Below are 230,686 nucleotides of genomic sequence, written 5' to 3' on the forward strand. Positions count from 1 at the left end.
GCGCAAAGTTGACCGCTTCGATTCGATGCATGTAGACATCGTCCTGGCCAATCGCGTGCGTGCGCCCCACGGTGTAGGTGGAGTCGGTCGCGAGCTCCTCTTCGAGGGGAGCGAGAAACGTCGAGAAGATATCGACCATGAACGCCGGTGCCTCGGCGACCACCCGCCGCACGGCCTGGTCGACGATGGTATCGATGACGATGGGGCGGACACCGTCTCGCGCCGCCGTGGTCTCTATCAGCGTGACCAGAGCATTCGCTTTCTCCAGGGTATCCACGTAGGGCTTGGTGACATGGGTGAACTCCATGTTCTCGAACTGCGACAGCAGGCTTCTGCCCAGGGTCTCGGCGGTAATGCCGGTGCCGTCGGAGATGAAAAAGGCGGTACGAGTCATCGGCTTGTGTCCAGTCGTGGGGGAGTCATTGTCGACCCGAGTTCGTCCCGCAATCAACTCATCGCCAGCCGACTACATAAAGCGGCGTAAAGCGGGATTTCTTGTAGAAATACTCCAAACCCTACGCCTTTAAAGCGCTAGCGGTCCCCGAGGGCGACTGATAGGTTCTGGCGTCATTGCGGTGCAGTGCCTGCGCCATCGTGTGTCGCGAGAATCGATCAGGAGAAAGCCTTGGACCCGTTCATCATCACTTTCGAAAAGCTGGGTATGGGGGACGTCGAGCACGTCGGCGGCAAGAATGCCTCGCTCGGCGAGATGATCTCCAACCTGGCGGACGCCGGGGTCACGGTGCCGGGGGGATTCGCCACCACGGCGCACGCCTATCGAGAGTTTCTCGCCTTTGAGGGCCTCAACGATCGTATCAATGCCGAGCTCGCCCGACTCGACGTGGACGACACCGAAGCGCTGGCGGAAGTCGGCGCCCGGATTCGTCAGTGGGTGATCGAGACACCGCTGCCGCCTGCTTTCGAGCAATCACTGGCGGACGCCTACCAGGCGCTGCAGGCCAAGCATCCCAACCTCAAGGTGGCGGTGCGCTCATCGGCGACGGCGGAAGATCTGCCGGACGCTTCCTTTGCCGGCCAGCAGGAGACCTTTCTCAATATCGACGGCTTCGACAACGTTAAACGTGCGGTACACGAAGTCTTTGCCTCGCTGTTCAACGATCGCGCCATCTCCTATCGCGTACACCGCGGCTACGCCCACGAGAACGTTGCGCTCTCCGCCGGGGTGCAGAAGATGGTGCGCTCGGAAACCGCTGCGAGCGGTGTCATGTTCACGCTGGACACCGAATCCGGCTACCGGGACGCCGTCTTCGTGACTGGCGCCTGGGGGCTGGGTGAAACCGTCGTGCAGGGCGCAGTCAATCCGGATGAGTTCTACGTGCACAAGCCGACGCTGGCAGCCGGCAAGCCTGCGGTACTGCGGCGGACGCTGGGCTCCAAGCGCATCAAGATGATTTATACCGGCGACGCGGCCGCCGGTCGCTCCGTGCAGACGGTGGACGTCGGAATCCAGGATCGCCAGCGCTTTTGCCTCAGCGACGAGGAGGTGATGGTGCTGGCGCGCCAGGCGGTCACCATCGAGCAGCATTACGGCCGACCGATGGACATCGAGTGGGCGCGTGACGGCGACGATGGCAAGCTCTACATCGTTCAGGCACGCCCCGAGACGGTGGTGTCGAACCAGGAGGCGGGCACGCTCGAGCGCTTCACGCTGAAAGAGAAGAGCCGGGTGCTGGTCGACGGTCGCGCCATCGGTCAGCGGATTGGCCAGGGGCGGGTGAAGCTGGTCGAGACGCCGGAGCAGATGCACAAGGTGCAGTCCGGTGATGTGCTGGTCACTGATATGACCGATCCCGACTGGGAGCCGATCATGAAGCGGGCCTCGGCGATCGTTACCAATCGCGGTGGACGGACCTGCCACGCGGCGATCATCGCCCGCGAACTGGGGATTCCTGCAGTCGTGGGCTGCGGCGACGCGACCGAGCGCCTCGCCGACGATCAGGAAGTGACGGTCTCCTGCGCCGAAGGGGATACCGGTCACGTCTACAGCGGCAAGCTCGACTTCGAGTGTCGCTCCACCAGCGTCGACGGCATGCCGGAAATTCCGTTCAAAATCATGCTCAACGTCGGCAATCCTGACCGCGCGTTCGCCTTCTCGGGATTGCCCAACGAGGGGGTCGGGCTCGCGCGACTGGAGTTCATCATCAATCGCATGATCGGCGTGCATCCTCGGGCGCTCATGGACTACGACAAACTGTCGCCCGATCTCCAGCAGACCATCGATCTACGCACCGCTGGCTACGCCGATCCTGTCAGTTTTTACGTCGATCGCCTGGTGGAGGGGATCTCGACGCTGGCGGCCGCGTTCTATCCTAAGCGGGTCATCGTTCGGCTCTCCGACTTCAAGTCCAACGAGTACGAAAACCTGATCGGCGGCAAGGCCTATGAGCCGGGCGAAGAGAACCCGATGCTCGGCTTTCGCGGGGCGTCACGCTATATCTCCGAAGATTTCCGCCCCTGTTTCGAGCTGGAATGCCGCGCGCTCAAGCGTGTGCGGGACGAGATGGGGCTGGATAATGTCGAGATCATGGTGCCGTTCGTGCGCACCCCGGCCGAGGGCAAGGCGGTGGTCGAGCTGCTAGCGGCCAACGGCCTCAAGCGGGGCGACCGGGGCCTCAAGGTCATCATGATGTGCGAGCTGCCGGCTAACGCGCTGCTCGCCGACGAATTTCTGGCGCATTTCGACGGCTTCTCCATCGGTTCCAACGACCTGACTCAGCTCACGCTGGGGCTCGATCGGGACTCCGGCATCATCGCCCATCTGTTCGACGAACGGGACCCGGCGGTGAAGAAGCTGCTCTCTATGGCGATTCAGGCCTGCAAGGCGCAGGGTAAGTACGTCGGTATCTGCGGACAGGGACCCTCGGATCATCCGGAGCTCGCCAAGTGGCTGATGGAGCAGGGCATCGACTCGGTCTCGCTCAACCCGGATGCGGTGCTCGAGACCTGGTTCATGCTGGCGGGTGAAACGCTCGCCTGATCCGGCCCACACCCCCTCGGGATCCATCAAACGGACGCCGGCGCGACACTTGTCGTGCCGGCGTCAGCGTCTCCAGCCGCGCTTCACCTTCGCCTGGCGGCACGAGGCGCGCCACGCCTGTCGAGTCGGCTAGGAGCGAAGCCAATTGCGTAGCTTGATCAGCAGGAGCTCACCGTCTGACATGGCGTGGCGTTCGGTGAGTATGGCCTGCAGGGCATCCGGGCGATCGGTAATGATGTTGTCGACGCCCATATCGATGTAGCGCGACATGTCGCGGGGCTGATTGACGGTCCATACCGCGACACCACGGCCGCCATCGTGAATCGTGCGGATGAGGCTCGGGTTTGCCTGATTGTGTCGCAGGCCGATGATGTCGGCGTCGGTGGTGCTGAGAGCCCCGGGCAGTATGAACTGAAGAAAGAGCGTGGTGCGCAAGGAGTCGTCGATCGATTTCACCACGCCGATGACCTCTGGCGAGAGCGACGCGATGACCGTCTGCTGGGTCATGTCCGCCGCCTCGAGCTCGGCGATGACCTGGCGCGCCAGGGCCTCGGTGTCACCCGGTTCCGGCTTGAGTTCGATGTAGAGGTCAATCCGGCCGGCCGCGCGATCGATCATCTGCTGCAGGGTCGGAATCCGCTCGCCGGCGAAGACGTCACCGAACCAGCTGCCGACATCGACCGTTGCGATCTCCGCGAGCGTCATCTCGCTGATCTTTCGATCGATACCCGTCACGCGACCCAGATTGTTGTCGTGGAAGACGACGACTTCACCATCCCCGCTCAGGCGAACATCGAGCTCCATCGCGTCAGCGCCATCCTCGATTGCCTGGTCCAGCGCTGCCAGCGTGTTCTCCGGCGCTTTGTAGGAGCTGCCGCGATGGGCGGTGATCCGAACGCTGTCATTGATCTCGAAGCCCTGGAGCACCCAGAACGCCTGTCCCACGGCGAAAACCAGCACGATTAGCTCCACACCCCAGACGATGAGTCCTGACCGCTGGGGCGCGGGCGGCGGAGTCACGATGGGGGCCTGACCGGTGGCGCGATGGTAGAGCGTCGTTACCATTAGGCTATTGGCCGAGATCCCGAGAAACGTCAGCGCGATGGTCGCGAGGATGTAGAGCGCAAGATAGGCGATCATCGCCGGGATCAGGATCTCGTTACGCTCTGGCATCGCCGCAAGCAGGGGGCCGCCGAGCGCATTGAAGATCAGCGTGAAGACGATCGGAATCGCGGTAATGATCAGCACGGTGGCGATGACCGTGAGTGCCATGCGCGTGCGCTGCCCGGCGGTGAGTAAGCGGCTACGCTGGAGCGCGGCGATCGGATTGAGGCCTTCGAGCATCATCGCCGGCAGAGCCAGAAACCAGCGAAAATAGAGGGCCGCGCTCGCTGTCGCCAGAATGGCTATCAGCGGAAGGGCGGCGGCCAGAAACTGCCACAGCGCTAGCGGTTTGACCCGCAGCAAGACGTAGGGCTCGATGCCGCCGATGATCCCTTGATAGAGATGCGCCAGACCAATCGCAAACGGCGTCGCGAGCAGCAAATGGCTGCCCACCTGAATGAAGGTCAGGATGGCGAGCGCGGGCAGCCGCTTTAGGACATGCCATAGCGCCCCCATCGCCACGCGGTAGCGCCCCCCCGCGCGACTCGAGACGACGAGCATCATTCCCGCTTGCTGCAGGAAGATCACCAGGAAACTCAGGCCAATCGCTGTTAGCAGCCACACTAGGCCCCAGGCCGACAAGGCGACATCGGCGATCTGGCCGTTGCTGAGAACGGGGCGCCCAATACGGTGTAGCAGCCCCGACAGAGTCCCCGCCGAAAGGGGCACCCAGAGGGCCGTGGCCAGCAGTGTAAAGAACAGATGAAAAGTGATCAGCGAGCGAAGATGGGCACGAATCTGACGCGCGATATCCTGCATCAGCGGTCTGGGGGCGAGCATGGAGTGTTGCCGATCTCCTTACGAGGCGTAAAGGTGACCGCTGGGCGGCACGAGGGGACAGGTTGTCTTCAAACCGTCATCTTCGCAAGGCGCCGCCGGCCGCCTAACGCGGGCCTCGATGGGAGATGAAGCCACGGGCCGCGCGCGGCGGCCCGAAAGCGGGTGATGGCAGCGCGCCGGCTGGGCGTCAGAACTGCCAGCCGACCGAGGCGGTGACCGCATCGACCTGATAGTCGCTATCGAAATCGTAGCGCTCGTACTCCGCGCGAACCAGAACGGGTGCGAGATCGAGCTGCGCGCCGAGTCCATAGACAGGATCGATGCCATGGTCGTCGTGGAGTGTACTGCCCTGCAGCTGGCCGCTGGCATCGGTGTCCCAGCGCGCCATGCCGGCCTTGGCGAACAGATCGAGCCACGGCATGACCGGCAGCTTGCCGACCAGACTAAGGCCGAAGGCACGGCTATCAATGTCACCGTTACCACTGTCGCTTTTCAGATCGACGCGACCGAGGTCGCTATAAAAAGCCTCTGTCGCGAAAAACCGGTTGTATTCGTAGCCGACGAACGCCTTGTAGACGTTGTCGTCATCATCGAGGTGGAAATCGTCCCCACTGGACTCGATGAAGTCGCCGACCTCGCCATCGCTGTTGCGCAGCGAACTGGCACCGGCGCCGACACCGACGTAGAGGCCGTCGGCGTTGGCGGCCTGTGCCGCCGGCACCGCGAGGACAGTGGAGGCGAAAGCGGCGGAGAGCAGGGAGGGCAGAAGCCAGCGCGTGGTGTTTTGCATGACGTTTTCCTGAAGTATCGTCGGCGCGACGCGAAAGGACCGTCGAGGTATCGCCGACCGATCGAGTGAACAGTGTTCGAAGACTTGCCGGACTGTAAAATTTGACGCGAGCGGGCGCAAGCCCGGTCCCCGTGATTGTCGTCGTCGAGAGAGTGTAGAGCGAGAGTCGATGATTCGCCGCTTCCACCATGCACGCATCAGCCTGTGGCAACCATGCCGGTGACGGTCGTGATCATGCCACGCCTCGCCAGGTGGGGGGCCGGTGTGGCTGCGGCGGCGAAAACCGCGTGCCACCATTACGCCACTGATAAGGCCGCCGCCATCACAGCCGGACATAAAAAAACGCCCCGCGATCNNTCGCGGGGCGTTTCGGTAGCCTCTTCGAGAAGCTGCGAGCATCGGAAGAGTCGTGTCAGGCTTCCTGGGCGACCGGGATGACGGTAGCAGCCGCTCTCTGGAAGTCTTCGATCTCATGGAAGTTCAGATAGCGGTAGATCTCACCCGCCATGGCATTGAACTCACCCATGGTCGCTTTGTACTCCTCGACCGTCGGCAGTCGGCCCTCGACGGCGGCAATCGCCGCGAGTTCTGCCGATGCCAGATAGACATCGGCGCCGTCGCCCAGACGGTTGGGAAAGTTGCGCGTGGAAGTGGAGACAACGGTGGACTTCGGTGCGACTCGTGCCTGGTTACCCATGCAGAGTGAGCAGCCCGGCATCTCCATACGCGCGCCGGCTCGCCCGTAAATCCCGTAGTAACCCTCTTCCGTGAGCTGATGTTGATCCATCTTGGTTGGCGGGGCAAGCCAAAGCCGCGTCTTCAGGCTGCCGGCAGGCTGCTTCTCGAGCAGTTTGCCGGCCGCGCGGAAGTGTCCGATGTTGGTCATGCACGAGCCGATGAAGACTTCATCGATTTTCTCGCCCGCGACGTCTGAGAGCAGACGGGCGTCATCGGGGTCGTTGGGCGCACAGAGCACCGGCTGGTCGATGGTGTTCAGGTCGATCTCGATGACCGCGGCATACTCGGCATCGCTGTCGGCACGCATCAGGCTCGGATCGTCGAGCCACGCCTGCATGGCTTCGATACGGCGCTCGAGCGTGCGCGCATCGCCGTAGCCGGCGCTGATCATCCACTTGAGCAGCGTGACGTTGGACTGCAGATACTCTTTGACGCGTTCGTCACCCAGGGTAATCGTACAGCCGGCAGCGCTGCGCTCGGCAGAGGCGTCCGAAAGCTCGAATGCTTGCTCGGCCGTCAGATCCTCGAGGCCTTCGATCTCCAGAATGCGACCGGAGAAAACGTTCTTCTTGCCGGACTTGGCGACCGTCAGATGGCCCTGCTGAATGGCCTGGTAGGGAATGGCGTGAACCAGATCGCGCAGCGTAATGCCCGGCTGCCGTTCACCCTTGAAGCGCACCAGCACCGATTCGGGCATGTCCAGCGGCATCACGCCGGTCGCCGCGGCGAACGCCACAAGACCCGAGCCTGCCGGGAACGAGATGCCCATCGGGAAGCGGGTGTGCGAGTCACCGCCGGTGCCGACCGTATCCGGCAGCAGCATGCGGTTGAGCCAGGAGTGGATGATGCCGTCACCCGGGCGCAACGAGACGCCGCCGCGGTTCTGAATGAAGTCCGGCAGCGTGTGGTGAGTCTCGACGTCAACCGGCTTCGGGTAGGCGGAGGTGTGGCAGAAGGACTGCATGACCAGATCGGCCTGGAAACCGAGGCAGGCAAGATCCTTCAGCTCGTCGCGAGTCATCGGTCCGGTGGTGTCCTGAGAACCGACGGTGGTCATGCGCGGCTCGCAGTACATGCCGGGGCGGACGCCCTCCAGGCCACAGGCCTTGCCGACCATCTTCTGCGCCAGCGTAAAGCCCTTGCCGGTGTCGACCGGTTGCTCCGGCTTGCGAAAGACGTCGGAGTCGGGCAGGCCGAGGGCTTCCCGCGCCTTCTCGGTCAGGCCGCGACCGATGATCAGCGGAATCCGGCCGCCGGCACGGACCTCATCCAGAATGACCTGAGTCTTCAGGGAGAAGGTCGAGATGACCTCGTCGCTATCGTGACGCGTGACTTTGCCTTCGTAGGGGAAGACGTCGATGACATCGCCCATTTCGAGCTGCTCGACGTCCATCTCGATCGGCAGGGCACCGGCGTCTTCCATGGTGTTGAAGAAGATGGGCGCGATCTTGCCGCCGAAACAGAAACCGCCGGCGCGCTTGTTGGGCACGTGCGGGATGTCATCGCCGAAGAACCAGAGCACAGAGTTGGTGGCGGACTTGCGCGACGAGCCGGTACCCACCACATCACCGACATAGGCGACAGGGAACCCTTTGGCCTTGACCGCGTCGATCTGCTCCAGAGGGCCTTTGCTGCCCGGCGCCTCGGGTTCGATGCCGTCCCGCGGGTTCTTGAGCATGGCGTTGGCGTGCAGCGGAATATCGGGGCGCGACCAGGCATCCGGTGCCGGCGAAAGGTCGTCGGTATTGGTCTCGCCCGGTACCTTGAAAACGGCAATGCTGATCTTGTCGGCCAGCGCCGGTTTGGCGAGGAACCACTCGGCCTCGGCCCAGGATTCGAGCACGCGCTGTGCGACGGCGTTGCCTTGCTTGGCGCGGTCGGCGACGTCGTGGAAGGCGTCGAACATCAGCAGGGTATGCTTGAGCTGCTCGCCAACTTCTTCGGCAAGCTCGGCGTCGTCGAGCAGTGCGACCAGCGACACGATGTTGTAACCGCCCTGCATGGTCCCCAGCAGCTTCACGGCGTGGATCTTGTCGATCAGCGGCGATGTGGTCTCGCCGTTGGCGATGGCGGTCAAAAAGCCTGCCTTGACGTAGGCGGCTTCGTCGACCCCGGGCGGGACGCGATCGGTGATCAGTTCGAGCAGAAACGCTTCTTCGCCGGCAGGCGGCTGCTTGAGCAGCTCGACCAGTTGCGCGGTCATGTCGGCGGTCAGCGGTTTCGGCGGCACGCCATCGGCGGCGCGCTCCTCGACGTGTTGGCGGTAGGCTTCAAGCACGGTGGGGAACCCTCATCTAGTGTCAGGGCCTCGTTGCGACGTGTTCAGCGCCCTGTGACAGGCGATCCGATGGGCGACGCCGAGGCGCGCAGAAGTCTACGGCAAACTGTCGACAATGTTAAGAATGGGTGTGCTGGCCGGCATCTGGCGTGAGTGCGCGGGGCATCAACGGCGCAGTGAAGCGAGTAAGCGACATCGCGATGCGCCGGCGAAAGCGCGGTAACGTCGCGACCCTGGCAGCCGTCAGCGGAGGGTGCCCCGGTGGAGGCTATCGCATAGCCAAGGCTCGAACTCGTGACACGCCGGCGCTACCATGCGCGCTGGAATGTTCGATTCGCTTTCATTATCACGCGGCGGCGCCCGCTGTGCCGGCGTCGCGGCCACCCAATCGGCGAGATGCATGACCGCTTATACCGATACTGCGACCGACGCGTCGCTGCCCTCCGAACTCCTCGATTTTCTGCCGTGCCCGACACCGACACGCTGGGTCGAGGCGGCGATCGAGAACCCGGCGCTGCTGATGATCGATCACGCACAGTGCGAGAAGAAGGCGGCCTCGACCGCCATGAGCCTGATGTTTCGCTACGTCGATCGCCCTGAGCTACTCAACAAGATGTCTCAGCTGGCTCGTGAGGAGCTTTTACACTTCGAGCAGGTGATCAATCTGATGGAGGAGCGGGGTATCGGCTACTCCCATCTGCAGGCATCACGCTACGCTGAAGGGCTGCGCCAGCACGTGTCCAAACAGGAGCCGCAGCGCCTGATCGACACCTTGATCGTGGGGGCCTTCATCGAGGCTCGCTCGTGTGAACGCTTCGCGCGCTTGATTCCGCACCTCGATGAGACGCTGGCCAAGTTCTATCGCTCGCTGGTGCGTTCAGAGGGTCGGCACTTCGAAGATTACCTGTCTCTCGCCGAAAGCTACGCCGACGCGGAGAGCGTCAAAACGCGGATCGCCGAATTCGGTGGCGTCGAGCGCGAGTTGATCGAGAGCGAGGACGCCATGTTCCGCTTTCATAGCGGCGTGCCGGCCGGCGCCTAGATCGACCGCCCGTAGGCAAGGCCGGAGTGACCGGGAAGGGCAGATCGAGGGATAGCAGACAAGAGGGGTGCAAGAGAAGGGCGCACCGCGTGCGCCCTTTAAGATCTCTTGTTCAGCCGAGGCGAAAGGATTCAAGTGTCAGCGAATCTGTCTCGACTCTCAGTTGCCAGCCCTGATCGGGGCGCCAGTCGCCGATCACGTAGCGCTTGGCCGATTCACCGTCGACGTCAACGTCGTGGACTGCCGGACGATGGGTATGGCCATGGATCAGCACGCGGGCGTCGTGATCGCGCAGCGTCTGTTCCACGGCGCTGGGAGTGACATCCATGATGTCCTCTGCCTTGTTGGTATTGGCCTCGCCAGACTGTTCGCGCAGCTGCTTGGCCAGCGCCAGACGCTCGGGAATCGGCATCGCAAGGATCTGGGCCTGCCATGCCGGGTCGCGAGCCTGTCGCCGGAACGCCATGTACGCTTCGTCTTCCGTGCAGAGGCTGTCGCCGTGCATCAGCACGACGCGCTGACCGGCGAGCTCGAGTGTCGTCGGATCGTTCAGCAGCGCACAGCCACTCGCAGCGGCGAAGTCCTCGCCGATCAGGAAATCGCGGTTGCCATGCATGAAAGCCAGCCGTGTGCCTGAGTCATTCAGTGCGCGCAGCTCGGCAATGATCTGCTGTTCGAAGTCGCCCCGATAGTCGTCTCCGATCCAGGCCTCGAACAGGTCGCCCAGAATCGTCAGCGACGAGGCCTCTCTTGCCGGGCCGCGCAGGTAGTCCACGAATCCCCGGGCAATGTCCGGCTGGCTGGGCTGCAGGTGAAGGTCCGCGATCAGCAGTTGCATGGCGTCACTCGATGGTTGGCTGAGAGAGAGAGCATCGGATCAGTCGATGACTTCGGCGCGCTCGAGGATCACGTCTTCGACGGGGACGTCGCTGTGCATGCCGCGACGGCCCGTGGGCTGTTGGCGAATCTTGTCGATGACATCCATGCCCTCGACGACACGGCCGAACACGCAGTAGCCCCAGCCCTGAAGGCTCTTGTCGCGATGATTAAGAAAGTCGTTGTCGGACACGTTGACGAAGAACTGGGCACTGGCTGAGTGCGGGTCCTGCGTGCGCGCCATGGCCAGCGTGCCTTTCTGGTTGGTAAGGCCGTTGTCCGCTTCGTTATCGATCGGTGCACGAGTCGATTTCTGCTCGAAGTCAGTATCGAAGCCGCCTCCCTGGACCATGAAACCGTCGATGACGCGGTGGAAGAGGGTGTTGTCGTAGTGGCCGTCGCGAACGTACTGCTCGAAATTGGCAGCCGTCTTGGGCGCCTTGTCGTAATCGAGTTCTAGCTTGAGCGTACCGTAGTTGGTCTGCAGAGCGATCATGGTCATTCCTGGTCCTGGGGTGAGGCGTGGCGTACTGGCATGGCCGAGTCTTTGCGTTGCACGCGTATGCATGGCGCTGTTCGCGCGCGACGCTATAATAACCCGCTTTGTTGGATGCGGAAAAACCGCCTGGAGAAACCGTTGCCGGTGCATGTTACTGTGCAAGGTATTCCCATTTGGCGCGTCGCGGCGATGTCGGCAAACGCCGGCCACTGCCTTTCGTCACGGCATTTTTCGCGTCGGCGCTGGAGACAGCGTGTTCACATTTTCGTTTTTTCCCACAGAGGTTGCCTGCATTCCATGAGCGTCGAAAGCCGCGTCGATAACGACGGTGAAACTCAAAACGCCGCCCCCAACTTCCTGCGCAATCAGATTCGCGACGAGATCGCATCGGGTCAGGCGTCGACGATCGTGACGCGTTTTCCGCCGGAGCCGAACGGATTCCTCCATATCGGCCACGCCAAATCGATCTGGGTCAACTTCGGTCTGGCCGAGCAGTTCGGCGGTCGCTGCCATCTGCGCTTTGACGATACCAATCCGGCGAAGGAAGAGCAGGCCTACATCGATTCGATCCGTGAGGACATCACCTGGCTGGGCTACGAGTGGAGCGGCGACATCCGTTACGCCTCGAGCTATTTCGATCAACTCTACGCCTGGGCGCAGCACCTGGTGCGTGAAGGGTTGGCCTATGTTGATGATCTCTCTCCCGACGAGATCCGCGAGTACCGCGGAACGTTGACGGAGGCGGGCAAGCCGAGCCCCTACCGCGAACGCAGCGTCGAGGAAAACCTGGATCTGCTCGAGCGCATGAGCCTGGGTGAGTTTGCCGAGGGTGCCAAGGTGTTACGGGCGAAGATCGACATGGCGGCGGGGAACATCAACCTTCGCGATCCCATCCTCTACCGCATTCGTCATGCGCATCATCACCAGACCGGCGACAAGTGGAAGATCTACCCCTCTTACGACTTCGCTCATGGTCAGTCGGACGCGATCGAGGGCGTGAGCCACTCGCTCTGTACGCTGGAGTTCGAAGACCACCGGCCGCTTTACGAATGGTTCCTGGCGAACCTGCCGGTGCCGGCGCAGCCGCGCCAGACCGAGTTCGCACGCATGAACGTCAATTACACTGTGACCTCCAAGCGCAAGCTCAAGCTGCTGGTGGATCAGGGCGTGGTCGACGGCTGGGACGATCCGCGGATGCCTACAATCGCCGGGCTGCGCCGGCGCGGCTATACGCCGACGGCGCTGCGCAAGTTCTGCGACATGACCGGCGTCAGCCGAGCGGCGAACGTTGTCGATATTGCCATGCTGCACTTCGCTATCCGCTCCGATCTCGAGGATAACGCGCCGCGTGCCATGTGCGTTCTCAAGCCGCTCAAGGTCGTGCTGACCAACGTTGCAGCGGATCATGCCGAGTCGTTCGAGGTGGCCGGCCACCCGGCGCGTGACGATATGGGTAGCCGTCAGCTGCCGCTGACGCGTGAGATCTGGATCGACCGTGATGACTTCATGGAGGAGCCGCCGAAGAAGTTCTTCCGTCTTGCGCCGGGCAAGGAAGTTCGGTTGCGGAACGGCTATGTCATCCGTTGCGATGAGGTCGTCAAAGATTCCGCCGGTGAGATCGAAGCGCTCCACTGCAGCGTGGATTTCGATACGCTCGGCAAGAACCCGGAAGGGCGCAAGGTCAAGGGGGTCATTCACTGGGTCAGCGCCGATCATGGTGTACCGGTGGAAGTGCGTCTTTACGACAATCTCTTCCTGGAAGAGGCGCCGGATCGGGACAAGGATGCCGACTTCCTCGATCATCTGAACCCGGAATCGCTAGTGACCGTCGAAGGCATCGCCGAGCCCGCGCTGGCGGATGCCACCCCGGAGTCGCGCTACCAGTTCGAGCGTGTGGGCTACTTCTGCGCCGATCGTCACGCCTGTCGCGATGGCAAGCTGGTGTTCAACCGGACGGTCGGGCTCAAGGACTCCTGGGCCAAGATTCAGCAGAAACAGGCCCAAGGGGCGAAGCCGTGAGTGGTGACAAGACAGGCGTTAGCCGGACGAGGACGGGCGTGAGCAGGGACGAGACATGAGCGTGGTGCAGATCTACAACACGATGACCCGGCACAAGAGTGAGCTGGTGCCGATCGAGCCCGGCAAGGTGCGGATGTATGTCTGCGGCATGACGGTCTACGACTACTGCCACCTGGGGCACGCTCGCGTGATGGTCGCTTTCGATGTCATCACGCGTTGGCTGCGCCAGACCGGTCTCGATGTCACCTACGTGCGCAACATTACCGACATCGATGACAAGATCCTCAAGCGGGCCGAAGAGAACGGTGAGTCGATCGCGACGCTGACCGGTCGCATGGTCGAGGCGATGCACGAGGACGAGGCGCGCCTGGGCGTGCTTCGCCCGGATCGCGAACCGCGGGCTACCGAGCACGTTGCCGATATTCTGGCGATGATCGAACGCTTGATCGATAACGGTTACGCCTACGCCGTCGACAACGGCGATGTCTACTATCGCGTCCGTCACTTTGCCGGCTACGGCAAGCTGAATAATCGCAATCTCGACGACATGCGCGCCGGCGCTCGAGTCGATGTGGACACCGATAAAGAGGATCCGCTCGATTTCGTGCTCTGGAAAGCCGCCAAGCCGGGCGAGGCGAGCTGGCCCTCTCCCTGGGGTGAGGGCCGTCCGGGTTGGCATATCGAGTGCTCGGCGATGTCGACCTGCTGCCTTGGCGATACCTTCGACATTCATGGTGGCGGCCCCGATCTCACGTTTCCGCATCATGAGAACGAGATCGCCCAGAGCGAGGCGGCTACCGGTGTGACCTACGTCAACACCTGGATGCACGCCGGCGCCGTGCGGGTGAATCACGAGAAGATGTCGAAGTCGCTGGGCAACTTTTTCACCATTCGTGACGTGCTCGAAGTGCATGACCCGGAAGTGGTGCGCTATCTGCTGGTCTCGAGCCACTACCGCAGTCCGATCAACTACGCGCCCGAGTCGCTCGACGAGGCGCGCAAGTCGCTGGAGCGCTTTTATCATGCGCTCGATGGTATTCCCGCGGTCGAGGGCGACGTGCAAGGCGTTTACGCCGAGCGCTTCTCGGCGGCGATGAACGATGACTTCAACACCCCCGAAGCGCTCGCGGTGCTGTTCGATCTCGTCCGCGAGATCAATCGACTGCGTGAAAACGAGCCGGCGCGGGCTGGGGCGCTGGGGCAGGAGTTGAAGCGGCTCGCGAGCGTGCTCGGTCTGCTCGAACGCACGCCCGACGCGTTTCTGAAGGCGGGCGCCTCGGCGTTGCCGCTGGATGAAGGCGAGATTCAGAGGCGGATCGAGGCGAGGGCGAAAGCGAAGCGCGAGCGTGATTTTGCCAAGGCCGATCGGATTCGCGACGAGCTGGCCGCGCTGGGTATCGTGCTGAAGGATTCACGTGAAGGGACACGCTGGAGCTTCGAAGCCACGAGCTCATAGGTCGCGTTGATCGATGCCATGAGTCTATGCGCGTCCGGCAAGGCCCTTTCCGCCTAAAGAAAAGCCCCGCTTCGGCGGGGCTTTTTGCATTCTCGACCTCAGTCGGTCCCTAAAGCGCGTGAGCGCGGGCGTTCGCATCACGCCTTGGCAAGGCGAGCGACGATGGCGTCGACCATTTCGGCGGAATGGGTCGCTGCGCGATCGAGAAAGGCTTCAAAAGAGAGATCGGACTCCTTGCCGGCGATATCCGACAGCGCGCGGATCACCACGAAGGGGCACTCGAAGCGGTGACACGTCTGGGCAATGGCGGCTGCCTCCATCTCCACGGCCTGCATCTCGGGGAAGTGCTCACGAGTTCGTTCGACGCGGACCGGGTCGGCCATGAAGCTGTCACCGGTGCAGATCAGCCCTTCGTGGACGCGAATCTCGCCGAGTGCCTGAGCGCAATCGCGGGCGACGTCGATGAGTAACGGGTCGGCGGTGAAGGCGGCGGGCAGGCCGGGCACCTGGCCCATCTCGTAGCCAAAGGCGGTGACATCGACGTCGTGGTGGCGTACCTCCCGGGAGATCACGACGTCGCCGACTTCCAGCGTCTCACCGAAGCCGCCGGCAGAGCCCGTGTTGATGATGGCATCCGGCGAGTAGTGGTTCAGAAGCTGAGTGGTACCGATGGTCGCGTTGACCTTGCCGATGCCCGACTGCAGCAGCACGATTTGCATGCCATGTAGGCGCCCGCAATGGAAGCTGGCCCCTGCATGATGCTCGATCGTGGCGTTTTCCAGGCGTGATGCCAGCAGGGTGATCTCCTGCTCCATGGCGCCGATAATGCCGAGTGTCTTCATCAGTGCTCCGTGCCTCCGGTTGAGTTGTCGTCGTGCAAAGCCGCCGCATGAAGCGTGTTCTGAAGCAGCGTGGCGACGGTCATCGGTCCCACGCCGCCGGGGACCGGGGTGATCCAGGCGGCCCGTTCAGCGGCCGATTCAAATTCGACATCGCCCGCGAGCGAGCCGTCCTCCAGCCGGTTCATGCCGACGTCGACGACGACGGCACCTCGCTTGATCCATTGGCCCTCGATGAGTCCGGGTTTGCCGGCGGCGACGATCACGAGGTCCGCTCGACGCACCTGCTCCTCGAGATCCCGGGTAAAACGATGGCAAGTCGTGGTGGTGGCGCCGGCCAGGAGGAGCTCCATCGACATTGGCCGACCCACGATATTGGACGCACCGACGATGGTGGCATCCATGCCGCGTGGGTCGATGCCGCTCTGCTCGAGTAGCGTCATGATGCCCTTCGGCGTGCAGGGGCGCAGAAGCGGGCGGCGCTGTGCCAGCCGGCCAAGGTTGTACGGATGGAAGCCGTCGACGTCCTTGTCCGGTTGGATTCGCTCGAGCAGCGGGTTGGCATCCAGATGCGCCGGCAGCGGCAATTGCAGCAGGATGCCGTCGACGCTCGAGTCGGCGTTGAGCTCATCGATGACGCTCTCCAGCGCCTGTTGGGTAATGTCGTTGTCGAGACGGTGACTGAAGGAGCGAATACCCGCGTTTTCGCAAGCGCGATGCTTGTGGCTGACGTAGATCTCGGAAGCCGGGTCGTGGCCGACGAGGATGACGGCGAGTCCCGGGCGGTGACGTCCGTCTTCGAGTCGGCGATCGACCTCGACCTTTACTTGCTGACGAATGGCACCGGCAATACGTTTGCCGTCGATCAACTGAGCGGTCATCGACTTTCCTTTCTGAGTAGCGAGAGTCGGGCAGGGCCCGGCAAAGGTGGCAATTTTCGCATGCTCCGCGTCGCAGTCAACGAAGCATCCGACTCAGCACTGCGATTCGGTGGCTTTGCGACGCGGAGGAGCCGGATTGGGCAAATTCACGTAAGGGCTTGACGTTGCTGAAAGGATCCGTAAAATACGCAGCGCATCGAGGGGCTCGTAGCATCGCCGGCTCGGTTTTGCAGATTTCGGGGTATAGCGCAGTCTGGTAGCGCGCCTGCTTTGGGAGCAGGATGTCGGGGGTTCAAATCCCTCTACCCCGACCACGCAAAAGCAAGTCGACGAGGATGCACCCGGTGATGGAATGCGCCTATAGCTCAATTGGATAGAGCAACGGCCTTCTAAGCCGTAGGTTGCAGGTTCGAGTCCTGCTGGGCGCACCACGGCAATCGTGGATAGCGCTTCGAGGCATCGTCACAGTGGTGGATGTAGCTCAGTGGTAGAGCCCTGGATTGTGGTTCCGGTGGTCGTGGGTTCGAACCCCATCATCCACCCCACGTGACGCATAGTTTGAGAAATGGTGGATGTAGCTCAGTGGTAGAGCCCCGGATTGTGATTCCGGTGGTCGTGGGTTCGAACCCCATCATCCACCCCATTTCTGCTTTCATACCCTTCCTTCTGGTCGCTTTTATCCCCTTTGACCTGTCGTCCGACGTTGGTCGCCGCTTGATCATCCGGTCTTTCTGCACGCTCGCTGTTAGCCCGCTGTCCTTGGTTTCTCTGGGTCTCCGTCACTCGAAAGCGATCGAAAGATACGATTTTGCCGCCTTTCCCTTGTTTTTCTCTGCACCAAGACCCATGTACGCGGCAGGCCCGCTTGCCAGTGGGCATCGGGATTCATAGAATCCCCCTTTTATTTTCAGTTGTAATCACAGAACGCCCCCGTCGGTAGAGGATCATCTATGCAAGTTTCCGTTGAGACGACTTCCCAGATCGAACGTCGCGTCACCGTGCAGGTTCCGGCAGCAGAGGTCGACCAGGCGGTCGCATCTCGCCTCCAGGACACCGCCAAGCGCGTTCGGCTCAATGGCTTTCGTCAGGGAAAGATTCCGATGTCCGTCGTGCGTCAGCGTTTCGGTGGTGACGTGCGGAATGAAGTCGTGGGCGAAATGATGCGTCAGCACTATGTGCGGGCCATTACCGAGCAAAGCTTGAACCCGGCTGGTGATCCGTCCATCGAGCCGACTGTCAACCAGGACGGCAAGGATCTCGAATTCGTGGCGACGCTCGAAGTCTATCCGGAAATCGAGCTGCAGAGCATCGAAGGTACCGAGATCGAGCGCCCGCATGCTGAGATCACCGAAGCTGACATCGATTCGATGATCGAAACGCTCCAGGGTCAGAAGGCGGCGTTCGAGCCGGTCGACCGCGCTGCGGAGATGGGTGATCAGGTCAAGATCGATTTCGAAGGCTTTCTCGGCGATGAGCCGTTCGAAGGGGGCGCTGCCGAAGGTCATGATCTGGAGCTCGGCTCCAATCGCTTGATCCCCGGCTTCGAAGAGCAGCTCGTGGGTGTCAAAGCGGGCGATGACACTGTGGTCAATGTGACCTTCCCTGAAGACTACCAGGCTGAGCAGCTTGCCGGTCAGGAAGCCTCCTTCAAGGTCAAGGTCCACCAGGTGTCGGCCAAGACCATGCCGGCAGTCGACGACGCGTTCATCAAGGAGTTCGGCGTTGAAGACGGCGATCCCGAGAAGTTTCGCGCCGAGGTCAAGGGCAACATGGAGCGTGAGGTCAAGCAGGCGACCCAGAATCGCGTCAAGCAGCAGGCACTCGACGCGCTCCAGAAAGTCAACGATGTCACGGTGCCGCAGTCGCTGATCACCCAGGAAACTCAGGGTCTCAAGCGTCAGGCTGCGCAGCAGTTCGGCTTGGGCGAGGATTTCGATGTCAGCCAGCTGCCCGACGAGCTCTTTGCCGAGCAGGCGCGGACACGCGTCAAGATTGGTCTGCTGCTTGCCGAGCTGATCAAGCAGAACGAAATGGATGCGACGGATGACGAGATCCGCGCTCGCGCCGAAGAGCTCGCGGGTCAGTACCAGCAGCCGGAGCAGGTCGTTGAGCAGTATATGCAAAACGATGAGCTCAAGAACCAGATCAAATCTGCCGTTCTAGAAGACAAGGCAGTCGACAAACTGCTCGAGCAGGCCGATGTCAAGGACGTTAGCATGAGCTATGGTGAAGCTCTTCAGGCGGCGCAGCAGTCCGAGGAAGAGGCTGACGAGGCGGAAGAAGAGAGCGATTCCAAAGCCTGAACGGCGCTTGGTAATCACGATGACCCGGCTGCGGCCGGGTCTCTAGTCGATGGGCCTGACAATTACCGGATGTAAGGAAGTCGCGATGCAAAACCAATTCGATATCAGCAACGCCGGCGGCTTGGTGCCGATGGTGGTGGAGCAGAGCGCTCGGGGTGAGCGGTCCTACGACATCTACTCCCGTCTGCTCAAAGAGCGCGTCATCTTTCTGGTCGGCCCCGTTGAGGACTACACGGCCAACCTGATCGTGGCGCAGCTGCTCTTCCTGGAGTCCGAAAACCCGGACAAGGATATCCATCTTTATATCAATTCACCGGGTGGCTCCGTCACGGCGGGGATGTCGATCTACGACACCATGCAGTTCATCAAGCCGGACGTCTCGACGGTCTGCATCGGGCAGGCGGCGAGCATGGGTGCGCTGCTGCTGGCCGGTGGTGCCGAGGGCAAGCGCTACTGTCTGCCGCACTCGCGCATGATGATTCATCAGCCGCTGGGTGGCTTTCAGGGGCAGGCATCGGACATCGAGATCCATACGAAAGAGATTCTGACCATTCGTCAGAAGCTCAATCGGATTCTGGCGCATCACACCGGGCAGGACATCGACAAGATCGCTCAGGACACCGATCGTGATAACTTCATGGACGGCGATCAGGCGGTCGAGTACGGCCTGATCGATGCCAAGCTGGATAAGCGTCCGGTATCCTGATAGCGTTTTGAGTCAAGGTTTCACACGGTGGCGCGCGACGCCACCGTCCTGACGAGGTACACGAATGGCCGACGGTAAAGGCAAAGACGATAGCGGCAAACTGCTGTACTGCTCGTTCTGCGGTAAAAACCAGAATGAAGTTCGTAAGCTGATTGCCGGTCCGTCTGTCTACATCTGCGACGAATGCGTCGATCTCTGCAACGACATCATCCGTGAAGAGGTGCTCGAGGCAGACTCCGAAGGCGATGAAGATCGGCTGCCTGCACCACGCGAGATCCGCAACACGCTCGACGACTACGTGATCGGTCAGGACCGCGCCAAGATGGTCCTTTCCGTCGCGGTCTACAACCACTACAAGCGCCTGCGGAGCAGTAGTGGCAAGAGTGATGATATCGAGCTGGGTAAATCCAACATCCTGCTGATCGGTCCGACCGGTAGCGGTAAGACGCTACTGGCCGAAACGCTGGCGCGATTGTTGAACGTGCCGTTCACCATCGCCGACGCGACGACGCTCACCGAAGCAGGCTACGTGGGTGAAGATGTCGAGAACATCATCCAGAAGCTGCTGCAGAAGTGTGATTACGACGTCGAGAAAGCGCAGCGCGGTATCGTCTACATCGACGAAATCGACAAGATTTCACGCAAGTCCGACAATCCGTCGATCACCCGTGACGTCTCGGGTGAGGGCGTACAGCAGGCCTTGTTGAAGTTGATCGAGGGGACAACCGCTTCGGTGCCGCCTCAGGGTGGCCGAAAGCATCCGCAGCAGGAGTTCCTGCAGGTAGATACGGGTGACATCCTGTTCATCGTCGGCGGTGCGTTCGCGGGCCTGGACAAGGTGATCCGGGATCGCGCCGAGAAGGGCGGTATCGGCTTCAATGCGAACGTCAAGAGCAAGGATACCGAGAAAGGCGTGGGCGACGTGCTTGCCAGCGTCGAGCCCGAAGACCTGGTCAAGTTCGGCCTCATCCCTGAGTTCGTCGGCCGGCTTCCGGTAATCGCCACCTTGACCGAGCTGACCGAAGAGGCGCTGATCGAGATTCTGGTCGAGCCCAAGAACTCGCTCGTCAAGCAGTACGCTCGTCTGTTCGAGATGGAAGGTGTCGAGCTCGACTTCCGCGAGGACGCGCTGCGTGCCGTGGCACACAAGGCGATGGCTCGCAAGACAGGCGCTCGCGGCCTCCGCTCGATTCTCGAGGCCGTTTTGCTCGAGACGATGTACGACGTGCCGTCCCTCGAGGGCGTCAGCAAGGTGGTAATCGATGGCACGGTCATCTCCGGTGACAGTGAGCCGCTGTTGATTTACTCCCAGAAAGAGGAAGGGCGGGTCGCAAACCAGGACGGCTGAACGAACGCAGTCAAGGTGCGAGTACTCACCGCCGATACGGAAGGGGGCTTATGGCCCCCTTCTTGCTATGGAGTCTTTCTACAGGCGTCCAGGCCAACTCGGATTTCGCTCGCGTAGCGACTTGCACCCGCTCGCCTTAGCCCCCATTTAGGCTCGATTACGCCGTATTGCCGCTCTGGTGGCTCACCCATCCTATTGTAAGCCGAGGAAATGCTGTAATGGCGCAGAGCTCAAACCAGACGATCACGCTTCCGCTGCTACCGCTTCGTGACGTAGTGGTATACCCGCAGATGGTGATCCCCCTCTTCGTTGGTCGTGAAAAGTCCATTCAGGCGCTGGAAACGGCGATGGAGAGTGACAAGCGAGTGCTCCTGGTCGCGCAGCGGGAAGCCGCGCATGACGACCCGGGCGCAGACGACCTGTTCACCGTGGGTACCGTTGCGGAGATCATGCAGCTGCTCAAACTGCCCGATGGCACTGTCAAAGTGCTCATTGAAGGCAGCTATCGAGCCGACATTGGTGAGATCCACGAAACCGATGGCTTCGTTACCGCCGACTTCGAGCAGCGTGACAGCGAGCCGCTCGGTGAGCGTGAACAGGAGTCTCTGGTGCGAGTACTGCTCAATCAGTTCGAGCAGTACGTCAAGCTGTCGAAGAAAGTGCCCAGCGAAGTGCTGTCGTCGCTTCAGGAGATCGAAGACCCCAGCCGGTTGGTCGATACGATCTGCGCACATCTGTCGCTGAAGATCGACGATAAGCAGGAGCTGCTCGAGATGGATCGCGTGCGCGATCGTATCGAGCACCTGATGGCGTTGATCGAGTCGGAAATCGATCTACTCCAGATCGAGAAGCGGATTCGGTCACGCGTCAAAGATCAGATGGAGAAGTCTCAGCGGGAGTACTATCTCAACGAGCAGATGAAGGCCATCCAGAAAGAGATGGGCGAGCTCGAGAATACCCCCAACGAGGCAGACAAGTACGAGCAACGCATCAACGATGCCGGTATGCCCCAGGAAGCGGTCGACAAGGCGACTCAGGAGCTCAACAAGCTCAAGATGATGTCGCCTACGTCGGCCGAGGCGACGGTCGTGCGCTCGTACCTTGATTGGGTGCTGTCCGTGCCCTGGAAGAAGCGCACCCGGGTCAAGCATGACCTGCCGCATGCGGCGAAAGTGCTGGACGAGGATCACCACGGGCTCGACGAGGTCAAAGAGCGAATCCTCGAATATCTCGCGGTCCAAAAACGGGTGAAGAAGCTCAAGGGGCCGGTCCTGTGTCTCGTTGGCCCGCCTGGTGTGGGTAAGACGTCGCTTGGGCAGTCGATTGCCCGCGCGACCAATCGCCGCTACGTGCGATTGGCCCTTGGCGGCGTGCGTGACGAGTCCGAGATTCGCGGTCACCGCCGCACCTACATTGGTTCGCTGCCGGGTAAGCTCATTCAGCGCATGAGCAAGGCGGGGGTTCGCAATCCGCTCTTTCTGCTGGATGAAGTCGACAAGATCGGGATGGACCATCGTGGCGATCCCTCCTCGGCGCTGCTGGAAGTGCTCGATCCCGAACAGAACGACAAGTTCAACGATCATTACCTCGAGCTGGATTACGATCTCTCGGACGTCATGTTCATCTGCACGGCGAACTCGATGAACATCCCCGGGCCCTTGCTGGACCGCATGGAGATCATTCGGCTGCCGGGCTATACCGAAGATGAGAAGCTGGCGATCGCCAAGCGCTATCTCATTCCGAAGCAGCTCAAGGCCAATGGGCTCAAAGAGGGCGAGCTGACCTTTGCAGATGAGTCAGTGCTGGAGCTTATCCGCTACTACACCCGTGAAGCCGGTGTTCGCGAGCTCGAGCGACAGGTCGCCAAGGTGTGCCGGAAGGTGCTGCGCGAGCGCATTGAAGCCGAGAAAGGTCAGGGGGCGCAGTCCGGGCAGACGCTGGCCTCAGAGGATGTCGAACAGTATGCCGGGGTTCGACGTCACAGCTACGGGCTTGCAGGGCAGGAAGATCAGGTCGGGCGTGTCACAGGTCTTGCCTGGACTTCGGTCGGCGGTGAACTGCTCTACATCGAGTCCGTCGTGACGCCGGGTAAGGGGCGGCTCAACAAGACAGGTTCGCTCGGCGATGTCATGAAAGAGTCCATCGGGGCCGCACAAACCGTTGTTCGCGCCAGGGCAGCTCAGTTTGGTATCGACTCGGAGCGATTCGAGAAAGAGGACCTGCACATCCACGTACCTGAGGGCGCGACGCCCAAGGATGGACCCAGCGCCGGCGTCGGAATGGTGACCGCCATGGTCTCGGCCTACAGTGGACGACCCGTGCGGTGCGACGTGGCGATGACGGGCGAGGTCAATCTTCGCGGCGAGGTCATGCCCATCGGTGGACTCAAGGAGAAATTGCTGGCCGCTAGGCGTGGTGGTATAAAGATCGTTCTTATTCCTGAAGAGAATCGGCGCGATCTCAAAGAGGTCCCCGATAATATCAAGAATGCGTTGGATATTCGGCCCGTCAAGTGGATCGACGATGTCCTGTCGGTAGCGTTGATATCCTGGGCCGAAGGCGAAGAGAAAAGTGTCGAAGAGGGCACGAATTCGCAGGCTAACGTCAGTACTCATTGACACGGCGATGATAACGCTTTTCCAGCGTGAAGCCTGATGTGGCGCGGTTTTTCTGGTGATCTCGATTGACAGCAGGATTGGCGCATTGCTATAAAATGCGCACTTGTTGTGGTCGAGATCGCATTCAATGACTGCGCATCGATTCCTGTCAATTTCGTATACAGTCAAGGGGTGAAGTGTGAATAAATCCGAGCTGATTGAAGCCATTGCCGCGTCCGCCGATATTCCGAAGGCTGCCGCGACTCGTGCGCTTGATGCGATGATCGAGTCGGTAGCGGATAGCCTGAAGAAAGGTGATTCCGTGGCACTGGTTGGGTTCGGGACTTTTTCGGTCAAGGAGCGCGCCGCGCGTACTGGCCGTAACCCGCAGACTGGTAAGGCGATTGAAATCAGCGCTGCGAAAGTACCCAGCTTCAAAGCCGGCAAGGCGCTGAAAGACGCCGTCAACTGAGGTTGATTGTGCCGACTGCCGGCCATCGCAAGCAGTATCGTTGTGTCTCCTGCTTGTGATCGAGTTCGGTCAAGATAAGCGCATCGCTAAGCGATGCGCTTTTTTTATGCGCCTGGGTCGCATTGCCGTCACTTGATCCTCGTGATCAAGCTGTCTGCAGCAACCGGGACGTTGTACGATGCGAGCGCAACAACGAGCAACCGACATGCGAGGACAGCATGCTGCAGAGAATTCGTGAAGGTTCCCAAGGGTGGGTGGCGAAGCTCATCGTGGGGGCCATTATCGTAACGTTCGCCCTTTTCGGGGCGGAATCGCTGGTGGGCTACTTCACTGCGGGTAGCGATGACGTCGCTACCGTGAACGGAGAAGGTATCAGCCCGCGGGCGGTCGAAACCCAGGTCCAGCGTGGCATTCGTTCGGGTCAGGTCCCGCCCGAGCAGGAGCGTCAGTACCGCGGGCAGGTCATCGATCAATTGATTCGACAGCGTGTGCTGGATCAGTATGCCGAGAATGGCGGGCTTCACCTGTCTGATGACCAGCTGGATCAGCTGATCGTCTCGATGCCTGAGTTTCAGGACCAGCAGGGTCGGTTCTCGAACGAGGTGTTCACTAACCGGCTGGCGCAGGCTGGCTATTCGCCATCCTCTTTCCGTCGAGAGCTGCGTGCCGACACCCTTCGTCGTCAACTACAGGCTGGCGTCGCCGGTGCCGCCTTTTCGCTTCCGAGTGAAAATCAGCGCCTGAAAGCGCTGCAGCAGCAGCAACGTACATTCCGCTTCGCGACCCTCACGGCCGCCGATCTGGAACAGCCGGTCGATCCGCAGCCTGCCGACCTCGAGCGTTACTACTCGTCGCATCAGGACGAATTCGTTAGGCCGGAAGAAGTGAAGGTCAACTATCTCGTACTGAATCAGCAGGATCTCACCGACGATATCGATATCGACGAGCAGATGCTGCGTGACGCCTATGACGCCGCACGTGAGCAGGCGCCGCGGGAGGTGTCTCAGATTCTGGTGACGTACGGCGATGAGCGGACGCAGGCTGAGGCGCGTGAAAGGCTCGAGCAGGCCCAGAGCAAGCTGCAGAGCGGAGTGGATTTTGCCGACGTCGCTCGGGAGTTTTCCGATGATACTGGCTCTGCAAAACAGGGCGGGGCCATGGGGTCGGTAACCAGCCAAGATGATTATGGCGGTGATTTCGTCGACACCGTGCTCGGGCTGGATGTGGGAGACGTCTCAGGCATCACGCAGTCCGACTACGGGTTGCATCTGCTGAAGGTGACCGGAATCGATATTCCCACCTTCGAAGAGGACCGTGACGCTCTGGCACGCCAGTTGCGGCAGAGTCAGGCGCGAGCTGCCTTCCAGCAGCGGGTGCAGCGATTGACCAACGATGTCTACGAGTCAGATGATCTGGCCAGTGTCGCGGATGAACTGGATCTGACGCTTGAGAGTAGCGACTGGCTATCGCGTGACGGCGGCGCTGATGGCGTCCTGTCCAATCCGGATGTCCTGGCGGCAGCGTTCTCACCCGACGTGTTGGAAGATGGCTACAACAGCGATGTCATCGAGACCGATACCCAACAGCGAGTCGTCGTGCGTGTCACGGATCATCGTGAGGCAAGTACGTTGGCGCTGGATGACGTGCGAGATCGTGTAAGCCGTGCCGTCGAACGACAGATGACGCAAACCCAGCTCGATGAACTCGCCGGTCGCTGGCTCGAACGACTTCGCAGCGGCGAGTCCGTGGACGCTGCCAGCTGGCAGCAGGTGGAAGCCAGCACGCGCGATGAGGCCTCCGCACCGGCTGCGGTAGTGAACGAAGCCTTCCGACTGCCACGGCCCGATGCTGATGTCCCTTCTTGGGGCCGTGTTGCCCTCGAGGGGCGTGTCGCCCTTGTGGGTCTCGAGTCGGTGTCGGCCGGAGACGCCGAAGACGACGGCGACTTCTCCGCCGAGCTTGCCACACGATTGCGCGCGCAGAGCGCCATTCAGGGCCTTGATGACACCCTGCAGGACGAGGCAGAAATCGACCGTCGATAACGGTGTGCAGCCAACCGTCTACCGCGTTGGCGAAACATGACTGACCCTCCTAGGCTGAACGTCTCAAATCGTTCAGCCAGGAGGGTTTTTTCATGGCGACCAGCCGATACTTCGCGCTCAATCAGTTTCCGCAAGGCATGCCGCGTAGAGAAGATTTCACGCTGCACGAGGTGACGCTACCGGCGCTGGATCACAACGAAGTGCGTATCCAGAACCGTTGGCTATCCGTCGATCCCTACATGCGCGGCCGCATGACCGGTGCCAAAACGTATATTGAACCCTATGAGCTGGGGCAGCCGATGGACGGCGCGGCCGTGGGCGAGGTCATCGAGTCGAATCACGCGCAATTCCAGCTTGGAGATACGGTGCGTCATATGGGCGGCTGGCGCGATGTTGCGCAGCTTCCCGGCAGCGATATAGAACGCTTGCCCGAGTATGAGGTTCCTCCTCAGGCCTTTCTTGGCGTACTCGGTATGCCGGGCATGACCGCCTGGACAGGGCTCAATCGTATCGCGCGCATGCAGGAAGGCGACCGCGTCCTGGTCAGTGCGGCTTCCGGCGCCGTGGGGTCGCTTGCCGTGCAGCTCGCCAAGGCTGCTGGCTGTCACGTCGTCGGTGTCGCGGGTAGTGACGACAAGTGTCAGTGGCTCGAGGAGCACGGGATACAGGCGGTCAATTATCGGGGCAAAGATGCCGCCGCACTAACCGACGCTCTTCGTGACGCGTCTTCCGAGGGCTTCGATGTCTATTACGAAAACGTCGGGGGCCCGCTCTTGGAAGCTGCACTTGCCAATCTGCGGGACCATGCACGTATTGCGATCTGTGGATTGATCGATCGTTACAATGACACTGAAGCCGGCGCGGGGCCCAGCAACATCAACCAGCTTCTCTTTCGCAAAGCGAAGATGGAAGGCTTCATCGTGATGGAGCACTGGGGTTACTACACTGAATTTCTGAGCCAAGTCGCGCCTTTCGTTGAAAAAGGTGCGATCGACTATCGCGAGACGGTCGAGGAGGGGCTTGAAAGTACGCCGGATGCGTTCATCAGACTTTTCCAAGGCAGTAACTTTGGCAAGATGCTCGTCAAATTGACTGGCTGATATTTTATACCGTTACCTTGAGTCAGCGAACACCGTTCATCCTGTCTCTTTTTCCCAGCGGGCGAGAATCGTCAGTGCCTCTTCTCGGCTATCGCCGCAAAGCTCGGGGTCGTGATCGAAGCGGAGACACACCGCCGGTCGCTTTGGGTCGCCAAACAGTCGGCAGAGGTTATCGTCGTCGAGATTGATGCAGCGAACGCCGGCGGGCTTACCCGCCGGCATGCCGGGAATGGAAGAGGTGATGGACGGTGCAATACAGCAGGCACCGCAGCCGACCCTACAGCTCATTGTGGAGCCCCTGACTTAACGTCATCGTCCCACGGCCTCGGCGAGAGCACCCTTGTCGATGCCTTCGAACGCCTGGACGCGAATGGAACCGGGGGTGGTTTTGGCGACGTTGCGTGCGATCCATGCGGCGATATGCTCGACGGTCGTTGGCGAGTCCAGCACATGGCATTGGGCCTCGGGCATCCGGAGTTGAAACTGCCCCTGGGCCGATCGGTAACGCACCGTGAGTCGCTCATCGGCGTCGCGGACATCGGCAATGTCGCTACTGTCGACCAGATAGCTGTTATTCAGTATCGTCGACCAGTGTTCCTCCAGATCGATATTACGCTCACCGTCCTGCCAGATCCGTAGATGCGATCGATGCCCGTGGGCGATTCGCTGGCAGTTGCCTGCGTGGTGCTTCAGTCCGTGGCTGTAACGATAGATAGCGCCGTCCGGCGTCTCTTCACGCAGCCGGATTCGAATGGCCTCGACTCGTGTAGGCAGTCGCTTGTTCAGCTCCTGACTAATATGCGTTTCGATGCGTTCGGCCGTGACCTGTGCCCAAGGAAGGAGAGTGAAGGCTTGGCGCGGGGCGCGGATGTCGATCGAGTAAGGCAGTTCCGCCGTGAGGTGCAGTCCCTCGAGGCACTCCTCGACCTTGACCCCGCCGCCATGACTCGGCACCAATAGCGTGTGATCGACACCTGCGTCGATGCGAGACTTGATCCAGGGTTTGACCTCGCCGAAATCGAAGAGCATGCCGTCTTCACCGAGCTCGCCGTCAAGTTCGACATCAACGTGCCAGCTGGCGCCCATCAGGCCGTGCTGTGGAGACCAGATCGACACATCGAGGTTGGTCAGGTTGTTAACAAATAAGGTCATCAGTCGATTCCCGCAATTTTGTGAGTCTGCAGCGAGAGTCGCCATTCGGGGTGCGTCATGCAGTACTCGACGGCTTCTTGCATGGGCCGACGATCCGATGCAATCGTGGTATGTGAGAGATCCATCGGCTGCAGATAGAAGTGTTCGAACGCCATCGTTACGAAGTCCGCCGGGTCGACGCCCACCTGAGGATAAACCAGTTTGAGTTCATGGCCGTGCGTTTGAACGAGGGCGTTGGTGCCTTTAGGGCTGACGCAGATCCAGTCGATGCCGAGCGGTGCCTCGAGCGTGCCATTGGTCTCTACGGCGATCTCGAAGCCACGCGCGTGCATGGCATCGATCAGTGCCGAATCCAACTGAAGTAGGGGTTCACCACCGGTGAAGACGACGTAGCGCTTGGCGAGATCCCCAGCCGCTTCTGGCCAGAGCGCCGCCAGGTAGTCGGCCAGTGCGTTGGCGTCAGTGAAGCGACCGCCGTTCTGGCCGTCAACGCCGAGGAAGTCGGTGTCGCAAAAGGTGCAGCGAGCCGTTTGACGATCCTGCTCTCGACCGGACCATAGGTTACACCCGGTGAAACGACAGAAAACGCTGGCGCGTCCCGCCTGGCCGCCTTCGCCTTGCAGAGTGTAGAAAGCTTCTTTGACGCTATACATGTCGAGCTCGTTGCAGACCTAGAGTGGATGCAGTGCAGGCGTTAACGTTCGACGTCGACTGCCTCGACGTTCGAGACCCAAGTGAGGCCGGTCGATCACGCGTAGGGAAGGGGGTCCGTTTCACCCCAATGGGCGAAGGCGGCGAGCCGTTCTCGGCAACTGCCGCACTCGCCGCAGGCCTTCGCTTCACCGAGATAACAGGTCCAAGTCTTGGCATAGTCCAGACGCATCTGGATTCCCTCTTCGAGAATCTCTGCCTTGGTGCGCTCGAGGTAGGGCGCGCGAATCTCGACCGCCTCGAAATTGGCGATGGCGGCCACATCGTTCATGCGTTGCACGAACTCCGGCCGGCAATCCGGGTAGAGAACGTGGTCACCGCCATGGGCGCCGTAAAAGCAGATCGAGGCACCGATGTTCACGGCATAGCCTACCGCCAGCGACAGCAGGATCATGTTCCGGTTGGGGACGACCGTATCCGTAAGATTGTCACCGTCGTACTCACCTTTTGGAATCTCTCGATCCGGATCGGTCAGCGCGGAATTACCGACTAGCTGATGAATCGCGCGGATATCGACGACTCGGTGGGAAATATCGTTCTCACGACAGACCGAAGCTGCGACTTCAAGCTCCTTGGCATGGCGCTGTCCATAATTGAACGAGAGCGCGTGAACGCGATACCCCTCTCGAATGGCGCGATGCAGCACGGTATATGAATCCATCCCGCCGGAGTAGATCACGACGGCGGCAGGGCTATGGGAATCCTTGGCGGAAGGCATACGGTCAACCTATGAGAGATCTTCTGCCCGCCGGGCCGCATGGGACGCCGGCGACGCGCTGCGCTCGCCACTGAGCGGAGTCAGAAAGCGCCGTCTAAGCTCGGGCAGGGGCAGTTGCTGAGAAATGAGGTGCAAGAGCTTACAGAAGGCGGCTTCGGTCGTCATGTCGTCGGCGGAAAGAACGCCTATCTCGTTGAGTATCTCGCCGTTGGCATAAGCGCCGATGGTCACACCGCCGACTGGACACTGGCTAACCGCCACTAATGTCTTGCCGGCCCCCACGGCGTGAGCGAGGGCCGCTATCAGCGCAGGGTCCTCGGGGATATTACCGCTGCCCCAGCACTCGAGTACGGCACCACGGACCGAATCGATGCTCAGCCACTGAGTCATGAGCGCGGCGTCGATGCCCGGCCAGAGCGGTAGTCGAACCACGCTCGCCGTGGCAGGTAGTGGGAGCAGTTCAAACCGCGGGGCGCCCTGCGCGGGGAGGCACCGCTCGGTGTAAAGTCGCGGCTGTCCTTCGACAATCTCCCCGAGCACGGGATAGTTGGGTGTCTCGAAGCCACGGGTATCGTGCGTATAGGTCTTGCGGGCCCGGCTACCGCGAAGCAGACGCCCATCGAAGACGATTCCGACTTCGCGAAGCGTGTCGGAGGCGGCAAACGCCAACGATGCCTCAAGGTTCGCCAGCGCATCGCTTGAGGCCGCACCGAGCGGCTGTTGTGATCCGGTGATGATGACTGGCTTGGTCAGGCCCTGGAGCTGGAAGGCCAGCGTCGAGGCAAGCCAGGCCAGCGTGTCCGTCCCGTGAAGAATCACGAACCCGCTGTATTCCTGATAGCACCCCGCGATCTGCTCGGCGATGCCAGACCAGTCCGACGGCTTGGCACTGCTCGAATCGATGGGCGCGGCGCTCTCCTGAAGCTCGTACAACGGTAGTGCCGCACGCCGCTGCATCGGTAGTGTGGCAAGTTCCGACTCCATGAGGTTGGCGAAGTCGACGCCCGGTTCTAATCCCCGCGGACCGGGTCGCATGCCGATCGTGCCGCCGGCGTAAATGACCAGTATGCGGCTAGTGACCTCCACCGTATTCTGCACGGAACTCTTCTCCCCGGCGCTAGAGTTCGTGACCACGAACGACCTGGCAGATCGAAGCGAACGTTCTGGCTTCCGGGGGATGATCGAGGTCGACGCCGAGCGAGCGGCTGATGTCGGACGCCGAGATCAATCCGCGCAGGCGAGCGCCGCCCTCGTCATCGGGTTCGGTGATCAGCAGGTGTTGATCACCCGAAGATTTCAACGTCTCGACCAGATCTCCGACGCTTGCGTGGGAGATGCGGGTGTAGGCGAGAGAGTGGAGTTCGCTTCGCGGTGTCTGGATCATCTCGATCGTCACCTCGTCACGATCAATCCGATGCTTTTGCATGGCCAGCGTGACACGTCGACCGCCAATCAGCTCCTGAGCGTTGATGACACCCGTGAAATCGCCGTGGGCATTGATCGCCATTAGAAGCCGAACGCCTGCCTGCTTCATCGTGTCGAGTGCTTGGGCAACCGAACTTGAGGTGGACACCGTGTGGGGCTGGCTGACGCTGAAATCGGTCAGGAGTAGAACAGCAGCGCTGTCCAGCGTGACGGTCTGGGTGACGTCGGCCTTTGGATGAACGATACCGTTGACGCCGTCAAGACTATCCAGCGTCAGCGTCGTGAAATGAATTTTGGAAGGATGTGGTGTATTGGCCATCGCTAAATCTCCCTGGTAAATGATGCGACCGGCGGAGTCGATCCGGTGAAGTGGTCTAAGCCGGCATGACAGGTGACGTCGGCGCTCCGCGAACACGCCAAACGTAGAGGGTGTCCCTGTCAGGCGCGATTACCGCTCAAAGATATTGATGCAGGTCACCTCGAACGCTATCGAGGAAAGTGATGAAGCGCGTGTCGCGAGCGTCGTCCTGGCGATCGGCTCGGCAGCCGAGTTTCATCGACTTGCTGACCAGCAGCTCGTCGTAGATATCTAGCGTCACCTTCTTTGGACTGTCCGCGGAAGGTTGGATGTCGCCCTCCTCGAGAGTGAAGGTCTCGAACAGTGTGGCGCGGATGCGGGTGGTCCCGCCTTCCGCCAGGACTCGGCGCACGAAAAGCCAGCCTTCACAGGCCAGGTTGTCGCCGTCGTCGCGTTGGCGCTGGAAAAGCGTGCGGTAGCTTGCGCCTTCCTTGGCGGCGCGATCCGCCATGCTGCGGTAAGCCTCGGTGACACGCGAGGCCATGGCACCCGTCTCCGCCAGTTTCTGCACCGCTGCCCGATGTTCGCGTACCAGCTGTTCCTGTCGCTGAAAGCGCAGCCACATGCGATAGTCGGCCTGCAGGGAGTTCGCGTCCATGTGTGCTCCTGGTAGTCACGGATTGTCAGCCGCCTATGATCGCTCATCCGGTCTCTCTATGACCACCCAAAGGGTGAATTGCTCCTTGCGCACCGATCGAAGAGCAGCATCACTCAATTTCTGCTGTCGGCGGACCTCTCCGGATCTAAAGTTTTGCTCTCTATCAGCCGATGAGGCGATTAGACCGCGGAAAGCCTACCTTCTCCGCGATTACGGTTATCCGTGGCGTGTTACAAAAGGCGCCAGTCATTGGGAGAGACATCATGGCGAGCATATCGTCCCTCGGTGTAGGGTCAGGGCTTGACCTCAACGGCCTGCTCGATCAGTTGCGGAGCGCTGAGAATCAAAAACTCACGCCGATCGTCGACCAGCAGAAGAGCTACAACACGAAGCTGTCCGCATTCGGGAAGCTCGAGAACTCTCTCGAGTCACTCCGCGATTCGCTCGATAAGCTGAACGATGCCGAGACGTTCTCTGCCGTGAAAAGCTCCATTTCCGGGGACGCGGTATCCGTTACCACCACCAGCGATGCGGTGGCCGGTCGATACGACATCGAGGTTTCTCAGCTTGCCAAGGCACACTCCATGGCGTCAGCCCCCGGCCAGTTCGAAGGGCCTGAATCAGCGTTTGGCTCTGCGGGACAGCTGACGCTGGGTGACGGCGATACGGCAGTCACGCTGGATTACAGCACTGACGACACGCTTGCCAGCTTCACCAAGAAAATCAACGATGCTGACACCGGTGTCTCCGCCTCGATGGTCAACGACGGCAGCGGCTACCGATTGGTGCTGACAGCCAAGGAAACGGGCACTGAATCGGCGATCAATGTCAGCGACACCGGTAGCGCCTTCGGATTCGCGACCACCGTAGAAGCCCAGGATGCCAAGCTCAACGTCAACGGTGTCGACATCGTGAGTCAGTCCAATACCGTCGAGGAGGCGTTGCAGGGGGCGACGCTGGAGCTGACCGGGACCACCGAGGCGGCGACGCTATCGGTCTCGAAGGATACAGAGTCGATGGAGGAGGCCGTTCAGTCCTTCGTCAAGGCGTATAACTCCTTCCAGACTACCGCCGACAGCCTGACGTCCTACAACACTGAAACCGATGCGGCAGGCGCACTGCTGGGTAACTCGACGATGCGCAGCGTTGAGTCCCGGCTTCGTGAAGCCTTGAGTTTCGGCGCTGGCGGCGACGCGATTTCCCGGCTCTCCGACCTCGGGATCGAGAGAGAGCGCAACGGCCAGCTCAAGGTCGACGATGACAAGCTCAGCGCGGCGATTACGTCCGATAGTGCCGCCGTCAGCCGGTTCTTTGGTGGCGAAGACGAGGACGGCGGCTTTGCCGGTAGCTTCAATGGCAAGCTGGACTCGATTCTCGACGAAGGCGGCCTTCTTGAATCGGCCACCAACGGGATCGACAGCTCGTTGGAGCGAGTGAAGGACCGCTACTCGCGCACCCAGGACACCATCAACTCGACGATCGATCGTTACCGTAAGCAGTTTTCCCAGTTGGACAGCATGGTCGCGCAGATGAACTCGACCAGTAGCTATCTCACACAGCAGTTCAACTCTCTCAACGCCCAGCTCAACCAGTAATAGCGAGATGACAATGATCAATAGACGTGGCGCGGGCGCCTATGCCCGAGTAGGCGTCGAGTCGTCGGTGATGTCTGCCGATCCTCATCAGCTCATCGTCATGCTGTTCGACGGTGCGCAGGCTGCCATCAGTAGTGCCAAACTACATATGGAAGATGGCAATCGTGCGGCGAAAGGCGCGGCGATCTCCAAAGCGATCGATATCGTCAATAATGGACTGGCGGCTGCACTCGATCATGAGAAAGGCGGCGAGATATCTGGCAATTTGGGTCGTCTTTACGATTTCGTCGGGCGACTGCTGCTCCAGGCCAATCTCAAGGATGACCCCGAGGCGTTAGATCGGGCCGCGGCAATTCTCGACAACATTGGTGCCGGCTGGCGAGAGCTTCGTCAAAACTCGGCCCCGCTTGCCGAAGGAGCGTGACATCATGGCCCAGCAAACCTCATTAGCCGACCGCTACGCAGAGTTGCTGGAGGTTTCCACACGCATGCTCGGCTATGCCGAGCAGCAGGAGTGGGAGGCTCTGGTGCAGTGCGAGGCTCGCTATCTCGTCGAGCTCGATCAAGTTCGAGCGCTCGACGCCGTGACGCAGCCCTCGGACGCCGAGAAGCGTGAGAAGCTCGCGCTGCTCGAGCGCATTCTCGAGCAGGATGCCCGGACGCGTGAGCTGCTCGATGCGCGGCGGGAAGAGCTGAGCCAGTTGCTGGGAGACTCGAGACGCCAGCAGGCCGTCAGTCAGGCCTATCACGGCGGCGTGAGTCACATGGCCTCCAGGAATCGCACGGTTACTGCCGACGAGCGACCGTGAGCGGCATTACGCCGATTCTCGACACCTTGCTGCACCAGGTCCTAGGCAAGCGTGTCGACACGCCGGTTGCGAAGGATCTGCCGGAGCCGGTGTCTGCCAAGAGTTCATCGGATGCCATACAGGGATCGCGTAGTGATTCCCGGCTGCATCAGGAGGCTCAGAATCGGCTGGTAAATGTCGCGCCCACCAAGGGAGACGCTCCGCCTCTCGGCAACTCGGTGGCGCGCAGCGATCCGCCTCCCGCCTCCGCGCAGACGCATCTGAGTCGAACCGCCGTCGATATCGCGACGCTCCTGGCCAAGTTCCCCAGCCCGAGTGGCGCGATGCCCCCCGCGCGCGCCGCGCTGCTGAACCAGATGCCTACCCAAGCGACAACGCTGGCTGGCGCACTGAAAGATGGGATAGCGTCCAGCGGTGCTTTTTATGAGTCTCATCTGCTGCGCTGGTCTCAAGGGCGTCTTCCCGTTCAGGCGCTGTGGCGTGAACCCCAGGCATGGCTTTCGCTGACGTTTCGGCCGTTACCGAGCATGCCAGCGCCTCTCGCGCCGCACGCTAACGCCTGGCTTCAGAGCCGTCAGCAACCCGACGCGAGGGGAGAGTCTTCTCGGCTTGCGAATCCCTCGCCGGGTGGTCGCGCAATGTTACTTGACCTGCCGGTGAACCCGGTGAGTTCACGCCCCCAGGGTCGCGCCAGCGCCCCATTTCTTGCGCCTACCGATATGTCGATGCCTAAAGCGATTGAGACGGCAATGTCGACCCTGGAGAGGACGTCGACGGTTCGCGCGCATCAGCTCAGCACACAGTCCGCTCCTGAGTCGCTCCAGACGATTGTCAGGCACCAGTTGGAACTTCTGGTCTCGCCTCAGATCCAGTGGTCTGGCGAGCTTTGGCCAGGCGCTCCCGTCACCATCGAGCTGCTGCCGCTGGTCGAGTCGGATGAGGAGGAGGGGGCGCAGTTTGAGGATGACCAGGAGTCCGCTTCTCGTTGGCGGGCCCGAGTTCGCATGACATTGCCGGAGCTTGGTGACATCACGATCGTCTTGGAAAACGCTGGCCGCGATTGGCAGATCGATATACTGCCAAACTCGGTCGAGGCCGTCGCGCCGCTGCAGCGCAGCGTCGATGAGCTGTCGTCGCGTTTCCATCGTGCGGATATCGAGGCGAACATCCGCTTGCGAACCGATGAGGTGAGCAATGACTGACAGCCGTCACGATCGCAAGCGCGCTGTCGCGCTTGCGTATTCCGGCGAACGCCACGACGCGCCCCGCGTCGTGGCGAAGGGGCAGGGGGACGTCGCTGCACGCATCCTCGAGACCGCCGACCAGGCAGGGATTTACGTTCACGACTCTCCGGAACTCGTAGCGCTTCTGCTCCAGGTCGATATTGACGAAAGGATCCCGGAGACACTCTATCAAGTCGTCGCTGAGCTGCTGGTGTGGATCGGTGAGGTCGATCGGTTGGGGGTGGACGAGTGAGGTTTGCCTGCCTCGAATCGACCTGCGATACCGCAGGCGATCGGGTTTGGCAATCAAGGGTTACAGAAGCTGGGTTCGCAAATTTTTTGCGAGATGTTGACGGTCACAACATCTGGCGCCAAATCAGTAGTTTATAAAGAGATATACAGGGCTGTTTCGAGCGAGAGGTTTACCCAAAAATAATTTTGGTAACAAAACTTGCTTTTGTTCACGAAAAAGTAGCAAACTGCGTTCATCATAAAGAACTGATCTAAGCACGCTTACTATTTCAGTCGGCTGTAAGGACAGTGAAGAGTGCCCGCCATAAGGGCATCGATAAATACGCAGGGACTACCAAAATGACTTCGAATAGCCTGATCGACGATATTCAAGACCTCAACCTATCGTACTTGCTGCTCGTACAGCGCTTGCTGAACGACGACCGCGAGTCAGCGATGTTTCGGCTCAACCTGGATGCCGAATTAGCGGATACGATCGGTTCACTCTCCATCCGACAGTTGACCCAGTTGTCGCGCACCAACCAGCTGCTTTGCCACTTGCGGTTCACGAGCGCCGACCAGGTCAATCTGCTGCTCCACAATCCTCGCGCCCAAGGCCTGAGTCAGACCCATGCATCGCTACTGATGGCAGGCGCCGACCGCGCTGTCGTCTCTTCTTCGGAGGCCTGATCATGGCGGACAAAAGTCTTGTCGGTGAAATGCTCCAGGTGCAGCTGGCGATCGAGCTGATCGAGTTGGGCGCTCGGCTCCAGGTGCTGGAAACAGAGACCGAGCTGAGTCGAGGTCGCTTGATCAAGCTCTATAAGGAAGTCAAAGGCATGTCGCCGCCCAAAGGCATGCTTCCGTTTTCCGCTGACTGGTTCATCACCTGGCTGCCGAATGTTCATTCGTCGCTGTTCTACAACATCTATCAGCGACTGAACGAAGAGCTCGGCTGCGAGCGCATGTCGGCGTTCGTCAAGGCCTATCGACTCTACCTGGAGCAGGTCGAGCTTGATGGTGCGGAGCCGACGCTGGGGCTGACACGAGCTTGGACGCTGGTGCGCTTTTTCGAAAGCGACCTGCTGCAACTGACCCGTTGCAACAGCTGCAGGGGCGATTTCGTTGCACACGCTCACAGCCCGCGCCAGGGCTACGTTTGCGGCATTTGCCAGCCGCCTTCACGCGCCGGCAAGACGCGTCGTGCCAAAGCCGCCAATGCCGAGGCGCTAGACGCCGCAGGCGGTAGCAGCGAGTCGCAGGCACCGCAGCGTCGTGTCGCGAACTAGGGTCTTGCCAAACCCGCAGTATCTGTAGTGGTGATTTCAATGGACGGGCCCTGGGCTCGTCCATTGTCGTTTCTGTCTGTCTGATTTCCTTCCAGAAGCCTATTCCCATGGACGGCGCTCCTTTGCGCCCACGCGTGGGTTCGGGCGACCGTCGGGTTATCGGTGTCGTTTTGGCGTCATCGTGAAATGGACCTCAAGCCTGACACCGCGCTGCCGATAGAGAAAGCAAGTTCATTTGTCCCATTTCTGGAGCGCGCCCTGTGTTGATTCTGATTGGATACGCTGTCGTTCTGGCTAGTGTCTTCGGTGGCTACGTCTCCATCGGCGGCCATCTGGGGGCCCTGTTTCAACCGGCCGAGTTCGTCATGATCATCGGCGCCGCGATTGGGGCTTTTATCTGCGCCAACAACGGCAAAGCGATCAAGGCCACCTTGCGCTCGTTCTCCAAGCTCAAGCGAACCAAGCGCTACAACAAGTTGATGTACATGGAGCTGATGGCGCTCCAGTATCGCTTGCTGACCAAAGCACGTCGTGACGGCATGCTGGCGATCGAGCGAGACATTGATGCCCCTCAGGAGAGTGCCATCTTCGCGGATTACCCGAAGATACTCTCCGACCCCATGATCATGGCGTTTTTGACCGACTACCTGCGTCTGATGGTCAGCGGCAACATGGATCCGTTCGAGATCGATGCGCTCATGGAACACGAGATCGAAACCTTCCAGCACGAAGCTGAAATCCCTTCTCACTCCTTGACCGCCGTCGGCGATGGTCTGCCGGCCTTCGGTATCGTCGCTGCGGTCATGGGAGTGGTTCACGCACTGGGGGCTGCCGATCAAGGGGCCCAAGTGATGGGTCAGCTCATCGCTCAGGCGCTGGTTGGTACCTTCGTCGGCATCCTGCTGGCCTACGGCTTCGTCACCCCCGTGGCGCAGCATCTTTCACACCAGGTGAATGAAGCCACGAAGATGCTGCAGTGCATTCGCGTAACGCTGATGGCGAGCCTCAATGGGTTGGCGCCGCAGCTCTCCGTGGAGTTTGGCCGCAAGGCGCTGTTTACCGCGGTCAGACCGTCCTTCAGTGAGCTCGAAGAACACGTTCGCTCGAGTGGTCAGACGCTCAAGAGTACGGGGACGGACAACGCATGAGCGAAGGAGAGCGTCGACCCATAATCGTCAAACGACGTCGGGCCGGAAAAGCCGGCCACCACGGCGGGTCCTGGAAGATTGCCTACGCCGATTTCATGACCGCGTTGATGGCGCTTTTCCTGGTGCTCTGGATCCTGTCGACGGTCAGTGAAGACGAGCTCAAGGGGATCGCTGAGTATTTTCGAACTCCGCTCGCCGTGGCACTCACCAATGGTGACCGAAGTTCGGCGAGCACCAGCGCAATCCCTGGTGGAGGCGCCGATCCGACGGCTTCCGAGGGTGAAGTTCGCAAAAGCGATGACGGCCGCCAGCGCATTCGCCCGAGTGACGAGCAGCGGAGCCTGCGGGCCCTGAGGGATCGGTTGCAAAGCGTCATTCAGAGCGACGCGCAACTTCGCGAGCTCAGTTCGCAACTCCGTATGGACTTTTCGCCCGAGGGGCTGCGTGTGCAGATCGTCGATAGCGACCGACGGCCCATGTTCGAGATCGGTAGTGATCGCCTGGCTTCCCATATGCTGACGATCCTGCGGCGCATCGCGCCGGTTCTTAATGAGATGCCGAACTCGATCAGCATCAGCGGGCACACCGACGATCTTCCCTATGCCGGTGGTGAGAAGGGCTACAGCAACTGGGAGCTGTCGGCGGATCGTGCCAATGCCTCGCGACGTGCACTCATCGCCGCCGGGCTCGATTCGGAGAAGTTACTTCGCGTGGCCGGGATGGGATCGCGGATCCAGCTACCCGACACCCGTCCAAGCGATGCGGTGAACCGTCGTATCAGTATCGTTGTGCTCGACAAGCGGGCCAGTCGCGCCATCGAGGATCAGAACAACCTCTCTCTCCCAGACATGACGCCGCCGGACGCATTTACGGCAAGCGACAGCGAGCGAACGCAAGACGCCACGGGCTGACATTGGCGTCTCGTTCTACACAGGACTTTCCCACTGGTGGGTCTGTATGGATATTTCGGATTTCTACGACACATTTTTCGAAGAGGCGGACGAGCTTCTCGCCGACATGGAGCGTCTCCTGCTGGATCTCGACGTCGATGATCCGGATAGCGAAGAGCTTAACGCCATCTTTCGTGCTGCCCACTCGATCAAGGGTGGTGCCGGTACCTTCGGCTTCACGGTACTGCAGGAGACGACACATCGTCTCGAGAACCTGCTCGACCACACTCGCCGGGGTGAGCTCACGCTAAGGCGTGATATCGTCGACACCTTCTTGGAAACAAAAGACATGCTTCACGACCAGTTGGACGCTTATCGCAACGGTGATGAGCCGGATGCGGCAGCGTTCGAGCGTATCTGCCGAGTCCTTCAGCAGATGGCATTGGACGAACTTGGCCAACAGGAAGGTGCGGCAACGGCGCCCCCGCCTCAACCGGCAGCGCCTGCAGCCGAAGAGCCGGCAGTCGCGGCGAGCTCGCAGGAAGCGTCTAGTGAAGCGGGCGAGTCAGACAGTGCGGTGCGTCTAGTCATCACGCTTCTCGGCGTTGATGAGCAAGACCGTCATCTGCTGATTGAAGAGCTCGGTCATTTCGGTGAGATCGGCGAGCATGCCGGAGACACCGAACGTTATCGCATCGAGCTGAAAAGCGCTGAGTCGCAGACAGATATCGAAGCCGTGCTCTGCTTCATCATCGAGGCTGAGCAGCTCGTCATCGAGTCCGTAAACGACGCGCCCGCTGCGGCTGAGTCGACGCCGGCCGACTCGGCCCAGGCGGCGTCCAGCTCCGAGACGGCGAAGGCTTCCGCAGCAGGTAGCGAAGGCCAGGCTGAGAGCCAGACAGTGGCATCAGCGGCGGCGCCAGCCACTCAGGAAAAAGCGGCGGCACCGGCCAAAGAGGCAAAAGCCAAGCCGGCGAAGAACGCTAAAGGCAGTGAGTCCAGCACGATTCGCGTGCCGGTCGACAAGGTCGATCAGATCATCAATCTCGTGGGCGAGCTCATCATCACGCAATCGATGCTTGAGCAGACCGCCAACGACATGGATATCGTCTCCCACGGTCCTCTCGTCAACGGCATGAACCTGCTGCAGCGCAATGCGCGCGACCTGCAGGAGTCGGTGATGTCCATCCGCATGATGCCGATGGACTATGTGTTCAGTCGCTTTCCGCGCCTGGTGCGCGACCTTGCCGACAAGCTCGGAAAAGACGTCGAGCTGGTGACCGAGGGCAAGTCGACCGAACTCGACAAGAGTCTGATCGAACGCATCATGGATCCGCTGACGCATCTGGTGCGCAACAGCCTGGACCACGGCCTGGAATCTCCGGAGAAGCGTCAGGCTGCCGGAAAACCGACCACCGGCCGTCTGACCCTCTCGGCTCAGCATCAGGGTGGCAACATTCTGATCGAGGTGATCGACGATGGTGCCGGTCTGAATCGGGAGCGAATTCTCGCCAAGGCGCGCTCGAACGGTCTGACGGTCAGCGACAGCATGAGCGATGACGACGTCTGGCAGATGATCTTCGCCCCCGGGTTCTCGACGGCGGACCAGGTCAGCGATGTCTCCGGGCGTGGCGTCGGCATGGATGTGGTCAAGCGAAACATTCAGGAGATGGGCGGGCACGTCGAGATTCTCAGCCGCACCGGTCAGGGAACCACGACACGCATCGTACTGCCGTTGACGCTGGCCATACTCGACGGGATGTCGATCCGTTGCGGGAAAGAGACGTTCCTGCTGCCGCTCAACGCCGTGCTCGAATCGCTCCAGCCGGTGGCTGACGACATCTACTCCATGGCCGGCAACGATCAGCTGCTCAAGGTGCGTGATGAATATCTGCCCATCATCACGCTGCATCAGGCGCTCGACGTGCAGGGTGCCAAGACACAGGTCACTGAAGCGATCGCAGTGATCGTGCAAGGAGAGGGGCGCCGATACGCGCTAATGGTCGATGATCTCGTCGGGCAACAGCAGGTCGTCGTCAAGAACCTCGAAACCAACTACCGCAAGGTGCCGGGGATTTCCGCCGCCACCATTCTTGGCGACGGTAGCGTCGCGCTGATTCTCGATATCGCTGACTTGCATCGGCTCGACCGCCGCAAGGCCCAGCAGCGCCAGGAAAACCAACGCCAACTTTCACCGGAGGTATCGCCAGCATGACAACCCAAGCCAGCGCAGCCGCCAGCGTCACTGATGCGGCCAGCAGCGAGTATCTGGTCTTTTCGCTAGGCGAAGAGGAGTACGCAGTCGACATTCTCAAGGTCCAGGAAATTCGGGGCTATGAAAATGTCACTCGCATTGCCAATGTTCCTGCGTTCATCAAGGGGGTCACCAACCTGCGTGGCGTGATCGTACCGATCATCGACCTGCGCCTGAAGTTCAACCTCGAGAACGTCGAGTACGGTGGTCAGACGGTGGTGATTGTCGTCAATGTCGCCGATCGTATCGTGGGCATTGTTGTCGACGGTGTCTCAGACGTCATGAGTCTGACGCAGGAGCAGATCAAACCGGCGCCTGAGTTCGGCGTTACTCTCTCCTCCGACTATCTCAACGGTATCGGTAGCCTCGATGATCGCATGCTGGTGCTGGTCGACATCGAAAAGCTGCTGACCCACGAAGAGATGCAGCTCGTCGAGCATACGGCCGCTTCGGCCTGACCTTGAGCGGCCGTTTCAACGCGGCCGCCTCAGCAAGTCGTTAGATGAAAACGCCGCGGCCTTTGCCGCGGCGTTTTTCTTTGTCGGGGGGCGACGACGGGGCGAGCTTGTCGCGCCAGCTAACCACGCTACGGGCGACTCCGTGGCGCACGCCGTGATCAGCCAGGCCAACGCCTGCCGCTCTCAGCCTTGGCTTCTCTAACTTTTCTTTAGCTATTTAGTCGTACGGCTCTCTTGTGTTTCCCCTTTCGGCCGATAGATCCATGGACAGGGAGTCAAGTTGAGTCCCTGGTATCGCGGTGCCGGCTGGCGACACCGCTCACTCGAGTCGGAATCTCTCACATGCTCTCATTTCGAAATTGGACCATGCGTCGCAAGCTCTGGACCACACTCGTTCTGATGTGGATTGGTCTCATTTTGGTCGCAAGTTGGTCTCTTTATTCAATGCGGGACAATCTGCTCGAGCAGAAGCGGCAGAGTCTCGAGTATTTCATCGGCAGCGCCAAGCAACTCGTCGAGAGCTATATCACGCGTGCAGAGTCCGGTGAGATGACTGTCGAGCAGGCCAAGGCGCAGGCGCTCACTGATATCACCAATCTGAATTTCGGCAGCGACGGTTACATCTTCGTCTTCGATTCGGCGCTGAACATCGTTGGGCATCCTCGGCGCGATGCCGGGACGTCGATGCGCGACTACCAGGACCCTGAGGGCACCTACCTTTATCGCGACATGTTGGCCGTCGCGAACGAGCGGGGTGAGGGCACGGTGCGCTACGTGTCGACGCGCAGTGAAGGCTCGGAAATGTTCGAGAAAATGAGCTATGTCACTCGTGTTCCGCAGTGGGACTGGCAGCTGGCGACTGGGGTCTACATCGATGACATCGATGCGATGCTGCTCAGTGGAATGCTGACCTATCTTGCCCTGATCGGTGTGATTGGCGGCGTGCTGTCGCTGGTCGTTGCCTTTGTGATTCGTGACGTTCTCAAGCGTGTCGGTGGCGATCCAGGTCAGGCACGAGTGGATGTCCAGCGCATTGCCGAGGGCGATTTCTCGAAGCCCCTGATACTTAACCATCGTGACGATGCCAGCCTGTTGTTTGCGATCGAGAGCATGCGAGGGCGTCTTGCCTCGACCCTGGCTGACGTTCGCGCAAGCGCGGAGTGGGTCAACGTCGGAGCCGACCAGATCTCCACCGGTAATCAGGACCTCGCGGTTCGCACCGACCAGCAGTCAGCGGCTATCGTCGAGACGGCCTCTAGCATGGAGCAGTTGACTCAGACGGTGCGTCACAATGCCGACAACGCTGAGGCTGCCACCCAAGCTGCTAATCAGACGCGTGACCGCGCTCACCACGGCGGCGAGATGATGCACGAAGTCGAGTCGACGATGACCCAGATCCAGCAGAGTTCGAGGGAGATGGGGGAGATCGTCGACATGATCGATAACATCGCCTTTCAGACCAATATTCTGGCGCTTAACGCGTCCGTCGAGGCCGCCCGAGCCGGGGCTGCCGGACGCGGCTTCGCGGTCGTCGCAGAAGAGGTCCGGCACCTCGCCAGCCGCAGCGCCGACGCCTCACGTGAGATTCGCACGCTCATCACCCGTTCGAGTGAGCAAGTGGAAGGCGGCGCGACACTGGTGGGGAGAGTGGGACGTGCGATGTCGGAAATCGTCGAATCTGTTGCCGGCGTCAGCTCCCTGATGGATGAGATCGCGAATGCGTCGCGCGAACAGCGCAGCGGTATTGAGCAGGTCAATCAGGCGATTGCGCAGTTGGATGAGGTCACCGGCCAAAACGCGGCATTGGTGCAGCAGACAGCCAATGCCTCGCAGTCTCTTGTCACTCAGTCGAAGCGGCTGGAACAGGCGCTGGATATCTATCGAATCGACAGTAATGAAGTGGTTAAGCGCGGTGGTTACCAGGCTTGGCAGCCGGAAGCCAAGCAGCGCCAGCTTCAGGAAAGCTGAAAGTCCTTGGGGGATGCCTGAAGGCGCATGGAGGAGTGGGCGAAGTGGCGTGGCGAGGGGCGGTGAACGGTGAAGCTACCGTCAGGCGCGTCCGCTACGGCTCAAGTCTAAAGCACCTTAGCCGATAATTTGTTGAGAAATGGCCTCGCCTGGCGAATGAAAAACGCCAGCAGGCCTGACAAGACTAGGGATACCACCACTAGGAACCGCCATGCGTAACAATCAGCCGGTGAACGACCAAGAGTACAGTCTGAAAGAGGATGACTATCTGATCTCTCGGACGGATCTCGAAGGCTATATCACCTATGCCAACCCCCAGTTCATCGAGACCAGTGGGTTCAGCCGTGAAGAGCTTATCGGTTCACCGCACAACCTGGTACGTCATCCGGATATGCCAAGGGCGGCGTTTCAGAACCTATGGTCGACGCTGAAGGCGGGAGATAGCTGGACCGGGATCATTAAGAACCGGCGCAAGGATGGCAGTTACTACTGGGTGCAATCGACCGTCACGCCGATCCTCGATAATGGCGAGATTGCTGGCTTCACCTCCGTCCGAGTCAAGCCATCGGTGGCGGAGAGAAAGCTCGCCGAAGCGTGGTACCCGAAGATGCAGGCCGGTCGTCGCGCAGGGGCGAGATTGGAGCGGGGTAGGCTCGTCCGTAGGGGGCCGCTCGCAGCGGCGAAGCGACTGAGCTTTCGTACGCTCAAAGGACGGCTCGTCAGCATGGTCGCATTGGCGCTGGTCATCCTGGCCGCCAGCGGCGCCGTGTCATTGCATATCCTGCACAAGGATGGGGAGTTGCTGGAACGCTTGACCGTCGGTGGCATCGAGGATATCGCGCGGTTGCAACAGATCGATCAGCTGACGTCTCGCGGGCGCTCGTTGCTCGAAAAGCCGGTGGGTAACCCGATGGCCGCGGATCTGGAACCTATCAACGCGGCGATCGATGAGCTTCTGGAGAAGCTACAGTCGACCTGGGCGGCGTACTACGACGGTCGGCCCGGTAACCAGCGTCCGGCCGCCAATACACTGGACGAAGAACTTGAGCGCTACCGCGTCGATGGTGTTGGCGCGGCGATGCAGGCCCTCAATGAGGGCGATTTCTACGCCTCGTACGTGGCCTACAACGAGGTGCTGCTGGCTGGCGCCGATGCACTCAGTGCCGCCCTCAACGAGGTCGTGAACCAAGAGCAAACGGCCAGTTTGGCGCTAACGGCCGAGGCCGAGCAGTCTCAGACCCATGCCACTTACATTCTGGCGGTGCTGCTTGGGGTGGGTGCGCTGGCGCTGCTGTTACTGGGGTGGGCGACGATTCGGGCAACGCTCAAACCGGTTCGTGAGGCGCTGGATTTCACGCAGCAGATTGCCTCCGGCAACTTGGGCGCGACGCTCAAGCAAGGGGGGAACGATGAAGTCGGGCGCCTGACCCAGGCCCTGAATCGCATGCGCCAGAGCCTCGGTAACATTGTTGGCGACGTGAATGCCAACGTGAACGTGGTCAAGCCCGCGACACGAGATATCGCCAGCGGTAACGAGGACCTCTCCTCGCGCACCGAGCAGCAGGCGGCATCGCTGGCCGAGACTGCCAGCAGCATGGAACAGATGACAGCGACGGTTAAGCAGAACGCCGACAATGCCCGTCAGGCAAGCCGGCTAGCTGACGGTGCCACGGAGACCGTTCGGCGTAGCGGCGATGCGATGGGGCAGGTTGTCGATACCATGACGCGAATTACGGATAGCTCGCGCAAGGTGGCTGACATCATCGGAGTCATCGATTCGATCGCTTTTCAAACCAATATTCTGGCGCTTAACGCCTCGGTCGAGGCAGCCCGCGCCGGGGAGCAGGGTCGAGGGTTCGCCGTCGTCGCTGGAGAGGTGCGCAATCTGGCCAGCCGAAGCTCCGACGCGGCCAAGGAAATTCGCGATCTGATCGATAGCTCGACGCAGGAAGTCGGCCACGGGGCCGATCTGGTACGTCATGCTGAGGGATCGATCGAAGAAGTGGTCAACGCAGTGACTCGCGTGAACGACATCATCAATGAGATATCCGCTGCCTCCGAGGAACAGACCAGTGGTATCGAGCAGATTGGTCAGGCGATCTCTCAGATGGACGAAGTGACACAGCAGAACGCCGAACGCGTCCAGACCACGGCATCGTCGGCAGCCGAACTTCGCGCGAGTGTTGATCACCTGTCGAGCTCTATTGCTGTCTTCCGCCTTCCCGGCGCAGGGCCCGAACGTATTACCCGTCAGACCAGTACGCCCAAACAATCCGCCTCGGATCAATCCGCGCCACCGCGCAGCCTCTCGCCAGCGGCGGCACCCGAAGCTATGCCAACCTCCCGCCGAGTCCTCAGCGGCGATAACCAAGAGTGGGAATCATTTTGAACGACACCGGCGTAGTGCCCGCGAACACTCATAGCGGTTTTAACCAGTCAGGTACCCCTTTCGCTCGGGATATCGAGTTCACCACGCAGGACTTCGAACGCATCCGGGAGCTGATCTATCGGCGCGCCGGGATCGTGATGGCCGATAACAAGCGCGAGATGGTCTACAGTCGGTTAGCGAAGCGGCTGCGCCTGTATGAGATGACGCGCTTCAGCGACTATCTCGCCAGCCTGAATGCCAATCCCAGCTCCGACGAGTGGGAAGCATTCACCAATGCGCTGACGACCAACCTCACGGCATTTTTCCGGGAAGCGCACCATTTTCCCATGCTGGCCGAGGAGATCCGTCGTCGAGGGACCAGTATCAAGATTTGGTGTGCCGGCGCGTCAACGGGTGAGGAGCCCTATTCGCTGGCGATGACCGTGCAGGAGACACTGGGTGCCGCCGCCGCCGCGTCGGTCAAAATCCTGGCAACGGATATCGATACCGAGGCGTTGGCGACGGCTCGCCAGGGTGTCTACTCACTCGAAAGTGTCGAGAAGCTCGATGAGGCTCGGTGTCGACGATTTTTCCAGCGGGGTAGCGGTTCGCGTCAGGGTAAGGCGCGGGTCCGCCCGGAGTTGGCGGCCATGATCGATTTTCGGAACCTCAATCTGGTAACGAATTCCTGGTCAATCAACGGCCCCTTCGATGTCATTTTCTGTCGCAACGTGATGATCTACTTCGACAAAACCACCCAAAGTGACATTCTTGGTCGTTTCGCCGGGCAACTCAAACCCGATGGCTTGCTGTTTGCCGGGCACTCGGAGAACTTCTCGTTTCTCAATCAGGTCTTTCGCTTGAAAGGCCAAACCGTTTACACGCTGGCGTCGTCGTCACCGACGGCTCGTGCTGTATCGGATTCCGCGCGTGGAGGCCCGACAAAGTGATCTCGACCTCAGCTGGTGCCACCCAGTCTTCCGGTAAGCCGAAGATCAAAGTGCTATGCGTCGACGACTCGGCCTTGATCCGCGATCTGATGACCAAGATCATTAACGCCCAGCCGGACCTCACCGTGGTGGCGACCGCGCCTGATCCTCTCGTGGCGCGGGATTTGATCAAGCAACATAATCCGGACGTGCTCACTCTCGATGTCGAGATGCCGCGGATGGATGGCCTCGACTTTCTCGAGCGCCTGATGCGACTTCGGCCGATGCCGGTGCTCATGGTATCTTCGCTGACACAGCGCGGCTCGGAAATTACGCTGCGGGCGCTTGAACTCGGCGCGGTCGATTTCGTTGCCAAACCCGAAGTCGGCATTCGCGACGGTATGTTGGAATACGCGAATACCATCGCCGACAAGATTCGCGCCGCCGCCCAGTCTCGGCCGAAGCGACAGGGGGGCGGAAGTCCCGAGAACCGCGTGCCGGAAGAGCGATTGAAAGCCCCGATCCTCTCGAGTGAGAAGATCATCATCATTGGGGCGTCGACCGGCGGCACGGAAGCGATTCGCCAGGTGCTGGAGCCGTTACCGTCCAACAGTCCGGCGATCCTGATCACCCAGCATATGCCAAGCGGCTTCACGCACTCCTTCGCGGAAAGGCTCGACCGTCTCTGCCGTATGCGCGTCAAGGAGGCCGAGCACAACGAGCGCGTGTTGCCGGGTCACGTCTACATTGCGCCCGGGGACTGGCACATGCGCTTGCAGCGCTCCGGCGCCAACTACGTTATTGCGCTCGATGCCAGCGCGCCGGTCAATCGCCATCGACCGTCGGTGGACGTGCTGTTCAGCTCCGCGGCGAGTTGCGCCGGGCGTAACGCACTGGGCGTGATTCTCACTGGTATGGGCAAGGACGGTGCCGCGGGGCTTGTGGAAATGCGCAAAGCCGGCGCCCATACGGTGGCCCAGGACGAAGCCACCTGTGTCGTTTTCGGCATGCCCAAGGAGGCGATTGCCCTCGGCGGCGCCGAGAGCGTCGTGCCGCTGACAGAGATCGCTGGTCACCTGGTCCAGCAAATGCATTCATCGGGTCGCGCCCAGCGTGTTTAAAGCTGCCCGTCGCGCTGCCGATAAACAGGGCAACGCCCAAATCTCGAAGGATGAAAGACCCCATGGCTGACAAGAACATGCGCATTCTGGTGGTAGACGACTTTCCGACGATGCGTCGGATCGTGCGAAGTCTGCTTAAGGAGCTTGGCTTCGAGAACGTCGAGGAAGCTGAGGACGGTCAGGAGGCACTGACCAAACTGCGCGCCGGTGGTTTCGAGTTCGTGGTATCTGACTGGAACATGCCCAACCTCGACGGGCTCGAGATGCTCAAGATCATTCGTCAGGAAGACGGACTCTCTTCTCTCCCGGTATTGATGGTCACGGCCGAGGCGAAAAAAGAGAACATCATCGCCGCCGCGCAAGCGGGTGCGAACGGCTACGTGGTCAAACCATTCACGGCCGCTACCCTCGAAGAGAAACTCAACAAGATTTTCGAGAAACTGGGTAAATAAAGCCTGCGGAGGCTAGATCATGAGCGTTGCCAACACTCAAGCCAGTGCCCCGGAGGCTCCAGCCTCCGACGATCTCATTCGTCGGATTGGCAACCTGACCCGGATGCTGCGAGAGAACATGCGCGAGCTCGGGCTCGACAAGGAAGTCGAGAAAGCCGCCCAGGCGATTCCCGATGCCCGTGATCGACTGAGTTACGTCGCCTCGATGACCGAGAAGGCCGCCGAGCGCTCGCTCAATGCCATCGATCGTGCACAGCCGATCCAGAATGCGCTCGAGAGCGAAGCCAAGGCACTCGATCAGCGTTGGGATGAGTGGTTTGCCGAGCCCAAGGCGCTCGACGAGGCCAAGGCACTTGTCAGCGATACCCGTCAGTACCTGCAGACAGTGCCCGAGCAGACGGGAGCCACCAGCACGCAGTTGCTGGAGATCATGATGGCTCAGGATTTCCAGGATCTGACGGGGCAGGTCATCAAGCGCATGATGGACGTGATCCGCGAGATCGAACAGCAGCTGCTGCAAGTGCTGATCGATAACGCGCCCGAGCCGAGCGAGCGGCGTGAGAGCCCCAAGGACGCCGATGGCAAGTCATCGCTACTCAATGGCCCCCAGATCAATCCTCAGGCCGCGGACGTCGTGAGCAACCAGGATCAGGTCGACGATCTGCTCGACAGTCTCGGGTTCTGAACCTGGCCTCCCCGCAGCGCCTCCTAGCCGCCGGCTAGACAATAGCGACACCGGCGGTCGTCCCTAGCGGCTGTCTCGTTCGAGACGGCCAAGATGGATTTATCCTCCCCCGCGAAGGGTTTCAACGCGTCCTTGAAAGGGCGCATTGCCGTCGCGCTTTGAATAACCCTCTCTAAATCCTGTTGTTCGTGCCTTTGACGTCGGTGACGTCTGCGCAGAATGTCGGCCAAGCGAGATGCCGCATTACGCGCCGGAGACGATGCTTGGCCGAGCAGAACGATAGCGATCAGGAAAAGACCGAACCCGCGACACCTCGGCGCCTGGAAAAGGCGCGTGAAGAGGGTCAGATCGCGCGCTCTCGCGAGCTTGCCACTTTTCTGCTGCTGGTCAGCGGTGTCTTTGGACTCTGGCTTACCGGCAGCACGCTCTACGGCGAGTTGGGTGGCGTGATGGAGCAGGCCTTTCTGTTCGATCGTAGTATGGCCTTCGATAGCTCGCGCATGCTCAGTCACGTCTGGACGCTTGGCGAAAAAGCGCTGTTTGCGCTGATCCCGCTATTCGCGTTGTTTGCCGTTGCCGCCATGCTCGGTCCGCTTTTGCTTGGCGGTTGGCTGATGTCAGCCAAGTCGATGAAGCCTCAGATTGGTAAGCTCAATCCCTTCAAGGGGCTCAAGCGAATGTTTTCGTCCCAGGCACTGGCGGAGCTGGGCAAGGCGATCGCGAAGTCGGTTCTCGTCGGGGGCGTCGGCGTCATTTATCTGATGTCCAAGCGCGACACGCTCATCAGCCTGATGGAGATGTCACTGTCTCAGGCGCTGGCGACAGCGATGCGTATCACAGCCATCGGCTGTGCGCTGATTGCGATGTCCATGATCTTCGTCGTGATGATCGATGTGCCTTATCAGCTCTGGAGCCATGCCAAGAAGTTGCGCATGAGCAAGGAAGATATCCGTCAGGAGCACAAGGAGAGCGAGGGCGACCCGCACGTCAAAGGGCGCATTCGCTCGCAGCAGCAGGCCATGGCACGTCGGCGCATGATGAGCAAAGTGCCTGAAGCGGACGTCATTGTGACCAACCCGACCCACTATGCCGTTGCGCTCTGCTACGACCAGACGTCCGTAGCGGCGCCCCGCGTGGTGGCAAAAGGCGCCGACGAAGTTGCCGCGCGTATTCGCGAAATCGGTGATGAAAACAATATTCCGCGGCTGGAAGCGCCGCCGCTGGCGCGAGCGCTTCACCGTCATGTCGACCTCGACCATGAAATCCCCGCGGCGCTCTATACGGCTGTCGCCGAAGTGCTGGCGTGGGCATTCCGTCTCAAAGAGGTCGAGAACGAAGGAGGCGACGTGCCGCCGACCCCGCAAGATCTCCCCGTGCCAACCGAGCTTGACGAAGCCGGTGGCGATATCGACTCCAAGGAAAGTGAATGAACGCACTCACTCAGTGGTTCGGGCGCCAGAGCTGGGCCAGTGACACGCAGATGAAGGTGCTGGCGGGACCGGTGCTGATCCTCATGATCCTCACCATGATGATCCTGCCGCTGCCGCCGTTTGCGCTGGACATGTTCTTCACCTTCAACATTGCCCTGTCGATCATGGTGCTGCTGGTGAGCATGTTCACCCAGAAACCGCTCGATTTTGCGGCTTTCCCCGCCGTGCTGCTGTTCTCGACCCTCCTACGCCTGTCGCTCAACGTCGCCTCTACCCGCGTCGTGCTGATGGAAGGGCACGAGGGGGGCGACGCGGCCGGTAAGGTGATCGAAGCGTTCGGGGCGTTTCTGATCGGCGGCAATTTTGCGGTAGGCCTGGTGGTCTTTTTGATCCTGGTCGTCATCAACTTCATGGTCATTACCAAGGGCGCCGGGCGTATCGCCGAAGTGGGCGCGCGATTCATGCTCGACTCGATGCCCGGCAAACAGATGGCGATCGACGCCGATCTCAACGCCGGCCTCATTGGTGAGGACCAGGCGCGCATTCGGCGTCTGGAGCTCAACCAGGAGTCCGAGTTCTACGGCTCCATGGACGGCGCGAGCAAGTTCGTCCGCGGCGACGCCATGGCGGGACTGTTGATCATGGTCATCAACCTGATCGGCGGCTTGATGATCGGGATCATTCAGCACGGTATGCCATTTGGTGACGCCGCGCGCACTTATACCTTGCTGACCATCGGCGACGGTCTGGTCGCGCAGATCCCGGGCCTGGTGATTTCAACGGCCGCCGGCGTCACCGTTTCACGCGTCAACACTGACCAGGACGTGGGCCAGCAGCTTCTCAGTCAGCTTTTCAACAATGCTCGTGTCATGTATCTCGCCGCAGGGGTCATGGCACTGCTCGGCATGATCCCCGGCATGCCCAACTTCGTCTTTCTGCTGTTTGCCTCCGCACTCGGCGGGCTCGGCTGGTGGCTGTCCAGGCGTCAGCAGGAACAGGCGGTTCAGAGCGTCGAGGAGCAAGCGCCCACGGCGGTTCAGGAGACCCCGGAGGCGAGTTGGGACGACGTTCAGCTCGTCGATACGCTCGGGCTCGAGGTCGGTCACCGGCTCATTCCGCTGGTGGATCAGCGTCAACAGGGAGAGCTTCTCGGGCGAATCAAGAGTGTGCGCAAGAAGTTTGCCCAGGACATTGGCTTCCTGCCGGCGGTGGTGCATATCCGCGACAACTTGGAGCTCAGCCCCAACGTTTACGTGATCACGCTCAAGGGCGTGGAGGTCGGGCGCGCCGAGGCCTATCCGGGCAAATGGCTGGCGATCGATCCTGGCCAGGTGTCGGGGGCGGTCGATGGCACACCGACACAGGATCCTGCATTCGGCCTGAATGCCTGGTGGATAGAGACGGCTCAGCGCGAACGCGCTCAGATCTATGGCTACACCGTAGTGGACGCGAGTACGGTGATCGCCACCCATCTCAACCATCTGCTGCATGAAAACGCCGGCGACATGCTGGGTCGGGCGGAAGTTCAGCAGCTGCTTGACAAGGTGAGTGAGAAGCAGAAATCCCTCGTCGAGGACGTCGTGCCCAAATTGCTCTCGCTGACCGCGCTTCAACGTATCCTGCAGAACCTGCTGGAAGAGGATGTGCCGATTCGCGATATGCAGACGGTGCTTGATGTGCTGGCGGAGTACGCGCCACAGCAGAATGACCCGAGCGAGTTGACCGCCATCGTGCGGGTGGCGCTGGGCAGGGCGATCACGCAGCAGTGGTTCCCGGGGCGTGAGCCGATGCATGTGATCGGGCTCGAACCCCGACTGGAGCAGGTGCTGAGCCAGGCGCTCAACAACGGCGGTGCGATGGAGCCGGGACTGGCCGAAACCCTGATGCAGCAGTCCGCCTCGGCGGTTGAGCGTCAGCAGAGTCGCGACGAGCCCACGGTACTCGTAGTGCAGCACGCGCTGCGTCCGCTGCTGGCACGCTTCCTTCGCCGCCAGCTCAAATCGCTCGTCGTGCTGTCGCAGGCCGAGATACCGGATGATCGGCAGTTGCGGGTAACGACCTCCATCGGCGGCCTCTCTTGAGGCAATCCGGCAGGAGAGTCTCCGCCTGGCTGTCGGGTGCCGTTGGCCTGACACTCGGCCTTTCGCTCCTTGCCGGTTTGCCCGCCTACGCCGCTGGCGGTAGTTGGGTCGCAACGCTGCCTCATCAGAGCGTCCCGGCGAGCGACGCGCCACTGCGTGACCGACCGCTCGAAAAGTCTGGTCAGATCGGCGATGGCAAGATCACGCGCGTGCACTGGTCATTTGCCGTCGAAGGCGCCGACGTGCCACTCAGAGCCTGGCTCTGCCAGGGAAGTCTTTGCGTGCCGCTACCGGCTAGCAGCGGATCGACGACACGCTTTCAAGGGCACTCGGTGGCTGACGAACTGCGGTTTCGATTCTGGTATCCGTCGACGCACGGGGCCACGGGACGTGTCAGCATCACCCGTGGGCAAGTGATCGTCGACTATGACGCCTGACACGTCGGCTCTGGCCGACAAAATGCCGAAATGCGGGTCTGCAGGGCGAGAGTTTGACCGCTTGCTACGACCGGAGCTGCGCATAATGGGTGACATGGCAGTGGTCCGCTAGGACCACTTCGACACGACATGAGGCGATTCGATGTATACGGCACAGGGCAAGGTCGATCAGCGTGCATTGATTGAGCAGTACATGCCGATGGTCAGGCGTCACGCGCTCTCCTTACAGGTTCGTTTACCTGCGAGCGTCGAACTCGACGATCTGATCCAAGCCGGCATGTTGGGGCTACTCGACGCTATGGGCCGTTACGACGACGCGCATGGCGCGATGTTCTCGACCTACGCGAATCAGCGTATTCGCGGCGCGATGATCGATGAGCTGAGAAGCCGTGATTGGATGCCGCGAAGTGTAAGGCGCAGCGCGAGATCGCTGGATCAGGCGGTACGTCGGCTGGAACAAGAGTATGGGCGAGCGCCGGACGAGCGCGAGATTGCATCGGAAATGGGCATATCGCAGGCCGAGTATCACAAGCTGCTGGCCGATGCGAACAACGGTTTTCTGCTCAACTACGATGAGAGCGACAGCGAAAACGGTGTTGGTGCCGTCAGCGAGGGCGGACCGCCGTCGCCGCTGGAAGCGTTGCTCGACGGCGACAATCGCGCACAGCTGATGACAGCGATCGACGCGCTACCCGAGCGAGAGAAATTACTTCTCGGCCTCTACTATCAGGAGGAGCTCAATCTCAAGGAGATCGGTGCGGTACTCGGTGTCAGCGAGTCTCGCGTCTGCCAGCTCCACAGTCAGGCCGTGACCCGACTTCGTGCCCGTTTGACTGCTTGATTGAATGCAAGGGGGCGCGCCGCGTCGTCCAGGCGCTGCGCTCTGCCTACCGATGAAATGGCCGCGANNGCGGCCATTTCATGTGTCTCCCGCGCCCCGCGAGTGGCGGGCTCCACCTTGGACGGCGCCAGCTCGTCCCACCCGACCTCGAGTTAGCGGCGCGACGCGCGGCATCGACAGCGCCCGCGCTCACAGTTTGACTAGCGCGCTTGCTCCACGCCCTGGGCGATCTCGTTGGCGACCTCACGCCAGGCATCGCCCAGGGTTCGCACCAGCGCCGGATAACCATCCGCGGTCAACGGCCGGGTGACGTTGAACTCACGCTGGGCGATCAGCCGACCCTCGTCAAATAGCTGCCATTCTCCTGCCGCGACGGCCTCGCCGTCGTAGCGTCCCTGAAAACGCTCGACGCTGACACTGAGCTCTACGGCACCGGGGACGGACTGGCCCGCTGCCACGACCGTGGTGCCCGCCAAACGGCTGGAGAGGGACTGTCCCAGTCGTCGAGTCAGTTGTTTTCCCAGTGGCTCAGCCCACAGGTTTTGATTGGCGGCGTTGAGCTCGATATCGCTCAACTGCATGACGATACCCTCCTGGTTCAGGTAGCTCGCTACCTGAACCGGGCGAATGACCAGTGCGGCGTCGGATGCATCGACCGCCCCGGCAGATGATCCCGGCGCTTCCGGCAACGTATAGCGGCTCGATGGCGTTGATTGGCTGGCGCAACCCGCCAGGGCCAGCGTACCCAGCGTGAATAATACGGCGGCGCCGGTTCGGCGCCAGACAGTCGATGTCATCATTGCGCGGCCCTCGGCATGGGATCGGTCTGCACTTCGCGGTTGAAAATCAGGGCGTTGGGTTTTTCGCTCAAGGTGCGTGCGACGGGTTGAAGATCGCGCATCAGTACCTCGAGTTGCTCGAGGGTGTCATTGAGCTGTCGGTAGCTGCTGGAGCCCGACGAGAAGCCGTTGAGCGTGCGCTGAAGCTCTTCCAGCGTATCGTTGACGCTGCTTGGCAGAGACTGTGTGGCAGGATCCGAAACCAGCGAGTTGATCGACTCGGCGATGTCGCGCACCTGATCCAGGGTCTGCTGCGACGTCTGCAGCGTCTCGTTAAGGCCGTTGAGAATCGGTTCCACCTCGAGGCCATTGAGCTTGTCGAGCAGGCTCGAGACCTTCTGCTCGATCTGCGCGAAGCCGCCCGAGATGGTGGGGAAAACATTTTTGCCGTCGAACTGCACGGGCTCGTAGGGTGCCACGTCGTCGTTGAAACTGAGATCGACGAAGAGGGCGCCCGTCAGCAGGTTGCCTGCCTTGAGCGTCGCGCGAAGACCGTACTCATCGAACATCTGCTCGAACCGTTCATGCACGTCATGGTCGTCGATCTCCTCGTTGACATCGGCATCGCTCTCGAGCCGTTGCGGCTCGATGCGAATCAACACGGGAATCGCGAACTCCGCCAGCGTGTCCGGTTGCGGTGCCGTGAAGTGCCACGGCACTGCCACGACCGTGCCGAGTCTCACGCCACGGTATTCGACCGGGGCACCTCGACTGAGACCACGAACGGTATCGTCGACCAGCAGCACGTACTCGATGTACTGATCATACGTGCCTTCACGGGCCGCCTCTTCATTGTTGTAGAGGGTATAGGTCGCATTCTGTCTGGCCGGATTGCCGGAGGAGATATCCTCGGGCACGCCAAACGTCACCCCGCCGCTGATCAGCGTTTCGAAGGAGTCGAGATTCACGTTGACCCCTTCGGAATTCAGTTGCAGATCGATACCTGACGAACTCCAGAACCGCGTGGTGTCCGAGACCAGCGTGTCATAGGGTGCCTGAATGAAGATGCGGTGACGCATCTCCTTGTCGTCGGGGTCGAATTCGGTGCTTTCGACGCGGCCGACGGTGTAGCCCTGATAGGTCACAGGGTCGCCGGCGCTGAGGGAGTTACCCACCTGGCTGACCAGATTGATGCGCAGACCCGGTGCGTCCGGCGGCGCGACCGGTGGCTGTTCGAGCACGTCGAAAGTATCCTGGAAGGACTCGGCGCTGCCGGGTGCCAGCTGGATGTAGGCACCGGACAGGACTGTGTTCAGCCCGCTGATGCCCTCACGGCCGATGCGCGGTTTGACCACCCAGAAACGCGTCTCCTCGTTGAGCATGCGTTCGGCGTCGCTGTCCATGCGCGCCGTGACCACGGTGTGAGAGAGATCGTCTGAAAGACGCACTGCCTCGACCCGACCGACATCGACATTGCGTGTCTTGATCTGTGTCTTGCCCGCTTCGATCCCCTCGGCGCTGTTCATGTTGAGGTGGATCAGTGGCCCACGGCTGGAGAAGTTGTCCCATACCATCCAGGCGCCGATCAGGGCGGCGAGCAGGGGCACGATCCAGATCGGCGACAGCCGGGATCGTGAGAGACGCTTGGCGCGCTGCATCGAGGTCGCAATTGGCGACTCCGGTGGGGCTTCATCCGGTGTCTTCGAGTCAGACATCCTCGGCTTCCTTGACGGGGGAGTAGGGCGAGTGGCGCTTGAGCGCTACGGGCATCTTTGGCTGCATGTCGCGGCTGTCCCAGATCAGTCTGGCATCGAAGGTGTTGGCTGCAAGCATGGTGATAACCACCACGGCGGCAAAGGCGAGCGCGCCGGGGCCGGGTGTGATCGACAGCAGCGATCCGGCGTGGACCAGCGCGACCAGAATCGCGACCACGAAGACATCGATCATCGACCAGCGGCCGATGAACTCGGTGATCCGATAGAGTTTCAATCGTTTGTGGCGCCGATCTGCGCCGTCGCGGCGCCTCACCGCGAAACAGAGCCAGGCCAGCGAGATCATCTTGCCGATGGGAACCACGACGCTGGCGATGAAGATGATCAAGGCGATCGGCCAGTCGCCGTGAGCGATGAAGATCATCACACCGCCGACGATGGTCGAGGCCGTCTCATTGCCTAGCGAGGCCGTATTCATGATGGGGTAGACGTTCGCCGGGATATAGAAGATGACCGCGGCCACCAGTAGCGCCCAGGTCTTCTGCACGCTATGCGGGCCGCGAAAGCGAAGGGCTTCTCGACAGCGTAGACAGCGGCCACGTCCAAAATGGCTGAGCCGATTGACCAGACCACAGGTGGGGCACCCCGTCACCCCCTGTTCCGCTGCCGGGCGGCCGGTTTCGCATCCCGCCGGCGCCAGAGGCTCGCTTTCGAGCGAGAACCACATCCAGTCCGTATCCAGCGAGCGCGTCGTCCACAGCAGCAGCAGGGCAAAGGTGCAGAACGACCAGAACGAGAGGCCGAGCTCTACCGACGCCATGCCGGTGATCTTGATCAGGCTGACCAGCGCGCCAATTACGAAGACGTCGGCCATCATCCATGGGGTCAGGTGAGCGAGTGCCCGCGCAATCTGACGGCTGCGGGGTAGCGGCGCGCGGCGTAGCAGGCCGATCTGTAGCCAGATAACGGCACTTAGGAAGAAGATCGGCAGCACCACGATGGTAAGCAGGACCAGAATGCCCACGAACGGCTCCCGGAAACCGATCAGGCTGCTGGCGGTATCGGTCAGCTGTATCGCGTTGCTGATCCCCCGAGCCTCGAAGCGTATGAACGGGAAGCTCACCGATGCCGCCAGGGCGATGAGAGCGGTGATCGCCAGGGCGAGACTGCGCTCCGCCGGCCGATAGTGTCGATGACTCAGGGTGTGATCGCAGCGGGGGCACTTCGCGCATTCGTGAGCACGCAGCGGTGGCAGCGCAACGAGCAGGTCACACTCCTGACAGGCACGTAGGCGTCGGCGGGTTCGACGGAATTGGGCGTCGGTTCGAGCGGGCGTGCTGGCATGAGTGCGGTCGTCAGATGGGGGCAAGCGGGCTTCCTTGAAAAAGCGGGACCTCCAAAGCGCCATGGTAGCTGAGCCCCTGAACTCTTGCATGTTTCCAAGAGACCGTGGTGTCGAGAGAGTCCACTGCATCGACCAGCGGGATACGCCGCCATCGCGTTGGTGGATGCAGGCGTGGCTACCACCATTGTCCAGCGTCGGCCGTCGGTCACCATGACGGCCGCAAGCGGGGTTGAAGCGGAAATTCCGCTACATTGGGGGCAACTCTGCGGTCGGTTCCCTCGACGAAGGCCCTCAAGGACCGTTTTTCGATTTCGGGCGCATCAGTCGCTCTTGGGAGAGCTCAGCTTGATCATGGCAATCGCGGCCATCGTGGTCGGACTTATCATTCTGGTATGGAGTGCGGATCGCTTCGTCGATGGGGCCACGGCCACCGCGAGTCGGCTCGGGCTCTCCCCGCTTCTTATCGGCATGCTGGTCATCGGCTTCGGAACCTCGGCGCCGGAGATGATGGTATCGGCGCTCGCGGCGAGCCAGGGTAATCCCGGCCTGGCCCTCGGCAATGCCTACGGTTCCAACATCATGAATATCGCGCTGATCGTGGGGCTCGTCGCACTCCTCAGTCCTCTTAGCGTGGACTCTCAGGTGGTCCGGCGCGAACTGCCGATACTGGCGGGGGTCACCCTGCTCTCGTTTTGGGTACTACAGGATGGCGAGGTATCGCGACTCGATGCCGGCGGACTGCTCCTGGCCCTCGCCATCGTGCTAGGGGTGAGTATCGTGTTGTCGCAGCGCCAGAGCCGTCATCAGAATGAGCCCCTCGTAACCGGGGTTGAGCAGCAGCCGGCAGCGCAGACGATGTCACTGAAACGAGGGATAGCCTGGACCCTGATCGGTCTGGTGATGCTGGTCGTCAGCTCCCGAGCGCTGGTCTGGGGCGCGGTCTGGATTGCGTCGTCGTTGGGGGTGAGCGATCTGGTGATCGGCCTGACCGTCGTTGCGATCGGCACCTCGCTGCCGGAGCTTGCCTCGTCGATCGCCGCCGTGCGCAAGCAGGAGCACGGACTCGTGCTCGGCAACGTGGTGGGTTCCAACCTATTCAACACGCTGGCGGTCGTGGGACTGGCGGGCGTCATTGACCCTATCGACGTCGACCCCGTGGTGCTGGTTCGCGACTGGCCGGTGATGGCGGCACTGTCGCTGGTGCTGCTGGTGTGCGGCATCGGCGTCAAGGGGGCGGGACGAATCAACCGAATCGAAGGTGCTGTGTTGCTATTGAGCTTTGTTGCCTACACCGCGTGGCTATTGATGACGATCGTCGATGCTTGACGAGCAGCGTTGTGGCCGCTCAGGCCGCTGACGTTCGCGTTTCACGCACGTTGGGGTCGCAGTGTAGCGCGGTGCGCAGCGCCAATTGGCCGACGACGGCAGCCACCAGCAGAACGCTCGCTGCCGCCATCGCGGGATCGCTGCCAATGCCGGCGACCGCGGTACAGAGTGCGCCGATGCCCATTTGCGAGAAGCCATAGAGGCCGGCGGCGGAACCGATAACGCGGGGATTGACACCCACCGCCAGCGTCAACGCAGTAGGGCCGGTCATCCCCACCCCAAAGGTGAACAGCAGCATTGCCGCCTCCAGCGTGATCGGCGTCGCGGCACCTGCCAGGACGATCACGACCATGGCACTGGACCCGATCAGGCTCAGCCAGCTCGCAGTCATCATCAGTCTCACCATGCCGAGGCGCTTGATGGTGCGATTGGTGATGAGATTGCCCAATGAAATGCTCAAGATCAGCAGCGATAGATAAAAGGCGACGTGGCTTGCGGGCTCGTCGAGCTGCTCGAAAATGAACGGCGCCGAGGCCACGAAAGCGAACATCGCCGTGGTGACACAGCCGCCGCCGATGGCGTAGCCGATAAACGCCGGCGATTTCAGCAGCGTGCGGTATTCGACGGCGAGCGCGCGCGTATCGACCGCGCCACTGGGCTGCGCGGTCTCCGGCATCCAGCGCCAGACGAAGAGTAGATTCCCCAACCCCATCAGGCAGAGCGCAAGCAGAATGGAACGCCAGCCCACCCAGTCTGCCAGCAGTGTTCCTGCCAGCGGTGCCAACGCCGGGCCGATTGCGACGACCAGGTTGAGTACGGCGAGTTTCTGCACGGCGCTGTCAGGCGGCGCGGTGTCGCGAATCATCGCCCGACCCAGGGCAAGGCCCGCACAGCCGCCAAAGGCCTGGAAGAATCTCGCCACGACCAGCGTCTCGATGCTCGCGGCTTGCCACGCCACCAGGCCCGCTCCGCTATAGAGCGCCATACCCAACATTAGCGCGGGCCGACGCCCCAGCGCATCGGACAGTGGGCCATAGAACAGCTGCCCGACAGCCAGCCCCAGAATGTAGAGACTGATCGTCAGCTGCATCAGGCCGCTATCGGCGCTTAGCGCCTCACTAGCGATCGGGAGCGCTGGAACGAAGATGTGCATCGCCAGGGTCCCGGCCAGGGTGATCAGTACCAGCATCCATAGCGGCGGGGTGAGCGATTCGCCAGTAGCGCGATTCGCGTCGAGCGGTTGGGCAGGGTAGCGACGAGCGATCCTGATCTCCTTCAATCGATGGGCACTCAGACGGATGGACAAGGGAGTCCAGCCCTCAAACTCACAATCGCAAGATAGGAGCGGTAAACGATAGCGGGCTAGTCATTGCTACCTTACCCGTCTGACCCGCGAGAAGACAGCTGATCAAAGCGACTTTATCAGGTGCGCGCTCGAGTCAATCGCTCGATCGTGGTGTGAAAAGAAACAAAAGCTTCGGAGGCCACCGGCGTTTTGTCGCAGGCATTGTTAGCAACAATCTTCACTCTTCTTAAGTTTAATGATGGATAGCGCTGAAACGCCTGATTTAATTGGCGGAAAAATGGCTCATTATTCTTCGCGTCGATTAACCATTGCACTTTTTGTGGTGTCTATCGAGCCCTGCGACATTTGGACACTAGAGTGCGCGACAGCGGCCTGCTTATGATGATTACCGTGAAGTGATTGCAACGATCGCTTCATGATACTAGCCAAAAATAGAGGGTCTTCGTGTCGTCGTGGCGTGAGCCTGTCGATACGAGATTTCATTGAGGCGCCGTCGAGCGGACGCAGGAGAGCCGGGGCGGCAAGTCGCATTCGAGGAGCCAGCCATGGCGTTAGATCCGATCCTTCTTTCACGATTGCAGTTCGCTTTCGTGGTTACTTTTCACGCGATATTCCCGGTGTTCACGATAGGACTTGCCTCCTATATCGCGTTGCTCCAGGGGCTCTTTGTTGCGACCGGCAATGATGTCTGGGATCGTCTGGGATATTTCTGGACCAAGATCTTCGCCGTGGTATTCGGCATGGGGGTCGTCACGGGCATCGTCATGGCGTTCCAGTTCGGCACTAACTGGAGCAACTTCTCTCAGTTTGCCTCGAATTTCATTGGCCCGATGCTCAGTTATGAAGTCGTCACGGCTTTCTTCCTTGAGGCGGGTTTTCTCGGCGTACTGCTCTTTGGTCGCCACCGGGTTTCGCCTTCAGTGCACTTCTTCGCCGCTCTCATGGTAGCAGTGGGGACGTTCGTGTCCGCGTTCTGGATTCTGGTCACCAACAGCTGGATGCAGACACCGGCGGGTGTCGAGATCCGAGAAGGCGCGGTTCACGTCGTTTCCTGGATTGATGCCATGTTCACGGCTTCGTTCCCGTATCGCTTCATGCACATGGCGATGGCAGCATTCCTCACTGGTGGCTTCGTAGTTTGTGGTGTCAGTGCCTGGTTTCTGCTGCGTGGCCGGGATGTCGAGGTTCACAAACGGGCGCTGTCGATGACCCTGTGGCTGCTGCTGATCCTGACGCCGCTACAGGCCTGGATCGGGGACGAACACGGGCTCAATACACTCGAGCATCAACCAGCGAAACTTGCCGCGATGGAGGGCAACTGGGAAACCGGTTCCCATGTGCCGCTGCTGCTGTTCGCGTTGCCGGATCGTGATCTGCAGGCCAATCGGATGGAGATCGGTATCCCCAACGGTGCCAGTCTAGTGTTGCGTCACGATGCCGAGGGTGTCGTACCGGGGCTCGATCACGTGCCCGAAAATGAGCAGCCCCCGGTATGGATGGTGTTCTATAGCTTCCGTGTGATGGTCGCCCTCGGTGTTCTGATGATCGCGTTTTCCGTGATCGGGCTCTTTCTGCGCCGGGGGGGAAAGCTCTACACCTCGCGCTGGTTCCTGCATGGTCTTCAGGCGATGAGCCTGTCGCCCTTCCTCGCAGTCACGGCAGGCTGGTTCGTCACCGAAATTGGACGTTCACCCTGGCTCGTCTTTGGCATTCTGCGCTACAGCGACGCCGTCACACCGTCACTGACCGGCGGCATGGTGCTGGCGACGTTGATCGGCTACGTCACGGTCTACGCGGTGATCTTCTACGCCGGGGTCTACTACCTGTTCAAGGTGATCCGTCAGGGGCTCGATCCGCTCGACGCTGACGAAGAGATGACCGACGTCGATCGCCCGGCTCGCCCGTTCTCCGCCACCCACGTGCCGTTCGACGGCAACTTCTCGTCTTCGTCCAGGAGCTGAGTCATGGAAATGTTCGATCTTTCACTCATATGGGCCGTCATCATCGCCGTGGGGGTGATCATGTACGTGCTCATGGACGGGTTCGACCTGGGGCTCGGCATTCTCTTTCCGTTTGCGCCGGACGAGGATGCTCGCGATGTGATGATGAATTCGATCGCCCCGGTCTGGGATGGCAATGAAACCTGGCTCGTGCTGGGTGGCGCGGGTTTGATCGCGGCCTTCCCGCTGGTCTACACCATCCTGCTACCGGCACTCTACCTCGGCGTCTTCCTCATGCTGGCGGGGCTGATCTTTCGCGGTGTGGCGTTCGAATTCCGCTTCAAGTCCCGGCTCACGCGGCGCTGGTGGAATCGGGCATTCGCCGGCGGATCCTTCGTCGCGGCGTTCGCGCAGGGCTGTGTGGTCGGTGCCTACATTCAGGGTTTCGAAACCGCGGACGGTGTCTACACCGGTGGGGCTTTCGACTGGCTGACACCGTTCTCCATTCTGACCGGTATCGGGCTCGTCGTGGGTTACATGCTGCTCGGCGCCACCTGGCTGGTACTCAAATCGGATGGTCACGTACGTGACTGGGCGCGGCGGCTGGTTCCGAAGTTGCTGGTGGCGGTGCTGGCGGTGTTCGTGATCGTGAGCCTCTGGACGCCCTGGATTGATGCCGGTGTCTCGGCCCGCTGGTTCGACCACCTCAATGTCATCTGGCTGCTGCCGTTCGCCACGCTGCTCTGCGCGTTAGGCATCTTCCTGGCCAACCGCCACAAGCGAGAAGGGTCCGCCTTTCTGCTCACACTGGGTCTGTTCATCTTCACCTACCTTGGGCTTATCGTGAGCCGCTGGCCCTACGTGGTGCCGCCGGATTACACCCTGTGGGACGCCGCCTCGGCACCGGAGTCGCAGCTCTTCCTGCTGATCGGAGTGCTCTTCGTACTGCCCATCGTGCTGGCCTACACCGCCTGGTCCTACTGGGTGTTCCGCGGCAAGGTGCGCGTCGGTGAGGGCTATCATTGAGCGCCGATAGCCAGAATCGCCGGTCCGCGAATCCCCCGCGAGCGTGGCTGAAGCAGCAGACCCATGGCGTCGAGCGCTGGTACCGCGGCGCTGTGGGCTGCGGCTTGATCGCCGGGGCGGCGACGCTCGCTCAGATGGGGGGGCTGGCCTGGACGGTGGATCGTTTAGTGACTTACCACGCGTCGCTCGAGCAGACGTTCGGCGGGGTGGCGGTCATTGTGATCGCTGTCATGGTGAGAGCGATCGCGCAGGCGGGGCAGGAGCGGTGTGGGCTCGAGTGCGGCCTACGGGTCAAACAGCGTGTGCGCCGTCGTGTGCTTGAGACGCTGGCCGCGCTGGGGCCGGTTCGACTGGCATCGAGGCATAGTGCCGGGCTCGCGAGCCAGGTCGTGGATCAGGTGGAGGCGCTGGAGGGCTATTACGCGCGCTTTCTGCCGCAGATGGTCGTGGCCGCGCTGGTCCCGCTGATCTATCTCGTCGCCGTACTGTGGCTCGACTGGCTGGCGGGCATCTGGCTGCTTATCGCTGCGCCGGTGATTCCGCTGTTCATGGCGCTGATCGGGATGGGCGCGCAGCGGCTGAATGAAGCTCAGTTCCAGGCGGTGACGCGGCTCTCCGGACACTTTCTCGACCGCGTTCGCGGCATTACCACGCTCAAACTGTTCGGACTCGGCGAACGGAGTGTGACAGAGGTCGAGGCGGTCGCCCATGATTACCGACGGCGCAGCCTCAAGACGCTGAGAGTGGCGTTTCTCTCTTCGGCGGTGCTGGAGTTCTTTGCCGCTGTCTCGGTAGCGGTCGTCGCGATCTACATCGGTTTTGGGCTGCTCGGCTATATCAACTATGGGCCGGCCGGATCTTTGAATCTCTTCAGCGGGCTCTTCATTCTGCTGCTGGCACCGGAGTTCTTCCAGCCATTGCGTACCTTGTCCCAGCACTATCATGACCGGGCGTCGGCGCTGGGTGCCGCGGAGGGTCTGCAGACACTGCTCGCTGAAGGGGAATCTCTGACCCCGCAAGAAGAGGCTGGTCTGACCTTGGCGGGCGATGAAGCGGTCCGGCTTGAACGCGTTGAGCTGCGTCACGCCGGTCGAGATCGTCTGCTGGGACCGGTGACGCTCAGCGTGAAGCGTGGTGAGGTGATCGCCCTCGTTGGTCCTTCGGGCAGCGGCAAGTCCAGCCTGTTGCAGCTGATGGCCGGGTTCGTCGCGCCGGATGGCGGCAAGCTGGCGGTGCAACGCACACCCGGCGTGGGCTGGATGGATCAGCGTGCGCTGATCGTTCAGGGCACGCTGGCAGAGAACTTGCGTCTGGTAGCACCCGAGGCCAGTGATACCCAACTGCAGGAAGCACTGACGCAAGCGGGACTGGCTCGCTGGCTCGCGGCATCGGACCGGGGGTTGGAGACGCCACTGGGGGAGCGGGGCGTTGGGCTCTCCGGCGGCGAAGGGCAGCGGCTGGCGCTCGCCCGACTCTTCCTGTCGTCGGCGCCACTGCTGCTGCTGGATGAGCCGACCGCGGCTCTCGATGCGGTCACCGAGCGGGAAGTGATCGCTGGGCTTCAGCGGCTGGTCGCCCACGGTCGTACCCTAATCGTCGCAACGCACCACAGCGAGATCATGGCGATGGCCGATCGGGTTTATGCCATTGAAGGCGGGACGCTGCATCGCGTCGCGTCGCAGGATCTGCGCGATCGGGTATCACACCACGACGAGGAGGTCTGCTAATGCCTGCCAAACCCCAGACGTCGCCATCGCCGGCGGACAGGCTTGCCGCGCTCCGGCCGTGGATCGGTGTCATCGGCGAACGGCGGAAGCGGCTTGTGCTTGGCGGTGTGCTGATGCTTGCCACCCTTGTCAGCGCGCTCGGGCTGCTGTCGCTTTCGGGATGGTTCATCACGGCAACGGCGGTTACCGCTGCCGTGGCGGGGTATATCGATGTGTTTACGCCGGGGAGTGGCATTCGCTTCTTTGCCGTTTCGCGGACGGTGACGCGATATCTCGAACGTCTCTACAACCACGACACGGTGCTCCGATTGCTGGCGGATCTGCGAGCGCGGGTCTTCGGTAACCTGCTTCGGCTGGACGCCACGACGCTGTCACAGAGTCGGGCCTCTCAGTGGCTCAACCGGCTGACCGCAGATATTGATACGCTCGATTCGCTCTACCTGCGCCTGCTCGCGCCGCCGATTATCGCCTTGCTCGGAATTCTGGGGTTCGGGATTTTTGCCGGGTTCTTTCTACCCATGGTGGGCTGGACGCTGGGACTGATTCTGCTACCGCTCTGGTGTCTCGCAACGCTGGGCTGCGCGCGCTGGGGGTGGCACGCCAGCTATCGCCGGGTCGATCGCCAGGAGCGACTTCGAGTGCGAGCGATCGAACAGGTCGAGGGATTGCCGGAACTGCTTGCCTATCAAGCCGTTGATCGTCATCGCCGCCTGTGGCGGGACGAAGAGGCAGCACTGACCCAAGACCAACGTACCCTGGGGTGCCGTCTGGCGGTGAGCAACGCCGTCGTCACGCTGGCGGTTCAGATCACGACGCTGGCGGTGCTGTTACTGGGCGCCGTTGCGCTTCGCGATGGGGCTATATCCGGGCCGGTGATGGTGATGCTCGCGCTCGGCACGCTGGCAATCGGGGAGGGACTAGGCGGACTGCCGATGGCCTTTGGCCAGCTCGGGGCGACGGTGCGTGCCGCCGAACGCCTCAATCAGCAAACGCCGCAAACGGCAGAAGTCGAGTCTGATGATAGGCGCATGCCGAGCGGCGCCGCCCCGTCACTCGGCTACCACTCGGTGACCGTCATTCGCGGTACCCGCGTTACGCTCTCCGAGTTGTCACTTGCGGTTGCACCGGGTGAGCGGGTTGGCATCATCGGGCCGTCAGGCATTGGCAAGTCGACGCTCGCCCAGCTCGCCGTGGGCCTGGTGACGCCGTCGGCGGGGCGAGTCGCCTTGAACGGCGACGACCTCGCCGGTCTTGCCCCGGAGTCGCTGCGTGCGCGCATCGGCTATCTCACGCAGCGCAGCGAGCTCTTCCACGACACGCTGGCGGCCAATCTACGGTTGGGAGACCCGGAGGCGAGCGACGAGGCCCTGGCCTCCGCGCTGGAGCGCGTCGCCCTGAAGACGTGGGCAAGCTCGCTCCCGGAGGGTATGAACACCTGGGTGGGTGAACAGGGTCGCCAGCTCTCCGGCGGACAGGCTCGGCGCGTCGCGCTGGCTCGAGTGATACTTCGCAACTCCCCCCTGGTGATTCTCGATGAACCGCTTTCAGGGCTAGACACGGCAACCTCAGACGCTGTCAAAAGCGCCCTCGATGAGTGGCTGGGGGAGCGCACCGTCCTGGCGCTCGGCCATGCCAGAGAGGCATTGCCCCCTTGCGATCGCTACCTGCGGTTGACCACGAGAGCTGACGGTTGCATCACCTTGGAAGCCTTCGACTAAGCTGGCGGCAAATAAGCGATAGCCGTTCCCGCGTCGGCGGCACGCTATCTGTTGCCGGTCGGGCCGTCCTCGCAACGCGCATGGCCCCGGCATGCCTTGATGCGTCTAGCAGAGCCCTCGCGTTTGATCCGAACCCAGTGCCGACTGCTCAATTCGACCAGTGACGAATGGTGTTTTTGTTCTAAAAAGCGCTACATCGGGTGTGGCTCGTCCTTTACGGAGACTGCCATGCCGATGACCAGCTCTCGCGAGATCGCGCACCAAATCGACCGAATCGTGCAGTTCTATCATCCCCGCTGCATCGATACCCACTCGGGCTTCTATCACTACTTCACCGATGACGGGCAGACCTACAATCCATTGAGGCGCCACCTGCTCTCGAGTGCAGGCTTCGTCTCTCTTTACGCTGATGAAGCTCGACGCAGCGGTAGCGGTGAGGCGTTGGGCTGGACACGTCATGGACTTCGTTATCTGGCGTCTGCGCATTTCGAGACTCGCACTCGGGACTACGCCTGGATGTTGGATCACGGCGAGCCCGTCTCGAAGACGCATCGGGCCACTGGCCTGGCAGCCGTGCTGGGCGCCTACGCGGCGGCTGCGAAGGCAGGCATCGAGGAGGCCGTCGCGATGCTCAAGCTCGAGCTGAGTCGTCTGCAGACTCGCTACTTCGACGGCTCTCAATGCCTTTACGTCGACGAGACCGATGGCCTCGGGCAGTGGACGCTGCGACGCAGCGCGCGCACTCAGCACGACGTGCTCAAAGCGCTGATGGCTGCCTTCGAGGTGACGCGAGACCCGGCGTTGCTCGAACGGGCCTTGGCCGTGACGACGGTTGTCTGGCAGCGACTCGCGCCGGCCGGCGACGGTTGGTTATGGCCGCATTACGATGCCGAGTGGCATCCGGACTTCGAGTTTCATCGCGACGAGATCGATGACCGACTGCAGCCGTGGGGTTTTCAGATCGGCGAGCAGATGGCCTGGGCGCGTCTGCTCGCGACGCTGTTCTCGCATTTCCCTGGGAAAGGCTGGCTGCTGGAGTGCTCACAGCGGCTGTTCACCGAGTCGATGGCTGCAGGCTGGGACGCGCGAAACGGCGGCCTCATCCAGAGTGTCAATTTCGATCGTACGCCGCTCGTGCGTGACAAGCTCTCTTGGGTCCAGGCGGAGGGCCTGGCGGCGGCCGCGGAATTACAGGCATTGACGAATGAAGCCCGTTTCGGTCGCGCCCTCGATCGCTTGATGAGCACGGTCTGGCAACACTTCATCGATCATACGCACGGGGGGTGGTACGACCGCCTGACGCCAGACAATCGGCGCTACTCTCGCGAGAAGAGTCGGCCACCCAAGGTGGACCAGGCACCGCTGGAGGCGCTCTTCGCGCTCTCAGTACTGGCAGAGCGGCGGGAGTCAGGCGATACGCGAATCGCGCGTGTCTGAAGATCGATGATGAAAATACGTTAGCTTTCGCTGGTCATGTCGCCGTCCCTTGCATCATTTTCGAGCCGATGACGAAGATCAGTCCAGGCGGTGTAGGTGCTCAGGTAAACCTCGCCGGTAAGCTCGTCGAGCAGGTCGCTCTTTTTCAGGCGGTCCATGACCGGCCCCTTGATTTCGGCCAGGTGGAGTGTGACCTGGGAATCCTTGAGGCGTGCATTGATCGACTCCAGCGTCTCGACCGCCGAAGCATCGATCAGATTGATCGCTGACCCGATCAGGACCATGTGCTTCATCGACGGGCGGTCCGCGAGCAGCGCGTACACCGTGTCCTCGAGATAGCGCGCATTGGCAAAATAGAGACTCTCGTCGATACGCAGCAGCGCGATCTCCTTGTCGATCTCCGTTTCATGGCGACGCACGTTGCGGAAATGCTCGGTGCCCGGCAGCTTGCCGACCACGGCGGTATGCGGTCGACTGGTGCGATAGAGATAAAGCGCCAGAGAGACCGCGACACCGGCCATGACCCCCGCTTCGACCCCTTCGATGAACGTCAGCAGAATCGTGATCAACATCGCGGTGAAGTCGCTGCGCGAGTATTGCCAAGTCCGCCGCAGCGCGCTGATATCCACGAGTTTCATGGCGGAAACGATAATGGTGGCGGCGAGGGTGGCCAGGGGCAGGTAGGCGATCAACGACGTGAGAAACAGGATCACCAGCGCAACGCCGAGCGCCGCGAAAGCGCCAGCCGCCGGTGTGCGCGCGCCAGCATCGAAGTTGATGACCGTGCGGGAGAGACTACCGGATACGGGCATGCCCGAGGTCATGGCGGCGGCAATATTGGCGGCGCCTTGGCCGACGAGCTCCTGGTCCGGCGAAATGCGTTCGCGCCGCCGTGCGGCCAACATCTGCGCCAGCGATACCGACTCAATGAAACCCACGACGCTGATCAGGAACGCTGGTAGCAGTAGCTCTCGAAGTAGACCGGGATCGAACGAGGGAAGAGTGAGCGGAGGCAACTGCGCGGGAATGTCGCCGACTACGCTGACACCGCGTGCCGGTAGATTCAGCCACCAGGAGATGACGGTCGTGATGGCAACGGCCATTACGGGCCCCAGCCGGACGATGAAAGTGGCGGCGCCTGCAGGGCAGCCAAACCGTCGTAACGTGGGCGCGACACGCCGCATCAGCACGAGGAAGACAAGAGAGGCGATGCCAAGAATCAGCGTGGGCGGGTGAAGGGTATCCAGGCGGCCAACGAGCTGGGTCAACTGATCGATCAGGGTGAAGCCGGATCCGCCGATGCCCATCAATCCTGCGACCTGGCTCGCGGCGATCAGCACGCCAGAGGCGGTCAGCAGTCCCGAGATGACCGGGTGGCTGAGGAAGTTGGCGAAAAATCCCAGGCGTAGCAAGCCCATGACGGCGAGCATCAGCCCTGAAAGCATCGCCAATGTCACTGCGCCTTGGCTATAGGCGGGAGAGCCGGGTGCAAACAAAGGAGAAAGCGCCGCTGCTGTCATTAGCGCCACGATCGCCATCGGTCCGACGGAGAGGGTCCGACTGGTGCCGAAGATCGAATACGCGATTAGCGGCAGCATGCTGGCGTAGAGGCCCGCCGCCGCCGGTAACCCTGCCAGGATTGAATAGGCGAGTGCCTGGGGGATGATCATGAGCGTGACGATGATCGACGCCACAAGGTCTTCGCTCAGCAGGTGCCGATTGTAGTAGGGCAGCCAGGTCGCTATTGGGAAATAGCGCGCGAGTCGCGCGCGAAGATGAATCCGCTCACGCAACGCATCCTCGGATTCGCGCAGCTCTTCGCTCGGTTCTCCACTCATCGCCGGCTGATGCTCCCCAATTATTCATAAGCTTATCGTTTGCAGCCATAAATGTTGCGCGGGATTGGGGTAGGGTGCAAGCCGGTGTCAGCGCAGACGGAAGGATGGACCGTTCACGACAGGTCATCGCTACCGGGTGGTAACGGTCTCAGTGTGTAAAAACGGAAGAGAGCCAGAGGCTTCGTCGCCACTCTACTGATTAGCAGGTGCCGATCCTTAGATCGCCTCTGAGCGCGGCACCGGGCTCACAGCGTGCGGTGCTTGCTTGCAATGTGCCGGTGAACCTGGCGGTTGACGCAATATGAACCCGCTTTTCTACCACGATGTCGCCCGTTGCTTCCCCATGAAGCTCGAGATACGCGGCAGTGACCTGCGGGCCGGCGACGCCACTGTTTAAAAGCGTCAGTGGCTGGCCATCAACGACGACTCTGCCGTTGATACGCCCCGCGATATGTATCGCATCGCCGGTGGTGATATCACCCTGGATGCGCAAGCGCGGGCCCAGGTAAGTCGGAGACATGTCAGTCTGAGCGGGTTTCGAGTCCAGCGCCGCGGTGACAGGCGTTGGTACCACCGCGGTGCCTCCGGCTTCGCGCGGGCTCGAGAGGCGCTGAACGACGGCTCTTTGATCCTTGGGCGGATTGGTCGAATCGACTTGAGTGGGAGAAGGGTTATCCCGGATCTCCTTTTTCGGTAACGATCGGCGGTAGCCATCGATCAGCAGTATGCCGATCGCGACCAAACCGGCGAGAAGCCCCCAACTTGCGAGTCCCATTGCATCTCCTGCGAAGTGCAGTGACATTACACGTTCGGCTAAGTCGCGCCGCATGATGTTGCTATCGACTCTGTCTCGCTAATCTTGAGATCAGCGATGAGAGGACCGAACAGCGCATCAGCCCGGCCTGGTATCAAGATGCCCTAATAGCCGCCGATCAACAAAGGATAGTACCGCCCGAGGTAAGGGCGGGCTCGACACCTGCGAAAGCGAGAAGACATCATGTTCCAGAAAGCCCGAGGCGACGTTGCCACCGCGCCGGATGCCAGCGAGAGCCCAACCTCCAAGGGTAGCCATCCGAGCACGAAAGAGCGACTCACGGGGCCTTCGCGCATCGGTGCCGCGACCCTCGTCCGAGGTGAAGTGTCAGGCGAAGAAGATCTGTTTATCGAAGGGCAGGTGATCGGTGACATCACTATCCCCACGCATCTCATTAAGGTCGGCGCCGGCGGCAGCGTCGAAGGACAGGTAATCGGCGCGGAAATTACGATCGAAGGACGCATTGAAGGCAAGCTGATTGCGTCGCAGCGGATCACCTTGAAAGCCGGCGCGGTCGTGTACGGCGATTTACATTCGCCTAACTTGATGCTGGAGGAGGGTGCGATATTTCATGGAACCATCGATATGGATCCGGACCAGAAGACATTAAGTGATAGTTTTGCTAGTGACGTGCCTGAAAACATACCGTTCAATGTCGATAAATCTTCTCTCCCCACGTCTCGCGAGGGAGACTCTGAAGACAGCGCTTAGCGCATGTAGGCGGGTTAGCGGCGACGTGTTGTGGCTAAGTAACGGTGACGCCTAAAAAAATAGGTATTGCTTCGCGACGATGATCTTCTTTGTGCGGTTCGTTAATCGCAGTGTCGTTAATTTTCCCGAATCGCCGGTGCCTGTTCGAAACGACCCTCAAACCTAGCGCTTTCAGCCATAAACGGGTCGCAGGACCGGGGAAGTACGCAAGACGCAGGCGATCTCTACTTAGCGACGGCTACAATGAACCTGACTACCGTTTGACTCGGTTGCTTTGAATGCAATCATTCCTCTCGTTTCGTTGGTAGGGGCCATCGGTGCGGAAGCGGAGATTCATCCCGTTTTCGCCATGGCCCCGGCGTTCTGCAAGACAGCCATGTCTCGGTCGTCTATCAGGCCGTGTGATTCTGAAGTCGTGTCTGGAGCATCGATCGTGGTAGAGGCCGCCGACTCGCTATCGCGTTTCCTTCTACTCTTCTACTCTCGCGCATGACGATGCTGCCCGACGTTTCTTTTAAGATCGACTATCACGCATTCGTTGGCGTCAACGAGCGACTTGATCTTGCGGTGGGAGAAGGGGCGAGGTCTGCGGATGATGACGATTAGCGATTAATCATACCATTGAAAAACGGACTAGAAAGCGAGCATTGACTCATGAAAAGCCGCTATTGGTGTCTGTTCCCCCTCTGCAAATTCCGATGATCGCAAGCACTCCGCCGCTGCTGTCGAGAGCATGCGGCGGAGTGCTTGCAATCCGTTGGAATCAGGTTGAAAGCGGTACTACCTTTTTTTAAAGATATAGAAGTCCGCAAACGACGTGTTGTTGGGATCACTTGTCGCTGTCATGGGGTAGCGATTGGGAATAAATTTAAAAAGTGTCCAATCAGGGGCATGTTTTTCAATCCAGTCGGTAAACCTGCGTTTTTTTACATGCGCGTCTAATGTGTTTTTGTTCTCGTTGGCGGAGTATATGATGCAAAACCTTTCCGATGATGAAAGCAATCTCTCCATGTATTCATGGTAAATTTTTTCATCGATCAAGTGGTATATGACATCCAGTGACAAAGTGAGGTCAGCGGATAGAGGGTGTTGATCAAAATGGTCTAACGTCATGAAGCTCTTTGAGCTGTCAAGCTCAAATTTTTGCCTGCACTTTTCAACGGCTTTTGATGAAATGTCTACCCCGGTATAAGAGTCGTAACTAATGAGCGAAAGCTGGTTCCCGTCGCCACAGCCAAACTCGATGACATTGCCAACCTGGTTCTCTTTAACGAAGCCGTTGATGATCTCCGCCTTGAACATTGCTAAGCGCCCGTAGGAGCCTGCGCCAGAGTTTCCGCCACGCTGATAACGTTGTTCCCAATATTTTCCTACTGAAAAAGAGGGCGCATTGCCACCCTGTTTTTGGTGGAGCCATGGCATCCCGTAGAAGCCTATTAGCCGGCTAATATTTTTGTCATTTCTACCATTCGTAATATTTTCGACCCACAAGCTTGAGGCGTTGAGATTGGGCCATTCTATGATGTCGAATCCTTTTCCCGAACTCCTGACTTTACTGCTGTTGAGAGATGCCATCCAGTATAGCCATACATCATCGGTGCCCGGCGATAGCTCCATGAATTTGTCAATGTCAGTAACGTCAGGATGAAACACGCCCGGTGGGTATAAAACACCGCCACAGCCGGTCGGGAAAGTCAAACCATCGACTTCCTCGTCTTTACTGACTTCCCATTGCCACTGGCGGTAAGGTGAGGGTTTGCCGCGCTTATCAAGAATAATTTTGTGCGCCCGATGCGCGATAATTGACTTTCGGTCCCCATCCCAGGAGTCAAGGAGTGATTCAAGCCATTCGGGGGAGTAGTAAACGTCATCGTCAGCCGTCACGACAAAGCTGTCAGGTCGCTCTTTCAGCGTGGGGATGATTTTTTTATATGATCGAATATTCTCGCAAAAACGAATTTCTACCCCGTAATTTCTTAGCTCCCACACCCTTGTAGGGAGCTCTTCTTTCTCTTCTTCGGCTATCCAGAGAATCAAAGCGTCCGGCTTTACCTTCTGCAGCAATAGACTGCGTAAGGTCAGATGAAGATTTTCAAATCGCTTTGTGTACGACGTTAAGGACACCACCAGGTTGCCCGGCAGAGAATGACTGCTCTTGATTGCTGATAGCGGCGCTTTTTCTATTATATTCTTTAAATCATTGATGTCTTTAGCCGTGGTTTGGGAGCTTTTGTGGATCGACTTGGGCAAGTAGCTCTGGCCTTCGAGAAATGCTATTGCTTTCTCATGATTCACGTCGGCCAGCAGCTCGAATGCCATATCATGCGCGGCAAATACGGCGCTTAAAATGAAAGCTAGTTTTACCTTCTCTTTGTCTGCGAGTGTCGCCATACGTTCCTGGCTTGGCAAAAAGAGAATGTCGGCACTCTCTTGCTCGCTCGCACAGGGAGTGCGCTCGTTCAACTGATCGGGTAAATGGCTGTAATGTTTAATATTGTGAAAGCGATAAAACCGGAACCCGTTGCGGCTTGCCCAGTGCTGTAGTTCAGCCAGGCTGGGCTGCTTCTCGTGCGTTAATTGAAAGGGAATGCGGGCCTGAATTAGCAGGGTCTTTTCGAGGTACTTCTTGCCGTTTTCCAGAACGGCCATGGCATCGCTGAATTCGTCCAGAATCAACCAGTCGAGGCTTTCCAACCCCGTAATGCTATCCAGGGCGATCGAGTTGATCGGCAGCTCGGCGATTGCCTGGCTGCCAAGATGGTGGCGCTCAGGCAGCTTTTCCACCGGTAGCGGTTTGAGGGTACTGCTCATTTCTGGCGCAACGCAGGCGTGTAGCGTTGCCGGGCTTCCGTCGCCCAATAGGGCATGAGGAAAGACTTGAATAGTATCGCTGCCTTCGTACTGCTTGGGGTCCTTGACTTCGCTGGCCGGGTCAAAGGCGACGATACCGAACGCGCCTGTTTGGGCCATTTGCTCAGCCAGGCCAGTTTTGATCAGACTGGCTCGATTATCGAGGACGATGACTTTGCCCTTCAACTGCCATTTGAAGTCGTCGGTCAAGTGGAGGCGTGTGGCTGACGCTTCAGTTCGTGAGTCGTTACCCGCTTTGGATTGGATGAGGTGCTCCAGGGAGCGGTCAACTTTCAGCTCGGGTTTCATCGCACGGCTCGATAAGCGCTGTTGATGGCGCTTACGCTGCGATAGCGTGAAATCCTTATTGCCGGCTTTCCCACGAACGAGCGGGGTTAGGGCGTGCGTAAGACGCTCGGTGGCGCGGTCAATATGATGCTCCCGTTCCCCGATACTGAAAGCCTGGGCGACATACTTCTGATACAGCGTTGGGTCATCGAAGAAAGCCAGTACCGCGTCGAAAAGTGGCTGTAGCTCTTGCTCGCTAAGCAGGGGCTGGTAGGGCTCTTCGTAACATCTTTCAGGGAAATCAAAGGCGATACCTGCATCTCCGACCATCTCGGGCATGCCGCCGCGATTGGTGATGAGCGCCGGAATGCCGTTGAGCATGGCCTCTGCCAGTACTCGACCGGAGCTTTCCCACCACAGACTTGGCGCGATCAGCACACGGGCGCGGCTATAGGGCCCGCGCATGTCACTGGTATTGGCCGTGACAGTCACGTTACTTAGCGTACTCCGCTGTTTGCCCATTTTGTGCGTGGTTTCGCGAAGCACGGCAGCCCAGTCGGCGCGGGCTTCCACGACTTCCAGCTCGATCTCTGGTCGCTCGCACTCTAACCGCTCTGCAAGCTGGACAAAGATGCTGGCGCCTTTCTGCCAGCTGGGGTTAACGAAGAGCAGCCGTCGGCGCTCGTGGGTCTCAGCGACGAAGCTAGCAGGCGAAATGAATTTGCCTACGGGTTTGGAGGCAAACCCTACCTGTTTACGGTACATATCAGCGGTAGCCTGGCTGTCGCACAGGATCAAGTCCACGTCACGGCACCAGCGGGACGACTTGTAATTCCCATTCGCTAAATAGGCAACAGTGGCAATGCCTCGGTCTCGCGCTTCGTCGGCGATTAGCATATCCAGCGTCTGGCCGCCGTAAAACCAGATTACGTCCGGCTTGAAGGTATCTAACTCGTAGATGTACTGGCTATACCAGAGTCCCTCTTCATGGGTGGTGAAATGATTGCGGTTGTAGCTGTAGCTAACGACCAACTGATGGGTCAAGGGGCCATCTTCTGCTTCGATGAGCTGATGCTGATGACTGTCAAGATCCGGGAACAGTTCCTTAAGACGACCCGTGCCTTTCGGATTGTCGAAAACCGTCGCTCCTAGAATCCGAATTTCGTAACCGCTGGCCGCAAGCTGCATGAGCATTTGGCGCACACTCATGCTGGCGCCGCTGGATGTATCCATCAGGCAGAATGGGTTAGCCCATAGTAGCCGGGGCTTACGCTTATCAGTGGCAGAAACAGCATTCTTCTTGACCATGGGGCAACTCGCAGAAGGGTGGCAATGTGCCTAGTCTACTGCGGGCTTTTCTAATCCAAACTGGAGAATGCCCAGCGAATTCGCGAGGTATTCGCGGCATCGCATGTTGGAGGATGGTACTCGCGGTGGGGCAGAGGGGCGCAGGCCCGAGAGAAGTGGGCAGTAGGCGACTATCATAGGCCGCGTTGATGGCCTCAGTGTCCCGCCAAGGCAGGCCTTGCGAAACTAGCGTGCCATAATAGAAAACGGGGCCAATTGGCCCCGTAGGTCGTCTACGATGTTACTGGCTCTCTCACTATTAGCCCAGCAGCGAGAGTACCGACTGCGGCGTCTGGTTCGCCTGGGCCAGCATGGAGGTGCCTGCCTGCTGCAGAATGTTGGCGCGCGTCATATTCGACACTTCCTTCGCGTAGTCCGCATCCTCGATCCGTGAGCGGGCCTCGGAAAGGTTGGTCGAGGTAGTGGAGAGGTTGTCGATCACTGAATCGAAGCGATTCAACGTCGCACCCAACGTTGCCCGGCTGGTGTCCAGGGTCTTGACGGCGCTATCAACCGAGTCGATCAGGCTCTGGAAGTTAGAGTGGGCGCCGCTGCCGCCACTGGACGCGAACGTGGAACCCGACATGCCGCCGCCGGAAAGGCCGAGGCCACTGACGGTTGCGTCCAGCTTGGTGACTGCGATGACATCGTTATCGGTCGTGTTGGAGCCGATCTGGATGTTGAGTGTAGCGCCGCCACTATCGTTTAGCAGGTTAGTACCGTTGAAATTGTTGCTGCCGGCGACACGGTCGATTTCTGCGAGGCGCTCGTTGATCTCGGTCTCGATAGCCGCACGGTCTTCAGCGGTGTTGGTGTCGTTGGCGCCCTGAACGGCGAGCTCACGGATACGCTGCAGGTTGTCGTTGACCTGGTCCAAGCCACCTTCCATGGTCTGGACGAGCGAGATGCCGTCACTGGCATTACGGCTCGCCTGGTCCATCCCCTTGATCTGGGCCGACATCTTGTTGGCGATCGCCTGACCGGCTGCGTCGTCCTTGGCGCTGTTGATGCGCAACCCGGATGAGAGACGTTCCTGAGCCTGAGCCAGCATGCTCTGCGACTTGTTCAGGTTGTTCTGGCCGATCATGGAAGTGATGTTGGTGTTGATAACGGACATGAAAATGATCCTCGGTGTTTATTGGCCTGGGAAAAGGGGGCCGGGTCAGCGGCGCTCAGTCGCCGTTAGTATTATTAACGGCCGTCTTGGTCGATTCTGTAGCTGCCGGTCGCTCTATATTTGTGACACTTTGTGTTCGCCAGAACTGAGAACGGGGCCTGGTGGCCCCGTCTTTGACGTCACTGGCGGTAGCGCTAGTCGCGATTAGCCGAGCAGAGACAGGACAGACTGTGGCGTCTGGTTCGCCTGTGCCAGCATGGAGGTACCGGCCTGCTGCAGGATGTTGGCGCGCGTCATGTTAGAGACTTCCTTCGCGTAATCGGCGTCCTCGATGCGTGAGCGGGCCTCGGAGAGGTTAGTCGTCGTTGTTGCGAGGTTGTCGATCACTGAGTCGAAGCGGTTAAGCGTCGCGCCCAGCGTTGCGCGGTTGGTATCCAGTGTCTTGACAGAGCCGTCGACTGCGTCGATCAAATTCTGAAAATCGCCGTGTGTGAGGGCGCCGGAGGCACCGGTGCCTGTCAGCACGCTCGAACCAGAGACCACGGTCAGGGAGCCATTTGAACCGCTGACCAGGCCGAGGTCGCCGTTGGTTGTCGCATCAACGGTTTTGACGTCGATGACGTCTTCAGTTTCGGTGTTGGAGCCTATTTGAATGCTCAAACTGCCGCTGGAATTCAGTAGGTCAGTACCGTTGAAATTATTGCTACCTGCGACGCGGTCGATCTCGGCGAGGCGCTCATCGATCTCAGTTTTGATCGCTGCGCGATCTTCTGCCGTGTTGGTATCGTTAGCGCCCTGAACCGCCAGCTCCCGGATACGCTGCAGGTTGTCGTTGACCTGGTCCAGGCCACCTTCCATGGTCTGGACGAGCGAGATGCCGTCGCTGGCGTTACGGCTTGCCTGATCCATCCCCTTGATCTGGGCCGTCATCTTGTTGGCGATCGCCTGGCCTGCAGCGTCGTCCTTGGCACTGTTGATACGCAGGCCGGAAGAGAGACGTTCCTGAGCCTGAGCCAGCATGCTCTGCGACTTGTTCAGGTTGTTCTGGCCAATCATGGAGGTGATGTTGGTATTGATCACGGACATGGAAATGATCCTCAATATTTATTGGCCTGGAAAAGGGCCGGTTCAACGGCGTCAGTTGCCGGTATTTCAATTAACGGCCTGGCTTTTCGGTTCTTTAGCGTGATCTTGACGTTCTTGCGCCTACGCTCGGTCGCCAGAACGTAAAACGGGGCCCTTCGGCCCCGTTTTCGGTTTGATCTTTGCGGCTTCTGGCCTAGAGATTAGCCCAGCAGAGACAGAACGGACTGCGGCGTCTGGTTGGCCTGCGCCAGCATGGAGGTGCCGGCCTGCTGCAGAATATTGGCACGGGTCATGTTGGAGACCTCTTTGGCGTAGTCCGCATCTTCTATCCGCGAACGCGCTTCAGAGAGGTTGGTCGAGGTGGTGGACAGGTTATCGATTACCGAGTCAAAACGGTTGAGCGTGGCACCCAAGGTAGCGCGGTTGGTATCCAGCTTTTCCGTAGAGGCATCGATGCCATCGATGAGGTTCTGGAACTCGGTGTGAGTCGCGCCACCTGAAGCATCGGCGACAATGAACTCACCGCCCGCTACCGCTGCGGCAGTACCACCCGACGTTGCAGCTTCCAGGCCGAGGCCAGAAACCGTCGAGTCTACGGTATCGACGGTGATGACATCCTCGGACTCGGTGTTGGAGCCGATCTGGATGCTCAGGCTGCCGCTGGCGTTGAGTAGTTCGGTGCCGTTGAAGTTGTTGCTACCTGCCACTCGATCAATCTCTGCCAGGCGCTCATTGATCTCAGTCGTGATTGCTGCACGGTCTTCGGCGGTGTTGGTGTCGTTAGCGCCTTGAACTGCCAGCTCACGGATACGCTGGAGGTTATCGTTGACCTGGTCCAGACCACCTTCCATGGTCTGCACGAGCGAGATGCCGTCGCTGGCGTTACGGCTCGCCTGATCCATCCCCTTGATCTGGGCCGTCATTTTGTTGGCGATCGCCTGGCCGGCGGCGTCGTCTTTGGCGCTGTTGATGCGCAGCCCGGAAGACAGGCGCTCCTGAGCTTGAGCCAGCATGCTCTGCGACTTGTTCAGGTTGTTCTGGCCGATCATGGAGGTGATGTTGGTATTGATAACGGACATGGAACTGTTCCTCAGTAAGGATCTGGCCTAGATGGCCGGCTAGGCGGCGCTTTCATCGCCGGTACTATTATTAACGGCCTCGCGTTGCGATTCTGTAGTGTCGATCTCGACTGTTTGATGAAAATTAACGACTGATAGAACGTAAAATGGGGCCTTTCGGCCCCGTTTGTGATGCAGTCTGAATCGTTACCGAGCAAAAGCTTAGCCCAGGAGAGACAGAACGGACTGCGGCGTCTGGTTGGCCTGCGCCAGCATGGAGGTACCGGCCTGCTGCAGGATGTTGGCGCGGGTCATATTCGACACCTCCTTGGCGTAGTCCGCGTCTTCGATCCGCGAGCGGGCCTCGGAGAGGTTGGTAGTCGTCGTCCCCAAATTATCGATGACCGAGTCAAAACGGTTGAGCGTGGCACCCAGTGTTGCACGTTCGGTATCCAGCGTTTCGAGGGCGGTATCGACGTTATCGATCAGCGTCTGGAAGTTCGTGTGGGTCGCACCTGCGCCGGACAGAGCTGCTGCAGAACCGCTGACACCGAGGTTGCTGCTCGTGGCATCGACAGTGGTGACCGTGATGGTGTCGTTGTCGGTAGTGCCGGCGCCGATCTGAATGTTCAGGTTGGTGCCGCCGCCACTGGCTAGCAGGTTGGTACCGTTGAAGTTGTTGCTGCCGGCGACGCGGTCGATCTCGGCAATACGCTCATTGATCTCGGTGGTGATGGCCGCACGGTCTTCTGCGGTATTGGTGTCGTTGGCGCCCTGGACCGCCAGCTCGCGGATACGCTGGAGGTTATCGTTGACCTGGTCCAGACCACCTTCCATGGTCTGCACGAGAGAGATGCCGTCACTGGCGTTACGGCTGGCCTGGTCCATGCCCTTGATCTGGGCCGTCATTTTGTTGGCAATCGCCTGACCAGCCGCGTCGTCCTTGGCACTGTTGATACGCAGGCCGGAAGAGAGACGTTCCTGAGCCTGAGCCAGCATGCTCTGCGACTTGTTCAGGTTGTTCTGGCCAATCATGGAGGTGATGTTGGTATTGATCACGGACATGGAGCTATTCCTCAGTAAGGATCTGGCCTAGATGGCCGACTAGGCGGCGCTTTCATCGCCGGTATTATTATTAACGGCCTGGCGTTGCGATTCTGTAGTGTCGATCTCGACTGTTTGATGAAAATTAGCGACTGTTAGAACGCAAAACGGGGCCTTTCGGCCCCGTTCGTAACGCAGTCTGAATTGTTGCCGCGCAGAAAATTAGCCCAGCAGAGACAGGACGGACTGCGGCGTCTGGTTGGCCTGCGCCAGCATGGAGGTGCCGGCCTGCTGAAGGATGTTGGCACGGGTCATGTTGGAGACTTCCTCTGCGTAGTCGGCGTCTTCGATGCGCGAACGTGCTTCGGAAAGGTTGGTCGAGGTGGTCGACAGGTTATCGATGACCGAGTCGAAACGGTTGAGTGTCGCACCCAGGGTCGCACGGTTGGTATCGAGCGTCTTCGTCGCCTCATCAACGCCATCGATCAGGTGCTGGAAGCTATCGTGTGCTTCCGAACCACTCCCTGTGCCCACAGTGAAAGTAGTACCAGAGATTTCGCTACCGCTTGTGCTTTCTAAGCCAAGCCCCGATACCGTTGCATCGATGGTTTTGACGCTGATGACGTCTTCGTCTGCAGTGTTGGATCCGATCTGAATGCTCAAGCTACCACTGTTGTCGTTGAGTAGCTCCGTACCGTTGAAGTTGTTGCTCTCTGCAACGCGATCAATCTCTGCCAGCCGTTCGTTGATCTCGGTAGTGATGGCCTCACGGTCTTCCGCGGTATTGGTGTCGTTGGCGCCCTGAACTGCCAGCTCGCGGATACGCTGCAGGTTATCGTTCACCTGATCGAGACCACCTTCCATGGTCTGTACCAGCGAGATACCGTCGCTGGCATTACGACTGGCCTGGTTCATGCCAGTGATCTGAGCGGACATTTTGTTGGCAATGGCTTGACCGGCGGCGTCATCCTTGGCGCTGTTGATACGCAGACCGGAGGAGAGGCGCTCCTGGGCCTGGGCCAGCGAATCCTGAGACTTGTTCAGGTTGTTCTGGCCGATCATGGAGGTGATGTTGGTATTGATCACTGACATTGTCGCTTTCCTTTTACTTCAAGAGGGCTATCTGGGCGTAACGCAGCGAGAGTGACGATGAGCTCATTGCGCATTACTGAAACGACACGGTTGCCGTTAGCCCCTGTATCGGCGATCCCCTCGATCGCTTTAACCGAAAACGAAAAATTACCGTGATTTTTTCTAGGGTTATGAGGTGTTTAGACAAGCAAAACCCGCAGCGTGCTGCGGGTTTTGAGGGGGAGGGCACTGTTCTTGCCGTATGACGCGTGACGGCTCGTTGATTGCGACACAGTGTTTGATGGTATCGCTCCGCTATCAAGCTTGGTCAAGCGCTGGAGCTGATGCCGCCAAACCCTTTATGCAGAGACTTACCCTTGGGCCCGTAGGTGCTGCCGCCAACCGCACGCTGTAGAAAATCGATCGCCTGCTGATTCTGCTCGAGACGTTGAGAGATGATATGTCCGTTGAGGAGATTGGCCCGGCGGATACTTTCGGCCAGCTCTCGAATGCGCTGCCATTGGTCGACGGCATCAGCGGCGATGGCGAGCTCTTCGGCTCCCCGGCTATCTGTCCCCAGGCCCGCCTCGGCCTGGTGCGTCCGTCGCGATGCCTCGATAGCGTCCAGCGTGTTCAGCGCCATTTGCTTCTCTGAGGCTATCTGGCCCAGCCGCTCGCCATCGATCTCTCCCGCATTCAGATGTTCACGCTCATCTTCCAGAAGCTCATTCAGGGCCTCGAGATGGCGTTGCTGTTCAGCGAGAAGGGAGGTAAGCGACATGGGGTGTTCCTCGTTACGTGATAGACGTGCCCGGTTTTCGACTTACTCTTGGCCGAGCTGGGCCTTGACGTCCGCGATGAGACCGTCTGCGATCTTGCTCGTATCGAGTTCGAACTGACCGTCGGCAATCGCTTGACGAATTTCATTGACGCGGGCGGTATCGATGTCGCCCTTGTCGTTCAGTCGGTCGATCTGGCTCAGCGTCGTCGTTGAGCTGGGCTGTGGCTGAGAGCCAGCCGCCGTCGCCGGGCTTTTCTTGGCCTCGACGTTGTCCTGCTGTGTCGGGCGGGTAAGCGACTGCGTGTGATCGATTTTCATCTCGTTGGCCTCTGGGCTATCCGCGGCGTTTTAATGACTCTTGCTCGTGTCGCGGCGGTGTATCCGGGAAGCGCGGGGTGGGTGTGACAGCATCAACTCCCACTCCAGCGCTCCCATCGGGTGCTGTTGATCTGTACACCCTATCGGCATGGCCTACGAAAACTGAAAGCTCGCGGCAAAATCTTTTGTTAAGAAAGGTTTCCTCCGCTCACCTTCCTCATGAGTCTCTTCGACCCATTCTGACATCAAAATTCCACGGCCAATCTATCGGGACCGATGACCCGTCCCTGAAGGATCTGGTTGTTCTGCGTCTTCAGGCGGACGGAGCTACCCAGCCCACCATTGTCCAGTGCCTCGACACTTCGGCTAATGCTGAAGCCGTCACCGCGGGCAACGAGGACGACGCTGCTTCCCCGCTCGACCAACCATGGCGCGCGAACCATCGCGTCGGTAAGTGTCGCGCCGGAAGGGATGCGTCGCGTCGCGACCTTCCCGGTGACCCGCTCCATGGAATCCAGGTAACCCCGCTGCAGCCGAGTGATGTCGGTCGTCGCCCAGGTGAGCGCGGCGGCATCGACCGGGTCACCGGGATCAAGGGTCCGCGCGGCGACGAGATGTCGGATCGTCGCCGACACAGTGGCTTGTACGTAGCGAGTTCTCGCACTCTCGCCGGCGCAGTGCAGCCCGACCGTCACTCGCCCTTTGGGTATGCCGGGGCGAGGAAGGAAGGGGTCCGGTGCGACGCACTCTCCGAGAGCGGAATCGCCGTCTCGAACGGTGATTTCGACGCTGTCCCCGAGCGATGCCGTCTCAGCCATCAGAAACTCTCGCACGGTCTGCTCAATAGTCGTCTCGGGCGCCTTTGTCGGCTCAAGTTCCTTGGCCATGGCGGTGAGCGTGAAAAGCGCGAGTACCGACCCGATGACGGCACTTGCCGCATATCTCAGGGTGAGCAGAGCGAAGCGTACAGCCGGCATGGCCAGAATCAGAGGCCGTCGAGCACTCTGAGGTAACGGCTGGTGATCTCGTGGCATGGGCGGGCGTCTCGTGGCGCGTAGCGATGACTTTGTGGCGGTGAGGCCGCCAGTCCCTGTGATGGAAGACGATTGTAGGCAGAGGGGCTGACCGTCATCGACGAAAATGACACGCAATCGAACGTCTATTTACGCGATTGGGCGTTGACGCTCACCGTTATTCTCCTCCCTGTCCAAAAACCTCCCGCCTCGAGACGCTTTCCGAGGCAGTCGCAGGGTGGCTCAACATGTTCGATAAGTTGGAAAACGCGATTCGGTTTCAGCAGGAGGCGATCAATCTCCGAGCCGAACGACAGAAAGTGCTGGCGAACAACATCGCCAATGCCGACACCCCGAACTTCAAGGCGCGGGATTTTGATTTCGGTGCGGAGCTCGGGCGCGTGATGAATGAAGGTCGCGGGGATGGCGGTGGCATGTCCCTGGCACGAACGTCATCTCGACATCTCGCTGGGCAAGCGAGTGATTCGCTGGGGATTCGCGATTTGCGCTACCGCGTGCCGGAGCAGGCGAGCCTGGACGGCAACACCGTTGATATGGATCAGGAACGATCGGCCTTCGCCGACAACTCGCTGCGCTATCAGGCGGATACCACCTTTGTCAGTCGCCGTATTCAGGGGCTGAAGAAAGCGATGCAACCGGAGTAATCCCATGTCGATGTTCAGTGTTTTCGATATTTCCGGGTCGGCGATGACCGCCAACTCTCAGCGCATGAACGTGACGGCAAGCAACTTGGCCAACGCCGACAGCGTTGCCGGTCCGAATGGCGAGGCCTATCGCGCCAAGCACGTGATGTTTCAGGCGCTGAGCCAGAACGGTGCGGGGCCGGGCGGTGTGAGAGTGGATAGTGTGGTCGAAGACAACGAGACACCCATGCGCTCCGAGTACCGTCCCGGGCATCCGCTTGCAGACGATGAGGGTTATGTCCAGATGCCCAATGTCGACCCGGTCAACGAGATGGTCGACATGATCGCAGCGTCTCGCTCTTATCAAGCCAATGTCGAGGTAATGAATACCGCCAAGTCATTGATGATCAAGACGCTGACGATTGGTGAGGGCTAAGGTCCAGGCCATCAGGGCGGCTGCCCTGGAGAGATGCCGATTCGCGGAGAGTCGGTTGAGTGGTCCGGTTGAGAGGCCGGCGAAATCGACGAGTTCGACGCGAGTCGACAGAGGAGAGTAACGATGGCGAGTCCGGTGATAGGCAGCAGTACGCTTGCCAACATCAATGGATCGACGAAGGCGAGTGGTGCGTCCAACGCAACCGGGGCCGATACCGGTGCAGAGCTCAACGACCGCTTCATGACCCTGCTGGTCACTCAGTTGAAGAATCAGGATCCGACCAGTCCGATGGAAAACTCGGACATGACCGCGCAGCTGGCGCAGATCAACACGGTCAGCGGTATCGAGAAGCTCAACGACAGCCTTACCGCGATCACCGATCAGATCGACGCGGGACAGACACTGCAGGCCAGCGCGCTGATCGGTCAGGGCGTCATGGTCCCCGGTAACCAGATTCTCGTCGGCAAAACCGATGACGTGACCGGTAAGGTCGCGACCACGCCGATCGGCGTCGATCTCGACGAGAGTGTCCAGAACATGGAGATCGCGATCAAAGGGGCCAACGGTGAAGTCGTCAGTACCTTTGAGACCGGCCCGCTGGGACCGGGCGTTCACAGCTTCACCTGGGACGGGAAAGTCGCCGACGGCAGCTACGCCTCCCAGGACACGACTTACAGCGCCTCCATGACGGCGATCAGCGGTGACGAAAGGATACCCAAGGGTTCCCTGAACTACGCGCTGGTCAACGGCGTGATCGCGCAGGCGGAAGGTCCGCTACTCGACCTGGGATACGCACAGGATCCCGTTTCGCTTGAGGCAGTGCGGCAAATTCTCTGAATGAAGTCTCAATACCGGCAAACGAGCACTTTGCGCTCGAGTCATCAAAATCCTAGGGGGTAGTCATGGGCTTTTCACAAGCACTCAGTGGTGTCAACGCAGCAGCGCAGCAGCTGGACGTCATTGGCAACAACATTTCGAACTCGCAGACGAAAGGCTTCAAGAGCGGTTCGGTCCAGTTCTCCGACGTCTTCGCGAACAGCGCCGTTGGCCTGGGTACGCGCGTCAATGGCGTGCTTCAGGACTTCACCACCGGTAGCCTCGAGTCGACGGGGCGGAATCTGGATATCGCCATCAGCGGCGAAGGCTTCCTGCGCTTCAGCCAGGAAGGGGAAGTGGGTTACTCCCGCAACGGCCAGCTGACGATGACGTCGGATGGTTTCCTGGAAAATGCCCAGGGCGCCCGTCTGATGGGCTACGGCCTGGCTGACGCGACCGATGTCACCTCTGGCGTCGTGGTGGGCGGTCAGCCGCGCGTTCTGAACGTGCCGGCAGCCGATATGCCTGCGAGCGCGACCGGTGCCAGCGGCGTCGGCGTCAGCATGCAGCTGAACCTCAATGCGTCGGAAACCGTCGGGGAGACGACGAACGCCGTTCTGTACAACAACCTTGATGCCAAGCTTGCTGAAGACACCACGCAGCAGACGAGTGTTGCGTACAACTACTCCACCAGCTTCTCCGTCTACGACTCACAAGGTGGGCAACACAATGCCACTTTGTATTTCGAGAAAGTCGGCAGTAACGACTGGAGTGCGCGTACGGCACTGGATGGTGTATTGACCAATCAAGAACTCGACGTGACCTTTGATACCAACGGCAAGTTGGCCACGGTGGATGGTGAAGACGTCACCGCTAACCCGCCGACTTGGCCGACCCTGAGCTTTGGCGCTGATCAGCTCGGCGACGAAGTCAATCCGGTGAATGCCCAGTTCAGTCTGGCGGGCAGCACCCAGTTCGCCAACGATTCGACCGTGAAAAGTCTGGCGCAGGATGGCTATGCCTCGGGCGCACTGATCGGCATCAGCTTTGCTGACGATGGCTCGGTTGTCGGCAGCTACGCCAATGAGAAGACTGTGAACCTGGGCCAGGTGGCACTCGCGACATTCCGCAACCCTGAGGGGCTGTCGCCGTCGGGTGGCAACCTGTTCTCCGCCACGGCGACCTCCGGAAACGAGTTGCTGGGCACGGCGGGCACTGGTGTGCTGGGCGGCATCGAAGCCGAGACACTGGAGGCGTCGAACGTCGACCTGACGACAGAGCTGGTCAACCTGATCATTGCCCAGCGTAACTATCAGGCGAACACGAACTCCATCCGGACCCAGTCCGAGGTGATGGATCAGGTCGCGCAGCTGCGCTGATAGGGCAGGGTGCCGGTCGCGATGACCGGCACCGGTCTCGTCCTCTAGGGAGTAACCATGGATCGCATCTTCTATACCGCGGGTGGTGGCGCCAGCCAGACCCTGTCGCAGCAGGCGGTAGTCAACAACAACCTCGCGAATGTCTCCACGCCGGGTTTTCGCGGGGAACTCATGGCTGTCCGTGCCGTGCCCGTCGAGGGTGACGCACGCCTTGCGACGCGCACCTCGTCGATGATGACGACACCGGGGGCTGACTTTACCCCGGGGGATATCAGCACCACGGGTCGCACTCTTGATGTGGCGATGCAGGGTGATGCCTGGCTTGCAGTGCAGGCGCCTGAAGGTGGTGAAGGCTACACCCGCCGCGGGGACCTCAAGGTTGACGCGACAGGGCTTCTGACGTCACTGGGCAATCCCGTGCTGGGCGATAATGGTCAGGCCATCGTCATTCCGCCGGGTGGAGAAGTGAGCGTCGCCGGCGATGGGTCGATCAGTGTCATCGAGCCCGGCCAGAATCCTGATGCGATTGCGCCGCTGGCGCGACTCAAGCTGGTTTCGCCGGGTAATGAGAATCTGGTGCGAGGTGAGGACGGCCTGTTTCGTCTGACGCCGCCGGACGGTGAGGATTTCGCAGCGCCGGTGCCAGCAGACGATACCCTGCGTCTCGTCTCTGGTGCGCTTGAGGGCAGCAATGTCACTCCCACCGACGCGATGATCTCGATGATCGACGCCTCGAGGCGCTACGACATGAACATGAAGGTGATCGAAAGCGCTAACGAGAATGCGCAGCGCGCCAACAGCCTGCTGTCGATCAACGGTTAACGGGCCAATGCGGCCAATGAGGGTTTCATCATGATCAAATCACTCTGGACAGCCAAGACCGGCCTGGAGTCGCAGCAAACCAAGCTGGATGTGATCTCCAACAACCTGGCCAACGTCTCGACCAATGGCTTCAAGCGCTCGCGGGCGGTGTTCGAAGATCTGCTTTACCAGAACGTGCGCCAGCCGGGCGCGCAGTCGTCCGTTGTCAATACGTTGCCCTCCGGCATGCAGGTCGGTACCGGTGTGCGGCCAGTAGCCACCGAGCGCCTGCACACTCAGGGTGGGCTGCAGAACACCGAAAACTCGCGAGATCTGGCGATCAACGGCAAAGGCTTCTTTGCGGTGCAGATGCCGGATGGCACCAGCGCCTTCACGCGTGACGGTAGCTTTCAGGTCAACGAGAACGGTCAGATGGTGACCGCCAACGGCTATCCCGTTGACCCGCCGATCGTGATCCCGCAGAACGCGCTATCGATCAGTATTGGTCAGGACGGCACCGTTTCCGTGACGCAGCCGGGCACCACGCAGAGCAATGTGGTGGGGCAGATGATGGTGTCGACCTTCATCAATCCGACCGGGCTGCAGAGTATCGGCCAGAACCTCTATCTGGAAACTGACGCTTCCGGCCCGCGCGCGGATCTTAACCCGGGCCTGGACGGTGCCGGCTCGCTTTATCAGGGCTATGTCGAGACCTCCAATGTCAACGTGGTCGAGGAAATGGTCAGCATGATCGAGACTCAGCGGGCCTACGAGATCAACAGCAAGGCTGTCGAGAGCTCCGACGAAATGCTCGCGCGCATCTCTCAGCTCTAATCCCGACGCATTGGCTCAAACTCCAATGCCGACCGAAACTGCCAGGGAAACCGCGATGCCGTCCGTTTGCCATACCGCTCTTGCCCCCCGCACTCGTCTGCGTCACGGCTTCTCGAGAAGCCCGCTGCTGCTGGCGCTGGCAGCGTTACTGGTCCTCGGGGGGTGCGCACAGATTCCCAGGCACTCGGTGGTCGAGAACTCGGACCCGGTGTCCGTGCCTTCGACGCCGCCGATCCAGGCCAACGGTTCGATCTACCAGGCGCGGTTTGGTTACCAGCCGCTGTTCGAGGATCGACGTCCGCGCCAGATTGGCGACATCCTCACCATCGTGCTCGACGAGCAGGTCAGCGCCAGCAAGAGCTCGGCCGCCAATGCCTCGCGTAACGGGTCCGTTGGCCTCACGCTTAACCAGATTCCGGACGTGCTCGATTTTCTCGAGGATTACAACGCCGACGTCGAAGGTGAGAACATTTTCAGCGGCTCCGGCGGAGCCAATGCCAACAATACGTTCACCGGGACCATCACCGTCTCGGTCTTCGATCTGCAGGCCAATGGCAATTTGAAAGTGCGCGGCGAAAAGCAGATCGCCATTAATCAGGGAACCGAGTACATCCGCTTTTCCGGTGTGGTCAACCCAAGGGCGATTACCGGTAACAACACCGTGCAGTCGTCACAGGTGGCTGATGCCCGCATCGAATACATCGGTGATGGCTACATCAACGAAGCGCAGACGATGGGCTGGCTGCAGCGCTTTTTCCTCAACGTTTCGCCTTTCTGATGCCTATGACTTCCTTACATCAATTGCTCGCTGTCCGCTTCGCGCATGCATCTCGACTCGCACAGGCTCTGGCACTGCTACTGGCGCTTGCCATGAGCGCTGGCGCCCAGGCTCAGCGAATTCAGGATCTCGCCGAGTTCTCCGGCGTTCGTGACAACCCGCTGGTGGGTTACGGTCTCGTTGTCGGGCTCGATGGCACAGGCGATCAGACGACTCAAGCGCCGTTTACCGGGCAGAGCATCATCAACTTGCTCTCGCAGCTTGGCGTGACGATACCGCCCGGCACCAACATGCAGCTGCGTAACGTGGCGGCGGTCATGGTCACGGCGCAACTGCCCCCGTTCTCTCGGCAGGGTCAGGAGCTCGACGTCACCGTCTCGTCGGTGGGTAACGCCGATAGCCTGAGAGGCGGTACGTTGTTGATGTCGCCGCTCAAGGGCGCGGACGGGCGCGTGTACGCGCTGGCACAAGGTAATGTCTACGTCGGCGGGGTGGGTGCATCCGCGGCGGGAAGTAGCGTCGCGATCAATCATCAAGCGGCAGGGCGAATTCCGAATGGCGGTATCGTCGAGCAGGAGGTGCCCATGAAGCTGGGCGACGTCGATGGATCTCTCGACCTGTTCCTCAAGCGTTCCGATTTCGAGAATGCTCGCCGCGTCGTGACCGCGATCAATCAGGAGTTCGGTGCCCCGGTCGCCGCCGCCCTGGACGGCCGCACTGTGAGACTCCAGATGCCGGCTGATGACAACTCTCGGGTCACCTTTCTGGCGCGGGTTCAAGGTATCGATGTCAACGCGGACCGCGGGCCCTCGAAAGTGATCATCAATTCGCGCACTGGCTCCATCGTGCTGTCGGATACCGTGACGCTGACGCGAGCGGCGGTCGCCCATGGCAACCTCTCTATCGTGATCGACTCCAACCCGCAGGTCAGCCAGCCAGGCGCATTCTCCGGTGGGGATACGGCCGTGGTGCCCGACGCCGATATCACCGTGCAGCAGGAAGGTGGTGCGTTGCAGGTTCTGCAAACCAGCGCCGATCTCATGGACGTGGTCAATGCGTTGAACGCACTCGGTGCATCGCCTCAGGACATGATGTCCATCCTGCAGGCACTCAAGTCTTCCGGCTCTCTCAACGCTGAACTGGAGATTATCTGATGGCAATCGGTGGTGGCGCTTCGTCGATGGACCTGTCGTCGCAGTTCGCGTTCGACGTCAAGGGTATTCAGAAACTGAAAGCCGGTGCTTCGCGGTCCGCTGAGGGTAGCCTCGAGGAAGCGGCGCGACAGTTCGAGGCCATCTTTCTGCAGACGATGCTCAAGAGTATGCGTGATGCCTCGCCGCAGTCCGGGCTATTGCAGAGCCAGCAGCGCGACATGATGACGTCGATGCAGGATCAGCAGTGGGCCCAGCATCTTGCCGGCAAGGGCTTCGGCCTCGCCGAGCAGCTTGTCGCCCAGCTCGAAAGGAGCGGCCTGCCTGGCACGCAGCCATTGCCCAAGGCCAGTACCGGCGGAGACGATATTGCTGATCTCATCGCCGGTATTCCCCGCGGCGAGCCGAGACTGTTGCAGGACGGACTGCGCGTGCCCGGTAACGCCGCCGGCGAGTCACTGTTGAGCCGCCTTTCCACTCAGGCTGACGCGACGGCCAAGCCAGGCGATGTCGCCGACGATGCAGAAACCGGACGTTCCTCTTTGGGTACGACGCTTGCGTCTCTTGCCGGCGACGCCGCGAAGTTTGCCGGTCGCGCCGCTCATGTTGCCGATTTTCTGACACAGTTGTCGGGCCCGGCGAAGCAGGCAGAAGCCGCTTCCGGCGTTCCTGCCGAGCTCATCCTGGCGCAGGCCGCGCTGGAGACTGGCTGGGGTCAACGCGAAATTCCGACGGCGAAGGGGGGCAACAGCCACAACCTCTTCGGCATTAAGGCCGGAAGCCACTGGGACGGACCGACGACGGCGGTCAATACGACCGAATACGTGTCGGGACGGCCGGTCAAGATGGTGGATAGCTTCCGAGTCTATGACTCCTACGCCGATGCCTTCACCGATTACGCCAAGCTTATTGGTGACAATCCGCGTTACCGAGACGTCGTCGAGGCGAAGACGCCACAGGACGCCGCCGAAGCGATCCAGCGCGCGGGTTATGCGACCGACCCACGCTACGCCGAGAAGCTCGGCCAGATCATGCGGCAATTCGGCTCGTTGGACGGCGGGGGCGAGGATCTGGTCGTGGCTCAGAACGACCGGCCGGTCGATGCCTTTGCGCCGTCGCATTCCCCAACCACCATTTTTTAGCGGCGGGACGCGCAACGGGTTGGGTCCAGCGTCAGCGCCATGCGAGATCGGATGCATGATGCCGCTACTTAACAAAACGTTTCGAAATCGGTGGCGTCAGGCGTCAAGTGCCGACAACTGTGGCCGATATAAAGAATCAACTCCGTAATCACACCGCCAGGCAGACGATGGCGACAAATGGGAACTCGGTATGAGCCTGTATTCGATCGGTCTCAGTGGTCTAAACGCTGCCCAGTCGGCGCTATCCAACACCAGCAACAACATCAGCAATGTCTATACCGAAGGCTACAACCGCCAGCTGATTCAGCTTGGGGAAAGTAGTTCCGGCGGTTCGATGGGGTCTGGAGTCAGCGTCGACGGCATCCAGCGGCAGTACAATTCCTATATCGGCACGCAGCTCAATCAGGCCAACAGTCGGCAGTCTGCACTTGAGACCTACAGTCAGCAGATCAGTCAGATAGATGACTTGCTGGCTGACAGTGACTCGGGTCTCAACACGCTGATGCAGGATTTTTTCTCGAGCGTCGAAGATCTCACCGGCTCGCCGTCGGATCCCGCTGCGCGAGAGGGGATGCTGGGCACCTCGCAAAGCATGGTGGCACAGTTCCGTGCTTACGATACCTACATCAATGACATGCGTGACGGTTTGAATGGCCAAATCGATGGCGCCGTCTCCAGTCTCAATGATCTGAGCAGTCAAATCGCCGGCCTCAACAAAGAGATCGGCTTTGCGCGAGCCAAGACCGGTGAAGAGCCGAACGCGCTGCTGGATCAGCGCGATAAACTCGTTAGCCAGCTCAACGATATCGCCGACGTGAGAGTCACCGTGCAGGACGGCTCAAATTACCAGGTGTCTCTCAGCAACGGTCTGCCCCTTGTGGCGGGTAGCAAGTCCTTTGAACTCGCCGCCAGAGAGAATAGTGCGGATCCGGCCAATTTGACGATCTCCTATCGCGATGGCAGCGGTAATCTGACCCCAATCAACGATTCGGTCATCAAAGGGGGCGAGATCGGAGGCATGCTGAGCTTCCGCAATGAGACGCTGGATCGCGTCCAGAACCAGTTGGGTCAGCTTGCCGTGTCGCTGGCCGGTAGCTTCAACGAGCAGCATGAGCAGGGCGTCGATTTAGAAGGTCGCGAGGGAGAAGCCTACTTCGAGCTGGGAAACCCGACCGTCTTCACCAATCGTCAGAATGCGGGTGACGCGTCTTTCAGCGCGCGTTTCGATGATCCCAGTGCGGTGACCGCGGACGATTATCGTCTGACGTCCCAGGGCGGCGGCAGCTTCCAGCTTGAGAACTTGACGAGTGGTGAGAGCTCCACGATCACCGCGACTGACGGCAAGTTAACGTTCGGCGGCGTCGAGCTGACGTTGAACGGCACGCCCGCACAGAATGATACCTTCCTGGTACAGCCGACCCGCAACGCGGCCAAGGGCCTCGATGTCGCGCTGACAGACACCAGCAAGATTGCGGCGGCGGGGGGTGACAACGGCGGTGTCGGTGATAACCGTAACGCCCTGGCACTTCTTGACCTGCAGAACCAGAAGCTGGTGGGCGGTAAGGCATCGTTCAGCGGGGGCTTTGCTTCGATGGTGAGTGGCGTCGGTAATCGATCGTCGATTACCGATGCCAACCTTGCGACGCAGACGGGTCTCAGTGAGCAGCTTTATACTTATCAGCAGGCTGACTCGGGGGTTAACCTCGACGAAGAGTACGCGAACCTGATGCGTTATCAGCAGTATTTTACCGCCAATGCCAAGGTGATCGAGGCAGGTACCTCCGTTTTAGACACCATTCTCGGAATACGCTCGTAAGCGCTGTTCCCGTGTTTTGTGCTTGCAGTGGCCGTTGGCCACTGTGAACCCGTTTTTAGCGGCCATCGGCCAGCCAGGAGATCACCATGCGCGTTAGCACGGTCGTGATGTTCGAGCGAAGTGTCAGCTCGATGAACCGCCAGCAGGGCGAGTTCATGAAAGTCGGTGAGCAGCTCGCCGCGGGTAAGCGGGTCATTCGCCCCTCGGACGATCCACAGGCTGCCGCCCGTGCCGTGGGCGTGTCGCAGTCGATTGCCGCCAATTCGCAGCACTCGGATAGCCGTGTGACTGCGCGCAATGCCTTGAGCCAGGAGGAGAGCGTGCTCAACAGCACGACGGATTCGCTCTCCCGCGCCAAGGAGCTTCTGGTCCAGGCAGGTAACGGCACGCTGAATGATTCGGCGCGTCAATCGCTTGCCACCGAACTTCGCGGTGTTTACGAGTCGATGATCGGTCAGGCCAACTCCGCTGATGGCGCCGGCAACTACATCTTTGGTGGCTATCAGGATGGGGCGGCACCGTTCACCCGTAACGCAACAGGCAACGTCGAATACGCGGGCGGTGACCAAAGTCGCCAGCAGAAGGTCGACTCTTCACGCCTCATGGAAGTCGGCAATACGGGGCAGGATATTTTCCAGAGGGTGGCTCCCGGCGCGGGCTACGTCGCCTCCGCAGGCACTGGCAATGCCGGCACGACAACCTTCTCCGGACCCCAGATCGCTGACACCGCCGAAGACGGTTATGGTGACGCGTTCAGCGTCCAGTTCACGGCAGGCGATCCTCGTGGTTATACCGTTACCAACGAAACCACTGGGCAAGAAGTTGACGCCGGCGATTACGAAAGCGGTCAGACGCTTGAATTCGGCGGTCTCCGGCTAACGTTGAGAGGCGAGCCCGAGCCCGGCGATCGTTTCGATATGGCCAAGGCACAAGATCGTGACCCTGATATTTTCAAGTCCTTCGAGGATATGCTCGCGGTACTGGAGAAGCCGATCGAGTCTTCACAGGACCAGGCTGCTTACTCCAACCTGCTGTCGACGACCAGTCGCGAGATGGATAACGCCCTCGACAACGTGCTCACGGTGCGGGCTTCGGTCGGCGCGCGGCTCAACGAACTCGACACGCTCGACAGCGTTGGCAGTGATCGCGCCCTCAGCTATACCCAGACCAAGAGTAACCTTGTCGATCTGGACTACAACGCGGCCATTTCGGACTACGTACTGAGCCAGGTGGGTCTGCAAGCGGCACAGAAATCGTTCTCCAACCTGCAGGGCACATCGCTGTTCGACATGATCTGACTGTGTGGGAAGACAGGATTCTGTAACGCCAGCGCCCGAGTCAGCAATGACTCGGGCGCTTCACGTTGACGCCTAGCGATAGTCAGGTTAGTCGTCGGCACGATCGACCCAGGTGCCATATCGATACAAGAGCGTTGGCGTGGAAAATCGACCGATAGGGGCAGGTTCGGTTCTATCGAGGGTAGCCTCAGGCTACGTCTGAAGAGGCTAGCCGGCCGTGCTGGCCATCTGCTCGATCAGGCCCTGCATGAAACGAAGATTCTGATCGAAGAGGTCGCCGAGAAAGCTGCCCAGGCGCGGCATCATCACGGTCATCAGGACGAGTCCGGATGTCAGCGTGATGGGAAAGCCGACCGAGAAGATCGATAGCTGAGGAGAGGCGCGGTTGAGAATGCCCAGCGACAGGTTAATCATCAGAAGGGCGGTGATGACGGGTATCGCAAACAGCAGTCCGGCACTGAAGATCGTGCCGCCCCAGCGCACGAGCGTCTCGGCAAAGCTGGCATCAATCGACACCAGCCCCACGGGCAGGGCTTGGAACGTCCAGGCGAGAATCTCGATGGAAATCAGGTGCCCATTGAGTGCCAGGAACATCAACAGGGTGATCATTTCCAGGAATCGCGACAGCACCATGGTGTTGGCGCCCGAGTCGGGCGTGTAGAAGCTCGCGAATCCTAGCCCCATCTGCATGCTGATGAATTCGCCAGCGGTCTGGATCACGGCGATCATGATGCGCAGCACCAGTCCCATCGCGATGCCAATCAGTAGCTGCTGCAGCGTCAGGGCAACACTCTCCAGCGAGAACAGCGGAATATCGGGCATCGGGGGGAGCGTCGGGGCGATCGCGATCGTCATGGCGACGCCAAAGAGCAGCTTGAACTGGCGTGGCAGACTGGACCAACCCCACAGGGGAGAAGCCATCAGAAATGCCAGAATTCTCAGTAGGGGCCACCAAAGCAGTTGAATCCAGCTCTGCCACTGAGCGCTGGTGATGTCGATCATCGCAGAAAGGGCCTCGAAGCCGACGGTCTAGGGAGCGCCATCGCCTGTCTCACCAGCGTCATCAGCCGACGAACTGCGGAATGCTCGTCAACAGCTCGACGGTGAAATTGGTGATCAGCTGAATCAGCCAGGCACCGGACAGAATCAGCATGCCGAACACGCCCAGAATCTTGGGGATGAAAGACAGCGTCATCTCGTTGATCTGTGTGGCCGCCTGAAAAAGACTGACCAGAAGACCGATCAGAAGGGCGGTCAGCAGCAGAGGCGCGGCCATCAGCAGCACCAGCTTCATGCCTTGGTAGGCAAGACTCATCACTGTCTCGGGGGACATGGTTCACTCCCTGGGCCGCGGCGCGGCATCGACGAACCCGTGGCGGGTTCAGCCCATATAGAAACTCTGTGTCAGCGAGCCAATCAGCAACTGCCAACCGTCAACCAACACGAAGAGCATAAGCTTGAACGGCAGCGAGATCGTTGCCGGTGGGACCATCATCATCCCCAGTGCCATCAATGTGCTCGCGACCACCAAATCGATGATCAGGAACGGGACGAAAATGGAGAAGCCAATCTGAAAGGCCGTCTTCAGTTCGCTGGTGGCGTAGGCGGGGATCAGAATGCGCATCGGAATGTCTGCCGGGCCCTGCATCTCGCCAACCTCGGCAATCCGCGCGAACATCGCCAGATCCGCTTCTCGCGTCTGGGCGATCATAAATTCGCGCAGCGGCTGACTCCCTCGCTCGACCGCCACTTCCAGCGAGATCTCATCCGCCGAGAAGGGCTGCCAGGCTTCTTCGTAGATGCGATCGAGCACCGGCGACATGACGAAGAAAGTCAGAAATAGTGCCAGCCCGAGCAGGACCTGTGTGGGGGGAGCCGAGGGTGTGCTCATCGCGGTGCGCAGAAGGCCCAGAACGATGATGATGCGGGTGAAGCAGGTCATCATCAGCAGCATTGCCGGGAGAAAGGCCAGAGACGACAGGAAAAGCAGCGTCTGCAGGCTCAGCGACCACTGCTGGCCACCGTCAGCCGTCGGCTCGCTGACGATACCCGGTAGCGCCTGGGCGAGGGCGGGTTCGCTGATCGCTAAGCCACCGATGATGAGTGCAACAGCCCCCAACAGCATGCGGAAACCGAACTTCATGAAGACTTCTCATCTGGACGGGAAGTGGGCGTCGTAGGACGGCGTTCGGCGTCATCCACCGGAGAGCGTCGGGCAGCGGGCGTTAGATTATGCTTCATCGCCTGGCGTAGCCGCTGTGAAAAGCTGCCTGAAAGCGCGGGATCGTCGCTTGCGCCACCCGGTGGTATGGCAGGCGGGTCCATGCTGTCCAGTCTTGTGACCTGACCGCCGCCAACCCCCAGCACTAGCCAGCGGTCTTCGACCTCCACAATGACCACGCGTTCACGCTGGCCAACGGGGGTGCTGGCAACAACCCGTAAGTGTTGACTGCCGGCGCGACGGTTGGGGCCCACGCGCTTGAGGAGCCAAGCGCAGAGCAGGATGATGCCGACCACGACCGCCAGTGAGAGCGCGGTCTTGCCGAGAGCCATCAGACTCATGGCCTCACCGCCGCTGCCAATGCCGGTCGAAGGGATGTCGTCGTTCATCGATTGAGTTTCTGCACGCGTTCTGACGGGGTGATGATTTCCGTAACGCGGATACCGTATTTATCTTCCACCACGACCACTTCACCCTGGGCGATGAGATAACCGTTGATCAGGATATCCATTGGCTCACCTGCCAGCCCGTCGAGCTCGACCACGGAACCCTGAGCCAGCTCCAGGAGCTGTTTGATGGTGATTCTGGTACGCCCGAGTTCAACCGAGAGCTTTACCGGAATGTCCATGATCATGTTCAGGTCGCGGGTTTGACCCGAGTCGCTTCCCTCGTCAAACGAGGGGAAGACCCCAGCATCCGCGGCAGCCGGCGTCGCCTGCCGGGCCGGTGCTTCAGGCTTCGCGGCCGGGGCACGTGCCGGCTCCGGTGCTGGCGCTGGAGCTGGCGTCGGTTCGGGCTCGGGCTCCGGTTCGCTTGTCACGCCCTGCTCGGCCATCGCCGCGGCCCACAGATCGTCGGGATCCGGGTTGGCCGACTGCGCGGCATCGTCAGACTGAGAGGTGGGTTTGTTGTCGTCACTCATTATCGAAGTCCTTCATGGCGGAGTACGTACCATGGTCGATGAGATGCTTGACACGCAGTGCGCGGTGGCTCTGACGTGTGCCGTATTCGCAGGCCATGACAGGCACACCGTCGACGCGAACGTCGATGGTGCGCGGTAGCTCAATGGGGAGAATGTCACCGACGTTCAGCGACAGCACGTCACTGATACTCGACTTGATCTCGGCAAAATCGGCGATCAGCTCGACCTCTGTCTGCCGAATCTCGCCGGCCATGCGCGCCTCCCACTGAGTGTCTTCGCTGTCGTGCACGCCGATCGGGCTGGAGAGCACGTCGCGGATCGGCTCGATCATCGAAAACGGAATGCAGATGTTGAATTCGCTCGCCAGGTTGCCCACTTCCAGGTGGAAGGTGCTGTTCACCACGATCTCGTTGGGCGAGTTGGTGATGTTGGCGAAGCGCACTTGCATCTCAGAGCGCATGAAGTCGATTTCAACCGGATAAACCGACTTCCAGGCGTCGCTGTAACCCTCGAGCGCCAGCGACAGCAGCCGCTGGATGATTCGTTGCTCTGTCGCCGTGAACTCACGGCCGTCCGACTTGGTCAGAAATCGTCCGTCACCACCGAAGAGGTTGTCGACGACCATGAAGACCAGGCTCGGCGGGAATACCAGCAGCGCGGTGCCCTTCAACGGTTTCATGCTGATCAGGTTGAGGTTCGTCGGCACCGGAAGATTGCGCGCGAATTCGCTATAACTCTGATAGCGCACGCCGCCGACGGTGATGTCGGCGCTGCGGCGAATCAGGTTGAACAGGGCGACTCGGAAAAGCCTAGCGAAACGCTCGTTGATGATATCGAGCGTCTGCATCCGTTCCCGAATGACCCGGCGCTGATTGGCGGGGTCGAATGCGCGCGTCTTGCGTTCGTCGCCGGCCGGTCCGCCGGACTGGCCGCCGCTCGATGCCGCGTCCTCGTCGCCGCTGACGCCATTGAGCAGGGCGTCGATCTCTTCCTGCGACAGCAAATCGTCTTGAGACATGGTCGGTAGGGGCGCCAGTTACTGGACGATGAAATCGGAAAACAGCACGTCGTCGATGGACAACGTTGGCTGAGGCGTTGTGATCGGCTCGTCAAACAGTGCCAGTATTTCACGCTTGAGTTCGATCTTGCCTTCGGGACTGATCAGCTCCTCGGCGCTTTTGCCCGACATCAGCATCAGCAAGCGGCTGCGAACTTCGGGCATGTGCTGATTGAGGAAGTCGCCGGTCTGTTGATCGTTCACACGAAGCGAGAGACCAACGTACAGCAGGCGGTCGCTATAGTCGCTCTGAAGATTGACCGTAAACGGCGAGACCGTCACGAAGATCGGCACCGGCGGTTCGGCCGGCGGCTCTTCGGCCGCGATCTCCGCGTCCCCCGACTGACCGCTACTACGCGAGTCGAGATAGAAAAAGGCGGCTACCGAACAGGCGATCGAGAGCAGCACGATCAGCAGGCCGATTAGTATCATCGAACGTTTCTTACCGGAAGCGGCTTTAGGTGCGGCCGTTGCATCTGCCATAGCGAGGAGTCCCTGGAAATTGCAGAGGATTATGGGGGCGAGATCGCGATGACGATCGATGGAAAAGACCCTAAACGGTTGGTCAACTTCGCCTTTCGTTGGTCCTGCAGCGACGTCCACGCATCACCAACCCGGCAGTCGTCGCCTTTTGACAATTGACGCCAACGCGTCCGAATCGGTCATCGTGGCTACGCGGCGTGCGTGCCCGCGATGGCACGTCGAGCTAACGCCTCCGGGAAAGTGGCGCTGGCTCGACGCATCATTGGTCCCGCAGGTCAGGCATAGAGGCTGATATTGCCGTTATCGTTCAGCGTGACAGTTCGGGTCGGTGACTCGCCGAGCGGCTCTTCCCCACCAATGCCGACATTACCGCCGGCACCACCCGCGAACTTGGCACCGCCATCACGCTGCTCGGACTGCTCGCGAGGTTGCCCCTGATCGCCGACCGTGGCTTCGCCCAGGGCGATACCGCTCTGGGCGAGCGCTTCGCGAAGCTGAGGAATCGCGGCTTCTACCGCGGCACGGACGTGGGCGTGTGCGGAGACGGCTTGCATCTGCGCTTGCTGATCGTTGACGGTCAGCGTCACGCTCACGGGCCCTAGATCACGCGGGTTGAGGTGCAGCTCCATGCGGTTTTCGCCGCGCTGATGCAGTTGCAGGACCTGTTGACCGAAAGCGCCAGGCCACTGCGGCGAGTTCACCGCGACCGGTATGGTAGCACCCGCAGCGGCAGTCCCCGTTGGCGTTACGCCGGGCGCGCCAGTGCCGGTCGCCGAGGGATTGCCAGGAATAGTCATGCCATTGCCGTCCGGTGCATCCAGTGAGAAGGCCGTGCGGCCATCACCCTGGGGCTGTCGGTCGGTGGTGGACGCGGCATGAAGCGCTGCGAGCGCTGCATTCGAGGGTGTCGACGTTGCCGCGTTCCCCGAGCCATTCTGGCTGACGCCAGCGGCGAGTGGGTCAATCGCCGCTTTTGGGTCGTTCGCCGTCGCCCCAGCCAATGATAGCCCGGGGACACGGCTTTGCGTGTCGTCGCCGGCGTCAGTAAAAGGCTGACCGTCGGCCGGTAGTGATCGACCGGAGCCGTCAGCGACTGTCGCTCTGGGTGCGGCCTGCGCCTGCAGCAGCAGGTTGCCGGCGCCAGACCCGGTGATCGCTGCCGCTTGCCCCTGAGCCATGCCTGGCCCGGCACCCGTGTTGACGTTCGCTCCATCCTTCGAGAGTGGCTGAAAAGCCGGGAGCGCCGAGAGCAGGGCAAGCAGGGCGTCAGGACTGTCTTCGGCGCCGAATTCATCATCCTGGGTCAATGATGTCTTGCGGCTGTCGGTCAACGTGGAGGCTTTCGATAGCAGTGCCTCGATAGCCGTCTCCGGCGTTGTCTGCAACGTGTCCTTCACTGTCTGTGTTGCTGTCTGCAACGTGTCCAGTGTCGCCAGGGTGCTGGTCCTCGACTGGCCCGGCGCCGAGCGTAAATCGCCGGCGCCCTGGGTCCCGGGCAGCGTCTTTGTCTGCGAATCGGCAGTCGCGGGGCCGTTGGTCATCTGTGTGACGCCGGAGTCGCCGGATTTAACGGACGTCTGCTGCTGACCGCGGGCCGCCGGATCCTGAGAAATCGGTGATGTCGTCGGTTCCCCCGTCGACGACTGAGTCCCCTTGGCGCGAGACATGGCGTCGGCAAACGGGCTGGCGTCGACGGTGTTTCCCGAGCGGGTGGAGGCACCACTCGCGGGGCGATCACTCGCACTCGCCTTTAGCTGTGTAATCTGGGAAAACTCCATGATCCATCCCGTTGTAATCGGGCGCTTGGGCTTTTCTAGAACCCGCGACCGTTGTCCTGTTGGCGACGGCGCAGCTGCGCCGCCATCTCGTCGCTCTGACGCTGTTCGTCCTTCGCCTGTCGGTGGCTGCGTTCGTGCAGGCCGCGGGTGTGCAGCATGTCGTAGGCGTTGAACTTGCGCTGCTCGCCTTGCCAGCGATGCATGCCGCCCTCAACGCGGGCCTGCTGCTCGCCGAGCTGGCGCCGTTGCTGCTCGATGGCCCGATCGAGCGAGGCCAGGAACTGCTGATAGTCGCGCCACTGACTCGACGACACGCCAGCGGATAGCGCGTCATGGAGTTTCTGACGATACTCGTCCCGATACTGTTCGAGCTGGGTGAGACGCGCTTCGGCATCTTGATGCTGACGTCGCAGATGACCGAGATCCTCAACCGCCTTGTCGCTCTGGCGTTTGGCGAGATCCCGCAGCATTTCCATCGACTCAACGTTGGCCAAGACTACCTCCTTAGAAGACGGTCCTTATCATCGTCGCCAAACCGTCGCCGGCGACTTTTTCTGTTTCGCATTGTCACGCGTTGCACAGAAGACAAAGCCTCGAATAGGGCCTAAGCCGGCGAGCTATTTGTGGATTGTGATCCATCAGTCGCTCAATTGGCTTCCGGGACCAGCCGCTCAAGGTCACTGAGCGTGTGCGGCATGTCGGCGACATCGTCCATTCGCTGCTGAAGGAACGCCTCCAGTCTCGGATAGAGCAGCACTGCCTGGTCGAGCTGCGGATCCTGCCCTTTGACGTAGGCGCCGACGTTGATCAAATCCCGATTTCGCTGATAACGAGAGATCATCTGCTTGAACTGCTGGGCCTGGCGCAGGCGCTGGCCCGGTACCACCGCCGGCATGGCGCGACTGATCGACGCCTCGATGTCGATGGCGGGGTAATGGCCGCTCTCTGCGAGATGACGCGACAGTACGATGTGACCATCGAGAATTGCCCGCGCCGAGTCGGCGATCGGATCCTGCTGATCGTCACCCTCGGCAAGTACGGTGTAGAACGCGGTGATCGATCCGCCACCGCGCTTGCCGTTGCCGGCGCGTTCCACCAGCGCCGGAAGCTTGGCGAAAACCGAGGGGGGATAGCCCTTGGTTGCGGGGGGTTCCCCGATCGCCAGGGCGATCTCGCGAGCCGCCATCGCGTAACGCGTCAGAGAGTCCATGATCAGCAGCACGTTGCGGCCCTGGTCGCGAAAATCCTCGGCGAGGCGCGTTGCGTAGGCAGCGCCCTGCATGCGTTGCAGCGGCGAGACGTCAGCAGGGGCGGCGACCACCACGGCACGCTCGAGCCCTGCCTTGCCCAGTATGTTCTGAATGAAGTCCTGCACCTCGCGGCCACGCTCGCCAATCAGTCCAACGACGATAACGTCGGCATCGGTAAATCGAGCCATCATCCCGAGAAGTACACTCTTCCCGACGCCGGAGCCGGCGAAAAGCCCCATACGCTGGCCACGGCCTACGGTCAGCAGCGCGTTGATCGAGCGGATGCCGACATCGACGGCCGTATCGATCGGCGCCCGCGCCAGGGGGTTGATGGGCGGGGTATCCAGCGGCGCATGTCGGCTCTGCTCGAGCGGACCAAGATCGTCCAGAGGGCGGCCGTTGCCGTCGAGAACGCGGCCCAGCAGGGTGTCCCCCAGCGGGAAGCGCCGGGCGCTGGCGACATCCAGGCGGTTGCCACTGAGCGCAAGCACGCGAGCCCCCGGCAGCAGACCGCTGGTCGCGCCAAGCGGCATCAGAAAGAGCTTTTCCGCCGCAAAACCTACGACTTCGGCCTCGGCGTAGCGTTCTTCGCTCTGAGCGGAAAGTTCAATCAGGCAGGCACTGCCCAGCGGCAGTCGCAGCCCGACCGCCTCGAGCACCAGCCCTGTCGCCCTGACGACGCGCCCCTCATGGCGATAATGTGAGAGCGCTTCGACGCGGTGGGAAACCTTGTCCAACGTTTCTCGCCAGCGGCTGGCGTGCGAGTCCGGGGCGGGATCGCTATCGGCGGGTTGCCGTGCGTCTAGAGCGTCAGACGTCACCGTCACTCTCCGGCGGCGTCGCCTGCGACTTACGCCGTGCGCGGCGTTGATCCAGTATGGCTTGCCACTGCGTGGATAGGCTGGCATCGAGGCCGCCGGCCGCACTGGTCGCGCGGCAGCCGCCTCGCTCGAGCGAGGCGTCCTCCTGGCACTCCCAGCCCGCCTTGACCAGCGCATCCCCGAGCGTCGATTCGACCAACGCCAGATCTTCTGGGTGCAGCCAGAGGCGAGGACGTCCCGTCAGGCTGGTGTCAGCATCCAGCAGTTCACGGACGACGGAGAGTACATGATCCGGGTTGGCCATCAGCGACTCGCCCGCAAGCTTGCGGCCGGTGATCAGGGCCAGCTCGACGAGCTGGTTGCCAACCTGATCATCCAGCGCGGCGAGCGCCTGCTGGAAAGCCTCTGCCAGACCGGCTATCGGCGTGAGAGACAGGTCGAGGCGCTTTTGAAACTCGAGCTCGGCGACCGCGTTCGCCTCCTTGAGACCCGCCTCGTAACCTTCCTGCCGACCCGCTTCGTAACCTTCGGCACGACCCGCTTCGAAGCCTTCCTGCCGTGCCTGTTCGCGCGTGGCTTCGAGAGCTCCGCGCTCGCGCTCGACCTGTGCCTCCCGCGCCTGGTCTCGCTCGCGATCGTTGCGAGAACCGCGCGTCGCGCGGTGCTCGGCATCTTCGCGTTCCAGGTCGTTCATCTGCCAGCGGTGCCAAGTGTCGGCGGAGAGCAGGCGGCTGCTCGGCGAATTCGCCCCGTGCTCAGACATAGCCATCGTCCCCGCCGCTTAGTGCAATCTCGCCGGAGTCGGCCAGGCGACGCACGACCCCAAGAATCGCCTTCTGCTCGTTTTCGACCTGCGACAGCCGTACCGGACCGCGGTTCTCCATGTCCTCGCGCATGAGCTGAGCCGCACGCTGGGACATATTGCGCATGAACTTGTCGATGAGCGCCTCGTCGGAACCGCGCAGGGCGATGACCAGCGAGTTGGTCTCGACCTCCCGCAGGACGAGTTGGATACCCCGGTCGTCGATGTCGAGCAGGTTCTCGAAAAGGAACATCTCGTCGATGATGCGCTGCGCCAAGTCTTCGTTGTGGGCACGCACGACACCGATGACCTGCTCCTCCTGGGCGGAGTTCATCAGGTTGAGAATTTCGGCCGCGGTTCTCACGCCGCCCATCTTGCTGCGTTTGAGGTTGGTCCCATCGAGCATCGATGTGAGGACCTCTGTCAGCTCCTGAAGTGCGGCGGGCTGAACGCCGCTGAACGTCGCAATACGGAGCATGACGTCATCGCGGCGCTTTTCTTCAAACAGCTCAAGAATATTGGCCGCCTGGCCTCGCTCGAGATGGACCAGGATGGTCGCAATGATCTGCGGATGTTCGTCACGAATCAGCTCGGCGACCATGGACGCATCCATCAGGTTGAGCGAGTCGATGCCGTTCTCGGTGTTGTTGGACTCGAGGATGTCCTCGATCAGGCTGCTCGCGCGCTCACTTCCCAGTGCCTTGGTCAGAACGGTCCGTATGTGGTCGCTGGTATGGAGGTTGATCGCCGTGAACTGTTCGGTTTCGGCGTGGAATTCACGCAGCACGGCTGCCATCTCCTCGTGGGAGACCTGGCCGAGCTTGGCCATTTCCTGGCTGATCTCCTGAACCTCTTGAGTCGAGAGGTACTTGAAGATCTCGGCGGCGCTGTCCTCATCCAGCGAGAGCAGCAGGATCGCGCCGCGGCGGGCTCCACTCATTGGTACCGTCATGACTTTTCCATCCAGCTTCTGACTACCATGGCGACAAGGCGGGGATCTTCCTGAGCGATTTCACGCGCATCCTTGAGATCCTGTTCGTAGCCCGACGAGCGCCGCTTGCCGCGTTCGCGGGAGGAGAGTGCATTTTCCTCGCCACCCCCCGTGGTGTCGTTGATCTCCTGGTAGCTCGCAGCGCCGGCGGCGGCACTGGCGCCGGACTGAGGCGCGTTGGGAGCCATGGCGGGCTGCTGAGCAGGCTGCTCTGTCTGGCGACGCAGTAGCGGCTTGATCACCTTGAACCAGAGGAAAAGGCCGACCAGTGCGAGCACCAGGTACTTCAGCAGACCAGAGGCGAGGCGCCAGGCATCCGGCGTTTGCCACCAGGGTGTGGGTTCGAAATCGTTCTTTTCGATCTGAAACGGGGTGTTGACCACCTCGATATCGTCTCCCCGGGCCTGAGAGAAGCCCATGGCCTGACGAACCAGGTTACGGATCTGCGCCATCTCGGCGTCGTCGAGCGCAACCATTGTCGGATTACCCTCATCGTCGACGCCATTGCGATAGTTGACGACGACAGCGGCAGAAAGCCTTTCCAGACCGCCAACCTGTTGCTTGACATGCTCGACGGTGCGATCGACCTCGTAATTAACGGTGCTGTCGCGGCGTCCCTGGGCGTTACCACTCTCCGCGGTATCTCCGGCGTCCGCTTGGGCGTCGGCCTGGTCCTGCGCGCCTTGGTCACCGCCGTCATCCTGCGTATCGGCCTGGGTGCCTTCGGCATTGATTGGGGAGGGCGCGGTGCCCGGGGGCTGATTGCTGAGCGCGCCGGGGATGCCCATGGCAAGATCCGCGTCGCCCTGGTAGGACGCGCTCAGCTGCTCGCTGCGCACCGCGGCCTGGTTCGGCCCCTGATTGGGTCCGTAGCGCTCGTCGGTACGTTCCCGCTGAGCGAAATCGACCTGAGCGGTGACTTGGGCCTGAACGTTATTCGCGCCAACAATCGGTGCAAGGATCGACTCGATGCGATTGGCGTAGCTACTTTCGAGGGTGCGAACGTAATCGAGCTCGGTACCGTCGAGTCGGGAGTTGGCACCCTGTGACTGCGTCAGCAGCGTGCCGTTCTGGTCGATCACGGTCACGGCGTCGGCAGGCAACCGCGGGACGCCGCTGGAGACCATGTGAACAATCGCGCTCACCTGGCCGGCGCCGAGCACACGGCCGGGCTGCAGGTCCAGTACGACGGAAGCGCTGGCTGGCTGACTCTCGCGCACGAAGACCGAGTCTTTGGCCATGGCCAGGTGAACGCGCGCGTTCTGGACGCTACCAAGCGCAGCGATCGTTCTGCCGAGCTCGCCTTCGAGTGACCGTTGATAGTTGATCTGCTCGGCGAACTGACTGATGCCGAAGGCCTGGTCGTCCATCAGCTCGAAGCCGACGCCGCTGGCCTGGGGTAGGCCCTGTTCGGCGAGCTTGAGCCGCACGGGATGTACTTGCTCTGCCGGCACCAGGAGGGCACCGCCGCTATCGCTGAACTGGTAGGGCACGCCCATGGAGTCGAGTTGACTCATGATGCGGCCACCGTCGGCTTCCGTCAGCGTGGAATAGAGCACGCGATAATCGGGACTGCGCGCCCACAAGAATATCGCGACGAGGATCGCAAGGGCCGCAGAGCCGCCGATGATCAGCGGTATCAGCGGATTGCTTTTGAACTTGGCCATCCAGTCGCGCCCTGAGGACGCGGAGGCGCCCCGGGACGATCCGGTGTTGGCGGTGTCATTGGACGTGGTAGCCGAACTCATGGCTTACCTCGTCGGATGCACGGAGTGTGACTCGATGACATGGCGGTCTTCCGCTCCTGCGATGCAGCGACTCGTCCGCGGTATGTCCGAAAGGATTTCGGACCCAAGGCGGCATGAGATAAATGTGACGGCGGCTATTATCTGTCGGGCTTGCCAGCGTGAAGGTAGGAAAAGCCGCTGTTTTAACGCGCATTTGGACCAATGGCGTTGAGGGCGACCTTGATAGGCTGCGCTCGTCCAATGCCGTTTGGCATTTCACCGTTCTCCACAGGAACCGATATGAGTGCACCCGCCATTCAAGCCGCGCTTGCGCAAATGCAGGCACTTTCGACGCAGGCTGCAGGCCAGTCCGGAGCGGCTGCCGCGCCATCCGAGATGCAGGGCGAACAGGGCGGCGGCTTTGCCGGCGAGCTCAAGGCGTCTCTCGGAAAAATCAACGCGATGCAGCAATCGGCGAAACAGCAGGCGATGTCGTTCCAGGCGGGAGACGCCAATGTCGCGCTCAACGACGTCATGATCGACATGCAGAAGGCGAGCGTCGCCTTCGACATGGGGGTCCAGGTGCGCAACCGGATGGTGACCTCATACAAGGAGATCATGGGCATGCAGATCTGACCGCAAGCGATTGCGGGGCTGATCGGCTCGGGCACTGGATAGTGCTTCTTCAGGGCGCGCTATTGTTGCGTCGAGCGGCCGACATGCGTCGTGCGGTGATGCGTTTGCCAAGTCGACAGCGAGTAGATTACCAGCCCGATCCAGATCAGCAGGAAAGTCGCTAGCTGGGCGTGATTCAGCGGTTCGCCGAACACCACCAGCGCGATGAAGAGTTGAAGGCTCGGGTTGAGATACATCAGAAACCCCAGGGTTGCCAGACGTAGCCGCCGAGCGGCCCCCGCGAAGGCCAGTAGCGGGAGCGTGGTGATGATACCGCTCGCCATGAGCAGGGCCCCGGTGGAGAGGCTCTGCGTAAAGTGGGAAGTTCCCGTCGTCGTTAACCAAAGAAAGGCGCCCAGTGTCACGGGTGCCAGCAGTGCAGTCTCGACGAGTAGTCCCGAGAGCCCGTCCAGCACGACCTTCTTGCGTAACAGGCCATAGGTACCGAAGCTTGCGGCCAGACACAGGCTGATCCAGGGCAGTCGCCCCAGCCAGATCAGTTGCAGCACGATCCCCGCCACGGCGAACAGTATCGCCATCGCTTGCCACCGCCCCAAGCGCTCTTGAAAAGCCACCATTCCCAGCGCCACGTTCACAAGCGGCGTGATGAAGTAGCCCAGACTCGCCTGCAGGACCCTTGCCGTTTCCACCGCATAGATAAAAAGCCCCCAGTTCGCTGCGATCAGGACCGCGCAGCCCGCGACGGGCAGCAGCGCACCCGGGCGACGGATGCCCGCCAACACGGCCTGCCAGCGTCCGAGTAGTGTCACGATCATGATCAGGAAAACGCAGGACCATAGAATACGGTGAACCAGTACCTCCAGAGCCGGCACGCCATCGAAAAGGGCAAAGAACAGTGGGAAACAGCCCCACAGGCTGTAGGCGAGAATCCCCAGGCCGACGCCGTCGCGCGCTGATTTCGCCTCCGATTCAGACGGCTCCGGCGGGCGTGGTGGGTCGAGCGGGCGTGAGCGGACTGTCATTCTTGTAGCTACCGGCTTCGGGTTGGCGAGCTAATCTATCATGACCGATAGCGTGACTGGCCGTGCTTGCCAGGTCATATCGCAGCTGCCGCCGCGGAGACGTTTCATGAGTGATCTACGTATCAGCCTGGTTCAGACCGACCTTCACTGGGAGGACCCTGGTGCCAACCGAGAGAAGATGGAAGGGTGTCTTGGCGAACTCGGTGACGGCCAGACCGACTTGATCGTCCTGCCCGAGATGTTCGCCACAGGCTTTACCATGCGCCCGGAGCGTTTTGCCGAGCCGGCGGGTGATGGCCCGACCCTTGAGTGGATGAAGGCGCAGGCGGCGGCGCGTGGCTGCGTCATCACCGGCAGTCTGGCGGTCGATGACGGCAGACGCTGTTACAACAGGCTCTACTGGGTCACACCCGATAGGGCAGTGACGCACTACGATAAGCGACACCTTTTCCGCATGGGGGAAGAGCCGACGCATTACACGGCTGGCAGTGACCGTGTTGTGGTGACGCTCAACGGCTTTCGCATTTTGCTGAGCATCTGCTATGACCTGCGATTTCCGGTCTGGCTTCGTCAGCAGCCGATCTCTGGTGCACCTTTCGAATACGACGTTCTGCTGTGCGTCGCCAATTGGCCGGGGGCTCGCCGGCGGCCATGGCGCACGCTACTTCAAGCGCGGGCGGTCGAGAATCTGAGCTACGTCGTTGGCGTCAACCGTATCGGTGACGATGGCAATGGACTGCAATACACCGGCGATTCACTGCTTGTCGACTTCAAAGGCGAGCCGCTGATCGATGGCGAGGCGGGCGGGGCCTTCGTCGAGACTGCGACATTGTCGATAAACTGCCTGAATCGGTTTCGCGATAAGTTCCCCGCGTGGCAAGATGCCGACCGTTTTCAACTGGATAAATCATGATGCGTTTGGATCGATTTTTGAGCGAGTCCACGGAGCTGACACGCAGTCAGGCCAAGCAGGCGCTGAAACGCGGGGAGGTGAGTGTCGACGGCGAGCCTGTGCGCAGTGGGGCGCTGCATGTCGATGACGAGCAGAAGGTGCTGTGGCAGGGAAAGGCCATTGCCAGGGTGGGCTTTCGCTATCTGATGATGCACAAGCCCGAGGGGGTCGAGTGTTCGTTGAAGCCGACGCACTACCCGTCGGTTTTGAGCCTTATCGAGATCGAACAGCCGGAGCGGCTGCACCCGGTGGGGCGCCTGGATGTCGAAACATCGGGGCTGCTGCTGATCAGCGATGACGGCCAGTGGACCCATCGCGTGACCACCCCCAATCGTGACTGCCTGAAACGCTATCGCGCTACGCTCATTGAGCCGATGGATGAAGCGAGTGCTGAGCGCGTCGAACGCCGTTTTGGGCAGGGCATTGCCCTCGACGGTGAAGAGAAACCGACTAAGCCGGCCACGTTCCAGCGCCTCGACGACCATGACGTCGTGATCGGTGTCACCGAAGGCCGTTACCACCAGGTGAGGCGTATGATGACGGCGGTGGGCTATCCGCTCGCGTCACTGCATCGTGAAGCGATCGGTCCGCTCGAGCTCGATCCCGATCTCGAACCCGGGGAATGTCGCCATCTACGACCGGAAGAGATTGCGGCTTTCTAAAAAGCGTCGCTTTGTCGCCTTAATGTTTATACCGTTATCTTTTACCGGAAACTTAACAGCTCATATGCCCGCGGCTTCGATCAAACAACGTGTATAAGCCGAGCGAGGAGCATCGAAAACCGTCTCGCTCGTCCCGGTTTCGACCACGGCGCCATCCTTAAGCACGATCAAACGATGCGACATGGCCCTAACCACGGCAAGGTCATGACTGATAAAGAGATAGCTGATTCGGTGACGTGCTTGAAGCTCACGCAGTAGCTGCACTAGCTGTTTCTGCACGGTGCGATCCAGCGCCGACGTGGGTTCGTCGAGGACGAGTAGGCGGGGTTTGAGAATCACGGCCCGCGCAATGGCAATACGCTGTCGCTGGCCGCCGGAAAACTCATGCGGATAGCGATCGCCACAGTGAGCGGGCAGACCCACTTCGGCCAACGCTTCCCCGACATGCGCGTCGATCTGCGCGTTAGAGAGCCCCGGCTGGTGGAAGCGTAATCCCTCACTGACAATGTCAGCGACCGACATTCGTGGGGATAACGAACCGAAGGGGTCCTGAAAGACGATCTGAAACTGTCGCCGGCGCTGACGAAAAGCACGGCCGTTCAAGCGGTCCAGGCGCTCGCCGTCAAAGGTGATCCTGCCATGCGCCCTGACCAGCCGTAGGAGCGCGAAAGCAAGGGTGGATTTACCCGAGCCGGATTCCCCCACGACCCCCAGTGTTTCACCTTGTCGTAACGAGATCGACAGCGGCTCGAGCGCGACAAAGTCGAGCGGCCGACGCCGTAGCAGTGGCTTGGGCCGAGGAAACTGCACGCCGAGTCGATCAATTTCCAAGAGTATTGGGGCTTCATCGACTACCGGCGGCGGATGGCCGTCGGGGACCGCCGCAATCAGCTCTCGGCTATAGGCCGTTCGTGGCGCGGTGAACAGCGCCGATGTCCTCGCCGTTTCGATCACGCTTCCGGATTTCATTACCACGACTCGGTCGGCGTGGGACTTAACCAGATTCAAGTCGTGGCTGATAAGCAGTAGACCCATTCCCTCTTCTCGCCGCAACGTGTCGAGGAGCCCCAGAATTTCGCGCTGCACCGTGACATCGAGCGCAGTAGTTGGCTCGTCGGCGATCAGGAGCGCCGGCGCGTTGGCAATCGCGATGGCGATCATCACACGCTGTCGCTGCCCGCCTGAGAGCTGATCGGGTCTCGCCCCGAGCATGTCGTTGACGCGGGGCAGGCGGACCCGGTCGAGCAGTTCGCGGCTACGCCGCTTCGCTTCGCGACCGCGTAGCCCTTGATGCAGCCTTAATGTCTCTTGTAGCTGCCTGCCGACGGTATGAAGCGGGTTCAGCGAGGTCATCGGCTCCTGGAAAACGAAGCCGATTCTTCCGCCACGCAGCGCGTTCCAGGCGCGTTTCGACAGGCTGTTAAGATCACGCCCTTCGAAGCGCCTTTCGCCCCCGACTTCGGCGCCGGGCGGTAGCAGCCCCATTGCCCCTAGCACACTGACCGACTTACCCGAGCCGGACTCGCCGACGATCGCCACGGTTTCGCCGCGGTGGACTTTTAGATCCAGCGTCTCCACAGCCCGGTAGTCCGCAAAGCGAATCGAAAAGTCGTGCAGCTCAAAAACCGGTACATCGCTCATGGCGCATCCTTTTCCACGCGGACGGACGTCGATGCTGGAGCGTTGATTCGCGGGTCGAAGGCATCACGCAGCCCTTCACCGATGAAAACCAGCAGTGACAACATGACACTCAGTGTGACGAAAGCCGTAATGCCAAGCCATGGTGCCTGCAGGTTGTTTTTGCCCTGGGCAACAAGCTCGCCCAGGGAGGGGGAGCCTGGGGGTAGCCCGAAACCCAGAAAATCGAGCGCCGTGAGTGTCGTGATGGCCCCGGTAAAGAGAAACGGTATGAAGGTGAGCGTCGCGACCATGGCATTGGGCAGCACGTGGCGCCACATGATTAGCCGCGAAGGCAGACCCATGGCGCGAGCGGCACGGACATAGTCCAAATTGCGCGCCCGAAGGAATTCGGCGCGTACGATATCCACCAATCCCAGCCAGGTGAAAAGCAGCATGATCCCGAGTAGCCACCAGATATTCGGCTCGACCAGACTCGCGAGGATAATCAGTAGAAAAAGTACCGGGAGGCCGGACCAGATTTCGATGAAACGCTGGCCGATGAGATCGATCTTGCCGCCGTAGTAGCCCTGAAGTGCACCGACGCCAACGCCAATGACGAGCGAGCCCGTGGTCAGGGCGAGAGCGAAAGCCACCGAGAGGCGAAAACCGTAGACCACGCGAGCGAAGACGTCACGACCCTGATCGTCCGTTCCGAGCCAATGTCGGGCGCTGGGCGGCGAGGGCACGGGACCGCCAACATCTCGATCCAGCGTCTGATAATCAAAGGGAACCGGCGGCCAGATCGCCCAGCCGTGAGCGTCTATCTGCGATTTGACGAAGGGGTCATGGTAGTCGGTGGTGGTTGGCAGGAAACCGCCGAAAGTCGTTTCCGGATAGTCTATCGCCACCGGTATATACCAGTCTCCCTGATACTGCATGACCAGCGGCTTGTCGTTACTGATCAATTCTGCGGCGAGGCTCAGTGCAAAGAGCACGCCGAAGAGCCAGAGAGATACGACGGCACGCCGGTTATGGCCAAAGACGCGTAGCCGCCGACGGGTGATCGGTGACAGCTTGGATCTGACGGTGGCGGCCTGAAACAGCGACGAGACGCGCATCATGCCTCCCGACTCTCGAAGTCGATTCGGGGATCGACCCAGACATAAGTGAGGTCGGAAAGCAGTTTCAGCAACAGCCCCATCAGCGTGTAGAGATAGAGCGTGCCGAAGATCAACGGATAGTCTCTCTGCATTACCGCCTCGAAACCCAAAAGCCCCAGCCCATCGAGGGAGAAAATCACCTCGATCAGCAGTGAACCGGTGAAAAAGATCCCGATCAGCGCAGCCGGCATCCCCGCAATGATGATCAGCATCGCATTGCGAAACACATGACCATAAAGAACACGCTGTTCTGAGGCACCTTTCGATCGTGCCGTCATTGCGTACTGCTTGTGAATTTCATCGAGAAAGCTGTTCTTGGTCAGCATGGTCAACGTGGCAAAGCTGCCCACCGCCGATGCCACTACCGGCAGTGCGATGTGCCAAAAATAATCTTGAATCTTGTCCAGCAAGCTCAGCTGGTCGAAGTTCGTCGAGGTCAAACCCCGCAGCGGAAACCAGTTCAGATAGCTGCCGCCGGCAAACACGACGATCATCAGGATGGCGAAGAGGAAGCCGGGAATCGCGTAGCCCACGACGACGACCCCCGATGACCAGACGTCAAAAGCGCTGCCGTGACGCAGCGCCTTGCGAATGCCGAGCGGAATGGAGATCAGGTAAACCAGCAATGTGGTCCAGAGACCCAATGAGATCGAAACCGGCAGGCGATCGATGATGAGGTCGATGACCGGTCGTCCGCGGAAGAGGCTTTCGCCGAGATCGAAGCTCGCATAGTTTTTGAGCATCACCGCGAAGCGCTGCCACGCGGGTTGATCGAAGCCATATTCCTTGTTGAGCGCCTCGCGCAGCTCATCGTTGATGCCCTGCAGGCGCTGCGCGCCACTGCCGCCGACGCTATCACCGCCACCCCCCTCGAGACCGGTGCTCGCGCCACTGCTCAACCCCTCGAAACGGGCCATCATCTGATCGATGGGGCCGCCTGGCGCGGCCTGCACGATGACAAAATTGAGCAGCAGAATCCCGAACAGCGTCGGGATCATGAGCAGCAGACGTCGCACCAGATAGCTCGCCATGTTTGGCCCTCACTCCTCTCCGCGCTGACGGGAACGCACCTGGGCCGCTCGCTCCGGATCCACCCACCAGATGCTGAGGTCCCGCGTATAGCGAGGGAAGGGCTGCGGGTAGTCGAACTTGTCCCAGACAGCGATACGAGTGCCCTCGAAATTCCACTGCGGAACAACGTAGAAGCCCCAGCGCAAGACCCGATCGAGGGCGCGGGCAGCGGCATCCAGCGCATCGCGTGCGTCCGCGGCGATCAGATCGTCTACCAGCGCATCGACCACGGGGTCGCGTACTCCAGCCAGATTTCGGCTCTGCGGTGCATCGGCGTAGTCGCTTTGCCAAAAATCCCGCTGCTCGTTGCCCGGGTTGGCGGACTGAGGAAAACTGCCGACCACCATGTCAAACTGGAACCGCCGCAGTCGATCGAGATACTGATTGACGTCGACCAAGCGGATACGCGCGTGAATGCCCAGGCGCTCAAGATTCCGCACGTAGGGCTGCGTGATGCGTTCCCACTGGCTGTCGTACAGCAAAAATTCCAGCGTGAAAGGGCGCCCGGTATCGCGATCGACCAGAGCATCGTTGCGAACCTCGTAGCCTGCCTCACGCAGCAGCGTGAGTGCTTCCCGCAGGCGAGGGCGTAGGCCCTCCGGCTGCGGAATCGGCAGGGCCTGATCAAGGACACCCTCCGGGAGTTTGTCTGCAAAGGGCGCCAGCAGGGCGGCTTCCTCGCCCACGGCTAACCCCGTTGCTGCCATCTCCGAACTCTCGAAGTAGCTGTGCGTGCGTGTGTAAACACCGTAGAACAGGTGTTGATTGAGCCACTCGAAATCGAACGCGAGCGAGAGTGCCCGGCGCACGCGTGGATCCTGAAGCTGGGGTCTGCGCGTATTGATGACATACCCCTGCATGCCGGCAGGCTGGCCGTCGGGAATGACCAGTTGCTCGATGGCGCCGTCGTGTACCGCGGGCGTCTCGTAGGCCGTCGCCCAGTTCTTGGCGCTGCCCTCGAGCCGCAGGTCCAGCGCGCCGGCAAGAAACGCCTCCAGTGCCACCGACTGATCGCGAAAATAGTCATAGACCAGACGGTCGATATTGTAGCGCCCACGATTGATCGGCAGATCACGCCCCCAGTAATGCGTCACGCGCCGATAGACGATCTGCCGTCCGGGGTCGATGCTGGCGACTTCGTAGGGACCCGAGCCGAGCGGTGCTTCCAGCGTCGGCCGCGTGAAGTCTCGATTTGACCAGTAATGCTTGGGCAGGACCGGGAGTTGGCCAAGGATCAGTGGTAGCTCCCGCGACTGGTTATCGGGGAACGCGAAGCGCACTGTCCTCTCATCAACTGCCGTGACACTCTCGACGCCGGCGTAGTAGGCCCGGTAGAAAGGCTGCCCTTTCTCCCGCAGGAGCTGGAAGCTGAAGATGACGTCGTCCGCGGTCACCGGCGTGCCATCATGAAAGCGTGCCTCGGGGCGAAGATCGATCTCCATCCAGTGGCGTTGGGTGTCGAGACGAATCCCACCGGCCAGCAGGCCATACATGGTGAATGGCTCGTCAGCGCTCGACTCCATCAACGTGTCGTAGAGTTGGGCGAGTCCGTCGGCGGGCGACCCTTGGATGATGAAGGGATTGGTGGAGTCGAAGCTGCCGCTGGCGGCACGACGAAGTGTACCGCCTTTCGGCGCGCTGGGATTGACGTAAGGGAGCTGGTCAAAATCCTCGGGGAGGGCGGGATCGTCGTAGAGCGCCAGGGCATGAACGGTGGCCACCCGGGGCGGTGAAGAGTCGGTGCGAGCGGCTGCCTCGCTCTGGGACAGAGTATCGGCGAGACCGCGAGTCGGCGTTGCCATCGAGACGAGAAGGCCGCAAATTAGCGTGAGAAGCGCGGCATTCCAGGAACGATTCGTCATACCGCGTTTCTCCAACGGGCGTGGGCACCCCGTTCTGATTGTCGTCGGGCAAGCGAGAGATCAATGCCTGCTGGCTAGCGCTTGCGCGGGCACGACCAGAGTCTGACCGGGTCGGATAATGTTCCCCGAGATTCCGTTGCTCCGGCGAATTTCGGCGACGCTTGCACCAAAATGCGCAGCGATTGCCGAGAGCGTGTCCCCTCGCTTAACCACGTACCGATTCATAACGCTGCGCTCGGAATCGGGTACGGCATCGAGATTAGCCAGAAACCGTGATTTTGCCGAGATCGGCAGTACCAGGCTGGCGTCATCACGCGGTCGCGTGGCGCTGCGCTTGAATCCTGGATTGAGTGTTTTCAATTCCTCGGCGTCGATGCCCGAGAGTTCAGCCGCCATCGAGAGCGTCAGCGGGCCGGCGGTGTCGACTTTAACAAACTCGGTGCGGTCCGGAATCGACGGCAGAGCGACACCGTAACGCGCCGGGTGGGCGACCACTTCCGACAGCGCCAGCAGTCGCGGCACATAATCCATCGTCTCCGACGGCAAACGAAGGTGCCAGTAGTCGATCGGCTCTCCCCGGTTGGCGGCGGCACGGCGAGCGGCATTCACGGTGCCGGCGCCGGCGTTATAGCCGGCAAGACTCAACAGCATGTTGCCGTCGTACCAACGATCGGCGAGCTGTCGCAGATAGGAGAGCGCGGCATCCGTTGCCGCCAGCACGTCGCGGCGGCCGTCATACCAGTCGGTGCGTTCCAGCCCCATGGCATCGCCGGTACGCGGCATGAATTGCCAAAGCCCAGTGGCACCGCTGGGGTTGGCGGCCGTGGGATCGTAGCCGCTTTCGATGAACGGCAGCAGGGCGATCTCTCCCGGCATGTCTTTCGCCTCGAGTCGCTTGCTGATCCAGTGAAGCCAGGGACGTGCTTCGAGCGCAACGCGCTCGACGTGATGCGGATGCTCGCGGTACCACTCCAGCCACTCCGCGACGCGAGGGTTTTCGATCTCGTGAGACAGTGCAAAGTCGTCGCGAAGCCGGCTCCAGGCATCCGGAATGGGCTGCCTCTCCAGAACCAGTTGGGACCAGAAAGTGGCGCTTCGCGGCAGTGCCGACACCGGACCGCCGCTGGCGTCCGGCGAGGCGTGCGTGGCAGCGCCGTCAGTGTCGGCGGCGAGGGGGGCGGCGTGAGCCGCCGCGAAAGTCGGTGTGGCGAGCAAACAAATACCGCTCGCGAGACTCAGCAGGGCCCGATAGCGGCGCAAAGGGAACATCATGAACTCTCTATCTCTTCCGTACTCGGTTCTGTAGGTCAGTCGTCGGGACGAGCGCCCACGTTTCAGACATGGGTCGATGTAGCAGCTTGTCCTACAGAACGTCAGTCTTGATCCTACCGGTCCTCGATTCAGCGCTCCCTGCTGTATCGGCGGTCGTGAGGGGCTCGCCCTCTTTAAAAGCGGTCCTTCCAGGCCCGCAGCGTTGCGAACGCCGATGTCTCGTCGCCGCTTTCACCCTGTGACGCCAATGTCTGACGAAGCCCGGGCTGGTCGAGACGCAAGAACGGGTTGATCTGGCGTTCCCGGCCGAGCGTCGTGGGTAGCGTGGGTCTGCCTGCATCGCGCGCGGCTTCGCATTCGCGTCGATAGTCATCACGAACCGCATTGTCCGGCTCGGCGGCGGCGGCGAAAGCCAAATTGGACAGTGTGTATTCATGGGCGGCAAATACCTGCGTGTCGCCGTCCAGCGGCGCAAACTTGGCAAGCGATGCCTGCATCTGGGCTGGCGTGCCCTCGAAGAGCCGACCGCACCCGCCGGAGAACAGCGTATCGCCAGCAAACAGCAGCCCTGGCGTGCCGGCGGCGTGGAAGGCGATATGGTCCAGCGTGTGACCGGGGACGGTGTGGACCTCGAAACGCTGGCCCAGAACATGACACTCGTCGTCCTGCCGCATTACCTGCTGGACGCCTTCGATTGCCGGGTTGTCCGGGCCGTACACCACGGGCGCGTAGCGTTCGACGAGCTCGGCCAGGCCACCGGTATGATCCTGGTGATGATGCGTGATCAACACGGCTTCAAGCGTCGCGTTCTCCCGCTCGAGCCACTCGACCACCGGACGTGCGTCGCCGGGGTCGACCACCGCGACGTTGGGTGTGGCTTCCTGACGAAGCACCCAGATATAGTTGTCCTGAAGCGCGGGGATGGGTATGACGGTCAACATAGGATCATCCTCGTTGGGTGAGCGTTCGGCATCATCTCAAGAACATCGATAGCCTGGATGCTACTGGGGATGGCAAAGTTCGCAGCGATTTCTTGCGCCTTGGCCATCGGGGCCATGACAAGGGCCACGAAAAGCACGTTGCCCTATGAAAAGCCGACAACCTTGGGGAGTTGAACCGCCCGTGTCAAATACGCCAGTCGCGAGTCATCTCGTCAACGCGGTCCAACAGGGTCGCCGGTTCTGGGAAACGGAGCCCGGCCGTTCGCTATGGTCCTTGGAACGTGCCTGTCTTGGCCCCCATTGCGAGCAGCGCCGGGGGGCGGTGAGCCTGCAACTGGGTATGGCGGAGTGGATCAGTGACATGTGCCCGGTTCGCAAGGCGCTTCAATGGGCGCCGGCAGAGTCGCTCGTGCGCGCGCCACAAACGCTGGTTTGCCTGCCCGAGCGCCTGCCGCTCGCCGATGATGCGCTGGACCTGACCGTCATTCATCATCTACTCGAGGCAGTGGAGAGTCCCCACCGTCTACTGCAGGAAGCCGCCCGCGTGACACGTGCCGATGGCCGGCTGATCATCTTTGGCTGGCATCCCCTGGGCATGGCGAGCTTCCCGCCGAACCGGCGTCCCGAGCCCTGGCGGCAAACCTGGCGCACGCCCAGGCGTCTTGGTGACTGGCTCGCGTTTGTCGACTTCGAGATCGAGCGGGTAGACTACTGCGGCTTCGCTTGGCCGGGACGACGACGCGGCAGCCGGCGCCTGGAAACGCTCGGCAGACGCTACAATCTGCCAGTGGCTCAGGCCTACCTGCTGGTTGCCAAGCAGCGGTCTATACCCGTCCAGCCGCTGCGTTTACGCCAGTCAAAACTCGCCGAAGTCCGCAGCGGCGCCTGGAGTGGACTGGCGCCGCGAGAAGCGACGCGAGTCGCTTCACCGTCCAGCGGGCGTATCGAATCCCCGGGAACGAAACGTCTCGCGCCGCCGAGCATCGATGGCAACCGACGTGACGACGCCTCGCTCGGTCGGCTTGCCGCGAGATCCGAGCGAGATAGCCGAGGTGTTATCGAACGTGACGCGACCGAACGCTGACGCGATGCCCGTATGCCTCGTGGGTCGTCGAGTGTTGCGGTTACGTCATGGCTCACCGACTCGTCCGCCAGGCCTCAATGATCGATTCATCGATAGACCGTTCCATTGATAGACCCAGAGAGAGACGCCACTCTTGTCAGACCAGTCATTTGAAGACGCCCCCACGCCCAATGTGACCATCTACACCGACGGCGGCTGCCGGGGAAATCCAGGCCCGGGCGGCTGGGGCGCGCTGCTTGAAGCGGGCCGACATCGCAAGACCCTCAAGGGGGGCGAGCGTGATACCACGAATAACCGGATGGAGTTGACCGCGGCCATTGAAGCGCTTCGCACGCTGGACCGACCGTGCCGGGTCGCGCTATGGACCGATTCCCAATACGTGCGCAAGGGAATCACCGAGTGGATACATGGCTGGAAGAAGCGGGGCTGGCAGACTGCAGCCAAACAGCCGGTCAAGAACGCCGAGCTCTGGCGTGCGCTGTTGGCCGAGACCGAGCGGCATAGCGTCGAGTGGCACTGGGTGAAGGGGCATAGCGGCCACGAGGGTAACGAAGCTGCTGACCGCCTGGTGAATGAGGCGATCGATGAAGTGGTCGCAGCGTCGCGCTGACGCGTGTCGCCCCGTCGAGTCCAGCCGGATTCGGCGCTTAGAATGAAAGTCAGCGCCGGCGCCACCCGAAGCGTCGGCCGCCGAGGAGAGAGTCATGCGCCAGATCGTCATGGATACGGAAACCACGGGTATCGACCCACGCGAAGGCCACCGCATCATCGAGATCGGTGGTATCGAGCTGGTCAATCGCCGGTTTACCGGGCGAACCTATCATCAGTACGTGAACCCCGAGCGGGAGATCGAGGCCGAAGCCATCGGGATCCACGGCATCACCAACGAGCGCGTCGCTGACGAGCCCGTTTTTGCCAAGATTGCCGATGAGCTCTGGGAGTTCATGCGGGGTGCCCAGCTGGTCATCCATAATGCCCCATTCGACGTGGGGTTTTTCGATCACGAATTTCGATTACTGAATCGCGCACGCGGTGAACCGGTCATCGGCCCGGTTGCCGATCACTGTGACGTCCTCGACACGCTGACGATGGCGCGTCGAATGCACCCGGGCCAGCGCAATAGTCTGGATGCCCTCTGTAAGCGCTATGCCGTCGACAATGGTCAGCGCGTGCTACATGGGGCGCTGCTGGACTCCGAGATTCTCGCCGACGTGTATCTGGCGATGACCGGTGGGCAGACGGCGTTGTCGCTCGCCGGACAGGAGGATAACGGCGCCCAGCAGAGCGGTGACAAGCGGGGTGGCGTTCAGCGACTCGATCGTGCTGCGACGCCCCTGGTTGTCGCTCGCCCGAGCGAGGCTGAGTGGGAGGACCACCGCCGTCGTCTCGATCAGATCCGTGAGTCCGCGGGTCAGTGTCACTGGGATGCAATGTCGCAGAAGGACACGCTTTGATGTTTCGCCGTGACATGCCGCCGGAGGCGACCCCAGGGGGGTGGCTCATCCGCATGAACGATGAGGGCGTGGCGCCTGACGCTGCCGGGGACGGTTTTCTCGACTACGTCGATACCTGGCCCCATGGGGCACTGCGACTCGGCTACTGGCAAGACGAACCCGTGGCGGTGAGTCCGGAAACGGGCGGCGCCGAGGAGGGCATGGCCTCCTGGCCAGCAGCGAGAGAGTGGCTGGCGATGACCTCGGCAGGACACGGCGAGCTACTCGCCACCGCGCTTCAGGTCGTCCGCTGGGCCAGAGATCATCGCTTCTGCGGTCGCTGCGGTCATGAAACCCGCCGCCTGATGCACGAGTTCGCGATGCAGTGCGATCACTGCAGCCTGCGCGGCTATCCTCGGATCTCGCCGTGCATCATTACGCTGGTGACCTTCGGGCGAGAGATGCTGCTGGCGCGTAGCCCGCGCTTTCCGCCGCGACGTTACTCGACGCTGGCCGGATTCATTGAACCCGGCGAAGCCGTGGAAGCGGCAATCCGGCGAGAGGTCATGGAAGAGGTGGGGGTCGACGTTGGTCGGGTCAGCTTTTTCAAAAGCCAGTCCTGGCCATTCCCTCACTCGCTGATGATGGGTTTTTTCGCCGAAGCGACGAGCCGACGCATTCATATCGACGGGGTAGAGATTGCCGACGCCGCCTGGTTTACGCCGGAGCGGGTGCCGGAGCTGCCGCCGATCTACTCGATCTCGCGTCAGCTGATCGAGACGCACCGTAGCGCCGTCGCGACACGCTAGTCTTGCGCCCAGCCTCAGGCCGTGCGGGATTTGCCGAAAAGCTTGGGCAGGCGGCTGGCAAGGCCGATGTCACCCTTGACCTTGACGCGGCCGCTGAGCAGCGCCTGCATGGCGTTGAGCTCTTTCTTGACCAGTTTCATCAGCGAGGCGGTGTCGCTGGCAATGGTCACGCTGGGATCGGTGTGGGTGCCCGGGCAGATATCCAGCGAACCGTGGTCGATCGTCACGTAGTAATCCTCCACGTCGCTGAGCTCGAACTGATACACCGCGACGAGATCGCCCGCGGCGGCGGGGTCGAATCGGGCATGCAGTCTGTCGATAAGTTGTTCGTCGTCCATCGAGAGTCTCCGCGTTGAAGTTGAGCAAGCAAATCATTGCCTCGGACGGGATGCAACCGTCAGGGAATTGCCACTAGCGGAATGCACAAGGGAATCCGATGAGACCCGAAGGAGAAGCCTGTGAGTGAATGGCTGGCCGACTATGGCCTGTTTCTGGCAAAGACCGCGACGCTGGTGATTGCCCTGGGCGTCGTGCTCGGGCTGCTGGCCCTCGGGCGTCGAAAGCGCGAGTCCGGGAGCGACGCGACGCTCGAGATCAGTGAGCTCGATGAGCGGTTCGCCAAGCGGCGCCGTCAGCTAAGCCTGGCAGCCGAGCCCAGGCACCGGCGACGCGCCGTCGCCAAGGCGATGCGCCGGACGCTCAAGGCGGAGCGCAAGGCACCGAGGCAGCAAGATAGCGCGAGCGCGGCATCTCGAGTCTGGGTGCTCGACTTCGAGGGGGACCTCAAAGCCACCGGGACCTCGGCGCTTGCCGAGCTGGTGACGCTTCTGATCGGGGAAGCCCGCGAAGGCGACGAGGTGGTCATGCGCCTGCAGTCCGGTGGTGGGTTAGTGCATAGCTATGGACTCGCCGCCGCGCAACTGGATCGACTACGCGACGCAGGTCTCTCGCTGACCGTCTGCGTCGACAAGGTCGCCGCCAGCGGTGGCTACATGATGGCATGCTGCGCCAACCGCCTGATCGCGGCACCGTTTGCGGTGATCGGTTCGATCGGTGTGGTAGCGCAAATTCCCAACTTCCACCGTCTACTCAAGAAGAACGATGTCGACGTCGAACTGCTGACCGCCGGTCGCTACAAGCGCACTTTGACCGTGCTCGGCGAGAACGACGAAGCCGGTCGCGAGAAATTTCGCGAGGACCTCGAGTCGACCCACGAGCTCTTCAAGCACTACGTCCAGGCAAGACGTCCGACCCTCGACATCGAGCAAGTCGCGACCGGCGAAATCTGGTACGGCAGTGAGGCGCTCGGCGCCGGCCTGATCGACGCCATTGGCACGAGTGATGCCTACCTGGCAGACAAGTTGGACGCGCGCAGTCGAGTGTTAAAGGTATCGCTCAAGACCCGCCGCGGGATGCTGGGCCGATTCACCAAAAGCGCCGAGGGGAGCGTCGAACGGGGCCTCGACCGAATGATCGAACGGGTGGACGACCTGCGCTGGCAGCGGCGCTGAATTCCCTGTTAGACGCCGCCGCTAGTGATGGGCTTTCAATGCGGCAAGGTGGCAAGGGCGGCGATGACGTGCCAGGCCGCGTTGCCTTTTAACGAGTAGTAGATGGTCTGAGCACTTCGCCGTGTTTCGACCAGTGTTTCGTGTCGCAGTACGGCGAGATGCTGCGACAGGGCGGACTGACTCATTCCCAATCGCCGGTTGATCTGCGTGACGCACTGCTCGCCCTCGATCAGTAGGCAGAGAATCCGCAGCCGACTCTCGTTGGCCATCGCCTTAAGCAGCGCTGTGGTGGGTGCCATTTGGGCTTCGGTCAATAGGGTAGGGGAGTTGGAGCGCGTAGGGGCCATGATCTTCTACTGCATCCGCTGACGGCGGAGTTCCGGCGCTGAACGTTCTGTTGCAGGCCACGGCATCCTAGCTAATGTAACTTAGAGTTACAAACATTTTAGGCGTTTCTCGATGGAGAATTCGACCTCAACTCTTTATAATCCGCGCCCGCTTCAACCTCCGTCCTTCGAGGGTTCCCTTACCCCTCGGCCAGCCACGGCACACGAAAAAGGTTCGACATGCTCAAGCTCGATGATCGCCAAATCCGCCACGCCTTGTGGTGGTTGATCACTTTTCACGTCGTCATCATTACGGCGAGCAATTATCTGGTGCAGCTACCATTCACGCTCTGGGGGCTACATACCACCTGGGGCGCCTTCAGCTTTCCCTTCATCTTTCTGGCCACCGACCTGACAGTGCGCCTGTTCGGTAAATCGTCGGCACGGCGGCTGATTGCCGGCGTGATGTTGCCGGCACTGCTCGTCTCCTATGTCATTTCGGTGCTGTTCCAGCAGGGGCAGTTCCAGGGACTTGAGGCGCTGGGGAGCTGGAACCTGTTCGTCGGCCGAATAGCGCTGGCCAGCTTCATGGCCTATGTCCTCGGCCAGCTGCTCGACATTCATGTCTTCGACCGCCTGCGACGACTGCGGGCCTGGTGGGTGGCGCCGACGCTCTCGACGATCCTCGGCAATCTGGCGGATACCTTCGCCTTCTTCTCCATCGCCTTCTGGCAAGGGCCGGATGCCTTCATGCGAGAGCACTGGGTCGGCATCGCCTGGTTCGACTATGGCGTCAAGTTGGCGATCAGTCTGGCGTTCTTTCTGCCGCTTTACGGCGTGCTGCTGGCGTGGCTCAGTCGGCGACTGTTCACTGAGCGGATAGAGGGTTTGCCGGGGAGAGCCTCGCGTTCCTGACATCGCCCTGCGACGGGTCTGATATCCTTGCCGCCACGGACGTTAGAACGACGTTAGAACGACGAGGAGAACGGATTTGCGACTTCACGCCACCGACACTGCCGATTCCACCGAAATGCCCTCTGGCACGACGCCTCTGGTCATTCTTCACGGGCTCATGGGTAGCGCCGACAATTGGCGTTCTCACATCAAACAGTGGCAGGCCAGGCAGCGTGTGGTCGCCGTGGACCTGCGCAACCATGGCCGTTCCCCGCATGGCCGTGGCATGAGCTATGAGGCCATGGCCAATGATGTGCTCGAGCTACTGGCGTCGCTCGGTCTCGAGCGTGTGAATCTTTTAGGACATTCGATGGGCGGCAAGGTCGCGATGACGCTCGCGCGGCTGCAGCCGGGGCGGGTGGCGCATCTGGTCGTTGCGGACATCGCGCCGGTCGCCTACGAACATGGGCATGACGAGGTTTTCGAGGCGATGCGACGCGTCGAGGCCGGGTCGCCGACCTCTCGAAGCGAGGCAAATACGCTGATGTCGGAGGTGATCGAATCGACTCCGACGCGTCAGTTCCTCGCCACCAACCTGATTAAAGGTGACGACGGCATCATGACGTGGCGGGTCGGGCTTGACGAGATCGAGGCGGGCTATGCAGATATCATCGCGCCACCGGGCGGCAACGAGACGTTCGACGGGCCTTCACTAGTGATTCGCGGGGGCGCATCGTCCTACGTGCAAGACGCTCACCGCGAGGCCATCGAGGCGGTACTGACCGATGTCACCCTCGAGACGCTTGAAGGCGCTGGCCACTGGTTACACGCCGAGCAGCCCGAGGCATTTCGTGAACGCATCGACCACTTCCTCCAGTCTTCAGCCTGAAAAACCGCTAGGCGAGAGGCTCGGCGTCGCCATCCACGGGGATCACCTCGATACTGGCATCCCTACGCCCGAGAAACCGGTTGAGTATGCGGTAGGTATCGATGTCAAAGCCACGAGAGTCGGGCAGTGTCTCCAGCTGTTCCAGGCGCGAAACGCTGCCCTGATAGTGCCAGTGGTCCACGATATGGAAACTCGCTTCGTTCGCCGTGCCGTCTTCGCGAAAGGCGACCCGTCCCGGCCACGGCCAGTTTTCGATACGTAGTCGCTCCATCGCCGCCCTTGCCCGGGCGGTGTGGGCGGCCAGCGTTTCTTCACCGCAGCAAGCGCCCCGGCAGCGCCCGATCTGATAGCCGAAGCAGCGACCCTTGCCCGCTTCCAGCCCCAGTACGCGCAGACACAGCCCCTCCTGGTTGGCGATGTCGCGCAGTGTCATCTGGCCGTCACGGCGATTGCGAAAAAGACCGTAGAGGTGCGAACGCGCGGTAACGACCCACTGACCGTCGGTCAATTGAGGCTGCGTTTCACCATCGGGCCAGTTCCAGCTCACCAGCCGTATTCGCTTGCGTAGCTGCCGGTTATATAGCGGCACCCAGCGTTTGATCAGATCCGCCTCGAGCAACTGCGCGCCCAAATCGCCGCTGGTACGCATCCAGGCAATGCGCTCGGTCTGCGCCATCATCTGCCGATGACGATTGGCGGCCGGGTCGCGGACGTGGGTACGTACCCGCTGGCGAATATCGATGCTCTTCCCCACGTAGAGCGCCAGGTCGTTCAAACCGAAGAAAACATAGACGCCTGGCCGAGCCGGGAGCTCGGCCAGCGCATCAAAGCCGACGCTTGGCAGCGCGTGGGTCGGATCCTTGCGGGGATCGTACAGACTGAGTTTGGCGGTCATGCATTCAGGCTAGTCGATCCAGTCTCACTGCGCGTCGAGGTCTACGGCGAGTCGCGAGATGGGGCTTTGTGCCTTGATCTCGCCACGTTCGAGTAGAAAGGCCTCGAAATCACGATAGCGTTTGGTGTCCAGTGCCGCCGGTCGCAATGCGAAACGTGGCAGCGTTGCTTCCCATGCTTCCGCATTGAGCGGTGTATCGAGCGATTCGTCGTAGTCGATGAAGCGCTGCCAGGCGTCGTCGGGATGATTGATGATCCAGGCGGTCGCTTCACCAATCGCGGCCATGAAGCGACGATAGGCATCGCGATGGTCATCGAGCGTGTCGCGGTTGGCGACGAAAATCAGCTCGTCATAGGTCGGCACACCTTCCTCTTCGATGTAGAAGGCTTTGCCGGGGACGCCTTCGTGGCGCATCTGGGCGAGTTCGAAGTTGCGAAAAGCGCCGGTCACCGCATCGACGCGCTGGCTGATGAGTGCCGGGGTCAGCGAAAAGTTGACATTGACCAGCTCGACGTCATCCAGGCTCAGACCACTGTGTTCCAGAGTCGCCGCCAGCAGCACCTCTTCGACGCCGCCCACCGAGTAGCCGATCTTGTGTCCAGCGAGGTCGGCAACCGCTTCGATACCGCTGTCCGCGCGCACGACCAGTGCATTGAGAGGTGTCGCGACGAGCGTGCCGATACGGACCACCGGCAGGCCCTGGTCCACCTGCAGATGCAGCTGTGGCTGATAGCTTAGCGCCAGATCCACTCGGCCGGCAGCCACGAGCTTCGGCGGTACGCTCGGGTCGGCCGGAGATTGGATGTCGACGTCGAGGCCGCGCTTTTCGAACAGGCCGCGTTGCTTGGCGATAATCAACGGCGCATGCACAGGATTGGCATACCAGTCTAGCATGACGCTGAGATCGATCATTTCCGGCGCATCGATCTCGTTGTCCTGCGCCGAGGCCGTTCCCGTCATGCCGATCGTCAGCGAGGCGAGGGCGAGGGTGAGCCAGCGGCGAAGCGGGCGGGCCGGACGGTGCGAAGGGGGATGGCTTCGTGCGGTAGTGCGCATGGTCATTTTCCTTGTTGGCGAATTCACGCTGTTGAGGGAAGCAGTTGTCACCGGTACGCAGACAGAGTCAGCCAGCGGTGTCGATGCGGTCGCAATGCCATGGCATCGCGCGCCGTAACAACGCGTCGGTGCCGAAGTAGAGCATGAGCGCAAACGCCACGAGGACGAGTAGCGCAGCGAACATGATGTCCACCTGCAGGCGTGCGTTGGCGTTGAGCATGAGGAACCCTAGCCCGCGACTGGAGCCGACCCACTCGCCGATCACGGCGCCGATCGGTGCAGCGGTTGCCGCCATGCGTATGCCTGAGGCGAATGAAGGCATCGCGGCGGGCAACTGGACCTTGAGTAACCGACGACGGCGGCTGAGTCGAAAGGTATCGGCGAGATCGAGCCAGCCCTGCGGGGTCTGACGCAGACCGTCGTAGCCGGTGGAGGCGACCGGAAAGTAAATGATCAATATCGCCATCAGGATCTTCGGCAGCATGCCGTAGCCGAGCCAGAGCATGAGGATGGGAGCCAGCGCAAACAGAGGAATCGCCTGGCTCACCAGTAGCAGCGGCAGTAACGTGCGGCGCAACGGCCGAAACCGGGCCAGCGACAGCGCGGTGAGCCCGCCGAGAACAACGCCACCGATAAAACCGGCGACGATTTCGACGGCGGTGACCCAGGCATGGTTCGCCAGCAGCACGCGTTGCTCGACCAGTGCGCGACCAACCGCCAGCGGCGCGGGCAGGATGTAGCGAGGCACGCCGGTCACTGTCACGACGGCCTGCCATAGCAGCACTAGCGCGATCAGTGCGCCGATAAACCGCCAGGGTAGGCGCTGAATGTTGGTCGAACCCGGGATCGATGTCGGTGCCGAGCTTCGCGAATCATCGATCATCGGGACCTCCACCTTCAGCGGACGCCGTAGCGGGGTGGCCGGTCTGGAGGGCGCGTTGCCCGGGCGGCATGAGTTCGGCCACGAGTGCGGCCTGATGCCGGTGGAGATCGGCGCGGTCGAGTGGCCGAGGCCGCGTGCCGGTCGGTGGCGTCAATGATTGCAGTCGCGCCGGCTCCCCCTTGAGGATCAGCAGGTGATCGGCCAGCCGGAGGGCTTCCTGCGGGTCGTGAGTGACCATGATCACGGTGCGCTCGGCAAGGAGTTCACTCGCCAGCTCGTGAAGACCGAGTCGGGTGATCGCATCGACCGCCGAGAAGGGCTCATCCATCAGTACGACGCTGGCATCAAGAAAGAGCGTGCGAGCCAGCGCCACGCGCTGGCGCTGGCCGCCGGATAACGTTGCTGGCCAGGCGTCTGACTGCGGCGTGAGGCCGACACGCTCGAGCAGCGCCAACGCGCGCGCTCGATCCGCCGGTGTCACGCGTCGCTGCCAGTGTGCCGCGAGCATGACGTTGTCCACCACCCGACGCCACGGCACCAGCAGGTCCTGCTGGGCCATCCACGCCAGACGTGGTCCCAGGGGGAGCCCATCATCGGTGACGAGTTCGAGGCGATGGTTGTCGGGTAGCGAGAGCCCGGCGATCATCCGCAGCAGGGAGCTCTTGCCGCTGCCGCTGCGACCGAGCAGGCAGCTCCAGCTGGCCGCGGGAAACTGTGCGTCGAGATCGCAAAACAGCGCTTGCTCACCGAAGTGCAAGCTGGCGCGGCGGATCTCGATGGCGGGTGGGGGCATGACGACTCCCGACAGAGTGACGAACGGGCGGAGTCATGCGACGGTGACGCAGGCATTTCCTCCGCCGGTGCTAACCGGTTCAGGTTCAAGGGTTGTGCGTGGCACTCTCAGCCCGTTAGTCGCGGGCACCCCTATGCTGTGGTCAAGTGTACGCCCATCGATGCTGGCTTGCCCACCGGATCGCCATGGCTTTCGGCACGAGTCGATCTGCCAGAAAGCCCTTGTCAGGAGACGATAGTGACTTCAGCCGATTTCTCCCAGGCCGGGCCGGCGGCCGATACGCTGCCCGGGGAGGCGCTCACCGCAAGGATTGCGACGTTTATCGGTCGGCCGGTCGAGCCTCTCGCACTGCGCTGGCCGGATAGCGCCAATTGGCTATGGCGTGATGGCACGCTCTCGCCGCAGCTGCTCAAGCTGGCCCGTAACGATGCCACGCAGGACGCATTCTGGGCGGGGCTGGCCACGCTTTTTGGCCTCGACCGCTGGCGTACGCCGCATGCGCTCACCGACATCGCTGGCATGCTGCCACCGCAACTGCCGATGGCGCCGCTGCCAATGACCTATCTGGGGCACCTCGATGACGCGCCGCTCTGGAGTCAGCCGTGGCGGCGGGGCGAATCGGCCTTGATGGATAATGCCTTCGCTGGACGGCTCGGCACCCAGCTCAGGATGCTCCACCGCGAAGCCGTACCCGGTTGGGGGCACCCCTTGTCCGACGTCGCCGACCTAACGACGTGGCCGGCCAGCGCGAAGGCCTTCGCCGAGTCGAGAGGCGCGGGTGCCGAAGCGTCTCGGCTGCGCTGGCCGATACCGCAACGGGCGGTGTGGTCACTGCCGGATCAGCGACCCGATCAGTATCTCCGCACCGCGACCGATCATTTCTGGTGTGACTGGGAAGCGCTGGTCTGGGCGCCGCTGGAGTTCGATCTCTGCCTGGTCGAGCTGCTGATCGCCAGCCGTGCTCAGCGTGAAGCGTTCCTCAATACCTATGGGAGCGACACTCTCGTCGACCTCGAGCATCACCGGAGTGCAATGCGATTGCTGGCACGCCTGCTCGCCCTGCATGGCCCGCAAGGCGAGACCTGGATCGATAGCCATCCGGCGTGGCTAAGAATCTAGTTTTTCGGGAATTTTTCACCGCGCAAGATTTCGCGGGCGTGGCATACTGAGGTTTTCGAACCTGCAGCCGATGAGCGATTCGTGGATTCGATCAACAGTCTGTTTCTCGTGTGCGGGGCGCTCATCGCCCTGAGTATCCTGGCCAGTCGTGTCTCCTCGCGAATCGGCGTACCGCTGCTCGTGCTGTTTTTGGCGCTCGGCATGCTTGCCGGCGAAGAGGGGGTGCTAGGCCTCCAGTTCGACGATTACTCCCAGGCTTTTCTGATCGGCCACCTCGCGCTGGCGATGATTCTGCTCGACGGCGGGCTTCGAACCCGGTTCCAGACGTTTCGTGTGGGCCTCAAGCCGGCGCTGTCGCTGGCCACGTTGGGTGTCTTTATCACCAGTGGCATGGTCGGACTGCTGGCAATGTGGCTGCTGGATCTCAACTGGATCGAAGGGCTGCTGGTTGGTGCGATCGTCGGCTCGACCGATGCCGCCGCGGTCTTCTCGATGCTCAAGGGGCACGGCGTCAATCTCAACGAGCGCGTCGGTGCCACACTGGAAATCGAGTCGGGGACCAACGACCCGATGGCGATCTTTCTGACCATTACGCTCGCAGAGCTGTTGACGGGGGCGGTCGGGGGGCTCACCGAGACGCTGATGCGTTTCGTCCTGCAATTCGGCCTGGGCCTTTTCATCGGTCTCGGCGGCGGCTGGGTGTCGGCGAAAATGCTGCGCTGGCTCGACCTGGCTCCCGGGCTCTACTCGCTGCTGGCACTGGCCCTCGGCTTTTTCATTTTCGGCGCGACCAGTGCCGTCGGGGGCAGCGGTTTTCTGGCGATCTACCTGACCGGACTGATGATCGGTAACCAGCCCGGGCGCCATCTCACTCACATTCTCCCCGTTCACGACGGCCTGGCGTGGCTGAGTCAGATCGGGCTGTTCCTGGTGCTGGGCCTGCTTGTCACGCCATCGGAGATGATCGACTACGCGGTCCCCAGCGTCATTCTGGGGGTTGCGCTGATCGTGGTCGCCAGGCCAGTGGCCGTGATGGCATCGTTGCTGCCGTTTTTCAGCTTCCGCTGGCGGGAGCTATTCTTTCTTTCTTGGGTCGGGCTCCGGGGAGCTGTCCCTATCGTCCTGGCCATCTTTCCGGTCATTACCGGTGTCGAGAATGCGGCGCTCTACTTCAACGTCGCTTTCTTCGTGGTGCTGATCTCCCTTCTTCTGCAGGGCTCGACACTGGCCTACGTCGCTCGCTGGATGCGGGTGGTGTTACCGGAGACGACGACGCCGGACCGTCGCGGCCAGCTCGGCGTGCTGCCAGAAAACGACTATGAGATGTTCGTTTACAAGGTGGAAAACGAGTCTCTCGACGACGTGCCCATTCGTCTGCTCAGGCTGCCATCCGGCATACTGATATCGGCGATCTTTCGTCAGCACGCCATGCTGCATCCCAAGGGAAGCACTCGCCTTCGGCTACAGGACGTGGTCTGTCTTATCGGACGCACGGGAGACCTGCCTTCGCTCAACCGTCTGTTTAACGGCGAGTCCAAGCTGCGGCGTGAACGCGCGTTCTTCGGGACATTTACACTCGATGGCGAAGCATTGATGCAGGAAGTCGCCAACGCGTACGGCCTGACGCTAAGCCCGGGGGAGCAGCGGATGACACTCGGGGAGTTTGTGGCGCTTCGTGTCGGCGGGCATCCCGTGGTGGGCGACGACGTCGATTGGCACGGCTTTCACTGGGTGGTCAACGAGATGGAGGGCAATCGCGTGACTCGGGTCGGTTTACGTCTCTATCACTAATGCTCGCTCACAGCGTTCGATCGCTGGCGCGCAGCCCTAGCGTCACTGCGACGACCCCGCCTGGCGAGGTCGTAGTGCAATCGGCCTGGCGTCTACCGGCGCACTGTCACTCGACGTCATCGTTCTCCGTTGGGCGGTCAAGACGCTTGCCTGTCTCTTTCTCGATCATGCCATTCATGCTGTCCGCACGGCGCTGAGCGTCGCTCTCCTCATCGAAGTACCCCAGGCTGCCGCCGGTATCGCCATCAAACACTTCGAAGCAGGGCTCGGCATCGTTCCCAGGCTTTCGGGTCTTTCTCACTGCGATATAGGGTTCTGCCATCGTGGAATTCCTCGTGAAGAGTGGCCGGACACGCCTTGGCAAGGTTCGTGGAGCCGGCACTGAGGTACAGCATGGGACGAATTGAAGCGACGCTCAATGACACTGAGAGGGGCAGAGCCGAAAAAATGGGCTCACTGGGGGCTCAGCTGCCACTGTAGACCAAACTGTAGCCCGTTGAGAGCATCGTCGAAAAGATTCTCATCGGCATCCTGCTGGCGGTTTTCCAGCTCGATGCGCGCCGCCTGAGTCTGTGAGTCCGGCCACCCCATCCGGGACATGCAGAGCTGAAACTCCTCTTCGCCGGCAATCTGATGTGTCTGTCGCTCGCAAGCCCGGCTGTCTCGCAGATAGTTGGTGGCGGAAAAATGCGGCGTCACGGAAACGCAGCCACCCAGGGTGGTGGCGGCGAGCCAGAGAAGCGACAGTGAGCGATACTTGCGCGACATCATGAGGCGTTCATTCAAGTGGACGATGACAGTTAGATACCGGGAGTACCGATCGGGCCCGGGGCGTCGGGGATAGGGGAGCAGCCGCTATAGGCCAGGCTGGAAACCAGGAGCCCGGCGAGTATCAATAGTCGGTATACCAGGCGCATGGGGCGAACTCCAGATCATCAAGGGGTCGGAGTCTAGTCGACGCGAGCCGGGTTTCGAAACGCAAATTCGCCAAAGCGCCCCAGAGTCCCGAGGCGTCTGGAACACACCGCGGTGGCAGCGGCGTGATGCGCGACGGTTCGCCGTGAGTGCGGCACCCGTATACGCTCTTGAGGCCAATGGCCTTTCGACTGCGACAAGGACGAGCGACATGACATCGACTTATACCGGTATTTATGTATTGAAACGAGACCAGGCTGTCGTGGAAGTGCAGGTAGTGGATAGCGACGGGGAGGCATCATCGCTGACCGTTGAGTCCTATGATGCGCGCAGGATACAGCCGCCGAAAGATCAGTTACCGGAGAAAAGCGATTATTTTGACAAACTTGACATGGGAAAAGGGCAGGACGACTGATTTGTTTCTCCCAACCCCACGGGTCGTCGCATCGACCCCCATCCAACGAACGAGGTTCAGCGTGTCGTTATCACGATCGTTACTCTTGATGCTAACGCTGGCCGCATCGGCGCCGGCGCTCGCCAACGACTTCGAGTGTTCCGCCACGGGGATTACGCAGGCACTGAGGACGCAGTCGGCGGAGATCGACGCCTATCTGGCCGCACGCTCGGACTCACAGAGCGCGCAGGCGGAGCTACAGGGTGTCGCGCGTCAGCTTCAACAGACCGGGCAGGTCAGGCCCCACCAGGATGAGTTCGAAAAGCTGGCAAGCGGCGAGCCTTTCGAGCCGTCACGACCTTTCTGCGATGACACCCAGACGACCATTGATGCGCTGGCGGTCTACATGCAGCAGAACCCCGCGTGATCGAGAGGGTCTGACTCGCACCCGACAAGCCTGTCTCGGAAGCTTACGCCCCGGGGCAGGGCGGGACGATCAGCCCGGGTCAATGACCGGGCACAAAAAAGGCCAGCTATTTAGCTGGCCTTTTCGCAATAGTGGCGGAGAGACAGGGATTCGAACCCTGGAAGGGCTACAAACCCTTGGCGGTTTTCAAGACCGCTGCAATCGACCACTCTGCCATCTCTCCGACTTACGGCGGCACATATTACCAGCCATGAGATGTTCGTCAACTAGATCTTTAGCTTTCAACGAGTTATTTATAGCCCGCGCCGCTCATTACGCTTGTCAGGGGAACTTTGCAAGGGCACTCTGGTCTCTGGGGTAGATCAACATAACGAGGGGTACGCAATGGACTACCGGACTTCGCACGACGTCACTGATCGACGATCGAGTGCGGTCAGCACCAACAAGGTATTGCGCAATACCTATATGCTGCTGGCCATGACGCTTCTCTTCTCTGCCGTTACCGCGAGCGCCGCCATGGCGATGGGTGTAACGCAGATCAACATCTTCGTGTTCTTCATCGGCGCCTACGGCCTGATGTTTCTGGTGCACAAAACGGCTAACTCGGCGGCCGGGTTGCTGTCGACCTTCGCCTTTACGGGATTCATGGGTTTCACGCTGGGGCCGATCATCGACCTCTATCTGTCTATCCCCAATGGCGCACAGCTGGTGATGACGGCGCTGGGCATGACGGCAGCCGCCTTCCTGGGGCTTTCCGCCGTTGCGCTGATCACCCGCAAGGACTTCAGCTTCCTGGGTAACTTCATGGTGGCGGGCGCCATCGTGCTGGTGTTGGCGATGGTTGCCGCTCTGGTCTTCAATATCCCGGGGCTGTCGCTGGCGGTATCGGCCGGCTTCGTGCTGTTCTCCTCCGCCGCGATCCTGTTCCAGACGAGCGAGATCATCCACCGCGCCGGCGAGACCAACTACATCCTGGCGACGATCACGCTCTACGTATCGATCTACAATCTGTTCATCAGCCTGCTTTCGATTCTGGGCGTGATGTCCAACGACTGATCGGTTCACGGACAGCGAACTTCGGGCCCCACTTCGGTGGGGCCTTTTCGTTTGCTACTATCTGCTCCTGTTGCCAGCGTCGGCTGGATAACCAGCGCGCTTGCCTGCGTCGTTGGCCAAGCCCGCGCCAGGCGTCCCAATCATCCGGGTTCTGGATCGCATACGGTGCTTAGCTACGCCTTACTCGTCCACGCCGCCCCCTACAGCACGCAGGGGTCGCTCTCCGCGTTGCGCTTTGCCGAGGCGGTCGTGGCGCGAGGTCACGCGGTCAAAACGGTCTTCTTCTACCGTGATGGCGTGCATAACGCCTCCACGCTCATGGCGCCACCGCAGGATGAGGTGCACCTGGGTGAGCGTTGGAGGCGGCTTCATGCGACATCACAGACGGAGCTTCTGGTCTGCGTCGCCGCTGGTCTGCGCCGCGGCCTCGTGAATCAGGCGGAAGCCAAGCGCCACGACCTCGCCATGCATAGTGTCGAACCGCCTTTTGAACTGACGGGGCTCGGCCAATTGGTCGATGCGATGCTGACCCACGACCGACTGATCACCTTCGCGCCATGACGGACTCTCATCACCTTGCCACCTGCAACGACGCGCTACTCATCGTGCTGCGGCATCCGCCGCACGGCAGCAGTTGGCTACGAGAGGGAATCGATGTTGCCCTGGTGACGGCCGCTTTTGGCCGCGAGGTCGAGCTATTGTTTCAGGGCGATGGCGTCTTCGCGTTACTCGAGAACCAGACCACGGGGGCGCTGGGTCAGAAGGGGACTCACCCGCAGCTGATGATGCTCGAGATGTACGACATCGAGCGGCTGTGGGTTAGCCGGACCGCACTAACGGAACGCGGGCTGACCACTGACGATCTGATGCTGCCGGTTTCCGTGCTGGATAGCGACGAGATTGCTGCCCTGCATGCCGCGCACGCCTCGAGCCTGATCTTTTGAGGGATTCGCCATGACGCTGCACCTGATCAACCGGACTCCCGATAACCGTGGCCTGTTCGACGATGTGGTCGAAGCCATCTCTGAGGGCGACTATCTTCTGCTGATCGAGGATGGGTGTTACGCGGGGTTGGCCCAGACGAGAGCACCGTTGGGTAGCCTGCCGAGGGGGAGCGTCGGGGTGCTTAAAGAAGACGCCGAATCTCGCGGCCTTCTCGGGCGGCTGGATGAACGGCTGGAACTCGTCGATATGGACGGTTTCGTTACCCTGACCGAACGTTTTCCCAAATCCTTGAGCTGGTTCTGATGACGACACACGCGACTTCGACGCTTACCGTAAATGACCGCGCCGTGGCCTTGGACCCCGAGGGGTATCTCGTGTCGATGGATGACTGGTCGCCGGCGGTTGCCGTCGCCATGGCGACAGCGGAGGGTCGCGAACTGACCCCGGCACATTGGGAAATCCTCGACGTGCTGCGTGATTTCTACCAACGCTACGAATCGTCTCCGGCAATGCGCCCGCTGGTGAAGGCGGTGCGCCAGTCGCTGGGCGAAGAGAAAGGCCAGTCGATCTATCTGATGCGGCTTTTTCCGGAGAGTCCGGCCAAGGTCGGCGCGCGCCTGGCCGGGTTGCCCAAGCCCACCAATTGCCTCTGAGCCGGACGGCCACCGATCATGAATTTTCTCGCCCATGCGTGGCTCGCCCGGCAGGGTAGCGATGAGTTCCTTTATGGCAATCTAATCGCTGACGGCATCAAGGGAACCGCGCTGGGATCTCTGGAGGAGGAGGTGGCGGCGGGGGTACGCCACCACCGACAGGTGGATGCCGCTATCGATAGCCACTCAGAGGTCCGAGCGCGCCTGGCCGCGGCCCCCAAGGGGCAACGGCGCTACGCGGGAATCGCTCTGGATCTGGTCTGGGACCACTTTATTGCTCGCGAGACGCCGGACCCTGCGCTGGTGTCGCGCTGCTACGCAATACTTGCACAGCATCCGGCGCCGGACCGTCTGGCGGGTATGATCCCTGCTCTGATAGAAGGCGACTGGCTCTCTCGCTACGCAGACTTCGACTTCACCTGCCAAGCGATTGCCGGAATCGGCACGCGGCTTCGCGGGCCCAATCAGCTCGCCGCACTGACGCCGTGGCTCGAAGCCACCTATCCCGAACTCGAAGCCGCCTTCCATAGACTCTGGCCGCAAATGCGACATCGGTTCCAGGGTTGAATACCCCGGCCGTTGCCGCATCATCGGGCGTTTCTCGTTACGCCTCGAGCCAGAGGCACTCGACGATATCTCCCGGTTTTACCTCGCTGTCCGCAGGGATGACAGCAAACGCATTGGTCGCTGCACAGGAGGTGAGCACCGCCGAGCTCTGCTCGGGATGCGCGCGTGCGACGAGCCGGCCATCTTCCCGCGTGAGATTGGCACGCAGATAGTGACGCCGCCCCTGAGCGCGCGTTTCAAATTGCGCCTCGGCAGGAATACGCGGTAGCTCGCTCAGCGCGGGACAGCCCTGAAGCGCCCCCATCAGCGCGCGCAGGTAGAGCCAAGCCCCCACGTAACTCGACACCGGGTTGCCGGGCAGTCCCACGATCCGTGCCTCACCAATGGTTCCTAGCGCCAGCGGCTTGCCGGGGCGCATTGCCAGACGCCAGAGCGACAGCGTGCCAAGGCGCTCGATCGCCGGTTTGACATGGTCCTCCTCACCGACGCTCACCCCACCGGTGGTGACAATGACGTCAGCCGCCTCGGCCGCGTCTGCCAGACGCGAGAGTGTGGTTTCGAAATCATCGGCAACCCTGACTTCGCGTACCAGTTCACCGCCAAACCGCCGAATCAGCGTGGCGAGCATCGGACCATTGCTGTTGTAGATCTCACCGCGGGCGAGCGGGGCCCCCGGCTCGACGATCTCATCACCGGTCAGCAGCAGCGCGACGCGGGGGCGACGGACCACCTCGACGTGGGTCAGGCCCTGTCCCGCGAGCAGTCCGAGTGAAGCGGCCCCCAGCCGTGTCCCGGCGGCGAGCATCGCGTCACCCGAGGCGACGTCGAGCCCGCGACGGCGGACGTTCTGCCCGATGGCTGTCGCTGGAATGTGAACCACGTCGCCATCGACCTGAACGTTTTCCTGGATCGCCACGCAATCCGCGCCCTCGGGAATCTCGCTGCCGGTGAAGATTCTCGCGCAGGTGCCAGGGGCGAGCGGGGCGGGTGCGCGACCGGCAGGAATTCGCTGGGAGATGCTCAGGGGCGCCCCCGCATCCCGGCTCGCCAACGCGTAGCCATCCATGGCGCTGTTGTCGGCCGGAGGCACGTCGATCGAGGCGGAAACCTTTGAGGCCAGCACCCGGCCTTCGGCATCGCTGCAGGGGATCCACTCCGAAGCCAGTGTGGTGACCCCCTCCAGCAGCGCGGCGAGTGCCTGCTCGACGCTCTGCAGATTAGCTGTTGCCATGCTGACCTCGACCGGGAATCACCAGGTTGGCGAAATTGCATGGCTGATGCCGGCTATCGAGCTGCTCGCGCAGGATGCGCGTCCATCCTGTTCGACAGGCGCCGGTCGAACCCGGCAGGCAGAAAAGCACGGTTCCATTGGCCAGCCCTCCGAGGCAGCGGCTCTGGACGGTGGAGCTGCCAATCTCCTCGTAGGAGACCTGGCGGAATAACTCCCCGAACCCGTCGATCGTCTTGTCGAGCAGCGGCGTAATCGCTTCCGGCGTGGAGTCACGCCCGGTGAAACCGGTGCCGCCCGTGGTCAGTACGACCTGGATGCTGTCGTCGGCGATCCAGCCGGCGACAATGGCGCGTATTCGATAGACGTCATCCTCGACAATGCGCTTTTCGATGAAGTGGTGTCCGGCCTCTTGCAGGCCCGATACCAGTAGATCGCCGGAGCGGTCGGTCTCATCGGTGCGGGTGTCCGAGACGGTAAGGACCGCGACCGAAAGCGGAACCATCTCGCTCATGACTGGCCCCCCGCATCAGTTGCGGCCGGCTTTTTGTCGGTCTGGCGCGCCTCGAGGGCCGCGAGCTGCTCGTCGGTGGCCGGCTTCTGGTGCTCCGCCTTCCAGGTCGAATAGGGCATACCGTAGACATACTCTCGAGCCGTCTCGTACTCGAGCGACTCGCCGCGGGTCTCGGCAGCAGTCACCAGCCACTTGGAGAGACAGTTACGGCAGAAGTCCGCCAGAATCATGAGATCGATGTTCTGGACGTCTTTGTTGGCATCGAGGTGGCGCAGTAGCTGGCGAAAGGCCGCCGCCTCGATTTCGGTTCGGGTCGACTCGTCGAACTGGTGCATTAAACGCTCCTCGAATGGAAACGATGAGTGAACAGGATAGGTAACTATCAGGTAGGCGAGGCTCAGTAACCGTCGCCAGGGGTGCAGACCGAGAGCACAACAGCGTCGTTGTCACTGGTGGAGATCAAGGCGTGACCCATATCGCTGTCGAAGTAGAGCGAATCCCCGGCGCTCATGGCCAGCGGCTCGTAGAACTCGGAATACAGCAGAATATCCCCGTCGAGCACCATCAGGAACTCCTCGCCGTCATGACGGATCCACTCCTGAAACTCGCTGAAGTGGCGCGCCCGCACGATGGTCTTGAAGGGAATCATGCGCTTCTGTGCGAGCTCGCAGGAGAGCAGTTCGTGCTCGTAGGTCGGGGTGGGGTGAAGTTTGCCGCCCCCCAGTGCCGTGCGGTCTCGACGACCGCGCGAGTGAAGCTGTGGCTTGGTGGGCGTGAGCAGCTGAGGGAGGTCGATTCCGAGCCCGACGATGAGTTTCTGCACCGCCGCGAACGTCGGTGAGATCTGATCGTTCTCGATCTTGGATAGGGTTGAGCGAGCAAGGCCGGTGCGCGTGCTGACGTCGCCGAGCGTCCAGCGATTGGCGAGGCGGATCTCCTTGAGCCGCTCCCCCAGCCGCAGCGGCTCGACAAATGCCTTGCGACCGGAGGCGATACGCACGGCGGCTTCCTGATCGTTAGTGGCGGCCATGAGGGTCTCTAATTAAGGCATTGGTTGGTGCGATAGGGCACGTGGGTCGCAGAATATCACAGCGTCGCCGGCGCGCTCTCGGGTGACACGTCCTCGGCCGTTCGCGCGGCGACACGCGAGCCTCTGTGGCAGGTCGGCGACGCAGAATTCGCCGTGTGCAAGACCGTCAAGGGGACTCGCACCAGGGCTGTCCAAGCAGGGCATGCAGGTGCGCCTCGACGCCGACCGGCAAGCTCTTGAGGTGATAGCCCCCTTCGAGTATCGATACCAGTCGCCCGTCTGCGTGCCGCTTTGCGACATCTAGGGCGCGTGCAGTGATCCAGTAGAAGTCGTCGTGGCAGAGTTCGATTTCGGCCAGAGGGTCGTCGCGATGCGCATCAAACCCGCTGGAAAGCAGCAAGAGCTGCGGCCGGTGGCGTTCCAGCGCGGGTAGCCACTCCTGCTCGACGCGGCGCCGGAACACCGCGCTGTCATCGCCGGCCGCCAGCGGCGTGTTGACCACGTTGGGCCAGTCGCCATCGAGGTAACGCCAGGGATAGAACGCCTCCTGATAGCTTGAGCAGATCAGTACCCGCGGGTCGTCACGGAAGATATCCAGCGTACCGTTTCCCTGGTGCACGTCGAAATCGAGAATGGCGACCCGCTCGAGACCGTGCTGCTCGATCGCATGGGCGGCGGCAACAGCCACATTGTTATAGAAGCAGAAGCCCATGGCGCGGCCGCGCTCGGCATGGTGGCCGGGTGGCCGGGTGGCGCAGAAGACGTTGTCTGCTCGCGCCTTGCAGACCATGTCCACTCCCTTGAGGGCGGCGCCGGCGGCCAGACGGGCGGCACGAAGCGAATCGGGACACAGCCGTGTGTCGCCGTCGACGATGGCAATGCCTTGGCGTGGCAGGCGACGCTCCAGGTCGACGAGGTAGTCCCGATCATGGACGCGCTCCAGCGCTTCGTCCGACGCGGGTCCCGACTCGACCTGGACCGTCTGCAGGAGAGTCCCGCTTCGCATCAGACGGGCACGAATCGCTTCGAGCCGCATGGGGGCCTCGGGGTGGTGCTCCCCCATGTCGTGTCGGGCGAGGTCAGGGTGGGTGATGTAGGCGGTAATCATCGGCTCACCAGTGGTTGGCGTCGTAGAAGTCTGGGCGATGACGCCGGCTTCGCCCAGCGCCATGCCGCTAAGACTTTGGTCGTATCAGCGCTCGATCTGGCTGCCATGGCGCCGGTCGACGCCGGGGTCGCTTTGGCTGCCGGCGATTGACGCTGATAAATATTCCCGCGCCGCATGAACGGTGTAGGGTGACGGAGACTTCTTCCTTCGTCAGCGGACCTGTCATGGCCACTCAGTTTCTTCGACGCTTTTTCGCGCCGCGTTCCCTCGTCGTCATCGGTGCTTCGCCTCGCCCGGAGTCACAGGGCGCCATGGTGTTGAGCAACGTGCTGCGTGCCGGCTTCGAGGGATCGCTCTGGTGCGTCAATCCTAGAGGCTACGACGACGTGCATGGGGTGCCATGTCATCGCCGCCTCGAGCAGCTACCGGAAACCCCGGAACTGGCGGTCATCTGCACGCCGCTGAAACGTGTGGCCGAGGTCATCCGTCAGCTGGGCGAGCTGGAGGTCAAAGCCGCTCTGGTGCTGTCGGGGGGCGCCTCACTGGACGACGAGGGGGGCGCGAAGTCGCTCCGCGAATGCCTCCAGCGGGCGGCGCATGACGCGAATGTACGCGTTCTAGGTCCGGAGTGTCTCGGTGTGGCCGTACCCTCGTTTCACCTCAACGCGACCTACGCCAGCCAGCCCATCGCCGACGGCAGTGTGGCGTATCTCGGCCAGTCCGGGATGCTGGGTAACGCGATGATCGACTGGGCGGCGGGCAGAGCGGTGGGGTTTTCCCATCTGGTGACGCTAGGTGACAGCGTCGATGTCCGTTTGCCCGATGTGATCGATTATCTCAACACGACGGGGCGCTGCCGGTCGCTACTGCTGCACCTCGAGCGGATTCCCGACGCCCGCCATTTCATGACTGCGCTGCGCGAAGCGTCGCGTAACCGCTTGGTGGTGGCAATCAAGAGTGGTCGCAACCCGCAGGCCATTCTCGAGCGGCTCCCCGACACCCCGGGGGTGACGCATCGCGATGCCGTCGTGGAAGCGGCGCTGGCCCGGGCGGGGGTTGTGCGGGTCGAGGACTCCGACGAGCTATTCGATGCGCTGGAGACGCTGTCACGCCTCAAGCCGCCAAAAGGTGACCGGCTCGCGATCGTCTCCAATGGGGTCGGACCGGCGCTGCTGGCGATCGACAAGTTGATTGACGGAGGCGGACAGCTTGCCACCTTCGAGGCGTCGACAGCGGAGGCGCTGCGTACCGCAGCACTCGACGTCAGTCGCCCGGGCGCCAACCCGGTGGATCTGGGTGGCAGCGCGCGCCCGGCGCATTATCTCGAAGCGCTCGACATCTTGATGCAGGATCGTCAGGTCGATGCTGTCCTCGTGCTCCATGCGCCGACGCGTCTGGCGCCCTCGCTGGAAACGGCGCAGGCATTGATCGGCGCGAAGTCGCGCTTTCGTCAGCGGCTCCTGGTCAGCTGGATGGGGCTCAAGGAGGCCCTGGAGGCCCGAGGCGCCTGCAATCGCGCCGGCATTCCCACCTACATCTCACCCGAGAAGGCGGTCCGCGCCTTCCTGCATCTGGTTCGCTACCGGCGTGTCCAGAACCTGCTGCACCAGACGCCGCCCTCACTGGCACTCGAGACGTCCTCCGAAGTCCGCGCGCACTGCCATGCGTTGATCGAGTCTGCGCGGGCCCGTGACCGCGATCATCTCAGCCACGAGGAGACCGCGCAGGCGCTCAACGCCTATGGAATCCGCACGGCACCCAGCGTTTATGTCCGCGATTTCGAGCAGGCCGAGCGAGCGGCTTACGAGTTGCCGGGGCCGTGGGCGGTGAAAGCGGTTCATCGCGATAGCTGCCTTCCATTCCGTGATGCCAGAGAGTCCCAGAGGACGCTGTCCCTCATGCAGGATCTGGAGCAGCCCGGCAGCGTGGTGGATGCCGTCGTCCGGCTGGAGCAGCGCCTGATCGAGACCCGACCGGACAGCCCGATCTACAGCTACTGCCTGCAGACCATGCAGCGTGGCAAGGAGTCCTTGCAGCTCTGTGCCGGTATTACCCGCGATGCCGAGTTCGGTCCGGTCATCGTCTTCGGCATCGGCGGTTACAAGATCGATGTCCTGGGCGACCGCCAGATCGCGCTGCCTCCGCTGAACCAGCGCCTGGCGGAAGAGCTGATCGATCGCACCCGAGCCGGCCAAAGGATTCGCGACTACGCGTTGCGAGCCAGCGACGCTGACCCTGTGTCCGCGGTTGCGCGGTTGCTGGTGCAGCTTTCACAGCTGGCCAGCGACCTGCCTCATCTCAAGGGTTTGGAAATCAATCCGCTGCTGCTCAACCGGGAGGGGATAACCGCCGTCGATTTCGCCCTGGATCTCGATGAACCGTCGGTCCAGGCGATCATGCCCTACCCGGAACAGCTACGGGAGCGAGTCGAGCTTGGCAACCGGATCGTGGATATTCGTCCCATTCGGGGCGAGGATGCCCCCTTGATCACGTCCTTTCATGCACGACTGTCCGAGCAGAGCATTCGCTACCGCTATTTTCATCACAAGGCAGTGCTGTCTCCCCGTGAGCTCGCTCAACTGGCGCAGATTAACTATGACCGGCAAATGGCCTTCATCGCGGTAGCGCATGAGGAAACCGCCGCTGGCGGCCATGGCAACGAGGAGATGCTGGGCGTCGTCCGCGTCTGGAACGATGCGGACAACATCCGTACCGAGTTTTCGATCATCATCCGCGACGACTGCCAGGGTATCGGACTCGGCCGCGCCCTGATGGAGAAGATGATCCGCTACAGCCGCGACGTGGGCACCCTGTCGATGGTGGGAACGGTCATGATCGATAACCTGCCCATGCGGCGGCTGCTGAAGCGGCTCGGTTTCAGCCTCAGGATCGACGTCGAGGAGGGGATTGTCGAAGCCGTCTGTCCGCTAAACGAGCCCACCAGCGAATGGCAGCGCCACCGTCTTGCCAGTGCCGCGAGCGGTGCCTGAAAACACGATCGCGGGCATCGGTACTTGAACGGTTGTTCGATTATCCAGTATTGTCCTTTGCCCTGTTATCGATAAGATCTTATGATTTGAAACCAAAAAATACTAAGGGACACCGACCGTAACCTGTTCTTTTGAACAGGAGACGGCCACTTCCGCCCACCCAGGTCAGACCAACAATGCAAAACGATCCGCAGATCAAGATTCAGGTCCGTAACCTGAGCAAAGTGTTCGGGGATGACCCCAAGAAGGCGCTCAAGCTGCGCGACGAAGGGCTCAAGCGGCCTGAAATCCTCGAGAAAACAGGCCAGACCATCGGCCTTTCCAACATCGACTTCGATGTTCGCGATGGCGAACTTCTCGTCATCATGGGGCTCTCCGGCTCGGGCAAATCCACCCTGATTCGCTGTCTCAACCGGCTGATCGAGCCAACCGAGGGTCAGATCATCATCGGCGGCGAGGACATCCCGCGGCTTAGCGAGAAAGCCCTGCTCCAGTGCCGTCGGCGTCACTTCTCCATGGTGTTTCAGAATTTCGCGCTGTTCCCGCATCGCACCGTGCAGATGAATGCCGAGTACGGCCTCGAGATTCGTGGCATCCCCAAGGAGGAGCGTGAGGCAAAGGCGTCACACGCACTCAAGCAGGTCGGACTCGAAGGCTGGGAGCACGCCTACCCGACGCAGCTCTCCGGAGGCATGCAGCAGCGCGTGGGACTCGCTCGAGCGCTCGCTAACGACGCCAGCGTTCTGCTGATGGACGAGGCCTTCTCGGCGCTCGACCCGTTGATCCGTCGCGACATGCAGCAGGAGTTGATCGAACTCCAGCACCGCACCAAGAAGACGACCATCTTCATCACCCACGACCTGGACGAGGCGATCAACATCGGCGATCGCATCATCCTGCTGCGTGACGGCGAAATTGTTCAGATCGGCACGCCCGAGGAAATTCTGACGCACCCGGCGGACGACTACGTGGCGCGCTTCATTCAGGGTGTCGACAAGTCCCGCGTGGTCAGTGCCCAGCGCACGATGCGCCCCGTTCGCGCCACGGCTCGGGAAGACGACGGCCCGCGCACCGTTTTGCGCAAGATGGTCGAGAACGGCCTCGATTCGATCTATGTCGTCGACCGGGAGCGGCGCCTGCTGGGCATCGTTACGGTTGACGAGATCGATGCGGCGGCGAAGGCCGGCGACGAAAGAATCGACGCGCTGATCAGCAAGGATTTCCCGAGCGTCGTTCCTGACGAGCCACTGGCAAGCCTCTACAAGATGTTCACCGGCAGCAGCTATCCGATCGCCGTCGTGGACGAGGAGTCACGTCTGATGGGCGTCGTCGTCAAGGGTGCTGTACTGGAACAACTGGCCGAAGCGGAGGCTGAATAACATGGATTTCGACATTCCTAGAATACCGCTCGGTGACTGGATCGAGAGTGGACTCAACTTCCTGACGTCGGAATTTTCCGGTGTCACCCGGGCCATCTCGCGGACGACGCAGAGCGGCATTTCGCTACTCAATGACGGGCTGATGTGGATGCCCATCTGGGCCCTGATGGGATTGGTCATCCTGCTCTGCTGGCGGCTCAGTGGCCGGCGCCTGGCCGTCGGCGCGCTATTGGGTCTGGGGCTGATCTGGAACCTGGGGCTTTGGAACCCGATGATCCAGACGCTGACGCTGGTGGTAATCGCGACGCTGGTGGCTATCACCATTGCGCTACCGCTGGGTATTCTCGCGGCGGTGTCGGATCGCTTCTACCGCGTCATCATGCCGATCCTCGACTTCATGCAGACCATGCCGGCATTCGTCTATCTGATCCCGGCGATCCCGTTTTTCGGCATTGGCTCGGTCTCGGGTATTTTCGCGACCGTGATCTTCTCCATGCCACCCGCTATACGTTTCACGACGCTCGGTATCCGTCAGGTGCCCAAAGAGCTCGTCGAAGCGGCCGACGCTTTCGGCTCGACCCGTGGACAGAAGCTGGTCAAGGTACAGCTTCCGTTGTCACTGCCGACCGTGATGGGCGGCATCAACCAGACCATCATGCTGGCACTCTCGATGGTCGTGATCGCCGCGATGATCGGCGCCAACGGTCTGGGCAGTGAGGTCTGGCGCGCCATTCAGCGTCTCCGTCCCGGTGAAGGCTTCGAGGCGGGAATCGCGGTGGTGATCATGGCAATGCTGCTCGATCGACTGACCCAGACCCTGACCGGACGCAAGAAGAAATCCTGAATCGCTCCGGCGATGCGGCGGCGCAAGCCGCCTGACATGAAAACGCCCGGCCTAGGCCGGGCGTTTTCATGTGCGAAAGCCTCTTCCTGATCAGGCGAGAAGAGCGTTCTGACGCAGAGAGCCAGGCAGCCGCTCGATCAGCGCCTCATCAAGGGGCAAGCTGCACCCGGTACCATTCGTCTGCCGACGACTCTCGACGGGTGTAGCGTATGCGATCGTGTAGCCGGCTGCGCTGGCCCTGCCAGAACTCGACGGCATAGGGCATGACGCGGTAGCCCCCCCAGTGGGGCGGTCGCTCCACCGGCTGATCGACGTAAACCTGCTCGAAGCGCGATAGGCGCTCCTCGAGCCAATTCCGCCCCGGGATCTCGACGCTCTGCTGGGAGACCCAGGTCGCCAGTTGGCTCTTGCGGGGACGGCTGGCGAAGTAATCGTCGGACTGCTTTTCGGGCACGCGCTCGACGCGGCCTTCGACACGCACCTGGCGTTGCAGCCCCGGCCACCAGAACACCAGCGCCGCCTTTGGCACCTGAGCGAGCTCGTTGCCTTTGTGGCTCTGATAATTGGTGTAAAAGCGCATTCCTTCCGAATCCACACCTTTCAGCAGCACGATACGCGCGTGGGGATCACCCTCGCTATCCACGGTGGCTAGCGTCATGGCGTTGGCATCGAGACCTTCATGCTCGATAGCCCGTTCCAACCAGCTGTCGAACAGCGTGAAGGGATCGCTCGGCATCCGGTCGAGCGTGAGGGGCTCTCCCTCGTAGTCGCGGCGCATTCCTTCCAGCTCGCTCATGGTCCGTCTCCTGGATCGATATCGTTAGGGTTATCATTATAGCGCTGCCGAACGCGGCAAGCGTGCCGCGCTGGAACGCAAGGTCAGACGAGAACGCCGTGGAGCGCGATCACGCCGCCGCACAGCAGCCAGCCAATCACGGCGTAGGGCAGGTTCCAGCGCAGCATGTCTCGGGCGAGTACGCCGTATCGGGCGCAGATGGCGAGGTTACTGCCGGAGAGCGGGCTGCTACCGGTGCCCAGCGCCCAGCTCATCAGAAACAGCAGGCCAAGCAGCGTCGGGTCAGGATCGAGCGGGGCGACGACCGGGGCCAACGTGGCAATGCCGATCAGAGGATGAATGCCGGTGAACGACACCGCAACGATGGCTCCCAGCGCCAGCCACGCTTCGAAATGACCGAACTGGCGAATCGGCAGTTGGAGACCGTCCGGCAGGCTCGCCAGCAGCGCCGCCAGCCCGGTGGAGATGACGCCGGCGGACAGAAACAGCGCGAACTGCGGCGCCAGCCGCTGCAGCCCGTGAGTGAATTGATGGCGCAGTCGCGAACGGCGTCCATGGCGTGGCATCAGCAGCAGCGAGAAGGGCGGCGACACCATCGCTATGATCAGCGGAATCGACAGCGACGGCCAGGCGAGATGCAGCCCGATGACCGTGATTGCAAGCAGACAAGGGAGCAGCAGTGCACCGGGTTCGAGTGGGAAACCGGAGAACGGGGCTTTCAACCGGTAGACATCGACAAAGTTGAGGATCAACAGGGCCACCGCCGCGCTGAGTCCCCATGGCAGCAGGGTGAGGTAGTCGAGTCCCGGGGCGTAGGTAAGGGCGACGCCCATGGCGACGAAGAACGGCGACCAGGCCGCCGCTGCGGTGAATCCTCGGCCCACGATCAATGCCTGCGAACGGGTAAGGCGGCCGTCGCGCTGCATGCGTTCGCCGAACAGGAACACGACCGATAGATTGATTGCCGCGCCGAACAGGTGCGAGCCGAGCAAAGTCCCCAAAAGTCCAGAGCCTGCGCGATCGTCTTTGCTGACATCGGGGCTCGCCATGGCGAGAAAGCTGACGCCGGCGAACATCATCACCAGCGTTTGGTTGATGATGAAGGCTTGAAACAGCGGATACGAGGTGCCCCGAAAGAGCGCCACACCCCACAGCACGCTCCCGACTGCCAGCAACGCACCTGCCTGTTGGCGGGACGCTCGCGGCAGCTGTCGAAAGAGCCTGAGGGTTGCGATCCAGGCAAGCGCTGCTGCCGGCCAGAGCGGTAGCGATGTTAGACTGGCGATGATACTCAGAGCCAGCATCGCCAGTATCAGCGCGCCTGAAGGACTCATGCGTCGAATGCGCTCATGAGGCGCTGCGATCGAGCCGGCCTCGCCCGCGAACGTAGTAGAATGCGGCAGCACTGAGCGCCCCGGCTGCGGCAATCTCGGCAAATACCAGTACGGAGTATCCGCCTTTGCTGACGATCAGCATGCCCTGAACGACATACAGCACGCCAAGAGCCGTCAGCCAGATGTGACCGCGGCGCCGCTCCAGTAGCAGCGTGGGTAAAAACAGGATCAGCGGTAGTGCTCGCACCACCAGCGCAGCGGCGTCCGCGTGGCCCTCGACGTAGTGCCAGATTCCACTGACGACGAGTAACGCCAGCAGCGCTGCGTAGGCCAGGCGCACGTATCGTCGCGCCTTGCCTACCGCCGCCGCCGGGTCACGACTCATGCCGGGCTGCTCGGATGGATCTCGATCGCTCACATCCGGCCCTCCGTCATCGCCGACAGGGCCAGTGACAGCCGCGCGATACGCTGACCCTGCGCCTTCGCCAGCGTCCGCTCATCGTCATCCACGGGTCGGCTGCCATCGGCTCCCGCGACATGACTGGTGCCATAGGGGGTGCCGCCGCTGCGCGTATGGATGAGCGCGGGTTCGCTGTAAGGGACCCCAGCGTAGACCATGCCGTGATGCAGCAGAGGCACCAACATGGTCAACAGCGTGCTCTCCTGGCCGCCGTGAAGGCTCGAGGTCGACGTAAAGGCGGTAGCGGGACGATCCACCAGAACCCCGTTCATCCAGAGCCCGCTGGTGGTGTCCAGAAAGTGCTTGAGTGGCGCTGCCATATTGCCGAACCGCGTAGGGCTGCCCAGGGCCAGTCCGGCACAGTGGCGCAGATCGTCCTCGGTCACGTATACCGCGCCCTCAGCCGGAATCTCGGGCTCGGTTGCCTCGCATACGGGAGATACCGAGGGCACGGTGCGAATCCTCGCCTCGATGCCGGCGATCGTTTCCACGCCGGCGGCGAGCGTTTCGGCAAGCGCACGCGTGGCGCCTTGGCGAGAGTAATAGAGCACCAGTACGTAGGGGGTCGCCGCGCGGGGCGTTCGAGAATCACTCATCGACGTTCCTCGAATTGAATGAAGGAAGAAGAAACCGGTCGTCAGATTAGCTGGAGAATGGCCTGTGGCGGGCGCCCGATCACGGCGTACTCGCCATCGTCGGCAATCGGCCGCTGCAGCAGCTTCGGATCCGTGGCGAGCAGATCCACGAGTTCTTCACGGGTCGTGGGGGCTGGCTCGCGCGAGCGCAGGTCGCTGTGACGGAGCATCTGCTCATACGCATCGCCGAGTCGGACGGCGAGACCGGCAAGCTCATCGCGGGTTGGCGGTGTCTCGAGGTAGCGTCGAATCTTGACGGTGATGCCGCGAGATTCCAGCAGCGCCAGCGCCTCGCGCGACTTTGAACAGCGAGGGTTATGATAGAGCGTCAGCTCGGGCATCGGGTCGTCGCCGTCGTAGGAAGGGAGACTGATTGTAATCGGCGCAAGGCACTGGGCTCAAACCGGCCTCGGGCGCTTGCGACGTCGTCACATGACCGTTTGTGATACGAGATCCGGCAAAGTCGCGCAATGCTCATCAGGGAGCGTCTGTGACGTCCGCGGGCAAGCGCTTGTAGACCCAGACCGAATGGCCATCTTCGAGTTTGACCGTGTCTCGGGTATAGCGCACGCCGAGTCGCTCGTAGCGATCCAGAGCTTCCAGAGCCTCGGGGGAGACCGTCAGCACTTCGCCCTCGACCTTGGCACCACTTGCCGGTTGGATATCCAGTTCCTGACGACGATAACCCGACAATGTTGCTTCTCGGGTGTCTGCCGGCGTCCCCATGATCACCCAACGCAGCAGATCATTTCTCAGCGTGCCATAGACGAAGACCTCCTGCTGACTGACGCGTTCGTCGACGGCGACCCCCTCGGGTCGTTCGTAGCCGTAAGGCCCCATGAAGGTGTACCAGAAATACCCCGCGCCAATGCCCACTGCGAGCACGACTGCCGTCAGCGCCCATCGAAGAATCCGTCCCATGCGTCAGCGTCCTCGTTTGCCGCGTCAAAACGGCGAATGTACCGGAAAACAGTGGGTAAATCCGCTTGTCGGCAGGGGAGCGGCCGCTAGCCGCCGCTTCGTGGAGCCAAATTGGCTGGGCACGGCCTACCCCCTAGCGAGAACCGGTGAACGTCGTGCTAGCATCAGAGTCGCAACTTAACTTCGGATTGGGCTCGGCTGGCGAGAGCACCATCCAAGTCGAGCGCTGCCGCGAACGCCGCCCGACGCGCGCAGCGCCTCGAGTCCAATCGTTCTGCTCACGGAGGAACGCCATCATGAGTCAGGCCAGCAACGACTATCAGGCATTCCGCCAGGCGCTGGGTAGTGATGTACGTCCGCTGACCAAGGGGCGAGATCGGGCCGCGGTCGATGCCAGACCTCGTCGTCCCTCGGAAAGCCAGCTTGCCCGACAGGTCAGTGCCCAGCGGGAAGATGAGGATGTACGGGACTTTCTGTCCGATGAGTTCGTGGATCTTCTGGGCGCTCATGACCCCATGGAGTATCGCCATGACGGTATCCAGATCGGGGTTCTCGAACGGTTGCGAAACGGTGGCTACGATGCCGAAGCACGGCTGCACATCCTGCGTATGCCGGTGGAGGAATGTCGTCGCGCGGTCTTCGGATTTCTACGCGAGGCGTACGCTCATGATCTTCGCAGCGTATTGATCGTTCATGGCCGCTCCCGAGAGGACGCGGGCAAGGCCAATGTGGTGCGCTCCTATGTCTACAAATGGCTCCGTCAGATCGATGAGGTCCAGGCATTCTCTTCGGCGCCGCCTCAGCAGGGTGGGCTCGGCGCGACGCTGGTAATGCTGAGGAAATCCGAACGGGCAAGGGCGCGCAATCGTGAGCGACAGCAGAAACGGCGTGGCTGAGAGGGTAGGCAACTCTCGGTCTTGCGATGGCCGCCCACGACGACGAAACCCGGCATCATGCCGGGTTTCGTCGTGATTCGGGAGGCGAGTAACGGGAAGGACTTAGGCATCCACTCGTTCAAACACCCGCTCGTTCAGGCACCCGCTCGTTCGCGACGACGCTGGGCGAACAACGGCTCATCGAGGTCGATGGCTGGCTGATAGCGCACGCTGAAACTGGATAGGGCTCTGAAAGCCGCATCCAGATCCTGGTCGTCACGCAAGGCCAGGGTGTCGAATCCGCAACGGCGCAGATAGTAGAGCTGATCGATGAGCACATCGCCGATGGCACGAAGTTCACCGGCATAGCCGAAGCGCTCCCGGAGAAGCCGCGCCACGGTATAGCCCCGGCCATCGGTGAACGACGGAAAGTCGATCGCTACCAGCGGCGCAGCCGACAGCGTCTCGGCGAGCTCGGCCGTCGTCTCGCAGTCGCTTGCCAGCCAGGGCGCGAGGCGTTCTTGGTCGACGCTGGAATCGGCAAGACTCTCCTGCCACAGCGTGAAGGGCACGATGGCGGGACGCGCCTCGGGCAGCGTTTGCTCGTCTCGAGAGAGCACCCAGTCGTCAGCGACCTGGACGTTGCCCCGGATCAACTTGGCGCTCGGCGCCGGAGCCACTGTCTCGACCGCGTCGGTATCGTTGGCATCAGGCATAGACGCGCTCCTTGAACGGTTGATGGCCTACGCGACGGTAGGTGTCCAGGAAACGCTCGTCCTCGAGACGCTTCTCGACATAGACCTTGAGCACCTTGTCGATGACCGCCGGTACGTCCTCGCGATAGAACGAGGGTCCCAGAATCTTGCCCAGCGAGACATCGTCGTCGGCATTGCCGCCGAGGGATATCTGATAATACTCCTCGCCTTTTTTGTCGACGCCTAGGATGCCGATGTTGCCGACGTGATGGTGGCCGCAGGCATTCATGCAACCGGAGATGTTCAGGTCGATGGGCCCGAGATCGTAGAGATAGTCGAGGTCCTCGAAACGTTCCTGGATCGCTTGGGCGATCGGAATCGACACGGCATTGGCCAGCGAGCAGTAGTCACCACCGGGACAGCAGATAATGTCATTCAGCGTGCCCACGGTGGGATTGGCCATGCCGAGGGCGTCGAGCTGATGCCACAGCGTCTCGATCTCGTCGACCGGCACGTCCGAGAAGACCAGATTCTGTTCATGGGTGACACGCAGTTCGCCAAAACCGAAGGCGTCGGCGAGATCCGCCACGGCGTCCATCTGATCGGCCGTGACATCACCCGGCGCGTGCTCGCGACGTTTTAGCGACAGCGTCACTGCCTTGTAACCGGGCACTTTGTGATCGACCACGTTATTGGTCACGAAGCGGGCAAAGGCGCGATTCTCCTGACGCAGTTGCTCGTAGGCAGCGATCGCCGCGTCGGCAACAGGGCGCCGACCCGGTTCGGGGAAGTGTTCACGGGCCGCCTGGACAGTGGCCTCGTCGAGCGTCTGCGAGCCATCCTTGAGATGCGCCCACTCTGCCTCGACACGGCGTCGGAACTCCTCCACCCCCAGCGCCTTGACCAGAATCTTGATACGCGCCTTGAACTTGTTGTCGCGGCGCCCGAACTGGTTGTAGACCCGCACGATCGATTCGAGATAGGTCAGCAGATGTTGCCAAGGCAGATCGTCGCGAATCACCTCGCCGACCATCGGTGTACGCCCCATGCCGCCACCGGCGAGTACACGCACTCGGAGCTCGTCCTGTTCGTTGCGCCACAGGCGCAGGCCGATGTCGTGGACGTGGATCGCCGCCCGGTCATGGGTCGCCCCGGTCACCGCAATCTTGAACTTCCGCGGGAGGTAGGCGAACTCCGGATGCAGCGTCGACCACTGGCGAATGAGCTCGCACCAGGGGCGAGGGTCGACGACCTCGTCACGGGCGATGCCGGCGAACTGGTCGCTGGTGGTGTTGCGGATACAGTTGCCGCTGGTCTGGATGGCGTGCATTTCGACCTTGGCGAGATCCCCCAGGATGTCGGGCACGTCCTCGATCGCCGGCCAGTTGAGCTGCAGGTTCTGGCGAGTCGTGAAGTGGCCGTAGCCGCGGTCGTAGCGCCGAGTGATCTCGGCCAGCGCGCGTAACTGATGACCGCTCAGCATTCCGTAGGGAATGGCGATACGCAGCATGGGCGCGTGGCGCTGAATGTAGAGACCGTTCTGCAAACGCAGAGGGCGAAACTCCTCCTCGCCGAGCTGGCCCGCCAGGTAGCGGTCCATCTGATCGCGAAACTGCGCGACACGCTCGTCGACGAGTGTCTGGTCATAGTCGTCGTAGCGATACATCGGGCTTATCCTGCTAGTCATGGATGGCCAATGAGCGCACCTTACTGCCGGCGCGTTATTCTACAAAAGAATAAATGCTCATAGTTTATTGCTTAAACGTTATTAGAGACGATTGTCGCCCCGGAAGTCAGAGCTTCTGCCGTCTCGATCTGATCGCAGCAGGCCCGTCGGTCGGCAGGAGGGCGGAGACTCTCACACCTCTCGGCGCTCAGTGTCTCATCGCCGAGCGTCGCTTCCGACTCGAGCCTCCATCTGTCATGCCTAACCCGGCCCTGTAGCGGCTCGGGCAGCGCCTGTACCAGTATGGCAGGGTCCTCGTCGTCACCAGCCCACGATGCGATGAGTCTCTGGGTCAGGGGCTCGTGAACGGTGGGGTGCGGAACGGCCACGGGCGTCTCCGACAGCGCAGTCGATTTCGGCGGGTTCGACAGCGTAGCAGAAAGGCCTACGCCGGGTAGAGATGCGCGGAGCACTAGCGGCGAATCCCCGACCATTCCATTTCTTGACTAAAACACTCAGGATTGTCTTGTGCGCGGCTTTTTCCTACCATAGTGACCACATCTCTAGCAGAGTTAAGAGCGACTATGAGTCAACCCATTCAGATTACCGACAGCGGTCAGGAATACCTGGCCGATCTGCTCTCCAAGCAGGACGTCGACGATATCGCGGTGCGCGTCTTCATTACCCAGCCGGGTACGCCGTACGCGGAGACCTGCCTGGCCTATTGTCGGCCGGGGGAGGAGGAACCGAGTGACGAAAAAGTCGAACTCGAGCGATTCAATGTCTTTCTCGACAAGAATAGCGTGCCGTTTCTCGAAGAGGCTGTCGTCGATTTCAACGCGGACCGCATGGGCGGGCAACTGACCATCAAGGCACCTAACGCCAAGATGCCGAAAGTCAACGCCGACAGCCCCCTGGAAGACCGCATCAATTACATCCTCTACAGCGAGATCAACCCCGGGCTCGCCGCCCACGGTGGCGAGATTCGGCTTATCCAGCTGACCGAGGAACCGGTTGCGGTACTCCAGTTCGGTGGCGGCTGCCAGGGGTGTGCGGCGGTGGATCTGACCCTCAAGGAAGGGGTCGAACGGACGCTGATGGAACGCATTCCCGAGCTAACGGGTATTCGCGACGTCACCGATCACACCGACACCACCAACGCCTATTACTGACGCTGGCGGGCGGAATCGACAAGAGCACTCATCGAGTGCTCTTTTTTTTGTCCAGTGGGTTCGGTTCGCGCAGCGGCGTGATTGGCGCGGGCGTCAACGTTCGCAGGGACGGCGCGATCGCAATCGATTGCCCAATCTTCTCGCCCGCAAGGGTGTGGCGCGTGTTCAAGCGGCGGTCGGGACTACAGTCTCTGCCTGGCCTGCCGATAAGTCAGACAAACCCCACCTCTACCGGTGCGCTGCGCCAGGAGTCACGACGTTGCTTCGTTTCCTCGCTTCCACGCTTGTCGCAGCGCCGGTGCTCGGTCTGCTCGCGCCCTCATCGACCTTGGCGCTGACGCTGGGCACCGGCGATACCGCCGGTGTTTATTACCCCATCGGGCAGGAGGTCTGCGCGCTTTACACGCAATCGACAGGTGGCGCATGCGAGGCGCTGAGCACCGGAGGCTCTCTCTATAATATGGAAGCCGTGCGCACTGGAGATCTGACACTGGGCATCGTTCAGTCTGACGTGCAATACGCGGCGGCGAAGGGGCGACCACCCTTCGAGGATATCGGGCCTGACGCCTCGATACGGGCGGTTTTCTCCCTTCATGCAGAAGCCTTCACGGTGGTCGCGCAATCCGCGGAAATCGAGCATTTCTCTGACCTTCGCGGCCAGCGCGTCAACGTCGGGAACCCCGGCTCCGGACACCGGGCAACGCTCGACGCATTGCTCGAGGCGGGTGGCCAATCGGAGTCATTTTTCTCAATCGCCAGTGAGCTCAAGCCCGAGGCGATGTCTCGCCTGATGTGCGAAGGGCGGTTGGATGCTTTTGTCTATGTCGTGGGGCATCCCTCCAAGGCGATCGATCAAGCCACCAGACGCTGTGAGGCTCATCTGGTCGACGTCGACGGGGAGGCGGTCACTCAACTGCTGTCGAAAGCGCCTTATTACGATACGGCCGTCGTGCCGGGGGGGCTTTACGCTGGCAACCCAACTGACACCCAAACCTTTGGTGTCAGAGCGACGCTGGTAACACGTGCCGATGCCGACGAGAATCAGATTTACGATCTTGTATCGGCCGTATTCGATAACTGGGAGGTCTTTCGGGGGTCACACCCGGCACTACAGAATCTGACACCGGAGATCATGATCGATTCGGCGAGAACCGCGCCACTTCATGCAGGGGCGCGGCGTTACTACCAAAGCCTACAGTGAAGAAGCGTCGAAGCCGATTTTGGATCCGACTCGGCTGGCTTGATCCACGGTACCTGTCTCACACGGCCGTCGGGGGCAGGGCGGCCCGGGAAAGTCGCTCCTGCATTTCACGGTTGGCGGCCCGCAAGTTCTTGAGCTCTTTCTCAAGGCGCTGTTTCTCCTGCTGAACGTTACGCAAGCGGTCGTCGCTGACGCGTCGCTCACTCGCTACCTGCTCCGTGTGGGCTTTCTCGGTCCGCTGCGTCTCTTGCAACTGAGAGTACTGCCGACGATGTTCCGAGAGGTCTAACTGAAGGCGTTCGCAGCGTTGGTCAAGATTTGCCAAGCGCTGCTCATACTGTTTTTCCTGCTTGGCGCGCTCTTGTTTGGCATCGTCCAATAGCTCCATGAGTCGGGTCTCCGCCGACTCGTGACGCTTTTCTTCCTGTGCCAGCTTGTTCTGATGCGCCTGCTGCGCGCGCGCGGCTGCCTCGCGATGCTGCTTTTCGCTCTCCTCAAGGCTCTGTTCATGGCGATGACAGGCCTGCTCGAGCTGTGAAATGCGTTTTTGCTGCTGGGTCTGACTTGTCTTCAGCGTCTGCAGCTCCAACTGGAAGCGGGCCGCTTCGGCGGTCTTGGCTTCAAGACGCTCCTGAACGCGCAGCATATGCTCGTTCAGTGCTTCCAGGCGTTGTTCGGCATCTTCACGCTCCCGCTGTGCTTGAAGCGTGGCGTTGTCCGACTCCTTGATCTGTTCGTCGGCCTCCTGTCGGTAAGCGGCAAGCTTTTCGTAAGCCGCCTGCTGCGCCTTCTCCCAGATGTCGCCAACCCAGTGTTCTAGGTTCTCGGGGCGATCGATAGCAGGCCGTGTCTGGCCGGCGCCATGATCTCTCAGTCGCCACTCCCGAAGGTGATCGCTGATGGTCGTGTAACTGCCGGTGCCGAGAAACTCGCGCACTTTCTGTACGCTGATGGTTTCCCCGCGCTGCTGCAGCGTGTCGATCGCGCGGCGAACGTCTTCGTAACGAATTCCATTGCGAGCCATAGTGCGTTCCCTGTTTGGCGTCTGACTGTCCCTGGAGCTCTTTGACGGCTCCTGAGAATCAGCATAAGACATTTACGTAAATTCGATACGTAAAAAACGCGATCGACTCGCCACGGCTAGGGTCACCGGCACATAGCTCTTATAATAGCGCCATTCAAGTAGAGGAGTTTCCATGAGTATTGCCGAGACACAGGCCGAGCTGGTCGACGAATTTTCGATGTTCGACAACTGGATGGATCGCTATCAATACATCATCGATATGGGACGACAGCTGCCGCCGTATCCCGAGGAGGAGCGGATACCGGCCTTCAAGATCGAGGGATGCCAGTCCAGCGTCTGGCTGCGGTCGCACGAAGAGGGCGGTCACCTGCGCTTTCGCGCCATGTCGGACGCGGCGATTGTCTGCGGCTTGATCGCGATACTGCTGCGGGTCTACGACGATCGTGATGCGGCGGAGATCGTTGCGAACGAGCCTGCGTTCCTCACAGATCTCGGGTTGGATCAACACCTGTCACCCACGCGCAGTAACGGCTTGCACGCGATGCTCGAGCGGATTTATGCCATCGCGCGCGAGACGGCAGCGAGAGACGCCTGACATTCTGAAGCGTGAGTCTCGCGCGGGGTGACAAGTCGAAAGTCGGTGGCATTCGTGAAGAGAGTCGGTTGCATAAGTGAAAGGACTGCCGCCGATCAAGATGACGCGCTGCTAATCGCGATGATCGCAGCGGTCGTCATGGCAATGAGCATCGTGACCATCGCGCGAAGCTTCCGGTTCGGGCACGGGGTCGACACCGCCCGGATGAAGCGGATGGCACTTGAGCAGACGTCGCAGTGAGAGCCATCCGCCGCGCCACGGTCCGTGAAGCTTGACGGCCTCCAACGCATAGCTCGAGCAGGTCGGCCAGAATCGACAGCGCGGGCCGAGCAGGGGGCTGATGCCATAGCGGTAACACTGAATCAATCCCGTCAGAATCGCTGTCGCGATCTGGCTCAAGCGGTGTTTCACCCCTTGCTACCGTATAACGCCTCGGGCGAGATCAGCGGCGCGCTATCCACTTCGGCGTGTTCCGCCGTCAGCTTTACGTAGAAGCAGTTACGTCGACCGGTGTGGCAGGCAGGCCCTGATTGATCGACCTTGAGCAGCAGCGTGTCACCGTCGCAGTCGAACCGCGCTTCGACGAGACGCTGGTGCTGACCCGAGCTTTCGCCTTTGCGCCAGAACGCCTGACGAGATCGGGACCAGTAGCAGACTTGACCTGTCTCGAGGGTTTCGCGAAGCGCCGGACCGTTCATCCACGCCATCATCAACACTTCGCCGCTATCGTGCTGCTGGGCAATGGCGGGAACCAAACCCTCGGCGTTCCATTTGGCCTGGGCGATGACGTCGTCGAGTGCGACCTGAGTACCGATGTCGGCGCTTTCGAGCGCGTTAAAAAGTGACATGAGATTCTTTCATCCATTCGTGAAATCGATGCCTGTTCAGGCACCATCGCGGCAACTGTCACAAACGCCGAGCAGCTCGATCGTCTGACGCTGGATGGTGAAGCCACGCTGACGGGCCGTCGCGGTGAGCAGTTCGCCCACGGTTTCCTGGTGCAACTCTTCAACGCGGCCACACTCGCGACAGATGAGCAGCTGAAATCGATGCACGTGTTCTGGGCAGGGACAGGCAAGATAGGCGTTCAGCGACTCGATGCGATGGACCAGTCCCTGTTCGATCAGAAAATCCAGCGCCCGATAGACCGTTGGCGGCCTGGCAGCGGCATGTTCATCGGAAAGCTTGTCGAGCAGGTCATATGCCTTCAAGCCCCCAGGCGTGCTTGAGATCATTTCGAGCACGCGACGGCGTATCGGCGTAAACCGAACGCCACGTGCCTGACACTGAGTTTCGGCTTGTTGTAGCAGCGCCTGAGAATCGAGCATCGCCATTCCTGAAAAACCTGCGAAGAGAGAGGCTGCATTCTACGCACTCGGCAAGAGTGGGGCCAATGGAGCAGCGAAAGCCCGAGCTGGCTATAACCTTGAAGAGAGCAAGACGTCGCATGACGCGGGTGGGATAGCTGAATCTGAAAAGACGTCGATCCACACGATTTAACATGTATGCACACCAATTGATGTATATTTCTCTTTATAACAATCAGTTATGTGAGATTTCGTGTCAACTCAGTACCCGCGCTCCTTTCTATATAGGTAGGCTCCTACCCGGTAAGAGCGAGACTGCTACATCCTCGCGATACGGCCTCTCTCGATGACCACGTAGCTGACAGCGCTGCAACCGTTTCTAACCCCTCACTCTCACCAATGGCGAGAACCGTTCGCAGTGGCGGCCCTTGAGTGAACATGCTTGGGTGACAGACCTGCCTCGCAAGGGTTTGGTATCCTCCAGAAGGAAAGAGTGACACCAACCTAAGTGCTTAGTAGGCTTACAAAAGATAACGAACTATTGGCTTCCTAGGGAGCCCGCACTCAGGGAGCAACACCCCCATATGGCCTTCGACCAAACCTATTGCATGGATACTCTCGCCGCCGCCACTCGGCCTGAAGCGGACAGCAGTGAGTTCATCTATGCCTTCCTTGATGCCTACGGATTCCCCAAGGCGACTATCACCCAGGTCCGCAATGACGGACAGCGCAACGTGGCCAGCCGCAAGACGGAAGGACACGTTGCGCTGAAGAACTGGCTCTACTTCATGCCGGTGCGCCAGGGAGAGAGCATCCATGAGGCGTTGCAGGTGCTGGCCGACGAGGACGAGCCTGCCCGGCACAGGTGCCGCTTCCTGATGGTGACGGACTTCCGTGAGCTGACGGCGCTGGACACCAAGACCGATGAGCGCCTGGAGGTTGGGTTCAGTGAGCTGGCGACCCAATACCTGTTCTTTGCCCCTATGGCGGGTCTGGAGCGCACCAAGCACTTCGAGGAGGCGTCTGCCGACTTAAAGGCGGCGGCCAAGATGGGGCGGCTGTTTGACCGCCTGAAGGAGGTCAATGAGTTCAGCACCCCTGAGCAGCTGCACGCGCTCAACGTGTTCCTGACCCGCCTGCTGTTCTGCTACTTCGCCGAAGACACCGGCATCTTCCCCAAGAACGCCTTCACCAAGGTCATCACCGAGGCCACCGGTGAGAACGGGGAGGAGTTGCCTGACCTGCTTACCCAGCTATTCCGGGTGATGAACCAATCGGAGAATGAGCGCCCAGCTGACCTGGCCGTTCACGTTGCCCAGTTCCCCTACGTCAACGGTGGTCTGTTCCATGACGACCTCCCCGTGCCCGAGGTTCGTGGCAAGGGGCGGCGGATGATGATCGAGTGCGGCCAGCTCGCTTGGGAGGCGGTGAACCCCGATATCTTCGGCTCGATGTTCCAGGCGGTGGTGGACGAGGAGAGCCGCGATGCGCTGGGGCAGCACTACACCTCTGTGCCCAACATCATGAAGGTGATTCGCCCGTTGTTCCTCGACAAGCTCTACGCAGAGCTGCACAAGGCGAAGGGCAACCGGAAGAAGCTGGAAGCGCTGCTGGAGCGGCTGACACGGATTCGCGTATTCGACCCCGCGATGGGGTCCGGCAACTTTCTTATCATCTCGTACAAGGAACTACGCCGGCTGGAGATGGCGGTTTTCCGGGCTCTACAGGAGGTGTCGGGCCAGCAAGAGATGTTCATGAGCGGGATTCGTCTTGGCCAGTTCTATGGTATCGAGATTGCTGATTTCGCTCACGAAGTGGCGCAGTTATCGCTGTGGCTGGCTGAGCACCAGATGAACATACTGTTTACCAAAGAGTTTGGTCATGTTGAGCCGCTACTCCCTCTTAAGGACTCTGCCACTTTGATTTGTGGTAACAGCCTACGCTTAAACTGGGAGGAAGTCTGCCCAAATAATGATGATAGGCATGAAGTTTATGTGTGTGGGAATCCCCCTTTTTTGGGGTCAGGGCCCAATAGGAACGAAGAGCAAAATCAAGACATGAAGCTCGTTTTTTCCGAGTTTAAAAAATATAAGGATCTTGATTATGTAGCCTCTTTCTTCTGGAAGGGAGCTCAGTATGTTAGGAGCTCAGGAAGCATTGCGCTTGTTTCAACAAGTTCAATATGTCAAGGTGAGCAGGTTGCTATGCTCTGGCCCCGCATCTTAGATTTAGGAATAGAGATATTTTTCGCATACCAGTCTTTTGTCTGGAAGAATAGCGCTAAGGACAATGCATCAGTGCATGTGGTGGTGATAGGCCTAAGTAGCTCACCATCTGAAAAACATTTATATAGCAAGATTTCTTCAGACTGGAGAAGAAAAAAGGTTGATAATATTAGCCCTTATCTTTTAGAAGGTGGTGATGTTGTTGTAGAAGCGAGGAGGAAACCTATATGTAATGTGATGCCATACAGAAATGGAAGTGTGGCCGCGGATGGAGGAAATCTCATTCTTACCGAGGATGAGATGAAGAGACTTGTAGAAAGAGAGCCTGAGTCAAAAAGATTTATTAAGGAATATCTTGGTGCCAAAGGGCTTGTAAATGGGGTGAATAGGTATTGCGTTTGGCTGGCAGAAGAAGATGAGGATGATTTTCTATCTTTTTTGGAAATCTCAAGAAGGGTGGAAAAAGTTAGGGATTTTAGGCTAGAAAGCAAAAAAGAAGCCACTAAGCAGAAAGCCTCAACGCCTCATGTTTTTACAGAAAACAGGCAGCCTTTGGACGGAGAGTATTTAGCAATCCCTAGGTCGACGTCAGTAAGAAGAAAATACATACCAATTGGGTATTTCGACAGTGAGAAGGTGGTTGCAAACAACGACCTTCAGGTGGTTCCTGGCGCAGGCCTTTATGAATTCGCCATTCTAACATCCAGAATGCACAATGACTGGATGAGAGTAGTCGGAGGCCGCCTTAAAAGTGATTATCGCTACTCAGCTACACTAGTATACAATACCTTCCCTTGGCCAGAAGTATCTTCCCACCAGCGCAATGATATCGAGAAACTGGGCCGGGCGGTGATCTTGTCCCGTGCAGCTTACCCTGAAAAGACTCTGGATCAGCTCTACGCCCCAGACAAGATGCCCAACAATCTTCAGGAAGCCCACCATGAACTGGATCGGGCTGTTGAATATTTGTATCGAGACCGTCCTTTCCGTGATGCAGCTGAGCGCCTCGAGTATCTATTAGCTCGCTACGAGGCATTGATCGAAGCAGATAAGGCAACTGCAGTGGGTAGAAGCAAGCGGTCTGCAAAAGCCACAACCGAGAAGGGCTAAGGCATGGCGGAACTGATTAAGGTCGAATATGCTCGCACCGGCAGAAGCTCTAGTAGCGATCAGTTGGGGATGCGCGAAATGCAGGCGAGAGCCTACGAGAAGCGTGACAGCCAGTATCTGCTGCTGAAAGCGCCTCCGGCTTCTGGCAAGTCTCGGGCGTTGATGTTCTTGGCCCTCCACAAGCTTAGCCACACGGGTCTGCGCAAGGTCATCGTGGCGGTGCCGGAGATGTCCATTGGGGCATCGTTCAAGGACACTGACCTCACCTCCCACGGCTTCCACTGGGACTGGCACGTCGAGGATCGCAACGACCTGTGTCGGGCTGGCAACGATAGCGGCAAGGTGGATGCCTTCTGCCGCTTCATGGCCGATCGCAACGACCGAACCCTGGTCTGCACCCATGCTACGCTGCGCTATGCCTTTGCCAAGCTGAAGCCCTCTGACTTCAACGACTGCCTGGTGGCGATCGACGAGTTCCACCATGTCTCCGCCGATGAGGGCAACAGGCTAGGAGGGTTGATCGATGATTTGATGCATGGCTCCAATGCGCACATCGTCGCCATGACTGGCAGCTACTTCCGTGGTGACGCTGCCCCGATCCTGCTGCCCGACGATGAAGCCCATTTCGACAAAGTTACCTACACGTACTACGAGCAGCTCAACGGCTATAGCTATCTGAAGTCCCTGGGTATCGGTTATCACTTCTATCAAGGTCGCTACCTCGACGCGATCCGCGAGGTTCTGGACCCGGCTAAGAAGACCATCGTCCACATCCCCAACGTCAACAGCGGCGAGAGCACCAAGGACAAGTATGGCGAGGTCGATCATATTCTCGATGCGCTGGGTGATGTCGAGATGCAAGACAGCCGCACCGGCATCGTTACCGTGCGTCACCCGAGCGGCAAGCAGCTGAAGATCGCCGATCTCGTCACCGACACCCCTATACGCCGCGACGTGCAGGAATACCTACGCCAGGTCACCAAGCCTGAGGACGTCGATGTCATCATCGCCCTGGGCATGGCCAAGGAGGGCTTCGACTGGCCCTTCTGTGAGCATGTGCTGACTATCGGCTACCGCAACTCCATGACTGAGATCGTCCAGATCATTGGGCGTGCTACCCGAGACAGCGAGGGCAAGACCCACGCCCAGTTCACCAACCTGATAGCCCAGCCTGATGCCGATGATGAGGACGTGAAGGTTAGTGTTAACAACCTACTCAAGGCGATCACCGTCTCGCTGCTGATGGAGCAGGTGCTGGCACCTAGCGTATCGTTCAAACCGCGCTCACGCATGCGACCGGACGAAAAGCCCGAACCAGGCACCGTGATCATCGAGGACAGCCAAGCACCAGTATCTGACAAGGTGATGAGTATCCTGGACTCTGGTGGCCAGGAAGACATTATCTCGGTCCTGCTTCAAAAACCTGAAGTGGCCGCCGCTGCAGTGACTGACACCACTGAGCCTGAAGTTATCAATGAAGTGGAACTACCGAAGGTCATCGAGCGACTGCATCCAGATCTTGATGAGAGTGAGCGTGAGGTGCTGCGCGAGACCGTGCTGACCACCATGGGGGCTAGGGCTACAGGCGGGCTTTTCAACGAGGACGAGCTACCCAAGGGAGCCGAGATCCATGAGCCCGGCCAGAGTTATGAGACTGATGAGAATGGTGTGCCTGTCGATCCTGGTGCTGCCCCGGATGGACGCGATCTAGGTGGGGAAGCCGATGACGGTGAGCCGAAGGGCAACCGTCAGTTCATTAAGATAGGTGAGAAGTTCGTCAATATCGAGCACCTCAACATCGATCTCATCAACCAGATCAACCCCTTCCAGGGCGCCTATGAGATTCTGTCCAAGGCGCTGACCGCTCCTGTGCTGAAGACCATCCAGGACACCGTAGTTGGCAACCGCACGCAGATGACCGAGGAGGAAGCGGTGGTGCTGTGGCCCAAAATCGTCGCTTTCACCAAGGAGAAGGGGCATCCGCCTTCGGTGCACAGCGATGACCACATGGAGGTCCGCTATGCCGAGGCGCTGGCTTACATCCAGCAGAAGAAACGGGAGAAAATGAAGGGGGCGTCAACATGATTCGTACCCGTCGAGAAGCGCCAAAGCGGCGAACGCTGGACGACATTTTCGCCACACCCGATGAATTGGGGCTACTGAACGTGGCACCACCCAGATCGTCTGCACCGAGTGCCGATCAGCGACTAGTGGCGAGCCTACGGAGCATCGAAGCATTCGTGAGCCAGCATGAGCGCGAGCCAAAGCAGGATGCAGAAGACCTCAATGAAGCCACGTTAGCCGTCCAATTAGCCTCCCTCAGGAACGATCCTGCCAAGATAGAGGGGTTAGCCGCCTGGGACACCCTCAGCCTCCTGGGGAGCTCTGCGGGGGATTCTGAGGATACCAGTCAAGACCAGCCTGCTACGAGTTCAGGAGCGGGGCAGAAGGGCGGCAGTGGTGAAACGGAAGCCATTTCGCCCACGCCAGTACAAGCGTACGTATCGCCGGACAGCGTTACATCGCTGGATGATATCTGGGATAGCGACACCCTTGGGCTGTTGAGCGGCGGGGACGAGAGTGTCGAGTCGATTTTCGACCTGACCCACGTGCCCGAGAGCAGTGAACGGGACATGCCTGAGGAGATTGCCCAGCGGACCCACTGCGACGACTTCTACCGCTTTGAGGGCCTGTTTGATCAAGTCCGTGAAGAGCTGCGAGAGAGCGATGCCGAAGCGGTGCCCTTTCAAATGGAGTCCCAGATCGACGAGGGCGACATGTTCGTACTCAACGGTATGCTGTGTATCGCCGATCAGGTGGGGGAAGAGAGTGTCGGCGCTGGTCGAAAGTTCAACCCGCGTCTTCGGGTCGTCTTCGACAACGGCACTGAATCCAACCTACTTCTGCGTTCACTCGCCAGGGCGCTCTACAAGGATGAGACAGGCCGGCGAATTCTCCGGCGTGACAGCACCTTCGATGCCATGCAGGGCATCACTCATCATGACAAGCGCACCGGGCTCATCTACATCCTGCGCTCACTGAGCCAGGACCCGACATTGCGCGGCATTCGCAACCTCTACAAGATCGGCTACACCGAGAAAGAGCTGGACCAACGTATCGCCGGGGCTGAACGTCAACAGACCTACCTGGAAGCGCCTGTGCAGGTCGTTACGTCGTTTGAGTGCTACAACCTCGATCCGCGTCGCTTCGAGCGTCTGGTTCACGCCATGCTCCATCACCAGCGGGTCAACGTCCAACTGCACAGCCGGGATGGCAGCACCTACCGACCCCGAGAGTGGTTTGACGTCGAGCTGGTCACGGCTAGGGAGATCGTGAATCGGATCGTGGATGGTACAATTGCTCAGTATCGTATGGACAATACGGTAGGGCGGCTGGTGAAGAAGTAGCCTGATAAGCTTAAGAAGAGACGGGAAAAGATGATGAATAAAAAGAATTCACCACTAAATCGGCTGCGGGGAAGTGTGGTCGAACTCAAAGGGCCATTTGAGCCAATTGAAGAGGATTCTTGGGAAGCTTTGAAGCCGCCAAGCAGTAGCATCAAAGATTATTTAAACACCCCAAAGTGTAAGAAGCGCCCTCAAGGAGGGCGCGAAAATAAATAAGGCTCTATATGAATCGACGATTCGCCTGAAACAGCCTTGGTCGATCAAACTGGTCTTTTATCCTCTCTTTGAGAATTGGCTTTCCTCTGCGGTGACACCTCCATATCCCGGGACGAGCGACCAAATCCGGGTATCAATTCCATCATTCTGTAGCTTTCGCATAAAATAGCGAGCTTGAATAGCATCATGTGTCGCAATTACAACTTGAAAGTCATGCTCAACAATATAGTCTCGTAGAACATCAAATACAGAGGCCGCATGTACTAGATCATGGTGCTGTGTAGGATCATCTAGTAGCAAGGCTTTCCAAGGTGACCAATGATGGCTCACAGCCATCGAAAGAAGAAAGGTGAGCTGTAAGTCCGTTAGCTGTGCCTCACTCGCGATAGCAGGAACAGAGACTTTGCTATCATGTAAGGGCGCCGATATCTCTGCGCGATCTTTCTTGTAAGCGCTATAGAAATCCAAGCTTGTTCCTGAAAACCTTTGATCCCTAATAACCCGTTTAAGAAGCGCCTGCCAACGTGGCACTACAGAAACAACATGTTTCTGGATATTTGAGATCTCGGTAGATAAAAAACCGCTGAGTGATTCCATCGCATTCGAAAGCAATGTGAGGCGTTCTACAGCCGTTCTTTTATCTTCTGTGCGCTTTTTTAATTGGTGAGTAAATTCATCCTCTGATAAATCGCCACGTCGGCGATCCAGAAACTCCTGAGTTGTACGAGTTTTCTCAAAATTATTCCAGGCAATAACCTCGCTATTAATAGCTACTAAAGTGCTATAATGATGCTCCAATTGTGAGGTGGTCGCTTGAAGCTGCAGCTTGTGTCTTTGTGCCACCTCTGAAACAGGGTCCCCAGGCAGCTTTAATTTACTCCAGGATGCACGAATACTTGAAACTCTTGACTGCACTTCTCTCACTTGGTTCTCAAGCCCTGAAATTGTAGCGCTTATTTCAGAAATTTGAGACTTGCTTTTTTCTAGCAAAGAGTAATTTTCTCTTACTGTTGAATTCAGCTCGTAGAGCTGTCGGTCTTTCTGATTTCTGTCGGCTGATAGCTCTTCCAAAGATCTAGATGGAATGTCGCAAGATCTTATCGCTGCATAAGATGCTTTGGCTTGCTCAAGTCGTGCAATCGACTCAGAACGATTTTTCCTTTCAGTTTCTAGTGAACGACTTACTTCATCGTAGGCGGTTTTGACTTGATCGAAGGCATCCTTTGTCACAGGAGTTTTAAGATGTTTTTGTTTTTCTGCAAGCTGTCGCCTACCTTTATCATTCTCTTCTGCCCTAGTCTTAATAAATTCCTTGGCGAGAGATAGCGTGTCGCTTGCAACAAGAGGGTGAGATCGAAAGTGATCTATCCTTGAGACCAAATCGGCTTGCTGAGCTTCCAGTGAAGATAACCTATTCTGGCATTCCTGCAGTTCAGACAGTGCCACAGATACAGCTTCTTCACTGGCTCTTAGCTCATCAGACGCCACCTTGAGGCGACGCTCGGCTTGTACCAAGTGAGGGTCTATAGTCTCTAATGCTTCATTTACACGTTTCTGCAGTGTCTGTGGGCCATGTTCTTCCCCACATAATGGACAGTCACTACGATCCGCTGGCAAGTGAGATGCAATTAATGCAACAGCCTGACGCACAGCATCAGCCGAAGAGTCAATTGCTATATGATTATTCTTGGCTTGGGCTTCTTCGGTTTGGCGTTTTTCGCGTAAAGATTGTGCATCTTGGACTTTCACGCGAAGAGATTCTAGTTGCTCTCGTGTAGCATCAATAGCCACTGATAAATTATTTTTTCCCTGAGCAGCCTCAGACCACTGATCCACTAACTGCTGGGCTGATCTCAGATCAGAGTCTTTTTTATCTAATATCTTTAATTGCTCTCTTATTTGCTCATGCTGGGCACGCTCATGCTCGTTTTTTTCATGCTCTTCTTTTAGTTTGGCGTATTCTTTTTCAGCTTTAATTAGTGCATCGTTAGCTTCTTGAAACACAATGGTGCGCTGGTCAACTTCTTGCTTGGCATTGGCCTCATTTACGTACCATTCTAACTGCTGTGCAACCGATTTACGTAGCTGCTCAACACGCGAAATCTCGTTCTGAAGCTCCTCCTGGTCAGTTGCTAGTTTTGTGCGTTCATGTTTCTTCTGGTCAAGTGAAGAGTTTTCCTTAGACAGTTCTTGATGAAGATAGTCTAGCCTTGCTTGCTGAGAAGCAAATTGTTCTATCAGATCCTCGATACCAGTCAAGGCTGAAGCTTTATCGCGCAGGCTTTCTATCTTGGACTGGAGTATATCTTCCAGCGTTGAGTAAATGGTCTCCATCGCATCTTGCCTGACAGGTTCAGAAAGAAGCCCCATTGGCAATTGTTCAATGCATTGTGTCTGTTGAGCGATCTCAGTAATTGAACTAGCGATTTTCTCTCTACTACGGAGTGCTCCTTCGGATTGTGATGCCGAGTGATCACGATCATCTATCAAGCTTTGCCATTCGGCTAACTCTTCCTCAAAGGTGGCTAACGCCTGTTTGGCCTGCTTGGCTTGATCTGTAATGGAACGTCGAATGCTGCTTAGAGAAGAGCTTACTTGAGAGCCATCTCTGCTAATGGGAAGTCGAGATAGTTGAGAGCCGGCAGATTTTGAATCAGCTTGGACTAACCACTCTTTTTCTCGTTGATCAAGAAGATGAGTTAATCTTAGCAAAAAAGGAATGTCAGCAGGATCGGTGCCAGGGAAAATATTTTCCAGACTGCCCCTGCGAATTATTTTGCCTTGCGCATTAACTTCAGATGATACTTGTGTTTTCCCAAAGTTGAGGCGAACATTTGCCATGTCTTGAGAATCGCGAATTATAGGAGTTAAGTCTTCTCCTAAACGTGATATTTTTCCGGTAAGGCCAAGCTCAACAGCTTCAAAAAACGCTGTCTTACCAGTACCGTTTGGAGCAAGCAAAATAGTTGCACCGGGGCTGAGCTTGATATTTGTCTCTGGCCCAAACCGTCTGATATTGGAAAGAGTGATGGATTCAAGCTTTGTCATTGCTACGCCTCACTATCAAAAGCTTCTTTACTTAAATCATTGGCAATCTCGCTCCCGTTTTTTCCGGAAAGTAGTGAGTTTCGCCAAGAATCAAGATGGTTAACTGTCCAAGGATGAGCATCTCCGAGTGAAGCTAAAGCAGCGAGAAGTGGGTCATTGAGACTTTCTGAGCTTGCAGCTGATGAAGGTGCTGATAAAAAAGTGCGGTCTAAGAAATCATCCGCTTCCTCAAACTCTCTTGCAACCACTTTTCGGCAGAAACGATCGTCTGTTTCTATTCGTGCGGCATCTTCAAGAGGGATGTTTCTGATTAACATAAACATATATAAGTCCGCAGTTTGTGGTTCAGGTAAAATGTCACGGAAATCGGCTGCCAACCGAAAAGCAGCTTGAATCGACAAGCTGTTAAAGGGGAGGTCTACAATTAAGATTGTTCTAAAACCAGCGCTCGGACTATTTGAACGCTTGAGTCTGCAAATTTTAAAGTCAACCCCTGAGTCTGGGAAATCAAAGAGATCTTGATCTATGACAGGTGTTTCGTACCGACCTTCGGCACGTTTTATAATAGCCTCTATCACCCCTTGGATTGTCATCATTTTAGCCTCCTTTCCCATTACCTTCGATTGCATTTTGACGAGCATCATGTTGCTCTTTCAAATGCCTTCCAAAATAATCCTGCAGTTTATTTAATGATCCTTTTCTTAGCTGATTGAAGGATCTGGAACGCGTGACTAATAGATATGGCTGTCGTTCGGCTGCCATGCTTGTAGCTGCTTCAGCATCATCTGCCATGCCTTCGTTGAGCAACTCAGAGGGGGAGGCACTGACACCTGATAGTATAACGACAGCGGGTGGGTTGGGTCCGGTAATGGCAGTTAAACTGTCATCAGACAGTTCACGTACTTCTTGGCTATCACCTGAAGGGCCAGACCAGTTTTTAAGTGCAATGCTAAGCACCTTCCCACAACTGGGAAATGACTCCCAATCTGCCTCGCTGTCCCCAACCGCAACTGCTACCAATAGTAATGTTTCTATGGCGTTAACTAAAAGATTTGTATTTTTTGGTCCAATACGTAATGCGTGCTTCTCATTTGTACCCTCGGTTGGCGGGTAAAGCAATTTTGCTAATAATTGTCGCCGGCATCCTGAGTCATTTGTCAGCTTTTCTGACCAGACTTGCCAAGTCGCCTCCATAGCAGACATCAATGCTGTATCATTAATTCTTTCAAAACGCTCTGAGAGCTTATCACACAGCCGCTCCCAGACAATATAATCCATTGATTTGTCTAGGTCTTCAGCCTCTTTTCGTGTATCAATATGGGTTTTTAGCTCGCGCTGAAAGGCACAAGTCAGGGCTTCACTATTTTCAATCCATGCTAAATCTTCAAGATCGGCTTCACTATTGCCGAGGGTGTAACCAAGCTCGTTAAAGACGAAGCTACGCCACAAAGGCTCCTGGTAAATCAAACCTTGCTTACCGTTTTGCAGATGGAGCGCCAAACGAAGTACTGCAGAATGAAGAGTTAGGTTTGAATTAGGAGGAGTATAGTCTGCATAGACTCTTAAGCTACCATTTTTTGAACTCTGTCCCCATAATTTTTCGACCACAGTAACGGAGCTTTCTGAAGCTTCACCGTCTACGTCGTGAATCCCTGAGACAGACCAAAGGTAGCCAGAGCCCTGACTTTTTGGACTCATAAGATACTGAGTCCATGTCTCTATTTCTGGCCTAAGATAGTCGTTAAGATGGCGCAGTAAAGTGCGAGGTTTTATGCTGGCAACATCTGAAGTTTCACGGGTAATGTAGTCAAGAAGGAGAGCGAGCGTTGAGCTAGAATCTGTGAAATGCCGTCCCAGTAGGTTTATCACCTGCTGTTCTACATACTCATCGTTTCCTACACAGGTAACCTTACAACGGCTTAGAGCATTGATGATATGAGTCCAATCACTAAAGCCACACCAAGTGGTCAGCCAGTTATAGGCTCGAGTTGTAGGGCCATCATCCCTGTTTTCGAGAGCATTAGGTGCTATCCCATCCTGGCCGCATGCTTTGCAAAGTTCTTCCAGATGGCTGACTCTAAGTTCTTTTTTTATTTCAAGGTTGCCGCCCATCAAAATTAAGTTGAAAAATCTTTTGCTATTTGTGTTTTCTTTTGACCACTTGGCTAGGCTGAAAAAAGCCGAATCAAGAACTGAGCTAGCAGGCTCTTGCTCTTTTTCAGAGCCTTCTTTTTTTTCAGTCCCTTTCGGTTTTCGTAGCTTTGCAGACGCTTTTGTTTTATCGGAATGTTTGTTGCAAAAGCCTGTTGTTTGCCTCTTGATTTGAAGATGTTCATAGCTTCCATCATTATGATGGATTACGATGTCATCCCATTCAGGAATGCCGCCTTGTTCACTACCAATCTCAACTGGTGCAGGCTGTCCTGAAATGAATTTGTCTAGCATGTCCGACAAGAATTGAGCAATAATAATTCTCTCGAATTTTGATTTTTGCTCAAGCCGGAACCTTTTAATCATTTTGACATCCCTTCATTCCCGTTTTGTGGTGCTCAGCTATGCTGGCAGTCTTCCACCTTGCGTTGCATTTTACTATTTCAAGTTCATATTTTTATTGTTGTCTTGTGCTCGCATTTATCCAGTTTTTCCTGAAATGCTCCGAGCGTCCTCTCTCTTTCTCTAACTCCTGCTGGAGTCGCGTATTCTCCTTTCGAACAGAACTGAGCTCCTGCTTCAAACGATCCACCTTGTTGCGCAACACAGACTCTATATGACGGTATTCCTCAGAAGTGCGTGAAGGGACGGTCACACCATCTATCTCTGATGCAGATGAACGTGCATTATCACGCTCAGCTGATATGGATTCCTTGAAGTTATTATATAGGTACTGCCTGCTAACACCGGCGAGTGCAGCAATGTCTTTAAATGTTATGGCCTCATTACGCTCCTTCAAAGTCGCAATAGCTTCCTCTACAGCACGACGCTTCCGCAAACTTCGTTCTTCTCTGGCCTTAGCGAGGCCTTCAGTGGCTTTGTCGCTCATTCGACAAACTCCAGCTTTATCTGTTTGGCTTTCTGTTCAGCACCTTTGTAGATGCCGTCTTCTTCTATAGCTGAAACGATTTTGCCCAAAGAGTCGTAGACTTCTTTGTTCTTTCTGAGGCGTCGGCCTGTGATTTCTGACATTCTTGTTTTTCCTGACTCTGCAAGCTCTTGGGATTCTTCTTGCTGCTCTTGAATGAGAGCGTCAATGGCAAGTTTTTCAGACTTAAAAAATTCAACATCTTTTGCATCAGCCCTGAAATGTTTACATGTATAGCATGCGTTGGCGTGTTCACACCAATCTCCAATTTGAGCAGGCATTGAACAAGCTCCGCCACAGACACGAGTGGCTGCTAGTTGCTCCTTTCTGACAAGAAGCTCACCAATTTTATCATCGACACTGCCATGTATCGTAAAGAACCTTCCGCTACCTTTTTCCAGGAGAGCTTTTTTCTTCAATTCAAGTCTGTTGTTGACATAAACCGTCGCCATATCAGGACTGGTATGCCCAAGCTCCATCATGATATTGAGAATATCATGTCCGTTTTGAGCTAAAGATGTGCCCATCGTATGGCGGAGAGGGTGCCAAGAAAAGGCGAGGGCGTTACCTTCATCATCTCTCACCTGTTGGCTTACAACTTTTTTCTTTATCTCGCTCGCAGTCCATTGTTGAGACACAAAGCCTTCCCGAGTTCCCGTGAAGTAAGGGAAGAGGTACTTTGTTGGTCTGCCATGCTTTTGGACTATGCATTTTCTCTGGTCTTCAATAACTTTTATTAAAGCCGCGTGAGACTTGTCGCTTTTGGAAAGTGGCTTTCTGTTCCACTTCTTGACCTTATTCTGCCAGAAGTGGAGAATCATAAAGTTATCATCATCAGGATCATCCTTAAGACAATCATAGAGCACTGAATGGCCATCCTCAGCGCGCATGCCCGTAGCAAGGATTAGTATAAATATTTGAGGGGCAGGGGAGGGGGCATCCTTGACAGCCATCTGAAGCTCGTCAATGATGCGCTGTGAGTAGGAGCGTCCCACACCTTCGCTCGTATATCCTATTCGACCCAGTCCTTCTTTATAGTGGGTCTTCTTGATTTTCTTGACCGATCTTTTGGATACTGACAAAGAAGGCCATTTGTCAGAGAATTCCCTTGAGGCCGTTTTCAGCATCGCCACAGTGTCTGTAAACCAGTTTTTCCCAGATAAGCCTTTCCTATTGCCCCATGCTAAATACTCATCTTCAATCAACTCATCTGATATAAGAGCAGGAGAGGGTGTCTCAAATTTCTCGTGCATGAAGTCGCGGAAATTTATAAACCTTCCCATGTAACCAACAAGCGTGCTTGGGGCTAGCTCACCATGCTGAATCTTGTTTATGACATGAAAGCGTACAGCATCACGCAACCATTCAGGGTAACGGTAAAAATTAAGGTACTTGTCTGTGGTGCGCTGTGTGTCTTTGAATCTATAGTCATCTTCGCTATAAATGTCGTTGAGGTAGACAATCATCCGTCTATGAAGAGGTTTGAACTGTTCCCTCTGTATTATAATATTCTTGTGGATGTCGCCAGCAACTGTAATCCGCGCCGAGAGATACTCCTTTTCAATGATGCTGTTGTCATTAACATAGCTCTGCTTGCTTTTCTTTCTCTTAGAGTTATGAGAGTGCCTCGAAAAGATATCCAAAAACTCAGCATTATGTTTTCTAGAAATTTTTGCTTCGCTGCTCGAGGTATGACGAGTTGTAAACTCAGGGTGAGGTATATCTGCCAGGCAAGAAACTTCGAAGCGCTTGGATATTGCTTTCCAGTCGGTATTTAGCCATTTCATTGGCAAGCGTCTGCGCTCTACAGAAGAACGGGAGTTGTTGCGCTCATCTGAAAGAAATTTTGCCCAATAGCATTTCAGCTCAAGCTGTGGTGTCAGTGGTAGCCCGGTAAATTCAATAGGGCTGTTAATCCCAACATGCTCATTCGTAAAGCTCTTAATTGCTTTTACAAACGCTTCATCCCACACGTCACTAAAAAACAGCTTGCTGTCATAGGCTTCAATTTTTGCCGAGAGCTGCTCTCTATACAGGAGCTGGCTGTCGGCACTTCCCTGAATTACCTTTAGATCCATTTTACGCCTCTATCAGTGATATGCGGTAACTTCCTGAATTCTTCGAGGCGCTTTTCCAGTTTTTCTGGGCCCGTCAGATGAAGTTTTCGTATCTCATGGCTGAACAAATGTTTATAAAAATCCATGGTTGTCTGTGGGCTGGCGTGACCCAGGCGCTCCGCCACTTCGAGTAGTCCATAGCCGTCTACAATGGCTTCACTGGCATGCGTGTGCCTGAAATGATGCCAGGTGAAAGTCACAGCCGTTCGCTTCTTTAAGTAGTTCTTTAGATTCTCTGCATAACTTCGGGAAAGGGCTCGTCCAATGCTGCCTCGCTGAATATTACAAAATACATATTCGGTGCCCGCTTCAAAAGCGTCTTGATACTCATCGCTTGTGATGAAGTCTTCATACATATCGAGCAGGTAGTCCATAACCGGAATGGCACGAACACGTTGTCCTTTAGCCCTGGCACCATTCTCATTGTCGTCCCTAGGGATGATCCATATGATCTTATCTTCGAGGCCAATGTCTGTGTGACGGAGCCCCAGAGCCTCGCCAATGCGCATCCCTGTGTTGTAGAGCAATGTCACCAGAAAAGCATCTCTCAGCCTATGGCAAGCTTTGATGAGTAATAGGACGCTTTCTGGAGACAGGCGCTTTTCAGTGACCTGTTTCTGGATCTTCCCGATGTCACCGCGTAGGTAACGATCTTTCTGCTTGGTTGTGCGCCGGCTGTTGATGTGCTCGAGGAAGGGCTTATAGCTGTTGAGGCCCTGATGATGCTGTGATTGCGTTCCTCGGACGTGCTCGAATGGATCTCGGCCCTGGAGATAGCGATAGAAGGATTTGGTCGCCAAATGCAGCTGGTTTTTCAGCGATGCTGAAAGCTTCTGGAGAGAACGTGCATCAAAGGTTACGAGGTTTTCTGGCGGTGGCTCGTCTTTAGCGCTTAAAGCGTAGGGAAGCCACTGAAGGAAATGATCGTAATCGCTTACCGAAATGTCATAGATCGATTTGCCGATGGCGTTGAGGTAGCTACCTAGACGAGCCATGTGGCGTGCGTAGGCGACGATCGTGTTTGGTGAGAGGTTGGTTTCCTCAAGGTGGACGATCCAGTCACGCAGAGGGTCGACGGTGCCACCATCATGATCGAGCACGGTCCACGAGACCGCTGTGTCGCTGTAACGAATTTTGACGAGCCTCATGAGCATCACCATCCATGGAATGCTCCATATTTGACATGGTGAGCATATGAGTCAACCCGAAGGAGCTGATCTCAGCTCTGACACCTTAAGTGGACACAGTTGACATAGACACCCTTGGTGTCCGTATTAACATAATATATATTATGCGCAATCTATGAGGCGAAGGGTATTCGGGCCGACAATCACCAATAACGTGCATCTGCGCACCGGCGGTTTGCGTAGGTTTGTCCAAGGACGGCCGAATCCGACGAATTTTGTTAAAGCGTTATTTTTTCAGGCCGATTAGACAACGTCAGCATGAGAACCGGCAGGCTGAACACGCGATGCGACATATCGCCACAGGCGTTGCCACTTTGGCCCGGTTCACTGAACGAATTGACAATTTTGGGTACAATGACAGCCGCGAAATCCCTACTTCGTTGGCGACGTACGGTGCCGGATGATTCCATCGGGTGTCCTATTTCCAAGTTGTCAGCCCTGGCGAGCGGCGTATGATGCAGGCCGCTGGCCGATGTTGCAGGGCCGAAAAGCTTTCCTCCACTGGGGTCGTGAGATGAGAAAAAGGAACTCCCTCAAGTATTTGAGTGTGATGACGTGGCTAGGCGCGCCGCTGTTGTTGAGCGGTTGCGGATCGGCGTTGATGGATCCTTCGGGTGAAGTCGGCCAAGGTCTGAAGTCGCTGATCATTACGGCTTTCGGGCTGATGTTGATCGTCGTCATCCCGGTCATCGTGATGACCATTCTATTTGCGTGGAAATACCGCGGCACCAATCTGGCCGCCAAATACACGCCGAACTGGGAACATTCGAACGTCATCGAAGTGTTCGTGTGGGCCATCCCCTGCGTCATCATCCTATTCCTTGCCATCCTGACATGGCAGACGTCGCATGAGTACGACCCCCACAAGCCGATCGCCAGCGACGAGGAAACCATGACCATCGACGCTGTATCGCTCGATTGGAAGTGGCTGTTCATCTATCCCGAACAAGGCGTGGCCTCCGTCAATGAGTTGGCAATGCCGGTGGATCGTCCCGTGCACTTTCGTGTGACCTCGGCGACCGTCATGAATTCCTTCATGATTCCGAGCCTCGGCAGCCAGATCTATGCCATGGCGGGCATGGACAACGACGTTTACCTCGAAGGTAACGAAATCGGAACCTATCGTGGTCGTTCGACCAACTATAGCGGCGAAGGTTTCTCGGAAATGCTGTTCGATGCCCATGTCACGTCGGAAGAGAATTTCGATGCATGGATCGACGAAGTCCGTGGGTCCTCCGAGTCGCTCACGTTCGAGGGCAACTACCAGGATCTGGCGGAGCCGTCGATCGCGCATCCGATCGAGCATTTTTCCGAGGTCCCATCCGACCTCTACGAACAGATCGTGGGCAGTTTCCACACGGGTGGGGAGTCTTCTCACCACGCGGGATCGCACGCCGATCAAGAAGAGCAGTCCATGCCCATGAGTGCGCAGGCAGCGGAGTAACGAACCATGTTCGGAAAATTATCATTAGATTCAATACCTTTTCATGAGCCGATCATCATGGTCACGGTGGCCGCCATCGCGTTTGGCGCCGCCACGGTCGTGGGTCTGCTCACCTATTTTCGTAAGTGGGGCTATCTGTGGCGTGAATGGATAACCTCCATCGACCACAAGAAGCTGGGGATCATGTATTTCCTGGTCGCGCTGGTCATGCTCATCCGTGGTTTCGCGGATGCCATCATGATGAGAACGCAGCAGGCCATTGCCGCTGGTGGTGCTGAGGGCTACCTGCCCCCCCACCACTACGATCAGATCTTCACGGCCCATGGCGTGATCATGATCTTCTTCGTCGCGATGCCCATGGTCATCGGCTTGATGAACCTGGTCGTGCCGCTGCAGATCGGGGCACGTGACGTCGCCTTCCCGTTCATGAACAACCTGAGCTTCTGGCTCACGGCAGCGGGTGTGGTGCTGGTCAACCTCTCGCTGTTCGTCGGCGAGTTCGCCAAGACGGGCTGGCTGGCTTACGCCCCGCTATCGGGTATCAAATACAGTCCCGATGTCGGCGTGGATTACTGGATATGGGCATTACAGATATCCGGTATCGGTACGACACTGACCGGTATCAACTTCTTCGTGACCATCCTCAAGATGCGCACGAAAGGCATGACGATGTTCCGGATGCCGATTTTCACCTGGACGTCGCTCTGCGCTAACGTCCTGATCATCGCGTCGTTCCCGATTCTGACCGTCACCATCGCTCTGCTGACGCTGGACCGTTATCTCGGCTTCCACTTCTTCACGAACGATATGGGCGGCAACATGATGATGTACGTCAACCTTATCTGGGCGTGGGGACACCCCGAGGTGTACATCCTGATCCTGCCGGCATTCGGGGTCTTCTCGGAAGTCATCGCGACTTTCACGAAGAAGCGTCTGTTCGGTTACAAGACCATGGTATGGGCGACGGTTGCGATCACTATCCTGTCGTTCGTCGTCTGGCTGCACCACTTCTTCACCATGGGTGCCGGCGCCAACGTCAATGCCTTCTTCGGCATCACGACGATGATCATCGCCATCCCCACGGGTGTGAAGATCTTCAACTGGCTGTTCACGATGTATCGCGGCCGGATTCAGTTCACCTCTCCGGTGCTCTGGACCATTGGCTTCATCATCACCTTTACGCTGGGTGGCATGACCGGTGTCATGCTGGCCGTGCCGGGCGCGAACTTCGTGCTCCACAACAGCCTGTTCGTCATCGCGCACTTCCACAACGTCATCATCGGCGGCGTGGTGTTCGGCATGCTGGCCGGTCTGACCTTCTGGTTCCCGAAAGCGTTTGGCTTCACGCTGAACGAAAAATGGGGCAAGCGCTCGTTCTGGTGCTGGCTCGTCGGCTTCTACATGGCCTTCATGCCGCTCTACGCCCTGAGCTTCTTCGGTGCGATGCGTCGCATGCAGTCCTACGAGCCGACCGCCTGGCAGCCGCTGATGATCGTGGCGTGGGTCGGCGCCGTCATCATCGCGATGGGTATCGCCTGCCTGGTTATCCAGATCGTCGTCAGCGTGAAAGACCGCGAGCAGAATCGTGATCTGACCGGTGACCCGTGGGATGGCCGTACGCTCGAGTGGGCAGCCGCTTCTCCCCCCGCGCACTACAACTTTGCGCACCTGCCGACCGTCAGCTCCATCGACGCGTTCTGGGAGATGAAGCAGCAGCCGGGTGGCTTCAAGCGTGAACTGGCGAGCAAGTTCGAAGACATTCACATGCCCAAGAACACCACCGAGGGGCCGCTGATGGGGCTGTTCAGCATCATCTTCGGGTTCGCGCTCATCTGGCACATCTGGTGGCTGGCGATCGTTGGCGGTCTGGGCATCTTCATCACGTTCATGTTCCGTATCTTCAATAACGATACCGACTACTACGTGGATGCCGCAGAGGTCGAGAAGATCGAGCGCGCTTACTACAAACGGCTAGAGGTGCAGGTCTAATCATGGCAACCGATACGCTCAAGCAGCACGACGCTCATGCCCACGACGGGCATGAGCATCACGACACCGGTGCGATCAAGGTGTTCGGTTTCTGGGTCTATCTGATGAGCGACCTGGTGATCTTCGGCACGCTGTTCGCGACCTTCGCGGTATTGCTCTCCGGGACGGCAGGCGGTCCCGGTGCCAGCGACATCGTCGAACTGCCGCTGATCTTCATTTCGACGATCTTCCTGCTCGTCAGTAGCTTCACCTTCGGTCTGGCGATTCTCGCCCAGACCGCGGGCGACAAGGGCGCCGTGTTGAAATGGCTGGCAGTGACCTTCCTGCTCGGCCTGGGCTTCATCTGTCTCGAAGCCTACGAATTTCATCACCTCATTGCCGAGGGCTTCGGGCCTGACCGCAGTGCGTTCCTCTCGGGCTTCTTTACCCTGGTCGGTACGCATGGTCTGCACGTGAGCCTGGGCCTGGTCTGGATTGCGATCATGTTCTTCCAGATTTCCAAGCAAGGCCTGACCGACGTGACCAAACCGCGCATGCTCTGTCTGAGCCTGTTCTGGCACTTCCTGGATATCGTCTGGATCTGCGTCTTCTCCTTCGTCTATCTGTTTGGAGCCATGTCATGAGCGACGTACATAACTCAGTCGACACCGGCGCCAGCCATGGCAGCCTAAAGTCCTACGTTGTCGGTCTCGTCATTTCGATCGCCTTGACGCTGGTCGCATTCGGCGTGGTCATGATGGGAGATTTTTCCCATCTGCTCAGGGTCATCGTGGTGACGGTGACGGCCATCATTCAGGTACTGGTACAGCTGATTCTGTTCATGCACTTGAACACCAAGGATGAAGACGGCTGGAATTTCATGTCCTTCGTCTTCACCGTTGCCGTGCTCGTACTCCTCGTGGGTGGTTCCCTATGGATCATGCATCACCTTCACGCCAATATGATGATGGGCTAAGCCAGCGAATGGCGTTCAAGCCGTACCTGCTGCTTACCAAGCCCGGCATTATCTTCGGCAACCTCGTGACAGTCATCGGCGGCTATTTTTTAGCCGCCGGTGGTCATTTCGAGCCCCTGCTGTTTCTGGCGGCCGTCATAGGCACCTCGCTCGTCGTCGCATCCGGCTGCGTCTTCAACAACGTGATCGATCGCGATATCGATGGGCACATGGCACGGACCCAGTCTCGCGCCATGGTCACCGGTCGAATTTCGATTCCGATCGCCCTGCTGTTTGCCACCGTGCTGGGCCTGCTAGGCTTCTCACTGCTGACCTGGCTGACGACACCACTGGCGACCGGATTCGCGGCGTTTGGCTTCGCGATCTACGTGGGGGCTTATAGCCTTTATCTGAAAAGACACTCGGTTCACAGTACGCTGATCGGCAGCCTTTCCGGCGCTTCCCCGCCGGTCATCGGCTACTGTGCTGTCACCGGGGAATTCGATCTTGGCGCCCTGCTGCTGCTGATCATATTTGGTCTCTGGCAGATGCCCCACTCCTTTGCGATCGCGATCTTTCGCTACGATGACTACGCGTCGGCGTCGATTCCCGTCTTGCCTGTCAAGCGCGGGATTCCCAATGCGAAGCGGCAGATCGTGATTTACACCGTGCTCTTTGCCATCTCATCCGTCATGTTGACCGTGGCGGGTTATGCGGGCTGGCTTTACGGTGTCGTGGCGGCGGGTATGAGTGTTTATTGGCTGGCAATTACGCTCAAGGGATTCAAGGCCGACAATAGTGAAGCGTGGGCCAAGAAGGTATTCGGCGTATCGATCATGGTCGTCACCGCTCTGAGCGTGATGATGTCGATCAACAGCCGAATGCCAATTGCCGAGCCGCTCTTTTCGTTGGCGAGACTCTAACCTTACCGTGTCTTGATCCACGCACCCGGTGTACATCAGACACAAAAAAGACCGCTCTAGGGCGGTCTTTTTTTTGGCCATTCTGGCTGATTCAGCCACGCTCACCGGGAAGAGAGATCAATTCCACCGAGCGTGGATCTGGCATTGCCAAGGATCACGCTTCCGGGGCGGCGTAGGAGCCATCCTCACGATGAATCTCGCGACCGGTCAGTGCCGGGTTGAACACGCAGGCGACCGTCATGCCCTTTTCCTTGCCGCGTAGCCAGTGCTCGTCATGCTGATCCAGCAAGTACATGTCGCCCGCCTTGATGGTATGGACCTTGCCATCGGCTATTGTCTCTACCTCACCTTCACCTTCGTAGCAGAACACTGCTTCGATATGATTCTTGTAATGGATATGAGTTTCGGTACCCGGATAGATTCGGGTGATGTTGAACGAAAAGCCGCAGTTGTCGTCGGCTAGCATCAACCGGGTGCTGTCCCAGTTACCGTTTTTGGCTTCGACAAAGCGCTCGGTTTTCCGACATTCCTCGAGATTGCGTACGATCATTCGGTGATCTCCTCATGGGCGGAAATAAAAGCGTAGCACTAACCGCTGATTGATGGGTGGATCGAAATGCCACCCACCGTCAGCATCAAATGGCGATCAGCTCAACGCCTCGTGGGCGCTGCGCTCGAGAATGTCCAGGCCTTCCAGCAGGTCCTCATCGCTAATGACCAGCGGGCAAAGGCACTTGATGACCTGGCCACTCTGCCCCGCGGTTTCGATCACGAGACCGTTTTCAAATGCCTTGGCTGTTACCTTGTCGGCGATCTCGCCATCTCCCACGTCGATACCGCGCATCAGGCCGCGACCACGCTCCGAGGACGGATAGCCCTGCTCGGTCATCCAGGCGGCAATCTTGGCGAAGCGCTCTTCGACGATTCGCCCCTTGCGCTGAACGTCGCGCTCCAGCTTGTCATCCTGCCAGAAGTGCTTGAACGCTGCAGTCGCTGTGACGAAGGCCATGTTGAAGCCGCGGAAGGTCCCGTTGTACTGACCAGGCTTCCACTTATCCAGCTCCGGGCGCATCAGCACATGAGCGAACGGCATGCCGTAAGCCGAGAGCGACTTTGAATTGGTGACGATATCCGGAACGATCCCGGCATGTTCGAAGCTGAAGAACTTGCCGGTACGACCGCAACCCGCCTGGATGTCATCCACGATCAGCAGGATATCGTGAGCGCGGCAAATACCTTCGAGACGCTTGAGCCAGTCAAGTCCGGCCGGGTTGATGCCACCCTCGCCCTGCACGGTTTCAACAATGACGCCAGCCGGCGTATCCAGGCCGCCGGATTTATCACCCAGCAGCTTTTCAAAATAGTCCAGCGTGTCGACCCCATCGCCCATGTAGCCATCGAAGGGCATGAAGCTTGCGCCTTGGGTCGGGATCCCGCCGGTCGCTTCGCGGAACTTACGGTTACCCGTGGTCGCGAGGGCCCCCATGGTCACGCCGTGAAACCCGTTGGTGAAGGTCACAATGTTGGGACGGCCCTTGGCGACACGCGCCAGACGGATGGCGGCTTCGACGGCGTTGGTGCCGGTCGGTCCAGTGAGATGTACCTTATAGTCCAGCCCGCGCGGTTTGAGGATCACCTCCTCCAGCGTCTCCAGATAACTGCGACGCGCTTCGGACCACATGTCCAGACCGTGGACCAGGCCATCACTCGTGATGTAGTCGACTAGTGCCTGCTGCAACTTGGGGTGGTTGTGGCCATAGTTCAATGTGCCGGCGCCGGCCAGAAAGTCGATGTATTCGCGCCCTTCTTCGTCAGTCAGCCTCGCGCCCTTGGCATGCGTGAATACCGTCGGGAAAGAGCGAGAATAGGTCCTGACTTCGGATTCCATCCGTTCAAGAATTTGCGTCTGCATGCAACCTCCATGGTTGGCGGTGAACGTCGGCGACGGCAATTGCTCGAGGAGCAATCGCCTCAGAGAAGCATCGCCTTAGAAAAGTTGTTTGGGATCGAACGGCCCGATTCGCACCAGGTTCTCGGGGTCATGCTCGCCGCCCAACTGCTCTGTCGAGAAGTACTCACGACTGATAAGCGATGCCTGCCAGCGGACCGCGAGGCGTTTGAACAATCCCCATGACGCCATGTTGTCGGGCGTTATCGTGGTTTCCAGATGATTGACTGTGTCCAGCTCGGGGCGGCTGATGACCGCTTCGATGAGCCGCCGGGCCAGGCCCGTGCCCCTGGCTTTCTCTCCCACCGCCACTTGCCAGAGGAAATAGATGTCGGGGGCGTCAGCCTTGATGTAGCCAGACACGAATCCGACGATCTCACCATTCTCTGTCGTCGCGACTGCGCAACTGTCACGAAACTGGGTTGCCAGCAGCAGGTAGGCGTAGCCCGAATTGACGTCCAACGGGGGGCAAGCCTTGACCAACTCGTAGATTCCCCAGCCATCTTCTGTCGTGGGCTTCCGGATGTAGAGCGGCATGTCGGGCTTGCCGACCACTGCATCCGCAATGGTCGGTCTGGCGAGTTCGACCGAAGGGGTAAAAGCTGGATTGGGATGCGTCATCGTCTGGGTCGCCATGGCGAATTTACGTTTAGGATAACAAGGCTTTAACGGATCAACAAATTCTGGGTTATTGGGAAAACCTTTTCCCATAACAGATTTTTATGTTTTCCGCTGCCATCCTGCGTCGGTGTCTGCTCAGCCGGTTGGCGGCTGAGCATGACGCCATCTCGTGACAGTTTAGTTCACGGCTTTATCAGGTGGGTCGTTTTACGCTCGCTATCAACGCAAACGGCCGCCCCGAGGGGCGGCCGTCAAATCGCGCGATGCAAAGACAGGGTCAGTGGCGAGTGACACTGCGCATGGTGACGAACTCTTCTGCCGCGGTGGGGTGTATGCCGACGGTGGCATCGAAATCGGCCTTGGTGAGTCCCGCTTTCACAGCAATCGCCAGTCCCTGCACGATCTCCCCGGCTTCCTCTCCCACCATATGCACGCCGACCACCCGATCACTCGCGTCGTCGACGACAAGCTTCATCAGGCAACGCTCGTCGCTTCCGGACAACGTGTGCTTCATGGGACGGAAATCGGCGCTGTAGATTCTTACCGAGCTATAGCGCTCGCGCGCTTCCTCTTCTGAGAGCCCAACGGTACCGATGTTGGGATGACAGAAAACCGCGGTGGCGATGTTCTCGTACTCCATGGGTTTCGGTGCCTCGTCACCATAATGGTGTGCGACCAACTGCATGGCCTCGGCCAGTGCCACCGGCGTCAGCTCCGCACCACCGATGACGTCGCCCAGGGCGAGGATAGACGGGACGGAGGTCTCGAATCTCTCGTTGACCTTGAGCGCCCCACTGTCGAGCGTCTCGACTCCCAGCGCTTCGAGACCCAAGCCTTCGAGATGAGGACGTCGGCCGGTGGCCGCAAGTACGGCGTCGACTTCCAGCGTCTTTCCGTCGGTGAGCGTGACTTCGAGTCCCGTCTCGACTTGCCGAATCTTCTCGATGTTGACCTCGAAGTGGAGATTGACGCCCTTCTTCGCCATCTCGTCGCGAGTGAAGTTACGCACCTCTTCATCAAAGCCACGCAGGAACAACGGGCCACGGTAGACGAGGTGGGTATCCGCACCGAGGCCGTTGAGGATACTGGCGAACTCGACCGCTATATAACCGCCACCCAGTACCAGAAACCGCTGGGGGAAGGCGTCCAGATCGAAGACCTGGTTGGAGTTGACGGTGAGCTCGTTGCCCTCGAACTCGGGCACCCAGGGCCAGCCGCCGACAGCCACCAGGATCTTCTCGGCGGTGAGGCGCTTCCCGTTGACTTCGACCGCGTGAGCGTCGACCACCTTGGCGCGGCCGTTGATCAGGTCCACGCCCGCTCCGTCGAGAAGCCGGCCATAGATGCCGTTGAGTCGCTTGATCTCCTCGATCTTGTTGTCACGCAGGGTCGCCCAGTCAAATCGGGGTGGCTCGCTCAATGACCAACCAAAGCCTGCACTGTCTTCAAATGCTTCGTGGAAATGCGCCGCGTAGGAATAGAGCTTCTTGGGTACGCAGCCAACATTGACGCAGGTCCCCCCCAGGTAGCGATCTTCGGCAACCGCGACCTTGGCACCGGTGGCCGCTGCGGTGCGCGCCGCGCGAACGCCGCCGGACCCGGCGCCTATAACGAACAGATCGTAATCGTAACTCGTCACGCTGAAACTCCTTGAGACATGATCGCCCGATGATAGCAGTCCAAAGTTGCCCTAGGGAGAGCCTGTCCTGGCGGCATGACGTCTGTCGCTATCCAAAAAGCAGCGCCGAGGTTATGCTTTTCTGCTGTCATTCCGCCGAATCTGTTCGGTGGAACTGGCCTAACGTCACGCGCATTTCATCGCGCGACAGCACGACATCAGGTAACGATCGACATGACCGACATTCAGACACTTCTCGACCAAAACCGCGACTGGGCGGCGCGCGTGCAGGAACGCGACCCGGAATTCTTCTCTCGTTTGTCCCAGCAGCAGAATCCGGATTATCTCTGGATAGGCTGCTCGGATAGTCGAGTGCCGGCCAATCAGATCGTGGACCTCCCCCCCGGCGAAGTCTTCGTTCATCGCAACGTGGCAAATCTTATCTATCACAACGATATGAACGCCCTATCGGTGGTTCAATTCGCGGTGGACGTGCTCAAGGTGAAGCACATAATGATCGTTGGTCACTATGGCTGTGGCGGCGTTCAAGCGACGATCACCGGCGGTGAACACGGCATTGTCGACTACTGGCTTCATAGCGTCAGTGAGCTGTACCAGCTGCACCGTGAAGAGCTGAAGGACCTGCCACTCCAAGCGCAGGTCGATCGCATGTGCGAACACAACGTTCGACTCCAGGTCGCCAATCTTTGCCGGACCAAGATCATTCAACGGGCTTGGGAGCGCGGGCAACCGCTATCGGTTCATGGCTGGGTTTACGGACTGGACGACGGCCGCGTGAATGATCTGGAGTGTACGGTTTCCCAGCCTGACCAGACCGGTTCGATCCGCATCATGCCATCGCGCGCGCCATCCTAGACGTTGCCTCCCGCGCTGTCCGGATAGCAACGTCTCAGAGCCGGGACCTCAATGCACTATCGGGTCCGGTCTTGGCGGACGCCAAGGCCGGGCGTGATCGACGACAGAGAGCGACATGGAACTTCGCTGGCTAGAGGACTTCATCGTCCTTGCTGAAACACGTCACTTCTCGCGGGCTGCCAACCGACAGAACGTCACGCAGCCGACCTTCTCTCGGCGCATCAAGTTGCTCGAGGAGTCGATGGGCGCGGTACTCGTCGACCGCCGAGCCGCCCCCTTGACGCTGACGCCTGCCGGCGAGGAATTCCTGATCCTGTGTCAACAGATGACCGAGCGCGTGCAAGTGACCCGAGAGCGCCTGCAGACGCTGGCTCAGTCGCAAGCGGAAACCATCCGTCTCGCCGCCCCGCAGAGCCTGGTCACTCACTACGTGCCGGCATGGCTTGCCGACCAGGGCCTCAGCCTCCGGGTGGAACCCTACCTGCGAGCGACGAGCTGGTTGATCGAGGACTATTTCCAGGCACTCCGGCGCGGTGAGATCGAGCTGGCTCTCTGCTACTGGCCAAAGTGCTGGACGCCCCCCAAGCTGGACTTGGAACGGCTGGACTCGGTCTGCCTCGGCGAAGAACGTCTCGTGCCAGTCAGCGCCGTCGATAGTCACGGCAAGGCGAAGTTTGCCCTACCTGGCACTGAAGGACGGCCCCTGCCCTACATCGCCTACCACCCCAGTGGCCTCATCGCCGCGACGATTCGCGAGCACCTCGAACATATCCCTGAAAGAGTGCATCTGGCCGCCCTCAGCGAAAACGTCCAGACCTCGAACATTCGTGAACTCATCGTGCAGGGCTATGGACTGGGCTGGCTGCCTCAGCGCACGGTCGACCGCCTGCTCGAACGGGGAAAACTGACTCGCGCCGGGGGTAGCCGCTGGGACGTCGCGCTGACACTGCGACTTTATTTTCATCGCGACAATCACCATCCCGGCCTTGCCGCGGTTCTCGCCCATCTTCAAGAGCCTAGCCATGACACTATTTTCTGAGGCCTCCGCCTCACGCCAGCGCGCGCACCTGGCGCGACTGCAGGATGCCTATACCCACCTCCTGGATGAGCATGGCTTCGACGCGGTCGCCATCTACAGCGGCCACGCCCGGAACCAGTACGCGGATGATCAGCAAGCTTCCTTCGCCGGCTACGGTCATTTCATTCACTGGACCGGCACCGCCACGCACCAACACGACTGGCTGCTGATTCGCCCGGGTCATTCGCCACACTGGTGTTACTTCGCGCCTGCCGACTTCTGGCACCTGTCGACCCCAGCGCCGGTGGGTGTGTTCGCCGATTTCATGACGCTCACACCACATGAAACCACCGGCTCGCTGCCGGCGCCCGTCGCCAGCAATGGACGCCTGGCCGTCATCGGCGATGTGGCGTCGCTCGCGCTTCCGGAAGGTGCCACTGCCAACCCCGAGGCGCTGTGTCACGCGCTCGATGAACTGCGCCTTTTCAAGGACGCCCACGAACGCTACTGCCTCTTCGTGGCTAACCAGATCGCGCTCGAGGGGCACCGTGCCGCAAGAACCTCGTTCGCCGCCGGCGGCGCCGAACTGGATGCGCAGCTTGCCTATCTGGCCGCCACCCGACAGCGAGAGAGCGAACTGCCCTACCAGAACATCGTGGGTATCAACTCACACGCCGGGACGCTTCACTACCAGCACTACGACAAGTACGCCCCGGACAAGCCGCGCTCGCTGCTAGTCGATGCCGGCCACCGCTACCTCGGCTACTGTGCCGATATCACCCGTACTTGGTCGGCCAGCGAAACGGATCCCCTGTTCACTTATCTGACCGAGGGGGTCACCGATTTTCAACGGCGCCTGATCGCGCGCCTGGCGCCGGGGGTCGATTTCGTCACGCTCCACGACGAAATGCACCAGCATCTTGGCGAACTGCTGGTCGCCAGCGGCATCGTCAACACGAGCGTGGAGGCAGCCATCGAAAGCGGCTTGACCCGCGCCTTTTGTCCCCACGGACTGGGCCACAGCCTGGGCGTTCAAGTCCACGACGTGGCGGGCCGACAGCGCGACGCCAGTGGCGCGCCATTGCCACCGCCGGCCCGCGACCCGGCGCTGCGACTGACGCGCACGCTGGAAACCGATATGGTCGTCACCATCGAGCCCGGCCTCTACGTGATTCCAATGCTGCTCGAACCTTTCCGGCACGGTAGTCAATCCTCGACGGTCGACTGGACCGCGGTCGACCGACTGGCCGACCACGGCGGCATTCGTATCGAAGACAACGTGATGATCACTTACAACGGGCACGACAATCTGACGCAGGGAGAGGCGTAGCGGCGTGTCGAGTGCGAGCCCCTTCGGTGGCGGCACTTTTGCCGCCGATTTTCGCCCCCCGCCCGGGCTCGCGAATCGACACGTGCAGACTCTGCTACCTCGCCTGCTGCCGCTGCAGGCGCTGTCGCAGACTGCCGAGCAAGTCGAGCTCTCTGATGGTGATTTTCTGGAACTCGCCTGGGCGGTGCCCGCACCTCGTTCGTCGAGCGCCCCGATTTTCATTCTGTTCCACGGGTTGGAAGGTTCCTTCGATTCCCCCTATGCCCGTCAGTTACTTCACGCCGCCGCTGGGCGCGGGTGGCGAGCCGTACTGATGCATTTTCGTGGCTGTGGCAAGCGGGCAAACCGTCTACCGCGCGCCTATCACTCGGGTGAAACCGGTGACGCGCGGCAAGTTCTCACCCAGATACGTGAGCGTTACCCCGAGGCACCGATCGTGGCCGCGGGGGTGTCACTTGGCGGCAACATGCTGGTCAAGCTCGTCGCCGAGGCCCCCATGAGTCTCTCCGGCGCGATTGCGATCAACGCCCCGCTCGACCTGGCCGCAAGCGCCGACGCCCTGAATCGGGGAGGCGCCAGGCTTTATCAGCGTTATCTGCTCACGGAGTTACGACGTAAAGTGGCTGGACAACTGGCGCGGCAGGCGATGCCCCTCCGGCTCGACGTTGACGACCTGAACGCACTCGATACCTTCTGGGCCTACGATGATGCCGTGACCGCACCGCTTCATGGGTTTGCCTCAGCCAGCGACTACTATCAGCGTGCTTCGGCCGGCCCTCTGATCGATACCCTCACGACGCCAACGCTGATACTTCATGCGGCCGACGACCCCTTCATGCCCGCCGAACTGTTTCAGCGGCTGCCTTGCCCTGCCTCGGCAGTTCGCATTGAGATCGCCCGGCACGGCGGCCATGTCGGCTACATCGAAGCGCATCGGGGACGACTTCGCTCCTGGCTCGCCCGTCGCGTGCTCGCCCAGCTAGAGGACTGGGTGCCGATGGCGAATGGCTCAGCGATACCGACGGTGGCCGACGGTCAGACGGAAAAATAATCACCGAATGAAAAACGCCCGAACCACCTTGCGGTTCGGGCGCCCTACCCACAAATGGCGTTGTGTCAGGCGGGCAGCGGGCAGGTGACGCCGGTGCCCTTCAGGCCGCAATACCCGTTGGGATTCTTGGCCAGATACTGCTGATGATCTTCTTCGGCATAGTAGAAAGCGTCCAGCGGACGAATTTCCGTGGTGATCTCGCCCAGACCTCGCTCGGAGAGTGCCGCTGCGTATTCGTCGCGGCTACGTTCGGCGACTTCGCGCTGAGCTTCGTTACCGTAGTAGATCGCCGAACGATACTGCGTGCCCTGATCGTTGCCCTGTCGCATGCCCTGGGTCGGATCATGAGCCTCCCAGAACACGCCGAGCAGCTGCTCGAGAGAGACCTGCGCCGGATCAAACACCACCCGGACCACCTCGGCATGGCCGGTCTTGCCGCTGCAGGTTTCCTGATAGGTCGGGTTGGGCGTAAAGCCGCCGGCGTAGCCTACGGCTGTGACGATCACACCGTCCAACTCCCAGAACAGACGCTCAGCGCCCCAGAAACAGCCCAGTCCCAGCACTATCTCTTCACTGCCCTGCGGAAACGGGGGCGTCATGCTGGCGCCGGTGACGAGATGCTCGCCGCTGATCGCCAGCGGCTGGTCCCGGCCGGGCAAGGCACTGGCTCGATCGGGAAGGACGTCGGGTCGACGTTGAAACATGGGAACACCTCCTGGTGAACGAAATCGGTCGATGGCGGTAGCGGGCCTTTCTCACGGCCCGCCCGAACGACCCAGGCTGAAGGTATAGATCAGATCCACAGCCTGGGCCGTGCCTGAAACCGCCTGAAGATAGAGATTCTGGATCAGGCGATAGCGAAGAGTGAGCTCCGCGATGGGAGAGAATATGCCGACGCCATAGCTCACCTTCAAGTCGTCGAAGACATAGCCGCTGACCACGACCTGACTGTCGTCGCCGGACCCCGAGGCATCCAGGCTGAGATCCTCGACGCCGAAGGTTTCCCCGACGCGGCCCACGGCGCTGCCCGTCTGCGAGAGCGACAGTCCGATCAAGGCGGACGCCAGGGCGTCGTCGCCACCGCCGTCGTCATCTGGCGCGCGACCGCGAAGGATGTAAGAAAGCGCGCGACTTTCACTCATCGCCGGCTCGGAGAAGATGGTCAGACGGGGTGTGGATGCCTGCCCGGTCACCCGGAGACCGGCGATGACGTTGTCCTCGGTGGAATCCGGGTTGCGAATCGCCTCGAATCGCAGGCTCGGTTGCGACGCGGGGCCGCTGAATAGGACTTGCCCCTGGCGAATGATCAGATCCTGACCGAATGAGGTGTAGGTGCCGTCGATGAGATTGACGTCGCCGTAAAGCTGTACCGGCCCCGTTCCCTGGCGAATTTCGAGTTCACCCCGCAGCCCCGCTTCCAGACCGTAGGCCTGCAGCTGGACGTCAGGACCCAGATACAGATTGACGCGCACATCGAGCTGCATCCCGGCGTCGGCCAGCGCTTTGGCGGTATCGGCGCCCTCGGCATTGTTGGCGGCGGCCTGGGCGGCATCACGGGTTCGATCCTCCTCCTCGGTGATGATCACGGTGTCGCTGCTGGGCGCCTGAGCCGACGTCGGGAGCTGACCGACCTCGAGCCGGGCCCACGGCACCGTCACGTCGCCGCGCACCTGCAGCCGCTGCGGCATCGCTCGGACTTGAATGTCCGGCGCCACCCGGAGACGGCCAAAGGCCGGCATGGCGATCATCAGCGGCGCTTGCGTGCCATCGATATCGACATTGGCACGCCACTCCGCCGGGTCCTGCCAATCGGCCCCCCCTTCGAGGTCGAGCCGCCCCTCCTCGCTCTGAACGTAACCCTCGAGCGTCGAGGTCTGCCCATCCAGTGCCAGGTCGAGCTGCGCGTCAGTGATCGCAACCGGTGATACGCCGCCGCGCACGCTGACATCGGCGACCCGCACGTTGCCATTTAGAGCCGGCATCGCCAGTGTGCCACCCAGCGCGACATCGCCGTTGATGGCTCCGCTCAGCTCATCGATACCTGCGACCAGTGGCTGATAGGGGGAAAAGCGCAGGTCATCCAGCTGCAGTCGACCCCCGAGCGTACCGGCGCCAGCGGGATCGTCGACGCGCGCCTCCAGACTCAGGGTGCCGGCATCCTCGAGGTTGAGGTCGACCTGTGCATTCGCGCGCTGCTGGTTCGCCTCGAGGGACATCGACAGCGTTACCTGCGGCACCTGCCAGGGCGCACCGCGAGCGTCGACACCGGTGATCAGGGCACGGCTGTCGATATCGGCGTTGGCGCTCCAGGCACTGCCCCCATTCGACCAGCTGGCCACGACGTCGCCGGCGGTTTGTCCTTCGACTCGCCAGCCGTCGGGCATGACATCATCGAGCAGTGCCATCGGCACGTCCTCAAGGTTCAGCGCTGCGCGACCCTGTGCGGCCGAGGCATTCATGCGCTCGGTGAGGCAGAGCGCGCCGCCCTGACGCCGATCCAGGCAGAACGGCGATACCGTAGCACTCGCGCCAGCCAGGTCGGCGTCGACATCGAACGGCGCTCTCAGAGAGACATCGCCGTAGTTTGTCCCCACCTCGAGTGACGAGAGCGTACCGCGGTACCGCTGGTTGGCCTGATTGAGACCGCCGGCGAGCGCCAGCGAGGCCCGGGAGACCGGCAGCCCCTCTCCTCCCGCCACATCGAGGTTGAGACGGTGCTGAGAGAGTCGACCGGTAAGCCCCAACGCCACCCGTTCGATGCGTTGATTCGCGGCTGCGATGCCGCCGGCATCCAGATCGACGTCGAATTCCGGGTCCTCTGTCCCGGTGGACGTTGCCTGCAGCGAGAGCCTGGCGATCCGACTGTCCCCAAAGCCGACATTGCTGCCGTCGAGATCCAGTGCGATCTGCGGGCGCTCGAGTGTGCCACGCCCCTTGAACGTACCGCGTAGCGCGCCGGAAAGCGTCGGCAGGAGGGTCCCCAGCGACGGCGCATCGATACGGCCATCAAGGGTCAGCCGGTCGTCGACACGACCGCTGGCAGTGACCCGATTGCTGCCTTGATGCAGATCGAGCTCGCGAACGTTCCACTGCATGTCACTGTTGCCGTCGAGACGCGCGGCGAGCCGAAGGGGGCGATCCTGCAGCCGCCCGTCGATGGCGAGCTGCGGCAGCGCGAGCTCCCAGCCGCCGTCTTGGCGCATGGCGAATGCCGCGCGCGCCTGGCCGTCGAGGTTACCGGTCACGGCATCGGTGAACGCCTCCAGCGGTAAGTCATCGACGTCGAGATCGAGGCTGGCGGAGGGCGTCGGCGTCCAGCGCACGACACCCTGGCTCTGGAGTTCGCCCCCCTCGCTCGCCAACCGCAGCGGCTGCCATTGAAAATGCTGCAGATCGCCACGGCCCTCGACGCCCAGTCCGATCGGGGGGAGATCCGCGCCCTGCGCTGCGAGATCGACGCTCGCGCGGTAATCGTCGAGCGTGCCCTGGACATCGAGCTGAAGCCGATCCAGTCGATAAGCGGCCTTCGGTTCCATGCCGCTGACGGCTAGCGCGCCCTGAATGGAGGCCGGGTCCAGCTCGCCATCGCCGAAAGCGGCAAGGGTCTGTTGGGGCAGTGGCCAGCGCCACTCGCCCAGCGCTGCATGGATCACGAATGGTACACCCGGTTCAAAGGCCTGAACGCTGGCGTCAATGCTGGCCTCGCCAACCCCCTGGGTATCCAGCGCGATATCGAGATCAGCCAGGGAACCCTGCAGATCGAGGGCAATGCGCTGACCCGCGACGGGTGCTCGATCGATACTGCCCCGCAGCGACAGCGTCAGGGGTAAGTCACCGGTGAGCTCGGCCTTGCCCTCCACGGCAAGATGACCGTCGGGCGCCTCGAGCGTCAGCGATTGCAGCTCGATCTGGCGCTCGACGGCGGAGAGCGACAACGCCAGTCGATCGAGCCGCTGCGGCGTTGGCCCTTCCAGCTCGAGATCACTGATGACCAGGCTCGGCACCTCGAGCTGCAGCGGCAGTTCGAAATCCGGCAGCTCGCGTCGCAGCGTCTGCAGCTGATCCTCAATCGCAGCGACAAGCGGGTTTTCCGTTGCGCGATTCGCGGCACCGCTGACGTTGGCCGCCGCGGCCAGCGTCAGTGCACTCAGCGGGGCGCTGGGTGCACTCTCATCCAATCCCGACGGGAGAGTCGGTACGACATCGGAGAGTGTCGAACCCACATCGGGCGAACCGGCCAGGCGCACCGCCACATCGATCGCGGTGGGCGACACGACGCCATCCCCGAGTCCGGTGACAGCCATGTCGTCGGCGAGGACGTCGACGCTGGGAGAATCGTCAGAAACGTCGGCTGGCGCAGGCGCAGGCAGACGAATACGAGTGCCCTCGAGCGTCGTCGGCAACAGCGCCAGTTGGTTGCCATCCATCGTCGCGCCCGTCTGGAACCTGTCCCAGCCGATGTGCGTGTCGTTGGCGAGTGCGACCTCCACGTCGTCGAGGCTGACGTTACGGATCTCGATGGGAATCGGCGTCGAAATCGTCGGCAGACCGGCATCGCTTTCCGGTGGCGGCTCGGGAGATGTCGCTTCGCTCTGATCGATTCGAATTCTCGCCCCGCTCACGCTGAGATCGTCGAGGCACACTCGTCCCTTGAGCAGGCAGTCGTCAGCCCAGGCAAGATGCAACCGGTCGACGCTCACGTGCAGGGTGGCGACATCGAGCGTCAGCGCGTCGATGGTCAGTTCATCAAGCGGCGCGCCCTCGAAGCGCTCGGCCTGCACCAGCCCACGGGTCTGAGCCTGGTCGAAGAGCCAATGGGCACCCCAGGGCGACAACCCAGCGCCGAGCAGCAACAGCACCATGCCAATCAGACACAGGAGCAGCAGCAGTACCAGCCGAATCAGAACTCCGGCCCGATGGAGAAATGCAGACGCCAAGAGTCCTCCTCGTCATCGAAAGGATGGGCAATGTCGAAACGAATCGGGCCCACGGGAGAGATCCAGCGCACGCCGAGGCCTGCGCCGGTCTTGAGTTCTTCAGGCCACCACTCGTCGAAGGCGTCGCCGGAATCCACGAAGGTGGCACTCCAGAAGTTTCCGGTCAGATGGCGCTGATACTCGAGGCTGCCGGTCAGCATGTGCTGCCCGCCCAGAAGCTCACCGTCATCGTTTTCCGGCGACAGAGTCTCGTAGGAGTAGCCACGAATGCTCTGATCGCCACCGGCGAAAAAGCGCAGTGACGGCGGTATCTTGTCGAAGGTGTTGGTGGCCATGGCACCGCCCCCCAGCCGCCCTACGAAGCGGTTTTCCGTACCGAGTGTACGAATCCAGTGCGAGTTGAAGGTGGTACGAACGAAACGTGCGTCCGACCCCCAGGCGGGGTCGGACCACTCCAGAGTGAGCTGCTGCTTGTCGCCCCAGCTGGGGAATGTCGCGTTACGCTTGCGCGTCCGGGACCAGCTGATGCCCGGATAGAGCAGCAGCACGGCATCGTCCTGATCCGCCTGAGTGAAGTCCTCGTAGGTCGTCTGCCAATAGAGGTCCTGAATCCAGCCGTTGGCGAACTCCCAGTGCCGTGCCACCTGCACCGAGCTTTCAAAGCTCTCGGTGTCTTCGTTGTCGACGCTCTCGAGCCCGTAGCGGACGCGGTAGCTATCCCGCAGCGGGTTCTCGAGCGGGATGCTGTACTCTCCAGAAAAACGCTGCTCCGGCGCGGAGAGATAGAACGAGTTGGTCAGACTGTGACCGTAGCGGTTGAGCCACGGCATCGTCCAAGAGAATTGGGTCCGCGGCCCCACGTCGGTGGCAAAGCCAACCCCGACTTCAAACTGGTGACGATCCGCCGGCGTGAGTTCGACGTCCACCGGCACGATGGTGGGCCGACTATCGGTAATCTGGCGCGCGACCTGTAGGCCGGCACCGCCCAGCACCTGCCCCGGATCCAGCGTGGTATCGCGCCCGGTCGCCTCGCGCCACCAGACGCTGGGGGCCGGCGGCTGGGAGTCTTCATTGATCCGCGGGCGAACCGAGACGCCACGAAACCATTCCGTCTGCCCCAGATTCTGACTCAGCACGGCGAGATCCCCGGCCAGGTAAGGGTCGTTGGGCGCGAACGGGACCATGGTATGCAGGCGTTCTCGGTCGATCTGACTGCCGCGAAAATAGACGTGGCCGAAGCGGTAGCGGTCACCGCTGTCCATATCGAGAAAGATGCGGGCACTCTCTTCCCAGGGCCTGACCTCGATGCGCTGCTGGCGAAAACGGGAGTTGAAGTAGCCTCGCTCGAGCGCCAGTGTCGATAGCCGACTCTTGAAGCTGTCGTAGCTAGCGTGCACGAGCGGGTCGCCAACCTTCAGCGGATTGGCAGCGAGTGCCTCGTCGAAAGCCTCGTCCTGCTCGGCGTCACCGCGGACGCCGACATCGAGCTGCGTGATGTGGGTGCGCTCGCCCGGGTCGACATCGATGATCACGCTGACATCCGTCTCGCCGGCATAGGTCGTGGCGAGCGCTGCGCCGTAATAGCCGTAAGCCTGCAGCGCCTTTTGCGCACGTTCACGAACCACGCCATCCAGGCGTTCCCGTGTCGCCTGGCTCTCGGGCTCGAGGTCCGACAGAATGTCGACGATATTGTCGGCGGCCGCGCCGGAGAGGCCGCGGACTTCGGCCTCGAGCGCCAATGCCGGGGTCGCCATGGGCAGTGCGAGGACAACGAACACCGCCGCGACGAGCGACGAGCGTCGTCGTCGGGTTAGCACGACTGGCGCGAATGCGGACATGAGTTCAGCCTCCGCCGCGCTGAAGATTGGCCACGTCGGTCATCAGAGACGTCACCCGGCGTGTCAGCTGGGCGCGGCTGGCATCAAGGGATTCCAGGCGCTCCCGAATCTCGCGAATCTGATCACGGCTGACGCCGCTTGGCAGGTTGCTGACGCGAGTCTGTACGCCTTCGACGGCTGCACTCAGTGCGGTCTGCCCCTGGCGCAGTTCAATGAGCCCACCTTTTAGACTCGCAACGTCCGCCGCGGAGGGCGTCTCTCGGCTCGATAGCGAGTCGACTTGATCTTCCAGTCTCGTCATCGAGCCCTGCAGCGTCTGGACCGTCGCTGCCAGTCCCTCGATCGCGTCGTTGCCCGCGCCCGCTTCGCCCTGCTGATCTACCTGATCAGCCAGTGCCGCCTGACGCTGCGTCAGCGAGTCGACGCTTGAGGACACTGCCTGCTGACGGGACGCTAGCTGCTCGCTCCGCGAACGCGTGGCATCGAGCGTCTGGCTCAGCGCGTCGAGACGCTCGCCGACGCCCGTTTCGAAATCCTCAAGCGTGGCGATGCGTGCGCCGAGCGCGCCACGTTCGTCCTCGGCGGTATTCTCCAGAGCAGAAAAGGAATCCTGCAGCGCCGTGATCAGCGTCCGCTGATTGTCGACGATGGTGCGGAGGTCATCGACGCGCGCCTCCAGGTCGCTGCGGTCACTGGCGTCAGCGAGCCGGGTCTCGAGGCTGCCGGTGGCCGCACGCGTGGCTTCGAGGCGCTGTTCGAGATCGTCGACACTCGCCCGCAGGTCCTCGCCGGCGCTATCGATCGTCGATCCTGTCGCCGCGATGCGCTGATCCATTCGCTCGAACCTCGCGTTCCATGCCTGCCGGTCGTGCTGGTACTGCCAGATGACGGCACCGAGGGCGCCCACGAGAAGCAGAATCAGTAGCCAAAGTGGCCAGACCCGTGGCCCCCGCTGAGTCGCGCGGGTCGTGTGCGAGGACGACCGGCGAGGCGCCGTCGCGTCGCGCCGGTCTGGGACGATGTGGCCATCGGAAGCGTGGCGGTCACTGATCGAGGGCCTGGAAGCGCCCGAGCGGCGAGAATCGGATGAGTCGTCGGAGGGGGGCATTGCCGTGAATCACCTTACCGATGAGGAGCTGGACCAATGATGAAGGGTAACGTCGGCGAAAGCGACGACGCGCCGGCTGAGTGTCAGTCGATCACTGTCGGGGTCGTTCACTCCCTGACAGCGACAGTGCGGGAATCTACAGTCGAGTACCTCGGGTACCGGTGCCCCGCGCCGAGTACCCGATTCATCCGGGTTCGACGTCATAAAGGCACTGTAGCCCGTCAGAGACCGGCCGCGATAGCATACGCGCTCAATCGCCACCGTCCAGAGCTCTCATGACGCCTCTTTCGACCGATATCGATCGTCTTTCTGGCTTGCCCGAACACGGCGAACGCGCACCCTCGACGGCAGGCTTCGAGCTGCCGGCACTGCCGTTCGAACGGCACTCCCTCGAGCCGGCCATTTCTCGTGCCCAGATCGACCTGCTCTATAGCTATTATCACCGTTCACAGATCGACCAGGTCAACCGCGCGGCCACCTCTAACGCCGCCGGGCAATCGCTGGCGACGCTCGCCACCGGCACCGCTTTCAGCGCTGCCACTGCCGCCGGTGAGGCGTGGAATCTCACCGCTTTCTGGCACGGCCTGACGGCGCGTCCGGCGTCGGCACCGGCGTCGATGACGCGGGCGGTCAACCGGGACTTCGGGAGTTGGGGGGATCTCGCCTCGCGTTGGCGCCAAACCATCGCCTCGAGCGATGCGCCCTGGAGCTGGCTAGTGATGACGCCCAGGGGAGAATTGCAGACGCAGTCGACGCGACAGGGAGAGCGGCCGGCCGACGCCATTCCACTGCTGGCGATCGCGCTGATGCCGGATGCCTATCGTCTGGATTTCTCCAGCGACCGCTCGGCCTACTTCGATGCGCTCTGGCCACTGCTGAACTGGGAGTATGCCGCGCTCTGCCTGAATGTCTCGTCACCCGACGAGTCTGCCGTCGACTAAGGCCACCGGGGCCGCCGGACCGTCAAGCGACAGCGCCCGGCGGGAATACCGCCGGGCGCTGTCACCGGAGAGCCGCGGCGAGTCACTCGCCGCGGCGGCCGATCCCCCGGTAGGTCAACCCTCTCGATGCCACGTAGGACGGATCATAGATGTTGCGACCGTCGAGGATCAGTGGCGTTTTCATTGCCTGCAGCAATCGACGCCAATCCGGGTTCCAGTAGCATTTCCACTCGGTGACGAGCATGAGGGCATCGGCGCCTTCGCAGGCATCGTAGAAATCACCCTCACAGAGCGTGAGCAGCGGTTGGTCCGGGTACAGCTCGCCGAGCGCGTGAAGTGCCGCCGGGTCGTGTAGCCGCACCTTGACGCCCTGGGCCCACAGCGCTTCGAGCAGTGTCAGCACCGGCGCGTGATCGATGCGCGCCGTGCCGGGCTTGAACGCAGCCCCCCAGATCGCCACGGTCCGCCCTTCCAACTCCCCGTGGAAGTGATTCCACAGCTTGCGGAACAGTGTCTCCTTCTTGCTCTCGTTGATATCGAGCACGTGTTCGAGCAGGTGTGACTCCCGCCCCGTGGAGTGCTGGACATCGGCGAGACGCATCAGATCCCGCGAGAAACTCGGGCCACCAAAACCGCAGCCCGGGTAGAGGTACTCGAACCCGATTCGAGTATCGGCCCCCATGCCCTGACGAACGTACTCGACATCCACGCCGAGGGAGTCGGCCAGCCCGGCGAGTTCGTTCATGAAGCTGATACGTGTGGCCAGCATCCCGTTGATCGCGAGTTTGGTGAGCTCCGCGGCACGGCGAGGCATCAGCTGAAACACCTCGTGGCGCCGGTTGAACGCGCGCAGCAGTTCGCGTATCTGCTGCGTCGCCCACTCATCCTCGCTACCGAGGAGCCAGTGCGCCGGACGCGTAAAGGTCTCCCACGCCCTGCCCTCTTCCAGACGGTCTGGGAGTGCAACGGCTACCTGGCCGCTGTGGCCGAGAAGCGCTTCGAGCTTCTCGGTCTGGCCAACGGGAAATGTCGAGTTGTTGACGATGACCAGCGGCGTGGACTGCCGTCCAGGCACCTCTTCGACGAAGCGTTCAGCGGCATCACGCTGCTCGGGTGACAGCGCGAGCCAGTGAATGTCGGCCTCGAGCGCCTCGGGCACACTGTCGAGCACGGTGAGCTGCCCCGTCGCCTGACCGGCCTCGATCTGCGCCTTGAGGCCGGGTTCGCTGGTCAGCCAGTCACTGTTTTCCAGACTCGCCCAGGGGGAATCCGGATGCGCGAGCCAGGTAACCTGGTGCCCGACCCAGCAAAGTGCTGCGGCGGCGGTTGCCGCGGCCAGTTCGCTACCATGTACGACCACCCGCATGGGTTTACTCCTCAGTCGCGTATTGCTTGATCAACTGGCGAAAGCCTTCGCCGAGCTTGGCATGCTTACGCCCGAGCGCCAGCGTTGCCTCGAGATAGCCCAACTGGCTACCACAGTCATAGGTCTGGCCCTGCATGCGGTAAGCGGCGGCACCGCTCTTCTGGCGCAACGTTTCAATGGCATCCGTGAGCTGGATTTCGTTGCCGGCCCCGGGCCGGGTTTCGGCCAGGATCGGGAAGATGTCGCCAGGCAGCAGGTAACGTCCGATCACCGCGAGCGTCGACGGCGCCTCTTCCACCTTGGGCTTTTCGACCATGCCGGTCAGCGGCGCGCTTTCGCCGGCAGCGGGTTCGTTACCCTCGAGGGCCACGATGCCGTACTTGTGCGTCAGCTCGCGAGGGACGGTCTCGACCATGATCTGAGCATTGCCCGTACGGTCGTACGCGTCGATCATTCCGGCAAGATCGTTGTGGGCCAGGCCCTCGTCGTCGATCAGCACATCGGGGAGCAGCACGGCGAAAGGGTCGCTGCCGATCACCGGGCGAGCGCAGAGAATCGCATGACCCAGGCCCAGCGCTTCATGCTGGCGGACACTGATGACGTTGACGTCATCCGGGATGATGTTCCGCAGTTCCTCGAGCAGCTCGTCCTTACCCTTCGCTTCCAGCTGATGCTCGAGCTCGAAATGCTTGTCGAAGTGGTTCTCGATCGCGCTCTTGGAAGAGTGAGTGACCAGCACGATTTCCTTGATCCCAGCCTTTACCGCCTCGGTTACCACGTACTGGATCACCGGTTTGTCGACGATGGTGATCATTTCCTTGGGGATCGCCTTGGAGGCAGGCAGGCAGCGGGTGCCGAATCCGGCAACAGGTAGTACGGCCTTGCGGATCATATTAGGGTCCTTCCCTTCCTGAGTCTGAAGTAACGCGTGTCGGCATTACGGCGAACGCTCGGGGCATAGCTTAACGGGCGATTTGTCTGAATCACAATCGCGAGACACCCGGCCTCATCGAGGTTTTGCCAACGTGGCGCCCGAAGAAGCTACCGTCCATAGTAGACTACCGCAAAGCTCGCTGACGTGACGCGATGCCGGGGCTCGTTACCTCGCGTCGTTATCGTTACGAGCAGACGTCGAATCTTCCGGGAAGGAAACGCATCCATGACACAGACGCAGGAAACCGGGGCGACAAACGCCAACGTCGATCGTGCCGAGATCGCCAAATTCGATGCGCTAGCCGGACGCTGGTGGGACCGTGAAGGCGAGTTCAAACCGCTACACGAGATCAACCCCCTTCGGCTGGGATTCATCGATCAGCACGTTTCACTCGCTGGCAAGCAGGTGATCGACGTCGGCTGCGGCGGCGGCATCCTCAGCGAAGCGATGGCACAGCGTGGCGCCACCGTCACCGGTATCGATCTCGGTGAAGCCCCCCTGTCCGTGGCGCGGCTTCATCAGATGGAGAGCGGTGTCGAAGTCGACTATCGACACGCCAGCGTGGAAACGATGGCCGAAGAACGGCCAGGCGAGTTCGACGTGGTGACCTGCCTCGAAATGATCGAGCACGTGCCCGACCCGAGCTCCGTGATCCAGGCCTGCGCCAAGCTCGTCAAACCCGGTGGGCATCTTTTCTTTTCGACCATCAATCGCAACCCGAAGTCCTACGCGTTCGCCATCCTCGGGGCCGAGTATGTGCTTCGCCTCTTGCCCCGCGGGACGCATGAGTATCGCAAGTTCATCAAGCCGTCTGAGCTTTCAGCCTGGTGCCGTGAGTACGGCCTCGAGTTCCGAAACCAGACCGGGCTTACGTACAACCCGTTGACCCAGCGCTACCGATTGACCGCTCACGACGTGAGCGTCAACTACATGGTTCACGTGACGCCGACCTGGACCGGCGACGCGGATTCATGAGCCAGATCAGTCAGCCGCGCGGCCTGCTTTTCGATCTCGACGGGACCCTGGTCGACACGGCACCCGACCTGGCCGAAGCGACCAACCGGCTACGCGAATACCATGGCCTGGCGCGACTGCCTTACCCGACGCTGAGAGCCAAGGTGTCTCAAGGCGGCGCCGCGCTGGTCACATTGGCACTGGCGATCGACGCCGATCATCCCGAGCATGCCGCCGCGCGGGAGTACCTGTTATCGCGCTACGCCGAGATCGTCGCTGAAGAGAGTCGCGTCTTTCCGGGACTGGAGACATTGCTCGCGCGCTGGCAGGCCGCGGGCCTGCCATGGGGCATCGTGACCAATAAGCCAAGACGCTTCGCCGAACCGCTGATTGCCGCGCTCGGACTGGCGCCGGGGGGGATGATCTGCGCCGACGATCTCCCCGTGCGCAAACCGGACCCACGGCCGCTGCTCGAGGCGGCGAGCGCCATCGGCGTTGCGCCCGGCGAGTGCTGGTACCTGGGTGATCATTGTCGCGACATGGAAGCCGCGCGTGCCGCCGGTATGCCGGCGATAGCGGTCCGTTACGGCTATCTGGACGAGAACGACCAGCCGGAGAACTGGCCGGCGGACCGCTGGTTCGAGTCGCCGGCAGAGCTGGCCGCCGCGTTGACTCGTTTGATTCGATGAGGGGGAACTGAGAGGCGTGGCGCGGCGGCGGTAGACGCCGCGCGGTCTCGTCAGTGACGCGGCGGTTGAGCGTCGAATGCCTCGCCGGTCACGCCCAGGCTTTCTGGCCCCATGAGCCAGAGGTAGGTGGGCACGATCTCTGCCGGGGTGCGAAGCACTGCTGGGTCCTCATCGGGGTAGGCGGCACGGCGCATGTCGGTTCGCGTCGCCCCCGGGTTGAGGGAGTTGAAACGAAGCGTGGAATCGCGGTGCTCGTCGGCCAGAATCTGCATCACCCCTTCGGTCGCAAACTTTGACGTCGAGTACGCGCCCCACCCGGCCCGCCCCCGACGACCGACACTCGAGGAGGTGAATACCGTCGAGGCATTCGGCGCGGCCTGAAGCAACGGTAGCAGCGCCTGAGTCAGGCTCACGGCTGCCATCACGTTGACCTGCATCACGCTCGCCCAGGTTTCCAGGTCGTAATCGGCGACGTTGACTCTTTCACCGAGCTGGCTGGCGTTGTGAAGCAGGCCATCGAGCTTGCCAAACGCCTCGTCGATCGTGGCGGCGAGGCTTGCAAAGTCCTGGACGGTGGCGCTCTCGAGGTTGAGCGGGAAAATGGCCGGCTTCGGGGCACCCATCGCTTCGATCTCGTCATAGACGCTCTTGAGGCGATTGACGCTCCTGCCGACCAGCACCACGGTGGCGCCATGGCGCGCGTACTCGAGCGATACCGCACGGCCGATGCCGGCGCTGGCGCCGGTCACGAGTATCACCTTGCCGGCAAGCAGGTCCGAAGGCGCTCGATAGTCCATGTGGCAGTTCATGTCGTTGTCTCCCACCCCGGCCGCTTCTTCAAGCCCTGTCAGCCACCGAGCTGACTGAGGAAATCTTCCGCCATTTCAGCGGCATTGCTGCTGGCATAGTCGTCTCGTACCCGCTGGAGCAGTTCGCGGCTACCCTGCGTGTCGCCCTGGCGCGCCTTGAGCAAGCCAAGCTTATACAGCGCGTCCGGCACCTTGTTGCTCTGCGGATAGTCATCAATCACCGTCTGAAAGGCATCGACCGCTTCATCGGTATCGGACTGTGCTGAGTAAAGCTCGCCAAGCCAATAGTGCGCATTGGGCAAAAGGCTCGACTGCGGATAATTCGTGACGAAGTCATTGAACGAGGCAATAGCGGCCGAGAACTGTCGCGACTGGACCTGCTGAAAGGCTGCCTGGTAGGCGTCACGTCCATCGCCTGAATTCGCTGCCGGCTCCGGCGAGCTGGCGGGCGTCGGCGCAAGGGTGTCCGCTGCCTGATCCTCGGGGGTGTCCGCAGCGCCCTCGTCGCTCACGTCACTGCTCGGCTGATCGATGTCCGAGGCGGTGTCCGCGCCCGAAAGTCGGTCGTCGAGATCGAGATACTGCTGCTGCGTCTGCTGCTTGAGCTGCTCCAACTGATAGCGAAGCTCCTCGACCTGGCCACGCAACTGCTGAACCTGCTGGCGATTGTCCTGTAGCTGATTGAGAAGCGTCAGTGTTCCACCACCCTCCTGGCGGACCTGCGTCTCGTTATAGAAGCCGCCCGATTGCCCCGTAAGGTCATCGACGACCGGTTGTTGAGCCCATACGGACAGCGGGAGCACCAGGGCTCCCGCGCCGCACAGTCTTTTCAGACCGTGTTTCATGCTGATCTCCGTCGCCGTTTAGTACGAGAATACGACGCGACGGTTCTGGGCGTAAGCCTGTTCGGAGTGACCCTGTACCGCGGGACGCTCTTCACCATAGCTAACGATAGAGATCTGCGACGGAGACACACCCTGAACGGTGAGGTACTGCTCGACAGCCTGTGCACGGCGCTCGCCGAGACCCAGGTTGTATTCACGAGTACCGCGCTCGTCGGCATGGCCCTGCAGCGTCACGTTGGTGCCAGTGTTCGCCATCAGATACTGAGCGTGGCCGCGCAGCACGGACTCGAATTCCGGCCGGATCTCTTCGCTGTCGAACGCGAAGTAGATTGTGTTGACGGACGGACGCTGCTGGTCAGCGTTCATGCCGGAACCCGACGTGTTCTGGCCAGTGGTCATACCCTGACCGGAAGCGCCGCCGGCCGTGCCATCCATGTTCCCTTCCTGGGTGCCACCGCTGCTAGAACAGCCAGCTACGACTGCCAAAGACAGCGCGATTGCCAACGTCTTGGCGTGGGTCTTGAATTGCATTGTCATCTCCTTGCTCGGATATCGAATGACACTAATGATTTTAGTCATTTAGTTCAGAAACGGCGACCATGCAGGCTCTCGCACATCGCCTTGCGGTGAGGGCAGACGGAAGGACGCGCGTCCATCCGAAGATACTGCCCCCAACACCCCTTGCGACCCTTGTTGGGTAGCGAAGATTACCATGGTGCCATTGGGTGCGACACTGGGGGACTCATCCCAGCGCGAATCAGTCAAGACGGTAACTCGCCCCGTGTCCAGCTCCTGCTTCGCGATGTGATAGCCACTGTCATCACGTGTCACCATGTAAATTTGATTGCCGTCCGGCGAGAATCGGCCGTCCGAGTTGTAACTCCCCGTGAACGTGAGGCGTTCCGCGTTACCCCCGCCGGCACCCATGCGATAGAGCTGAGGCGCCCCACTTCGGTCCGAGGTGAACACGATCGAACTGCCGTCGGGTGACCAGTCGGGTTCGGTCTCGATGGCGCGACTGTTGGTCAGACGCGTCAACTGGCGCGAGCCGAGGTCCATCACATAGATCTCCGGCTGACCATCCTTGGAGAGCGACATGGCGAGCCGACGCCCGTCCGGCGACCAGGCTGGCGCCCCATTGATGCCGTTGAAGGAAGTCAGGCGGACTCGCTCTCCGGTTGAGGCGTTCTGGACATAAATGGCGGAGTTACCCGACTCGAAAGAGACGTAGGCGATCTTCTGACCGTCCGGGGACCACACCGGTGAGAGGATCGGGTCGTCGGAGGAGAGAACCTGCTGGCTATTATGGCCGTCGGCATCGGCGACGTAGAGGGCATAGCGAGCGCTGTCGCCGGCACCACTGGCCGAGACATAGGCAACGCGAGTCGAGAACGCACCGCGAATGCCGGTGATCGCCTCGAAGATCTGGTCGCTAATATAGTGAGCACTCGCGCGAAGATTCCCCGGCTGAGACGTCACCGTCTCGCCCAGCATGCGTTTGCCGCCGAAGACATCCATCAGCTCGTAGGCGATACGATAGCCGTCACCCTGTGGCTCGATGCGGCCGACGACAAGATATCGCGCGTTGACCCGTTTCCAGTCGTCGTAGAACACGTCCTCGCTGCTGCTGGGCAGGGAAATCAACGCATTGCGACCCAGTGGTGAGAATTGACCGCTGTGCTCGAGGTCATCGCTGACGATCTGCGCGACATCCTGCGGCAGTCCGCCCTGGCCCTCGAACTCGAAAGGCACGACCGCGATGGGCGTTGCCTGATCGCTGCCGCGGTTAATCTCGATCGTGAGGTTCTGAGCCTGTGCCGAGGTCGACAGGCAGAGCCAGATCACCATCGTCGTCAGCCAGGCGGTGGCGATCGCCTTCCATCCTCGTAACATCCGTTGTTTCATCACTGCACGTCTCCGGGTGTGAATTTGAGATTGAAATCGCGGAATTTTCGCTGCAGCCCCGGGTCCAGCTGCCTCAGCTCACGGAACGGCGATGCGGCTTCGACGGCCTGGGTCGCAGAGCGATCGAAAGCCGGATTGCCGCTGCTGCGTGTCACCGTCGCGGCGAGCAGCTCGCCCGATGGCCCCAGCCTGACCCGGACCTGCGTGACGAGGTCCCCGGCCGCATTGGCTGGGGGATGCCAGCGATCCTCGACCGCGCGCTTCACCAGATTAATGAAGTTGTTGGATGCCTGACTCGACTGTTGAGCATTGGCGATCCGCTCCTGCTCGTTGGCGATCGAATCGGCCAGCGCATCCTGACTCGCGGCCTCAGCTGCGGCGCGTGCGGCCTCTTCCTGCCGACGTTTCTCTGCCGCTTCCTCCTCACGACGTTTCTCGGCAGCCTCTTCCTGACGCTGCTGCTCGGCGGCTTCTTCCTGGCGTTGTTGCTCTGCCGCTTCTTCCTCTCGGCGCTTCTCAGCGGCCTCTTCCTGCCGCTGCTGCTCGGCGGCTTCTTCCTGGCGTTGCTGCTCGGCCGCTTCTTCCTCCTGGCGCTGCTGCTCGGCCGCTTCTTCTTCTCGGCGCTTTTCAGCGGCTTCTTCCTGGCGCTGCTTCTCGGCTTCGGCCTGCTCACGCGCCTGCACCTGCTGCTGGCGTTCCGCCTCGGCCTCCTGCCGCTGGGCTTCGGCCTGCTGTCGCTCAGCGGCGGCCTGCTCTGCGGCCTGCTGACGTCGCTCGGCCTCTGCCTGAGCCTGCTCGGCGGCAGCCTGTCGCTCGGCATCCGCCTGCGCCTGACGGTCGGCGGCCTGCTGTTCAGCTTGCGCCTCGTCCGCGGCGGCTTGCGCTGCCGCCGCATCGGCCTCGGCCTGACGCTGCGCCTCCTCCTCGGCCTGACGTTGGGCGTTCCTCGCCCGCGACTCCTGCGCATACTGAGCCTGGTCGGTCGCCGTGACGTCGCTGACCAGCGTCGCCTGAACCACAGAAGACGAACTCGGCTCCGGTTCGCTCTCCGGCAAGCGCAGGATCGTCAGCAATAACGCGATGACATGGATACCGATCGCCAGTATGACGGGTAGGCCGTAGCCGTTACGGCGCATTCGCTTCGCCATTCTGGTTCCTTACCCGTTGTCGCTCGAGGGCGGCTCGGAGATCAGCCCGACATTGGCGACGCCTGCCATCTGCAGCGTGCTCATCAGCGTTACGACCTGACCATAGGAGGCGTTGCGATCACCTCGTACCATGACCGGGGTATTCGGGTTGCTCTCCAGGATCGCGACCACCTGGTCGCCCACCGTCTGCAGTGTCACCGGACGGTCCTGGTCTCCCAGAGAAATGTAATACTCACCGTCGCTATCCACAGAAACGACAATCGGCTCCTGTTCGTCGGTATCGATCGGCTCCGACGTCACCTGTGGCAGGTCGACCTGAACGCCCTGCGTGAGCATCGGCGCGGTGATCATGAAGATCACCAGCAGTACGAGCATGACGTCGATGAACGGAACGACGTTGATCTCGCCCATCGGTTTACGCCGCTGATTGCGACTGTAGGGTCCAGCCATGGGAGATCTCCGACTCAGGCAGCCTGGTTACCACGGCCCTGCAGGTTGCGGTGCAGGATCGAGTGGAACTCTTCGGCGAAATCTTCGTAGTCACCGAGCAGGCGACTCGCGACCGCCGACAGCCGGTTGTAGAAAATGACCGCCGGGATCGCGGCAAAGAGGCCCATCGCCGTCGCGACCAGCGCCTCGGCAATCCACGGCGCCACCGTCGAGAGCGTGGCCTGCTGAGCCATCGATAGGCTCTGGAACGAGCCCATGATGCCCCAGACGGTACCGAACAGACCGATATAGGGACTGGCGGAAGCCACCGTCGCCAGCAAGGTCAGATGGACGTTGAGACGATCTTCCTCACGGGAGAGCGCTACGCGTTGCGCGCGCTGCACGCCATCGAGCACGGCCTCGCTGCTCCGCGTCTTCGGCATCAACCGATTGAATTCACGAAACCCCGAGCGGAATACGTGCTCGGCACCCTGCGCCTCGTGGTTCTCCGGAACATCCTTGTAGAGTTCGTTGAGGTCGATACCCGACCAGAACCGCTCGTCGAAAGCTTTCTGCTCCTTGCGCGCCTTGGACAGTGCAAAGCTGCGCTGGAAAATGACGACCCAGGAGGCGATCGAAGCGGCCAAGAGGAGGATCATGACCAGTTGAACCACCAGACTGGCGTTCATGATCAGATGGGGGATGGACATGGAGTCGTTCACGTAAATCCTCGAATCACTGGCTGTGAGTGTCTGGCATCAGCGCCGCGCGGAGCGCATCGGGCCAACGCATCGGTTTTAGACGCTGCGCATCGACGCAGGCAATATCGACAGTCGCTTCGCATAATGTATCCCCACCGTTGCGCACAGATTGCGTAAATTGCACGGAACAGGGTTTTATTTTCACGACCTCGGCGGTGGCGTCGAGTCGATCGTCCAACCGCGCAGGCCTGGCATACCGGCACTGCAGCGAGTGGACAACGAGCTGAACGCCAGATTCCAGCAGTTCACGCTGCCCGAAACCTTGCTCGCCCAGCCATTCGCTCCGCGCCCGCTCCATGAATTTCAGATAGTTGACGTAGTAGACGATGCCGCCGGCATCGGTGTCTTCAATGTAGACCTTGATCGGTAGACTGAATTCGCTCAAGTGGCGCCCCCCTCGAGACCGGGCGCGTTGTCATGCGGGACGATACCGAAATGCGCGTAGGCGGACTGCGTCACCACACGACCCCGTGCGGTGCGCATCATGAAGCCCTGCTGAATCAGGTAGGGCTCGATGACGTCCTCGATCGTGTCACGCTCTTCGCTGATCGCCGCCGCAAGGCTATCCACGCCGACCGGCCCGCCGTCGAACTTCTCGATCATCGCGAGCAGAAGACGGCGATCCATGTGATCGAGGCCGTGGCTGTCGACATTGAGCATATTCAGCGCTTGATCGGCGATCGCTGCGCTCAGCATGCCGTCGCCACGAACCTCAGCGAAATCCCGGACGCGCCGCAGCAGGCGATTGGCGATACGAGGCGTGCCGCGCGCTCGCCTGGCGATCTCGAGCGCGCCCTCGTGCTGCGACGGCACCCCGAGCAGGCGCGCGGAGCGCGTCACGATCTCGGTGAGCTCGTCGATGGCATAGAACTCAAGGCGCTGGACGATACCAAAACGGTCGCGCAGGGGCGACGTGAGCAGTCCGGCCCGGGTCGTAGCGCCGACCAGAGTGAATTGCGGCAAATCGAGTTTGATCGAGCGTGCTGCCGGGCCGTCACCGATCATGATGTCGAGCTGGAAGTCCTCCATCGCCGGATAGAGCACTTCCTCGACGGCGGACGGCAGTCGGTGGATCTCATCGATGAACAGCACGTCGCCGGGCTGCAGATTGGTCAGCATCGCTGCCAGATCGCCGGCACGCTCGAGCACGGGGCCGGAGGTCGACTTGATGTCGACGTCCATTTCGGCGGCGATGATGTTCGCAAGCGTTGTCTTACCCAGCCCCGGCGGGCCGAAGACCAGCGTGTGGTCGAGACTTTCGCCGCGATTGCGCGCCGCTCGAATAAAGATGTCGAGCTGCTCCCGGACCCGGGGCTGGCCGATGTAGTCTTCGAGTCGCCGCGGACGAATCGCATGGTCGACTTGCAGCTCGTCGGACTTGGGCTGCGCGGCAATGAGACGGTCAGGTTCGATCATGCGCGCTTATCCACCGGCCATCTGGCGGGCGAGCGCGGCCTTGATCAAGGCCTCGGTAGAGAGCGAATCGTCGAGCCCGGACAGCATTTTCGAGGCCTCCGTCGGCTTGTAACCCAGCGAGGTCAGCGCCGCTTCGGCGTCTGCCCGCGGATCGCTCGTTGTCGCAGCGGCCGCTTTGTTACCCTCAGCCGGCGGCTGCAGGAGATCATGGCGCTGTTGCCAATGCGGGAAGCGGTCCCGCATCTCGACGATCAGCCGCTCGGCGGTCTTTTTGCCGACACCTGGCAGCTTGGTCAGGGCCTGGCTATCCCCTTCCATGACACAGTTGACGAAGGCGTCACTGTCCATGCCGGAGAGTATCGCCAGCGCGAGCTTGGGGCCAACGCCGTTGACCTTGATCAGGGCGCGGAAGAGCTGGCGCTCCTCTTCATGACCAAAGCCATAGAGCAGGTGCGCATCCTCTCTCACACTCATGTGCGTATGCAGGCGCACCGTCCCACCCACTTCGGGCAGCGAGACGAGTGTGGTCATCGAGGTTTCGAGTTCATATCCGACGCCGTTGACGTCGATGACGATCCAGGGGGGATGTTTCTCGAGCAGGGTGCCGTACAGGCGTCCAATCATTCCATTTGTGCCCTTGCGTTGACGGCGTCCACTATACGCATCGCCCCATCGGCTGACTAGCGAGTCGACCAGGTGAGCGCAAACCCGCGCCACGTCGGCATTATGCGACTATTTTTTGCGACTACTCGGGGACGAAATCGCGCCACCGGTTGCCGGGCCCCGAACGCCGTCGAGACGATCGCGGCGCAGCGAGCTGTCCCTGGCGCGCGTAAGCATGTGTCAAGGCGATGGCCAGCGCGTCGGCGGCATCCTCAGGCGGCACCGCGTCCAACGACAGTAGCGCTGTCACCATGTGCTGAACCTGAGACTTCTCCGCTGCACCGCTGCCGGTGACCGCCTGCTTGATTTGACGTGCGGCATATTCGTGCACCGCGAGACCGTGATTGGCCGCACACACGATCGCCGTCCCGCGAGCCTGCCCCAGCTTGAGTGCCGAGTCCGGATTCTTGGCCATGAACACGCGCTCAATGGCGAATTCCGCCGGCCGGTAGCAACCGATCAGCTCGCTGACGCCGGCATAGACACGGGCGAGTTTTTGCGCCAGATCATCGCCGGCAATGCGAATACAGCCGCTGGCGATGTAACGCGGCTTGGCAGACACATCGATGACCCCGTAGCCGGTGACGCGGGAGCCGGGGTCAATACCCAGAAGAATCATCGCTAGCTCCTGAAATCACGCTGACCGACAAACGAAACCGGCGCCCTCGGGCGCCGGCATTCGAACGGTCTCGCGGGCGAGACAATCAGTCTATCAGGCCACGGCAACGGGTGACGCCAGCCATGCCCTGCGACGATCACTCGCCGCTGTCGGCGGGGGCTTCCGCCTTGGCTTTCTGACGCAGTCGAATATGCAGTTCGCGAAGCTGCTCGTTGCTTACCTCGCCCGGCGCATCGGTCATGGGATCGGCCGCGCTCTGAGTCTTGGGGAAGGCAATGACGTCGCGAATCGTGCGTGAGCCGGTCATCAGCATCACCAGACGGTCGAGACCGAACGCCAGGCCGCCGTGCGGCGGTGCGCCGTACTGCAGCGCATCGAGCAGGAAGCCGAACTTCTCTTCCGCTTCTGCCTTGCCGATCCCCAGGACTTCGAAGACCGCTCGCTGCATTGCCTGATCGTGGATACGGATCGAACCGCCGCCGAGTTCCGTCCCGTTGAGCACCATGTCGTACGCTCGGGAGAGCGCCGTCGCCGGCGAGTCGGCGAGCGCCTGCGGCGAGCACGAGGGGGCAGTGAACGGGTGGTGCAGCGCGTGCAACCGACCGTTGTCGTCCGCCTCGAACATCGGGAAGTCGACCACCCAAAGCGGCGCCCATTCGGCGGTGTAGAGATCGAGATCTTCACCGAGTTTCACACGCAGCGCGCCGATCGCTTCGTTCACGACCTGCGTCTTGTCGGCGCCGAAGAAGACGATGTCGCCGTCCTGGGCGCCCACACGATCGAGAAGCTCTTCGACGATGCCTTCCATGAATTTGACGATCGGCGACTGCAGCCCCTCGAGCCCTTTGGCCCGCTCGTTGACCTTGATCCAGGCCAGGCCCTTGGCACCGTAGATACCGACGAACTTGGTGTACGCGTCGATCTCCTTGCGCGAGAGCTTCGCCCCGCCACTGACCTTGAGCGCGGCGACACGGCCGTCGTCGGCGTTGGCCGGACCGGAGAAGACCTTGAAGTCCACCGACGACATCAGATCGTCGACGTCGACCAGCTCGAGCGGAATACGCAGATCCGGCTTGTCCGAGCCAAAGCGCTTCATCGCCTCGCTATAAGGCATGCGCGGAAACTCGGGCAGCGCAACATCGAGCACGTTGGCGAAGAGATCGCGCACCATGCGCTCGGTGATCTCCATGATGTCGCGCTCCTCGACGAACGAGGCCTCGATATCGATCTGGGTGAATTCCGGCTGACGGTCGGCGCGGAGGTCTTCATCGCGGAAGCACTTGGCGACCTGGTAGTAGCGGTCGAACCCGGACACCATCAACAGCTGCTTGAAAAGCTGCGGCGACTGCGGCAACGCGAAGAAATGGCCGCTGTGGGTGCGGCTCGGGACCAGATAGTCACGCGCCCCTTCCGGCGTCGCACGGGTCAGGATCGGTGTTTCGATATCCAGGAACCCTTCGCCCTCGAGATAAGCCCGCACGCTGTGCGTGATGCGCGAGCGCAGACGCAGCTTCTCGATCATCTCCGGGCGACGCAGGTCGACGTAGCGGTACTTGAGGCGAACCTCTTCCCCGACCTTGCCGTGCTCGTCGAGCTGGAACGGCGGCGTCGCCGCGGTGTTGAGAACCTCGACGTGCTTGGCCAGCACCTCGATCATGCCGGTGGGCATGTTGGGGTTCTGCGTCCCTTCGGGGCGAAGGCGAATACGCCCCTGGATGCGCAGCACGTACTCGCTGCGCGCGCGGTCCGCGTTGGCGAAGGCGTCTGCGGTATCGGGATCCACCACCACCTGAGCGATACCGTCACGATCACGCATGTCGAGGAAAATGACCCCACCGTGATCGCGGCGGCGATGCACCCACCCGCAAAGCGTGACTTCGTGATCGATCAATGACTCGTTCAACTGGCCGCAATAGTGACTGCGCATGCTGGATCCTGTTCTGTAAATGCTGTGTTAGGCCGAAGCCTTGCTCTCGCCGGATGCCGCCGGTGTCGATTTGGCGTCCGCCGGTTTGCTGTCCGTCTTGGCGGTGTCGCCGGAGGCGGACTTGCCCGCATCTCCGACCAGATTCTTCTTGCCGCCGGATTTGAAATCGGTCTCGTACCAGCCGCTGCCCGCAAGCCGGAATCCCGCCGCCGAGACGAGTCGCGTCAGCGACGCCTGCTCGCAGGAGGGACACTCGGTCAGCGGGGCGGCGCTGATCTTCTGCAGTTTCTCGAGTCGGTGACCGCAGGCTTTGCACTCGTATTCGTAAATGGGCATGGTTTCATCACTCAGTGGCAAAGAGAGATAGAGAGACACTCTGACCCCGTGCGGGAGCGCCCCGACGGTGCTCGCGTGATCGATGCCATCCCGACCACGCCATCTTCTCGACGCGCGGGAATTGTGACTCGCCGGGAACGACGCATTTTCCCACACGTTTGAAAGCCGCATAGTATAGCGTGCAGCGCCCGGTCACGGGCAATATTACCGGTCCACAAAACCGCTGTCGTCGATGGTGCCGATGCGGCGCGGTTCGAGACGACGAGACAGAGCCACAGGGATTAGGACAAATGCCATGAAAGCCGTTCTACTCGACGCCGCCACGCTGGGCGAAGGAATCGACCTCGAACCGATCCGCACGCTGGTCGACGAGCTCGACGTTCACGACCTGACATCACCCGAACAGTGCCGGGCTCGCCTGAAGGGCGCTCGCATCGCCCTCACCAACAAGGTGGTGATCGATGCCGAGCTGATCGACGATCTCCCTGACCTCGAGCTCATCTGCGTCATGGCGACCGGTACCAACAATATCGACACGCACGCCGCCGAAAGGCGCGGTATCGAAGTGCGCAATGTCACCGCCTACGGTACCGACAGCGTCGCTCAACACACCTTGATGCTGATGCTCGCTCTCGCCGCAAGGCTGCCGCGCTATCAGCAGGATCTTGCCAACGGCGCCTGGCAGCGCAGCGACATCTTCTGCCGCCTCGATCATCCCACGCTGCAGCTCGCCGGCAAGTCGCTCGTCATCGTGGGGAGCGGCGAGCTCGGCTCGGCGGTGGCGAAGCTCGCCGAGGCCTTCGGTATGCAAGTGACGTTCGCTGCCCGGCCGGGTAACGAGAAGGACGACTCGCGTCCGTCGCTGGCGTCGCTGCTCCCCACTCTCGACGTCTTGAGCCTGCACTGTCCGCTCACCGACGCAACACGCGGACTTATCGACGCCGACGCCTTTGGCGCCATGCGCCCCGAGGCGCTGCTGATCAACTGTGCCCGCGGCGGTATCATCGACGAACAGGCCGCCCTTGCGTCACTGCGTGCCGGTAAGCTCGGTGGTCTTGCCGTCGATAGTCTTCCCGTCGAGCCACCGCGCGAAGGGCACGCCCTGCTCGACGCGCTGGATCAGAATCTCAATCTCATCGTCACGCCGCATAACGCCTGGATCGCGCCAGAAGCCCGACAGTGCGTGGTGAGCCTGACCGCTGACAACCTCCGCGCCTGGAACGCTTGAGTATGACAGACATCGCCACCGCCACTGCGAGCGAAGCCAACGTCTCGGATTCATGGCCGAGGGTCTATAACTACGGCTCGATCAACATCGACTACGTCTACCGAGTGCCTCATCTGGTCCGGCCGGGTGAAACGCTCTCGAGCCGAAGCTTTCAGCGGGTGCTGGGCGGCAAAGGTGCCAACCAGTCACTGGCGCTCGCCCGTGCCGGCGGCGATGTTTCTCACTGGGGGCGGCTTGGCCAGAGCGATGAGTGGGCGCTTGAACCACTCGATCAGGCAGGGGTCGACACGACGCAGATCGAGCTCACGGCGGAGCCGAGCGGTCACGCGCTGATTCAGGTGGATGACGACGCGGAGAACGCGATCATTCTGTTCCCCGGCGCGAATCACGGGTTCAGTGAAGCGCACCACCACGCCCTGCTCGAGGCTACCCGCGTCGATAGCTGGCTGCTGATGCAGAACGAGTGCAACGATCCCGGCCGGATCATTCGTTTCGCCTCGGCAAAAGGGCTGTCGATCGCCTTCAACCCGGCGCCCCTCTCCGCCGAGGTTGCCTCGCTCCCCCTGGCGCTGTGTCGAATTCTCTTTTTGAACCGCGGGGAAGCCGCCGCACTGGTCGAGCGCGACGAGACAAGTGACGTCGACCAATTGCTCGGGACGCTGACCGAGCGCTTCCCGGACGTCGAGATCGTGCTGACACTGGGGCGCGACGGCGTCCGTTTCGCCCACGGCGAGACGCGACTTCGCGCCGGCGCGCACGAAGTCGACGCTTGCGACACCACGGCAGCCGGTGACACGTTCATCGGCTACTTCATGGCCGCGCGCCAGCGTGATGAAACCGTCGAGCAGGCCATTCGCCTGGCCAGTGCCGCGTCCGCCCTCTGCGTTCAGCAATCCGGTGCCGCGCCCAGCATTCCCGAGGCGGCCGACGTGGAGGCCGCGCTACGCGATCTACCGGCGCTCGCCGTCAGTGCCAACTGACGCGCCTCCGGCAATAGATCCAGGCACAACAGACTTCGCTGCAGCATTCTTTCTGCGTTATCGCCGCAGCGTCTACCGAGGTCGGCCACGATGCCCCCCGCCTCGACACTCGAAGACTCTTCAAAAGGACGTTTATGACTCACGCCATCATTTTCGACACCGATCCCGGCGTTGACGATGCACAGGCGATCGCTATCGCCTTGGCGCATCCCGACATCGAACTCCTCGGCATGACCACCACGTTTGGCAATGTCACCATCGATGTCGCGACCCACAATGCGCTGTTGCTCGCGGAGCTGGCGGAACAGCAGATCCCCGTGGCCCAGGGCGCTGCCGACCCGATGGTCAAGACGAAAAATCCGCCGCCGGGACACATTCACGGCGACAACGGTCTCGGTAACATTGCACTCCCGGAGACGACGACGCATGCCGTCTCGCAGAGCGCCCCGCAGTTCATCGTCGAGCAGGTCAATGCACGACCGGGCGAAGTGACGCTGGTCGCCGTGGGCCCATTGGGCAACCTGGCCGCCGCGCTTCAACTCGATCCGTCGCTACCCCGGAAGGTGAAGCAGGTCGTCGTCATGGGGGGCTCGATTCGCGAGGGGGGCAACGTGACCCCGGTCGCCGAAGCCAATATGTTCAACGACCCCCATGCTGCCGCCAGGGTGCTGCAGGCCGACTGGCCACTGGCGCTGGTCGGACTGGATGCCACGCATCGCTGCGTGCTCGACCCGGCCAGCATGGAAAAGATCGTCGCCGGACAGCCACGGCTCGGACGTATTCTTGGCGAGAGCTACGCATTCTATCGTCGGTTCTATCAGCAGGCACAGGGCATCGACGGCTGCTGCCCCCACGACAGCTGCGCGTTGGCCTGGCTGCTCCAGCCCGAGCTCTTCACCATCCAGGAAGGCTATCTGAGCGTGATCACCGACGGCCTCGCGGAGGGCCAGACCTTGCTGGCGCCGCTAAGCCGCGAGTTCGTCGATTCGCGCTGGTCGATCGGCGCGGCCAAGCAGGTGTGCATGGACGCGAACGGGCCGGCGGTCATCGAGTGGATCGTCGACACCCTCACCCGCAACGGTTAAACCTTAGAGATGCCAGCCAACGGTGCCTGATTCGCGGCACTACGCAAAAGCCGGCCTTCAGGGCCGGCTTCTTTGGGCTTGCTCGGCGTAGCGTCACGCCGTGGTGAAGCTCGAGGGGGCGGTAAATGTGGCGTCCTCGACGGTGACGTCCCACACGCTCGAGGCGGGCGACCCCTGCCAAAGCTGATCGATGAGTTCGGCGATCGCCGTCGCCTCGCCGCTGGCGATCACCTCGACGCAGCCGTCGTCGAGATTCAGCGCCTGGCCGGTGATCCCCCAGCGTTCGGCGTGACGACGGACGTGGTCACGATAGCTGACTCCCTGAACGCGGCCGCTCACCCGGGCCTTGATCCTTCGGTTGCTCATCGCTTGTCTCCTCTCTTCTAATCACTTCGTGCCGCACCCGCACCGCGGTATTACGCGTCAGGACCTCTCGCCCCTTCGATTCGACGTGACTGCGCGTGAATGCCGCGCCAAACAACAGGATCAGTGACGAGTAATAAACCCACAGCAGTACCAGCACCACCGACCCCGCCGCGCCGTAGGTCGAAGCCGTGGCAGTGTGTGCCAGGTAAGCCGCGATGGCGTTGCGTCCAATGATGAAGAGGATCGCGGTTACCACCGCGCCGAGTGCCACGTCACGGTAACTCAGCACGACATCCGGCAACACCTTGAAGATCGCCGCGAAGAACAGGGTGACCACGAGGATCGAGAGTATGAATTCGGCAAACGTCAGCAGCATCCCGCTACCAGGTATCCAGTCCACGGCATACTGAAACGTCGTGCGCAGAATGACGCCGAGGACCAGCGATACCAGCAGCACGAAACCGATTGCCAGCACAACGGTGAGCGAGAGCAATCGCTTCTTGGCGAAAAGAAAAATGCTATTGCGGTCGGGATTGGGTGCCACGTCCCAGATGGTATTGAGGGAAAACTGCATTTGACCGAATACTGTGGTCGCCCCGATCAACAGCGTCACGAAACCGGCAATGGTCGGAAAAAGCCCGGACGCCTGAATGCTCGATTGCGCGACAGCACTTTCGATGGCGCTGGCGGCGGACGCCCCCAGCGTGTCCTGAAGGCGCGTGACGATCTCACCGTGCGCGGCGTCCTCGCCGAGCCAAAATCCGACCACCGTCACGGCGATAATGACCGTGGGCGCCAGTGAAAACAGGGTATAGAACGCCAACGACCCGGCATAGCTGAACGCGTTGCGATCCAGCCATAGCTGGACGGCGTTCTTGATAACCTTGAACCAGTATTTAATGACGTTGGGCATCGATTCGGCATCCTTGGTGATATGGCGCCGCCATGCGAGGATGCCGGCAAATCGACGTCGGCCGCCACAATCGCTGCAGCGCCCCCTGAAGTCTAGCCGAAAACAGCGGGGCTCAAGATCTCATGTCCCGGGTGCACAGACCTGCGCGCCTGATCCCGCTGGCTGCCGATCAGGCACGCAGAAAATCGCTCGGCAGTTTCATCATTCGCCGCCAGAGTTTTTCCACCCCAGGCTTATGCACCAGCGAGCAGCGATAGAGCCGAATTTCCAGTGGGATATCCCAGCTCTCACCGGCCGCGCGCACCAGCTTACCGCTGACGAGCTCATCCCGGATGCAGAAGTCCGGAATCCAGGCGAGCCCCACTCCCTCGAGCGCCATCCCTTTGAGCCCCTCGGCCATCGCTGTCTCGTAGACAGTCTTCAGCCGCAGGCGGGCCGGCTCGTTTTTCAAAAGCATGCGGACGCTGCGGCCGAGAAAGGCGCCTTGGGTATACGCAAGGAAAGGAATCGAGCCGTCGCCGTCGAACGAAAACTTGGCCTCTCCGTTGGCGCGAGGCACGCTCACCGGGACCATCTTGACCTGACCAATGGAAAAGGAGGGGAAAATTTCCGCATCGAGCTGCATGGTAGCGTAGGGGTCATGGTAGGCGAGCATCAGATCGCACTTCCCCTCGCGCAGCACATGGATGGCATCCCCCACGTTCATTGCCACCAGCCGGGTCGGCAATTCGCCGACGCCCTTCTGCAGCCGCGAAATCCAACGCGGATAGAACGCCAACGCCAGCGAATGCGCAGCGACGATATCCAGCGCCTCGTCGTCCATCGCTAGGCCACGCAGGTGAGCCAGACTGTCGTTGAGCTGCTCGACCATCCCACGGGCCGTGACAAGAAACAGTTGCCCTTCCGGCGTCAGGCTGACCGGCGTCGTCGAACGGTCGACCAGCGTTGCTCCGACCGCTTGTTCCAGCGACCGAATGCGACGACTGAACGCCGGCTGTGTGACATGCCGCTGCCTCGCCGAGGCGGAAAAACTGCGCGAGTTGGCCAAGGCCACGAAATCCTCGAGCCACTTGGTTTCTAGATTCAAGACCGTCCCCAGTTCCGTACGCGGATTCTCGATGTTGTTAGCGGTCGCCAGCCGATCGCTACTGCACGGGCGACAGCAGATAGGTCGCCCGAGATACCACTTTGCGCCACAGTGGTCGTTCGGCGAGCTCGCGCTCGGTCACCTGGCGGCTTACCGAGAAGTCCTGTGCGAGCATGGCATGAACTTCAGCGGCAAACGTCTTGTCCGGCACGTAGGCGGTCACCTCGAAGTTAAGCCGGAAAGAGCGGTTGTCCAGATTGACCGTGCCCACCATGGCGGTGTGGTCGTCGACGAGCAACGTCTTCTGATGAAGGAAGCCCGGCTGATAGCGATAGATCTTGACGCCGTTGCGAATCATCTCCGGCAGAAACGCGAAAGCGGAGAGAAATACCAGCAGATGATCGGGCCGCTCCGGGATCAGCACACGCACGTCGACGCCGCGCAGTGCAGCCAGCGTCAATGCATCCTGAACGCCGTGGTCGGGAACGAAATAGGGGCTGGTCACCCAAAGGCGCTCCCGCGCCCCGTGAATGGCATGCTGGATCAACAGGCTGGCCGTTTCTCGCCCGTCAGCCGGGCCCGAGGGCACGATCGCCACGTGCTGGGAAGCATCGGGAATGTCATGGGTAATCCAGTGCAATGCGAGAATGTCGCCGGTGGCCCAGTACCAGTCTTCCCAGAACGCTTCCTGCAGTGCGAGTACGCTCGGCCCCTGTAGTCTGAGATGCGTGTCGCGCCAGGGGCCATAGCGTTCGACGCGCCCCAGATATTCGTCCGCCACATTGAGGCCACCGGTCCAGCCGACCCGGCCGTCGACCACCAGAATCTTGCGGTGATTGCGGAAATTGATCTGGAACCGATGACGCCACCAGCCGCGGGAAGAGTTGAACGCCGTGACGCGAACGCCGGCGTCTTCAAGGTCCCGAAGATAGCCACCCGGGAGCCCTCGGCTGCCGATCTCGTCGTAGAGAAAATAGACATTGATACCGTGTTCGGCCTGCCGGATAAGCCTTCGCTTGAAAGCCATACCGATCTCGTCGGCACGAACGATGAAGAACTGGACGAGGATGTAGTCCTCGGCCTGGTCGATGCCCTCGAAAAGGCTATCGAATGCGGCCTCGCCATCGATCAACAGGTCGACTCGATTGCCGCGCGTCATTGGCATCATTGCCAGTTGCTCGACGGCGCGGATGCGACCACTCACCGAGTCGGGACGCGAAACGTAGGTCTCCATGTGACCCCGATAGCGCTGAAGCACCTGGCGCAGAACGGTGTCACGCTCTCCCCTCGCCGAGACGTAGCCGTAGAACCTCGGGCGCCCGAAGGTCCAGAAGATTGGCACGCTGAAATAGGGGAAGGAGATCAAGGTGACGATCCAGGCAACCGCCCCCTGTGAGGTGCGACTCGACATGAGCGCGACGATGGCGGTAAGCACCCCGGCGATATGCGAGATCACCAGAAACGTGCCGATGAGCCAGCTCATGTCTGTCATTCCCTGTACGCTCGCGGCATGCCTGGCTCCTTGGCAATTTGCTGTGTCAAAGCAACATCATACCCAAAAAAACCAGGCGCCCCACAGGGCGCCTGGCGCATCACGCTTCGTCCTGGGTCAAGGGCCTGCCCACGCACCATGATTCACGGCGACGGCAGCTCGACCTCAGAGTCGCTCAGCGATGATCTCTTTCCACTTGGCCGGGCCGGTCTGATGGACCGAGTCACCCAGGTGGTCTACCGCCACGGTTACCGGCATGTCTTCCACCTCGAATTCGTAGATTGCCTCCATGCCAAGATCATCGAAGGCCACGACCTCGGCCTTTTTGATCGCCTGGGCTACCAGATAGGCCGCGCCACCCACGGCCATCAGGTAGACCGCCTGGTTGTCGCGAATGGCCTCAATGGCCAGCGGGCCGCGCTCTGCCTTGCCGACCATGCCGAGTAGACCGGTGCTTTCGAGCAGCGTTCGTGTGAACTTGTCCATTCGCGTTGCCGTGGTCGGACCGGCAGGACCCACGACTTCGTCACCAACAGGGTCGACCGGACCCACGTAGTAGATAAAGCGGTTCTTGAGATCCACCGGCAGCGGCTCGCCCTTTGCCAGCATATCGACCATCCGCTTGTGAGCCGCATCACGACCGGTCAGCAATTTGCCGGAGAGCAGGACGGTGTCGCCCGGTTGCCACTCGCGCACTGCTTCCGGCGTCAGGTTGTCGAGGTCGACCCGGCGAACGCCCTCGCCCACCTCCCAGGTGATCTCGGGCCAGTCGTCGAGTTTGGGCGCCGGCAGTTCGGCAGGCCCCGTGCCATCGAGCGTGAAGTGCACGTGACGCGTTGCCGCGCAGTTGGGGATGATCGCCACCGGCTTGTTGGCCGCATGGGTGGGATAATCCTTCACCTTGATATCCAGCACCGTGGTGAGTCCGCCGAGCCCCTGCGCCCCGATGCCGGTCTGGTTGACCTTGTCGAACAGTTCGAGCCTGAGCGTCTCGGCACGGTTGCTGGCGCCCCGATCCTTCAGAGCCTGAATGTCGATCGGGTCGAGCAGCGATTCCTTGGCCAGCTCCATCGCCTTCTCCGCGGTGCCGCCAATACCGATTCCCAGCATGCCCGGCGGGCACCAGCCCGCTCCCATCTTGGGCAGTTGCTCCAGCACCCAATCGACGACGTTGTCGGACGGGTTGAGCATCGCGAACTTGGATTTCGCTTCACTACCGCCACCCTTCGCGGCCACGTGGATCTCGACCGTATCCCCCGGCACCAACTTGTGATGAATGATCGCCGGCGTATTGTCCCCGGTGTTGCGTCGCGCGCCGTCCGGATCGGCAAGCACCGACGCGCGCAGCACGTTTTCCGGCAGCGTGTAGGCGCGTCGTACGCCCTCGTTGACCATATCGTCGAGACTGCTGTTGGTTTCCCAGCGCACATTCATGCCGACGTGAACGAAAACCGTAACGATGCCGGTGTCCTGACAGATCGGGCGGTGCCCGGTTGCACACATGCGTGAATTGATCAGGATCTGGGCAATGGCATCCCGCGCTGCCGGGTTTTCTTCCCGTTCGTAGGCGGCGTGCATGGCATCAATGAAGTCTTTGGGATGGTAGTACGAGATGTACTGCAGTGCGTCGGTCACGCTCTGGACAAGATCCTGCTCACGGATCACGGTCATGCTCGGGCTCTCCTTCAGGTCACGGACGGCTCATATTGTCACTTTCTGCGAGCCGGAAACGTCAGCGTTCATATTTTACGGCATTGAATACCGAGTTTCTTATTCGGATCAAATTCAGTGGAAAAAAGATAACGGTATAAAGTTTATCGATTAAATCACCCCGGAATCTGCTTAATCGGGTTGGCAGCGCGGACAGCGGTACAGTCGACGCGAGGCGATCGTTTCTTTGATGATCACGCTGCCACAGGCATGGCAGGCAAGCCCTGCTCGATTGAACACGGCATGTCGCCAACGCGCTCGCGGCGCACCGGCGCGTTGGAGGACTTCTCGCCAGACGGGCCGGTTGGTCACCCCCGCCTCGCGGTAGGCCTGGTGAGTGATGTCCAGTATCTCCTCCGCCAGCCGCCAGCGTTGAACCTGGCTGAGATCACTCGCCCGCTTTCTTGGCGCCACTCCCGCATAGAAAAGAATTTCCGAGCGCAGGTAGTTACCGATACCGGCGTAGAAATGCTGGTCGAGTAGCAGTCCACCCAGTCCCCGGCGGCGGAATGTCGACGTATCCAGGCGCTCGACAATCTGCGTGACTGTGACGTCATGGGTGAGAAGATCCGGCCCCAAGCGAGCAAGAAACGGCTGTTGAGGGAGCGTCTCGCGACGCCATAGCGAGATGTCCGATGCACTGTAGAGGCTCGCGACATGAGTACTGGTTTCGAGCTGTGCGCGCAGTACCCGACGCGTTCGGGGCGACTGCCCTGCCCGATGAATTCGCCACACGCCGTAGAGCTGATTGTGGGAGTACAGAACACGGCCGCAATCGAACGTGATCAGTAATGCCTTCCCCCAGCTGTCCACTGCGATCACCCGGCTCTCGGAAAGCGTCTTGGCGTAAGCTTCAAGTGCCGGGTAGGCAAACCAGACCTGCCTCAAGGGAGCATCGACCAGCACCTTACCGAGTCGATCGGCGACTCTACGTATTTCCGGACCTTCGGGCATTCCCTCTCCTTGAGTCAGCCAGCGGAAAGAACAACCGAATTCAGCCGAGTTCGAGCAGGCGCGCCTTGAGCGTTTGCGTCTGGTCACGCAGCTTGGCCGCGCGTTCGAACTCTAGGTTCTGTGCCGCCTCGTGCATCTTGTCCTCGAGCTTGCCGATCTCCTTGGAGAGTTGCGTGGTGTTCATCTCTCGCAGCGCCTCCGCGGTATATTCACCCGCGGCCTCGCCCACTAGCTGCTCGGTTCGCTTGCGACCGCCCTTGCGCCCCGGCGCCTGCGCCCCTTCCATGATGTCGGCCACCGACTTGGTCACCGTCTGAGGCGTGATTCCGTGCGCTTCGTTGTGGGCAATCTGCTTGGTGCGCCGTCTCTCGGTCTCGTCCATGGCGCGCCGCATCGAATCGGTGATCCGGTCGCCGTAGAGAATTGCCTTGCCGTGAGCGTTTCGCGCCGCTCGGCCGATGGTCTGGATCAGCGAGCGCTCGGCACGCAGGAACCCTTCCTTGTCGGCATCGAGAATTGCCACCAGCGATACCTCGGGAATATCCAGGCCCTCACGAAGCAGGTTGATGCCAACGAGCACGTCGAACTTGCCCAGACGCAGATCGCGAAGGATTTCGACGCGTTCGACGGTATCGATGTCCGAGTGCAGATAACGGACCCGTACGTCGTGCTCGTCGAGATATTCGGTCAGGTCTTCTGCCATCCGCTTGGTCAGGGTGGTGACCAGGACCCGCTCCCCAACCTCGACGCGAAGACGAATTTCCGAAAGGAGGTCGTCGACCTGCGTGGACGCGGGTCGCACCTCGATTTCCGGATCGACCAGCCCCGTCGGGCGGACCACCTGCTCGACCACCTGTCCGGCATGATCGGCCTCGTAGTTGCCCGGTGTCGCAGAAACGAACACCGTCTGGGGGATGATGCCTTCCCACTCCTCGAACTTCATCGGCCGGTTGTCCAGCGCCGAGGGCAACCGGAAACCGTATTCGACCAGCGTTTCCTTGCGTGAGCGATCGCCCTTGTACATGCCACCAACCTGAGAAACGCTGACGTGGGACTCGTCGATGAACAGCAGCGCGTCGTCCGGCAGATAGTCGAAGAAGGTCGGCGGCGCTTGCCCGGGATCGCGCCCGGAAAGGTAGCGTGAGTAGTTCTCGATCCCATTGCAGTAGCCGAGCTCCAGCATCATCTCGATGTCGTAAAGCGTGCGCTGCTCGAGCCGCTGTGCTTCCACCAGACGCTCATGGTTGCGCAGATACTCGAGGCGGTCCGCCAGCTCCTGCTTGATCGAATCGATGGCGCCGAGAATCGTATCGCGGGGCGTGACGTAGTGCGTCTTGGGGTAGATGGTCATGCGCGGTACCTTGCCACGCACCTCCCCGGTCAGCGGGTCGAAGAGACGAATCGAGTCGATTTCGTCGCCGAAGAGCTCGACGCGAACCCCCTCGTCTTCTGCATCCGCCGGAAAGATGTCGATGACATCGCCTCGCACACGATACGTACCGCGGCGGAAATCGGCGTCATTGCGCGTGTACTGGAGCTCCGCCAGGCGGCGAAGAAAGCTGCGCTGATCGATCTGCTCACCGCGATTGAAGTGCAGTCGCATCTTCATGTACTGCTGCGGATCGCCAAGACCGTAAATCGCCGACACGGACACCACGATCAGGGCATCGCGCCGCTCCAGCAGTGCCTTGGTCGCCGACAACCGCATCTGCTCGATGTGGTCGTTGATCGACGCATCCTTCTCGATGAAGGTATCCGAGGACGGCACATAGGCTTCGGGCTGGTAGTAGTCGTAGTAAGAGACGAAGTACTCGACGGCGTTATCAGGGAAGAAACTCTTGAATTCTCCGTAGAGCTGGGCCGCCAGTGTCTTGTTGGGCGCCAGCACGATGGTCGGACGCTGCAGCCGCTCAACCACGTTGGCCATGGTGAAGGTCTTGCCCGAGCCGGTGACGCCGAGCAACGTCTGGTGCGATAGGCCGGCACTCAGGCCTTTGATCAACCCCTCGATGGCGGCGGGCTGATCGCCGGCGGGCTGATAGTTCGACTGAATCTTGAAAGGTTTTTCCATGCTCATTAGTTAGGGTCCAAACCGTTGGTCTTCAAGAACGCCGAAAGAAAAAACCGAAGGATCGGAGGCCGTTGACCGCCTCCGACCGTCACCCTCATCAGCGTGCGGCGTAGCCGCCGTTGAGCGCAGCCACGGCTTCGATGAGCGCAGCACGACTCGCGTTGCCGTCCACTTCCGCCCAATCACGGCCGATATCGACGGTCTCAACGCCGTCAACCATCATCAACGCGGTGGTCACCCGGTTGAGATCCTCAGGTGTAGAGAGCCCCTCTAGGGCGAGATTGATCTGTGACATGCTGGTCTCACTTGAAATAGCGACGAGCGATGGGCTCGCCGGATTGAAAACGACTCACCAGAATAGCACGCCGGCTCTGGCCTGCCCGGAGAGACGCCGGCTGTTGCAATGCGCGGCTTTCGCCACCATCTGGTGGATCAACGAGCCGCAACGACTCAACACTTGACGGGAGACAGCCGAATGAACGACTGGATGGCGCATCTCAAGGCACAGCAGGGTGTCCTGGAAAATGGCCACGACTGGCGCTTCCCGACGGACGAGGATCTCGAGCCAGCGACGACTGCCTGGCTCTCTCCCCTTAGCCACCTCACAATCCTCGAGTGTGAAGGGGCAGATGCCGCCCGCTTTTTGCAGGGACAGATGAGTGCCAACGTCGAGCACGCTGATGGACGTTTCGCCCCCCTTACGGCATTCTCGACGCCGAAAGGGCGAATGCTGGCCAATGCCGAAGTGCTCAAGGTCGCCGAGAATCGCTACTGGCTACTACTGGCCACATCCCTGGCCGAACCGCTGTCACAACAGCTGAACAAGTTTGCCCCTTTCTACAAGACGACCCTCACGCGGCGCGATGACATCGTGCTTATCGGCCTGGTAGGCGAGCCGATGTCGATGTCCCAGACCGAGCTTCCCGACCTGCCGACAAACGCCTGGCAGATGAGCCAGAACAAGACGGCACTGGCGCTACGCCAGCCCGGGCCGCGCCCCCGATGGCTCCTTGCACTCGATGAAGCGAGTGCCATCGAGCAGTGGAACCGCCTGGCGGTCGACCTACCCGTGGCCGGCAACCGCCTCTGGAAGCGAGAAGATATCGACGCAGGTCTTGCCTGGCTGGACGCGGCGCGTCTCGATAGCTACCTGCCGCAAATGCTCAATTGGGAAGCGCTGGGCGGCGTCAGCTTTCGCAAGGGCTGCTACACCGGTCAGGAAATCGTGGCGCGGGCGCACTTTCGTGGCCAGGTGAAGCGCCGCCTGCAGATCGCCACGCTTTGCGAGGCGACGCCACCGTTGCCGGGTACCGAGATTCGAGACGCCGATGGCAAGCGCGTGGGCGAGCTGTTTCAAGCGATCGTGAAGACTACCGGCGACGCATGCCACGCTCTGGTGATTCTCAACACCGGCAAAGAGGCGGAGCCGCTCTCTCTCGAGGGGCGAGCGCTGACCATCGAGCCCCTGCCCTACCCGCTCGAGAGGCTTGACCCTGAGACCCTGGTCGACGCCTGAGCGGAGGCTCCCCTTTTGGCATCACCAAGGCCACTGACGCCTGGCCGGCTAGAGACCGAAGAGTCGACAGGCGTTCTGTGTCGTGGCCGCGGCCACCTCCTCGCGGCTCTGATCGCGTAGTAGAGCGATATGCTCACAAATAGTGCCGAGGTGATAGGGCTCGTTACGGCGTCCCTGATGGCCGCAGAGCGGCATGTCGGGACTGTCGGTTTCCAGTACGAAGGCATCATCGGGCAATGACGCCACGCTTCGATGAAGGCGTCGCGCCCGCGAGTAGGTGACACTGCCCCCGATCCCCAGGGTATAGCCCAGATCGACGAAACGCTGGGCCTGCTGCGGGCTGCCACCAAAGGCGTGAATCAAGCCGCCAGCCGGCAGCGCCAGCTGTCTCAATCGCTTGGCCACGGCATCCTCGGCGTGGACGCAGTGCACGACAACGGGTAGCCGAAAATGCTTGGCAAGCTGCAGTTGGGCCTCGAAGACCTCCCACTGCCGAGAGAGTGTGGCCTCAAAGCGGGCATCGATACCGCACTCCCCGATACCGACGACTCTCGCCCCCTGAGACAGGGCGCGCTCGAGCGCTTGTAGATCGTCGAGAGCGCTTTCATCGGCATCGCCGCACCCCGCCCCGCTCGCACCGGCTCGAGGTGCCTGCGTTCGATGTTCATAGATGAAGTAAGGGTGGAGCCCTAGCGAGACGACGATGTCTTCACGCTCGGCCAGCGACATGACCCCCGGCCAGCGGGCACGCGTGGTACCGGGCACCATGAAACGGCGCACGCCGGCCTCGAGCGCGCGCTGGAGCATCGCCCTGCGGTCGGCGTCAAAGTCGGGGAAGTCGAGGTGGCAGTGGGCGTCAAACATGGTGGTTATCGGATACGCAGTCCCTGGGCGAGACTATACGGCCTTGTCGGGCACCCGATCTGCGACGTCGAGATCAGCCGTGCAGTGACCGCACTTGCTGGCCTTGATGGGAATGGTCATGAAACAGTGCGGGCAGGCCTTGTCGGTCGCCGCCTTGGGAGCGACCGCTTCTTCACGCTTGAGTCGGTTGATGGTGCGCACAAGCAGGAAGACCGACAAGGCGACGATCACGAAACTGATGACCGCATTGAGAAAGAGACCGTAGTCGAGCGTCACTGCACCGGCCTGCTGAGCGGCCGCCAGCGACGCGTAAGGGCCGGGAGTAGCGCCCTCCTTGAGGATGAGGAAAAAGTCGGCGAAATCGACGCCGCCGATCAGTAGTCCCAACACCGGGTTCATCACGCTCTTGACCAGACTTTGCACGATCAAGGTGAATGCCCCGCCGATGATGATACCCACCGCCATGTCGACGACGTTGCCTTTGACCGCGAACTCGCGGAACTCTTTCAGGAATTTCGAAGCCATCAGCGACTCTCCTCATCGACGATACGCGGGCATGGGCCTTTCGCGACGGGCATGAGCACTCAAATCGCGGACGCCAGCGCCGACTCGACGCTGGCGTCCTGGAGCATGGGCCACTTTGTCGAATGCGACAAGGCAGCCCGGAGGGAAGGGCCTAGTCGTTCAGTGCTCGCGAGTCGCGCGGAAGACAACGTCTGGCCAGCGCTCCTGGGTCATCTGGAGATTAACCCGGGTCGGGGCCAGATACGTTAGGTAGTCGCCGCCGTCATAGGCCAGATTCTGGCTCGCCTTGCGCTTGAACTCGTCGAGTTTCTTGGCATCGTCACAGAATATCCATCGCGCGGTGTTCACGTTCACCGGCTCATAGATACAGTCGACCTTGTACTCTTCCTTCAGGCGGTGAGCGACGACGTCGAACTGCAGCGTTCCCACCGCCCCAACGATCAGGTCGTTGTTATCCAGCGGCATGAAGACTTGTGTCGCGCCCTCCTCGGAAAGCTGCTGAAGCCCCTTCTGCAGCGCTTTCATCTTCAGCGGATCGCGCAGGCGAACACGGCGGAACAGTTCCGGCGCGAAGTGCGGGATGCCCAGAAAGCGCATGTCCTCTCCCGCGGTGAAGCTGTCGCCGATCTGGATGGTGCCGTGGTTATGCAGGCCGATGATGTCGCCCGGCCAGGCCTCCTCGACATGGGCACGGTCGGATGCCATGAACGTGAGCGCGTCGGCGATCTTGACGTCCTTTCCGGTGCGTACGTGGCGCATTTTCATGTTGCGCTCGTACTTGCCGGAGCAGATACGCAGAAACGCCACGCGGTCACGGTGCTTGGGATCCATGTTGGCCTGAATTTTGAAGACGAAGCCGGAGAAGCGGCCGTCGTCGGAGACGACCTCTCGGCTGTCGGTCTCACGCGGCTGGGGCGCGGGCGCGCACTCGACGAAACCGTCAAGCATTTCGCGCACACCAAAATTGCCCATGGCCGTACCGAAGTAGACGGGGCTAAGCTCACCGCGGCGGTAAGCCTCGAGGTCGAATTCATGAGACGCGCCGCGAACGAGTTCCACCTCGGTTCTGAGCGCATCGGCCGCATAGTCACCGAGCATCCGGTCGACCTCCGGATTATCCAACCCATCGATGCGGTTGTCGTCCGGGACCCGGTTGCCCTGACCGTGGCTGTAGAGGTGCACCACGTCGTTGTAGAGGTGATAGACCCCCTTGAACTCCTTGCCCATCCCGATCGGCCACGTCATCGGCGCACACTGGATGTTGAGCACCGTTTCGATCTCGTCCATCACTTCGATCGGATCGCGCGTCTCACGATCCATCTTGTTGATGAAAGTGAGGATCGGCGTCGTGCGGAGCCGACACACTTCCATCAGCTTGATAGTTCGATCCTCGACGCCCTTGGCAGCGTCGATCACCATCAGCGCCGAGTCGACCGCGGTCAGAGTTCGGTAGGTATCCTCGGAGAAGTCTTCGTGGCCCGGCGTATCCAGCAGATTGACGATCCGATCCTTGTAGGGGAACTGCATCACCGAGGTCGTCACGGAGATGCCTCGCTCCTGCTCCATCTTCATCCAGTCCGAGGTCGTGTGGCGGTCATCCCGCTTACTCTTGACCGAACCGGCCAGCTGGATGGCATTGCCGAAGAGCAGCATCTTCTCGGTGATGGTGGTCTTACCGGCATCGGGGTGGCTGATAATGGCGAAGGTGCGCCGGATCGACGCGGCCTGGGCGATCTGAGTGTCTGACATGGATAGAGTTCACTGACCGAGGGGAGGCAGCGACAGTCACAAGGGACCCGGTTGCCTGAAGTGTCTGGGATGGCGGAATTGTACGCGCCATCCCCGAAGAGTTGTAGCGCTGCCCGCGCAGCTGGGTGACCGGTGCCTGGCCCGCGGGCATTCGGCTCACCGCCGCTCCCGTCTGCGACAATCGGGCACACCGCACGGCGCGAACGCGGGCCATCAGAGGCTCACGCCATACCGTCGGCTGCGTTACCATGAATCCAACTGACCGCTCCGGAGTGACCATGCTACAGCCGCTACCGCTCTCGACCCCGAATCGCAATCTGGTTCGGCTAACGATCGTTCGCGGCATTACCTGGACGGGATTCCTCGCCGCCATCATCTTCGGCATCGAGATTCTGGACTTCCAGCTTCATGTGCTGCCCATCATCAGCGTCATTATTGCCATGGGGCTTTTCAACGTGGCCACATGGTGGCGCCTGGGCCGTCCCCGAGCCGTCACTGATACCGAGTATCTACTGCACTGGCTTATCGATATCGCCGGACTCAGCCTGCTTTTCTATTACACGGGCGGCTCGACCAACCCTTTCATTACCTATCTGCTGGTGCCGCTCGCCATTGCGGCTTCAACGCTGCCCTGGTCCTACGCCTGGATCATCGCCTTCGCGGCGACGGCCAGCTATACCTTCATGATGCTTTTCTTCGAGCCGGTGCCGCAGCTGGTCAACCGGACGCTTTTTTCAGACATTCAGTTACACACCCTCGGCATGTGGCTCAATTTCATTCTGTCGGGCGGTCTGCTGACCTACTTCATCTTCAAGATGGCGCATACCCTGCGCCGGCGGGACATGACACTGTCGCGCACCCGTGAAGCGGCACTGCGCAACGAACAGATCCTCGCCGTGGCGACCCAGGCGGCAGGTACCGCTCACGAACTCGGCTCTCCGCTATCGACGATGGCGGTTCTGCTCAAGGAGATGCGTCACGAGGCCAAGGATCAGCCCGCGCTGCGAGAAGACATCGACCTGCTCCGCCAGCAGGTCGACACCTGCAAGCAGCGGCTGCAGGCCCTCGTTGCCAGCGCCGATCGGCGGCGTCTGGAAAAACCCGAGACACTACGCGCCGATGTCTGGCTCAAGGCCCTGATCCAGCGCTGGCTGGTGCTGCGCCCGGACGTCAATCATCAGCTGGAGGTGCGCGGGAAGCGCGGACAGCCCTTTCTCGCCATCGACGCGACGCTGGAGCAGGCGTTGATCAATCTGCTCAATAATGCCGCCGATGCCAGCCCCCATACCGTCGTCTCCAGCCTCGACTGGAACGCGGAGGAAGTGATCATCGACATTCGCGATCAGGGGCCGGGCGTCCCCATGTCGATCGCCGATCAACTCGGCGACACATTCATCTCGACCAAGAGTAAAGGCATGGGCATAGGACTGTTCCTGACCCACGCGACAATCAACCGCTTCGGTGGGGGTGTCAGTCTTTACAATCATGAGGAAGGCGGCACCCTTACCGAAGTCAAACTGCCGCGGGTGGCGTCGGGCGAGGCGCCCTAACGCGCTGTTCGACCGAGACCATGGCCCTGCGCCAGCTAGTCAGTGCACGACTTGAAGATTCGTAGATCCAGGAGACAGTGAAATGAGTGACGGCGAACGCCTGCTGATCGTCGATGACGACGAGCAACTCTGCTTCGTGATGGAGCGCGCGATGCGTCGCCGCGGGTATGACGTCGTGGTGGCGCATACTCAGGCGCAGGCACTCGCAGAAGCCAAGCGAATGCCGCCGAGCCTGGCAACGCTCGATCTAAAACTCGAGTCCGATTCCGGGCTCAAGCTGCTGCCTGATCTGCTCGAAATCGCACCGGATTGCCGAGTCGTGGTGTTGACCGGCTACTCGAGCATCGCCACGGCTGTCGAGGCGATCAAGCTCGGCGCCGTCAACTACCTCTGCAAGCCTGCGGATGCTGATGAAATCCTGCTTTCGCTGGAACGGGGAAGCGGCGACACGGAGGTCGAGATCTCCGACAATCCCCCGTCGGTCAATCGCGTGACCTGGGAGCATATCCAGAAGGTCCTG

The 230,686-nt window shown here is 60.4% G+C and carries 213 protein-coding genes, 5 tRNA genes and 1 riboswitch (2 of these 219 only partly in view); of the genes, 102 read left to right on the plus strand and 116 right to left on the minus strand.

The genetic code is table 11. The annotated features are described in order from the left end of the window. Window positions 1–394: the 5' portion of a posphoenolpyruvate synthetase regulatory kinase/phosphorylase PpsR gene (gene ppsR / locus DOM41_RS12475; RefSeq protein WP_110687195.1), read on the minus strand. The gene continues 440 nt to the left of window position 1, outside the view; 394 of the gene's 834 nt are visible here — the first part of the coding sequence; it begins with the start codon at window positions 392–394; its stop codon lies beyond the left edge, outside the window. Between the two features lie 231 nt (window positions 395–625). Between ppsR and ppsA the strand changes: the two genes are divergently transcribed. Beyond that, a complete protein-coding gene (ppsA, locus tag DOM41_RS12480; protein WP_110687196.1) occupies window positions 626–2,998 on the plus strand; it encodes a phosphoenolpyruvate synthase in 2,373 nt (790 codons plus the stop codon). A 129-nt stretch (window positions 2,999–3,127) separates the two neighbouring features. On the opposite strand, the gene DOM41_RS12485 is transcribed toward ppsA, so the two are convergent. From DOM41_RS12485 to acnB, 3 genes are all read right to left on the minus strand, one after another. Then, window positions 3,128–4,942 (minus strand): glycerophosphodiester phosphodiesterase, encoded by a 1,815-nt coding sequence (locus DOM41_RS12485; protein WP_245391833.1) that lies wholly within the window; start codon window positions 4,940–4,942, stop codon window positions 3,128–3,130. A gap of 187 nt (window positions 4,943–5,129) precedes the next feature. Next, complete coding sequence (locus DOM41_RS12490; protein WP_110687197.1) at window positions 5,130–5,732, minus strand: outer membrane beta-barrel protein; 603 nt, start codon at window positions 5,730–5,732, stop codon at window positions 5,130–5,132. 412 nt (window positions 5,733–6,144) lie between these two features. Further along, on the minus strand, window positions 6,145–8,748 hold the full coding sequence (gene acnB, locus DOM41_RS12495) for a bifunctional aconitate hydratase 2/2-methylisocitrate dehydratase (RefSeq protein ID WP_110687198.1): 2,604 nt from the start codon (window positions 8,746–8,748) through the stop codon (window positions 6,145–6,147). 400 nt (window positions 8,749–9,148) lie between these two features. Here acnB and DOM41_RS12500 point away from each other — a divergent pair, with 400 nt between their 5' ends. After that, a complete protein-coding gene (locus tag DOM41_RS12500; RefSeq protein ID WP_110687199.1) occupies window positions 9,149–9,790 on the plus strand; it encodes a MiaE family protein in 642 nt (213 codons plus the stop codon). A 112-nt stretch (window positions 9,791–9,902) separates the two neighbouring features. Here the strand turns inward: DOM41_RS12500 and DOM41_RS12505 are convergent, their stop codons facing one another. Then, window positions 9,903–10,628, minus strand: coding sequence for a UDP-2,3-diacylglucosamine diphosphatase (locus DOM41_RS12505; RefSeq protein ID WP_110687200.1), 726 nt, complete (start codon window positions 10,626–10,628; stop codon window positions 9,903–9,905). Window positions 10,629–10,667: 39 nt separating this feature from the next. Continuing rightward, window positions 10,668–11,162 (minus strand): peptidylprolyl isomerase, encoded by a 495-nt coding sequence (locus DOM41_RS12510; protein ID WP_110687201.1) that lies wholly within the window; start codon window positions 11,160–11,162, stop codon window positions 10,668–10,670. A gap of 300 nt (window positions 11,163–11,462) precedes the next feature. On the opposite strand from DOM41_RS12510, the gene DOM41_RS12515 reads away from it, so the two are divergent. Beyond that, entirely contained in the window at window positions 11,463–13,184 is a 1,722-nt protein-coding gene (locus DOM41_RS12515; protein ID WP_110687202.1) for a glutamine--tRNA ligase/YqeY domain fusion protein, read from the plus strand. Window positions 13,185–13,248: 64 nt separating this feature from the next. Then, window positions 13,249–14,640, plus strand: coding sequence for a cysteine--tRNA ligase (gene cysS, locus DOM41_RS12520; RefSeq protein WP_188112412.1), 1,392 nt, complete (start codon window positions 13,249–13,251; stop codon window positions 14,638–14,640). 137 nt (window positions 14,641–14,777) lie between these two features. Here cysS and mtnN read toward each other — a convergent pair whose 3' ends face one another. Together mtnN and folD are read right to left on the minus strand one after the other, a co-directional pair. Continuing rightward, window positions 14,778–15,482 carry a 5'-methylthioadenosine/S-adenosylhomocysteine nucleosidase gene (gene mtnN, locus DOM41_RS12525; protein WP_110687204.1) on the minus strand — a complete coding sequence of 235 codons (705 nt, stop codon included), beginning with the start codon at window positions 15,480–15,482 and terminating at the stop codon, window positions 14,778–14,780. Then, window positions 15,482–16,360, minus strand: coding sequence for a bifunctional methylenetetrahydrofolate dehydrogenase/methenyltetrahydrofolate cyclohydrolase FolD (gene folD, locus DOM41_RS12530; protein ID WP_110687205.1), 879 nt, complete (start codon window positions 16,358–16,360; stop codon window positions 15,482–15,484). Before folD ends, mtnN begins: the two co-directional genes overlap by 1 nt. Before the next feature lie 237 nt (window positions 16,361–16,597). Between folD and DOM41_RS12535 the strand changes: the two genes are divergently transcribed. The 11 genes from DOM41_RS12535 (at window position 16,598) to DOM41_RS12585 (ending at window position 26,928) form a co-directional block, all read left to right on the plus strand. Then, window positions 16,598–16,674, plus strand: a tRNA-Pro gene (locus tag DOM41_RS12535). A gap of 40 nt (window positions 16,675–16,714) precedes the next feature. Beyond that, a tRNA-Arg gene (locus DOM41_RS12540) sits at window positions 16,715–16,791 on the plus strand. 39 nt (window positions 16,792–16,830) lie between these two features. Beyond that, window positions 16,831–16,905, plus strand: a tRNA-His gene (locus DOM41_RS12545). A gap of 23 nt (window positions 16,906–16,928) precedes the next feature. Further along, window positions 16,929–17,003: transfer RNA gene (locus DOM41_RS12550), tRNA-His, on the plus strand. A gap of 307 nt (window positions 17,004–17,310) precedes the next feature. After that, window positions 17,311–18,663, plus strand: a complete 1,353-nt coding sequence (tig, locus tag DOM41_RS12555; RefSeq protein ID WP_110687206.1) for a trigger factor — start codon at window positions 17,311–17,313, stop codon at window positions 18,661–18,663. A gap of 85 nt (window positions 18,664–18,748) precedes the next feature. Next, window positions 18,749–19,369, plus strand: a complete 621-nt coding sequence (gene clpP, locus DOM41_RS12560) for an ATP-dependent Clp endopeptidase proteolytic subunit ClpP (protein WP_110687207.1) — start codon at window positions 18,749–18,751, stop codon at window positions 19,367–19,369. A 64-nt stretch (window positions 19,370–19,433) separates the two neighbouring features. Further along, the gene (gene clpX, locus DOM41_RS12565) at window positions 19,434–20,717 is read left to right on the plus strand and encodes an ATP-dependent Clp protease ATP-binding subunit ClpX (RefSeq protein WP_110687208.1); all 1,284 of its coding nucleotides are present in this window, start codon (window positions 19,434–19,436) and stop codon (window positions 20,715–20,717) included. 218 nt (window positions 20,718–20,935) lie between these two features. Further along, entirely contained in the window at window positions 20,936–23,335 is a 2,400-nt protein-coding gene (lon, locus tag DOM41_RS12570; protein WP_110687209.1) for an endopeptidase La, read from the plus strand. A 178-nt stretch (window positions 23,336–23,513) separates the two neighbouring features. Next, entirely contained in the window at window positions 23,514–23,786 is a 273-nt protein-coding gene (gene hupB / locus DOM41_RS12575) for a nucleoid-associated protein HU-beta (RefSeq protein WP_110665532.1), read from the plus strand. 218 nt (window positions 23,787–24,004) lie between these two features. Then, window positions 24,005–25,828 (plus strand): SurA N-terminal domain-containing protein, encoded by a 1,824-nt coding sequence (locus DOM41_RS12580; protein WP_110687210.1) that lies wholly within the window; start codon window positions 24,005–24,007, stop codon window positions 25,826–25,828. A 92-nt stretch (window positions 25,829–25,920) separates the two neighbouring features. Beyond that, window positions 25,921–26,928: an NADP-dependent oxidoreductase gene (locus DOM41_RS12585; protein WP_110687211.1), complete on the plus strand. Its 1,008-nt coding sequence runs from the start codon at window positions 25,921–25,923 to the stop codon at window positions 26,926–26,928. A 36-nt stretch (window positions 26,929–26,964) separates the two neighbouring features. Here the strand turns inward: DOM41_RS12585 and DOM41_RS12590 are convergent, their stop codons facing one another. The 7 genes from DOM41_RS12590 to DOM41_RS12620 form a co-directional block, all read right to left on the minus strand. Next, the gene (locus DOM41_RS12590; RefSeq protein WP_110687212.1) at window positions 26,965–27,216 is read right to left on the minus strand and encodes a YkgJ family cysteine cluster protein; all 252 of its coding nucleotides are present in this window, start codon (window positions 27,214–27,216) and stop codon (window positions 26,965–26,967) included. A 21-nt stretch (window positions 27,217–27,237) separates the two neighbouring features. Beyond that, window positions 27,238–28,080 carry a 6-pyruvoyl trahydropterin synthase family protein gene (locus tag DOM41_RS12595; protein ID WP_110687213.1) on the minus strand — a complete coding sequence of 281 codons (843 nt, stop codon included), beginning with the start codon at window positions 28,078–28,080 and terminating at the stop codon, window positions 27,238–27,240. After that, window positions 28,080–28,733, minus strand: coding sequence for a 7-carboxy-7-deazaguanine synthase (gene queE / locus DOM41_RS12600; RefSeq protein WP_110687214.1), 654 nt, complete (start codon window positions 28,731–28,733; stop codon window positions 28,080–28,082). Before queE ends, DOM41_RS12595 begins: the two co-directional genes overlap by 1 nt. A 95-nt stretch (window positions 28,734–28,828) precedes the next feature. Further along, on the minus strand, window positions 28,829–29,509 hold the full coding sequence (gene queC / locus DOM41_RS12605; protein ID WP_110687215.1) for a 7-cyano-7-deazaguanine synthase QueC: 681 nt from the start codon (window positions 29,507–29,509) through the stop codon (window positions 28,829–28,831). A gap of 9 nt (window positions 29,510–29,518) precedes the next feature. After that, complete coding sequence (locus tag DOM41_RS12610) at window positions 29,519–30,607, minus strand: asparaginase (RefSeq protein ID WP_245391834.1); 1,089 nt, start codon at window positions 30,605–30,607, stop codon at window positions 29,519–29,521. 19 nt (window positions 30,608–30,626) lie between these two features. After that, window positions 30,627–31,253 carry a CBS domain-containing protein gene (locus DOM41_RS12615; protein ID WP_110687216.1) on the minus strand — a complete coding sequence of 209 codons (627 nt, stop codon included), beginning with the start codon at window positions 31,251–31,253 and terminating at the stop codon, window positions 30,627–30,629. A 136-nt stretch (window positions 31,254–31,389) separates the two neighbouring features. Beyond that, window positions 31,390–31,890: a hypothetical protein gene (locus DOM41_RS12620; RefSeq protein WP_110687217.1), complete on the minus strand. Its 501-nt coding sequence runs from the start codon at window positions 31,888–31,890 to the stop codon at window positions 31,390–31,392. Between the two features lie 263 nt (window positions 31,891–32,153). On the opposite strand from DOM41_RS12620, the gene fliD reads away from it, so the two are divergent. From fliD to DOM41_RS12725, 21 genes are all read left to right on the plus strand, one after another. Continuing rightward, window positions 32,154–33,485, plus strand: coding sequence for a flagellar filament capping protein FliD (fliD, locus tag DOM41_RS12625; protein WP_110687218.1), 1,332 nt, complete (start codon window positions 32,154–32,156; stop codon window positions 33,483–33,485). Window positions 33,486–33,498: 13 nt separating this feature from the next. Continuing rightward, window positions 33,499–33,909 carry a flagellar export chaperone FliS gene (gene fliS / locus DOM41_RS12630; protein ID WP_110687219.1) on the plus strand — a complete coding sequence of 137 codons (411 nt, stop codon included), beginning with the start codon at window positions 33,499–33,501 and terminating at the stop codon, window positions 33,907–33,909. Window positions 33,910–33,913: 4 nt separating this feature from the next. Further along, window positions 33,914–34,294, plus strand: a complete 381-nt coding sequence (locus tag DOM41_RS12635; RefSeq protein ID WP_110687220.1) for a flagellar protein FliT — start codon at window positions 33,914–33,916, stop codon at window positions 34,292–34,294. Beyond that, window positions 34,291–35,496 (plus strand): flagellar hook-length control protein FliK, encoded by a 1,206-nt coding sequence (locus tag DOM41_RS12640; protein ID WP_110687221.1) that lies wholly within the window; start codon window positions 34,291–34,293, stop codon window positions 35,494–35,496. The genes DOM41_RS12635 and DOM41_RS12640 overlap by 4 nt, the downstream gene beginning before the upstream one ends. After that, a complete protein-coding gene (locus DOM41_RS12645) occupies window positions 35,489–35,770 on the plus strand; it encodes an EscU/YscU/HrcU family type III secretion system export apparatus switch protein (RefSeq protein WP_110687222.1) in 282 nt (93 codons plus the stop codon). Before DOM41_RS12640 ends, DOM41_RS12645 begins: the two co-directional genes overlap by 8 nt. A 338-nt stretch (window positions 35,771–36,108) precedes the next feature. Further along, the gene (gene flhD, locus DOM41_RS12650) at window positions 36,109–36,438 is read left to right on the plus strand and encodes a flagellar transcriptional regulator FlhD (RefSeq protein WP_110687223.1); all 330 of its coding nucleotides are present in this window, start codon (window positions 36,109–36,111) and stop codon (window positions 36,436–36,438) included. 2 nt (window positions 36,439–36,440) lie between these two features. Then, a complete protein-coding gene (gene flhC, locus DOM41_RS12655) occupies window positions 36,441–37,037 on the plus strand; it encodes a flagellar transcriptional regulator FlhC (protein ID WP_110687224.1) in 597 nt (198 codons plus the stop codon). Window positions 37,038–37,297: 260 nt separating this feature from the next. Continuing rightward, the gene (motA, locus tag DOM41_RS12660; RefSeq protein WP_110687225.1) at window positions 37,298–38,185 is read left to right on the plus strand and encodes a flagellar motor stator protein MotA; all 888 of its coding nucleotides are present in this window, start codon (window positions 37,298–37,300) and stop codon (window positions 38,183–38,185) included. After that, window positions 38,182–39,096 (plus strand): flagellar motor protein MotB, encoded by a 915-nt coding sequence (gene motB, locus DOM41_RS12665; protein ID WP_110687226.1) that lies wholly within the window; start codon window positions 38,182–38,184, stop codon window positions 39,094–39,096. The genes motA and motB overlap by 4 nt, the downstream gene beginning before the upstream one ends. 46 nt (window positions 39,097–39,142) lie before the next feature. Continuing rightward, entirely contained in the window at window positions 39,143–41,290 is a 2,148-nt protein-coding gene (gene cheA, locus DOM41_RS12670) for a chemotaxis protein CheA (protein ID WP_110687227.1), read from the plus strand. After that, the gene (locus DOM41_RS12675) at window positions 41,287–41,787 is read left to right on the plus strand and encodes a chemotaxis protein CheW (protein ID WP_110687228.1); all 501 of its coding nucleotides are present in this window, start codon (window positions 41,287–41,289) and stop codon (window positions 41,785–41,787) included. Before cheA ends, DOM41_RS12675 begins: the two co-directional genes overlap by 4 nt. Before the next feature lie 342 nt (window positions 41,788–42,129). After that, window positions 42,130–43,755, plus strand: a complete 1,626-nt coding sequence (locus DOM41_RS12680; protein WP_110687229.1) for a methyl-accepting chemotaxis protein — start codon at window positions 42,130–42,132, stop codon at window positions 43,753–43,755. Between the two features lie 211 nt (window positions 43,756–43,966). Next, complete coding sequence (locus tag DOM41_RS12685) at window positions 43,967–46,144, plus strand: methyl-accepting chemotaxis protein (protein ID WP_110687230.1); 2,178 nt, start codon at window positions 43,967–43,969, stop codon at window positions 46,142–46,144. A 14-nt stretch (window positions 46,145–46,158) separates the two neighbouring features. Next, a complete protein-coding gene (locus DOM41_RS12690; RefSeq protein WP_245391835.1) occupies window positions 46,159–47,073 on the plus strand; it encodes a CheR family methyltransferase in 915 nt (304 codons plus the stop codon). After that, window positions 47,073–48,173 (plus strand): protein-glutamate methylesterase/protein-glutamine glutaminase, encoded by a 1,101-nt coding sequence (locus DOM41_RS12695; protein ID WP_110687627.1) that lies wholly within the window; start codon window positions 47,073–47,075, stop codon window positions 48,171–48,173. The genes DOM41_RS12690 and DOM41_RS12695 overlap by 1 nt, the downstream gene beginning before the upstream one ends. A 62-nt stretch (window positions 48,174–48,235) precedes the next feature. Next, window positions 48,236–48,625 (plus strand): chemotaxis response regulator CheY, encoded by a 390-nt coding sequence (cheY, locus tag DOM41_RS12700; RefSeq protein WP_110687231.1) that lies wholly within the window; start codon window positions 48,236–48,238, stop codon window positions 48,623–48,625. A gap of 19 nt (window positions 48,626–48,644) precedes the next feature. Beyond that, window positions 48,645–49,310, plus strand: a complete 666-nt coding sequence (cheZ, locus tag DOM41_RS12705) for a protein phosphatase CheZ (RefSeq protein ID WP_110687232.1) — start codon at window positions 48,645–48,647, stop codon at window positions 49,308–49,310. A 263-nt stretch (window positions 49,311–49,573) separates the two neighbouring features. Continuing rightward, window positions 49,574–50,740: a flagellar biosynthesis protein FlhB gene (flhB, locus tag DOM41_RS12710; protein ID WP_110687233.1), complete on the plus strand. Its 1,167-nt coding sequence runs from the start codon at window positions 49,574–49,576 to the stop codon at window positions 50,738–50,740. Next, window positions 50,737–52,821, plus strand: a complete 2,085-nt coding sequence (gene flhA, locus DOM41_RS12715) for a flagellar biosynthesis protein FlhA (RefSeq protein ID WP_110687234.1) — start codon at window positions 50,737–50,739, stop codon at window positions 52,819–52,821. The genes flhB and flhA overlap by 4 nt, the downstream gene beginning before the upstream one ends. Further along, entirely contained in the window at window positions 52,818–53,258 is a 441-nt protein-coding gene (locus DOM41_RS12720) for a flagellar protein FlhE (RefSeq protein ID WP_110687235.1), read from the plus strand. Before flhA ends, DOM41_RS12720 begins: the two co-directional genes overlap by 4 nt. A gap of 142 nt (window positions 53,259–53,400) precedes the next feature. Beyond that, on the plus strand, window positions 53,401–54,099 hold the full coding sequence (locus tag DOM41_RS12725) for an RNA polymerase sigma factor FliA (RefSeq protein ID WP_110687236.1): 699 nt from the start codon (window positions 53,401–53,403) through the stop codon (window positions 54,097–54,099). Between the two features lie 200 nt (window positions 54,100–54,299). Here DOM41_RS12725 and DOM41_RS12730 read toward each other — a convergent pair whose 3' ends face one another. The 3 genes from DOM41_RS12730 to DOM41_RS12740 are packed head-to-tail and all read right to left on the minus strand — an operon-like array spanning window position 54,300 to window position 57,959. Then, complete coding sequence (locus tag DOM41_RS12730; RefSeq protein WP_223160991.1) at window positions 54,300–54,899, minus strand: PqiC family protein; 600 nt, start codon at window positions 54,897–54,899, stop codon at window positions 54,300–54,302. Beyond that, entirely contained in the window at window positions 54,896–56,593 is a 1,698-nt protein-coding gene (gene pqiB / locus DOM41_RS12735; RefSeq protein ID WP_110687237.1) for an intermembrane transport protein PqiB, read from the minus strand. Before pqiB ends, DOM41_RS12730 begins: the two co-directional genes overlap by 4 nt. Then, complete coding sequence (locus DOM41_RS12740; RefSeq protein WP_245391837.1) at window positions 56,586–57,959, minus strand: paraquat-inducible protein A; 1,374 nt, start codon at window positions 57,957–57,959, stop codon at window positions 56,586–56,588. Before DOM41_RS12740 ends, pqiB begins: the two co-directional genes overlap by 8 nt. 321 nt (window positions 57,960–58,280) lie before the next feature. Here DOM41_RS12740 and DOM41_RS12745 point away from each other — a divergent pair, with 321 nt between their 5' ends. After that, window positions 58,281–59,261, plus strand: coding sequence for a calcium/sodium antiporter (locus tag DOM41_RS12745; RefSeq protein WP_110687239.1), 981 nt, complete (start codon window positions 58,281–58,283; stop codon window positions 59,259–59,261). A gap of 19 nt (window positions 59,262–59,280) precedes the next feature. On the opposite strand, the gene DOM41_RS12750 is transcribed toward DOM41_RS12745, so the two are convergent. Continuing rightward, window positions 59,281–60,567, minus strand: coding sequence for a multidrug effflux MFS transporter (locus tag DOM41_RS12750; RefSeq protein WP_223160992.1), 1,287 nt, complete (start codon window positions 60,565–60,567; stop codon window positions 59,281–59,283). 545 nt (window positions 60,568–61,112) lie between these two features. Here DOM41_RS12750 and DOM41_RS12755 point away from each other — a divergent pair. From DOM41_RS12755 to DOM41_RS12775, 5 genes are all read left to right on the plus strand, one after another. Beyond that, window positions 61,113–62,528: a cytochrome ubiquinol oxidase subunit I gene (locus tag DOM41_RS12755; RefSeq protein ID WP_110687240.1), complete on the plus strand. Its 1,416-nt coding sequence runs from the start codon at window positions 61,113–61,115 to the stop codon at window positions 62,526–62,528. A gap of 3 nt (window positions 62,529–62,531) precedes the next feature. Further along, window positions 62,532–63,533, plus strand: coding sequence for a cytochrome d ubiquinol oxidase subunit II (cydB, locus tag DOM41_RS12760; RefSeq protein WP_110687241.1), 1,002 nt, complete (start codon window positions 62,532–62,534; stop codon window positions 63,531–63,533). Next, the gene (gene cydD / locus DOM41_RS12765; protein WP_110687242.1) at window positions 63,530–65,260 is read left to right on the plus strand and encodes a thiol reductant ABC exporter subunit CydD; all 1,731 of its coding nucleotides are present in this window, start codon (window positions 63,530–63,532) and stop codon (window positions 65,258–65,260) included. Before cydB ends, cydD begins: the two co-directional genes overlap by 4 nt. Further along, window positions 65,260–66,978, plus strand: coding sequence for a thiol reductant ABC exporter subunit CydC (cydC, locus tag DOM41_RS12770; RefSeq protein WP_110687243.1), 1,719 nt, complete (start codon window positions 65,260–65,262; stop codon window positions 66,976–66,978). The genes cydD and cydC overlap by 1 nt, the downstream gene beginning before the upstream one ends. 228 nt (window positions 66,979–67,206) lie before the next feature. Beyond that, entirely contained in the window at window positions 67,207–68,415 is a 1,209-nt protein-coding gene (locus tag DOM41_RS12775; protein ID WP_157956933.1) for an AGE family epimerase/isomerase, read from the plus strand. A 20-nt stretch (window positions 68,416–68,435) separates the two neighbouring features. Here the strand turns inward: DOM41_RS12775 and DOM41_RS12780 are convergent, their stop codons facing one another. Next, entirely contained in the window at window positions 68,436–70,253 is a 1,818-nt protein-coding gene (locus tag DOM41_RS12780) for a SulP family inorganic anion transporter (protein ID WP_110687245.1), read from the minus strand. Window positions 70,254–70,452: 199 nt separating this feature from the next. After that, entirely contained in the window at window positions 70,453–71,028 is a 576-nt protein-coding gene (locus DOM41_RS12785) for a bactofilin family protein (RefSeq protein WP_157956934.1), read from the minus strand. 222 nt (window positions 71,029–71,250) lie between these two features. On the opposite strand from DOM41_RS12785, the gene DOM41_RS12790 reads away from it, so the two are divergent. After that, the gene (locus DOM41_RS12790; RefSeq protein ID WP_110687247.1) at window positions 71,251–71,778 is read left to right on the plus strand and encodes a bactofilin family protein; all 528 of its coding nucleotides are present in this window, start codon (window positions 71,251–71,253) and stop codon (window positions 71,776–71,778) included. 780 nt (window positions 71,779–72,558) lie between these two features. On the opposite strand, the gene DOM41_RS12795 is transcribed toward DOM41_RS12790, so the two are convergent. The 9 genes from DOM41_RS12795 to flgA all read right to left on the minus strand — a co-directional run bounded on the left by DOM41_RS12795 (window position 72,559) and on the right by flgA (window position 83,715). Continuing rightward, entirely contained in the window at window positions 72,559–76,224 is a 3,666-nt protein-coding gene (locus DOM41_RS12795) for a glycosyltransferase (protein ID WP_110687248.1), read from the minus strand. 298 nt (window positions 76,225–76,522) lie between these two features. After that, the gene (locus tag DOM41_RS12800; protein ID WP_110687249.1) at window positions 76,523–77,380 is read right to left on the minus strand and encodes a flagellin N-terminal helical domain-containing protein; all 858 of its coding nucleotides are present in this window, start codon (window positions 77,378–77,380) and stop codon (window positions 76,523–76,525) included. Between the two features lie 204 nt (window positions 77,381–77,584). After that, a complete protein-coding gene (locus DOM41_RS12805; protein ID WP_110687250.1) occupies window positions 77,585–78,466 on the minus strand; it encodes a flagellin N-terminal helical domain-containing protein in 882 nt (293 codons plus the stop codon). A gap of 200 nt (window positions 78,467–78,666) precedes the next feature. Beyond that, window positions 78,667–79,545 (minus strand): flagellin N-terminal helical domain-containing protein, encoded by an 879-nt coding sequence (locus tag DOM41_RS12810; RefSeq protein ID WP_110687251.1) that lies wholly within the window; start codon window positions 79,543–79,545, stop codon window positions 78,667–78,669. 201 nt (window positions 79,546–79,746) lie between these two features. After that, entirely contained in the window at window positions 79,747–80,589 is an 843-nt protein-coding gene (locus DOM41_RS12815) for a flagellin N-terminal helical domain-containing protein (RefSeq protein WP_110687252.1), read from the minus strand. Window positions 80,590–80,790: 201 nt separating this feature from the next. Next, entirely contained in the window at window positions 80,791–81,660 is an 870-nt protein-coding gene (locus DOM41_RS12820; RefSeq protein ID WP_110687253.1) for a flagellin N-terminal helical domain-containing protein, read from the minus strand. A 307-nt stretch (window positions 81,661–81,967) separates the two neighbouring features. Then, the gene (locus DOM41_RS12825; protein ID WP_110687254.1) at window positions 81,968–82,420 is read right to left on the minus strand and encodes a flagella synthesis protein FlgN; all 453 of its coding nucleotides are present in this window, start codon (window positions 82,418–82,420) and stop codon (window positions 81,968–81,970) included. A 42-nt stretch (window positions 82,421–82,462) separates the two neighbouring features. Then, the gene (flgM, locus tag DOM41_RS12830) at window positions 82,463–82,738 is read right to left on the minus strand and encodes a flagellar biosynthesis anti-sigma factor FlgM (RefSeq protein WP_110687255.1); all 276 of its coding nucleotides are present in this window, start codon (window positions 82,736–82,738) and stop codon (window positions 82,463–82,465) included. Window positions 82,739–82,983: 245 nt separating this feature from the next. Continuing rightward, window positions 82,984–83,715: a flagellar basal body P-ring formation chaperone FlgA gene (flgA, locus tag DOM41_RS12835; protein WP_157956935.1), complete on the minus strand. Its 732-nt coding sequence runs from the start codon at window positions 83,713–83,715 to the stop codon at window positions 82,984–82,986. Window positions 83,716–83,999: 284 nt separating this feature from the next. Between flgA and flgB the strand changes: the two genes are divergently transcribed. The 11 genes from flgB to flgL all read left to right on the plus strand — a co-directional run bounded on the left by flgB (window position 84,000) and on the right by flgL (window position 94,846). After that, the gene (gene flgB / locus DOM41_RS12840) at window positions 84,000–84,416 is read left to right on the plus strand and encodes a flagellar basal body rod protein FlgB (RefSeq protein WP_110687257.1); all 417 of its coding nucleotides are present in this window, start codon (window positions 84,000–84,002) and stop codon (window positions 84,414–84,416) included. Window positions 84,417–84,420: 4 nt separating this feature from the next. After that, complete coding sequence (gene flgC / locus DOM41_RS12845; protein ID WP_110687258.1) at window positions 84,421–84,831, plus strand: flagellar basal body rod protein FlgC; 411 nt, start codon at window positions 84,421–84,423, stop codon at window positions 84,829–84,831. Between the two features lie 123 nt (window positions 84,832–84,954). After that, on the plus strand, window positions 84,955–85,668 hold the full coding sequence (locus tag DOM41_RS12850) for a flagellar hook assembly protein FlgD (RefSeq protein WP_110687259.1): 714 nt from the start codon (window positions 84,955–84,957) through the stop codon (window positions 85,666–85,668). A gap of 65 nt (window positions 85,669–85,733) precedes the next feature. Continuing rightward, window positions 85,734–87,026, plus strand: coding sequence for a flagellar hook protein FlgE (flgE, locus tag DOM41_RS12855; RefSeq protein ID WP_110687260.1), 1,293 nt, complete (start codon window positions 85,734–85,736; stop codon window positions 87,024–87,026). A 57-nt stretch (window positions 87,027–87,083) separates the two neighbouring features. Further along, complete coding sequence (locus tag DOM41_RS12860) at window positions 87,084–87,848, plus strand: flagellar basal body rod protein FlgF (protein WP_110687261.1); 765 nt, start codon at window positions 87,084–87,086, stop codon at window positions 87,846–87,848. Window positions 87,849–87,878: 30 nt separating this feature from the next. Then, the gene (flgG, locus tag DOM41_RS12865; protein ID WP_110687262.1) at window positions 87,879–88,661 is read left to right on the plus strand and encodes a flagellar basal-body rod protein FlgG; all 783 of its coding nucleotides are present in this window, start codon (window positions 87,879–87,881) and stop codon (window positions 88,659–88,661) included. A gap of 55 nt (window positions 88,662–88,716) precedes the next feature. Continuing rightward, entirely contained in the window at window positions 88,717–89,439 is a 723-nt protein-coding gene (locus DOM41_RS12870) for a flagellar basal body L-ring protein FlgH (protein ID WP_110687263.1), read from the plus strand. A gap of 92 nt (window positions 89,440–89,531) precedes the next feature. Continuing rightward, window positions 89,532–90,593, plus strand: coding sequence for a flagellar basal body P-ring protein FlgI (locus DOM41_RS12875; protein WP_245391838.1), 1,062 nt, complete (start codon window positions 89,532–89,534; stop codon window positions 90,591–90,593). Next, window positions 90,593–91,732, plus strand: coding sequence for a flagellar assembly peptidoglycan hydrolase FlgJ (gene flgJ / locus DOM41_RS12880; protein WP_110687265.1), 1,140 nt, complete (start codon window positions 90,593–90,595; stop codon window positions 91,730–91,732). The genes DOM41_RS12875 and flgJ overlap by 1 nt, the downstream gene beginning before the upstream one ends. A gap of 190 nt (window positions 91,733–91,922) precedes the next feature. After that, window positions 91,923–93,548: a flagellar hook-associated protein FlgK gene (gene flgK, locus DOM41_RS12885; RefSeq protein WP_110687266.1), complete on the plus strand. Its 1,626-nt coding sequence runs from the start codon at window positions 91,923–91,925 to the stop codon at window positions 93,546–93,548. A gap of 86 nt (window positions 93,549–93,634) precedes the next feature. Continuing rightward, the gene (flgL, locus tag DOM41_RS12890; RefSeq protein ID WP_110687267.1) at window positions 93,635–94,846 is read left to right on the plus strand and encodes a flagellar hook-associated protein FlgL; all 1,212 of its coding nucleotides are present in this window, start codon (window positions 93,635–93,637) and stop codon (window positions 94,844–94,846) included. 207 nt (window positions 94,847–95,053) lie between these two features. Here flgL and fliR read toward each other — a convergent pair whose 3' ends face one another. The 13 genes from fliR to fliF form a co-directional block, all read right to left on the minus strand. Then, the gene (gene fliR, locus DOM41_RS12895) at window positions 95,054–95,848 is read right to left on the minus strand and encodes a flagellar biosynthetic protein FliR (protein ID WP_110687268.1); all 795 of its coding nucleotides are present in this window, start codon (window positions 95,846–95,848) and stop codon (window positions 95,054–95,056) included. 61 nt (window positions 95,849–95,909) lie between these two features. After that, window positions 95,910–96,179 (minus strand): flagellar biosynthesis protein FliQ, encoded by a 270-nt coding sequence (gene fliQ, locus DOM41_RS12900; protein ID WP_110687269.1) that lies wholly within the window; start codon window positions 96,177–96,179, stop codon window positions 95,910–95,912. 48 nt (window positions 96,180–96,227) lie between these two features. Then, the gene (gene fliP, locus DOM41_RS12905) at window positions 96,228–96,971 is read right to left on the minus strand and encodes a flagellar type III secretion system pore protein FliP (RefSeq protein ID WP_110687630.1); all 744 of its coding nucleotides are present in this window, start codon (window positions 96,969–96,971) and stop codon (window positions 96,228–96,230) included. A 14-nt stretch (window positions 96,972–96,985) separates the two neighbouring features. Next, complete coding sequence (gene fliO / locus DOM41_RS12910) at window positions 96,986–97,456, minus strand: flagellar biosynthetic protein FliO (protein ID WP_223160995.1); 471 nt, start codon at window positions 97,454–97,456, stop codon at window positions 96,986–96,988. Then, window positions 97,453–97,989: a flagellar motor switch protein FliN gene (fliN, locus tag DOM41_RS12915; RefSeq protein ID WP_110687270.1), complete on the minus strand. Its 537-nt coding sequence runs from the start codon at window positions 97,987–97,989 to the stop codon at window positions 97,453–97,455. Before fliN ends, fliO begins: the two co-directional genes overlap by 4 nt. Next, complete coding sequence (fliM, locus tag DOM41_RS12920; RefSeq protein WP_110687271.1) at window positions 97,982–99,007, minus strand: flagellar motor switch protein FliM; 1,026 nt, start codon at window positions 99,005–99,007, stop codon at window positions 97,982–97,984. Before fliM ends, fliN begins: the two co-directional genes overlap by 8 nt. Window positions 99,008–99,025: 18 nt before the next feature. Beyond that, window positions 99,026–99,649: a flagellar basal body-associated protein FliL gene (fliL, locus tag DOM41_RS12925; RefSeq protein WP_245391839.1), complete on the minus strand. Its 624-nt coding sequence runs from the start codon at window positions 99,647–99,649 to the stop codon at window positions 99,026–99,028. A 155-nt stretch (window positions 99,650–99,804) separates the two neighbouring features. Further along, entirely contained in the window at window positions 99,805–101,307 is a 1,503-nt protein-coding gene (locus DOM41_RS12930) for a flagellar hook-length control protein FliK (RefSeq protein ID WP_110687273.1), read from the minus strand. A 35-nt stretch (window positions 101,308–101,342) separates the two neighbouring features. Then, a complete protein-coding gene (gene fliJ, locus DOM41_RS12935) occupies window positions 101,343–101,801 on the minus strand; it encodes a flagellar export protein FliJ (RefSeq protein ID WP_110687274.1) in 459 nt (152 codons plus the stop codon). Between the two features lie 152 nt (window positions 101,802–101,953). Next, on the minus strand, window positions 101,954–103,378 hold the full coding sequence (gene fliI, locus DOM41_RS12940) for a flagellar protein export ATPase FliI (protein ID WP_280951228.1): 1,425 nt from the start codon (window positions 103,376–103,378) through the stop codon (window positions 101,954–101,956). Further along, window positions 103,368–104,141, minus strand: coding sequence for a flagellar assembly protein FliH (locus DOM41_RS12945; protein ID WP_110687276.1), 774 nt, complete (start codon window positions 104,139–104,141; stop codon window positions 103,368–103,370). The genes fliI and DOM41_RS12945 overlap by 11 nt, the downstream gene beginning before the upstream one ends. Continuing rightward, window positions 104,134–105,120, minus strand: coding sequence for a flagellar motor switch protein FliG (gene fliG / locus DOM41_RS12950; RefSeq protein ID WP_110687632.1), 987 nt, complete (start codon window positions 105,118–105,120; stop codon window positions 104,134–104,136). The genes DOM41_RS12945 and fliG overlap by 8 nt, the downstream gene beginning before the upstream one ends. A gap of 8 nt (window positions 105,121–105,128) precedes the next feature. Then, window positions 105,129–106,838, minus strand: coding sequence for a flagellar basal-body MS-ring/collar protein FliF (gene fliF / locus DOM41_RS12955; RefSeq protein WP_245391840.1), 1,710 nt, complete (start codon window positions 106,836–106,838; stop codon window positions 105,129–105,131). 360 nt (window positions 106,839–107,198) lie between these two features. On the opposite strand from fliF, the gene fliE reads away from it, so the two are divergent. After that, the gene (fliE, locus tag DOM41_RS12960) at window positions 107,199–107,534 is read left to right on the plus strand and encodes a flagellar hook-basal body complex protein FliE (protein ID WP_110687278.1); all 336 of its coding nucleotides are present in this window, start codon (window positions 107,199–107,201) and stop codon (window positions 107,532–107,534) included. A gap of 59 nt (window positions 107,535–107,593) precedes the next feature. Here fliE and rarD read toward each other — a convergent pair whose 3' ends face one another. Beyond that, window positions 107,594–108,556: an EamA family transporter RarD gene (gene rarD / locus DOM41_RS12965; RefSeq protein WP_110687279.1), complete on the minus strand. Its 963-nt coding sequence runs from the start codon at window positions 108,554–108,556 to the stop codon at window positions 107,594–107,596. Window positions 108,557–108,662: 106 nt separating this feature from the next. On the opposite strand from rarD, the gene DOM41_RS12970 reads away from it, so the two are divergent. Together DOM41_RS12970 and DOM41_RS12975 are read left to right on the plus strand one after the other, a co-directional pair. Further along, complete coding sequence (locus tag DOM41_RS12970) at window positions 108,663–109,469, plus strand: amidohydrolase (RefSeq protein ID WP_110687280.1); 807 nt, start codon at window positions 108,663–108,665, stop codon at window positions 109,467–109,469. Next, a complete protein-coding gene (locus DOM41_RS12975) occupies window positions 109,466–110,170 on the plus strand; it encodes a pseudouridine synthase (RefSeq protein ID WP_342588153.1) in 705 nt (234 codons plus the stop codon). Before DOM41_RS12970 ends, DOM41_RS12975 begins: the two co-directional genes overlap by 4 nt. 60 nt (window positions 110,171–110,230) lie before the next feature. Here the strand turns inward: DOM41_RS12975 and DOM41_RS12980 are convergent, their stop codons facing one another. From DOM41_RS12980 to gloB, 6 genes are all read right to left on the minus strand, one after another. Continuing rightward, the gene (locus DOM41_RS12980; protein ID WP_110687281.1) at window positions 110,231–111,811 is read right to left on the minus strand and encodes an ABC transporter ATP-binding protein; all 1,581 of its coding nucleotides are present in this window, start codon (window positions 111,809–111,811) and stop codon (window positions 110,231–110,233) included. Next, window positions 111,808–112,911 carry an ABC transporter permease gene (locus DOM41_RS12985; protein ID WP_245391841.1) on the minus strand — a complete coding sequence of 368 codons (1,104 nt, stop codon included), beginning with the start codon at window positions 112,909–112,911 and terminating at the stop codon, window positions 111,808–111,810. The genes DOM41_RS12980 and DOM41_RS12985 overlap by 4 nt, the downstream gene beginning before the upstream one ends. Next, window positions 112,908–113,981, minus strand: coding sequence for a microcin C ABC transporter permease YejB (locus DOM41_RS12990; protein WP_110687282.1), 1,074 nt, complete (start codon window positions 113,979–113,981; stop codon window positions 112,908–112,910). The genes DOM41_RS12985 and DOM41_RS12990 overlap by 4 nt, the downstream gene beginning before the upstream one ends. Window positions 113,982–113,990: 9 nt before the next feature. Next, a complete protein-coding gene (locus tag DOM41_RS12995) occupies window positions 113,991–115,883 on the minus strand; it encodes an extracellular solute-binding protein (protein ID WP_245391842.1) in 1,893 nt (630 codons plus the stop codon). Window positions 115,884–115,943: 60 nt separating this feature from the next. Continuing rightward, window positions 115,944–117,155: a transglycosylase SLT domain-containing protein gene (locus tag DOM41_RS13000; protein WP_245391843.1), complete on the minus strand. Its 1,212-nt coding sequence runs from the start codon at window positions 117,153–117,155 to the stop codon at window positions 115,944–115,946. A 173-nt stretch (window positions 117,156–117,328) separates the two neighbouring features. After that, window positions 117,329–118,096, minus strand: coding sequence for a hydroxyacylglutathione hydrolase (gene gloB, locus DOM41_RS13005; protein ID WP_110687283.1), 768 nt, complete (start codon window positions 118,094–118,096; stop codon window positions 117,329–117,331). Window positions 118,097–118,277: 181 nt separating this feature from the next. Here gloB and DOM41_RS13010 point away from each other — a divergent pair, with 181 nt between their 5' ends. The 4 genes from DOM41_RS13010 (at window position 118,278) to nudC (ending at window position 121,422) form a co-directional block, all read left to right on the plus strand. Continuing rightward, on the plus strand, window positions 118,278–119,180 hold the full coding sequence (locus DOM41_RS13010) for a methyltransferase domain-containing protein (protein ID WP_157956936.1): 903 nt from the start codon (window positions 118,278–118,280) through the stop codon (window positions 119,178–119,180). Between the two features lie 133 nt (window positions 119,181–119,313). Beyond that, entirely contained in the window at window positions 119,314–119,790 is a 477-nt protein-coding gene (gene rnhA / locus DOM41_RS13015; protein ID WP_110687285.1) for a ribonuclease HI, read from the plus strand. Between the two features lie 94 nt (window positions 119,791–119,884). Further along, window positions 119,885–120,634, plus strand: a complete 750-nt coding sequence (dnaQ, locus tag DOM41_RS13020; RefSeq protein ID WP_110687286.1) for a DNA polymerase III subunit epsilon — start codon at window positions 119,885–119,887, stop codon at window positions 120,632–120,634. After that, window positions 120,634–121,422 (plus strand): NAD(+) diphosphatase, encoded by a 789-nt coding sequence (gene nudC, locus DOM41_RS13025; RefSeq protein WP_110687287.1) that lies wholly within the window; start codon window positions 120,634–120,636, stop codon window positions 121,420–121,422. Before dnaQ ends, nudC begins: the two co-directional genes overlap by 1 nt. A 14-nt stretch (window positions 121,423–121,436) precedes the next feature. On the opposite strand, the gene DOM41_RS13030 is transcribed toward nudC, so the two are convergent. Continuing rightward, window positions 121,437–121,760: an SCP2 sterol-binding domain-containing protein gene (locus tag DOM41_RS13030; protein WP_110687288.1), complete on the minus strand. Its 324-nt coding sequence runs from the start codon at window positions 121,758–121,760 to the stop codon at window positions 121,437–121,439. Window positions 121,761–121,880: 120 nt separating this feature from the next. Here DOM41_RS13030 and sohB point away from each other — a divergent pair, with 120 nt between their 5' ends. Further along, entirely contained in the window at window positions 121,881–122,933 is a 1,053-nt protein-coding gene (gene sohB, locus DOM41_RS13035) for a protease SohB (RefSeq protein ID WP_110687289.1), read from the plus strand. A 35-nt stretch (window positions 122,934–122,968) separates the two neighbouring features. Here sohB and DOM41_RS13040 read toward each other — a convergent pair whose 3' ends face one another. Beyond that, a complete protein-coding gene (locus DOM41_RS13040) occupies window positions 122,969–123,232 on the minus strand; it encodes an ArsR/SmtB family transcription factor (RefSeq protein ID WP_425353272.1) in 264 nt (87 codons plus the stop codon). Between the two features lie 267 nt (window positions 123,233–123,499). Between DOM41_RS13040 and DOM41_RS13045 the strand changes: the two genes are divergently transcribed. Together DOM41_RS13045 and DOM41_RS13050 are read left to right on the plus strand one after the other, a co-directional pair. Continuing rightward, window positions 123,500–124,174, plus strand: a complete 675-nt coding sequence (locus DOM41_RS13045) for a 7-cyano-7-deazaguanine/7-aminomethyl-7-deazaguanine transporter (protein WP_110687291.1) — start codon at window positions 123,500–123,502, stop codon at window positions 124,172–124,174. A gap of 76 nt (window positions 124,175–124,250) precedes the next feature. Further along, window positions 124,251–125,042: an alpha/beta fold hydrolase gene (locus DOM41_RS13050; RefSeq protein WP_245391844.1), complete on the plus strand. Its 792-nt coding sequence runs from the start codon at window positions 124,251–124,253 to the stop codon at window positions 125,040–125,042. A gap of 7 nt (window positions 125,043–125,049) precedes the next feature. Here the strand turns inward: DOM41_RS13050 and DOM41_RS13055 are convergent, their stop codons facing one another. From DOM41_RS13055 to DOM41_RS13070, 4 genes are all read right to left on the minus strand, one after another. Then, entirely contained in the window at window positions 125,050–125,937 is an 888-nt protein-coding gene (locus tag DOM41_RS13055; RefSeq protein WP_110687292.1) for a GIY-YIG nuclease family protein, read from the minus strand. A 24-nt stretch (window positions 125,938–125,961) separates the two neighbouring features. After that, entirely contained in the window at window positions 125,962–126,993 is a 1,032-nt protein-coding gene (locus DOM41_RS13060; RefSeq protein WP_110687293.1) for an ABC transporter substrate-binding protein, read from the minus strand. Window positions 126,994–127,060: 67 nt separating this feature from the next. Continuing rightward, on the minus strand, window positions 127,061–127,876 hold the full coding sequence (locus tag DOM41_RS13065; protein ID WP_188112403.1) for an ABC transporter permease: 816 nt from the start codon (window positions 127,874–127,876) through the stop codon (window positions 127,061–127,063). Next, complete coding sequence (locus DOM41_RS13070; protein WP_110687294.1) at window positions 127,866–128,669, minus strand: ABC transporter ATP-binding protein; 804 nt, start codon at window positions 128,667–128,669, stop codon at window positions 127,866–127,868. Before DOM41_RS13070 ends, DOM41_RS13065 begins: the two co-directional genes overlap by 11 nt. Window positions 128,670–128,708: 39 nt before the next feature. Further along, window positions 128,709–128,812, minus strand: a riboswitch (TPP riboswitch). Window positions 128,813–128,906: 94 nt separating this feature from the next. Here DOM41_RS13070 and DOM41_RS13075 point away from each other — a divergent pair. Together DOM41_RS13075 and DOM41_RS13080 are read left to right on the plus strand one after the other, a co-directional pair. Then, complete coding sequence (locus DOM41_RS13075; RefSeq protein WP_110687295.1) at window positions 128,907–129,788, plus strand: hypothetical protein; 882 nt, start codon at window positions 128,907–128,909, stop codon at window positions 129,786–129,788. Window positions 129,789–129,869: 81 nt separating this feature from the next. Next, entirely contained in the window at window positions 129,870–131,579 is a 1,710-nt protein-coding gene (locus tag DOM41_RS13080; protein WP_110687296.1) for a potassium/proton antiporter, read from the plus strand. 106 nt (window positions 131,580–131,685) lie between these two features. On the opposite strand, the gene DOM41_RS13085 is transcribed toward DOM41_RS13080, so the two are convergent. Both DOM41_RS13085 and DOM41_RS13090 read right to left on the minus strand, forming a co-directional pair. Beyond that, window positions 131,686–131,901: an RNA-binding protein gene (locus DOM41_RS13085; RefSeq protein ID WP_110687297.1), complete on the minus strand. Its 216-nt coding sequence runs from the start codon at window positions 131,899–131,901 to the stop codon at window positions 131,686–131,688. Window positions 131,902–132,032: 131 nt separating this feature from the next. Further along, entirely contained in the window at window positions 132,033–132,350 is a 318-nt protein-coding gene (locus DOM41_RS13090; protein ID WP_110687298.1) for a hypothetical protein, read from the minus strand. A 355-nt stretch (window positions 132,351–132,705) separates the two neighbouring features. Here DOM41_RS13090 and DOM41_RS13095 point away from each other — a divergent pair, with 355 nt between their 5' ends. Beyond that, window positions 132,706–132,909, plus strand: coding sequence for a hypothetical protein (locus DOM41_RS13095; RefSeq protein WP_110687299.1), 204 nt, complete (start codon window positions 132,706–132,708; stop codon window positions 132,907–132,909). Window positions 132,910–132,994: 85 nt separating this feature from the next. After that, window positions 132,995–133,315: a hypothetical protein gene (locus tag DOM41_RS13100; RefSeq protein WP_157956937.1), complete on the plus strand. Its 321-nt coding sequence runs from the start codon at window positions 132,995–132,997 to the stop codon at window positions 133,313–133,315. A 132-nt stretch (window positions 133,316–133,447) separates the two neighbouring features. On the opposite strand, the gene DOM41_RS13105 is transcribed toward DOM41_RS13100, so the two are convergent. Beyond that, window positions 133,448–133,538, minus strand: a tRNA-Ser gene (locus tag DOM41_RS13105). 161 nt (window positions 133,539–133,699) lie between these two features. Here DOM41_RS13105 and DOM41_RS13110 point away from each other — a divergent pair. The 6 genes from DOM41_RS13110 to DOM41_RS13135 all read left to right on the plus strand — a co-directional run bounded on the left by DOM41_RS13110 (window position 133,700) and on the right by DOM41_RS13135 (window position 136,536). Continuing rightward, a complete protein-coding gene (locus tag DOM41_RS13110) occupies window positions 133,700–134,371 on the plus strand; it encodes a Bax inhibitor-1/YccA family protein (RefSeq protein ID WP_110687301.1) in 672 nt (223 codons plus the stop codon). 165 nt (window positions 134,372–134,536) lie between these two features. Next, window positions 134,537–134,932, plus strand: coding sequence for a sulfurtransferase complex subunit TusD (gene tusD / locus DOM41_RS13115; protein WP_110687302.1), 396 nt, complete (start codon window positions 134,537–134,539; stop codon window positions 134,930–134,932). Further along, complete coding sequence (tusC, locus tag DOM41_RS13120) at window positions 134,929–135,315, plus strand: sulfurtransferase complex subunit TusC (RefSeq protein ID WP_110687303.1); 387 nt, start codon at window positions 134,929–134,931, stop codon at window positions 135,313–135,315. Before tusD ends, tusC begins: the two co-directional genes overlap by 4 nt. Before the next feature lie 10 nt (window positions 135,316–135,325). After that, the gene (tusB, locus tag DOM41_RS13125) at window positions 135,326–135,619 is read left to right on the plus strand and encodes a sulfurtransferase complex subunit TusB (protein ID WP_110687304.1); all 294 of its coding nucleotides are present in this window, start codon (window positions 135,326–135,328) and stop codon (window positions 135,617–135,619) included. Continuing rightward, complete coding sequence (locus tag DOM41_RS13130; protein ID WP_110687305.1) at window positions 135,619–135,969, plus strand: TusE/DsrC/DsvC family sulfur relay protein; 351 nt, start codon at window positions 135,619–135,621, stop codon at window positions 135,967–135,969. Before tusB ends, DOM41_RS13130 begins: the two co-directional genes overlap by 1 nt. Window positions 135,970–135,987: 18 nt before the next feature. Continuing rightward, on the plus strand, window positions 135,988–136,536 hold the full coding sequence (locus DOM41_RS13135; RefSeq protein ID WP_110687306.1) for an acyl carrier protein phosphodiesterase: 549 nt from the start codon (window positions 135,988–135,990) through the stop codon (window positions 136,534–136,536). Between the two features lie 37 nt (window positions 136,537–136,573). Here DOM41_RS13135 and DOM41_RS13140 read toward each other — a convergent pair whose 3' ends face one another. The 5 genes from DOM41_RS13140 to DOM41_RS13160 all read right to left on the minus strand — a co-directional run bounded on the left by DOM41_RS13140 (window position 136,574) and on the right by DOM41_RS13160 (window position 140,416). Next, complete coding sequence (locus DOM41_RS13140) at window positions 136,574–137,767, minus strand: molybdopterin molybdotransferase MoeA (protein ID WP_110687307.1); 1,194 nt, start codon at window positions 137,765–137,767, stop codon at window positions 136,574–136,576. Beyond that, window positions 137,754–138,278, minus strand: coding sequence for a molybdenum cofactor biosynthesis protein B (moaB, locus tag DOM41_RS13145; protein WP_110687308.1), 525 nt, complete (start codon window positions 138,276–138,278; stop codon window positions 137,754–137,756). The genes DOM41_RS13140 and moaB overlap by 14 nt, the downstream gene beginning before the upstream one ends. After that, complete coding sequence (locus DOM41_RS13150; protein WP_110687309.1) at window positions 138,275–138,613, minus strand: DUF1244 domain-containing protein; 339 nt, start codon at window positions 138,611–138,613, stop codon at window positions 138,275–138,277. Before DOM41_RS13150 ends, moaB begins: the two co-directional genes overlap by 4 nt. 62 nt (window positions 138,614–138,675) lie before the next feature. Next, window positions 138,676–139,308: a helix-turn-helix domain-containing protein gene (locus DOM41_RS13155; RefSeq protein ID WP_110687310.1), complete on the minus strand. Its 633-nt coding sequence runs from the start codon at window positions 139,306–139,308 to the stop codon at window positions 138,676–138,678. Between the two features lie 166 nt (window positions 139,309–139,474). Then, window positions 139,475–140,416 (minus strand): histone deacetylase family protein, encoded by a 942-nt coding sequence (locus tag DOM41_RS13160; protein WP_110687639.1) that lies wholly within the window; start codon window positions 140,414–140,416, stop codon window positions 139,475–139,477. 224 nt (window positions 140,417–140,640) lie between these two features. Between DOM41_RS13160 and DOM41_RS13165 the strand changes: the two genes are divergently transcribed. The 3 genes from DOM41_RS13165 to DOM41_RS13175 all read left to right on the plus strand — a co-directional run bounded on the left by DOM41_RS13165 (window position 140,641) and on the right by DOM41_RS13175 (window position 145,629). Continuing rightward, window positions 140,641–143,406 (plus strand): bifunctional acetate--CoA ligase family protein/GNAT family N-acetyltransferase, encoded by a 2,766-nt coding sequence (locus DOM41_RS13165; protein WP_110687311.1) that lies wholly within the window; start codon window positions 140,641–140,643, stop codon window positions 143,404–143,406. Window positions 143,407–143,582: 176 nt separating this feature from the next. After that, on the plus strand, window positions 143,583–144,785 hold the full coding sequence (locus DOM41_RS13170) for a quaternary amine ABC transporter ATP-binding protein (protein WP_110687312.1): 1,203 nt from the start codon (window positions 143,583–143,585) through the stop codon (window positions 144,783–144,785). A 1-nt stretch (window position 144,786) separates the two neighbouring features. After that, window positions 144,787–145,629 carry an ABC transporter permease gene (locus DOM41_RS13175; RefSeq protein ID WP_110687313.1) on the plus strand — a complete coding sequence of 281 codons (843 nt, stop codon included), beginning with the start codon at window positions 144,787–144,789 and terminating at the stop codon, window positions 145,627–145,629. A gap of 148 nt (window positions 145,630–145,777) precedes the next feature. Here DOM41_RS13175 and pdxH read toward each other — a convergent pair whose 3' ends face one another. The 6 genes from pdxH to DOM41_RS13205 all read right to left on the minus strand — a co-directional run bounded on the left by pdxH (window position 145,778) and on the right by DOM41_RS13205 (window position 149,775). After that, window positions 145,778–146,425: a pyridoxamine 5'-phosphate oxidase gene (gene pdxH, locus DOM41_RS13180; RefSeq protein WP_110687314.1), complete on the minus strand. Its 648-nt coding sequence runs from the start codon at window positions 146,423–146,425 to the stop codon at window positions 145,778–145,780. Between the two features lie 83 nt (window positions 146,426–146,508). Next, window positions 146,509–147,759: a hypothetical protein gene (locus DOM41_RS13185; RefSeq protein WP_245391845.1), complete on the minus strand. Its 1,251-nt coding sequence runs from the start codon at window positions 147,757–147,759 to the stop codon at window positions 146,509–146,511. A gap of 13 nt (window positions 147,760–147,772) precedes the next feature. Beyond that, window positions 147,773–148,177: a DUF2069 domain-containing protein gene (locus tag DOM41_RS13190; protein WP_110687315.1), complete on the minus strand. Its 405-nt coding sequence runs from the start codon at window positions 148,175–148,177 to the stop codon at window positions 147,773–147,775. Further along, window positions 148,174–148,815, minus strand: coding sequence for an NAD(P)H:quinone oxidoreductase (gene wrbA, locus DOM41_RS13195; RefSeq protein WP_110687316.1), 642 nt, complete (start codon window positions 148,813–148,815; stop codon window positions 148,174–148,176). The genes DOM41_RS13190 and wrbA overlap by 4 nt, the downstream gene beginning before the upstream one ends. Window positions 148,816–148,856: 41 nt before the next feature. Then, window positions 148,857–149,195 carry an ArsC/Spx/MgsR family protein gene (locus DOM41_RS13200; protein WP_110687317.1) on the minus strand — a complete coding sequence of 113 codons (339 nt, stop codon included), beginning with the start codon at window positions 149,193–149,195 and terminating at the stop codon, window positions 148,857–148,859. 136 nt (window positions 149,196–149,331) lie between these two features. Next, window positions 149,332–149,775 carry a gamma-glutamylcyclotransferase family protein gene (locus DOM41_RS13205; RefSeq protein WP_110687318.1) on the minus strand — a complete coding sequence of 148 codons (444 nt, stop codon included), beginning with the start codon at window positions 149,773–149,775 and terminating at the stop codon, window positions 149,332–149,334. Window positions 149,776–150,071: 296 nt separating this feature from the next. On the opposite strand from DOM41_RS13205, the gene smrA reads away from it, so the two are divergent. Beyond that, window positions 150,072–150,671: a DNA endonuclease SmrA gene (gene smrA / locus DOM41_RS13210; protein WP_110687319.1), complete on the plus strand. Its 600-nt coding sequence runs from the start codon at window positions 150,072–150,074 to the stop codon at window positions 150,669–150,671. A gap of 134 nt (window positions 150,672–150,805) precedes the next feature. Here the strand turns inward: smrA and DOM41_RS13215 are convergent, their stop codons facing one another. Both DOM41_RS13215 and DOM41_RS13220 read right to left on the minus strand, forming a co-directional pair. Next, the gene (locus DOM41_RS13215) at window positions 150,806–151,366 is read right to left on the minus strand and encodes a DUF934 domain-containing protein (protein ID WP_110687320.1); all 561 of its coding nucleotides are present in this window, start codon (window positions 151,364–151,366) and stop codon (window positions 150,806–150,808) included. Then, a complete protein-coding gene (locus tag DOM41_RS13220; RefSeq protein WP_110687321.1) occupies window positions 151,359–153,011 on the minus strand; it encodes a nitrite/sulfite reductase in 1,653 nt (550 codons plus the stop codon). Before DOM41_RS13220 ends, DOM41_RS13215 begins: the two co-directional genes overlap by 8 nt. 584 nt (window positions 153,012–153,595) lie before the next feature. Here DOM41_RS13220 and nfuA point away from each other — a divergent pair. Together nfuA and DOM41_RS13235 are read left to right on the plus strand one after the other, a co-directional pair. Further along, entirely contained in the window at window positions 153,596–154,183 is a 588-nt protein-coding gene (gene nfuA, locus DOM41_RS13230) for a Fe-S biogenesis protein NfuA (protein ID WP_110687323.1), read from the plus strand. 259 nt (window positions 154,184–154,442) lie between these two features. After that, window positions 154,443–155,384 (plus strand): TAXI family TRAP transporter solute-binding subunit, encoded by a 942-nt coding sequence (locus tag DOM41_RS13235; RefSeq protein WP_110687324.1) that lies wholly within the window; start codon window positions 154,443–154,445, stop codon window positions 155,382–155,384. Window positions 155,385–155,442: 58 nt separating this feature from the next. On the opposite strand, the gene DOM41_RS13240 is transcribed toward DOM41_RS13235, so the two are convergent. Further along, entirely contained in the window at window positions 155,443–156,480 is a 1,038-nt protein-coding gene (locus DOM41_RS13240; RefSeq protein WP_110687325.1) for a DNA-binding protein, read from the minus strand. A gap of 100 nt (window positions 156,481–156,580) precedes the next feature. On the opposite strand from DOM41_RS13240, the gene DOM41_RS13245 reads away from it, so the two are divergent. Further along, window positions 156,581–157,003 (plus strand): SufE family protein, encoded by a 423-nt coding sequence (locus DOM41_RS13245; protein WP_110687326.1) that lies wholly within the window; start codon window positions 156,581–156,583, stop codon window positions 157,001–157,003. Window positions 157,004–157,114: 111 nt separating this feature from the next. Here DOM41_RS13245 and yidD read toward each other — a convergent pair whose 3' ends face one another. Genes yidD through DOM41_RS13260 form a run of 3 tightly spaced genes read right to left on the minus strand, consistent with a single transcriptional unit; the run spans window position 157,115 to window position 158,331 of the window. Continuing rightward, on the minus strand, window positions 157,115–157,402 hold the full coding sequence (gene yidD, locus DOM41_RS13250) for a membrane protein insertion efficiency factor YidD (RefSeq protein ID WP_223160996.1): 288 nt from the start codon (window positions 157,400–157,402) through the stop codon (window positions 157,115–157,117). A gap of 8 nt (window positions 157,403–157,410) precedes the next feature. Beyond that, window positions 157,411–157,851 (minus strand): phosphoribosyl-AMP cyclohydrolase, encoded by a 441-nt coding sequence (gene hisI, locus DOM41_RS13255; protein WP_110687328.1) that lies wholly within the window; start codon window positions 157,849–157,851, stop codon window positions 157,411–157,413. A gap of 36 nt (window positions 157,852–157,887) precedes the next feature. Beyond that, window positions 157,888–158,331, minus strand: coding sequence for a transcriptional repressor (locus DOM41_RS13260; protein WP_110687329.1), 444 nt, complete (start codon window positions 158,329–158,331; stop codon window positions 157,888–157,890). A 563-nt stretch (window positions 158,332–158,894) separates the two neighbouring features. Here DOM41_RS13260 and DOM41_RS13265 point away from each other — a divergent pair. From DOM41_RS13265 to DOM41_RS13275, 3 genes are read left to right on the plus strand one after another with little or no spacing between them, the layout of a single operon-like run. Then, the gene (locus DOM41_RS13265; protein WP_110687330.1) at window positions 158,895–161,645 is read left to right on the plus strand and encodes a DNA methyltransferase; all 2,751 of its coding nucleotides are present in this window, start codon (window positions 158,895–158,897) and stop codon (window positions 161,643–161,645) included. A 3-nt stretch (window positions 161,646–161,648) separates the two neighbouring features. Continuing rightward, window positions 161,649–163,730 carry a DEAD/DEAH box helicase gene (locus tag DOM41_RS13270; RefSeq protein WP_110687331.1) on the plus strand — a complete coding sequence of 694 codons (2,082 nt, stop codon included), beginning with the start codon at window positions 161,649–161,651 and terminating at the stop codon, window positions 163,728–163,730. After that, window positions 163,727–165,052, plus strand: a complete 1,326-nt coding sequence (locus DOM41_RS13275) for a GIY-YIG nuclease family protein (protein WP_110687332.1) — start codon at window positions 163,727–163,729, stop codon at window positions 165,050–165,052. The genes DOM41_RS13270 and DOM41_RS13275 overlap by 4 nt, the downstream gene beginning before the upstream one ends. Window positions 165,053–165,325: 273 nt before the next feature. Here the strand turns inward: DOM41_RS13275 and DOM41_RS13280 are convergent, their stop codons facing one another. The 6 genes from DOM41_RS13280 to DOM41_RS13300 form a co-directional block, all read right to left on the minus strand. Next, entirely contained in the window at window positions 165,326–168,316 is a 2,991-nt protein-coding gene (locus DOM41_RS13280) for an AAA family ATPase (protein ID WP_110687333.1), read from the minus strand. 2 nt (window positions 168,317–168,318) lie between these two features. Next, the gene (locus DOM41_RS13285; protein WP_223160997.1) at window positions 168,319–168,960 is read right to left on the minus strand and encodes an ABC-three component system middle component 1; all 642 of its coding nucleotides are present in this window, start codon (window positions 168,958–168,960) and stop codon (window positions 168,319–168,321) included. Beyond that, window positions 168,914–170,833: an ABC-three component system protein gene (locus DOM41_RS13290; RefSeq protein WP_110687335.1), complete on the minus strand. Its 1,920-nt coding sequence runs from the start codon at window positions 170,831–170,833 to the stop codon at window positions 168,914–168,916. The genes DOM41_RS13285 and DOM41_RS13290 overlap by 47 nt, the downstream gene beginning before the upstream one ends. Window positions 170,834–170,924: 91 nt before the next feature. After that, complete coding sequence (locus DOM41_RS17530; RefSeq protein ID WP_157956938.1) at window positions 170,925–171,356, minus strand: DUF6262 family protein; 432 nt, start codon at window positions 171,354–171,356, stop codon at window positions 170,925–170,927. Then, entirely contained in the window at window positions 171,353–173,473 is a 2,121-nt protein-coding gene (locus DOM41_RS13295) for a tyrosine-type recombinase/integrase (RefSeq protein ID WP_110687336.1), read from the minus strand. The genes DOM41_RS17530 and DOM41_RS13295 overlap by 4 nt, the downstream gene beginning before the upstream one ends. Beyond that, window positions 173,464–174,660, minus strand: a complete 1,197-nt coding sequence (locus DOM41_RS13300) for a tyrosine-type recombinase/integrase (RefSeq protein WP_245391846.1) — start codon at window positions 174,658–174,660, stop codon at window positions 173,464–173,466. The genes DOM41_RS13295 and DOM41_RS13300 overlap by 10 nt, the downstream gene beginning before the upstream one ends. 589 nt (window positions 174,661–175,249) lie before the next feature. Here DOM41_RS13300 and cyoA point away from each other — a divergent pair. Genes cyoA through cyoE form a run of 5 tightly spaced genes read left to right on the plus strand, consistent with a single transcriptional unit; the run spans window position 175,250 to window position 179,989 of the window. Continuing rightward, window positions 175,250–176,143 carry a ubiquinol oxidase subunit II gene (cyoA, locus tag DOM41_RS13305; protein WP_245391865.1) on the plus strand — a complete coding sequence of 298 codons (894 nt, stop codon included), beginning with the start codon at window positions 175,250–175,252 and terminating at the stop codon, window positions 176,141–176,143. A gap of 6 nt (window positions 176,144–176,149) precedes the next feature. After that, window positions 176,150–178,132, plus strand: coding sequence for a cytochrome o ubiquinol oxidase subunit I (gene cyoB, locus DOM41_RS13310; protein ID WP_110687338.1), 1,983 nt, complete (start codon window positions 176,150–176,152; stop codon window positions 178,130–178,132). A 2-nt stretch (window positions 178,133–178,134) separates the two neighbouring features. Then, window positions 178,135–178,755, plus strand: a complete 621-nt coding sequence (gene cyoC, locus DOM41_RS13315; protein ID WP_110687339.1) for a cytochrome o ubiquinol oxidase subunit III — start codon at window positions 178,135–178,137, stop codon at window positions 178,753–178,755. After that, on the plus strand, window positions 178,752–179,087 hold the full coding sequence (cyoD, locus tag DOM41_RS13320; protein ID WP_110687642.1) for a cytochrome o ubiquinol oxidase subunit IV: 336 nt from the start codon (window positions 178,752–178,754) through the stop codon (window positions 179,085–179,087). Before cyoC ends, cyoD begins: the two co-directional genes overlap by 4 nt. Continuing rightward, window positions 179,045–179,989, plus strand: a complete 945-nt coding sequence (cyoE, locus tag DOM41_RS13325; protein ID WP_110687340.1) for a heme o synthase — start codon at window positions 179,045–179,047, stop codon at window positions 179,987–179,989. The genes cyoD and cyoE overlap by 43 nt, the downstream gene beginning before the upstream one ends. Before the next feature lie 154 nt (window positions 179,990–180,143). On the opposite strand, the gene DOM41_RS13330 is transcribed toward cyoE, so the two are convergent. The 4 genes from DOM41_RS13330 to gorA form a co-directional block, all read right to left on the minus strand. Next, a complete protein-coding gene (locus tag DOM41_RS13330; protein WP_110687341.1) occupies window positions 180,144–180,539 on the minus strand; it encodes an ectoine synthase in 396 nt (131 codons plus the stop codon). A gap of 96 nt (window positions 180,540–180,635) precedes the next feature. Continuing rightward, complete coding sequence (ectB, locus tag DOM41_RS13335; protein WP_110687342.1) at window positions 180,636–181,901, minus strand: diaminobutyrate--2-oxoglutarate transaminase; 1,266 nt, start codon at window positions 181,899–181,901, stop codon at window positions 180,636–180,638. Window positions 181,902–181,976: 75 nt separating this feature from the next. Further along, window positions 181,977–182,558 (minus strand): diaminobutyrate acetyltransferase, encoded by a 582-nt coding sequence (ectA, locus tag DOM41_RS13340; protein WP_110687643.1) that lies wholly within the window; start codon window positions 182,556–182,558, stop codon window positions 181,977–181,979. A 277-nt stretch (window positions 182,559–182,835) separates the two neighbouring features. Next, window positions 182,836–184,197: a glutathione-disulfide reductase gene (gorA, locus tag DOM41_RS13345; protein WP_110687343.1), complete on the minus strand. Its 1,362-nt coding sequence runs from the start codon at window positions 184,195–184,197 to the stop codon at window positions 182,836–182,838. 213 nt (window positions 184,198–184,410) lie between these two features. Here gorA and can point away from each other — a divergent pair, with 213 nt between their 5' ends. The 4 genes from can (at window position 184,411) to DOM41_RS13365 (ending at window position 188,451) form a co-directional block, all read left to right on the plus strand. Next, window positions 184,411–185,052, plus strand: coding sequence for a carbonate dehydratase (can, locus tag DOM41_RS13350; RefSeq protein ID WP_110687344.1), 642 nt, complete (start codon window positions 184,411–184,413; stop codon window positions 185,050–185,052). Window positions 185,053–185,167: 115 nt separating this feature from the next. After that, window positions 185,168–186,091 (plus strand): LysR family transcriptional regulator, encoded by a 924-nt coding sequence (locus DOM41_RS13355; RefSeq protein WP_110687345.1) that lies wholly within the window; start codon window positions 185,168–185,170, stop codon window positions 186,089–186,091. After that, window positions 186,075–187,400, plus strand: a complete 1,326-nt coding sequence (gene pepQ / locus DOM41_RS13360; protein WP_110687346.1) for a Xaa-Pro dipeptidase — start codon at window positions 186,075–186,077, stop codon at window positions 187,398–187,400. Before DOM41_RS13355 ends, pepQ begins: the two co-directional genes overlap by 17 nt. Window positions 187,401–187,404: 4 nt before the next feature. Further along, window positions 187,405–188,451 carry a hydrolase gene (locus DOM41_RS13365; protein WP_110687347.1) on the plus strand — a complete coding sequence of 349 codons (1,047 nt, stop codon included), beginning with the start codon at window positions 187,405–187,407 and terminating at the stop codon, window positions 188,449–188,451. Between the two features lie 65 nt (window positions 188,452–188,516). Here DOM41_RS13365 and msrA read toward each other — a convergent pair whose 3' ends face one another. From msrA to DOM41_RS13385, 4 genes are read right to left on the minus strand one after another with little or no spacing between them, the layout of a single operon-like run. Then, a complete protein-coding gene (gene msrA / locus DOM41_RS13370; protein ID WP_110687348.1) occupies window positions 188,517–189,155 on the minus strand; it encodes a peptide-methionine (S)-S-oxide reductase MsrA in 639 nt (212 codons plus the stop codon). Window positions 189,156–189,206: 51 nt separating this feature from the next. Next, on the minus strand, window positions 189,207–193,388 hold the full coding sequence (gene tamB / locus DOM41_RS13375) for an autotransporter assembly complex protein TamB (protein ID WP_110687349.1): 4,182 nt from the start codon (window positions 193,386–193,388) through the stop codon (window positions 189,207–189,209). Further along, the gene (gene tamA / locus DOM41_RS13380) at window positions 193,352–195,226 is read right to left on the minus strand and encodes an autotransporter assembly complex protein TamA (RefSeq protein WP_110687350.1); all 1,875 of its coding nucleotides are present in this window, start codon (window positions 195,224–195,226) and stop codon (window positions 193,352–193,354) included. Before tamA ends, tamB begins: the two co-directional genes overlap by 37 nt. Before the next feature lie 4 nt (window positions 195,227–195,230). Then, a complete protein-coding gene (locus DOM41_RS13385) occupies window positions 195,231–196,061 on the minus strand; it encodes a coiled-coil domain-containing protein (protein ID WP_110687351.1) in 831 nt (276 codons plus the stop codon). Between the two features lie 548 nt (window positions 196,062–196,609). Between DOM41_RS13385 and DOM41_RS13390 the strand changes: the two genes are divergently transcribed. Next, window positions 196,610–197,275, plus strand: coding sequence for a superoxide dismutase (locus DOM41_RS13390; RefSeq protein ID WP_110687352.1), 666 nt, complete (start codon window positions 196,610–196,612; stop codon window positions 197,273–197,275). Between the two features lie 82 nt (window positions 197,276–197,357). Here the strand turns inward: DOM41_RS13390 and DOM41_RS13395 are convergent, their stop codons facing one another. Then, complete coding sequence (locus DOM41_RS13395) at window positions 197,358–198,641, minus strand: nucleotide sugar dehydrogenase (RefSeq protein WP_110687353.1); 1,284 nt, start codon at window positions 198,639–198,641, stop codon at window positions 197,358–197,360. Between the two features lie 4 nt (window positions 198,642–198,645). Then, entirely contained in the window at window positions 198,646–199,533 is an 888-nt protein-coding gene (gene galU / locus DOM41_RS13400; RefSeq protein ID WP_110687354.1) for a UTP--glucose-1-phosphate uridylyltransferase GalU, read from the minus strand. Window positions 199,534–199,800: 267 nt separating this feature from the next. Between galU and ubiG the strand changes: the two genes are divergently transcribed. Together ubiG and DOM41_RS13410 are read left to right on the plus strand one after the other, a co-directional pair. Beyond that, window positions 199,801–200,550: a bifunctional 2-polyprenyl-6-hydroxyphenol methylase/3-demethylubiquinol 3-O-methyltransferase UbiG gene (ubiG, locus tag DOM41_RS13405; RefSeq protein WP_110687355.1), complete on the plus strand. Its 750-nt coding sequence runs from the start codon at window positions 199,801–199,803 to the stop codon at window positions 200,548–200,550. Then, entirely contained in the window at window positions 200,547–201,218 is a 672-nt protein-coding gene (locus DOM41_RS13410) for an HAD-IA family hydrolase (RefSeq protein WP_110687356.1), read from the plus strand. Before ubiG ends, DOM41_RS13410 begins: the two co-directional genes overlap by 4 nt. 50 nt (window positions 201,219–201,268) lie before the next feature. On the opposite strand, the gene DOM41_RS13415 is transcribed toward DOM41_RS13410, so the two are convergent. The 13 genes from DOM41_RS13415 to DOM41_RS13475 all read right to left on the minus strand — a co-directional run bounded on the left by DOM41_RS13415 (window position 201,269) and on the right by DOM41_RS13475 (window position 212,076). Continuing rightward, a complete protein-coding gene (locus DOM41_RS13415) occupies window positions 201,269–202,027 on the minus strand; it encodes a YciK family oxidoreductase (protein ID WP_110687357.1) in 759 nt (252 codons plus the stop codon). A gap of 38 nt (window positions 202,028–202,065) precedes the next feature. Next, the gene (gene ybgF, locus DOM41_RS13420) at window positions 202,066–202,872 is read right to left on the minus strand and encodes a tol-pal system protein YbgF (protein WP_110687358.1); all 807 of its coding nucleotides are present in this window, start codon (window positions 202,870–202,872) and stop codon (window positions 202,066–202,068) included. Window positions 202,873–202,890: 18 nt separating this feature from the next. Beyond that, the gene (pal, locus tag DOM41_RS13425; protein ID WP_110687359.1) at window positions 202,891–203,403 is read right to left on the minus strand and encodes a peptidoglycan-associated lipoprotein Pal; all 513 of its coding nucleotides are present in this window, start codon (window positions 203,401–203,403) and stop codon (window positions 202,891–202,893) included. Window positions 203,404–203,451: 48 nt separating this feature from the next. Continuing rightward, on the minus strand, window positions 203,452–204,765 hold the full coding sequence (gene tolB, locus DOM41_RS13430) for a Tol-Pal system beta propeller repeat protein TolB (protein ID WP_110687360.1): 1,314 nt from the start codon (window positions 204,763–204,765) through the stop codon (window positions 203,452–203,454). Between the two features lie 11 nt (window positions 204,766–204,776). Further along, window positions 204,777–205,925 (minus strand): cell envelope integrity protein TolA, encoded by a 1,149-nt coding sequence (tolA, locus tag DOM41_RS13435; protein WP_110687361.1) that lies wholly within the window; start codon window positions 205,923–205,925, stop codon window positions 204,777–204,779. Window positions 205,926–205,934: 9 nt separating this feature from the next. Next, window positions 205,935–206,375 carry a protein TolR gene (gene tolR / locus DOM41_RS13440; protein ID WP_110687362.1) on the minus strand — a complete coding sequence of 147 codons (441 nt, stop codon included), beginning with the start codon at window positions 206,373–206,375 and terminating at the stop codon, window positions 205,935–205,937. Between the two features lie 14 nt (window positions 206,376–206,389). Further along, entirely contained in the window at window positions 206,390–207,064 is a 675-nt protein-coding gene (gene tolQ, locus DOM41_RS13445; protein ID WP_188112404.1) for a protein TolQ, read from the minus strand. 25 nt (window positions 207,065–207,089) lie between these two features. Beyond that, a complete protein-coding gene (gene ybgC / locus DOM41_RS13450) occupies window positions 207,090–207,500 on the minus strand; it encodes a tol-pal system-associated acyl-CoA thioesterase (RefSeq protein WP_110687364.1) in 411 nt (136 codons plus the stop codon). Further along, window positions 207,497–208,531, minus strand: coding sequence for a Holliday junction branch migration DNA helicase RuvB (gene ruvB, locus DOM41_RS13455; protein ID WP_110687365.1), 1,035 nt, complete (start codon window positions 208,529–208,531; stop codon window positions 207,497–207,499). The genes ybgC and ruvB overlap by 4 nt, the downstream gene beginning before the upstream one ends. Before the next feature lie 6 nt (window positions 208,532–208,537). Further along, window positions 208,538–209,155, minus strand: coding sequence for a Holliday junction branch migration protein RuvA (gene ruvA / locus DOM41_RS13460; protein WP_110687366.1), 618 nt, complete (start codon window positions 209,153–209,155; stop codon window positions 208,538–208,540). A gap of 121 nt (window positions 209,156–209,276) precedes the next feature. Next, on the minus strand, window positions 209,277–209,813 hold the full coding sequence (ruvC, locus tag DOM41_RS13465) for a crossover junction endodeoxyribonuclease RuvC (protein ID WP_110687367.1): 537 nt from the start codon (window positions 209,811–209,813) through the stop codon (window positions 209,277–209,279). Window positions 209,814–209,949: 136 nt separating this feature from the next. After that, the gene (gene aspS, locus DOM41_RS13470; protein WP_110687368.1) at window positions 209,950–211,740 is read right to left on the minus strand and encodes an aspartate--tRNA ligase; all 1,791 of its coding nucleotides are present in this window, start codon (window positions 211,738–211,740) and stop codon (window positions 209,950–209,952) included. A 27-nt stretch (window positions 211,741–211,767) separates the two neighbouring features. Further along, window positions 211,768–212,076, minus strand: coding sequence for an FmdB family zinc ribbon protein (locus DOM41_RS13475; RefSeq protein ID WP_110687369.1), 309 nt, complete (start codon window positions 212,074–212,076; stop codon window positions 211,768–211,770). 295 nt (window positions 212,077–212,371) lie between these two features. Here DOM41_RS13475 and DOM41_RS13480 point away from each other — a divergent pair, with 295 nt between their 5' ends. The 3 genes from DOM41_RS13480 (at window position 212,372) to DOM41_RS13490 (ending at window position 215,369) form a co-directional block, all read left to right on the plus strand. Then, window positions 212,372–213,304, plus strand: coding sequence for a D-2-hydroxyacid dehydrogenase (locus DOM41_RS13480; RefSeq protein WP_110687370.1), 933 nt, complete (start codon window positions 212,372–212,374; stop codon window positions 213,302–213,304). A 2-nt stretch (window positions 213,305–213,306) separates the two neighbouring features. Continuing rightward, on the plus strand, window positions 213,307–214,284 hold the full coding sequence (locus tag DOM41_RS13485; protein ID WP_110687371.1) for a ribokinase: 978 nt from the start codon (window positions 213,307–213,309) through the stop codon (window positions 214,282–214,284). Window positions 214,285–214,418: 134 nt separating this feature from the next. Continuing rightward, complete coding sequence (locus DOM41_RS13490) at window positions 214,419–215,369, plus strand: nucleoside hydrolase (RefSeq protein WP_110687372.1); 951 nt, start codon at window positions 214,419–214,421, stop codon at window positions 215,367–215,369. 93 nt (window positions 215,370–215,462) lie between these two features. Here DOM41_RS13490 and DOM41_RS13495 read toward each other — a convergent pair whose 3' ends face one another. The 8 genes from DOM41_RS13495 to DOM41_RS13530 all read right to left on the minus strand — a co-directional run bounded on the left by DOM41_RS13495 (window position 215,463) and on the right by DOM41_RS13530 (window position 224,257). Then, the gene (locus DOM41_RS13495; RefSeq protein WP_110687373.1) at window positions 215,463–215,735 is read right to left on the minus strand and encodes an acylphosphatase; all 273 of its coding nucleotides are present in this window, start codon (window positions 215,733–215,735) and stop codon (window positions 215,463–215,465) included. Then, window positions 215,674–216,648: a YihY/virulence factor BrkB family protein gene (locus tag DOM41_RS13500; RefSeq protein ID WP_110687374.1), complete on the minus strand. Its 975-nt coding sequence runs from the start codon at window positions 216,646–216,648 to the stop codon at window positions 215,674–215,676. The genes DOM41_RS13495 and DOM41_RS13500 overlap by 62 nt, the downstream gene beginning before the upstream one ends. A gap of 169 nt (window positions 216,649–216,817) precedes the next feature. Next, entirely contained in the window at window positions 216,818–217,735 is a 918-nt protein-coding gene (locus DOM41_RS13505) for a LysR family transcriptional regulator (RefSeq protein ID WP_110687375.1), read from the minus strand. A gap of 58 nt (window positions 217,736–217,793) precedes the next feature. Then, window positions 217,794–219,227, minus strand: a complete 1,434-nt coding sequence (cls, locus tag DOM41_RS13510; RefSeq protein WP_110687376.1) for a cardiolipin synthase — start codon at window positions 219,225–219,227, stop codon at window positions 217,794–217,796. Window positions 219,228–219,392: 165 nt separating this feature from the next. Beyond that, entirely contained in the window at window positions 219,393–220,898 is a 1,506-nt protein-coding gene (locus DOM41_RS13515) for a fumarate hydratase (protein ID WP_110687377.1), read from the minus strand. A gap of 171 nt (window positions 220,899–221,069) precedes the next feature. Further along, on the minus strand, window positions 221,070–221,891 hold the full coding sequence (gene nei, locus DOM41_RS13520) for an endonuclease VIII (RefSeq protein WP_110687378.1): 822 nt from the start codon (window positions 221,889–221,891) through the stop codon (window positions 221,070–221,072). Between the two features lie 40 nt (window positions 221,892–221,931). After that, window positions 221,932–223,962, minus strand: a complete 2,031-nt coding sequence (gene uvrB, locus DOM41_RS13525) for an excinuclease ABC subunit UvrB (protein ID WP_110687644.1) — start codon at window positions 223,960–223,962, stop codon at window positions 221,932–221,934. A 97-nt stretch (window positions 223,963–224,059) separates the two neighbouring features. Further along, window positions 224,060–224,257, minus strand: coding sequence for a hypothetical protein (locus DOM41_RS13530; protein WP_110687379.1), 198 nt, complete (start codon window positions 224,255–224,257; stop codon window positions 224,060–224,062). A gap of 180 nt (window positions 224,258–224,437) precedes the next feature. Here DOM41_RS13530 and ygfZ point away from each other — a divergent pair, with 180 nt between their 5' ends. Beyond that, window positions 224,438–225,478: a CAF17-like 4Fe-4S cluster assembly/insertion protein YgfZ gene (ygfZ, locus tag DOM41_RS13535; protein WP_110687380.1), complete on the plus strand. Its 1,041-nt coding sequence runs from the start codon at window positions 224,438–224,440 to the stop codon at window positions 225,476–225,478. 48 nt (window positions 225,479–225,526) lie between these two features. Here the strand turns inward: ygfZ and DOM41_RS13540 are convergent, their stop codons facing one another. From DOM41_RS13540 to DOM41_RS13550, 3 genes are all read right to left on the minus strand, one after another. Further along, on the minus strand, window positions 225,527–226,342 hold the full coding sequence (locus DOM41_RS13540) for a TatD family hydrolase (RefSeq protein ID WP_110687381.1): 816 nt from the start codon (window positions 226,340–226,342) through the stop codon (window positions 225,527–225,529). A gap of 33 nt (window positions 226,343–226,375) precedes the next feature. Then, window positions 226,376–226,867: a large-conductance mechanosensitive channel protein MscL gene (gene mscL / locus DOM41_RS13545; protein WP_110687382.1), complete on the minus strand. Its 492-nt coding sequence runs from the start codon at window positions 226,865–226,867 to the stop codon at window positions 226,376–226,378. Between the two features lie 159 nt (window positions 226,868–227,026). Continuing rightward, on the minus strand, window positions 227,027–228,616 hold the full coding sequence (locus DOM41_RS13550; RefSeq protein ID WP_110687383.1) for a peptide chain release factor 3: 1,590 nt from the start codon (window positions 228,614–228,616) through the stop codon (window positions 227,027–227,029). Window positions 228,617–228,894: 278 nt separating this feature from the next. Here DOM41_RS13550 and DOM41_RS13555 point away from each other — a divergent pair, with 278 nt between their 5' ends. Then, entirely contained in the window at window positions 228,895–230,166 is a 1,272-nt protein-coding gene (locus tag DOM41_RS13555; RefSeq protein WP_110687384.1) for an ATP-binding protein, read from the plus strand. An 82-nt stretch (window positions 230,167–230,248) separates the two neighbouring features. After that, window positions 230,249–230,686, plus strand: partial view of a response regulator transcription factor gene (locus DOM41_RS13560; RefSeq protein WP_110687385.1) — the 5' portion only. The gene runs 99 nt beyond the window's last position; 438 of the gene's 537 nt are visible here — the first part of the coding sequence; the start codon lies at window positions 230,249–230,251; the stop codon falls past the right edge of the window.

It is taken from the genome of Salinicola aestuarinus (assembly GCF_003206645.1).
GTDB classification, from domain to species: domain Bacteria; phylum Pseudomonadota; class Gammaproteobacteria; order Pseudomonadales; family Halomonadaceae; genus Salinicola; species Salinicola aestuarinus.

Coding starts and splice junctions, on each gene's coding strand:
- cyoE (WP_110687340.1), top strand. CDS start 179,045: ATGGATCATGCATCACCTTCACGCCAATATGATGATGGGCTAAGCCAG.
- flgL (WP_110687267.1), top strand. CDS start 93,635: ATGCGCGTTAGCACGGTCGTGATGTTCGAGCGAAGTGTCAGCTCGATG.
- cyoC (WP_110687339.1), top strand. CDS start 178,135: ATGGCAACCGATACGCTCAAGCAGCACGACGCTCATGCCCACGACGGG.
- cyoD (WP_110687642.1), top strand. CDS start 178,752: ATGAGCGACGTACATAACTCAGTCGACACCGGCGCCAGCCATGGCAGC.
- can (WP_110687344.1), top strand. CDS start 184,411: ATGACCGACATTCAGACACTTCTCGACCAAAACCGCGACTGGGCGGCG.
- DOM41_RS12795 (WP_110687248.1), bottom strand. CDS start 76,224: ATGGTCAAGAAGAATGCTGTTTCTGCCACTGATAAGCGTAAGCCCCGG.
- cls (WP_110687376.1), bottom strand. CDS start 219,227: ATGACAGACATGAGCTGGCTCATCGGCACGTTTCTGGTGATCTCGCAT.
- gloB (WP_110687283.1), bottom strand. CDS start 118,096: ATGTTGACCGTCATACCCATCCCCGCGCTTCAGGACAACTATATCTGG.
- DOM41_RS13475 (WP_110687369.1), bottom strand. CDS start 212,076: ATGCCCATTTACGAATACGAGTGCAAAGCCTGCGGTCACCGACTCGAG.
- cyoA (WP_245391865.1), top strand. CDS start 175,250: ATGACGTGGCTAGGCGCGCCGCTGTTGTTGAGCGGTTGCGGATCGGCG.
- DOM41_RS12595 (WP_110687213.1), bottom strand. CDS start 28,080: ATGACCTTATTTGTTAACAACCTGACCAACCTCGATGTGTCGATCTGG.
- DOM41_RS12930 (WP_110687273.1), bottom strand. CDS start 101,307: ATGGAGTTTTCCCAGATTACACAGCTAAAGGCGAGTGCGAGTGATCGC.
- fliP (WP_110687630.1), bottom strand. CDS start 96,971: ATGCTGTTGGGGGCTGTTGCACTCATCATCGGTGGCTTAGCGATCAGC.
- fliQ (WP_110687269.1), bottom strand. CDS start 96,179: ATGTCCCCCGAGACAGTGATGAGTCTTGCCTACCAAGGCATGAAGCTG.
- DOM41_RS13390 (WP_110687352.1), top strand. CDS start 196,610: ATGACGCCTCTTTCGACCGATATCGATCGTCTTTCTGGCTTGCCCGAA.
- ruvB (WP_110687365.1), bottom strand. CDS start 208,531: ATGATCGAACCTGACCGTCTCATTGCCGCGCAGCCCAAGTCCGACGAG.
- DOM41_RS13060 (WP_110687293.1), bottom strand. CDS start 126,993: ATGCGCACTACCGCACGAAGCCATCCCCCTTCGCACCGTCCGGCCCGC.
- DOM41_RS12870 (WP_110687263.1), top strand. CDS start 88,717: ATGCCGTCCGTTTGCCATACCGCTCTTGCCCCCCGCACTCGTCTGCGT.
- DOM41_RS13155 (WP_110687310.1), bottom strand. CDS start 139,308: ATGGCCGCCACTAACGATCAGGAAGCCGCCGTGCGTATCGCCTCCGGT.
- fliG (WP_110687632.1), bottom strand. CDS start 105,120: ATGAGTGGAGCCCGCCGCGGCGCGATCCTGCTGCTCTCGCTGGATGAG.
- DOM41_RS13000 (WP_245391843.1), bottom strand. CDS start 117,155: ATGATGTTCCCTTTGCGCCGCTATCGGGCCCTGCTGAGTCTCGCGAGC.
- clpP (WP_110687207.1), top strand. CDS start 18,749: ATGCAAAACCAATTCGATATCAGCAACGCCGGCGGCTTGGTGCCGATG.
- DOM41_RS12730 (WP_223160991.1), bottom strand. CDS start 54,899: ATGATGACATCGACTGTCTGGCGCCGAACCGGCGCCGCCGTATTATTC.
- DOM41_RS12875 (WP_245391838.1), top strand. CDS start 89,532: ATGAGCGCTGGCGCCCAGGCTCAGCGAATTCAGGATCTCGCCGAGTTC.
- DOM41_RS13030 (WP_110687288.1), bottom strand. CDS start 121,760: ATGGACGACGAACAACTTATCGACAGACTGCATGCCCGATTCGACCCC.
- DOM41_RS12505 (WP_110687200.1), bottom strand. CDS start 10,628: ATGCAACTGCTGATCGCGGACCTTCACCTGCAGCCCAGCCAGCCGGAC.
- DOM41_RS12945 (WP_110687276.1), bottom strand. CDS start 104,141: ATGTCTGAGCACGGGGCGAATTCGCCGAGCAGCCGCCTGCTCTCCGCC.
- cheA (WP_110687227.1), top strand. CDS start 39,143: ATGGATATTTCGGATTTCTACGACACATTTTTCGAAGAGGCGGACGAG.
- DOM41_RS12675 (WP_110687228.1), top strand. CDS start 41,287: ATGACAACCCAAGCCAGCGCAGCCGCCAGCGTCACTGATGCGGCCAGC.
- DOM41_RS13275 (WP_110687332.1), top strand. CDS start 163,727: ATGATTCGTACCCGTCGAGAAGCGCCAAAGCGGCGAACGCTGGACGAC.
- DOM41_RS12785 (WP_157956934.1), bottom strand. CDS start 71,028: ATGGGACTCGCAAGTTGGGGGCTTCTCGCCGGTTTGGTCGCGATCGGC.
- msrA (WP_110687348.1), bottom strand. CDS start 189,155: ATGTTTCAACGTCGACCCGACGTCCTTCCCGATCGAGCCAGTGCCTTG.
- hisI (WP_110687328.1), bottom strand. CDS start 157,851: ATGTCACTTTTTAACGCGCTCGAAAGCGCCGACATCGGTACTCAGGTC.
- DOM41_RS12590 (WP_110687212.1), bottom strand. CDS start 27,216: ATGAGCTGTAGGGTCGGCTGCGGTGCCTGCTGTATTGCACCGTCCATC.
- tig (WP_110687206.1), top strand. CDS start 17,311: ATGCAAGTTTCCGTTGAGACGACTTCCCAGATCGAACGTCGCGTCACC.
- DOM41_RS12810 (WP_110687251.1), bottom strand. CDS start 79,545: ATGTCCGTTATCAATACCAACATCACCTCCATGATCGGCCAGAACAAC.
- DOM41_RS13550 (WP_110687383.1), bottom strand. CDS start 228,616: ATGTCAGACACTCAGATCGCCCAGGCCGCGTCGATCCGGCGCACCTTC.
- ectA (WP_110687643.1), bottom strand. CDS start 182,558: ATGACGCATCCCAATCCAGCTTTTACCCCTTCGGTCGAACTCGCCAGA.
- DOM41_RS12995 (WP_245391842.1), bottom strand. CDS start 115,883: ATGACGAATCGTTCCTGGAATGCCGCGCTTCTCACGCTAATTTGCGGC.
- DOM41_RS12775 (WP_157956933.1), top strand. CDS start 67,207: ATGCCGATGACCAGCTCTCGCGAGATCGCGCACCAAATCGACCGAATC.
- cydC (WP_110687243.1), top strand. CDS start 65,260: ATGCCTGCCAAACCCCAGACGTCGCCATCGCCGGCGGACAGGCTTGCC.
- DOM41_RS13160 (WP_110687639.1), bottom strand. CDS start 140,416: ATGATTACCGCCTACATCACCCACCCTGACCTCGCCCGACACGACATG.
- DOM41_RS13245 (WP_110687326.1), top strand. CDS start 156,581: ATGAGTATTGCCGAGACACAGGCCGAGCTGGTCGACGAATTTTCGATG.
- DOM41_RS13055 (WP_110687292.1), bottom strand. CDS start 125,937: ATGACCGCCAAACTCAGTCTGTACGATCCCCGCAAGGATCCGACCCAC.
- DOM41_RS13215 (WP_110687320.1), bottom strand. CDS start 151,366: ATGCCTGATGCCAACGATACCGACGCGGTCGAGACAGTGGCTCCGGCG.
- tamA (WP_110687350.1), bottom strand. CDS start 195,226: ATGTCCGCATTCGCGCCAGTCGTGCTAACCCGACGACGACGCTCGTCG.
- nei (WP_110687378.1), bottom strand. CDS start 221,891: ATGCCCGAAGGTCCGGAAATACGTAGAGTCGCCGATCGACTCGGTAAG.
- DOM41_RS13285 (WP_223160997.1), bottom strand. CDS start 168,960: ATGATGCTCGTCAAAATGCAATCGAAGGTAATGGGAAAGGAGGCTAAA.
- DOM41_RS12680 (WP_110687229.1), top strand. CDS start 42,130: ATGCTCTCATTTCGAAATTGGACCATGCGTCGCAAGCTCTGGACCACA.
- fliE (WP_110687278.1), top strand. CDS start 107,199: ATGAGTGCACCCGCCATTCAAGCCGCGCTTGCGCAAATGCAGGCACTT.
- folD (WP_110687205.1), bottom strand. CDS start 16,360: ATGACCGCTCAGTTGATCGACGGCAAACGTATTGCCGGTGCCATTCGT.
- DOM41_RS12975 (WP_342588153.1), top strand. CDS start 109,466: ATGATGCGTTTGGATCGATTTTTGAGCGAGTCCACGGAGCTGACACGC.
- DOM41_RS13070 (WP_110687294.1), bottom strand. CDS start 128,669: ATGCCCCCACCCGCCATCGAGATCCGCCGCGCCAGCTTGCACTTCGGT.
- DOM41_RS13265 (WP_110687330.1), top strand. CDS start 158,895: ATGGCCTTCGACCAAACCTATTGCATGGATACTCTCGCCGCCGCCACT.
- DOM41_RS13170 (WP_110687312.1), top strand. CDS start 143,583: ATGCAAAACGATCCGCAGATCAAGATTCAGGTCCGTAACCTGAGCAAA.
- flgM (WP_110687255.1), bottom strand. CDS start 82,738: ATGAAAATCGATCACACGCAGTCGCTTACCCGCCCGACACAGCAGGAC.
- DOM41_RS12980 (WP_110687281.1), bottom strand. CDS start 111,811: ATGAGCGATGTACCGGTTTTTGAGCTGCACGACTTTTCGATTCGCTTT.
- DOM41_RS13300 (WP_245391846.1), bottom strand. CDS start 174,660: ATGAGGCTCGTCAAAATTCGTTACAGCGACACAGCGGTCTCGTGGACC.
- DOM41_RS12800 (WP_110687249.1), bottom strand. CDS start 77,380: ATGTCCGTTATCAACACCAACATCACTTCCATGATCGGCCAGAACAAC.
- moaB (WP_110687308.1), bottom strand. CDS start 138,278: ATGAGCGAGATGGTTCCGCTTTCGGTCGCGGTCCTTACCGTCTCGGAC.
- DOM41_RS12515 (WP_110687202.1), top strand. CDS start 11,463: ATGAGCGTCGAAAGCCGCGTCGATAACGACGGTGAAACTCAAAACGCC.
- DOM41_RS13485 (WP_110687371.1), top strand. CDS start 213,307: ATGACAGACATCGCCACCGCCACTGCGAGCGAAGCCAACGTCTCGGAT.
- flgG (WP_110687262.1), top strand. CDS start 87,879: ATGATCAAATCACTCTGGACAGCCAAGACCGGCCTGGAGTCGCAGCAA.
- DOM41_RS13165 (WP_110687311.1), top strand. CDS start 140,641: ATGGCCACTCAGTTTCTTCGACGCTTTTTCGCGCCGCGTTCCCTCGTC.
- DOM41_RS13295 (WP_110687336.1), bottom strand. CDS start 173,473: ATGGATCTAAAGGTAATTCAGGGAAGTGCCGACAGCCAGCTCCTGTAT.
- tolR (WP_110687362.1), bottom strand. CDS start 206,375: ATGGCTGGACCCTACAGTCGCAATCAGCGGCGTAAACCGATGGGCGAG.
- DOM41_RS12635 (WP_110687220.1), top strand. CDS start 33,914: ATGGCCCAGCAAACCTCATTAGCCGACCGCTACGCAGAGTTGCTGGAG.
- nfuA (WP_110687323.1), top strand. CDS start 153,596: ATGAGTCAACCCATTCAGATTACCGACAGCGGTCAGGAATACCTGGCC.
- ectB (WP_110687342.1), bottom strand. CDS start 181,901: ATGCAGACGCAAATTCTTGAACGGATGGAATCCGAAGTCAGGACCTAT.
- ruvC (WP_110687367.1), bottom strand. CDS start 209,813: ATGATTCTTCTGGGTATTGACCCCGGCTCCCGCGTCACCGGCTACGGG.
- rarD (WP_110687279.1), bottom strand. CDS start 108,556: ATGACAGTCCGCTCACGCCCGCTCGACCCACCACGCCCGCCGGAGCCG.
- uvrB (WP_110687644.1), bottom strand. CDS start 223,962: ATGGAAAAACCTTTCAAGATTCAGTCGAACTATCAGCCCGCCGGCGAT.
- dnaQ (WP_110687286.1), top strand. CDS start 119,885: ATGCGCCAGATCGTCATGGATACGGAAACCACGGGTATCGACCCACGC.
- flhA (WP_110687234.1), top strand. CDS start 50,737: ATGAACGCACTCACTCAGTGGTTCGGGCGCCAGAGCTGGGCCAGTGAC.
- DOM41_RS13220 (WP_110687321.1), bottom strand. CDS start 153,011: ATGTATCGCTACGACGACTATGACCAGACACTCGTCGACGAGCGTGTC.
- DOM41_RS13540 (WP_110687381.1), bottom strand. CDS start 226,342: ATGTTTGACGCCCACTGCCACCTCGACTTCCCCGACTTTGACGCCGAC.
- pal (WP_110687359.1), bottom strand. CDS start 203,403: ATGCAATTCAAGACCCACGCCAAGACGTTGGCAATCGCGCTGTCTTTG.
- DOM41_RS13530 (WP_110687379.1), bottom strand. CDS start 224,257: ATGTCACAGATCAATCTCGCCCTAGAGGGGCTCTCTACACCTGAGGAT.
- DOM41_RS13130 (WP_110687305.1), top strand. CDS start 135,619: ATGACGACACACGCGACTTCGACGCTTACCGTAAATGACCGCGCCGTG.
- flgE (WP_110687260.1), top strand. CDS start 85,734: ATGGGCTTTTCACAAGCACTCAGTGGTGTCAACGCAGCAGCGCAGCAG.
- flhC (WP_110687224.1), top strand. CDS start 36,441: ATGGCGGACAAAAGTCTTGTCGGTGAAATGCTCCAGGTGCAGCTGGCG.
- DOM41_RS12755 (WP_110687240.1), top strand. CDS start 61,113: ATGGCGTTAGATCCGATCCTTCTTTCACGATTGCAGTTCGCTTTCGTG.
- DOM41_RS13200 (WP_110687317.1), bottom strand. CDS start 149,195: ATGCCCGAGCTGACGCTCTATCATAACCCTCGCTGTTCAAAGTCGCGC.
- DOM41_RS13280 (WP_110687333.1), bottom strand. CDS start 168,316: ATGACAAAGCTTGAATCCATCACTCTTTCCAATATCAGACGGTTTGGG.
- DOM41_RS12645 (WP_110687222.1), top strand. CDS start 35,489: ATGACTGACAGCCGTCACGATCGCAAGCGCGCTGTCGCGCTTGCGTAT.
- DOM41_RS13260 (WP_110687329.1), bottom strand. CDS start 158,331: ATGCTCGATTCTCAGGCGCTGCTACAACAAGCCGAAACTCAGTGTCAG.
- queC (WP_110687215.1), bottom strand. CDS start 29,509: ATGCCTTCCGCCAAGGATTCCCATAGCCCTGCCGCCGTCGTGATCTAC.
- DOM41_RS17530 (WP_157956938.1), bottom strand. CDS start 171,356: ATGAGCGACAAAGCCACTGAAGGCCTCGCTAAGGCCAGAGAAGAACGA.
- DOM41_RS12490 (WP_110687197.1), bottom strand. CDS start 5,732: ATGCAAAACACCACGCGCTGGCTTCTGCCCTCCCTGCTCTCCGCCGCT.
- DOM41_RS13555 (WP_110687384.1), top strand. CDS start 228,895: ATGCTACAGCCGCTACCGCTCTCGACCCCGAATCGCAATCTGGTTCGG.
- DOM41_RS13110 (WP_110687301.1), top strand. CDS start 133,700: ATGGACTACCGGACTTCGCACGACGTCACTGATCGACGATCGAGTGCG.
- DOM41_RS13495 (WP_110687373.1), bottom strand. CDS start 215,735: ATGAGCAACCGAAGGATCAAGGCCCGGGTGAGCGGCCGCGTTCAGGGA.
- DOM41_RS13095 (WP_110687299.1), top strand. CDS start 132,706: ATGACATCGACTTATACCGGTATTTATGTATTGAAACGAGACCAGGCT.
- smrA (WP_110687319.1), top strand. CDS start 150,072: ATGAGTCAGGCCAGCAACGACTATCAGGCATTCCGCCAGGCGCTGGGT.
- DOM41_RS13140 (WP_110687307.1), bottom strand. CDS start 137,767: ATGGCAACAGCTAATCTGCAGAGCGTCGAGCAGGCACTCGCCGCGCTG.
- pdxH (WP_110687314.1), bottom strand. CDS start 146,425: ATGAGCGAGCTGGAAGGAATGCGCCGCGACTACGAGGGAGAGCCCCTC.
- DOM41_RS13270 (WP_110687331.1), top strand. CDS start 161,649: ATGGCGGAACTGATTAAGGTCGAATATGCTCGCACCGGCAGAAGCTCT.
- DOM41_RS12780 (WP_110687245.1), bottom strand. CDS start 70,253: ATGAGTGGAGAACCGAGCGAAGAGCTGCGCGAATCCGAGGATGCGTTG.
- DOM41_RS13185 (WP_245391845.1), bottom strand. CDS start 147,759: ATGAGTCCTTCAGGCGCGCTGATACTGGCGATGCTGGCTCTGAGTATC.
- aspS (WP_110687368.1), bottom strand. CDS start 211,740: ATGCGCAGTCACTATTGCGGCCAGTTGAACGAGTCATTGATCGATCAC.
- cyoB (WP_110687338.1), top strand. CDS start 176,150: ATGTTCGGAAAATTATCATTAGATTCAATACCTTTTCATGAGCCGATC.
- DOM41_RS12485 (WP_245391833.1), bottom strand. CDS start 4,942: ATGCTCGCCCCCAGACCGCTGATGCAGGATATCGCGCGTCAGATTCGT.
- DOM41_RS13395 (WP_110687353.1), bottom strand. CDS start 198,641: ATGCGGGTGGTCGTACATGGTAGCGAACTGGCCGCGGCAACCGCCGCC.
- DOM41_RS12620 (WP_110687217.1), bottom strand. CDS start 31,890: ATGGACGCGAACTCCCTGCAGGCCGACTATCGCATGTGGCTGCGCTTT.
- pqiB (WP_110687237.1), bottom strand. CDS start 56,593: ATGTCTGACTCGAAGACACCGGATGAAGCCCCACCGGAGTCGCCAATT.
- DOM41_RS13065 (WP_188112403.1), bottom strand. CDS start 127,876: ATGATCGATGATTCGCGAAGCTCGGCACCGACATCGATCCCGGGTTCG.
- DOM41_RS13480 (WP_110687370.1), top strand. CDS start 212,372: ATGAAAGCCGTTCTACTCGACGCCGCCACGCTGGGCGAAGGAATCGAC.
- DOM41_RS12585 (WP_110687211.1), top strand. CDS start 25,921: ATGGCGACCAGCCGATACTTCGCGCTCAATCAGTTTCCGCAAGGCATG.
- DOM41_RS12815 (WP_110687252.1), bottom strand. CDS start 80,589: ATGTCCGTGATCAATACCAACATCACCTCCATGATTGGCCAGAACAAC.
- DOM41_RS12805 (WP_110687250.1), bottom strand. CDS start 78,466: ATGTCCGTGATCAATACCAACATCACCTCCATGATTGGCCAGAACAAC.
- DOM41_RS13355 (WP_110687345.1), top strand. CDS start 185,168: ATGGAACTTCGCTGGCTAGAGGACTTCATCGTCCTTGCTGAAACACGT.
- flgJ (WP_110687265.1), top strand. CDS start 90,593: ATGGCAATCGGTGGTGGCGCTTCGTCGATGGACCTGTCGTCGCAGTTC.
- fliN (WP_110687270.1), bottom strand. CDS start 97,989: ATGAGTGACGACAACAAACCCACCTCTCAGTCTGACGATGCCGCGCAG.
- fliS (WP_110687219.1), top strand. CDS start 33,499: ATGATCAATAGACGTGGCGCGGGCGCCTATGCCCGAGTAGGCGTCGAG.
- DOM41_RS13330 (WP_110687341.1), bottom strand. CDS start 180,539: ATGATCGTACGCAATCTCGAGGAATGTCGGAAAACCGAGCGCTTTGTC.
- queE (WP_110687214.1), bottom strand. CDS start 28,733: ATGTATAGCGTCAAAGAAGCTTTCTACACTCTGCAAGGCGAAGGCGGC.
- motB (WP_110687226.1), top strand. CDS start 38,182: ATGAGCGAAGGAGAGCGTCGACCCATAATCGTCAAACGACGTCGGGCC.
- DOM41_RS13040 (WP_425353272.1), bottom strand. CDS start 123,232: ATGGCACCCACCACAGCGCTGCTTAAGGCGATGGCCAACGAGAGTCGG.
- DOM41_RS13500 (WP_110687374.1), bottom strand. CDS start 216,648: ATGCCCAACGTCATTAAATACTGGTTCAAGGTTATCAAGAACGCCGTC.
- cheY (WP_110687231.1), top strand. CDS start 48,236: ATGGCTGACAAGAACATGCGCATTCTGGTGGTAGACGACTTTCCGACG.
- DOM41_RS12510 (WP_110687201.1), bottom strand. CDS start 11,162: ATGATCGCTCTGCAGACCAACTACGGTACGCTCAAGCTAGAACTCGAT.
- DOM41_RS13085 (WP_110687297.1), bottom strand. CDS start 131,901: ATGGCAGAACCCTATATCGCAGTGAGAAAGACCCGAAAGCCTGGGAAC.
- mscL (WP_110687382.1), bottom strand. CDS start 226,867: ATGGCTTCGAAATTCCTGAAAGAGTTCCGCGAGTTCGCGGTCAAAGGC.
- nudC (WP_110687287.1), top strand. CDS start 120,634: ATGTTTCGCCGTGACATGCCGCCGGAGGCGACCCCAGGGGGGTGGCTC.
- fliD (WP_110687218.1), top strand. CDS start 32,154: ATGGCGAGCATATCGTCCCTCGGTGTAGGGTCAGGGCTTGACCTCAAC.
- ruvA (WP_110687366.1), bottom strand. CDS start 209,155: ATGATTGGACGCCTGTACGGCACCCTGCTCGAGAAACATCCCCCCTGG.
- tolB (WP_110687360.1), bottom strand. CDS start 204,765: ATGTTACGAGGATGGAAGGCGATCGCCACCGCCTGGCTGACGACGATG.
- fliM (WP_110687271.1), bottom strand. CDS start 99,007: ATGTCTCAAGACGATTTGCTGTCGCAGGAAGAGATCGACGCCCTGCTC.
- DOM41_RS12860 (WP_110687261.1), top strand. CDS start 87,084: ATGGATCGCATCTTCTATACCGCGGGTGGTGGCGCCAGCCAGACCCTG.
- ybgF (WP_110687358.1), bottom strand. CDS start 202,872: ATGAAACACGGTCTGAAAAGACTGTGCGGCGCGGGAGCCCTGGTGCTC.
- DOM41_RS12820 (WP_110687253.1), bottom strand. CDS start 81,660: ATGTCAGTGATCAATACCAACATCACCTCCATGATCGGCCAGAACAAC.
- flgB (WP_110687257.1), top strand. CDS start 84,000: ATGTTCGATAAGTTGGAAAACGCGATTCGGTTTCAGCAGGAGGCGATC.
- DOM41_RS13415 (WP_110687357.1), bottom strand. CDS start 202,027: ATGAACTGCCACATGGACTATCGAGCGCCTTCGGACCTGCTTGCCGGC.
- tusC (WP_110687303.1), top strand. CDS start 134,929: ATGACGGACTCTCATCACCTTGCCACCTGCAACGACGCGCTACTCATC.
- tusB (WP_110687304.1), top strand. CDS start 135,326: ATGACGCTGCACCTGATCAACCGGACTCCCGATAACCGTGGCCTGTTC.
- flhD (WP_110687223.1), top strand. CDS start 36,109: ATGACTTCGAATAGCCTGATCGACGATATTCAAGACCTCAACCTATCG.
- cydB (WP_110687241.1), top strand. CDS start 62,532: ATGGAAATGTTCGATCTTTCACTCATATGGGCCGTCATCATCGCCGTG.
- galU (WP_110687354.1), bottom strand. CDS start 199,533: ATGATCCGCAAGGCCGTACTACCTGTTGCCGGATTCGGCACCCGCTGC.
- fliO (WP_223160995.1), bottom strand. CDS start 97,456: ATGAACGACGACATCCCTTCGACCGGCATTGGCAGCGGCGGTGAGGCC.
- ubiG (WP_110687355.1), top strand. CDS start 199,801: ATGACACAGACGCAGGAAACCGGGGCGACAAACGCCAACGTCGATCGT.
- DOM41_RS13490 (WP_110687372.1), top strand. CDS start 214,419: ATGACTCACGCCATCATTTTCGACACCGATCCCGGCGTTGACGATGCA.
- DOM41_RS13090 (WP_110687298.1), bottom strand. CDS start 132,350: ATGATGTCGCGCAAGTATCGCTCACTGTCGCTTCTCTGGCTCGCCGCC.
- DOM41_RS12500 (WP_110687199.1), top strand. CDS start 9,149: ATGACCGCTTATACCGATACTGCGACCGACGCGTCGCTGCCCTCCGAA.
- DOM41_RS13240 (WP_110687325.1), bottom strand. CDS start 156,480: ATGTCTTATGCTGATTCTCAGGAGCCGTCAAAGAGCTCCAGGGACAGT.
- DOM41_RS12725 (WP_110687236.1), top strand. CDS start 53,401: ATGTATACGGCACAGGGCAAGGTCGATCAGCGTGCATTGATTGAGCAG.
- mtnN (WP_110687204.1), bottom strand. CDS start 15,482: ATGAAGACACTCGGCATTATCGGCGCCATGGAGCAGGAGATCACCCTG.
- DOM41_RS12990 (WP_110687282.1), bottom strand. CDS start 113,981: ATGGCGAGCTATCTGGTGCGACGTCTGCTGCTCATGATCCCGACGCTG.
- DOM41_RS12970 (WP_110687280.1), top strand. CDS start 108,663: ATGAGTGATCTACGTATCAGCCTGGTTCAGACCGACCTTCACTGGGAG.
- tolA (WP_110687361.1), bottom strand. CDS start 205,925: ATGGCGAAGCGAATGCGCCGTAACGGCTACGGCCTACCCGTCATACTG.
- DOM41_RS12825 (WP_110687254.1), bottom strand. CDS start 82,420: ATGTCGCTTACCTCCCTTCTCGCTGAACAGCAACGCCATCTCGAGGCC.
- DOM41_RS13385 (WP_110687351.1), bottom strand. CDS start 196,061: ATGGATCAGCGCATCGCGGCGACAGGATCGACGATCGATAGCGCCGGC.
- DOM41_RS12685 (WP_110687230.1), top strand. CDS start 43,967: ATGCGTAACAATCAGCCGGTGAACGACCAAGAGTACAGTCTGAAAGAG.
- DOM41_RS13150 (WP_110687309.1), bottom strand. CDS start 138,613: ATGCACCAGTTCGACGAGTCGACCCGAACCGAAATCGAGGCGGCGGCC.
- fliR (WP_110687268.1), bottom strand. CDS start 95,848: ATGATCGACATCACCAGCGCTCAGTGGCAGAGCTGGATTCAACTGCTT.
- DOM41_RS13045 (WP_110687291.1), top strand. CDS start 123,500: ATGCTCAAGCTCGATGATCGCCAAATCCGCCACGCCTTGTGGTGGTTG.
- ygfZ (WP_110687380.1), top strand. CDS start 224,438: ATGAACGACTGGATGGCGCATCTCAAGGCACAGCAGGGTGTCCTGGAA.
- DOM41_RS12790 (WP_110687247.1), top strand. CDS start 71,251: ATGTTCCAGAAAGCCCGAGGCGACGTTGCCACCGCGCCGGATGCCAGC.
- lon (WP_110687209.1), top strand. CDS start 20,936: ATGGCGCAGAGCTCAAACCAGACGATCACGCTTCCGCTGCTACCGCTT.
- DOM41_RS13175 (WP_110687313.1), top strand. CDS start 144,787: ATGGATTTCGACATTCCTAGAATACCGCTCGGTGACTGGATCGAGAGT.
- DOM41_RS13135 (WP_110687306.1), top strand. CDS start 135,988: ATGAATTTTCTCGCCCATGCGTGGCTCGCCCGGCAGGGTAGCGATGAG.
- pepQ (WP_110687346.1), top strand. CDS start 186,075: ATGACACTATTTTCTGAGGCCTCCGCCTCACGCCAGCGCGCGCACCTG.
- DOM41_RS12985 (WP_245391841.1), bottom strand. CDS start 112,911: ATGATGCGCGTCTCGTCGCTGTTTCAGGCCGCCACCGTCAGATCCAAG.
- DOM41_RS12850 (WP_110687259.1), top strand. CDS start 84,955: ATGGCGAGTCCGGTGATAGGCAGCAGTACGCTTGCCAACATCAATGGA.
- DOM41_RS13515 (WP_110687377.1), bottom strand. CDS start 220,898: ATGACCGTGATCCGTGAGCAGGATCTTGTCCAGAGCGTGACCGACGCA.
- tolQ (WP_188112404.1), bottom strand. CDS start 207,064: ATGTCCATCCCCCATCTGATCATGAACGCCAGTCTGGTGGTTCAACTG.
- flgC (WP_110687258.1), top strand. CDS start 84,421: ATGTCGATGTTCAGTGTTTTCGATATTTCCGGGTCGGCGATGACCGCC.
- DOM41_RS13205 (WP_110687318.1), bottom strand. CDS start 149,775: ATGGGACGGATTCTTCGATGGGCGCTGACGGCAGTCGTGCTCGCAGTG.
- flgA (WP_157956935.1), bottom strand. CDS start 83,715: ATGCCGGCTGTACGCTTCGCTCTGCTCACCCTGAGATATGCGGCAAGT.
- cheZ (WP_110687232.1), top strand. CDS start 48,645: ATGAGCGTTGCCAACACTCAAGCCAGTGCCCCGGAGGCTCCAGCCTCC.
- fliF (WP_245391840.1), bottom strand. CDS start 106,838: ATGGCCAAGTTCAAAAGCAATCCGCTGATACCGCTGATCATCGGCGGC.
- wrbA (WP_110687316.1), bottom strand. CDS start 148,815: ATGAGTGATTCTCGAACGCCCCGCGCGGCGACCCCCTACGTACTGGTG.
- clpX (WP_110687208.1), top strand. CDS start 19,434: ATGGCCGACGGTAAAGGCAAAGACGATAGCGGCAAACTGCTGTACTGC.
- DOM41_RS13410 (WP_110687356.1), top strand. CDS start 200,547: ATGAGCCAGATCAGTCAGCCGCGCGGCCTGCTTTTCGATCTCGACGGG.
- DOM41_RS12580 (WP_110687210.1), top strand. CDS start 24,005: ATGCTGCAGAGAATTCGTGAAGGTTCCCAAGGGTGGGTGGCGAAGCTC.
- DOM41_RS13290 (WP_110687335.1), bottom strand. CDS start 170,833: ATGATTAAAAGGTTCCGGCTTGAGCAAAAATCAAAATTCGAGAGAATT.
- flgK (WP_110687266.1), top strand. CDS start 91,923: ATGAGCCTGTATTCGATCGGTCTCAGTGGTCTAAACGCTGCCCAGTCG.
- DOM41_RS12615 (WP_110687216.1), bottom strand. CDS start 31,253: ATGGCCAATACACCACATCCTTCCAAAATTCATTTCACGACGCTGACG.